The 227,408-nt window shown below is 70.5% G+C and carries 210 protein-coding genes, 1 pseudogene and 1 riboswitch (2 of these 212 running past the window's edge); of the genes and pseudogenes, 96 read left to right on the top strand and 115 right to left on the bottom strand.

Features of this window, described 5'->3' with window-relative positions:
• The 3 genes in view from OG746_RS10185 to OG746_RS10175 are tightly spaced (at most 42 nt apart) and all read left to right on the top strand, a layout consistent with a single transcriptional unit that may run on beyond the window.
• A protein-coding gene (locus tag OG746_RS10185; RefSeq protein WP_266713643.1) for a M20 family metallopeptidase crosses the window boundary here: on the top strand, positions 1–1,118 show its 3' portion. 28 nt of this gene lie to the left of the window's left edge; the window shows 1,118 of its 1,146 coding nt (coding positions 29–1,146); the start codon falls outside the window, past its left edge; its stop codon occupies positions 1,116–1,118.
• Entirely contained in the window at positions 1,115–2,491 is a 1,377-nt protein-coding gene (locus OG746_RS10180; RefSeq protein WP_266713641.1) for an MFS transporter, read from the top strand. The genes OG746_RS10185 and OG746_RS10180 overlap by 4 nt, the downstream gene beginning before the upstream one ends.
• Positions 2,492–2,533: 42 nt before the next feature.
• A complete protein-coding gene (locus tag OG746_RS10175; protein ID WP_266713639.1) occupies positions 2,534–3,451 on the top strand; it encodes a LysR substrate-binding domain-containing protein in 918 nt (305 codons plus the stop codon).
• 12 nt (positions 3,452–3,463) lie between these two features.
• On the opposite strand, the gene OG746_RS10170 is transcribed toward OG746_RS10175, so the two are convergent.
• On the bottom strand, positions 3,464–4,075 hold the full coding sequence (locus OG746_RS10170) for a TetR/AcrR family transcriptional regulator (RefSeq protein WP_266713637.1): 612 nt from the start codon (positions 4,073–4,075) through the stop codon (positions 3,464–3,466).
• A gap of 186 nt (positions 4,076–4,261) precedes the next feature.
• On the opposite strand from OG746_RS10170, the gene OG746_RS10165 reads away from it, so the two are divergent.
• The 4 genes from OG746_RS10165 (at position 4,262) to OG746_RS10150 (ending at position 10,499) form a co-directional block, all read left to right on the top strand.
• The gene (locus OG746_RS10165; protein ID WP_266713635.1) at positions 4,262–5,734 is read left to right on the top strand and encodes an aldehyde dehydrogenase; all 1,473 of its coding nucleotides are present in this window, start codon (positions 4,262–4,264) and stop codon (positions 5,732–5,734) included.
• 17 nt (positions 5,735–5,751) lie between these two features.
• Positions 5,752–7,119, top strand: coding sequence for an aminotransferase family protein (locus OG746_RS10160; protein WP_266713633.1), 1,368 nt, complete (start codon positions 5,752–5,754; stop codon positions 7,117–7,119).
• 118 nt (positions 7,120–7,237) lie between these two features.
• Entirely contained in the window at positions 7,238–8,731 is a 1,494-nt protein-coding gene (locus tag OG746_RS10155; RefSeq protein WP_266713631.1) for an APC family permease, read from the top strand.
• A 115-nt stretch (positions 8,732–8,846) separates the two neighbouring features.
• Positions 8,847–10,499: a GMC oxidoreductase gene (locus OG746_RS10150; RefSeq protein ID WP_266713629.1), complete on the top strand. Its 1,653-nt coding sequence runs from the start codon at positions 8,847–8,849 to the stop codon at positions 10,497–10,499.
• 25 nt (positions 10,500–10,524) lie between these two features.
• On the opposite strand, the gene OG746_RS10145 is transcribed toward OG746_RS10150, so the two are convergent.
• The 3 genes from OG746_RS10145 to ychF form a co-directional block, all read right to left on the bottom strand.
• Positions 10,525–11,004, bottom strand: coding sequence for a carboxymuconolactone decarboxylase family protein (locus tag OG746_RS10145; RefSeq protein ID WP_266718832.1), 480 nt, complete (start codon positions 11,002–11,004; stop codon positions 10,525–10,527).
• 5 nt (positions 11,005–11,009) lie between these two features.
• Positions 11,010–12,089, bottom strand: a complete 1,080-nt coding sequence (locus tag OG746_RS10140; protein WP_266713627.1) for an NAD(P)H-dependent amine dehydrogenase family protein — start codon at positions 12,087–12,089, stop codon at positions 11,010–11,012.
• Between the two features lie 63 nt (positions 12,090–12,152).
• The gene (gene ychF, locus OG746_RS10135; protein WP_266713625.1) at positions 12,153–13,241 is read right to left on the bottom strand and encodes a redox-regulated ATPase YchF; all 1,089 of its coding nucleotides are present in this window, start codon (positions 13,239–13,241) and stop codon (positions 12,153–12,155) included.
• A 159-nt stretch (positions 13,242–13,400) separates the two neighbouring features.
• Between ychF and OG746_RS10130 the strand changes: the two genes are divergently transcribed.
• Positions 13,401–14,030 (top strand): DUF6542 domain-containing protein, encoded by a 630-nt coding sequence (locus OG746_RS10130; RefSeq protein ID WP_266713623.1) that lies wholly within the window; start codon positions 13,401–13,403, stop codon positions 14,028–14,030.
• Between the two features lie 70 nt (positions 14,031–14,100).
• On the opposite strand, the gene ppgK is transcribed toward OG746_RS10130, so the two are convergent.
• Together ppgK and OG746_RS10120 are read right to left on the bottom strand one after the other, a co-directional pair.
• On the bottom strand, positions 14,101–14,850 hold the full coding sequence (gene ppgK / locus OG746_RS10125; protein WP_266713621.1) for a polyphosphate--glucose phosphotransferase: 750 nt from the start codon (positions 14,848–14,850) through the stop codon (positions 14,101–14,103).
• A gap of 29 nt (positions 14,851–14,879) precedes the next feature.
• Complete coding sequence (locus OG746_RS10120; protein ID WP_266713619.1) at positions 14,880–15,935, bottom strand: 4-hydroxy-3-methylbut-2-enyl diphosphate reductase; 1,056 nt, start codon at positions 15,933–15,935, stop codon at positions 14,880–14,882.
• A gap of 92 nt (positions 15,936–16,027) precedes the next feature.
• Here OG746_RS10120 and OG746_RS10115 point away from each other — a divergent pair, with 92 nt between their 5' ends.
• The 4 genes from OG746_RS10115 (at position 16,028) to OG746_RS10100 (ending at position 19,733) form a co-directional block, all read left to right on the top strand.
• Entirely contained in the window at positions 16,028–17,407 is a 1,380-nt protein-coding gene (locus tag OG746_RS10115; protein WP_266718831.1) for an APC family permease, read from the top strand.
• Between the two features lie 79 nt (positions 17,408–17,486).
• On the top strand, positions 17,487–18,698 hold the full coding sequence (xseA, locus tag OG746_RS10110) for an exodeoxyribonuclease VII large subunit (protein WP_266713617.1): 1,212 nt from the start codon (positions 17,487–17,489) through the stop codon (positions 18,696–18,698).
• Positions 18,699–18,712: 14 nt separating this feature from the next.
• Positions 18,713–18,976, top strand: a complete 264-nt coding sequence (locus OG746_RS10105) for an exodeoxyribonuclease VII small subunit (RefSeq protein ID WP_266713615.1) — start codon at positions 18,713–18,715, stop codon at positions 18,974–18,976.
• A 166-nt stretch (positions 18,977–19,142) separates the two neighbouring features.
• A complete protein-coding gene (locus OG746_RS10100; protein WP_266713613.1) occupies positions 19,143–19,733 on the top strand; it encodes a malonic semialdehyde reductase in 591 nt (196 codons plus the stop codon).
• A gap of 82 nt (positions 19,734–19,815) precedes the next feature.
• Here the strand turns inward: OG746_RS10100 and OG746_RS10095 are convergent, their stop codons facing one another.
• The gene (locus OG746_RS10095; protein WP_266718829.1) at positions 19,816–20,358 is read right to left on the bottom strand and encodes a DUF4245 domain-containing protein; all 543 of its coding nucleotides are present in this window, start codon (positions 20,356–20,358) and stop codon (positions 19,816–19,818) included.
• A gap of 204 nt (positions 20,359–20,562) precedes the next feature.
• On the opposite strand from OG746_RS10095, the gene glpX reads away from it, so the two are divergent.
• Positions 20,563–21,597: a class II fructose-bisphosphatase gene (glpX, locus tag OG746_RS10090; protein ID WP_266713611.1), complete on the top strand. Its 1,035-nt coding sequence runs from the start codon at positions 20,563–20,565 to the stop codon at positions 21,595–21,597.
• Between the two features lie 150 nt (positions 21,598–21,747).
• On the opposite strand, the gene OG746_RS10085 is transcribed toward glpX, so the two are convergent.
• Positions 21,748–22,113 carry a WhiB family transcriptional regulator gene (locus OG746_RS10085; RefSeq protein ID WP_266713609.1) on the bottom strand — a complete coding sequence of 122 codons (366 nt, stop codon included), beginning with the start codon at positions 22,111–22,113 and terminating at the stop codon, positions 21,748–21,750.
• A 159-nt stretch (positions 22,114–22,272) separates the two neighbouring features.
• On the bottom strand, positions 22,273–22,959 hold the full coding sequence (locus tag OG746_RS10080; protein WP_266713607.1) for a DUF1707 SHOCT-like domain-containing protein: 687 nt from the start codon (positions 22,957–22,959) through the stop codon (positions 22,273–22,275).
• Positions 22,960–23,125: 166 nt separating this feature from the next.
• On the opposite strand from OG746_RS10080, the gene OG746_RS10075 reads away from it, so the two are divergent.
• The 5 genes from OG746_RS10075 to OG746_RS10055 all read left to right on the top strand — a co-directional run bounded on the left by OG746_RS10075 (position 23,126) and on the right by OG746_RS10055 (position 29,936).
• The gene (locus tag OG746_RS10075) at positions 23,126–24,802 is read left to right on the top strand and encodes a fumarate hydratase (protein ID WP_266713605.1); all 1,677 of its coding nucleotides are present in this window, start codon (positions 23,126–23,128) and stop codon (positions 24,800–24,802) included.
• Positions 24,803–24,896: 94 nt separating this feature from the next.
• A complete protein-coding gene (locus OG746_RS10070) occupies positions 24,897–26,294 on the top strand; it encodes a class II fumarate hydratase (RefSeq protein ID WP_266718827.1) in 1,398 nt (465 codons plus the stop codon).
• 73 nt (positions 26,295–26,367) lie between these two features.
• Complete coding sequence (gene fomD / locus OG746_RS10065) at positions 26,368–27,045, top strand: cytidylyl-2-hydroxypropylphosphonate hydrolase (RefSeq protein ID WP_266713604.1); 678 nt, start codon at positions 26,368–26,370, stop codon at positions 27,043–27,045.
• A 418-nt stretch (positions 27,046–27,463) separates the two neighbouring features.
• Entirely contained in the window at positions 27,464–29,464 is a 2,001-nt protein-coding gene (locus OG746_RS10060; protein WP_266713603.1) for an ATP-binding SpoIIE family protein phosphatase, read from the top strand.
• 10 nt (positions 29,465–29,474) lie between these two features.
• The gene (locus tag OG746_RS10055; protein WP_266713602.1) at positions 29,475–29,936 is read left to right on the top strand and encodes a hemerythrin domain-containing protein; all 462 of its coding nucleotides are present in this window, start codon (positions 29,475–29,477) and stop codon (positions 29,934–29,936) included.
• Positions 29,937–29,940: 4 nt separating this feature from the next.
• On the opposite strand, the gene OG746_RS10050 is transcribed toward OG746_RS10055, so the two are convergent.
• Positions 29,941–30,978, bottom strand: a complete 1,038-nt coding sequence (locus OG746_RS10050; RefSeq protein ID WP_266713601.1) for an Lrp/AsnC family transcriptional regulator — start codon at positions 30,976–30,978, stop codon at positions 29,941–29,943.
• 89 nt (positions 30,979–31,067) lie between these two features.
• On the opposite strand from OG746_RS10050, the gene OG746_RS10045 reads away from it, so the two are divergent.
• The gene (locus tag OG746_RS10045) at positions 31,068–32,339 is read left to right on the top strand and encodes an MFS transporter (protein WP_266713600.1); all 1,272 of its coding nucleotides are present in this window, start codon (positions 31,068–31,070) and stop codon (positions 32,337–32,339) included.
• A complete protein-coding gene (locus OG746_RS10040) occupies positions 32,336–33,616 on the top strand; it encodes an amidohydrolase (RefSeq protein ID WP_266713599.1) in 1,281 nt (426 codons plus the stop codon). The genes OG746_RS10045 and OG746_RS10040 overlap by 4 nt, the downstream gene beginning before the upstream one ends.
• Before the next feature lie 4 nt (positions 33,617–33,620).
• On the opposite strand, the gene OG746_RS10035 is transcribed toward OG746_RS10040, so the two are convergent.
• Positions 33,621–35,861 (bottom strand): transglycosylase domain-containing protein, encoded by a 2,241-nt coding sequence (locus OG746_RS10035; protein WP_266713598.1) that lies wholly within the window; start codon positions 35,859–35,861, stop codon positions 33,621–33,623.
• Positions 35,862–36,148: 287 nt separating this feature from the next.
• Here OG746_RS10035 and OG746_RS10030 point away from each other — a divergent pair, with 287 nt between their 5' ends.
• The 5 genes from OG746_RS10030 to OG746_RS10010 all read left to right on the top strand — a co-directional run bounded on the left by OG746_RS10030 (position 36,149) and on the right by OG746_RS10010 (position 41,082).
• The gene (locus OG746_RS10030) at positions 36,149–37,084 is read left to right on the top strand and encodes an SPFH domain-containing protein (RefSeq protein WP_266713597.1); all 936 of its coding nucleotides are present in this window, start codon (positions 36,149–36,151) and stop codon (positions 37,082–37,084) included.
• Positions 37,081–37,314, top strand: a complete 234-nt coding sequence (locus OG746_RS10025; protein WP_266713596.1) for a type II toxin-antitoxin system antitoxin — start codon at positions 37,081–37,083, stop codon at positions 37,312–37,314. Before OG746_RS10030 ends, OG746_RS10025 begins: the two co-directional genes overlap by 4 nt.
• 152 nt (positions 37,315–37,466) lie before the next feature.
• Positions 37,467–37,994, top strand: coding sequence for a PadR family transcriptional regulator (locus OG746_RS10020; RefSeq protein ID WP_266713595.1), 528 nt, complete (start codon positions 37,467–37,469; stop codon positions 37,992–37,994).
• Positions 37,991–38,689: an ABC transporter ATP-binding protein gene (locus tag OG746_RS10015; RefSeq protein ID WP_266713593.1), complete on the top strand. Its 699-nt coding sequence runs from the start codon at positions 37,991–37,993 to the stop codon at positions 38,687–38,689. The genes OG746_RS10020 and OG746_RS10015 overlap by 4 nt, the downstream gene beginning before the upstream one ends.
• Positions 38,686–41,082, top strand: a complete 2,397-nt coding sequence (locus tag OG746_RS10010) for an FtsX-like permease family protein (RefSeq protein WP_266713591.1) — start codon at positions 38,686–38,688, stop codon at positions 41,080–41,082. The genes OG746_RS10015 and OG746_RS10010 overlap by 4 nt, the downstream gene beginning before the upstream one ends.
• A 3-nt stretch (positions 41,083–41,085) precedes the next feature.
• On the opposite strand, the gene OG746_RS10005 is transcribed toward OG746_RS10010, so the two are convergent.
• On the bottom strand, positions 41,086–42,051 hold the full coding sequence (locus tag OG746_RS10005; protein WP_404072601.1) for a LysR substrate-binding domain-containing protein: 966 nt from the start codon (positions 42,049–42,051) through the stop codon (positions 41,086–41,088).
• 132 nt (positions 42,052–42,183) lie between these two features.
• Between OG746_RS10005 and OG746_RS10000 the strand changes: the two genes are divergently transcribed.
• Complete coding sequence (locus OG746_RS10000) at positions 42,184–42,738, top strand: peroxiredoxin (RefSeq protein ID WP_266713589.1); 555 nt, start codon at positions 42,184–42,186, stop codon at positions 42,736–42,738.
• A 2-nt stretch (positions 42,739–42,740) separates the two neighbouring features.
• Positions 42,741–43,271: an alkyl hydroperoxide reductase gene (locus tag OG746_RS09995; protein WP_266713587.1), complete on the top strand. Its 531-nt coding sequence runs from the start codon at positions 42,741–42,743 to the stop codon at positions 43,269–43,271.
• Between the two features lie 108 nt (positions 43,272–43,379).
• Here the strand turns inward: OG746_RS09995 and OG746_RS09990 are convergent, their stop codons facing one another.
• The 4 genes from OG746_RS09990 to OG746_RS09975 form a co-directional block, all read right to left on the bottom strand.
• Positions 43,380–44,756 carry an AI-2E family transporter gene (locus OG746_RS09990; protein ID WP_266713585.1) on the bottom strand — a complete coding sequence of 459 codons (1,377 nt, stop codon included), beginning with the start codon at positions 44,754–44,756 and terminating at the stop codon, positions 43,380–43,382.
• A gap of 108 nt (positions 44,757–44,864) precedes the next feature.
• On the bottom strand, positions 44,865–45,587 hold the full coding sequence (locus OG746_RS09985; protein WP_524540390.1) for an aggregation-promoting factor C-terminal-like domain-containing protein: 723 nt from the start codon (positions 45,585–45,587) through the stop codon (positions 44,865–44,867).
• 417 nt (positions 45,588–46,004) lie between these two features.
• Positions 46,005–47,330, bottom strand: a complete 1,326-nt coding sequence (gene phoH2 / locus OG746_RS09980) for an RNA 5'-3' helicase PhoH2 (protein ID WP_266713581.1) — start codon at positions 47,328–47,330, stop codon at positions 46,005–46,007.
• Between the two features lie 302 nt (positions 47,331–47,632).
• A complete protein-coding gene (locus tag OG746_RS09975; protein WP_266713579.1) occupies positions 47,633–48,406 on the bottom strand; it encodes an isoprenyl transferase in 774 nt (257 codons plus the stop codon).
• Between the two features lie 108 nt (positions 48,407–48,514).
• Here OG746_RS09975 and mgrA point away from each other — a divergent pair, with 108 nt between their 5' ends.
• Positions 48,515–49,552 (top strand): L-glyceraldehyde 3-phosphate reductase, encoded by a 1,038-nt coding sequence (mgrA, locus tag OG746_RS09970; RefSeq protein WP_266713577.1) that lies wholly within the window; start codon positions 48,515–48,517, stop codon positions 49,550–49,552.
• A gap of 472 nt (positions 49,553–50,024) precedes the next feature.
• Here the strand turns inward: mgrA and OG746_RS09965 are convergent, their stop codons facing one another.
• Positions 50,025–52,013 carry a heavy metal translocating P-type ATPase gene (locus OG746_RS09965; RefSeq protein WP_266713575.1) on the bottom strand — a complete coding sequence of 663 codons (1,989 nt, stop codon included), beginning with the start codon at positions 52,011–52,013 and terminating at the stop codon, positions 50,025–50,027.
• Positions 52,014–52,093: 80 nt separating this feature from the next.
• On the opposite strand from OG746_RS09965, the gene OG746_RS09960 reads away from it, so the two are divergent.
• Positions 52,094–52,444 carry an ArsR/SmtB family transcription factor gene (locus OG746_RS09960; RefSeq protein ID WP_266713573.1) on the top strand — a complete coding sequence of 117 codons (351 nt, stop codon included), beginning with the start codon at positions 52,094–52,096 and terminating at the stop codon, positions 52,442–52,444.
• A 69-nt stretch (positions 52,445–52,513) separates the two neighbouring features.
• Here the strand turns inward: OG746_RS09960 and OG746_RS09955 are convergent, their stop codons facing one another.
• A complete protein-coding gene (locus OG746_RS09955; protein WP_266713571.1) occupies positions 52,514–53,206 on the bottom strand; it encodes a DUF6882 domain-containing protein in 693 nt (230 codons plus the stop codon).
• Positions 53,207–53,270: 64 nt separating this feature from the next.
• The gene (locus tag OG746_RS09950; RefSeq protein WP_266713569.1) at positions 53,271–54,062 is read right to left on the bottom strand and encodes a methyltransferase domain-containing protein; all 792 of its coding nucleotides are present in this window, start codon (positions 54,060–54,062) and stop codon (positions 53,271–53,273) included.
• Between the two features lie 206 nt (positions 54,063–54,268).
• Here OG746_RS09950 and OG746_RS09945 point away from each other — a divergent pair, with 206 nt between their 5' ends.
• Positions 54,269–55,579: a cytochrome P450 gene (locus OG746_RS09945; protein WP_266713567.1), complete on the top strand. Its 1,311-nt coding sequence runs from the start codon at positions 54,269–54,271 to the stop codon at positions 55,577–55,579.
• Between the two features lie 159 nt (positions 55,580–55,738).
• On the opposite strand, the gene OG746_RS09940 is transcribed toward OG746_RS09945, so the two are convergent.
• From OG746_RS09940 to OG746_RS09890, 11 genes are all read right to left on the bottom strand, one after another.
• A complete protein-coding gene (locus OG746_RS09940; protein ID WP_266713565.1) occupies positions 55,739–56,353 on the bottom strand; it encodes an OmpA family protein in 615 nt (204 codons plus the stop codon).
• A 1-nt stretch (position 56,354) separates the two neighbouring features.
• A complete protein-coding gene (locus tag OG746_RS09935; protein WP_266713563.1) occupies positions 56,355–56,942 on the bottom strand; it encodes a hypothetical protein in 588 nt (195 codons plus the stop codon).
• A 21-nt stretch (positions 56,943–56,963) separates the two neighbouring features.
• On the bottom strand, positions 56,964–57,575 hold the full coding sequence (locus OG746_RS09930; RefSeq protein WP_266713561.1) for a pilus assembly protein TadG-related protein: 612 nt from the start codon (positions 57,573–57,575) through the stop codon (positions 56,964–56,966).
• On the bottom strand, positions 57,572–57,790 hold the full coding sequence (locus tag OG746_RS09925) for a hypothetical protein (protein WP_524540389.1): 219 nt from the start codon (positions 57,788–57,790) through the stop codon (positions 57,572–57,574). Before OG746_RS09925 ends, OG746_RS09930 begins: the two co-directional genes overlap by 4 nt.
• Positions 57,791–57,967: 177 nt before the next feature.
• Positions 57,968–58,870 (bottom strand): DUF5936 domain-containing protein, encoded by a 903-nt coding sequence (locus OG746_RS09920; protein WP_266713559.1) that lies wholly within the window; start codon positions 58,868–58,870, stop codon positions 57,968–57,970.
• A gap of 7 nt (positions 58,871–58,877) precedes the next feature.
• Positions 58,878–59,834, bottom strand: a complete 957-nt coding sequence (locus OG746_RS09915) for a type II secretion system F family protein (protein ID WP_266713557.1) — start codon at positions 59,832–59,834, stop codon at positions 58,878–58,880.
• Positions 59,831–61,213, bottom strand: a complete 1,383-nt coding sequence (locus OG746_RS09910) for a TadA family conjugal transfer-associated ATPase (protein WP_266713555.1) — start codon at positions 61,211–61,213, stop codon at positions 59,831–59,833. The genes OG746_RS09915 and OG746_RS09910 overlap by 4 nt, the downstream gene beginning before the upstream one ends.
• 9 nt (positions 61,214–61,222) lie before the next feature.
• Positions 61,223–61,552 carry a TadE/TadG family type IV pilus assembly protein gene (locus OG746_RS09905; RefSeq protein ID WP_266713553.1) on the bottom strand — a complete coding sequence of 110 codons (330 nt, stop codon included), beginning with the start codon at positions 61,550–61,552 and terminating at the stop codon, positions 61,223–61,225.
• Positions 61,553–61,659: 107 nt separating this feature from the next.
• A complete protein-coding gene (locus OG746_RS09900) occupies positions 61,660–63,246 on the bottom strand; it encodes a CpaE/TadZ family protein (protein ID WP_266713551.1) in 1,587 nt (528 codons plus the stop codon).
• Between the two features lie 211 nt (positions 63,247–63,457).
• Positions 63,458–64,177 carry a Flp pilus assembly protein CpaB gene (cpaB, locus tag OG746_RS09895; protein ID WP_266713549.1) on the bottom strand — a complete coding sequence of 240 codons (720 nt, stop codon included), beginning with the start codon at positions 64,175–64,177 and terminating at the stop codon, positions 63,458–63,460.
• A gap of 26 nt (positions 64,178–64,203) precedes the next feature.
• Entirely contained in the window at positions 64,204–65,145 is a 942-nt protein-coding gene (locus tag OG746_RS09890) for a hypothetical protein (protein WP_266713547.1), read from the bottom strand.
• A gap of 281 nt (positions 65,146–65,426) precedes the next feature.
• On the opposite strand from OG746_RS09890, the gene OG746_RS09885 reads away from it, so the two are divergent.
• A complete protein-coding gene (locus tag OG746_RS09885) occupies positions 65,427–66,446 on the top strand; it encodes a chitinase (protein WP_266713545.1) in 1,020 nt (339 codons plus the stop codon).
• A 73-nt stretch (positions 66,447–66,519) separates the two neighbouring features.
• Here OG746_RS09885 and OG746_RS09880 read toward each other — a convergent pair whose 3' ends face one another.
• The 6 genes from OG746_RS09880 to OG746_RS09855 all read right to left on the bottom strand — a co-directional run bounded on the left by OG746_RS09880 (position 66,520) and on the right by OG746_RS09855 (position 72,438).
• Entirely contained in the window at positions 66,520–67,851 is a 1,332-nt protein-coding gene (locus OG746_RS09880; RefSeq protein WP_266713543.1) for an Nramp family divalent metal transporter, read from the bottom strand.
• A gap of 62 nt (positions 67,852–67,913) precedes the next feature.
• Positions 67,914–68,465, bottom strand: coding sequence for a hypothetical protein (locus OG746_RS09875; RefSeq protein WP_266713541.1), 552 nt, complete (start codon positions 68,463–68,465; stop codon positions 67,914–67,916).
• A 76-nt stretch (positions 68,466–68,541) separates the two neighbouring features.
• Positions 68,542–70,023: a GntP family permease gene (locus OG746_RS09870; RefSeq protein WP_266713539.1), complete on the bottom strand. Its 1,482-nt coding sequence runs from the start codon at positions 70,021–70,023 to the stop codon at positions 68,542–68,544.
• A gap of 145 nt (positions 70,024–70,168) precedes the next feature.
• On the bottom strand, positions 70,169–70,579 hold the full coding sequence (locus OG746_RS09865) for a RidA family protein (protein ID WP_266713537.1): 411 nt from the start codon (positions 70,577–70,579) through the stop codon (positions 70,169–70,171).
• Positions 70,580–70,633: 54 nt separating this feature from the next.
• Positions 70,634–71,383 carry an IclR family transcriptional regulator gene (locus tag OG746_RS09860; protein ID WP_266713535.1) on the bottom strand — a complete coding sequence of 250 codons (750 nt, stop codon included), beginning with the start codon at positions 71,381–71,383 and terminating at the stop codon, positions 70,634–70,636.
• Positions 71,380–72,438, bottom strand: a complete 1,059-nt coding sequence (locus tag OG746_RS09855) for a sugar kinase (protein WP_266713533.1) — start codon at positions 72,436–72,438, stop codon at positions 71,380–71,382. Before OG746_RS09855 ends, OG746_RS09860 begins: the two co-directional genes overlap by 4 nt.
• A 172-nt stretch (positions 72,439–72,610) precedes the next feature.
• On the opposite strand from OG746_RS09855, the gene OG746_RS09850 reads away from it, so the two are divergent.
• Together OG746_RS09850 and OG746_RS09845 are read left to right on the top strand one after the other, a co-directional pair.
• Positions 72,611–73,882 (top strand): amino acid deaminase, encoded by a 1,272-nt coding sequence (locus tag OG746_RS09850; protein ID WP_266718821.1) that lies wholly within the window; start codon positions 72,611–72,613, stop codon positions 73,880–73,882.
• Positions 73,883–74,058: 176 nt separating this feature from the next.
• Positions 74,059–75,657, top strand: coding sequence for an N-acyl-D-amino-acid deacylase family protein (locus OG746_RS09845; protein WP_266713531.1), 1,599 nt, complete (start codon positions 74,059–74,061; stop codon positions 75,655–75,657).
• On the opposite strand, the gene OG746_RS09840 is transcribed toward OG746_RS09845, so the two are convergent.
• Positions 75,658–76,284 (bottom strand): alpha-ketoglutarate-dependent dioxygenase AlkB, encoded by a 627-nt coding sequence (locus tag OG746_RS09840; RefSeq protein WP_524540388.1) that lies wholly within the window; start codon positions 76,282–76,284, stop codon positions 75,658–75,660.
• A gap of 246 nt (positions 76,285–76,530) precedes the next feature.
• On the opposite strand from OG746_RS09840, the gene OG746_RS09835 reads away from it, so the two are divergent.
• Positions 76,531–77,742: a pyridoxal phosphate-dependent aminotransferase gene (locus OG746_RS09835; RefSeq protein WP_266713527.1), complete on the top strand. Its 1,212-nt coding sequence runs from the start codon at positions 76,531–76,533 to the stop codon at positions 77,740–77,742.
• Between the two features lie 86 nt (positions 77,743–77,828).
• Positions 77,829–78,239 (top strand): SCO4983 family protein, encoded by a 411-nt coding sequence (locus tag OG746_RS09830; protein WP_266713525.1) that lies wholly within the window; start codon positions 77,829–77,831, stop codon positions 78,237–78,239.
• 65 nt (positions 78,240–78,304) lie between these two features.
• Here the strand turns inward: OG746_RS09830 and OG746_RS09825 are convergent, their stop codons facing one another.
• Positions 78,305–80,143 carry a phosphoenolpyruvate carboxykinase (GTP) gene (locus OG746_RS09825; protein ID WP_266713523.1) on the bottom strand — a complete coding sequence of 613 codons (1,839 nt, stop codon included), beginning with the start codon at positions 80,141–80,143 and terminating at the stop codon, positions 78,305–78,307.
• A gap of 230 nt (positions 80,144–80,373) precedes the next feature.
• On the opposite strand from OG746_RS09825, the gene trhA reads away from it, so the two are divergent.
• The 3 genes from trhA (at position 80,374) to OG746_RS09810 (ending at position 83,346) form a co-directional block, all read left to right on the top strand.
• Entirely contained in the window at positions 80,374–81,057 is a 684-nt protein-coding gene (gene trhA / locus OG746_RS09820) for a PAQR family membrane homeostasis protein TrhA (protein WP_266713521.1), read from the top strand.
• Positions 81,058–81,169: 112 nt separating this feature from the next.
• Positions 81,170–82,723, top strand: a complete 1,554-nt coding sequence (locus OG746_RS09815; RefSeq protein ID WP_266713519.1) for a DHA2 family efflux MFS transporter permease subunit — start codon at positions 81,170–81,172, stop codon at positions 82,721–82,723.
• A gap of 11 nt (positions 82,724–82,734) precedes the next feature.
• Positions 82,735–83,346, top strand: a complete 612-nt coding sequence (locus OG746_RS09810; RefSeq protein WP_266713517.1) for a TetR/AcrR family transcriptional regulator — start codon at positions 82,735–82,737, stop codon at positions 83,344–83,346.
• A 10-nt stretch (positions 83,347–83,356) separates the two neighbouring features.
• Here OG746_RS09810 and OG746_RS09805 read toward each other — a convergent pair whose 3' ends face one another.
• Positions 83,357–85,387 carry a thioredoxin domain-containing protein gene (locus OG746_RS09805; RefSeq protein ID WP_266713515.1) on the bottom strand — a complete coding sequence of 677 codons (2,031 nt, stop codon included), beginning with the start codon at positions 85,385–85,387 and terminating at the stop codon, positions 83,357–83,359.
• A 118-nt stretch (positions 85,388–85,505) separates the two neighbouring features.
• Here OG746_RS09805 and OG746_RS09800 point away from each other — a divergent pair, with 118 nt between their 5' ends.
• The gene (locus OG746_RS09800) at positions 85,506–88,718 is read left to right on the top strand and encodes a tetratricopeptide repeat protein (RefSeq protein WP_266713513.1); all 3,213 of its coding nucleotides are present in this window, start codon (positions 85,506–85,508) and stop codon (positions 88,716–88,718) included.
• A gap of 138 nt (positions 88,719–88,856) precedes the next feature.
• Here the strand turns inward: OG746_RS09800 and OG746_RS09795 are convergent, their stop codons facing one another.
• Positions 88,857–89,099, bottom strand: coding sequence for a hypothetical protein (locus tag OG746_RS09795; protein ID WP_266713511.1), 243 nt, complete (start codon positions 89,097–89,099; stop codon positions 88,857–88,859).
• Entirely contained in the window at positions 89,092–89,973 is an 882-nt protein-coding gene (gene mca / locus OG746_RS09790; RefSeq protein WP_266713509.1) for a mycothiol conjugate amidase Mca, read from the bottom strand. The genes OG746_RS09795 and mca overlap by 8 nt, the downstream gene beginning before the upstream one ends.
• Positions 89,974–90,106: 133 nt before the next feature.
• On the opposite strand from mca, the gene OG746_RS09785 reads away from it, so the two are divergent.
• Entirely contained in the window at positions 90,107–90,511 is a 405-nt protein-coding gene (locus tag OG746_RS09785; protein WP_266713507.1) for a DUF4307 domain-containing protein, read from the top strand.
• 179 nt (positions 90,512–90,690) lie between these two features.
• Positions 90,691–91,188 carry a transcription elongation factor GreA gene (greA, locus tag OG746_RS09780; RefSeq protein ID WP_266713505.1) on the top strand — a complete coding sequence of 166 codons (498 nt, stop codon included), beginning with the start codon at positions 90,691–90,693 and terminating at the stop codon, positions 91,186–91,188.
• Positions 91,189–91,265: 77 nt separating this feature from the next.
• On the opposite strand, the gene OG746_RS09775 is transcribed toward greA, so the two are convergent.
• The 3 genes from OG746_RS09775 to ilvA all read right to left on the bottom strand — a co-directional run bounded on the left by OG746_RS09775 (position 91,266) and on the right by ilvA (position 94,482).
• Positions 91,266–92,072: an ABC transporter permease gene (locus OG746_RS09775; RefSeq protein ID WP_266713503.1), complete on the bottom strand. Its 807-nt coding sequence runs from the start codon at positions 92,070–92,072 to the stop codon at positions 91,266–91,268.
• Positions 92,069–93,067 (bottom strand): efflux ABC transporter ATPase subunit, DrrA-related, encoded by a 999-nt coding sequence (locus tag OG746_RS09770; RefSeq protein WP_266713501.1) that lies wholly within the window; start codon positions 93,065–93,067, stop codon positions 92,069–92,071. Before OG746_RS09770 ends, OG746_RS09775 begins: the two co-directional genes overlap by 4 nt.
• Before the next feature lie 173 nt (positions 93,068–93,240).
• On the bottom strand, positions 93,241–94,482 hold the full coding sequence (ilvA, locus tag OG746_RS09765) for a threonine ammonia-lyase (RefSeq protein WP_266713499.1): 1,242 nt from the start codon (positions 94,480–94,482) through the stop codon (positions 93,241–93,243).
• 175 nt (positions 94,483–94,657) lie between these two features.
• On the opposite strand from ilvA, the gene OG746_RS09760 reads away from it, so the two are divergent.
• The 3 genes from OG746_RS09760 (at position 94,658) to OG746_RS09750 (ending at position 95,953) form a co-directional block, all read left to right on the top strand.
• Positions 94,658–95,143, top strand: coding sequence for a MarR family winged helix-turn-helix transcriptional regulator (locus tag OG746_RS09760; protein WP_266718819.1), 486 nt, complete (start codon positions 94,658–94,660; stop codon positions 95,141–95,143).
• A gap of 79 nt (positions 95,144–95,222) precedes the next feature.
• On the top strand, positions 95,223–95,702 hold the full coding sequence (locus tag OG746_RS09755; RefSeq protein ID WP_266713497.1) for a sigma factor-like helix-turn-helix DNA-binding protein: 480 nt from the start codon (positions 95,223–95,225) through the stop codon (positions 95,700–95,702).
• Positions 95,699–95,953, top strand: a complete 255-nt coding sequence (locus OG746_RS09750) for a hypothetical protein (protein WP_266713495.1) — start codon at positions 95,699–95,701, stop codon at positions 95,951–95,953. Before OG746_RS09755 ends, OG746_RS09750 begins: the two co-directional genes overlap by 4 nt.
• Positions 95,954–95,971: 18 nt before the next feature.
• On the opposite strand, the gene OG746_RS09745 is transcribed toward OG746_RS09750, so the two are convergent.
• A complete protein-coding gene (locus OG746_RS09745) occupies positions 95,972–97,144 on the bottom strand; it encodes a cystathionine gamma-synthase (protein WP_266713493.1) in 1,173 nt (390 codons plus the stop codon).
• 107 nt (positions 97,145–97,251) lie between these two features.
• Here OG746_RS09745 and OG746_RS09740 point away from each other — a divergent pair, with 107 nt between their 5' ends.
• The gene (locus tag OG746_RS09740) at positions 97,252–98,349 is read left to right on the top strand and encodes a hypothetical protein (RefSeq protein ID WP_266713491.1); all 1,098 of its coding nucleotides are present in this window, start codon (positions 97,252–97,254) and stop codon (positions 98,347–98,349) included.
• A 259-nt stretch (positions 98,350–98,608) separates the two neighbouring features.
• Positions 98,609–101,482 (top strand): family 43 glycosylhydrolase, encoded by a 2,874-nt coding sequence (locus tag OG746_RS09735; RefSeq protein ID WP_266713489.1) that lies wholly within the window; start codon positions 98,609–98,611, stop codon positions 101,480–101,482.
• A gap of 45 nt (positions 101,483–101,527) precedes the next feature.
• Here OG746_RS09735 and OG746_RS09730 read toward each other — a convergent pair whose 3' ends face one another.
• A complete protein-coding gene (locus OG746_RS09730; protein WP_266713487.1) occupies positions 101,528–101,869 on the bottom strand; it encodes a DUF1330 domain-containing protein in 342 nt (113 codons plus the stop codon).
• Between the two features lie 135 nt (positions 101,870–102,004).
• Positions 102,005–103,048: an NAD(P)-dependent alcohol dehydrogenase gene (locus OG746_RS09725; RefSeq protein WP_266713485.1), complete on the bottom strand. Its 1,044-nt coding sequence runs from the start codon at positions 103,046–103,048 to the stop codon at positions 102,005–102,007.
• A gap of 128 nt (positions 103,049–103,176) precedes the next feature.
• Between OG746_RS09725 and OG746_RS09720 the strand changes: the two genes are divergently transcribed.
• Positions 103,177–104,091, top strand: a complete 915-nt coding sequence (locus OG746_RS09720) for an MmyB family transcriptional regulator (RefSeq protein ID WP_266713483.1) — start codon at positions 103,177–103,179, stop codon at positions 104,089–104,091.
• A gap of 57 nt (positions 104,092–104,148) precedes the next feature.
• Entirely contained in the window at positions 104,149–104,766 is a 618-nt protein-coding gene (locus OG746_RS09715) for a TetR/AcrR family transcriptional regulator (protein ID WP_266713481.1), read from the top strand.
• Between the two features lie 113 nt (positions 104,767–104,879).
• On the opposite strand, the gene OG746_RS09710 is transcribed toward OG746_RS09715, so the two are convergent.
• From OG746_RS09710 to OG746_RS09680, 7 genes are all read right to left on the bottom strand, one after another.
• Entirely contained in the window at positions 104,880–105,659 is a 780-nt protein-coding gene (locus OG746_RS09710) for a group II truncated hemoglobin (RefSeq protein ID WP_266713479.1), read from the bottom strand.
• A gap of 79 nt (positions 105,660–105,738) precedes the next feature.
• Positions 105,739–107,028, bottom strand: a complete 1,290-nt coding sequence (locus tag OG746_RS09705) for an LCP family protein (RefSeq protein WP_266713477.1) — start codon at positions 107,026–107,028, stop codon at positions 105,739–105,741.
• A complete protein-coding gene (locus OG746_RS09700; RefSeq protein ID WP_266713475.1) occupies positions 107,025–109,130 on the bottom strand; it encodes a bifunctional polysaccharide deacetylase/glycosyltransferase family 2 protein in 2,106 nt (701 codons plus the stop codon). Before OG746_RS09700 ends, OG746_RS09705 begins: the two co-directional genes overlap by 4 nt.
• 303 nt (positions 109,131–109,433) lie before the next feature.
• Complete coding sequence (locus OG746_RS09695) at positions 109,434–110,120, bottom strand: ABC transporter ATP-binding protein (RefSeq protein WP_266713473.1); 687 nt, start codon at positions 110,118–110,120, stop codon at positions 109,434–109,436.
• 46 nt (positions 110,121–110,166) lie between these two features.
• Positions 110,167–111,684: an ABC transporter permease gene (locus OG746_RS09690; RefSeq protein WP_266713471.1), complete on the bottom strand. Its 1,518-nt coding sequence runs from the start codon at positions 111,682–111,684 to the stop codon at positions 110,167–110,169.
• A 173-nt stretch (positions 111,685–111,857) separates the two neighbouring features.
• On the bottom strand, positions 111,858–113,117 hold the full coding sequence (locus tag OG746_RS09685; protein ID WP_266713469.1) for a L,D-transpeptidase: 1,260 nt from the start codon (positions 113,115–113,117) through the stop codon (positions 111,858–111,860).
• Positions 113,118–113,349: 232 nt separating this feature from the next.
• Entirely contained in the window at positions 113,350–113,688 is a 339-nt protein-coding gene (locus tag OG746_RS09680) for a hypothetical protein (RefSeq protein WP_266713467.1), read from the bottom strand.
• Positions 113,689–113,748: 60 nt separating this feature from the next.
• On the opposite strand from OG746_RS09680, the gene OG746_RS09675 reads away from it, so the two are divergent.
• Entirely contained in the window at positions 113,749–114,081 is a 333-nt protein-coding gene (locus tag OG746_RS09675) for a hypothetical protein (RefSeq protein WP_266713465.1), read from the top strand.
• A 41-nt stretch (positions 114,082–114,122) separates the two neighbouring features.
• On the opposite strand, the gene OG746_RS09670 is transcribed toward OG746_RS09675, so the two are convergent.
• The 4 genes from OG746_RS09670 to OG746_RS09655 all read right to left on the bottom strand — a co-directional run bounded on the left by OG746_RS09670 (position 114,123) and on the right by OG746_RS09655 (position 118,397).
• A complete protein-coding gene (locus tag OG746_RS09670; protein WP_266713463.1) occupies positions 114,123–115,295 on the bottom strand; it encodes a GGDEF domain-containing protein in 1,173 nt (390 codons plus the stop codon).
• 119 nt (positions 115,296–115,414) lie between these two features.
• On the bottom strand, positions 115,415–116,218 hold the full coding sequence (locus tag OG746_RS09665) for an enoyl-CoA hydratase/isomerase family protein (RefSeq protein WP_266713461.1): 804 nt from the start codon (positions 116,216–116,218) through the stop codon (positions 115,415–115,417).
• 41 nt (positions 116,219–116,259) lie between these two features.
• Entirely contained in the window at positions 116,260–117,396 is a 1,137-nt protein-coding gene (locus tag OG746_RS09660; RefSeq protein WP_266713459.1) for an adenylate/guanylate cyclase domain-containing protein, read from the bottom strand.
• Positions 117,397–117,524: 128 nt separating this feature from the next.
• Positions 117,525–118,397, bottom strand: coding sequence for a biotin--[acetyl-CoA-carboxylase] ligase (locus tag OG746_RS09655; RefSeq protein ID WP_266713457.1), 873 nt, complete (start codon positions 118,395–118,397; stop codon positions 117,525–117,527).
• Between the two features lie 158 nt (positions 118,398–118,555).
• Between OG746_RS09655 and OG746_RS09650 the strand changes: the two genes are divergently transcribed.
• The 4 genes from OG746_RS09650 (at position 118,556) to OG746_RS09635 (ending at position 121,242) form a co-directional block, all read left to right on the top strand.
• Positions 118,556–120,160 carry an acyl-CoA carboxylase subunit beta gene (locus OG746_RS09650; RefSeq protein ID WP_266713454.1) on the top strand — a complete coding sequence of 535 codons (1,605 nt, stop codon included), beginning with the start codon at positions 118,556–118,558 and terminating at the stop codon, positions 120,158–120,160.
• Positions 120,161–120,170: 10 nt separating this feature from the next.
• A complete protein-coding gene (locus tag OG746_RS09645) occupies positions 120,171–120,377 on the top strand; it encodes an acyl-CoA carboxylase subunit epsilon (protein WP_266713452.1) in 207 nt (68 codons plus the stop codon).
• Positions 120,378–120,453: 76 nt separating this feature from the next.
• On the top strand, positions 120,454–120,582 hold the full coding sequence (gene mmpB / locus OG746_RS09640; protein ID WP_266713450.1) for a morphogenic membrane protein MmpB: 129 nt from the start codon (positions 120,454–120,456) through the stop codon (positions 120,580–120,582).
• Between the two features lie 48 nt (positions 120,583–120,630).
• Positions 120,631–121,242, top strand: a complete 612-nt coding sequence (locus tag OG746_RS09635; RefSeq protein ID WP_266713448.1) for a nucleoside triphosphate pyrophosphatase — start codon at positions 120,631–120,633, stop codon at positions 121,240–121,242.
• Here OG746_RS09635 and OG746_RS09630 read toward each other — a convergent pair.
• Positions 121,214–121,693 (bottom strand): hypothetical protein, encoded by a 480-nt coding sequence (locus OG746_RS09630; RefSeq protein WP_266713446.1) that lies wholly within the window; start codon positions 121,691–121,693, stop codon positions 121,214–121,216. The two genes, OG746_RS09635 and OG746_RS09630, sit on opposite strands and share 29 nt — an antisense overlap.
• 434 nt (positions 121,694–122,127) lie before the next feature.
• On the opposite strand from OG746_RS09630, the gene OG746_RS09625 reads away from it, so the two are divergent.
• Positions 122,128–123,900 (top strand): acetyl/propionyl/methylcrotonyl-CoA carboxylase subunit alpha, encoded by a 1,773-nt coding sequence (locus tag OG746_RS09625; protein WP_266713444.1) that lies wholly within the window; start codon positions 122,128–122,130, stop codon positions 123,898–123,900.
• Positions 123,901–123,991: 91 nt separating this feature from the next.
• On the opposite strand, the gene OG746_RS09620 is transcribed toward OG746_RS09625, so the two are convergent.
• Both OG746_RS09620 and OG746_RS09615 read right to left on the bottom strand, forming a co-directional pair.
• A complete protein-coding gene (locus OG746_RS09620; RefSeq protein WP_266713442.1) occupies positions 123,992–124,705 on the bottom strand; it encodes a hypothetical protein in 714 nt (237 codons plus the stop codon).
• Between the two features lie 100 nt (positions 124,706–124,805).
• Positions 124,806–125,810 carry a helix-turn-helix transcriptional regulator gene (locus OG746_RS09615; protein ID WP_266713440.1) on the bottom strand — a complete coding sequence of 335 codons (1,005 nt, stop codon included), beginning with the start codon at positions 125,808–125,810 and terminating at the stop codon, positions 124,806–124,808.
• Between the two features lie 140 nt (positions 125,811–125,950).
• Here OG746_RS09615 and OG746_RS09610 point away from each other — a divergent pair, with 140 nt between their 5' ends.
• Positions 125,951–126,529: a TetR/AcrR family transcriptional regulator gene (locus OG746_RS09610; RefSeq protein ID WP_524540387.1), complete on the top strand. Its 579-nt coding sequence runs from the start codon at positions 125,951–125,953 to the stop codon at positions 126,527–126,529.
• Between the two features lie 176 nt (positions 126,530–126,705).
• Here the strand turns inward: OG746_RS09610 and OG746_RS09605 are convergent, their stop codons facing one another.
• The gene (locus OG746_RS09605; protein ID WP_266713438.1) at positions 126,706–127,665 is read right to left on the bottom strand and encodes a DeoR/GlpR family DNA-binding transcription regulator; all 960 of its coding nucleotides are present in this window, start codon (positions 127,663–127,665) and stop codon (positions 126,706–126,708) included.
• Positions 127,666–127,839: 174 nt separating this feature from the next.
• Positions 127,840–129,288: an NAD(P)H-quinone dehydrogenase gene (locus OG746_RS09600; RefSeq protein WP_266713436.1), complete on the bottom strand. Its 1,449-nt coding sequence runs from the start codon at positions 129,286–129,288 to the stop codon at positions 127,840–127,842.
• A gap of 164 nt (positions 129,289–129,452) precedes the next feature.
• Between OG746_RS09600 and OG746_RS09595 the strand changes: the two genes are divergently transcribed.
• From OG746_RS09595 to OG746_RS09585, 3 genes are all read left to right on the top strand, one after another.
• Positions 129,453–129,890, top strand: coding sequence for a gamma-glutamylcyclotransferase family protein (locus tag OG746_RS09595; protein ID WP_266713434.1), 438 nt, complete (start codon positions 129,453–129,455; stop codon positions 129,888–129,890).
• A 138-nt stretch (positions 129,891–130,028) separates the two neighbouring features.
• Entirely contained in the window at positions 130,029–130,853 is an 825-nt protein-coding gene (locus tag OG746_RS09590) for a purine-nucleoside phosphorylase (RefSeq protein WP_266713432.1), read from the top strand.
• A gap of 59 nt (positions 130,854–130,912) precedes the next feature.
• The gene (locus OG746_RS09585) at positions 130,913–132,559 is read left to right on the top strand and encodes a phospho-sugar mutase (protein WP_266713430.1); all 1,647 of its coding nucleotides are present in this window, start codon (positions 130,913–130,915) and stop codon (positions 132,557–132,559) included.
• A gap of 153 nt (positions 132,560–132,712) precedes the next feature.
• Here OG746_RS09585 and OG746_RS09580 read toward each other — a convergent pair whose 3' ends face one another.
• On the bottom strand, positions 132,713–133,336 hold the full coding sequence (locus OG746_RS09580) for a PH domain-containing protein (protein ID WP_266713428.1): 624 nt from the start codon (positions 133,334–133,336) through the stop codon (positions 132,713–132,715).
• 209 nt (positions 133,337–133,545) lie between these two features.
• Between OG746_RS09580 and deoC the strand changes: the two genes are divergently transcribed.
• From deoC to OG746_RS09565, 3 genes are read left to right on the top strand one after another with little or no spacing between them, the layout of a single operon-like run.
• Positions 133,546–134,499: a deoxyribose-phosphate aldolase gene (gene deoC / locus OG746_RS09575; RefSeq protein ID WP_266713426.1), complete on the top strand. Its 954-nt coding sequence runs from the start codon at positions 133,546–133,548 to the stop codon at positions 134,497–134,499.
• 6 nt (positions 134,500–134,505) lie between these two features.
• Positions 134,506–135,942 carry an aldehyde dehydrogenase family protein gene (locus OG746_RS09570; RefSeq protein WP_266713424.1) on the top strand — a complete coding sequence of 479 codons (1,437 nt, stop codon included), beginning with the start codon at positions 134,506–134,508 and terminating at the stop codon, positions 135,940–135,942.
• A complete protein-coding gene (locus OG746_RS09565; RefSeq protein WP_266713422.1) occupies positions 135,935–136,831 on the top strand; it encodes an aldehyde dehydrogenase family protein in 897 nt (298 codons plus the stop codon). The genes OG746_RS09570 and OG746_RS09565 overlap by 8 nt, the downstream gene beginning before the upstream one ends.
• Positions 136,832–136,960: 129 nt before the next feature.
• On the opposite strand, the gene OG746_RS09560 is transcribed toward OG746_RS09565, so the two are convergent.
• The gene (locus OG746_RS09560) at positions 136,961–137,377 is read right to left on the bottom strand and encodes a hypothetical protein (protein WP_266713420.1); all 417 of its coding nucleotides are present in this window, start codon (positions 137,375–137,377) and stop codon (positions 136,961–136,963) included.
• Between the two features lie 125 nt (positions 137,378–137,502).
• On the opposite strand from OG746_RS09560, the gene OG746_RS09555 reads away from it, so the two are divergent.
• Entirely contained in the window at positions 137,503–138,135 is a 633-nt protein-coding gene (locus tag OG746_RS09555) for an ATP-binding protein (RefSeq protein WP_266713418.1), read from the top strand.
• Positions 138,136–138,329: 194 nt separating this feature from the next.
• On the opposite strand, the gene OG746_RS09550 is transcribed toward OG746_RS09555, so the two are convergent.
• Complete coding sequence (locus OG746_RS09550; RefSeq protein WP_266713416.1) at positions 138,330–139,094, bottom strand: SigE family RNA polymerase sigma factor; 765 nt, start codon at positions 139,092–139,094, stop codon at positions 138,330–138,332.
• Between the two features lie 264 nt (positions 139,095–139,358).
• On the opposite strand from OG746_RS09550, the gene afsQ1 reads away from it, so the two are divergent.
• The 5 genes from afsQ1 (at position 139,359) to OG746_RS09525 (ending at position 143,106) form a co-directional block, all read left to right on the top strand.
• Positions 139,359–140,036 carry a two-component system response regulator AfsQ1 gene (gene afsQ1, locus OG746_RS09545; RefSeq protein WP_013001223.1) on the top strand — a complete coding sequence of 226 codons (678 nt, stop codon included), beginning with the start codon at positions 139,359–139,361 and terminating at the stop codon, positions 140,034–140,036.
• Positions 140,033–141,622 carry an ATP-binding protein gene (locus OG746_RS09540; protein ID WP_266713412.1) on the top strand — a complete coding sequence of 530 codons (1,590 nt, stop codon included), beginning with the start codon at positions 140,033–140,035 and terminating at the stop codon, positions 141,620–141,622. The genes afsQ1 and OG746_RS09540 overlap by 4 nt, the downstream gene beginning before the upstream one ends.
• Complete coding sequence (locus OG746_RS09535) at positions 141,619–142,221, top strand: hypothetical protein (protein ID WP_266713410.1); 603 nt, start codon at positions 141,619–141,621, stop codon at positions 142,219–142,221. The genes OG746_RS09540 and OG746_RS09535 overlap by 4 nt, the downstream gene beginning before the upstream one ends.
• 54 nt (positions 142,222–142,275) lie before the next feature.
• Positions 142,276–142,818, top strand: coding sequence for a VanZ family protein (locus tag OG746_RS09530; RefSeq protein WP_266713408.1), 543 nt, complete (start codon positions 142,276–142,278; stop codon positions 142,816–142,818).
• 87 nt (positions 142,819–142,905) lie between these two features.
• Positions 142,906–143,106 (top strand): PspC domain-containing protein, encoded by a 201-nt coding sequence (locus OG746_RS09525; protein ID WP_266713406.1) that lies wholly within the window; start codon positions 142,906–142,908, stop codon positions 143,104–143,106.
• A 78-nt stretch (positions 143,107–143,184) separates the two neighbouring features.
• Here OG746_RS09525 and OG746_RS09520 read toward each other — a convergent pair whose 3' ends face one another.
• Positions 143,185–143,511 (bottom strand): ATP-binding protein, encoded by a 327-nt coding sequence (locus OG746_RS09520; protein WP_266713404.1) that lies wholly within the window; start codon positions 143,509–143,511, stop codon positions 143,185–143,187.
• A gap of 147 nt (positions 143,512–143,658) precedes the next feature.
• The gene (locus tag OG746_RS09515; RefSeq protein ID WP_266713402.1) at positions 143,659–144,825 is read right to left on the bottom strand and encodes an adenosine deaminase; all 1,167 of its coding nucleotides are present in this window, start codon (positions 144,823–144,825) and stop codon (positions 143,659–143,661) included.
• Between the two features lie 150 nt (positions 144,826–144,975).
• Here OG746_RS09515 and OG746_RS09510 point away from each other — a divergent pair, with 150 nt between their 5' ends.
• The gene (locus tag OG746_RS09510) at positions 144,976–145,728 is read left to right on the top strand and encodes an alpha/beta hydrolase (RefSeq protein WP_266713400.1); all 753 of its coding nucleotides are present in this window, start codon (positions 144,976–144,978) and stop codon (positions 145,726–145,728) included.
• Between the two features lie 74 nt (positions 145,729–145,802).
• Here OG746_RS09510 and OG746_RS09505 read toward each other — a convergent pair whose 3' ends face one another.
• Positions 145,803–146,780: a LysR family transcriptional regulator gene (locus tag OG746_RS09505; RefSeq protein WP_266713398.1), complete on the bottom strand. Its 978-nt coding sequence runs from the start codon at positions 146,778–146,780 to the stop codon at positions 145,803–145,805.
• A gap of 63 nt (positions 146,781–146,843) precedes the next feature.
• On the opposite strand from OG746_RS09505, the gene OG746_RS09500 reads away from it, so the two are divergent.
• The gene (locus OG746_RS09500; protein ID WP_266713396.1) at positions 146,844–148,160 is read left to right on the top strand and encodes an MFS transporter; all 1,317 of its coding nucleotides are present in this window, start codon (positions 146,844–146,846) and stop codon (positions 148,158–148,160) included.
• A 186-nt stretch (positions 148,161–148,346) separates the two neighbouring features.
• Entirely contained in the window at positions 148,347–149,324 is a 978-nt protein-coding gene (locus tag OG746_RS09495) for a sigma-70 family RNA polymerase sigma factor (protein WP_266713394.1), read from the top strand.
• On the opposite strand, the gene OG746_RS09490 is transcribed toward OG746_RS09495, so the two are convergent.
• Positions 149,235–149,645 (bottom strand): STAS domain-containing protein, encoded by a 411-nt coding sequence (locus OG746_RS09490; protein WP_266713392.1) that lies wholly within the window; start codon positions 149,643–149,645, stop codon positions 149,235–149,237. The genes OG746_RS09495 and OG746_RS09490 overlap by 90 nt on opposite strands.
• Positions 149,646–149,775: 130 nt before the next feature.
• On the opposite strand from OG746_RS09490, the gene OG746_RS09485 reads away from it, so the two are divergent.
• Positions 149,776–150,708 (top strand): AEC family transporter, encoded by a 933-nt coding sequence (locus tag OG746_RS09485; protein ID WP_266713390.1) that lies wholly within the window; start codon positions 149,776–149,778, stop codon positions 150,706–150,708.
• Between the two features lie 73 nt (positions 150,709–150,781).
• Here OG746_RS09485 and OG746_RS09480 read toward each other — a convergent pair whose 3' ends face one another.
• On the bottom strand, positions 150,782–152,059 hold the full coding sequence (locus tag OG746_RS09480) for a thymidine phosphorylase (protein ID WP_266713388.1): 1,278 nt from the start codon (positions 152,057–152,059) through the stop codon (positions 150,782–150,784).
• Positions 152,060–152,214: 155 nt separating this feature from the next.
• Here OG746_RS09480 and OG746_RS09475 point away from each other — a divergent pair, with 155 nt between their 5' ends.
• Positions 152,215–152,910, top strand: a complete 696-nt coding sequence (locus OG746_RS09475; RefSeq protein WP_266713386.1) for a DNA alkylation repair protein — start codon at positions 152,215–152,217, stop codon at positions 152,908–152,910.
• Positions 152,911–153,110: 200 nt separating this feature from the next.
• Here OG746_RS09475 and OG746_RS09470 read toward each other — a convergent pair whose 3' ends face one another.
• The 14 genes from OG746_RS09470 to OG746_RS09405 all read right to left on the bottom strand — a co-directional run bounded on the left by OG746_RS09470 (position 153,111) and on the right by OG746_RS09405 (position 169,719).
• Positions 153,111–153,986, bottom strand: coding sequence for an RNA polymerase sigma-70 factor (locus OG746_RS09470; RefSeq protein WP_266713384.1), 876 nt, complete (start codon positions 153,984–153,986; stop codon positions 153,111–153,113).
• Complete coding sequence (locus tag OG746_RS09465) at positions 153,986–154,537, bottom strand: carboxymuconolactone decarboxylase family protein (RefSeq protein WP_266713382.1); 552 nt, start codon at positions 154,535–154,537, stop codon at positions 153,986–153,988. The genes OG746_RS09470 and OG746_RS09465 overlap by 1 nt, the downstream gene beginning before the upstream one ends.
• A 126-nt stretch (positions 154,538–154,663) precedes the next feature.
• A complete protein-coding gene (locus OG746_RS09460; RefSeq protein ID WP_266713380.1) occupies positions 154,664–155,050 on the bottom strand; it encodes a cytidine deaminase in 387 nt (128 codons plus the stop codon).
• Positions 155,047–156,312: an ABC transporter permease gene (locus OG746_RS09455; RefSeq protein WP_266713378.1), complete on the bottom strand. Its 1,266-nt coding sequence runs from the start codon at positions 156,310–156,312 to the stop codon at positions 155,047–155,049. The genes OG746_RS09460 and OG746_RS09455 overlap by 4 nt, the downstream gene beginning before the upstream one ends.
• Positions 156,309–157,436 carry an ABC transporter permease gene (locus tag OG746_RS09450; RefSeq protein ID WP_266718815.1) on the bottom strand — a complete coding sequence of 376 codons (1,128 nt, stop codon included), beginning with the start codon at positions 157,434–157,436 and terminating at the stop codon, positions 156,309–156,311. The genes OG746_RS09455 and OG746_RS09450 overlap by 4 nt, the downstream gene beginning before the upstream one ends.
• A gap of 5 nt (positions 157,437–157,441) precedes the next feature.
• Positions 157,442–159,025 carry an ABC transporter ATP-binding protein gene (locus tag OG746_RS09445; RefSeq protein WP_266718813.1) on the bottom strand — a complete coding sequence of 528 codons (1,584 nt, stop codon included), beginning with the start codon at positions 159,023–159,025 and terminating at the stop codon, positions 157,442–157,444.
• A gap of 151 nt (positions 159,026–159,176) precedes the next feature.
• On the bottom strand, positions 159,177–160,232 hold the full coding sequence (locus OG746_RS09440) for a BMP family lipoprotein (protein WP_266713376.1): 1,056 nt from the start codon (positions 160,230–160,232) through the stop codon (positions 159,177–159,179).
• 242 nt (positions 160,233–160,474) lie between these two features.
• On the bottom strand, positions 160,475–161,536 hold the full coding sequence (locus OG746_RS09435) for a BMP family lipoprotein (RefSeq protein ID WP_266713374.1): 1,062 nt from the start codon (positions 161,534–161,536) through the stop codon (positions 160,475–160,477).
• Positions 161,537–162,083: 547 nt separating this feature from the next.
• On the bottom strand, positions 162,084–163,346 hold the full coding sequence (locus OG746_RS09430; protein ID WP_266713372.1) for an amidohydrolase: 1,263 nt from the start codon (positions 163,344–163,346) through the stop codon (positions 162,084–162,086).
• Between the two features lie 162 nt (positions 163,347–163,508).
• Entirely contained in the window at positions 163,509–164,693 is a 1,185-nt protein-coding gene (locus OG746_RS09425; protein ID WP_266713370.1) for a Cmx/CmrA family chloramphenicol efflux MFS transporter, read from the bottom strand.
• Positions 164,694–164,940: 247 nt separating this feature from the next.
• Entirely contained in the window at positions 164,941–165,966 is a 1,026-nt protein-coding gene (locus OG746_RS09420) for a hypothetical protein (protein ID WP_266713368.1), read from the bottom strand.
• Positions 165,967–166,046: 80 nt separating this feature from the next.
• Positions 166,047–167,006 carry an N-acetylneuraminate synthase family protein gene (locus tag OG746_RS09415; RefSeq protein WP_266713366.1) on the bottom strand — a complete coding sequence of 320 codons (960 nt, stop codon included), beginning with the start codon at positions 167,004–167,006 and terminating at the stop codon, positions 166,047–166,049.
• A 14-nt stretch (positions 167,007–167,020) separates the two neighbouring features.
• The gene (locus OG746_RS09410; protein ID WP_266713364.1) at positions 167,021–168,337 is read right to left on the bottom strand and encodes an N-acylneuraminate cytidylyltransferase; all 1,317 of its coding nucleotides are present in this window, start codon (positions 168,335–168,337) and stop codon (positions 167,021–167,023) included.
• 56 nt (positions 168,338–168,393) lie between these two features.
• Positions 168,394–169,719, bottom strand: a complete 1,326-nt coding sequence (locus OG746_RS09405; protein WP_266713362.1) for a DUF6716 putative glycosyltransferase — start codon at positions 169,717–169,719, stop codon at positions 168,394–168,396.
• Between the two features lie 198 nt (positions 169,720–169,917).
• Here OG746_RS09405 and OG746_RS09400 point away from each other — a divergent pair, with 198 nt between their 5' ends.
• From OG746_RS09400 to OG746_RS09390, 3 genes are read left to right on the top strand one after another with little or no spacing between them, the layout of a single operon-like run.
• Complete coding sequence (locus tag OG746_RS09400) at positions 169,918–170,895, top strand: glycosyltransferase family 2 protein (RefSeq protein ID WP_266713360.1); 978 nt, start codon at positions 169,918–169,920, stop codon at positions 170,893–170,895.
• The gene (locus tag OG746_RS09395) at positions 170,892–172,229 is read left to right on the top strand and encodes a polysialyltransferase family glycosyltransferase (RefSeq protein ID WP_266713358.1); all 1,338 of its coding nucleotides are present in this window, start codon (positions 170,892–170,894) and stop codon (positions 172,227–172,229) included. Before OG746_RS09400 ends, OG746_RS09395 begins: the two co-directional genes overlap by 4 nt.
• Complete coding sequence (locus tag OG746_RS09390; RefSeq protein WP_266713356.1) at positions 172,226–173,422, top strand: acyltransferase family protein; 1,197 nt, start codon at positions 172,226–172,228, stop codon at positions 173,420–173,422. The genes OG746_RS09395 and OG746_RS09390 overlap by 4 nt, the downstream gene beginning before the upstream one ends.
• Here OG746_RS09390 and OG746_RS09385 read toward each other — a convergent pair.
• On the bottom strand, positions 173,407–174,123 hold the full coding sequence (locus OG746_RS09385) for a TetR/AcrR family transcriptional regulator C-terminal domain-containing protein (RefSeq protein WP_266718811.1): 717 nt from the start codon (positions 174,121–174,123) through the stop codon (positions 173,407–173,409). The genes OG746_RS09390 and OG746_RS09385 overlap by 16 nt on opposite strands.
• Before the next feature lie 103 nt (positions 174,124–174,226).
• Here OG746_RS09385 and OG746_RS09380 point away from each other — a divergent pair, with 103 nt between their 5' ends.
• Positions 174,227–175,729 carry an FAD-dependent monooxygenase gene (locus OG746_RS09380; RefSeq protein WP_266713354.1) on the top strand — a complete coding sequence of 501 codons (1,503 nt, stop codon included), beginning with the start codon at positions 174,227–174,229 and terminating at the stop codon, positions 175,727–175,729.
• 31 nt (positions 175,730–175,760) lie between these two features.
• On the opposite strand, the gene leuE is transcribed toward OG746_RS09380, so the two are convergent.
• Both leuE and OG746_RS09370 read right to left on the bottom strand, forming a co-directional pair.
• Positions 175,761–176,417 (bottom strand): leucine efflux protein LeuE, encoded by a 657-nt coding sequence (gene leuE, locus OG746_RS09375; RefSeq protein ID WP_266713352.1) that lies wholly within the window; start codon positions 176,415–176,417, stop codon positions 175,761–175,763.
• Positions 176,418–176,627: 210 nt separating this feature from the next.
• The gene (locus tag OG746_RS09370) at positions 176,628–178,208 is read right to left on the bottom strand and encodes an acyl-CoA mutase large subunit family protein (protein WP_266713350.1); all 1,581 of its coding nucleotides are present in this window, start codon (positions 178,206–178,208) and stop codon (positions 176,628–176,630) included.
• A gap of 269 nt (positions 178,209–178,477) precedes the next feature.
• Between OG746_RS09370 and OG746_RS09365 the strand changes: the two genes are divergently transcribed.
• Positions 178,478–179,356: a L,D-transpeptidase family protein gene (locus OG746_RS09365; RefSeq protein ID WP_266713348.1), complete on the top strand. Its 879-nt coding sequence runs from the start codon at positions 178,478–178,480 to the stop codon at positions 179,354–179,356.
• Positions 179,357–179,570: 214 nt separating this feature from the next.
• On the opposite strand, the gene OG746_RS09360 is transcribed toward OG746_RS09365, so the two are convergent.
• The 4 genes and pseudogenes from OG746_RS09360 to OG746_RS09345 all read right to left on the bottom strand — a co-directional run bounded on the left by OG746_RS09360 (position 179,571) and on the right by OG746_RS09345 (position 182,523).
• Positions 179,571–180,647 carry a hypothetical protein gene (locus OG746_RS09360; protein ID WP_266713346.1) on the bottom strand — a complete coding sequence of 359 codons (1,077 nt, stop codon included), beginning with the start codon at positions 180,645–180,647 and terminating at the stop codon, positions 179,571–179,573.
• A complete protein-coding gene (locus OG746_RS09355; RefSeq protein WP_266718809.1) occupies positions 180,647–181,324 on the bottom strand; it encodes an RNA polymerase sigma factor in 678 nt (225 codons plus the stop codon). The genes OG746_RS09360 and OG746_RS09355 overlap by 1 nt, the downstream gene beginning before the upstream one ends.
• A gap of 283 nt (positions 181,325–181,607) precedes the next feature.
• Positions 181,608–181,892 carry a hypothetical protein gene (locus OG746_RS09350; protein WP_266713344.1) on the bottom strand — a complete coding sequence of 95 codons (285 nt, stop codon included), beginning with the start codon at positions 181,890–181,892 and terminating at the stop codon, positions 181,608–181,610.
• A pseudogene (locus OG746_RS09345) lies at positions 181,889–182,523 on the bottom strand (RNA polymerase sigma factor). The gene OG746_RS09350 and the pseudogene OG746_RS09345 overlap by 4 nt, the downstream one beginning before the upstream one ends.
• Before the next feature lie 380 nt (positions 182,524–182,903).
• Between OG746_RS09345 and OG746_RS09340 the strand changes: the two are divergent.
• Positions 182,904–185,366 carry an N-acetylmuramoyl-L-alanine amidase gene (locus OG746_RS09340; protein ID WP_266713340.1) on the top strand — a complete coding sequence of 821 codons (2,463 nt, stop codon included), beginning with the start codon at positions 182,904–182,906 and terminating at the stop codon, positions 185,364–185,366.
• Between the two features lie 39 nt (positions 185,367–185,405).
• Here the strand turns inward: OG746_RS09340 and OG746_RS09335 are convergent, their stop codons facing one another.
• The 4 genes from OG746_RS09335 to OG746_RS09320 all read right to left on the bottom strand — a co-directional run bounded on the left by OG746_RS09335 (position 185,406) and on the right by OG746_RS09320 (position 189,850).
• Entirely contained in the window at positions 185,406–186,926 is a 1,521-nt protein-coding gene (locus OG746_RS09335) for an MFS transporter (protein WP_266713338.1), read from the bottom strand.
• A 148-nt stretch (positions 186,927–187,074) separates the two neighbouring features.
• On the bottom strand, positions 187,075–187,641 hold the full coding sequence (locus tag OG746_RS09330; protein WP_266713336.1) for a hypothetical protein: 567 nt from the start codon (positions 187,639–187,641) through the stop codon (positions 187,075–187,077).
• An 82-nt stretch (positions 187,642–187,723) separates the two neighbouring features.
• Positions 187,724–188,233, bottom strand: a complete 510-nt coding sequence (locus tag OG746_RS09325; RefSeq protein WP_266713334.1) for a hypothetical protein — start codon at positions 188,231–188,233, stop codon at positions 187,724–187,726.
• A gap of 102 nt (positions 188,234–188,335) precedes the next feature.
• Complete coding sequence (locus OG746_RS09320) at positions 188,336–189,850, bottom strand: beta-N-acetylhexosaminidase (RefSeq protein ID WP_524540460.1); 1,515 nt, start codon at positions 189,848–189,850, stop codon at positions 188,336–188,338.
• Between the two features lie 185 nt (positions 189,851–190,035).
• Between OG746_RS09320 and OG746_RS09315 the strand changes: the two genes are divergently transcribed.
• The 10 genes from OG746_RS09315 to OG746_RS09270 all read left to right on the top strand — a co-directional run bounded on the left by OG746_RS09315 (position 190,036) and on the right by OG746_RS09270 (position 197,790).
• Positions 190,036–190,668, top strand: a complete 633-nt coding sequence (locus OG746_RS09315; protein ID WP_323179678.1) for a 2-oxo-4-hydroxy-4-carboxy-5-ureidoimidazoline decarboxylase — start codon at positions 190,036–190,038, stop codon at positions 190,666–190,668.
• Between the two features lie 149 nt (positions 190,669–190,817).
• Positions 190,818–191,198, top strand: a complete 381-nt coding sequence (sdhC, locus tag OG746_RS09310) for a succinate dehydrogenase, cytochrome b556 subunit (protein WP_266713332.1) — start codon at positions 190,818–190,820, stop codon at positions 191,196–191,198.
• Between the two features lie 8 nt (positions 191,199–191,206).
• Positions 191,207–191,692 carry a succinate dehydrogenase hydrophobic membrane anchor subunit gene (locus OG746_RS09305; RefSeq protein WP_266713330.1) on the top strand — a complete coding sequence of 162 codons (486 nt, stop codon included), beginning with the start codon at positions 191,207–191,209 and terminating at the stop codon, positions 191,690–191,692.
• Positions 191,693–191,711: 19 nt separating this feature from the next.
• Entirely contained in the window at positions 191,712–193,466 is a 1,755-nt protein-coding gene (gene sdhA, locus OG746_RS09300; protein WP_266713328.1) for a succinate dehydrogenase flavoprotein subunit, read from the top strand.
• Positions 193,466–194,242, top strand: coding sequence for a succinate dehydrogenase iron-sulfur subunit (locus tag OG746_RS09295; protein WP_266713326.1), 777 nt, complete (start codon positions 193,466–193,468; stop codon positions 194,240–194,242). Before sdhA ends, OG746_RS09295 begins: the two co-directional genes overlap by 1 nt.
• A 103-nt stretch (positions 194,243–194,345) precedes the next feature.
• Positions 194,346–194,747 (top strand): VOC family protein, encoded by a 402-nt coding sequence (locus tag OG746_RS09290; protein ID WP_266713324.1) that lies wholly within the window; start codon positions 194,346–194,348, stop codon positions 194,745–194,747.
• A 133-nt stretch (positions 194,748–194,880) separates the two neighbouring features.
• Positions 194,881–195,288: a hypothetical protein gene (locus OG746_RS09285; protein ID WP_266713322.1), complete on the top strand. Its 408-nt coding sequence runs from the start codon at positions 194,881–194,883 to the stop codon at positions 195,286–195,288.
• Entirely contained in the window at positions 195,285–195,824 is a 540-nt protein-coding gene (locus OG746_RS09280) for a thiol-disulfide oxidoreductase DCC family protein (RefSeq protein ID WP_266713320.1), read from the top strand. The genes OG746_RS09285 and OG746_RS09280 overlap by 4 nt, the downstream gene beginning before the upstream one ends.
• Positions 195,825–195,907: 83 nt before the next feature.
• Positions 195,908–196,558 (top strand): TetR family transcriptional regulator, encoded by a 651-nt coding sequence (locus OG746_RS09275; RefSeq protein ID WP_266718803.1) that lies wholly within the window; start codon positions 195,908–195,910, stop codon positions 196,556–196,558.
• Positions 196,559–196,614: 56 nt separating this feature from the next.
• Positions 196,615–197,790: a D-alanyl-D-alanine carboxypeptidase family protein gene (locus OG746_RS09270; RefSeq protein WP_266713318.1), complete on the top strand. Its 1,176-nt coding sequence runs from the start codon at positions 196,615–196,617 to the stop codon at positions 197,788–197,790.
• A gap of 19 nt (positions 197,791–197,809) precedes the next feature.
• Here OG746_RS09270 and OG746_RS09265 read toward each other — a convergent pair whose 3' ends face one another.
• Together OG746_RS09265 and OG746_RS09260 are read right to left on the bottom strand one after the other, a co-directional pair.
• Positions 197,810–199,063 (bottom strand): metallophosphoesterase, encoded by a 1,254-nt coding sequence (locus tag OG746_RS09265; protein WP_266713316.1) that lies wholly within the window; start codon positions 199,061–199,063, stop codon positions 197,810–197,812.
• A 12-nt stretch (positions 199,064–199,075) separates the two neighbouring features.
• A complete protein-coding gene (locus tag OG746_RS09260; protein ID WP_266713314.1) occupies positions 199,076–199,318 on the bottom strand; it encodes an SCO4848 family membrane protein in 243 nt (80 codons plus the stop codon).
• Positions 199,319–199,427: 109 nt separating this feature from the next.
• Between OG746_RS09260 and OG746_RS09255 the strand changes: the two genes are divergently transcribed.
• The gene (locus OG746_RS09255; RefSeq protein WP_323179567.1) at positions 199,428–200,663 is read left to right on the top strand and encodes a D-alanyl-D-alanine carboxypeptidase family protein; all 1,236 of its coding nucleotides are present in this window, start codon (positions 199,428–199,430) and stop codon (positions 200,661–200,663) included.
• Here the strand turns inward: OG746_RS09255 and OG746_RS09250 are convergent.
• Positions 200,650–201,582, bottom strand: coding sequence for a YihY/virulence factor BrkB family protein (locus OG746_RS09250; RefSeq protein ID WP_266713310.1), 933 nt, complete (start codon positions 201,580–201,582; stop codon positions 200,650–200,652). The two genes, OG746_RS09255 and OG746_RS09250, sit on opposite strands and share 14 nt — an antisense overlap.
• A gap of 101 nt (positions 201,583–201,683) precedes the next feature.
• Between OG746_RS09250 and dprE1 the strand changes: the two genes are divergently transcribed.
• Both dprE1 and dprE2 read left to right on the top strand, forming a co-directional pair.
• Entirely contained in the window at positions 201,684–203,084 is a 1,401-nt protein-coding gene (gene dprE1, locus OG746_RS09245) for a decaprenylphosphoryl-beta-D-ribose oxidase (protein WP_266713308.1), read from the top strand.
• Between the two features lie 73 nt (positions 203,085–203,157).
• Complete coding sequence (gene dprE2, locus OG746_RS09240; RefSeq protein ID WP_266713306.1) at positions 203,158–203,913, top strand: decaprenylphospho-beta-D-erythro-pentofuranosid-2-ulose 2-reductase; 756 nt, start codon at positions 203,158–203,160, stop codon at positions 203,911–203,913.
• A 54-nt stretch (positions 203,914–203,967) separates the two neighbouring features.
• Here the strand turns inward: dprE2 and OG746_RS09235 are convergent, their stop codons facing one another.
• Positions 203,968–204,552 carry a 2'-5' RNA ligase family protein gene (locus tag OG746_RS09235; RefSeq protein ID WP_266713304.1) on the bottom strand — a complete coding sequence of 195 codons (585 nt, stop codon included), beginning with the start codon at positions 204,550–204,552 and terminating at the stop codon, positions 203,968–203,970.
• Between the two features lie 69 nt (positions 204,553–204,621).
• Complete coding sequence (gene trpS / locus OG746_RS09230; RefSeq protein ID WP_266713302.1) at positions 204,622–205,638, bottom strand: tryptophan--tRNA ligase; 1,017 nt, start codon at positions 205,636–205,638, stop codon at positions 204,622–204,624.
• A gap of 147 nt (positions 205,639–205,785) precedes the next feature.
• Here trpS and OG746_RS09225 point away from each other — a divergent pair, with 147 nt between their 5' ends.
• Positions 205,786–206,490, top strand: coding sequence for a hypothetical protein (locus OG746_RS09225; protein ID WP_266713300.1), 705 nt, complete (start codon positions 205,786–205,788; stop codon positions 206,488–206,490).
• A 742-nt stretch (positions 206,491–207,232) separates the two neighbouring features.
• Here the strand turns inward: OG746_RS09225 and OG746_RS09220 are convergent.
• Complete coding sequence (locus OG746_RS09220) at positions 207,233–208,681, bottom strand: glycine hydroxymethyltransferase (RefSeq protein WP_266713298.1); 1,449 nt, start codon at positions 208,679–208,681, stop codon at positions 207,233–207,235.
• A gap of 43 nt (positions 208,682–208,724) precedes the next feature.
• Positions 208,725–208,811, bottom strand: a riboswitch (ZMP/ZTP riboswitch).
• A 220-nt stretch (positions 208,812–209,031) separates the two neighbouring features.
• On the opposite strand from OG746_RS09220, the gene rocD reads away from it, so the two are divergent.
• Positions 209,032–210,258, top strand: coding sequence for an ornithine--oxo-acid transaminase (gene rocD, locus OG746_RS09215; protein ID WP_266718801.1), 1,227 nt, complete (start codon positions 209,032–209,034; stop codon positions 210,256–210,258).
• 16 nt (positions 210,259–210,274) lie between these two features.
• Here rocD and OG746_RS09210 read toward each other — a convergent pair whose 3' ends face one another.
• The 3 genes from OG746_RS09210 to pdxR are packed head-to-tail and all read right to left on the bottom strand — an operon-like array spanning position 210,275 to position 213,329.
• Complete coding sequence (locus OG746_RS09210) at positions 210,275–211,468, bottom strand: glutathionylspermidine synthase family protein (protein WP_266713296.1); 1,194 nt, start codon at positions 211,466–211,468, stop codon at positions 210,275–210,277.
• A 22-nt stretch (positions 211,469–211,490) separates the two neighbouring features.
• On the bottom strand, positions 211,491–211,862 hold the full coding sequence (locus tag OG746_RS09205) for a hypothetical protein (RefSeq protein WP_266713294.1): 372 nt from the start codon (positions 211,860–211,862) through the stop codon (positions 211,491–211,493).
• A gap of 48 nt (positions 211,863–211,910) precedes the next feature.
• Complete coding sequence (gene pdxR, locus OG746_RS09200) at positions 211,911–213,329, bottom strand: MocR-like pyridoxine biosynthesis transcription factor PdxR (protein ID WP_266713292.1); 1,419 nt, start codon at positions 213,327–213,329, stop codon at positions 211,911–211,913.
• 46 nt (positions 213,330–213,375) lie between these two features.
• On the opposite strand from pdxR, the gene OG746_RS09195 reads away from it, so the two are divergent.
• Genes OG746_RS09195 through OG746_RS09185 form a run of 3 tightly spaced genes read left to right on the top strand, consistent with a single transcriptional unit; the run spans position 213,376 to position 215,053 of the window.
• On the top strand, positions 213,376–213,885 hold the full coding sequence (locus OG746_RS09195; protein ID WP_266713290.1) for a carboxymuconolactone decarboxylase family protein: 510 nt from the start codon (positions 213,376–213,378) through the stop codon (positions 213,883–213,885).
• Positions 213,882–214,331: a carboxymuconolactone decarboxylase family protein gene (locus OG746_RS09190; protein WP_266713288.1), complete on the top strand. Its 450-nt coding sequence runs from the start codon at positions 213,882–213,884 to the stop codon at positions 214,329–214,331. Before OG746_RS09195 ends, OG746_RS09190 begins: the two co-directional genes overlap by 4 nt.
• Complete coding sequence (locus tag OG746_RS09185) at positions 214,325–215,053, top strand: isocitrate lyase/PEP mutase family protein (protein ID WP_266713286.1); 729 nt, start codon at positions 214,325–214,327, stop codon at positions 215,051–215,053. Before OG746_RS09190 ends, OG746_RS09185 begins: the two co-directional genes overlap by 7 nt.
• A gap of 178 nt (positions 215,054–215,231) precedes the next feature.
• Here the strand turns inward: OG746_RS09185 and OG746_RS09180 are convergent, their stop codons facing one another.
• From OG746_RS09180 to OG746_RS09135, 10 genes are all read right to left on the bottom strand, one after another.
• Positions 215,232–216,200, bottom strand: coding sequence for an ABC transporter substrate-binding protein (locus OG746_RS09180; protein ID WP_266713284.1), 969 nt, complete (start codon positions 216,198–216,200; stop codon positions 215,232–215,234).
• Position 216,201: 1 nt separating this feature from the next.
• Complete coding sequence (locus OG746_RS09175; protein WP_266713282.1) at positions 216,202–218,169, bottom strand: ABC transporter permease; 1,968 nt, start codon at positions 218,167–218,169, stop codon at positions 216,202–216,204.
• Positions 218,169–219,410 carry a quaternary amine ABC transporter ATP-binding protein gene (locus tag OG746_RS09170; protein ID WP_266713280.1) on the bottom strand — a complete coding sequence of 414 codons (1,242 nt, stop codon included), beginning with the start codon at positions 219,408–219,410 and terminating at the stop codon, positions 218,169–218,171. The genes OG746_RS09175 and OG746_RS09170 overlap by 1 nt, the downstream gene beginning before the upstream one ends.
• An 11-nt stretch (positions 219,411–219,421) precedes the next feature.
• Positions 219,422–220,963 (bottom strand): GMC family oxidoreductase, encoded by a 1,542-nt coding sequence (locus OG746_RS09165; RefSeq protein ID WP_266713278.1) that lies wholly within the window; start codon positions 220,961–220,963, stop codon positions 219,422–219,424.
• Positions 220,964–221,041: 78 nt separating this feature from the next.
• Positions 221,042–222,544, bottom strand: coding sequence for an aldehyde dehydrogenase family protein (locus OG746_RS09160; RefSeq protein ID WP_266713276.1), 1,503 nt, complete (start codon positions 222,542–222,544; stop codon positions 221,042–221,044).
• A 201-nt stretch (positions 222,545–222,745) separates the two neighbouring features.
• Positions 222,746–223,573, bottom strand: a complete 828-nt coding sequence (locus OG746_RS09155) for a serine/threonine kinase C-terminal domain-containing protein (RefSeq protein WP_266713274.1) — start codon at positions 223,571–223,573, stop codon at positions 222,746–222,748.
• A complete protein-coding gene (locus OG746_RS09150; protein WP_266713272.1) occupies positions 223,570–223,932 on the bottom strand; it encodes a hypothetical protein in 363 nt (120 codons plus the stop codon). The genes OG746_RS09155 and OG746_RS09150 overlap by 4 nt, the downstream gene beginning before the upstream one ends.
• Positions 223,919–225,676, bottom strand: a complete 1,758-nt coding sequence (locus OG746_RS09145; protein WP_266713270.1) for an AbeC-like domain-containing protein — start codon at positions 225,674–225,676, stop codon at positions 223,919–223,921. The genes OG746_RS09150 and OG746_RS09145 overlap by 14 nt, the downstream gene beginning before the upstream one ends.
• A 238-nt stretch (positions 225,677–225,914) precedes the next feature.
• On the bottom strand, positions 225,915–226,907 hold the full coding sequence (locus tag OG746_RS09140) for a malate dehydrogenase (protein ID WP_266713268.1): 993 nt from the start codon (positions 226,905–226,907) through the stop codon (positions 225,915–225,917).
• Positions 226,908–227,207: 300 nt separating this feature from the next.
• Positions 227,208–227,408: the final stretch of a helix-turn-helix domain-containing protein gene (locus OG746_RS09135; RefSeq protein WP_266713266.1), read on the bottom strand. It continues 819 nt past the right edge of the window; the window shows 201 of its 1,020 coding nt (coding positions 820–1,020); its start codon lies off the right edge, out of view; it ends in the stop codon at positions 227,208–227,210.

The following is a 227,408-nucleotide window of genomic DNA, read 5'->3' as shown; positions in this document are numbered from 1 at the left end:
AGGAGGTCGACCGGCACGCAGGCCAACTGATCGCCCTGTCCGAGCAGTTGCACGCCGACCCGGAGACCGCCTGGGAGGAACACCGGGCGGCCGCCGCCGTGCCGGAGCTGCTCGACCGGGCCGGATTCGACGTCACGTCGAAGTATCTGGGCCTGGACACCGCGTTCCACGCCTCCTTCGGCAGCGGGCCGCGGCGGATCGCGCTGTGCGCCGAGTACGACGCGCTGCCCGGCCTCGGCCACGCGTGCGGGCACAACCTGATCGCGGCCTCGTCCGTCGGCGCCGCGCTCGGCCTCGCCGCCGTCGCCGACGACCTGGGGCTCACCGTGGAGGTCTACGGCACCCCCGCCGAGGAGGGCGGCGGCGGCAAGATCGAGCTGCTCGACCGGGGCGCCTTCGCCGGGGTCGACCTCGCGATGATGGCGCACCCGGCGCCGGTCGACGTCGCCGAGGCGCAGCCGTTCGCGGTCAGCCACTCCAAGGTCGCGTACACCGGGAAGTCCGCGCACGCCGCCGCCTACCCGGAGGCCGGGGTCAACGCGGCCGACGCCTTCACCGTGGCCCAGGTCGCCATCGGCCTGCTGCGCCAGCAACTCCCGGCCTCCGCGCGGGTGCACGGCGTCGTGACCCACGCCGGGGACGCCCCGAACGCCATCCCGGAGCGCGCCTCGGGCCGCTGGTACGTGCGCGCCGAAACCCTCGCCGAACTCGCGGAGTTGGAGCCGCGCGTCATGCGGGCCTTCGAGGCGGGCGCCCTCGCGACGGGCTGCGAGCTGGAGATCGAACCGGAGAGCAAGCCGTACGCGGAGTTCCGCGCGGACGAGACCGCGCTCGCGCACTACCGCGCCAACGCCCTCGACCTCGGGCGGGAGTTCGCGCCGCCCGGACAGGCCGCGCGCATGAACCGCGCCTCCACCGACATGGGCAACGTGTCGCAGGTGGTGCCCGCCATCCACCCCTACATCGGCATCGGCTCCCTGCCCGCCACCAACCACCAGCACGAGTTCGCCGCGTACTGCGTCGGTGGCACCGCCGAGCGGGCGCTGCTCGACGCCGCGGTCGCGCTGGCGTGGACGGGCGTGGACCGCGCCGGACCATCCGAGGAGGCGACGACATGACCCTCACCGATCCCCAGGAAAGCGCGGCCGACGCGCCCACCGACGTCGCGACGCTGCGCAGGAGCGTCGCGGCCGGGGCCGTCGGCGTCTTCGTGCACTGGTTCGACTGGGCCGCGTACGCCTATCTCGCGGGCACCGTCGCGACCGTGTTCTTCCCCGCCGACGACAGCACGACCGGGCTGCTCGCCGTGTTCGGCGTCTTCGCGGTCTCGTTCGGCGTCCGGCCGATCGGCGCCCTCGTCTTCGGGCCGCTCGGCGACAAGATCGGCCGCAAGCGCACGCTGTCCCTGGTCATCTTCATGATGTCCGGCGCGACCCTGGCGATCGGACTCCTCCCCGGCTACGAATCGATCGGCATCGCGGCACCGATCCTCCTGGTGGTGCTCCGCCTCATCCAGGGGTTCGCGGCGGGCGGCGAGTTCGGCAGCGCGGCCAGCTTCCTCGCCGAGAGCGCGCCGCGCCGCCGCCGCGGTTTCGGCGTGAGCTGGCTGGAGGTCGGCTCGCTGCTCGGCTTCCTGGCCGGCTCGTTCGTCTTCCTGCTGCTGTCCTCGGGGCTCGACGAGGCGCAGCTCACCTCCTGGGGCTGGCGGATCCCGTTCCTGATCGCGGCGCCGCTCGGCATCATCGGCGTGGTCATCCGCAACAAGATCGAGGACACCCCGGAGTACCGGGCCCTCGAAGAGAACGACACGGTCCCGCGCAGCCCGGCCCGCGAGCTGCTGCGCACCCACAAGCGCCAACTGCTGCAAGCGGCAGGCTTGATGACGGCCATGCACGTGCCGTTCTACGCGGTCCTCACCTACCTGGTCACGTACGAGACCGACCACCTCGGCCACTCCGCCGACAGCGCGGCCCTGCTGTCCACCGTGATCTCCCTGCTCGGCCTCGTGCTCGTGCCGCTGTTCGGCGCGCTGTCCGACCGGGTGGGGCGCAAGCCGGTGTTCATCGGGGCGACGGCGGCCCTCCTGGTCGTCTCCACCCCGGCGTTCTGGCTGATGCGGACCGGGATGGCCGGGACCTGGATCGGCGGCCTCGCGCTCGGCGCGATCCTGGCGGCGATCCTCGGCACGTACGCGGTGTGGTCGGCGGAGGTCTTCCCCACGCGCACCCGGCAGAGCGGGCTCTCCATCTCGTACAACGTGACGGCGGCGCTGTTCGCGGGCACCGTGCCGTACCTGATGACGCTGCTCATCTCGGCGACCGGGAGCACGCTGGTGCCGGGCCCGTACCTGATGGTGTTCGCCGTAGGCGGGCTCGTCGCGGCGGTGTCCCTGAAGGAGACGGCCGGGTCGGCGCTGCTGCACCCCGAGGACGTACGGGAGTCGACCTCCGCACAGGAGTCGACCTCCGTACAGGAGGAGAGCGCGGCTTAGAGTCGGGCGCACGCACCCGGTTCATCTGGCACGAGGTCTCGCATGACGTCTCCGTTGGGTTTCACGCTCGTTCAGCTGCGCTACTTCCTGGTCGCGGCCGAACGCGGCTCGATGACGGAGGCGTCCGCGGAGCTGCACATCGCGCAGTCCGCCGTGTCCGCCGCCATCCACAACCTGGAGCGCGACCTCCAGGTGCAGCTGTTCATCCGCCGCAGGGGCCGGGGCCTGACCCTGACCCCCGCCGGGGAGCGGCTGCGGGCGCAGGGCCGTGACCTCCTCGCCCGCGCGCGCGAGGTCGAGCGGGAGGCGCGCGGGGACGGCGCGGAGCTGTCGGGCCCCGTGACGGTCGGCTGTTTCGTGACGCTCGCGCCGTACTACCTGCCGCACCTGTTCAGCGAGTGCACGCGCCGCCACCCGGGCATCGAGATCGACGTCGTGGAGGCCGAGGCGGACGAACTCGTCGAGGCCCTGACGACGGGCCGCATCGACTTCGCCCTCACCTACGACCTGGGCCTGTCGACCGAGCCGGAGCTGCGCAGCGAGACGATCGCCCGCGCCCCCGCCTACGTCATCGTCGCGGCCGACCACCCCCTCGCAGGCCAGGGCAGCGTGTCCCTCGCCGAGCTTTCCGCGGAGCCGCTCGTCCTCCTCGACCTCCCGCACAGCCGCGACTACTTCCGCTCCCTCGTCGCCGCCACCGGCACCGCCCCCGACGTCCGCTACCGCACCCGCAGCTACGAGACCGTGCGCTCCATGGTGGCCCGCGGCCTCGGCTACTCGGTGCTCAACCAGCGCCCCGCCACCGGTCTGACCTACGGCGGAGGCGAGATCGCGGAGCTCGAACTCCGGGACGCCGGGCGCCCGTTGGAGGTCAGGATCGCCTCGCTCGGCGGCATGACGCAGAGCGCGCGGGCCCGCGCGGTGATGGACGTACTGCGGGACAGCGCCGACGCCACGTGAGGCGTCAAGGCGTCACAGGTCGGCGCACCCCGTGACCGCCCGCGCGTGGACCCGGATCAGGCGCTGGACCTCGGCCCGCGTCAGACCGGCGTTGCGGCTCACGATGTGCAGTCCGTAGCCGTCCTCCAGCGCGACCAGGTTCCTGGCCAGGTCACCCACGGGCCCCGCCAGGGTGAACACCCCTGTCGCGGCGCCCACTTCGAGCACCGTGGCGTACAGGCCCACCTCGCTGGCGAACAGTGACGCCATCAGTTCGGCGTGTCCGGGGCTGCGGTCGGCCCTGCGGTGCAGCTCGAAGAGGAGCCCGTGCGTCGCGTCGCCGGGGGCGGACGGCAGACCGGAGGTGATCAGCGCGCGCAGCCGCGCCACCGGGTCGGCCACCTCGTCGGTGACCTCGTGCCGCGCGGCCAGGAAGCGCTCGACCGCGCCCCGGTGCACCTCCAGGACCAGCTCGTCCAGCTCCGGGTAGTAGTAGAGGACCGACCCCGCGGACATGCCTGCCTCGGCCGCGATGTCCTTGATGCGCAGGCCTTCGAGGCCCCGCTCCGTGATGGCCCGCCCCGCCGCGTCCACGAGCGCCTCGCGCCGCGCGGTCTGGTTCTTCGGTCTCCCCGGTTTACCCATGCGGTTAATTCTCTGTTACCGAGTTCAAGGAAATCAAGCCGATCGCGCGGAACCCATTGACGGGCCGCTGACGCATTGTTTGAATCCAACTTCAAAGATCTCGCAGGCCGTAGATCCCGCACAGGCCAAGATCTCGCACAGACCGCTCCCGTACGCCCCGTGCCGTACGCAATCGAAGGTCACCGCATGACGACGCACTCGCACTGGCGGCAGCGCGCCGCCGAGTTCGCACCCCGCACCCGCCTCTACATCGACGGAGCGTGGGCCGACCCCTCGGACGGGGAGTGGCTCCCCACCGTCAACCCGGCCACCGGCAAGACCGTCGCCGACGTGGCGGTCGCCTCGGCCGCCGACGTCGACCGGGCCGTGGCCGCCGCCCGCGCCTCCTTCGAGGCCGGCCGCTGGTCGCGCGCCGACCCGGCCGAACGCAAGCGCGTCCTCCTGGAGTTGGCCCGCCTGATCGAGGCCAACGGCGAGGAGCTCGCCCTCTGCGACACCCTCGACATGGGCAAGCCGATCGCCGAGTCGTACGGCACCGACGTGCCCGGCGCCGCCGGCGTCTTCGCCTGGTACGCCGAGGCGATCGACAAGCTGTACGACGAGGTGGCGCCCGCCCCGCCCGGCAATCTCGCCCTGGTGCGACGCGCCCCGCTGGGCGTGGTCGGCGCGGTGGTGCCGTGGAACTTCCCGCTGGACATCGCGAGTTGGAAGCTGGCGCCCGCGCTCGCGGCCGGCAACAGCGTCGTGCTCAAGCCCGCCGAGCAGTCGCCGCTCTCCGCGCTCCGCCTCGCCGAACTCGCCACGGAGGCTGGGCTCCCGGACGGCGTCCTGAACGTCGTGCCGGGGCCCGGCGAGGTGACGGGCCGCGCGCTCGGCCTGCACCCCGACGTCGACACCCTCGTCTTCACCGGCTCCACCGCCGTGGCCAGGAAGTTCCTCGGCTACTCCGCCGAGTCGAACATGAAGCAGGTGTGGCCCGAGGCCGGCGGCAAGAGCCCCAACGTGGTCTTCGCCGACGCCGATCTGGAGGCCGCCGCGGAGCGCGCCGCGTGGGGCTTCGCGTACAACGCCGGGCAGGTCTGCTCCTCCAACACGCGACTCCTGGTGGAGGCCTCGATCGCCGAGGAGTTCACCGCCCGCGTCGCCGAGCACGCCCGCGCCTGGGTCCCCGGCGACCCGCTCGACCCCGCGACGCGGATCGGCCCGCTGGTCGACGAGGCGCAGGTGGAGCGGGTGCTCGCCGCGGTACGCGCCGCGGGCGGCACGCTCGCCTGCGGCGGCACCCGGCCGGACCGCGAGGGCGCGTACCTGGACCCGACGGTCGTCACCGGCCTCGCTCCCGAATCCCCGCTCGTACGGGAGGAGTTGTTCGGCCCTGTCCTCGCGGTCCTGCCGTTCCGCGACGAGGCGGAGGCGGTCCGCCTCGCCAACGACTCCGCGTACGGCCTGGCCGCCTCCGTGTGGACGCGGGACATCGGCCGCGCCCACCGCGTCGCCGACGCCCTGACCGCGGGCACCGTCTCGGTCAACACCGTCGACGCGCTCAGCCCGCTCACCCCCTTCGGCGGCTTCAAGCAGTCGGGCCACGGCCGCGACCTCTCCCTGCACTCCTTCGACAAGTACACGGGGCTGAAGACCACGTGGATCGCGTACAAGTGAAAGGGCTTGACCACACCATGAGCCGCACCGCAGACCAGCTCGCCGCCCTCGACCGGGCACACATCATCCACCCCTACCTGCCGGGCAGCGCCACCGAGCGCGTCGTGATGACCGAGGGGGCGGGCTGCCGACTGACCGACTCCGAGGGCCGGAGCTACCTCGACGCCACCGGCGGACTGTGGCTGGCCCAGGTCGGCCACGGCCGCGAGGACCTGGCGGACGTCGCCCACGAGCAGATGAAGAAGCTCGAGTACTTCACCAGCTTCTGGGAGTTCTCCAACGACCGCGCCATCGAACTCGCCGCGCGACTCGCCGAGTTGGCGCCGGACCCGCTGAACCACGTCTACTTCACGTCCGGCGGCTCGGAGGGCAACGAGGCGGCCATCAAGATGGCCCGCTACTACCACCACCGCCGCGGCGACACCGACCGCACCTGGATCCTGGCGCGCGACAAGGCGTACCACGGCATCGGCTACGGCGGCGGCTCGGCCACCGGCTTCCCGCTGTACCACGAGGGCTTCGCCCCGATGATGCCGCACGTCTCGCACCTGACGCCGCCGTGGCCGTACCGCACCGACCTGTACGGCGGCGAGGCTGTTTCTCCACAAGAGGTGACGGATTTCCTGATCCGCGAACTGGAGGGGCGCATCGCGGAGATCGGCGCGAAGAACATCGCGGCGATGATCGGCGAGCCCATCATGGGCGTCGGCGGCATGCTCGTCCCGCCGGCCGACTACTGGCCGCGCGTGCGCGAGGTCCTGGACCGCCACGGCATCCTGCTCATCTTCGACGAGGTCGTCACCGCGTACGGGCGCGTGGGCGAGTGGTTCGCCGCCCAGTACTTCGGCGTCACGCCCGACATCATCGTCACCGCCAAGGGCATCACCTCCGGCTACGTGCCGCTGGGCGCGCTGATGGTCGCGGACCAGGTGGCGGAGGTCCTGCTCCGGGACCACGGTTTCCCGATGGGCTACACGTACAACGGTCACCCCGTCGCGACCGCCGTCGCCCTCGCCAACCTCGACGTCATCGAGAAGGAGGGCCTGCTGGGGCGGGCGAAGACGATCGGCGCCACGCTGCACGGCGAACTCCAGTCGCAGCTGGGCGACTTGCCGATCGTCGGCGAGATCCGCTCGGTGGGCATGATGCTCGCGGTGGAACTGGTGGCGGACCGCGCCACGCGTGCCCCGCTCCCCTTGAACCCCGACCGGATGCCGCACGACGTGATCCGCCGCGAGACCGGCGTCATCGTCCGCGACTCCGCGCACAGCCTGGTCCTGTCGCCGCCGCTGATCATGACGGAGACGGAGACCAAGGAGGTGGCGTCGGCGCTGCGCGGCGTACTGGAGCGCACGGACGCTTCCGGAGAGATCCGGGAGGCGTGACACTACGGGGCCCGGCGGTGCGTACCGCCGGGCCCCGGCCCGCACGTGGTCACGCCCGCACCCCGCACACCCGCACGCCTCAGCTCGCAGTCCCCGACTCCCGCCTTAGGACCTGCCCGTGCCCACGAACAGCCCCTCCGCAGCACCACAGAAGCCGCACGACACCACACCGGACTCGAACTCGAACCTGAAGCGCAGCCTGAAGCGCTTCGACATCACGGCCATGGCCGTGGCCGCGGTGATCTCCTTCGACACCATCGGCCAGATCGCCACCGGCGGCGGCGAAGCGGCCACCTGGACCGCCGTCATCGCCCTGTTCTTCCTGCTCCCCTACGCCCTGCTGTTCGCGGAGACCGGCGCCGCGTTCCCGCAGGAGGGCGGCCCGTACGTCTGGGTGAAGCTGGCCCTCGGCCGCCCGGCAGCGGCCCTCACCACACTCTTCTACTGGGTCACGAACCCGATCTGGCTGGGCGGTTCGCTGGTCTTCCTCGCCGCCGAGACCTGGGACGGCTTCGTCTTCCACCTGGGCTCGGGCACGTTCGCCGACTACACGTTCAAGCTGCTCTTCGTGTGGATCGCGATCCTCACGGCGATCGTCTCGCTCAGCCGCGGCAAGTGGATCACGACGGCGGGCGCGGCGGTAAAGGTCCTGTCGCTCGCACTCTTCACGATCACCGCGATCCTGTACGGGGCGGAACACGGCTTCCAGGGCCTGGCGACCGCCCACTTCGCCCCCACGACAGCCGGCTTCCTCGCCCTCGTCCCGATCCTGCTCTTCGCCTACGTGGGGTTCGAGGCACCGAACGCGGCGGGCGAGGAGATGCACGACCCGCAGCACGACGTCCCCGCGGCGCTGGGCCGCTCGGCGACGATCGCGGCGGCCTGCTACCTCCTCCCGGTCCTCGCCCTCCTCGCGGTCGTCCCCGCGAACAAGGTCACCGGCATCGGCGGCTTCATGGAGGGCGTCCGCCTGGTCTTCGGCGTCTACGGCCCGGCAGCCGGCCCCCTCCTCACCACCACGGCGGTGATGTTCGTCTTCGCCCTCCTCACGCAGGGCAGCGCGTGGATGATCGTCAGCGACCGCATGCAGGCGATGGCGGCGGCCGACGGCGGCTTCTTCAGCCGCGCGCTCGGCGCCTTCCACCCGAAGCTCGGCACCCCGGTCCGCACGAACCTGCTCTCCGGCGCGGTGGCCACGGTGTTCATGCTCGCGGCGATGCAACTGGTGAAGGGCGACACGGGCGCGATCTTCGGCGTGGTCCTGACGGTGGCGGTGACGACACTTCTCCTCTCCTACCTCCTGGTCGTCCCCGCCCTGGTGGTCCTGCGCGTGCGCCGCCCGGAGGTCCCCCGCCCCTACCAAGTCCCCTTCGGCAACCGGGGATTCATGGCCTGCACGGCCCTCGTCTACGCCTGGATCCTGGTCGGCTCCTGGTCGGCCCTCTTCCCCGGCGTCCTGGAGTCCGTCTTCGGCATCGACTACGACTTCATGGACACCTGGGGCGTCTCCCGCACCACGTTCGAAACGTTCACGCTGGGCACGATCGTGGTGCTGCTCCTGGTGGGCACGGCGGGCCTCGCGGCGGCCCGCCGCTCTGAGCGACGGCCGTGAGTCAGGAGCCGTACGGGTACAAGATCGGACAGAAGTTACTTCTAGGTATGCAGTGACTTAATGAGCCAGTAGCAGTAGAACTCGTTCTCATTCGTACGAGAGTGAGGGACGTCATATGAGTGGCACACCCATGCGCCCTACCGCCCAGGAGGGCGTCACACGTCGAAGATTCATCGCTGGAACCGGTTCCATCGTCGGCGTCGCCACGCTCGCGAGTCAGCTCGCCGCGAGCCGGGCGCAGGCCGCCACCCCAGCCGCGGCGGCCGCCGTCATCGGCGACGGGGCCCGTGTCCCCGTCCTGGTGATCGGCACCGGGTACGGCGGCTCCGTCGCCGCCCTGCGCCTCGCGCAGGCGGGCATCGACGTCCACATGATCGAGATGGGCATGGCCTGGGACACCCCCGGCTCCGACGGCAAGATCTTCGCCCACACGACCTCACCCGACGGCCGTTCCTACTGGCTGCGCACCAAGACAAAACAGCCCCTGAGCAACTTCCTCGGCTTCCCGATCGACCGGAACATCCCCCGCTACACCGGGATCCTCGACGCCGAGGAGATGGGCGGGATCATCGTCTACCAGGGCCGAGGCGTCGGCGGCGGCTCACTGGTCAACGGCGGCATGGCGGTCACACCCAAGCGCGAGAACTTCGGCGCCGTCCTCCCGTCGGTCGACGCCGACGAGATGTACTCGACGTACTATCCGCGCGCCAACGCCGGTCTCGGCGTCAGCACCATCGACCCCGCCTGGTTCGACAGCGTCGACTGCTACCAGTACTCCCGGGTCGGCCGTAAGCACGCCCAGCGCTCCGGCTTCCCGTACGTCTTCGTGCCCGGCGTCTACGACTGGGACTACATGAAGCAGGAGGCGGCGGGAACGGTCCCCAAGTCGGCGGTCTCCGGCGAGATCCTCTACGGCAACAACTACGGCAAGAAGTCCCTCCAGAAGACCTACATCGCGAAGGCCACCGCCACCGGCAGGGTCACCATCTCCCCGCTGCACAAGGTCACCACGGTCTCCCCCGCGTCCGGCGGCGGCTACACCGTCGTCATCGAGCAGCTCGACACCGGCGGCACCACCACGGCCACCAAGACCGTGACCGCGGACAGGGTGTTCTTCGCCGCCGGCAGCGTCGGCACCAGCAAGCTCCTGGTCAAACTGAAGGCCACCGGCGCGCTGCCCCAACTGAACGGGGAGATCGGCAAGGGCTGGGGTGACAACGGCAACGTCATGTGCGGCCGCGCCAACCACGTGTGGGACGCGACCGGCTCGGTCCAGTCGGCCATCCCCACCGGCGGCATCGACAACTGGGCGGCCGGTGGAGCGTTCGCCGAGGTCGCGCCGCTGCCCACCGGGATCGAGACCTACGCCTCGTTCTACCTCTCGATCACCAAGAACCCGAACCGTGCCGCGTTCACCTGGAACGCCGCCGCGAACAAGGTGGAGCTGAACTGGCAGACGGCATGGAAGCAGCCGTCCATCGACGCCGCCAAGACCATCTTCGACAAGATCAACTCAAAGGAGGGGACGATCTACCGCACCGATCTGTTCGGCACGTACAAGATCTGGGGCGACCACCTCACCTACCACCCGCTCGGCGGCGCCGTCCTGAACAAGGCCACCGACAACTACGGCCGTCTGCACGGCCATCCGGGCCTGTACGTCATCGATGGCTCACTGATCCCCGGCAACGTGAGCGTCAACCCGTTCGTCACCATCACGGCGCTCGCCGAGCGGAACATCGAGAAGATCATCGCCACCGATCTGTAGCAACTCCCCTCAATGACCGGGGAGTTCAATGACCGGGGAGTACGCACACCGTGTCGAGGCCGAGCACATGGTTGAGCCGGCCGAACGCCAGCCAGGAACCGATGCTCATACTCAGCTCCACGATCTCGTGCTGGCTGTAGTGCGCGGTCATCCGCGTCCAGAACTCCTCGTCGAGGCCGTGGTGATCCAGGGCGTACCGCTCGGCGTACTCGGCGGCAAGACGTGTGCGGTCGTCGAAGGCGTCGGTGGTGCGCCACTGGGTCACCGCGTCGGCGAACTCCTCCTCGACCTTCCGTCCCTCGCGTTCGGTCCGCCAGTCGAGGCAGAAGAGGCACCCGTTGATCTGCGCGATGCGCAGCCGCGCGGCCTCGAACTCCCGCAGGCCCAGGGTCGTGTGCTCGTACACCGAGAGGGAGAAGTTCGCGGCGGCCATGCCGATCCCGGGAACCATGTCACCCCACACGTACCCGATCGGCTCCTGCCCCTCGGGAATGTCTATGTTCATCGCGCTCATTGCTTGCTCCTTCCGAGCTTTCCGGTCGCGGGGCGCAGCGGGACGTCGAGCGCGTCGTAGAGTCCGGGTTCCGCGGCCACGAGCCAGTCGATGGCGCCGACCAGGCGGCCGACCGCGGTGGCGTTGCCGCCCGCCGACCGGTTCTCGCCCTCGTCGGTGGCCTCGACCGTGACCTCGATGCGCGGGCGGCCCTCGATGATCACCCGGTGGGCACCCGCGCCGTCGGGCGGTGTCGGCCAGTCCGGTGCGCAGGACGGGTGGATGCGGGTGACGTGCTCGATGACGATGCGGGGTTCGCCGCCGACGATGCCCTGCACCTCGAACCGCACCGCGCCCTGGGTGCCCGCCTCGAAGTCGCCCATCGTGCGGGTGGTCACCGACGAGTCGAGCGCGCGGCGCTCCAACGTCTCGCGGATGTCGTCGAGTTCGACGCCCAGGGCCCTGGCCATCAGCCGGATCTGACCGCCCCACACCATGGTCGGGACGCTCTCCGCGAGCATCAGCGGCTCATAGCCCATGGGGTGCCCCATGCCGATCAGGTGGCGTACGGAATCCTCCTGGTCGTACGTGGAGTAGTCGAAGATCTCCTGGCAGCGGATCGCGTCGACGGTGCTGCCGAGTCCGCTGACGAGGAGCGGCAGTACGTCGTTGCCCCAGCCGGGATCGACACCGGACACGAACAGCGAGCCGCCGCCGTCCGCGATGGCGGCGAGGACCGGATCCCGCAGTTCGGGCGGGGCGTTGCGCTGGTCGTAGAGGGCGTAGAGCGCGGGGGTGACGACCACGGCGCCGGCCCGGACCGCCCTGGCGATGTCGGCGAGGGCGTCGTCGGGGCGGAGGTCGCCGGAGGCCGCGTACACCACGGCCCGCGGCGATGCGCCAAGGACCGCGTCGATGTCGTCGGTCGCCGGGACCCCCAGATCCTGCTCGAGCCCGGCGAGGTCGGCCGCGTCGCGGCCGACCTTGTCGGGGGCGTGGACGAGCACTGCCGTGAGCTTCAGCCCCGGGTGGGCCGCGACGGCACGGATGGCCGCGCGGCCGACATTTCCGGTACCCCAGACAACCGTCGGAATCATGCGGCGGAGGGTAACCAGAGGACGTATCAGTTCATAGAGCCATGACCGGCGAGATTTGACCCGCTACACGTTGAAGCGGAACTCCACCACGTCGCCGTCCTGCATCACGTAGTCCTTGCCCTCCATGCGCGCCTTGCCGGCCGCGCGGGCGTCGGCGACCGAGCCCGTCTCGACCAGGTCGGCGAAGGAGATGACCTCGGCCTTGATGAAGCCCTTCTGGAAGTCGGTGTGGATGACACCGGCCGCCTCGGGGGCCGTGGCGCCCTTCTTGATCGTCCAGGCACGGGACTCCTTGGGGCCTGCCGTCAGGTAGGTCTGGAGGCCGAGGGTGTTGAAGCCGACCGTGGCGAGCGTGGCGAGGCCGGGCTCCTCCTGGCCGACGGACTGGAGGAGTTCGAGGGCCTCCTCCTCGTCGAGCTCGGCGAGGTCCGCCTCCAGCTTGGCGTTGAGGAAGATCGCCTCGGCCGGGGCGACGAGCGCGCGCTGCTCGTCCTTGAAGGCCTCGTCGGTCAGCTCGTCCTCGTCGACGTTGAAGACGTAGAGGAAGGGCTTCGTCGTGAGGAGGTGCAGGTCGTGGAGGAGCTCCTCGTTGTCGGAGCCCTGGACGATGCCCTGGGAGGACAGCGTCTCGCCCTTCTCCAGGATCTCCTTGGCCGCCTCGACCGCCTTGACCTTCGGAGCGATGTCCTTCTTGATGCGCGACTCCTTCTGGAGGCGCGGAAGGACCTTCTCGATGGTCTGGAGGTCGGCGAGGATCAGCTCGGTGTTGATCGTCTCGATGTCGCTCTTCGGCTCGACCTTGCCGTCCACGTGCACGACGTTCTCGTCCTGGAAGGCGCGGATGACCTGGCAGATCGCGTCGGACTCGCGAATGTTCGCCAGGAACTTGTTGCCCAGGCCCTCGCCCTCGGAGGCGCCGCGCACGATGCCCGCGATGTCGACGAAGTCGACCGTGGCCGGGAGCACCTTCTGGGAGGAGAAGATCTCCGCCAGCTTCGTGAGGCGGGCGTCGGGGACACCGACCACGCCGACGTTCGGTTCGATCGTGGCGAACGGGTAGTTGGCCGCGAGCACGTCGTTCTTGGTCAGGGCGTTGAACAGGGTCGACTTGCCGACATTCGGCAGACCGACGATTCCGATCGTGAGCGACACGTTGCGACTTCCCGTACGTCATGTGGTGGTGTGGGGCAGGGCGATCCACCAGTCTACGGCCTCGCCCGACCCGGCCGACTTCCGCCAAGCGCGGTCAAGCTCGGCCAAAGTGCGTGTCCCTTGGCCTATTGGGCACATAAGCGCATCTATCTTGGGCTTGTGGAGCAACCCAGGACGCGTCCCCCGCAGGCCAGGCCCCGCCGCACGGCCCCGCTGCCGCCGCAGGCGCAGGGCGGCCAGGACGGCGCCGTGCCGTCCGGTGAGTCCGCCACCGTGTACCGCGCCGCCGGTGGGGGCCCGGCTCCCGGGCGCCGCCCCCTCCGCTTCCCGAACCCACGGCTCACGGGGCGGGGCAGCGGACTGTTCTGCATCGCCGCGATGCTGGTCTTCGGGTCCCTCGACCAGCTGCTGTTCGGGGGCTCCCCGGCCGTCTACGGAGTGCTGTTCCTGCTCGTCAGCGGGCTTACGGCGGTGTGGGTGCGGGGCGCGGACCTGGTGACGGCGCCGGTCGTGGTGCCGATCGCGTTCGCCGTCGGCATCGTGCCGATCTCCGAGGGCACGGGTGGCTTCGGGCAGCAGGTCATGGGGGTCGCGACGACGCTCGCCATGAGCGCGATCTGGCTGTACGGCGGGACGCTCATCACCGGTGTGCTCGTGACCGTACGGAAGGTGCGGCTCATGGCCCGGCGGGCCGCGGTGCGGCGGGCCGGTGGCCGGCAGCCGTCCGCCGCGCAGCCCTCGTCCCAGTCCTCTTCCCAGGCGCCGGGACCACGGCGCCGTACTGCGTAGTCGACTGCGCGTAGCCGACCCCACGTAGATTCGACTGCGCGCAGTTGACTTCCGAAGAGCGAGGCGGGCACTACGCGCGCGATGCCGTCATCGCCGCTCCCACGATCCCCGCGTTGTTCTGCAGCTCGGCCGGGACGATCTCGGCCTTGATGCCCTTGATCAGCGGCAGGAACTTGTGCGCCTTGCGGCTGACCCCGCCGCCGATGATGAACAGCTCGGGCGAGCAGAGCATCTCCACGTGCGCCAGGTACTTCTGCACGCGGTGCGCCCAGTGCTCCCAGCTGAGGTCGTGGTCCTCGCGCGCCTTCGTGGAGGCGTGCTTCTCCGCGTCGTGCCCGTTCAGCTCCAGGTGGCCCAGTTCCGTGTTCGGCACGAGGACGCCGTCGGTGAACAGGGCGCTCCCGATGCCCGTACCGAAGGTGAGCAGCAGCACGGTGCCCTTGCGGCCGCGGCCCGCGCCGAAGTTCATCTCGGCGACGCCCGCGGCGTCCGCGTCGTTGAGCACCGTGACCGGGAGCCCGCCGAGCTTCTTGCTCAGCAGGGCCCGCGCGTCCACGTCGACCCAGCTCTTGTCGACGTTCGCCGCCGTGCGCACCGTGGCGCCGCCGGTGACGACGCCGGGGAACGTGATGCCGACCCGGTCGGGCCGCACGTCGGCGAAGTGGTCGATGACCTGCTTGACCCCGTCGGCCACGCCCTCGGGCGTGGCCGGGTGCGGGGTCAGCACCTTGTGGCGCTCCTGGGCGAGATCGCCGCGCTCCAGGTCGACCGGGGCGCCCTTGATCCCGGATCCGCCGATGTCCACACCGAAGATCTGCATGACTCCACGTTACGGCGGGAGACCGACAGTCACTCCTTGGAAGCGGACTCTCCGGCTTCGCCGACCAGCGACTGGGCCTCCGCGCGCAGGTCGCGGCGGAGCTCCTTGGGCAGCGAGAACGTGATCGACTCCTCGGCCGCCTTCACGATCTCCACGTCCGCGTAGTCGCGCTTCGACAGGTACTCCAGGACCTCCTCGACGAGGACGTCCGGGACCGAGGCACCGGAGGTGACGCCGACGGTCGTGACGCCGTCCAGCCAGGACTCGTCGATCTCGGAGGCGTAGTCCACGAGGTGGGCGTCGCGGGCGCCGGCCAGCTTGGCGACCTCGACGAGACGCACGGAGTTCGAGGAGTTGCGCGAGCCGACGACGATGACGAGGTCGGACTCGGCGCCCATCTGCTTCACGGCGAGCTGACGGTTCTGGGTGGCGTAGCAGATGTCGTCGCTGGGCGGCGAGATCAGTCCGGGGAACTTGCCCTTGAGGGCGTCGACGGTCTCCATCGTCTCGTCGACGGAGAGCGTGGTCTGGGAGAGCCAGACGACCTTCTCCGGGTCGCGGACCTCGACCTTGGCGACGTCCTCGGGGCCGTCGACGAGCGTGATGTGCTCGGGGGCCTCGCCGGACGTGCCGACGACCTCTTCGTGGCCCTCGTGTCCGATCAGGAGGATGTCGAAGTCGTCCTTGGCGTAGCGGATCGCCTCCTTGTGGACCTTGGTCACCAGGGGGCAGGTGGCGTCGATGGTGGCGAGCTTGCCGCGCTCGGCCTCTTCGTGGACGGTCGGTGCGACACCGTGCGCCGAGAACATCACGATGGAGCCCTCGGGGACCTCCTCCGTCTGCTCGACGAAGATGGCGCCCTTCCTCTCCAGGGTCTGCACGACGTACTTGTTGTGCACGATCTCGTGGCGGACATAGATGGGCGCCCCGAACTGCTCGAGGGCCTTCTCGACGGCGATCACGGCACGGTCCACACCGGCGCAGTAACCCCGGGGGGCGGCGAGCAGGACGCGGCGGTTGTCACTGCGACGCGGAGCGTCTCCGCTTGGGGTGGTGGCGGGCGGCGGGCCGGGAGTTGCAGTCATGCCCCCATCGTAAGGGCCACCCCAGGGGGCCAAAGATCGTCCTGGTGGGGAGACTGGGTGTCTGCGCGGTGTACGAGATCTACGGAGGCACGATGTCCGCCGACACCACCCAAGAAGAGACCGCCCTGCGGCGCTGTCTCGGCTTCCGGGACCTCGTGGTCTACGGGCTCCTCTTCATCGCCCCCATGGCGCCCGTCGGCGTCTTCGGCACCCTGGACGCGAAATCGCACGGTGCGGTCGCCCTCGTCTACATCGTCGCGACGATCGCGATGGCGTTCACCGCATTCAGTTACGCGCAGATGGTGCAGGTGGCCCCGCAGGCGGGCTCGGTCTTCGCCTACGCGCGCGCGGGTCTCGGAAAGGGCCCCGGGTTCATCGCGGGCTGGATGGCGATGCTCGACTACGTACTGATCCCCGCGGTCGCGTATCTCTTCGCCGGCATCGCGATGAACTCGCTCGTCCCCTCGGTCTCCCAGTGGGTGTGGACGGCGCTCGCGGTGGTGATCACGACGCTGCTCAACCTGTGGGGTGTGCGGGCCGCGGCGCGGGTCGGGTTCGCGGTCCTGGCGCTGGAGATCGTGGTCCTGCTGGTCTTCATGGTCTCGGCGGTCGTGGTCCTGGCCACGGACGGGCCGCGGCGCGACTGGCTGTCCCCGCTGACGGGCGACGGCACGCAGGGCGCGTTCGCGCTGTCGGCGGTGATCGGCGCGGTGTCCGTGGCGGTCCTCTCGTACCTGGGCTTCGACGCCATCGCGTCGTTCGCGGAGGAGGTCACCGGGGGCTCGGCGAAGGTCGCGCGGGCCGTGCTGTTCTGCCTCGTCTTCACCGGTGTGCTGTTCGTCGCGCAGACCTACTTGGTCGCCCTGCTCGAACCCACCACGTCGGCGCAGCTCGCCGCCGACCCCGGAAAGCAGGGCAGCGCCTTCTACGACGCCGTGGACGCGTCCGTGGGCTCGTGGCTGCACGACCTGGTGGCGGTGAGCAAGGCGATCGGCGCGGCGTTCGCGGCGCTCGCCGGGCAGGCGGCGGCCGGGCGGCTGCTCTTCGCGATGGCCCGCGACCGGCGGCTGCCGAAGGCGCTCTCGCGGACGTACGCCGGGGTGCCGCGGGTGGCGCTGCTGCTCGCCGCGGTGATCACGCTCGTCGCGGCGGTGTGGGCGGCCAGCCGGGACGACGGCATGGACCACTTGGTCTCGGTCGTCGACATCGGCGCCCTGACGGCCTTCACGCTGCTGCACGCGAGCGTGGTGGGGTATTTCGCGGTACGTCGCCGTGGCGGCGCGGTGAGCTGGTGGCGGCACATCCTGATTCCGGTCGTCGGCGCGGTGATCACCGTCGCGGTGATCGTCGAGGCATCGAGTACGGCGCAGGTGGTGGGCGCGATCTGGCTGGTCATCGGGCTCGTGGTGCTCGCGGTGCAGCGGGGCCGGGAGCCGGCCGTGCCGTCGGCGGACGGCGACACGGCGGGCTGAGGCCCCAGGGCCTCGGCCGCGCGGGGCACCGGCACCCGGGACCACCTGCGATGTCGGTGCCTGCGACTACGCTCACGGCATGGCTGTCAACACGTCCGCGGACGCCCCGCTGCCCGTCGGGCAGGTGTCGCGGCTCATCGGGGGATGGATCGACCGGCTCGGCGCCGTGTGGGTCGAGGGACAGATCACGCAGCTGTCCCGCAGACCGGGCGCGGGCGTCGTGTTCCTGACGCTGCGCGACACGTCGCACGAGATCTCCGTGGCGGTGACCTGCTACCGGCAGGTGTTCGACGCGGTGGCGGACGTGGTGCGCGAGGGTTCCCGCGTCGTCGTGCACGCGAAGCCGGAGTGGTACGCGCCGCGCGGGCAGCTCTCGCTGCGGGCCGCCGAGATCCGCCCGGTCGGCGTCGGTGAACTGCTCGCGCGCCTGGAGCAGTTGAAGAAGGCGCTGGGCGCGGAGGGCCTGTTCGCGGACGACCGCAAGAAGCCGCTGCCGTTCCTGCCGCAGCTCATCGGCCTGGTCTGCGGCCGCGCCTCGGCCGCGGAGCGCGACGTGCTGGAGAACGCGCGGCACCGCTGGCCCGCCGTCCGCTTCGAGGTGCGCAACGTACCGGTGCAGGGGGTGCACGCGGTGCCGCAAGTGGTCCAGGCCGTCAAGGAATTGGACGCGCTCGACGGCGTCGACGTGATCATCGTGGCGCGCGGCGGCGGCAGCGTGGAGGACCTGCTCCCGTTCTCCGACGAACAGCTGGTGCGGACGGTGTCCTCCTGCCGTACGCCCGTCGTCTCCGCGATCGGACACGAGCCGGACAACCCGCTGCTCGACTACGTGGCCGACCTGCGCGCCTCGACGCCGACGGACGCGGCGAAGAAGGTCGTACCGGACGTCGGCGAGGAGTACGAGCGGGTGAGCTGGCTGCGGGACCGGGCCAGGCGCAGCGTCGAGGCGCTCCTGGAGCGGGAGGAGCGGGGCCTCGCGGCGGCGCTCTCCCGGCCTTCGATAGAGGACCCGCACCGCATGGTCGACGAGCGCGAGGAACAGATCGCGGCGCTGACCGAGCGCTCCCGCCGCACCCTCGGCCACCTCCTCGACCGCGCCGAGTCGGAGCTGACGCACACGCACGCGCGCGTGGTCGCGCTCTCCCCCGCGGCCACCCTGAAGCGGGGTTACGCGGTGCTCCAGAAGCCGGACGGGCATGTGGTGCGCGGCCCGGACGAGGTGGCGGGGGACGAGGAGCTGCGGGCCCGCGTCGCCGAGGGCGAATTCACCGTACGAGTAACCGAAGCGTGAGGACGGACAACAGGATGGCTACGAAGACGGCACAGCCGGCCGACGAGGCGCTCGGCTACGAGCAGGCGCGGGACGAACTGATCGATGTCGTACGGCGCCTGGAGGCCGGCGGCACGTCCCTGGAGGAGTCCCTCGCCCTGTGGGAGCGCGGCGAGGAGCTGGCGAAGGTGTGCCGCCGCTGGCTGGACGGCGCGCGTGCCCGCCTGGACGCGGCGCTCGCGGAGGAGGGCGAGGAGGCCGAGGGGACCGGGGAGACCGAGGGCGCCGACGAGGAGTGACGCGCCCCTCGGGTCGACCGGCCGCCCACCCGTGACCCCCTTGTGAAGAGGGTCACGAAGCGTTTGGTTGAAGGTTGAACCTCATCGGCGTACCGTCTTCCATGTGGGCCGATCCGGACAGAACGGATCGCCGCAGCCGTGACCGTCGCACCGAGAAGGTTGATCCATGTCTCTCGTTCTTGACCCCGCCGCGCAGGACCTGCTGTTCCGCGAGGCCCGCACCGCGAACACGTTCTCGTCGGAGCCCGTGACCGACGAGCAGATCGCCGCGATCTACGACCTGGTCAAGTACGGCCCGACCGCCTTCAACCAGTCGCCGCTGCGCATCACCCTGGTCCGCTCCGACGAGGCCCGCGAGCGCCTCGTCAAGCACATGGCCGAGGGCAACCAGCCGAAGACCGCCACCGCCCCGCTGGTCGCGATCCTCTCCACGGACCACGAGTTCCACGAGGAGCTGCCGCAGCTCTTCCCGCACGCCCCGGGCATCGCGGACATGTTCTTCTCCGAGCGCCCCGTCCGCGAGCAGGCCGGCACGCTGAACGCGACGCTGCAGGCCGCCTACTTCATCATCGGCGTGCGCGCCGCCGGCCTGTCCGCCGGCCCGATGACCGGCTTCGACTTCGCCGGTGTCCAGAAGGAGTTCCTGGACGACGACCACACCCCGCTGATGGTCATCAACATCGGCAAGCCGGGCGAGGACGCCTGGTTCCCGCGCTCCCCGCGCCTGGAGCAGGAGCAGGTCATCACGACCATCTGAGTTCCGCGCTGACGTACGAGGAAGGGCCCCGGCTTCGGCCGGGGCCCTTCCTCGTACGTGGTGGATGTGGTGAACCGAGCGGTCACACCTTCTCGCGCTTCGCCTCCAGCGCCTCGGCCATCTTCGTCAGTCCGCCGAAGTCGGCCGTGCCGGTCACCACCGTGGTGGAGCCCTTCTGCTTCAGCACCAGGGCGTCGTACTTCTCGCCCTTGTAGCGCTCCCAGGTCTCGCCGCCGATCCGCTGCGTGCGACCGGTCGCCGACGCACCCTGGCTCACCTTGTCGATGAACCCCTTCGACGCTCCGGACGCCTGCTCGACGGCGACGTACTGCCCGTCCGGGTCGAGGAACCCGAGGTGCCACGCGTCGTTCGAAGTGCCCTGGTAGCGCACGGAGGTCGGCTTCCAGTCGTGCGAGAGGCCCGCGGGGGCGGCCACCGGGTACGGCGCCGCACGGCGGGCCGTCGACAGCTCGACCTTGTAGTCGACGCGCTTGACCTGCGGCTCACCGGAATCGTCGTGCGGGACGAAGAGGTAGATCACGCCGGCCGCGACGACGCAGACGCCGAGCGAGAGGACCAGGCTGCCGACCGTTTTCTTACCGTTTCTTGCTGCCACGCGCCCCATCGTCGCAGGTCGCCGGATGATCTCTGCCGGGAGGTCCGGATTCACGTAGTCCGACATGCGCATGCCCGCTCATCCGTGGGGCGGTCTGCTCAGATTGTCGGACTGACGATAGAGTCCTCCCATACCAACCCCTCGTCCGGCCGTCGTCGTATCCCGGTGAAGCCGAACAATCCGGTGAATCCCGGAACAGAAAGGTGCGTCTCGATGACCGAGCATCACCAGCTTCCGTCCGAACTCGAGGTCCCTTCCGAGGCCCCCGACCGCAACCTTGCCCTGGAACTCGTCCGGGTCACCGAAGCCGCGGCGATGGCCGCCGGCCGCTGGGTGGGCCGCGGCGACAAGAACGGCGCGGACGGCGCGGCCGTGCGCGCCATGCGCGCCCTCGTCTCCACCGTCTCGATGAACGGCGTGGTCGTCATCGGTGAGGGCGAGAAGGACGAGGCCCCGATGCTCTTCAACGGGGAGCGGATCGGCGACGGGACCGGCGCCGAGGTCGACATCGCCGTCGACCCGATCGACGGCACGACGCTCTGCGCGAAGGGCATGCCGAACGCGATCGCCGTGCTCGCCGCCGCCGACCGCGGCACGATGTTCGACCCGTCCGCCGTGTTCTACATGGACAAGCTGGTCACCGGGCCCGAGGCCGCCGACTACGTGGACATCAACGCCCCGGTGTCGGTGAACATCCGCCGCGTCGCCAAGGCGAAGAAGCGCGCGCCCGAGGACATCACCGTGGTCATCCTCGACCGGCCGCGGCACGAGGGGATCATCAAGGAGGTCCGGGAGACCGGCGCCCGCATCAAGCTGATCTCGGACGGCGACGTCGCCGGTTCGATCCTCGCCGTGCGCGAGGGCAGCGGCGTCGACCTGCTGCTCGGCATCGGTGGCACGCCCGAGGGCATCATCTCGGCCTGCGCGATCAAGTGCCTGGGCGGTGTGATCCAGGGCAAGCTGTGGCCGAAGGACGACGAGGAGCGGCAGCGGGCGGTCGACGCGGGGCACGACCTGGACCGCGTGCTGTCCACGGACGACCTGGTCTCCGGCGAGAACATCTTCTTCGTCGCCACGGGGATCACCGACGGCGAGCTGCTGCGGGGGGTGCGGTACGACTCGGAGCGGGCGCACACGTCGTCGCTCGTGATGCGGTCGAAGTCCGGGACGATTCGGCAGATCGACTCCACGCATCGGCTGAGCAAGCTGCGTGCCTACAGCGCGATTGACTTCGACCGGGCGAAGTAGGTTGCGGGGGTCCGTGGTTGACGCCGCAGGGCGCTGCCCCGGACCCCGCGGGCTCTCGTCCAGAGGCGGGGTTGAAAAGATCGGGGCTCCGCCCCGGACCCCGCGCCTCAATCGCCGGCGGGGCTTGATTTAGCCGGTGCTTGAAATGGTTCAGCCGGCCAACGCCGTGCGCGGGGCGTTCTTGAGTTCGACCTCGCGGCGGCGCCGCCTCGCCAGGACCACTCGGCGCTCGGCCGCGGTGAGGCCACCCCACACCCCGTACGGCTCCGGCTGGAGCAGTGCGTGCTCCCGGCACTCGACCATGACGGGGCAGCGGGCACAGACCCGCTTGGCCGCCTCCTCGCGCGCGAGACGCGCGGCGGTCGGTTCCTTGGAAGGGGCGAAGAAGAGCCCCGCCTCGTCACGCCTGCACACCGCCTCCGTGTGCCATGGAGCGTCCTGATCCCTGCCCCTGACTGGCTCGCGCTGCTGCGGTACGGCGGTGACCTGCAGGGACTGATGCGGCGGGTGCAGCACGGTCTACTCCTGACGACGGCTGACGACGGCTTTCGCGAGCGGGCGACGATGCAGCAAGCTCTACCCGCTGTGTCGGCTCCTATGCACTGAGTTCCGAAGCACGGAAGTTCCAGAGCACATAAGGGAGTTCACCGCCCGGCAGCCACCGGGGCGCCGGCGTCAGCCGAGGTGCTTGCGCAGGTGCTTCTCCAGGTTCTGGATGAGCTTGCCGCGCTTCGGCTTCGCCTCGATGTTCCCGAGGACCGCCACCCCGTCCACGTACACGACGGGCGCCTCGGGCTCGCGCGCGTCCAGCGTGTCCACCTCGAAGTTGCCGAGGACGCCCGCGCCGCTGCCGCGCAGCGAGATGTTCTCGGGGACGCGGATCTCCACGTTGCCGAACACGGAGACCGCCTTGATGTACACCTGCGGGTACTCGAAGATCGCCTCGCTGAGGTCGATCTCCACGTTGCCGAAGATCGCGTACGCGTGCGTGCGGCGGCCCACCCGCCAACGGCCCTTGCGCGTCGTGGAGCTGAGGACCGCCACCAGGTTCTCGTCGGCCACCGCGGGGACCGTGCCGGGCGCCGGCCGGCTCGGGGCGGGACCCGGGTCGGGCGCGGGGCGGTGCGGCGCGTGGGTGCCCGGCAAGTCGCGGACCAGCGGCTCCAGTTCACCGACCGTCTTGGCGCGGTAGACCCCGTCGATCCGCTCGGCGTGCTCCTCCGCGTCGAGCCGGCCCTCCGCGAGTGCCTCGCGCAGGATGTCGGCGATCCGGTCGCGGTCGGCGTCGGACGCGCGCAGGTCGGTGGGCTCCGCCACGGGAGCACTGGGCGCGGGCTGCGAAGGGCGCTTTTGAAGGTCCACGACAGCAGAGTACCGAAACGCGATAGATCGCGACACCCCCCGTCCTGGACCGCCAGGGGCCAACTGAGCCTTACCTCACAGGCTCGGCCGCCCGACCAGGTTCTACGCTGGTTGGCGCTGCCAACGGATGCCAGCTGCTGTCTCTGTCGAGTGAGGAATGGGCGAGATGCCTGAGTTCGCGTACACCGATCTGCTTCCCCAAGGTGAGGACCCCACCACGTACCGGTTGGTGACCTCGGAGGGTGTCTCCACCGCTGAGGGGCCGGACGGCCGTACGTTCCTGAAGGTCGAGCCGGAGGCGCTGCGCAAGCTCGCCGAAGAGGCCATCCACGACATCCAGCACTACCTGCGCCCGACGCACCTCGCGCAGCTGCGCCGCATCATCGACGACCCCGAGGCGTCCGGCAACGACAAGTTCGTCGCGCTCGACCTGCTGAAGAACGCCAACATCGCGGCCGCGGGCGTGCTCCCCATGTGCCAGGACACCGGCACCGCCATCGTCATGGGCAAGCGCGGGCAGAACGTCCTCACCGAAGGTGAGGACGAGAAGTCCCTCAGCAAGGGCATCTACGACGCCTACCAGAACCTGAACCTGCGCTACTCGCAGATGGCCCCGCTGAACATGTGGGAGGAGAAGAACACCGGCTCGAACCTCCCCGCGCAGATCGAGCTCTACGCGACGGACGGCGGCGCCTACAAGTTCCTCTTCATGGCCAAGGGCGGCGGCTCCGCCAACAAGTCGTTCCTGTACCAGGAGACGAAGGCCGTACTGAACGAGTCCTCCATGATGAAGTTCCTGGAGGAGAAGATCCGCTCCCTGGGCACGGCCGCCTGCCCGCCGTACCACCTCGCGATCGTCGTCGGCGGCACCTCCGCCGAGTACGCCCTGAAGACCGCCAAGTACGCCTCCGCGCACTACCTGGACGAGATCCCGGCCGAGGGCTCCGAGCTCGGGCACGGCTTCCGCGACAAGGAGCTGGAGGACAAGGTCTTCGAGCTGACGCAGAAGATCGGCATCGGCGCGCAGTTCGGCGGCAAGTACTTCTGCCACGACGTGCGCGTGGTGCGCCTGCCGCGGCACGGCGCGTCCTGCCCGGTCGCCATCGCGGTGTCCTGCTCCGCCGACCGCCAGGCCGTCGCGAAGATCACCGCCGAGGGCGTCTTCCTGGAGCAGTTGGAGACGGATCCGGCGCGCTTCCTGCCGGAGACGACCGACGAGCACCTCTCCGAGGACGAGTCGAGCGACGTCGTGAAGATCGACCTCAACCAGCCGATGGACGCGATCCTCGCCGAGCTGGCCAAGCACCCGGTGAAGACCCGCCTCTCCCTGACAGGCCCGCTCGTCGTCGCCCGCGACATCGCGCACGCCAAGATCAAGGAGCGCCTGGACGCCGGCGAGGAGATGCCGCAGTACCTGAAGGACCACCCCGTGTACTACGCGGGCCCGGCGAAGACCCCCGAGGGCTACGCGTCCGGTTCCTTCGGCCCGACCACGGCCGGCCGCATGGACTCCTACGTGGAGCAGTTCCAGGCCGCGGGCGGCTCCAAGGTCATGCTCGCCAAGGGCAACCGCTCCAAGCAGGTCACCGACGCGTGCGACGCGCACGGCGGCTTCTACCTCGGCTCCATCGGCGGCCCGGCCGCGCGTCTCGCGCAGGACTGCATCAAGAAGGTCGAGGTCGTCGAGTACGAGGAGCTCGGCATGGAGGCCGTCTGGAAGATCGAGGTCGAGGACTTCCCGGCGTTCATCGTCGTGGACGACAAGGGCAACGACTTCTTCCAGAACCCGGCGCCCGAGCCGACCTTCACGCACATCCCGGTGCGCGGCCCCGGCCTCTCGTAACCAGTAGGCATCACACGATGGTGGGGTTGTTCCGGCGTTCCGGAACAACCCCGCCGTCGTATTCGCTGTACCTGGTATGAGCGACGTATCCGGGATGAGCGAGACCGACGGCGAGTACCGCATCGAGCACGACTCCATGGGCGAGGTCCGCGTGCCCGCCGCCGCGAAGTGGCGGGCCCAGACGCAGCGCGCCGTGGAGAACTTCCCCATCTCCGGGCAGCGCATCGAGCGCGCCCACATCGAGGCCCTCGCCCGCATCAAGGGCGCGGCGGCCACGGTGAACGCGGAGCTCGGGGTGGTCGACAAGGACATCGCCGAGGCCGTCGCCGCGGCCGCCGCAGAGGTGGCCGAGGGCCGCTGGGACGACGAGTTCCCGATCGACGTGTTCCAGACCGGCTCCGGTACGTCGTCGAACATGAACACCAACGAGGTGCTTGCCACGCTCGCCACCGAGCGCCTGGGCCGCGACGTGCACCCGAACGACCACGTGAACGCCTCGCAGTCGTCCAACGATGTCTTTCCCTCCTCCATCCACATCGCCGCCACCGCCGCCGTCACCCACGACCTGATCCCGGCCCTCGAGCACCTGGCCGCGTCCCTGGAGCGCAAGTCCGCCGAGTTCGCCGATGTCGTGAAGTCGGGGCGTACGCATCTGATGGACGCGACGCCGGTGACTCTCGGCCAGGAGTTCGGCGGCTACGCGGCGCAGGTCCGGTACGGCGTCGAGCGGCTGACCGCCTCGCTCCCCCGCCTCGCCGAACTCCCCCTGGGCGGCACCGCGGTCGGCACGGGCATCAACACCCCGCCCGGCTTCTCGGCCGCCGTCATCGCCGAGGTCGCGCGCGCGACGGGGCTGCCGCTGACCGAGGCCCGCGACCACTTCGAGGCGCAGGGCGCGCGCGACGGGATCGTGGAGACGAGCGGCCAGCTGCGGACGATCGCCGTCGGCCTGACGAAGATCGCCAACGATCTGCGGTGGGCCGCGTCCGGACCGCGTACCGGGCTCGCGGAGATCAACCTCCCGGATCTGCAACCCGGTTCGTCGATCATGCCGGGCAAGGTGAATCCGGTCATTCCTGAGGCGACGCTGATGGTCGCGTCCCAGGTCACCGGCAACGACGCGACGGTCGCCGCGGCCGGCGCCGCGGGCAACTTCGAGCTGAACGTGATGCTCCCGGTGATCGCCAAGAACGTGCTGGAGTCCATCCGGCTGCTCGCCAACGTCTCCCGGCTGCTCGCCGACCGCACCGTCGACGGCATCACCGCCAACCGCGAGCGCGCCCGCGAGTACGCCGAGTCCTCCCCGTCCGTCGTCACGCCGCTCAACAAGTACATCGGCTACGAGGAGGCTGCCAAGGTCGCCAAGAAGTCGCTCGCCGAGCGGCGCACCATCCGTGAAGTCGTCCTCGACGGCGGCTATGTGGAGCGGGGCGACCTCACCGTGGAACAGCTCGACGAGGCGCTCGATGTCCTGCGGATGACGCGGCCGTAACAGCCCGTGGTCGGTTGGCGTATTCGTGATACGCACCGCAGCGTCGTATGCCGTTGGCACCTAATATCTGTGCATGACAGACGACTACCGGATGACCGAGAGTGGAGGGCGCTGGGCGCCCGGTGAGCCGATCCTGTGGCGCTACCGCGCCAACGGGGGCGACGGCTTCCACATCTGCCGTCCGGTCACGGTCGTCCAGGACACCGACGAGCTGCTCGCCGTGTGGATGGCGCCCGGCACCGAGTGCGTGAAGCCGGTGATCGCCGACGGCACGCCCGTTCACCGCGAGCCGCTCGCCACCCGCTACACCAAGCCCCGCACCCTTCAGCGCGACCGCTGGTCCGGCACGGGCGTGCTGAAGCTGGCGCGGCCCGGCGACCCCTGGTCGGTGTGGCTGTTCTGGGAGCCGGGCTGGAGGTTCCGCAATTGGTACGTGAACCTGGAGGCGCCGCGCGCCCGTTGGGCCGGGGGCGTCGACTCGGAGGACCACTTCCTCGACCTGTCGGTGTACCCGGACGGCAGCTGGCGCTGGCACGACGAGGACGAGTTCGCGCAGGCGCAGGCCGTGGGCCTGATGAGCCCCGCACAGGCGTCCGAGGTGCGGTCCGCGGGGCGCCTGGCGGTCGAGGCGATCGAGAACTGGCGGCGGCCGTTCCCGGACGGCTGGCAGCACTGGCGCCCGGACCCGGCGTGGCCGGTTCCCGCCCTGCCGGCCGACTGGGACCGTACGCCCGCGCACGTGTCCTCATGAGACCCTTGATGCGCCCCCATGGGGTAAACGTAGGATCGTCCTCCGCAAGAGAGCACCGGTCCGGATGTGCGGATTCCAGGGACAACTCTTGGCACGCACAACTGGTCTGACACGATGTCAACGAGGTCATCGAGGGGCGGCTGGACCGTGAACGTGGGCGAGACGACGCAGTGGGCGGGCCGGGACACGACGGCTGCCGGGACCGCGAGCAGAGCTGTCCGCAGGTCCCCGGCGTGCCCGGCCGCAGGGATTCCGTTCCCGGAGCGCGGGTTCCGGGTATCCGGTCCCCTACGGGACACGCCGCAGGTCACCGGCAGCGGCGCCACCCCCGACAGGCCCTGGCCCCAGCTGTTCCCCAACTGCCGGCGCACTGGCCAGTGACGCGGCGCGCAGCCCCGGACGGACGGAATCGACACGCGTGACGGAGTATCCCACCTCCCACGAAGGCCGCCACCACGGAACGGCGGCCCGCCCCGCCGACCCCCGCGGGGCCCTTCGGCACACCCCAGAGACCTCCGGCGAGGCCTCCGCCCCGGGCTCCGGAGGCCTGCCGGAGCAGCCACGGCGAGCTTCCGGTTCCACCCCGGACGCCGAGCACGCGCAGCCCGTGGCGCCCTCCCCCGAGCCCGTGCGGCCCGGGCCTCCGGAGGGTGCCGACCGCCGCACCGGGCAGCCGCGCCCCAGCGGACAGCCGACGGCGATGCGGCGCGACGGCGACCGGCTGCGCTTCGTCGGCGCCGCGACCCGGCGGATCGCCCGCGGCCTGGACCTCGACGAGATCGTGATGGGCCTGTGCCGGGCGACGGTGCCCACGTTCTCCGACGCGATCCTGGTGTATCTGCGCGAGCCGCTGCCGGTGGGCGACGAGCGGCCGACCGGGCCCATGGTGCTGCGCCTGCGCCGCACCGACCGGATCCCGGACTCCAACGACACCACCGCCGACTCGGACTCCGAGGGCGCGGGAATCACGGTCCCGATCACCCCGCAGATCGAACTGACGGCGGGCAGTGCCGAGTTGTGCGAGGTCCGCGTCGGTGGCGCGCTCGCCGAGGTGCTGCGCGGCGTACGCCCGGTGTTCGCCGACTCGCCCGCCGCGCTCGCCGCACTGCCCGAACTCCTCGGCTCGGACCGGGCGTTGCCGGGCGGCCAGCGCGCGATCCTCGCACCGCTGCGCGGTCGCCGCCGGGTGATCGGGGCCGCGGTGTTCCTGCGCCGCCCCGACCGGCACGCGTTCGACGCCGACGACCTGCTGGTGGCGGGGCAGTTGGCGACGCACAGCGCGCTCGGCATCGACAAGGCGGTGCTGTACGGCCGCGAGGCGTACATCGCGGACGAGTTGCAGCGCACGATGCTGCCGGAGACGCTGCCGAACCCGACGGGCGTGCGGCTGGCATCGCGCTATCTGCCGGCGGCGGAGACGGCGCGGGTCGGCGGCGACTGGTACGACGCGATCCCCTTGCCCGGCAGCCGAGTTGCCCTGGTCGTCGGCGACGTCATGGGCCACTCGATGACGTCGGCCGCCATCATGGGCCAGCTGCGCACCACCGCGCAGACCCTCGCCGGACTCGACCTGCCCCCGCAGGAGGTCCTGCACCACCTCGACGAACAGGCCCAGCGGCTCGGCACGGACCGCATGGCGACCTGCATGTACGCCGTGTACGACCCGGTCGCGCACCGCATCACCATCGCCAACGCCGGGCATCCGCCGCCCGTCCTGCTGCACCTCGGCGGGCGCTCCGAGGTGCTGCGGGTGCCGCCGGGCGCACCGATCGGCGTCGGCGGGGTCGACTTCGAGGCGGTCGAGCTGGACGCCCCGGCGGGCGCGACGCTGCTCCTCTACACGGACGGGCTCGTCGAGTCCCGGCTGCGGGACGTGTGGACCGGGATAGAGCAGCTGCGCGAACGGCTCGCCGCGACCGCGCAGTTGACCGGCCCCGACCATCCGCCGCCCCTTGAGGCACTGTGCGACGAGGTCCTCGACATGCTCGGCCCGGGCGACCGGGACGACGACATCGCGCTGCTCGCCGCCCGCTTCGACGGGATCGCGCCGAGCGACGTCGCGTACTGGACGCTGGAGCCGGAGGACGCTGCGCCGGGCCGGGCCCGCAGGCTGGCGCGCAGCGCCCTGGACCGCTGGGGCCTCGAGGACCTCACGGACTCGGTCGAACTCCTGGTGAGCGAGGTCGTGACGAACGCGGTGCGGTACGCCACGCGTCCGGTGACCCTGCGCCTGCTGCGGACCGACGTGCTGCGCTGCGAAGTGGGCGACGACGTACCGCAGTTGCCGCGGCTTCGGCAGGCGCGGGCGACGGACGAGGGCGGCCGCGGGCTCTACCTGGTGAACCGGCTCGCCCGGCGGTGGGGCGCGACGCGCCTGTCCACCGGCAAGGTCGTCTGGTTCGAGCTTCCGGTGCCGTAAATATGTGGCCATGTGCCACTACTGCGGATGCCGTGAGATCCCGCTGATCAAGGAGTTCATCGCCGAGCACGAGCGCGTCACCGACGCCGCCGGTGACGCGCTGCGGGCGCTGGAGCGCGGCGACGTGGCGGCCGCGCGGACGCTCGTCGACACGATGGCGCAGGAGCTCGCCTCGCATTGGAAGGGCGAGGAGGACGGCCTGTTCGCGGTGATGCGTGACGACCCGGAGTACGCCGACTACATCGACGCCCTGGTCGCCGAGCACCGCGAGCTCGGCGCGCTGCTGCCCACCCTCGACCTCACGGACCCCGGCGACGTACAGCGCCTCAAGGACGAGACGGACGAGCTGCACCGGCACATCGCCAAGGAGGAGGACGGCCTCTTCCCTGCGTCGCTGACGGCGCTGTCCGGGGACGGGTGGGACGCGTCGATGGCGGCGTGGCGCGCGGCGCACCCCCAGCAGAACGCCTGAACAATCAGAACCCCACCGGCACATACCCCGTGGCCCGCCCCCGGTCGTCGAGCACCCGCCCCATCCGCTTCACCGTGCGCAGCGTCACCGTGCGGTCCTCGACGCGCAGGGCGGGGAACCGGTCGTCCAGGGCGGCCTCCAGCGTGGCCATGCCGTCGAGGTCGCGGAGCCAGACCTGGAAGAGCAGGTTGCAGGAGCCCGTGACCGACGTGCACAGGCGCATCTGCGGGAGGCGGGCGAGGGCCGAACCCGTGCGGTCGAGCGTGCCGTGCGGGACGGTCGCCCGGTACGTGGCGAGGGCCGGCCAGCCCGCCAGCTGCTGGGCCAGATCGCAGCGCAGCAGGATCTCCCGGTCGCGCAGTTCGCGCGCGAGCCTGCGCCGCACGGTCGACTCGCCGACGCCGACGGCCGACGCCAACTCGGCATACCCGGCACGGCCGTTCGCGCCCAGCTCGCGAAGGAGCGCCAGGTCGACCTCGTCGCGGGGCCGGAACGGTCGGGACGGCGCGCCCGGCCCGGGTCCCGCCGTGGTGAGCCGCGCCCGCCCCGCCGGGTCGAGGGCGCGCACCTTCCAGCCGCTGCCCTCCTGGTAGAGCCGCATGCTCAGCCGGGTCCGCGTGCCGCGCACGCCCGGCAGGCGGCCCAGGTCGTCGCTGACCCGGCGCCCGAGCGCGGGCAGGTCGGGCGCCGCGACGGAGAGCAGCAGGTCGTAGTCGCCGACCACGTGCTCCGCGCTGAACACCCACGGAAGCCGGACGAGGCGGGCGCTCAGCTCCTCCAACTCGCCCGGTGTGCACGTCACTTCCACGTAGGCGACGGTGGCCGTCGTCGGCCCCGCGTACGCCGTCACCCACGCCAGGCCCGCCCGCTCCAGGCGCGCCCAGCGGCGGGCCGCGGTCGTCGCGTCGATGCCGACGGCCGGTCCCACCCGGCTCCACGGGGCGCGCGGATCGGTCTGCAAGGCGTCGATCAGGGCGAGATCGGCCTCCTCGAAGGCGGCGGATTCTGGCACGAGACCGTGCGCGTTGCCGTTTTCCAGCATTTGAGGCCCCTTCCCGCACGGCGGCCGGATTCTGTCCCCACTTCCGAGCCGTCCCCCACACCAGCACGCCCACTCTAGAAGGAGTGCCTGTGGTCCCACCCTCGCAAGGCCCCGCACGTGAGCGTCTCGACAAGGGCGCCAAGATCACGGTCACGCTGCTCTTCGCCGCCTGGCTGATCGACTACATCGACCGTCTGGTCATCAATCTCGCGCTGCCCTCGATCGGCCACGAATTCGACCTCAACCGCACCCAGCAGGGCCTCGCGGTCTCCGTGTTCTTCGTGGCGTACGCCGTCTGCCAGATCCCGGGCGGCATGCTCGCCGACCGGTTCGGCGCCAAGCGCGTCACCTGCTGGGCGCTGCTCATCTGGTCCGCGTTCACGGCGCTCACCGGACTCGCGGGCTCGTTCGCGATCCTTCTGGTGGTGCGCTTCCTGTTCGGTATCGCCGAAGGTGTCTTCCCCGGCGCCTCGATGAAGGCAGTCAGCGAGCGGACGACGCCCGGCCAGCGGATGAGCGCCAACGGCATCGTGCAGTCGTCGAACGCCGTCGCCGCGGTCGTCGCCCCGCTGATCGCGGCGCCGCTCATCGCCCACTTCGGCTGGCGCTCGGCGTTCTTCACCGTCGCCGGCGTCGGCGTCTTCGTGTACGCGGCCGTCAGCCTCTGGCTGCCGGAGCGGGAGCGGACGGAGGCCGACGCACGGCCTACCGGCTCCGCCCGCACCGTGATTCGCTCGGGAACCATGTGGGCGTTCGCCGGGATGTTCTTCGGCTACGACATCATCGTGTGGGGCCTCAACACATGGGTGCCCTCGTACCTCAACCAGGAGCGCGGGCTCGCGCTCACCTCGGCGGGCGCCCTGTCGATCCTGCCCGCCGGCGCCGCGACCGTCGCCGTGATCGTCGGCGGCCGGCTCGCGGACCGCTTCGAAGGCAACCAGCGCAAGATCGTGGTGCCCGCCATGGCGGTCTCCTCGGTCGCCCTGATCCTCATGGCGACATCTTCCGGCACCGTCGCGTTCATCGGCTGGATGACGGTGGCGATCGCGTCCGCCTCGCTGGGCTACATGCCGATCTTCGCGGTGCCGCTGCGCAGCCTGCCGCCCGAACTGACCGGCGCGGCCGCCGGGTTGATCACATTCGGCGGGCAGGCCGGTGGCGTCGTCGCGCCGACCGCGATGGGGCTGCTCGCGGACTCGGCAGGATTCGGCGCCGCGTTCGGCTTCCTCGTCGTCGGCGCCGTGCTCGCCGCGATCCTCGCCTGCGTCACCCCGCAGACCACGCTCACCTTCCGCCGGGCGCTGCGGCTGCCCGACGAGACCGAGCCCACCCCCGTACCCGTACAAGGAGAGCCCCGATGACCGCCACACCCGCCACGGCCACCACCCTCGACAGCCTCCTGCCGTCCCTGCGCGAGCTCTACCGGGACCTGCACGCCCACCCCGAACTCTCCCTCCAGGAGACCCGCACCGCCGGGATCGTCGCCGCCCGGCTGCGCGAACAAGGCGGCTGGGAGGTGACCGAGGGCGTCGGCGGCACCGGCGTCGTCGGGGTCCTGCGCAGCGGCGAGGGCCCGACCGTGCTGCTCCGCGCCGACATGGACGGACTGCCCGTCCTGGAGGCGACGGGCCTGCCCTACGCGTCCGTGGCGCGCGGCACCGACCGCGACGGCAACGACGTACCGGTCATGCACGCCTGCGGCCACGACATGCACGTCACGTGTCTGCTCGGCGTGACGGCGCTCCTCGCGGCGGAGCGGGACACGTGGCGCGGCACCGTCGTCGCCGTGTTCCAGCCCGCGGAGGAGGTCGGCCGCGGGGCCCGGGACATGCTGGACGACGGGTTCGCGGAGCGCTTCCCGAAGCCGGACGTGTGCCTCGGGCAGCACGTCGGACCGTTCCCCACGGGCGTCGCGGTGACCCGGCCCGGAGCGGTGATGGCGGCCTCCGACAGCTACCGCGTACGCCTCTTCGGGCGGGGCGGGCACGGCTCGACGCCCGAGTCGACCGTCGACCCGGTGGTCCTCGCGGCGGCCGTCGTGATGCGGCTTCAGACCGTGGTCTCGCGCGAGGTCGGGGCCTCGCAGACGGCCGTCGTGACGGTGGGTTCGATCCACGCCGGCACGAAGGAGAACATCATCGCGGACGAGGCCGAGCTGAAGCTCAACATCCGCTCGGTCGACCCGGTGGTGCGCGAGCGGGTGCTCGCCGCGGTGCGCAGGATCGTCCGGGCGGAGGCGGAGGCCTCGGGCTCACCCAAGGAGCCGGAGTTCACCCCGCTCGGCTCCTTCCCCGTCACGGAGAACACGGACGACGCCACCGCCACGACGATCGACGGGCTGCGCGGGGCGCTCGGTGAGCAGGGCGTCCTCGTGCTTCCGCAGCCGATCAACGGCAGCGAGGACTTCGGCCTGTTCGGCAAGGAACTCGGTGTGCCCTCGGTGTTCTGGCACTTCGGCGGGGCCGACCCGGCCGCCTTCGCGGGGCACGACGCGGGCACGCTCGCCTCGCGCGGCCTGCCCGCGGAGATCCCGGTGAACCACTCGCCGCAGTACGCGCCGCTCCAGGACCCCACGATCGAGCTGGGGGTGCGGGCCTTCCTCGCGGCGGCCCGCACCTGGCTCGGCTCTCCCGAGTAGCCGGTCAGTCTCTCCCGTTCCCGTTCCCGCCGCCGTTCTCCGGCTCGATCGGGTCCTCCGGCCAGCTCTCGGTCGGGGTGTCGGTCGGGACCGGGAGCGTCTCCGTCGGATCCGTCGTCGGCGTCTCGCTGGTCGGCGTCCCGCTCGGCGTCGTCTGGGTCGGCGTCGGGCTGGTCGTCTCCGACTTGCTCGGCGTCGGGTCGGTCGAGGGCTCCTCGGTGGGGGTGGCCGGGGCGGTCGTCGTGGGCTGGACGGCCTTGCCCATGTCGGTGTCCAGGTCGAACTTCCCGTTCGCACTGGACGAGTTGAAGGTGTACTGCGCCCAGATCTGGGCGGGGAAGCTGCCGCCGTCGACACGCGGCAGGCCGCCCGCGCCCTCCATGGACACGTGCGCGCCGGCCTCGGACGACTTCAGCGCGCCCTCGCCGAACAGGCCCACCGAGGTGACCAGGTCCGGCGTGTACCCGGTGAACCAGGCCGACTTGTTGTCGTCGGAGGTACCGGTCTTGCCGGCGACCTGCTGGCCCTCGCGGACCGGGTTGTCGCGCACGGAGGTCTTCGCCGTGCCGTCGTCGACCACACCGGTGAGGACCGAGGTGACCGAGTCGGCGGCGCCGCGGCTGATCACCTGCTCGCCGACGGGGTCCTCCAGCGGGACCTTCTCGCCCTGCTTGGACACCGCCTTCACGATCCGCGGGGTGACCTTCTTGCCGTGGTTGTCGAGGGTCGCGTAGACGCCGGCCATCTCCATCGGGCTCGCGCCCATGGTGCCGAGGGTCTGCGCGGGGAACGGCTTGAGGTCGCCCGAGTCCATGCCGAGCTTCTTCGCCGTCGCCATCACCTGGTCCATGCCGACGTCGACGCCGAGCTGGGCGAAGACGGAGTTGATGGACTTGTTCATGGCGGTCTGGACGGTGACCGGGCCGTAGCTCTTCTTGTCCTCGTTCGGCGGGGCGAAGCCGACCTTCTCGCCGTTGTCGACGACCGGGCGCTTGCTGGTGCCGTCGTAGATCGTGTCCGCGGTGATGTTCTGGCCGGACTGCGTCGTCGCCTCGTTCTCCAGGGCGGCCGCGAGGATCAGCGGCTTGAAGGTGGAGGCGGGCTGGTAGTCGGTGCGGGTCGCGTTGTTGACGTAGTGCTCGCTGAGCCCTTCGCCGCCGTACAGCGCGAGGACCTTGCCGGTCTTCGGGTCGACGGAGACGGCGCCGGCCTGCACGCGCGCGTCGGCCTTCTTGTCCTTGCGGTCGAGCTTGTCGTTGAGCTGCGCCTTGACCGACTTCTCGAGCTGCTTCTGCTTCTTGCGGTCGACGTTGAGCGTGATCGTGTAGCCGCCGGCGTTGAACTGCGCGTCGGTGAGGTTCAGTTCCTTCATCACCTCGTCCTTGGCGGCCTCGTAGAGGTAGCCCTCCTGGCCCTGGAGTCCGGAGGCGGCCTTCGGCTGGATCGGCTTGTCGAACGTCATGCCCTGCCGTTCGCTCGCGCTCAGCCAGTGCATGTCGACCATGTTGTCGAGCACGTAGTTCCAGCGCGCCTTGGCCAGTTGCTTTCCGGTGTCGGAAGCGATCGCCCAGTCGTACTGGTTCGGGGCCTGGAGCAGCGCGGCGAGGTACGCGCCCTGCTCCACGCTCAGCTTCGAGGCGTCCTTGCCGTAGTAGGCCTGGGCGGCGGCCTGGATGCCCCAGGCGCCGCGGCCGTAGTAGCTGGTGTTGATGTACCCGGCGAGGATGTCGTCCTTGGACTGCTTCTGGTCCACCTTCAGCGAGATGACCAGTTCCTTGAGCTTGCGGGAGACGGTCTGTTCCTGCGTCAGGTAGTAGTTCTTCACGTACTGCTGGGTGATCGTCGAGCCGCCCTGCTTGCCCTTGCCCATGACGGTGTTGAGCATGCCGCGGGCGGTGCCCTTCATGTCGACGCCCTTGTCCGTGTAGAACGTCTTGTTCTCGGCGGCTACGAAGGTGTGCTGGACGCCCTCGGGCACCTCGGCCAGGTCCACGATCTCGCGGTTGACCTCACCGGTGCGGGCCATCGTGGCGCCGTCGCTGTACTTGTAGACGTTGCTCTGCACCTGGGCGTCGGGGTTGCCCTCGGGTACGTCGATCACCAGGTACAGCACGATGAACGCGCCCATGCACAGCAGGACGAGTCCGAAGAACGTACCCAGGAGCTTCTTCCAGGTGAAGAAGCGGCGTATGCCCGACGGCCGCGCCGCGCGCTTGCGCGCCTTCCTCGCATCCGCTCGGCCCATGACCTCAGTCGCTCCGCTTCTTGTCCTTGTCCGTGTACGCCCTCGCGTACGGGTACGAACCCAGTTCTCACGATGGTGCTGAATCGGCTCAAGAACCTAACCCGTCACTTATGTCGAATCTTCGTTGATTCGGCCATATCGGACGTGACAATCAGCACCTGCCCCATGGGAACCGACGAGCGAGAGGTGCGGATGGTTGCCGAACGCGATAAAGTGATATCACTTTGCTAGACCACGTTCGCGGCAGTGCTGCCACGAACGACCAGCTCAGAGATACGGGGACGGACATGTCCGAGACGGACGCCACACCGAACACTCCCGACGTACAGATGCCGAAGGCACACGTACGCGAGTTCACGGCCCACAGCATCGGCGGCGGACTCGCCCTGCTGCTCGGCCTCGTCGGCCTGATCGTCGGCGGAGGCCTGATCGCGCTCGCCGGCTCCACCGACTCGGGAGGCACCAGGGGCGCACTCATCGCGGCCGGCGTCGTGGTCGCGATCGGCTCGGTCTTCGCCATGGCGGGCCTGAACATGGTGGCGCCGGGCGAGGCCCGCGTCGTCCAGCTCTTCGGCCGCTACCGGGGCACGATCCGCACGGACGGCCTGCGGTGGGTCAACCCGCTCACCTCGCGCGCGAAGATCTCGACCCGCGTGCGCAACCACGAGACGGCGGTCCTGAAGGTCAACGACGCGTACGGCAACCCGATCGAGCTCGCCGCGGTCGTCGTCTGGAAGGTCGAGGACACGGCCCAGGCGAGCTTCGAGGTCGACGACTTCCTGGAGTTCGTCTCGACGCAGACCGAGGCGGCCGTCCGGCACATCGCCATCGAGTACCCCTACGACGCGCACGACGAGGCGGGCCTGTCGCTGCGCGGCAACGCCGAGGAGATCACAGAGAAGCTCGCCCTCGAGCTCCACGCGCGCGTGGAGGCGGCCGGCGTCCAGATCATCGAGTCCCGCTTCACGCACCTCGCGTACGCCCCCGAGATCGCGTCCGCGATGCTCCAGCGCCAGCAGGCGGGCGCGGTCGTGGCGGCCCGCCGCCAGATCGTCGACGGAGCGGTCGGCATGGTCGAGGCCGCGCTCGCCCGGATCGCCGAGCAGGACTTCGTGGAGCTGGACGAGGAGCGCAAGGCGACCATGGTCTCCAACCTGCTGGTCGTCCTCTGCGGGGACCGCGCGGCGCAGCCCGTCCTGAACACCGGAACGCTCTACCAGTGACGCCGCCCCCTGACCGCGAGCGCCGCCCGGCACGCAAACAGGTCCTGCTGCGGCTCGACCCCGCGGTGTACGACGCGCTCGCGCGTTGGGCGGGCGAGGACCTGCGCTCGGCCAACGCGCAGATCGAGTTCCTGTTGCGCAAGGCGCTCGCAGAGGCGGGGCGCCTGCCGGGTTCGGCGAAGCCGATACCGAGGCGAGGTCGTCCCTCGGCCGGCGACGAGACCGACTGAACGACACGGGGCTCCGCCCCGGACCCCGCGCCTCAAACGCCGGCGGGGCTGGATCTGCTCAATCGCCGCAGGGGCTTGAATCATCAAGCCCCTGCGGCGTCCTCATGTCCGGCTATACACACCGCGTATACATGGTGTGTATAGTCCCTCGCATGTCCATCGGCCACACCCTCCTCGGGCTGCTCGAATCAGGGCCCCGCCACGGTTACGACCTCAAGCGCACCTTCGACGAGACCTTCGGGCACGACAAGCCGCTGCACTACGGGCAGGTCTACTCGACCATGTCCCGCCTCCTGAAGAACGGCCTCGTCGAGGTCGACGGGATCGAGGCCGGCGGCGGCCCCGAGCGCAAGCGGTACGCGATCACCGACGCCGGCGTCACCGACGTACGGCAGTGGCTCGCGACGCCGGAGAAGCCGGAGCCCTACCTCCAGTCGACCCTCTACACCAAGGTCGTCCTCGCCCTGCTGACCCGGCGCGACGCGACCGAACTCCTCGACGCGCAGCGCGCCGAGCACCTGCGCCTGATGCGCATCCTCACGGACCGCAAGCGCAAGGGCGACCTCGCCGATCAACTCATCTGCGACCACGCCCTGTTCCACCTGGAAGCCGACCTGCGCTGGCTGGAACTGACCGCCGCGCGCCTCGACAAGCTCGCCGCGGAGGTACGTCCTTCATGAGTTCCCCCACCACTCCCGCCGGTTCCCTGCTGGCCGCCACCGGCCTGCACAAGACATACGGGCCGACCCCGGCCCTCGACGACGCCTCCTTCTCCGTCCACCCGGGCGAGGTCGTCGCCGTCATGGGCCCCTCCGGCTCGGGCAAGTCGACGCTGCTGCACTGTCTCGCCGGCATCGTCACGCCGGACTCCGGCACCATCACGTACAACGGCCGCGAGCTGACCGCCATGTCCGACGCGGAGCGCAGCGCGCTGCGCCGCGGCGAGTTCGGCTTCGTGTTCCAGTTCGGGCAGCTGGTCCCGGAGTTGACGTGCGTCGAGAACGTCGCGCTCCCGCTGCGGCTGAACGGCGTGAAGCGCAAGGAGGCCGAGCGCCGGGCCGTCGAATGGCTCCAGCGCCTGGAGGTCGACGACCTCGCGGGCAAGCGCCCGGGTGAGGTCTCCGGCGGCCAGGGCCAGCGCGTCGCCGTCGCCCGTTCCCTGGTCACGGGGCCGCGCGTGCTGTTCGCCGACGAGCCCACCGGCGCCCTGGACTCGCTCAACGGCGAGCGCGTCATGGAGCTGCTCACGGACGCCGCCCGCACCACCGGCGCCGCCGTCGTCCTGGTCACCCACGAGACGCGGGTCGCCGCCTACTCCGACCGCGAGATCGTCGTACGGGACGGCAAGGCCCGGGACATGGAGTTCGCCCGATGACACTCCTCGACGACCGTCCCGCCCAGGCCCCGCCCGCACCCACGGACCCCGGCCTCGCGGGCCGCCTGCGCGACCTCGCGCTCGGGGTCCGCTTCGGCTTCTCCGGCGGCCGCGAGGGCTGGATCCGGACGCTGCTCACCGCGCTCGGCGTCGGCCTCGGCGTCGCCGTTCTCCTTGGCGCCGCGTCCGTGCCGAACTTCACGAGCGCGCGCGACGCCCGCTCCGCCGCCCGCTCGATCGGCTTCGGCGAGGAGAGCGTGAAGCCGACCGACCGCACGCTGCTCACGCTCGACACCTCCTCCTCGTACCGGGACCTCTCCGTCGGCGGCTACATGGTGGACGCCGACGGCAAGAACCCGGTCCTGCCGCCCGGCGTCGACAAACTCCCGGGTCCCGGCGAGATGCTGGTCTCGCCCGCGCTGCGCGACCTCCTCGACTCCCCCGAGGGTGAACTCCTCAAGAAGCGCTACGACTTCCGCGACGTCGGCACCATCCACGAGGCCGGCCTGAGCGACCCCTTCGAGCTGTACATGTACGCGGGCAGCGACGGCCTCAGCACCGACCGCGGCGCCACCCGAGTCGACGACTTCGGGCAGGCGGGCGACGACAACCCGCTCGATCCGGCCCTGGTGCTGCTGATCCTGCTGGGCTGTGTGGTGCTGCTCGCGCCCATCGCCATCTTCATCGCGACCGCCGTACGGTTCGGTGGCGAGCGACGCGACCGCAGGCTCGCCGCGCTGCGACTCGTCGGCGCGGACGCGCGGATGACGCGGTGGGTGGCTGCCGGTGAGGCGCTGTTCGGCACGCTCGTCGGCCTCGCGTTCGGCCTGCTCGCCTTCTTCGCGGGGAGGCAGGTGTTCGCCCACGTCGAGGTGTGGCGCCTGTCCGCGTTCCCCGACGACTTCACCCCGGTGCCGGTCCTCGCCGTGCTGGTGCTGCTGGCGGTGCCGCTGTCCGCGATCGCCGTCACGGTGTTCGCCCTGCGGTCCGTCTCGATCGAGCCGCTCGGTGTCGTACGGGGCGGGCGCGTGCGCAGCCGCAGGCTGTGGTGGCGGCTGCCCGTCCCCTTCGCCGGCCTCCTGGTCCTGTTCCTGTCCAGCTTCGACGCGGGCGCGTCCCAGCTGTCCATGGTGGTGATCGCGGGCGGTGTCCTGCTGACCCTCGTCGGCCTGGTGCTCGTGCTGCCCTGGCTGGTGGAGGCCGTCGTGAGCCGGCTGCGCGGCGGCTCCGTCCCCTGGCAACTGGCTACCCGCAGGCTCCAGTTGAACAGCAGCGCCGCCACCCGCGCGATCTCCGGCATCACCATCGCGGTGGCCGGCGGCATCGCCCTCCAGATGTTCACCGTCGGCATCAACGACAGCTTCAACAGCTCGACCGGCCAGGACCCGCAGCGCGCCCAGATCGGCGCGAACACCGACTTCCCGAGCGGCACGCTGGCCGACCGGATGGTCCAGGAGTTCCGGACCACCAAGGGCGTCAAGAAGGTCATCGGCACGGTCATCACCTCGGCCGAGCGGGTGGGCGCCAAGCCCGGCGCGGACGGCTACGCCCCGTCCACCTCCCTGTCCGTCGGCTCCTGCCCCTCGCTGCGCGAGCTGGCCCACCTGCCCTCGTGCTCGGACGGCGACGTCTTCCGCGTCACCCGCTCCCACGACTCGTACAGCGACGAGCAGTTGGAGAAGGTGGCCGTGCCCGGCGGGCGGCTCGTCGTGGACAACCCCGAGGACGCGGGCCGCACCGATCTGAAGCCGGTGCACTGGTCGCTGCCCGAGGACGTGCGCACCGTCGACTCCCGCAAGGACCCGGCGGGCGAGTACTACGGCGGCATCCTCGCCACCCCCGGCGCCCTCGACCCGGCGACCCTGCACACCGCGTCGACCAACGCGCAGATCCAGATCGACGAGAACGTGCCGGACGCGGCGGACCAGGTCCGCAACACCGCGTTCGCGGTCGACCCGGGCATGCAGGTGTGGACGTACGAGGTGTCGAGCCGCGACAAGGAGTACGCGAGCATCCGCACGGCCCTCTTCACGGCCGCGGCGCTCACCATGGTGATCATCGCGGCGTCGATGCTGGTCTCGCAGATCGAGCAACTCCGCGAGCGCAAGCGGCTGTTGTCGGTGCTCGTCGCCTACGGCACGAAGCGCTCGACGCTCGCCTGGTCCGTGCTCTGGCAGACGGCGATCCCGGTGGTCCTCGGCATGGCCGTGGCGGTCACGGGCGGGCTGACGCTCGGCTGGCTGATGCTGCGCCTCCTCGGCAAGCCGGTGACCGACTGGCTGCTGTTCCTCCCGCTGAGCGGGGTGGCGGCCGCCGTCATCGCCGCGGTGACCCTCCTGTCCCTGCCTCCGCTGTACCGCATGATGCGGGCGGAGGGACTGCGGACGGAGTGACGCTCAGCGGTCGCCGAGGACGCGAACCGGCAGGCCCCGCAAGGCAGTTCGCAGGGCCGAGGCCAGCTCCTCGTACTCCGCGGAGCGCGCCGCCCCCGTCCGCATGGCGAAGGCCACGCGGCGCGCGGGGGCGGGCTCCGCGAAGTACCCGGTGAGCAGCTGACTGCTCCGGCTGGTCTCCACGGACACGGCGGTGCGCGGCAGCAGTGTCACCCCGAGGCCGCCCGCGACGAGCTGGACCAGCGTGGCGAGCCCGGCGGCGGTCGTGGCGACGGGAGCGTCGTCGCGGCCCGCCTCCCGGCAGATGTCCAGGGCCTGGTCGCGCAGGCAGTGCCCCTCGTCCAGGAGCAGCAGGTTCAGCTCCCGCAGCGCCTCACGCGGGATTCCCTCCCGGCCGCCGAGCCAGTGGTCGAGCGGCGTGACGAGCACGAAGTCCTCGTCGAACAGCGGAAGTTCGGTCACCCCCGGCACCCCGAGCGGCACGGCGAGCAGCAGCAGATCGAGCCGCCCCGCCCCCAGGCCCTCGATGAGCGACGACGTCTGCTCCTCGTGCACCTGGAGGTCCAGGTCCGGATACGTCTCGTGCACCAGCCGCAGCACCGTCGGCAGCAGGTACGGCGCCACCGTGGGAATCACCCCGAGCCGCAGCACCCCCGTGAACGGCGCCCGCACCGCCTCGGCCTCCTCGACGAGCGCGCCGACCTCGTCGAGCACCGCCTTGGCCCGCACGGCGATCCGCTCCCCGGCCGGCGAGAGCAGCACCTTTCTCGTCGTACGCTCGAGGAGGGTCACGCCGAGCACCTCCTCCAGGGCCGACACGGCACCGGACAGAGCGGGCTGACTCATCCCTATCGCGGCCGCCGCGTCCCGGAAGTGCAGATGCTCCGCGACCGCGGCGAATGCCCTGAGCTGCGCCAGGCTGGGCTGCCGGCGCCGCGCCCCCACGGGCTTTCCGTTCTGTACGGCCACTGATAGCCACCTCCGATCAACATGACCGAGTCTAGCTATTTCCGTAATCAATGCACCCTGTGCCACGATCTTGAGCAGTCCAACCCATGGAAACAGCCCCAAAAGGGATGTCTCCTACTGCAAGGAGTTCGTGTGCTCACTGTCGGTGACAAGTTCCCCGAGTTCGACCTGACTGCCTGTGTCTCGCTGGAGAAGGGCTCTGAGTTCGAGCAGATCAACCACAAGACCTACGAGGGCAAGTGGAAGATCGTCTTCGCGTGGCCCAAGGACTTCACCTTCGTGTGCCCCACCGAGATCGCCGCGTTCGGCAAGCTGAACGAGGAGTTCGCCGACCGTGACGCCCAGATCCTCGGCTTCTCCGGTGACTCCGAGTTCGTGCACCACGCCTGGCGCAAGGACCACCCGGACCTGACGGACCTCCCGTTCCCGATGATGGCCGACTCGAAGCACGAGCTCATGCGTGACCTCGGCATCGAGGGCGAGGACGGCTTCGCGCAGCGCGCCGTCTTCATCGTCGACCAGAACAACGAGATCCAGTTCACGATGGTGACCGCCGGCTCCGTCGGCCGTAACCCCAAGGAGGTCCTCCGGGTCCTCGACGCTCTCCAGACGGACGAGCTGTGCCCGTGCAACTGGACCTCGGGCGAGGACACCCTCGACCCGGTCGCGCTGCTGGCCGGTGAGTGAGCATGGCCCTCGATGAACTGAAGTCCGCCGTTCCGGACTACGCCAAGGACCTGAAGCTCAACCTGGGCTCGGTCATCGGCAACTCGGACCTGCCGGCCCAGCAGCTGTGGGGCACGGTCCTCGCGACCGCCATCGCCTCCCGGTCCCCGCGCGTGCTGCGTGAGCTGGAGCCCGAGGCGAAGGCGAACCTGTCGCCCGAGGCGTACACCGCGGCGAAGTCGGCGGCGGCCATCATGGCGATGAACAACGTCTTCTACCGCACGCGTCACCTGCTCTCGGACAACGAGTACGGGACGATGCGCGCGGGTCTGCGGATGAACGTCATCGGCAACCCGGGGGTCGACAAGGTCGACTTCGAGCTGTGGTCCTTCGCGGTCTCGGCGATCAACGGGTGTGGGATGTGCCTCGACTCGCACGAGCAGGTGCTGCGCAAGGCGGGTGTCGACCGTGAGGTCGTGCAGGAGGCCTTCAAGATCGCCTCCGTGATCCAGGCGGTCGGCGTCACCCTCGACGCGGAAGCGGCGCTGGCGTAGCTCGTTTGCCAGAAACGGGGGCCGGATTGATCCGGCCCCCGTTTCTTACGTCTCGGGGCTCCGCCCCGGACCCCGCGCCTCAAACGCCGGCGGGGCTGGAATTGGGCGCTACTCGTCCGGACTGGATTTCGGGGTCGCGCTCACCGCTGTCGCGCCGTGGGGTTCCGGGGAGTATTTGAGGGAGGCCTCGCGGGACCACGCCCGTAGGTAGACGACCACCGTGTTCGTGACCGCCACCAGTGGCACCGCCACCACCGCGCCGCCGATGCCGGAGACCATGCCGCCCGCGGCGACCGCCAGGACGACGGCCAGGGGGTGCACCCGGACCGCGCGGCCCAGGATGAAGGGCTGCAGGATGTGGCCCTCGATCTGCTGCACCGCGAGCACCACGCCCAGCGTCATCACCGCGGTGAACACGCCCTGCGTCACCAGCGCGACGACCACCGCGAGCGCGCCGGAGACGACGGCGCCCACCAGCGGGATGAACGCGAACAGGAAGATGAAGACCGCCAGGGGCACGGCCATCGGGACGCCGAGGAAGAAGATCCCCAGGCCGATGAAGATGGCGTCGATCAGCGCCACTATCACCGTCCCGCGGACGTACGCCGTGAGCGTGCGCCAGGCCCTCGGACCCGCACCCGCGATACCGGGACGGGCCTGCGCGGGGACGAGCCCCAGGGTCCACTCCCAGATGCGCCGGCCGTCGTAGAGCAGGAACAGCGTCGAGAAGATCGTCAGGAGTACGCCCGTCAGCGCCTCGACGATGACGGTGACGCCCTCCAGGCCCGCCGACGTGATCTCGTCCGTGTTCGCGCCGACCGCGTCGCGCAGCGACTTGGCGATGTCGTTGATCTGACCGTCGGTCACGTGGAAGGGGCTGTTCAGCAGCCACCTGCGCAGATCGTCGATGCCGTCCTGGACCTGCTCGGACAGCTGGTCGATGTTCTCCTGGACCTGCCAGACCACGAACCAGCCGACGAGCCCCATGATGACGAAGCCGAGGATGGCCGTCAGGGCCGTCGCGAGGCCCCGGGGCACTCCCCTGCGCATCAGGCGCGCCACCGTCGGCTGCAGCAGCGCGGTGATGAGCAGCGCCGCGATGAACGCGAACACCACCAGCTGCACCGAGCTGATGACCTTCATCAGGACCCAGAGCGTCCCGGCGAGCACCAGGAGCCGCCAGCCGGCCTCTGCCGCGACCCGAAGGCCCCACGGCACGGCGACGGCCGGCTCGGGCCGCGGGGAGACCGCCGGCGCGTACGCGGGCGGCGCGGGCACGTGGTCCGTGTCGTGCGCCGGCTGTGCTTCGGCCGGGCCCGGCGCACCGGGCTCCGGCTCGGGAGCCGCCGCCGGTGCCCGCGTCGGCCGTGGCGGCAGCTCGTCCTCCTCGGCCCGCTCGGCCTCTGCGCGGCGCTCGTCGAGGCGCTCGCCCACTTTGCTGATTCCCGCGCCTACCCGGCCGAGCCACCCTGGAACTCGCGACATCATCCGTCCTCGTTGAGCCTGTGGCCCCGACCGTACCGCGTGACAACGCCGAAGCCCCTCACCGTGAGGACGGTGAGGGGCTTCGCGAGGTTGCGAACTACTGGTTGCTCAGTACCAGTTGTTGGCCTGCCAGAACGACCAGGCCTCGCAGGGGCTGCCATAGCGGTCGTTCATGTAACCGAGACCCCACTTTATCTGCGTGGCCGGGTTCGTCTGCCAGTCCGCGCCGGCCGACGACATCTTGGTGCCGGGCAGCGCCTGGAAGAGACCGTAGGCACCGGACGAGGCGTTGGTGGCCTTGTAGTTCCAGCTGGACTCGTGGTCCACGATGTTGCTGAAGCACTGGAACTGACCGGACGGCACCATCTGACGTGCCATCGACTGGACCTGGGCGGTGCTGTACGAAGCCTGGGTGTTGAAGTCGGAGGCGTCGCGGGTGGCCGAGCGGCTGGCGGCCGCCTTCTTGGCTGCCTCCCGCTCCTTGGCCTCCTTCTCGGCCTTCTCCTTGGCTTCCTTGGCGTCCTGTGCGGCCTGCTGCTTGGCGACCGCGTCCTCGGCTGCCTGCTTCCGGGCGGACTCCTCGGCGGTCTTCTGCGCAGCCGTGTCGGCCGCGATGGCCTGGGTCTGCGCCTGCTGCTTCAGCGACGAGGTCTGCACCTGCGCCTGCTGACCGGCAGGGATGTCAGCGAGGAGGGTCGAGTCGCTCGCCGCCGCTTCAGCCCCTTGGGTGGGCTGACCGGTGCTGCCCGAGGCAACACCCACGACGGCGCCGACTGTGGTGACCGCGGTGGCCGAGACCACTGCGAATCCCCGGACCGAAATCCGGCTCACACGGTTTCCTTCCAGCATCGCCCGCTTGACCGTGACCGTCGCGGACGCAATCGTGCCCCTGGCACTGGTCTCCCAACTGCGGGGTCACGGGAGACACGGGCCCGGTGGACAACTCCCGTGACGGGAGCGCCGCATGGTGCTCGGGCGGCATACGACGGCCTCTATGTAGTTCAGGTGCAGCGGGTGCTGCTGTGGTTTCGTACCGCTGGGGGCACGCAAGTGTCGTATGCGGGGCCTGACAGGACCGAGACTCTGCCGCATCGGAGCATGGCAAGGCAATTCCCCACCGCGTGTGAAAGCTCACACCCCGTTTGCCCCACGGGGTTTTCGGAAACGAGCACACGCCGCGGCGCCGCCCGGCTAGGCTCTCGGGCCTTGCCGAACGGCGCCAAAAGGGACGAACAGGCCCTGTACGGGCTAGATCTGACCGTCCTCCAGCATTTCGGTCACCAGGGCCGCGATCTGCGACCTTTCCGATCGGGTGAGCGTGACGTGCGCGAAGAGCGGATGTCCCTTCAGCTTCTCGACGACCGCGACCACCCCGTCGTACCGGCCGACACGGAGGTTGTCGCGCTGCGCGACGTCATGGGTGAGGACGACACGCGAGTTCGCCCCAATGCGTGAAAGGACCGTCAGAAGGACGTTCCGCTCCAGGGACTGCGCCTCGTCCACGATCACGAACGCGTCGTGCAGCGAGCGGCCCCTGATGTGGGTGAGCGGCAGGACCTCCAGCATCCCCCGGGCGGTGACCTCTTCGATCACCTCGCGCGACGTGACGGCGGACAGCGTGTCGAAGACCGCCTGCGCCCATGGCCCCATCTTCTCGGCCTCGCTGCCCGGCAGATAGCCGAGCTCCTGACCGCCGACCGCGTACAGCGGCCGGAAGACCATCACCTTCTGGTGCTGGCGCCGCTCCAGGACGGCCTCCAGGCCCGCGCACAGCGCGAGCGCGGACTTGCCGGTGCCGGCCCGGCCGCCCATCGAGATGATCCCGACGTCCGGATCGAGCAGCAGATCGAGGGCGATCCGCTGCTCGGCGCTGCGCCCCTTGAGGCCGAAGGCCTCCCGATCGCCGCGCACCAGGCGGACGTTGCCCTCGGGTGTGACGCGGCCGAGCGCCTTTCCACGCTCGGACTGGATCGTCAGACCCGTATGTACGGGAAGGTCGGCCGCCTCGGGAACGTAGAGGGTGTCCTCTTCGAAGAGGAGGTCGACCTGCTCGGCGGGCAGCGTCAGTTCGGACATGCCGGTCCAGCCGGAGTCCGTGATGGCGAGTTCGGCGCGGTACTCCTCGGCGAGGAGCCCCACGGAGGACGCCTTGATCCGCAGCGGCAGGTCCTTCGACACGACGGTGACGTCGTATCCCTCTGCCTGCAGATTGCGGGCGACCGCGAGGATGCGGCTGTCGTTGTCACCCAGTCGGTAGCCCGAGGGCAGCACGCTGGGATCGGAGTGGTTGAGCTCGACGCGCAGGGTGCCGCCCAGTTCGCCGGTAGGGATCGGCGCATCCAGGCGTCCGTGGCGGATCCGGTAGTCGTCGAGCAGGCGCAGTGCCTGCCTGGCGAAGTAACCCAGCTCCGGATGATGCCGTTTGGCCTCCAACTCCGTGACCACGACGACAGGAAGGACCACTTCGTGTTCGTCGAAACGGGTCATGGAGTTCGGATCGGCCAGCAGGACGCTGGTGTCGAGAACATAAGTGCGCCGGTCGGGCTTGCGAAGGCGCTTGTTACTGGTCACCACGGAAGGACGTACCCCCTCGGATGAGGTCGGGGAGCGACGGAGTTTTCGGGACCGGTTCGTGGGCCGCGTGCGCGGGCCGAGAACCGGCCCTCCAAGTCGTCATCCGTACTCATCTGCGTACGGTCGTCCTGGTGCAAAGGGCCTCCCGGGCGGACGGCCCCGTGCCGTCCGCTGAGATGCGGTGTCCTTGGCTCGGACACCGACTTGGAAGGCTTATTCCCTCGAACAAGCGCCGCCATGCAAAAGCACATGACGGCGCGTTCGTTAACTCCTGATGACGTACGTCTCCCGGTGACCGGGAGTCAGCCCCCGAAACGCCGGTGGCGCAGGGCGTAGTCGCGCATCGCGCGCAGGAAGTCGACCTTGCGGAAGGCGGGCCAGAAGACTTCACAGAAGTAGTACTCGGAGTGGGCCGTCTGCCAGAGCATGAAACCGGACAGCCGCTGCTCGCCGCTGGTGCGGATGACCAGATCCGGGTCGGGCTGCTCCTTGGTGTACAGGTGCTTGCCGATGGCGTCGACGGTGACGGTGTCGGCGACGTCCTCGAGCGACTGCCCCTTGTCCGAGGCGTCGAGCAGCATCGAGCGGACGGCGTCGGCGATCTCCTGGCGGCCGCCGTAGCCGATCGCGACGTTGACCACTATTCCGTCGCGCTCCGCCGTGGACTCCTCGGCCTCCTTGAGCACGGCCTGCATGCCCGACGGGAGGATGTCGGTGTTGCCCACGTGCTGCACGCGCCAGCGGCCGTCCTCCGCGAGCGTGCGCACGACGCCCTCGATGATGCCGAGGAGCGGGACCAGCTCTTCCTGGGGACGGTCGAAGTTGTCCGTCGAGAGCAGCCAGAGCGTGACGACCTCGACGTCCGTCTCGCTGCACCAGCCGAGGAACTCCTCGATCTTCGCCGCGCCCGCCTGGTGGCCCTGGGCGGTGGTGGATCCGGCGGCCTTGGCCCAGCGACGGTTGCCGTCCATGATGACGCCGATGTGCTTGGGCGCCTGATCGTGGTCAAGGTGGCCTTCCACCCGGCGTGCGTACAGCCTGACCAGTAGGCCGCGCAGCCTCTCGCGCAGGTTCACGGTCTCTTTGCCCTCCGTGCTGATGGGAGTCCCCGAAGGCGGAAGCCTACTCGGGCGTAGCTAGGTGTCGGCTGTGGGGTGTCAGGGACCTGACGTAGCTTCGTAGCCATGAACGACACCTCTCCTTACGTCGCCTCGGCAGGCCGGTACGGTTCCATGGAGTACCGGCGCACGGGCCGCAGCGGCCTGAAGCTCCCCGCCGTCTCCCTCGGACTGTGGCACAACTTCGGTGACGACCGCACACTTGCAAGTCAGCGTTCGATCCTCCGCCGTGCCTTCGACCTGGGCGTCACACACTTCGACCTCGCGAACAACTACGGGCCGCCGCCCGGCAGCGCCGAGCTGAACTTCGGCAAGATCTTCGCGCAGGACTTCGCCCCGTACCGGGACGAGCTTGTCCTCTCGACCAAGGCGGGCTACCGCATGCACCCGGGCCCGTACGGGGAGTGGGGCAGCCGCAAGTACCTGATGTCGTCGCTCGACGCGTCCCTGAAGCGGATGGGCGTCGACTACGTGGACATCTTCTACTCGCACCGCTTCGACCCGGACACGCCGCTCGAGGAGACGATGGGCGCGCTCGCCTCCGCCGTTCAGCAGGGCAAGGCGCTGTACGTGGGTGTGTCCTCGTACACCAGCGAGCAGACGGCCGAAGCGGCGCGCCTGCTGCGGGAGATGGGCGTCCCGGCGATCATCCACCAGCCCTCGTACTCGATGCTCAATCGCTGGACCGAGGACGACAATCTGCTGGACACGCTGGAGGCGGCCGGGATGGGCTGCATCTCCTTCGCGCCGCTCGCGCAGGGGCTGCTGACCGGCAAGTACCTGAAGGAGATCCCGGAGGGTTCACGCGCGACGCAGGGCAAGTCGCTCGACCCGGACCTGCTGAGCGAGGACGTCGTCCGCCGGCTGAACGGGCTGAACGACATCGCGCAGCGTCGCGGCCAGTCCCTCGCGCAGATGGCGCTGAGCTGGGTGCTGCGGGACGAGCGGATGACGTCGGCGCTGATCGGCGCCTCCAGCGTCAAGCAGCTGGAGGAGAACCTGGCCGCGCTCGAAGGTCCGAAGCTGACCGACGAGGAGCTGACCGAAATCGACTCGTTCGCCGTCACCACGGCGGGCACGAACATCTGGAACGGCCGGCGCTGAACTCCCGTAACGGGAGTGGGGGTTGACCCGGGGAAGTCCGGGACAAAAAACGGGCCGGTCCGTGGGGGGGGATACGGACCGGCCCGAGGGGGGGTTTCCACCATAACCCTTCGTAAGTGCGGACGCTCGCATCGGCGCCCCACAACTACGCTCCGAAGTCGTACGGCGACTCCAGGAGGGGGCTTTCAAGCCGCCCCGCAGCAGGTTGGACGGGGTTCGCGGCCCCGATTCGGGGGATCCTCCGCCCCCGGCGTGGCGTCCCTCTCCCGTGTCACACGCGTGGTTGACGCGGGGGCGGCCCTTCGGGCTCCGCCACGGGTGAATGGCGTGATTGCGGCCGGAGCACCGCGCAGCCCCCTCCACTGCGCGGTACCGACGCGCAGCTTTGCTCGCGCGAATTGCCGTTGGTCTGAACTTACGTGATTCTTAGGCCGCATTGGATCGCGTATCGATAACGATCCGGATCGGTTGCTCAGTGCGTCCAGGCGCGCTCGCGCAGCAGGCGCAGGCCGTTGAGGCCGACCAGGACGGTGGAGCCCTCGTGCCCCGCGACGCCGAGCGGCAGCGGCAGATGCCCCGCCAGGTCCCAGATCACGAGCCCGGCGATGAACACACCCGCGATGACGAGGTTCTGGACGACCAGGCGGCGCGCGTTCCTGGACAGCGCCACCGTGCGCTCCAGGGCGCCCAGCTCGTCCCGTACGAGGACGGCGTCCGCGGTTTCGAGGGCCAGGTCGGAGCCGCCGCGGCCCATGGCCACGCCGGTGTGCGCGGCGGCGAGCGCGGGTGCGTCGTTGACTCCGTCGCCGACCAGGAGGACGGTGCGGCCGGCGTCCGCCAGTTCACGTACGGCGTGCGCCTTGTCGTCGGGCAGGAGGCCTGCGCGTACGTCGCCGGGGGCGATCCCGACCTGGTGGGCCACGGCCGCCGCGGCGTGGGCGTGGTCGCCGGTGAGGAGGATCGGGGCGGTGCCCGTGCGGGCGGCCAGTGCGCGGATCGCCTCCGGCGCGGTGGGGCGGAGTGTGTCGGTCAGGGTGAGGCGGCCGGCCAGGGTTCCGTTTACCTGGACGGCGACCTCGGTGCCGGGGGTTGTTGTGGGGTGGAGGCCCATGTGGGGTGGGGAGCCCGCGGAGATTTCGAGGGGCTTGTCCGCGGGCTCGGCGGAGGCGGCGATCGGTGCGCAGTTCCCCGCGCCCCTAGATACCTTGCCCGAGACGCCCTTTCCGGGAGTCGACTCGAATGCCTCTACGGGGTACAGGGGCAGAGAGCGGTCTGTTGCCGCCCTTACGATCGCCCTGCCCACCGGGTGTTCGCTGTGTTGCTCCACCGATGCCGCCAGGGTCAGCAACTCGGCCTCCGTGTACGGGGGTTCGGGGTGGAGTTCCGTCACCTGGGGGACGCCCTCCGTCAGTGTTCCCGTCTTGTCGAAGGCGACCGTGTCGGTGCGGCCGATGCGTTCCATCACCACCGCCGACTTGATGAGCACGCCGTGGCGGCCCGCGTTCGCGATCGCCGACAGCAAGGGCGGCATCGTCGCGAGCACCACGGCGCACGGCGAGGCCACGATCATGAAGGTCATGGCCCGGAGGAGGGCGTCGGTGAGCGCGTCGCCGAAGGCCAGCGGGACCAGGAAGACCGCGAGGGTCGCGGCGACCATGCCGAGCGCGTAGCGCTGCTCGATGCGCTCGATGAACAGCTGGGTCGGCGCCTTGGTGCGGGTGGCCTCCTCGACCAGGGCGACGATGCGGGCGATGACCGTGTCGGAGGGGTCGCGGGCGACGCGGACGCGCAGCGCGCCGGTGCCGTTGAGGGTGCCGGCGAACACCTCGTCGCCGACGGTCTTGGGTACGGGCAGGGGTTCGCCGGTGATGGTGGCCTGGTCGACGTCGCTCGCGCCGTCGACGACGCGGGCGTCCGCACCGACGCGTTCGCCGGGACGGATCAACAGGACGTCATCGATGGCGAGTTCGGAGGCGGGGACGGTCTCCTCCGTCCCGTCGACGGTGAGGCGGGTGGCGGTCGCGGGGGCCAGGTCGAGCAGTCCGCGCACGCTGTCCTCGGTGCGGGCGGTGGCGAGGGCCTCCAGGGCGCCGGAGGACGCGAAGATCACGACGAGCAGGGCGCCGTCCATGACCTGTCCGATCGCGGCGGCGCCGAGTGCGGCCACAACCATGAGCAGGTCGACGTCGAGGGTCTTCTCGCGCAGCGCCCTGAGGCCTTCGAGTCCGGGCTCCCAGCCCCCGGCCACGTACGCGACGGCGTACAGCGGGCCCCACAACCAGGCGGTGGCGCCCAGGAGTTGGAGCGGGAGGGCGAGGAGGAAGGCGGCGGTCGCGGTCGCCGCCCAGCGTGCCTCGGGGAGGGCGAGCAGCGGGGTGCGGGAGCCGTGGGTGGCGCGTGGCGCGGCGGGGGCGGTCGCGGCGGCCTCGGCCGGTGCGGAGGCGGACACGGGTGCAGGCATGGGGCTCACGATACAGGAACACATGAAGACCTCTTCATGCATGCCATGGCAGACGGTCGTCACCTGGATACGATGAGCCCATGGGCCATGGAATCGATCACAAGAGCAGCACGCGCGAGCGGCTCGACGCCGTGGGCGCGGCGGATGTCGCGGCGACGCTCCAGGCCCTCGCGACCCCGTCCCGGCTGCGCATCCTGGCCCGCCTTCAGGAGGGGCCGTGTGCGGTCGGCGACCTCGCGGAGGCGGCAGGCCTTGAACAGTCCGCGTGCTCGCACCAGCTGCGGCTGCTGCGCAATCTGGGCCTGGTCAGCGGTGAGCGCAAGGGACGCTCGATCGTCTACGCGCTGTATGACGACCACGTCGCGCAGCTTCTCGACCAGGCGCTTTTCCATGTGGAGCACCTGCGCATCGGACTGCGCGACGAGGCGTAGTTTTCTGCGGTCGCGGTTTCCTGCGGTCGCGGTTTTCTGCGGTCGCGGTTTTCTGCGGTCGCGCCGCCTTCAGTGCAAGGCGAGGCGGATGCCGGCGATGCGGCCCGCCTCGTCGAAGCCGATCTCGGCCGGGACGGAACCGGGCAGCTCCGCGGCGATCTGCCCGCCGTTGTCCCGGTACGCCACCCCGTGGTGGTCGAAGAAGCCCGCGACCAGGCGCCTAGCGTCGACCCCGAGCAGGCCCTCGGCCTGGACGAGCGTGCGCGGCAGCGTGACCGGGTCGAGAGGGGCGCGCGGCACCTGCGGGTCCTCGGGCAGGAAGTAGACCTGGGTCTCCGGGTTCGCGGGCACGCCTATGTAGCCGGGAGCGCCCGCCACGCCCATCCCCGCGAAGGCGAGGGTCTCGGCGGCCCGGCGGGGGTCGGGGAAGCCGGACAGGTCGAGCACCTGGGTCGTGAACTCGGCTATCCCCCGGCTCTGGCCGAATCGCCCCACCTGTTCGGAGAGCGCCGCGACGGGCGTGCCGCGCAGTTCGGGGTTGGCCCAGCCCCACATCCACGACCGCTGGGCGGCGTCATACGTACCGAGAACGCCGACCCGTATGTCCACGTGGCCCTGCCGGTAGCGGCATGTCGGCAGGTCGGCCGTCCACGACGCCCCTTCGGGCAGGAACCCCATGAGAGCTTCGAGCTGAGCGCCACCCCACGCCGCGTGCCGCTCGGTCTCGTACAGGAAAGCTTGGCTGAATTGCGTGTGGCTCATGGGGCGGGACCTTACGCGAGACGGCTGTAGAGGCCAGAGTTACGGAGGTGGCCAGAGGCGCCAGTTACGGCTTGCGTGCCTCGATGAGATGGCGGCTGCTGTGGGCCACGAACGACCCTTCCCGCTTGATCTGCTCGTGCAGCGCCCGGAGTTGGGAATCGTAGGCGTCAACTGTGAAGCCAGGGACCATCCATACGACCTTGCGCAGAAAGTGGACAACGGCCCCGATGTCATGAAACTCGATGCGCAACCGCTCGGCGCGCAGGTCGACGATCTCCAGTCCGGCCGCCTCCGCCTCGCGCTGCTCCGCGTACGGGTCACGCCCCTCGCGCACCTCGGCCGGCTGCGGCCCAAGGAAGTACTCGACCAGCTCGAACACGCTGCTGGGGCCCACGTGTTGGGCGAAGTACGTGCCGCCGGGGCGCAGCACGCGGGCGATCTCCGTGAAGTGGGCCTTCACCGGATGGCGGGCGGTGACCAGCTCGAAGGCCGCGTCGGCGAAGGGCAGCGGGGCGTCGTCGGGCGAGGCGACGACGACCACGCCCCGGGGGCCCAGGAGGCGGGTGGCCTTCTCGACGTTCGGGGGCCACCCCTCGGTCGCCGCCATCAGGGACGGCAGCTTCGGGGCCAGGTTCAGCACCTCACCCCCACCGGTGTGCAGATCGAGGGCGGATTCCGCACCGACGAGCCGCTCCCCCATGAGGCGGGCATACCCCCAGGAGGGCCGCTCCTCGGTGGCCCGTCCGTCGAACCAGGAAAAGTCCCAGCCCTCGGTGGGAGCGGCGACGGCCTCGGCGACGAGCTCTTCGTAGGGGCGGTCCGCATGAGTGGGACGAAGGTTGTCGGAAGTGGTCATGCTGCGCATGATCGCAGTCACACCCGGTCGGATTCATCTCGATTTCGCCGGTACTGGGGGTAGCCCCCGGGTGGGGGTGGGGGTTGGCCCTCTTCCGTAGAACAGGGGGATCGCACGTACCCTTGGCGTTCCCCACCGGCATTCTCCAGCCCCACACCTCCATCAGGCCCGTCCGTCCTACCGCCTCACCGCAGAAATGCGAGCACATGTCCGTACGTTCCGCGATAGCGACCTGGCTGACCCGCCTCTACTTCTCCCGGCTGCGCAGAAAGGGGGGAAGCCTCGACCTGTCCGTGCTGTCGAAACTCCCCGACGCCGCGCTGCTGCCGCTGCGCCGCGAGGGCGTCGACCCGGTCCCCGAGATCGGTGCGCTGCGCGACCGCGAACCCGTCAGCAAACTGCCGATTCCCGGCATGACGGTGTGGCTGGTGTCCGGCTACGACGAGGCGAAGGAGGTCCTCGGCAACGCGAAGGCGTTCAGCAACGACTTCCGCAACCTGGTGGGGGTGGGCGGTGCCGAGGCCGAGCAGCACCCCGGCGGCCTCGGCTTCTGTGACCCGCCGGACCACACGCGGCTGCGCCGCCTGTTGACGCCCGAGTTCACGATGCGCCGCCTCTCACGGCTCACGCCGCGCATCCACTCGATCATCGAGGAGCAGCTGGCGCATCTGGAGAAGGCGGCCCGGGAGTCGCCCGACGGCACGGCCGACTTCGTCGAGCACTTCGCGATGCCGGTCCCCGCGCTCGTCATCTGCGAGCTGCTCGGCGTCCCGTACGAGGAGCGCGACGCGTTCCAGCAGTTCTCGGTCGCCCGCTTCGATGTGCTGGGCGGCGCGGGAGCCTCCTTCGGCGCGGTCTCCCAGTCGCTCGACTACCTCCGCGGCGTCGTCGCGGAGCAGCGCCGCAACCCGGGCGAGGGCCTGCTCGGCATGCTGGTGCGCGAGCACGGCGACAACATCACCGACGAGGAGCTCACGGGCCTCGCGGACGGCGTCCTGACCGGTGGCCTGGAGACGACGGCGAGCATGATCGCCCTCGGCACCATGATCATGCTGAAGGACCGCGAGCACTTCACGGCGCTGCGCGACGCGGAGGACCCGGCGACGGTCGCGGCACCCTTCGTCGACGAGCTCCTGCGCCACCTCACGGTCGTCCAGACCGCCTTCCCGCGCTTCGCGCGCGAGGACACCGAGATCGGCGGGGTGCCGCTCGCCGCCGGCGACATAGTCATCGTCTCGCTGAGCGCGGCGGACCGCGATCCCCGGCTCGGCGGGGCCGACGACGATATGGACGCCTTCCTCCCCGCGCGCCCGCCCTCCTCGTCCCACCTGGCGTTCGGCTACGGCATCCACCGCTGCATCGGCGCGGAACTCGGCAAGATGGAACTGCGCGCGGCCTTCCCCCAACTGGTGCGGTGCTTCCCGGAGTTGCGGCTCGCGGTGGAGCCCTCGGAGCTGGAGTTCCGGAAGCTGTCGATCGTGTACGGGGTGGAGCGGCTGCCGGTGTACGTGGACTGATCCGGCGACGGTCCCTGCCACCGGTGCGTGGGGCTGTGACCGCGAACTACGGCCTCTTCGTAGTCCTCCGTCACAGTCCCGTGTTCGCGTGTTCGCGTGTTCGCGTGTTCGCGTGTTCGCGTGTTCGCGTACTTCCGTACTCCCGCGGGCCTGTCCGCGTCAGCTCGACTTCGGGAGGGAGACCTCGACCCTGCGGTTCTTCTTCCGGCCCTGCTCCGAGTCGTTGTCCGCGATCGGGTAGTCCTCGCTGTAACCCCTGACCTGGAACGTGATGTCCGAGCCCTGCGCGCCGAGCGCCGCGGTCAGAGCGTCGTGGACGGCTTCCGCGCGGTTCTTGGAGAGCTTGAGGCCGTGGGCGTACGAGCCGAGGTTGTCGGTGAACCCGAAGACGCGTACGGAGCTTGCCTTCTGGTTCTTGATCTCGTCGGCGATCGCCTGGATCCGGGAGTTCCCGTCGGGGTTCAGCTTCGAGCTGTCCTTGGGGAAGAGGACCTCGGCCTGAAGGGCGAACGTCACGTCCTCATTGGTGTCCGTACGGCGCTCCTCGCCGGAGAGGTCCTCCACGACGGACTTGATGTCCAGGACCTTGGCGGGGGCGAGGGTGGCCCCGTCGGCGAGCTTGAGCCCGGGGTTGTTGGCGTCCACGTCCGGGGGTGCGGCGGTCGATCCGGTGCCGGGCGGGGTTGACGGTTCATCGTCGGCGTGGGCCACCACTGTGCCCGTGGTGAGCAGGAGGGCCGTGAGCGCGGCCGCGGTCAGGTGACGTCGGGGCATGTCAATCGCCCTCGGTGATCTCGATGGGGGCGGGAGGCATGCCGCCAACCTGGAGACTGACCTTGGTGGTGCCCTCGGCCGGGGCCGGGAATTGGGCGTACCAGTCCTTCGTCTCGCCATTGAGCACACCACCCGTGAAGCGGGTGCACAGGCAGCGCCCCTGGGTGTCCCTCAGGACGAGGTACTTCTTCTTGCCGGCCTCATCAACGAGCGCAGCACCGGCCATCGAGCCACCGTTTGACGCCAACTCCTTCTCGTCGCCGCGCCAGTCGACGACCGCCCACGGCTTGCCCGTGTTGTTCGTGACGGTGCCCTCAACGGTGAGGAAGCCTCCCCCATCCCGCTTCGCCGATGTGACGGACAGCGCGATGCCGCCCTGCCCTTTCACCTCGGCCAGCGGTTCCGCGGACGGCGACTGTGACTCCTTCTGCTTGTCGCCGCTCTCCTGCTGCGCCGGGGCGGAGGATTTGGGGGCGTCGTCCGCCTTGTCGCCATCGCCTCCGCAGCCGGCCACGGAGAGGACCAGGCCGGTCGTGATCGCCACCGCGGCCAGCGCCCGGCGGGTCGTCGTAGTGCGCCGAAGTTTCATCGCTACGGCTTCCCTCTCTCGTCAGTCGGCAAGGCGGACGGCGAACAGGTCGGACGCGTCCGGCAACTCGTCCAGGTCGAAGTCCTCGGGGTCAAAGTCCACCGTCTTACCGTCGCAGGTGAGTTGCAGGGGCTTCTTCGGGTCGGCGTCCAGCGGAACGTCGCAGCGTGGCTGTACGACCGCCGTGGCGTGCGCCTTCGCCCGCTGGTTCTCCGTGCCGGGAATGATCGTGTCTCCCACGGTGTGGAGGGTCTCCACGCCTACCTCGTAACCCGGGTGGCCGTTGACCTTCGTGAAGGCCGGGCCGTTCACGACTTCGGCGTCATTGGCCGCTGCCAGACGACCCGCCGCGGCCCCCGGCGCACCGTCGTCCTTGGGGTCCATGCCGTCCAGCCAGTCCAACCAGTTGTCGCCGCCTTCGAGCGCGTCACCCAGCCCCAGCATCAACTCGTCGCGCGCGGACTGGGCAGCCGCCAACGCCGCTGCGTCTGCGGCCGATTGGGCGCCGTTGCGCGCCGACGCGGCCTGGGCAAAGGCGAAGAAGGCGAAGGCGGCGAAGAGCAGGATGGCGGTCAGCCAGATGTAGATCGGGAGGGTCGATCCCCGATCACCACAAAGGTGCGACGAACTCAACCACCGATGACGTTGTTGATGGCGCCCAGGATCGCGTTGGAAATCATCCCGTCGAGCCCCAGGCCATCGATCGCCACGAAAATCCCCGCGATCAGAATCATCAGCCCCGCGTACTCCACAAACCCGGCCCCGGAATCCCGCCGAGCCCCCCGAACCCGCTCTCCCAGCGTATTGGTCCACGTCACCCACACCCCGAGCAGTTTGTCCCTGATCACGGGAGCCCCCTTTCACCACTTCCGACACTTTCGCCAAGGCAACCAAATCAACACACGCAACGTACGTGGAGCGCAACCCTCTGCACCCGTATTCGCCAAGTAAGGGGTCGCGCTTGACCGGAAGTTGTCGGCGCGTTGCGTCGCCCGTCATCGCCGGAACCCCCTTACGTAGGACACTCAACGACCCAATACCGAGCCGAAGTTGGTTCCGGAACCGAGGAACATCCCCGTTCCGATCAAGATCATCGTCGCCGGCAACATGAACACCAGCGTCACCATCGTCGCCTTCGGAATCGTCTTCGCCGCACGGCGGCGGGAGTTCTGGGCGTCCGTGCGGCGCATGTCCGTGGCGAGTTGGATGAGGGTGTCCGCGATCGGGGAGCCGAGTTCCTCGCCCTGTTGCAGCGCCGAGACGAACTGGGCGACCTGTTCGGAGGCGTTGCGGCGGCGGAGTTCGTCGAAGGCCTGGCGGCGGGGGACGCCCATGTCCATCTGGCGGAGCGTGATGCGGAGTTCGTCGGCCCACGGGCCCTCGTACTTCTCCGAGACCCGGTCAAGCGCCTGGCGGAAGCCGAGGCCCGCCGAGACCACCACCGCGAGGACGTCCAGGAAGTCGGGGAGCGTGCGGTCGATGACTTCCTTGCGGTCGCGGACCGCCTGCCAGATCAGCGCGTCCGCCGCCAGCGCGCCGAAGGCGAGGGTCAGGAGCCCGAAGAGAGGGCTGTCGGCGGAGAGGAAGACCAGGCCCATGATCAGGCCGAACATCCCGTACACCGCCCTGCGCGCCGCGTAGCGGTCGATCGTCAGGCCGCCCGGGTTGCCCGCCATGTCGATCTTCCGGCGCTTGGCGTCGACGCGGCGCGGGCCCATGAGGCGCAGCACCAGCGGCGCGAACCGCATGCCGATGCGGTCGACCGCGGAGCCGGTGGTGGAGACCCGGCTGGCGCCCACCTCCAGGGCCAGGGCCAGGTCGCTGGGGACCTTGGCGTCCGCCCGGTACATGCGGATGCCCAGGCAGATCCCCAGGACCGCCACCCCCGTAAGGGCCGCGAGGAGTACGCCCATCATCGTTGTCGACATCGTCTCCTCACACCTCGATTCGGCCGAGGCGGCGGATCACGAAGAAGCCGATGCCGTAGAGGGCGAGTGAGATGAGGATCAGGGCCCGGCCCATTCCCGAGTCCGTCACGCGCGCCAACGCCCCGTCGTTCGAGGAGTTGATCAGGAGGAGGGAGCCGAGGCCGAGGAGCGGGACCGTGAAGGCCGTCGCGTTGACCTCGGAGAGCATCGTGCGGATCTCGCGGCGGGTCTCCTTCCGGTCCTCCAGCGTTTTTGTGAGATTGCGGAGGGAGGAGACCACCGTGCCGCCCGCCTTGTTGGAGAGGACCAGCGTGGTGACGAGGACGACCAGTTCGCGGGAGGGTAGGCGGGTTGCGAGTTCGTCCAGGGCGTCGTCCACCGAGCGGCCGAGTGCCAACTGGTCGGCCACGCGTGAGAGTTCCTCGCCCGCGGGCGCTTCGAGTTCGTCCGCCGCCATCGCGAGCGACGTGCGCAGCGCCAGGCCCGCGGCCGTCGCGTTCGCCAGGAGGCGGGCCACGTCCGGGAGTTGGTTGATGAAGGCCTCGATGCGTTTCTGGCGTTGCCAGTTGAGGAAGATCAGCGCGCTGTAGATGGTCACCAGTGCCGCGATCGGGCCGAAGAACGGTGCCAGTGTCGACGCCGCCAGCAGCCACAGGCCCACCGCGACCACGGCTACGTAGACCGAGAACTCGCCCGCCGTCACGTCCAGGCCCGTCGCCGACAGGCGCAGGTGCACCGAGCGGCCCAGGCGCGTGCGGCGCAGGCGGCGGTCGATGGTGGTGAAGCGGCGGGCCCGGCCGCCCACGCCGCCGGCGGCCGGGTCGCCGCCCGCCGGGTACGCGTCCAGGCGGTCGACCAGATCCTGGCTCCGGGCCCGCCCCGAAGCCAGCGCGTGGACGCCCGCGATCGCGACGACACAGGCGAAGACCGTGGCAACCAGGGCCAGTAGGACAGCAGTTGTCATCCCGTCGCCTCCCTCGTGTTGCGTTCGTCCACCGACTCCACGACGCCGAACGCGGGTGGCACCGCCTCCCCCGCCACGTAGAGCCGGTCGGCGAGGAGACGGGGCAGCGGGAGGTGTTCGTAGTAGCCGCGGACCCGGCGGATCTCGTCGTCCGTGGCCCCGGAGACGTAGGGCTGCGCGACGAAGCGGGTCGCGGACGCGATCCTGAACTGTTCGCGGCCGTGCGAGATCAGCAGCGCGATCTCGGTGATGCGGCGGGAGCCGTCGGCGGCGCGCGTGAGCTGGACGAGGACGTCCACCGCCGAGTTGATCTGGTCGCGCAGCGCCTCGAAGGGGACGTCCACCTCCGACATGGAGCCGAGGGTCTGGAGGCGGGTGAGGGCGTCCTCCGCCGTGTTCGCGTGGACCGTGGCGAGCGAGCCGTCGTGGCCGGTCGACATCGCCTGGAGCATGTCGAGCGTCTCGCCGCCGCGGACCTCGCCGACGATGATGCGGTCGGGGCGCATGCGCAGGCTGTTGCGGACCAGGTCGCGGATGGTGATCTGGCCCTTGCCCTCCACGTTCGCGGGCCGGGACTCCAGGCGGATCACGTGCTCCTGCTGGAGCTGGAGTTCCGCCGAGTCCTCGATCGTGATGATGCGTTCGTGGGACGGGATGAGCGCCGAGAGGGCGTTCAGGAGAGTCGTCTTCCCGGAGCCCGTGCCGCCGCTCACGATGATGTTGAAGCGGGCGCGGACGCAGGCCGCGAGGAACATCAGCATGTGCTCGTCGAGCGAGCCGAGTTCCAGGAGTTCGCCCATGCTGTACGCGCGTGGGAAGCGGCGGATGGTGAGCGTGGCGCCGGTGAGCGAGAGCGGCGGGATGATCACGTTGACGCGTTCGCCGGTGGGGAGGCGGGCGTCGACCATCGGGTTGGACTCGTCGACGCGGCGGTTCACCGTGGAGACGATGCGTTCGATCGTCTGCATGAGCTGCTCGGACGAGGCGAAGCGGAGCGGGAGTTGCTCCACCCGGCCCGCTCGTTCCACGAAGATCGAGTCCGGGCCGTTCACCATGATCTCGGTGATCGAGGCGTCCGCGAGGAGGGGTTCGAGGATGCCGAGGCCGAGGGCCTCGTCCACGACGCGGCGGATCAGCTGGGTGCGCTCCGTCGAGGAGAGGACCGGGCCCTCGCGGCTGATGATGTGGCCGAGTACGCGCTCCAGGCGGAGCCGGCGTTCGGCGGCCTGGAGCGACGACATCTCCGCGAGGTCGATCTCCTCCAGGAGCTTGGTGCGGTAGACGGCCACCAGGCCCTCGTCGCGGTCGGCGGGTGTGGCGGTTCCGGGGTCGCCGCCTGCCGGGTCGCGGGTGGCGATCACTCTTGAGCGAAGGCTCATGTCTTCAGGTCAACTCCCCTCGTTCTCGCGGTCGTTCGGCATGGTTGCCGTGCGGTGGAGGTACCAGCCGTCGCCGAACAACGGGATGACCGGTGGTACGTGGACGGTGACCGTGTACGTCACGGCGTCCCCGCCGCCCCCTGCCGCCTCGGGGTTCAGCCAGGCGCTCGCCGCGGCGTCGGCGGCCGCCTGGGCGGTGCCGGGCGCGAGGGATTCGGACCGGGCCGCTGCGCGGGCGGCGGATCCGGCCTGGTTGGCGGCGTAGCCGACGAGGCCGAGTTGGATTGCGGCCATGCCGATGACGAGGAGGAAGGGGAGGAAGCCGGCGAACTCCAGCATCGAGACTCCGCGGTCGCCGGACAGGTTTCGCCGCGGCGGGGTTGACGCCTCGGGGCTCTGCCCCGGACCCCGCGGGCTCTCGTCCAAAGGCGGGGCTTCAGATTCCGTCACCGGACCACCTCCGTCGCCGCTCCCGCCTCGCCCTTCACCGACCAGCCCGGGTTCACGCCCGGGAAGAAGAGGGGGACGTCCACGTCGACCGTCGCTCGGGTCACCGTGCCGTCGTCCGTGCACGTGATCTGCGCGTCCTGCCACGCCCCCGGCAGGTTCTTGCGGCCCGCCGTGTTGCAGGCCCCTGCCATGTCCCCGGTCCCCGCGGCAGCGGATGTCGCCGCCCGCGCCGCCTCGTCCGCCGCGTTGCCCGCCAGGGAGTACGTGTAGCCGTACAGGACGCACTGCCACATCAGGGCGAGGACGACGAGGATGAGCGGGAACATCGCCGCGAACTCGAGGGTCACCGCGCCCTTGTCCGAGCCGCGGCGGCGGGCCCGGCGGCCGGACGTCGGGGGTGTGGGCGTGGCCACGAGGTCGAGTTCCGCCGCCAGCGCCCACATCGCCTGCTTGACCGACGAGCGGTTGTCGAGGTCCTGCATGCGGCCCGCGTCGACCGCCGCCTGGAGTTCCTTGTACGCGGCCGGGATGGAGGTGCGGGCCGTCTTTGTGCCGGTCACCCGTTCCACCAGCGTCGGCTGGATCTCCGCCGAGCGGGCGTGCCGGTTGACGACCGTGAGGGTCTCCTCCGCCTTGCGGATCTGGAGGCGGTCCCAGAGGCGGACCATGCGCTTCGCCGCGCGTACCGCCACGACGTCCGGGGTGACCAGGAGGGCCGTCTGGTCGGCGAGTTCTATGGCCGTGGTGTTCGCCGAGGACATTTGCGTACCGCAGTCGATGACCACCACGTCGTAGCGGGCACGCAGGGCGTGGATCACCTGGCGGGCCACGCGGTCCGTGACGTCCTCGCCGCGTTCGCCGTCGGCGGGGGCGAGGAGCAGGTCGACGCCGGACTCGTGGGCGAAGGCGGCGTCCTGGAGGACGCGGGGCGTGATGTCGCGGATCGCGGCGAGGTCGGCGACGGAGCGGCGGAACTGGACGTCGAGGTAGGAGGCCACGTCGCCGGACTGGAGGTCCAGGTCCAGGAGGGCGGCCGTGCGGCCGGATGCCCTTGCTGCGAGGGCGAGTTGGACCGCGGTGACCGTGGTTCCTACGCCGCCCTTCGCGCCCGCCACCGCGATGACCCGGCCGCCGCCGCCCGCCGGGACGAGTTCGGTTCCCGTGCCGCCCGCCAGGTGGCGGCGCATGCCCGCCGACCAGGAGGCCGCCGCGTGGACGCGTTCCGCGAGGGCGTCGTAGCCGAGGGGGAACGCGACGATGCCGCGCGCTCCGCTGTCCATCGCGGCGGTGAGGAGGGCGGGGCCGGCGTCGGCGGTGAGCAGGACGACGCCCACCGCCGGGAAGCGGAGCACCAGGTCGCGGATGAGGTCGAGGGCGGGGACGGGGCCGATGCGGTCGTGGACCAGGACGACTTCGGGGAGCTCGTCCAGGGACTCGGCGGCGAGGCCGGCGAGGGTGTCGAGCAGGGCGGTGGCGTCGGGGACGGGTGGGGCGGGTTCGGCGTCGGGGAGCTGGGAGAGGAGTGTGACGAGGCCTCTGGCGGTTTCCGGGTCAGCTACCGCCGGGAGGATACGGGTGGTCATCGGCGGGAACCTCCGTTCCGCGGCGCCGTGGTTGACGTCTCGGGGCTCTGCCCCGGGCCCCGCTGCTCAATCGCCGCAGGGGCTTGAAATGCCCGTACCTGCGCGCGGGCTTGATGTGGCCGAACCGGAGTTGACGTCTCGGGGCGCTGCCCCGGACCCCGCGCCTCAATCGCCGGCGGGGCTTGAGTGGCCCGGGCTTGAAGTGAGGTGGTCACTTGTCGCCCTCCAAGGTGTACGAGCGGTCCTCCGGGGTGATTTTCTCGGTGTCGCCGGGGGCCACCAGGGCCAGGCGGACGTGGGTCGCGAACGACTCGGCGTAGGCGACCCGTTGGGCGTCCGCGGGGCCGAGGGCGAAGGTGATCGGGACGGCCTCGCCCTGTCTGCGGGTGGAGTTCTCGCTGTCCGCGGCGCCCTGCTGGTCGATCGGGGTCAGCTTGCCCACGTCGATCACCCCGGCGTTCTCCACGATGACCTTGGACTGGTCGCGCTGCTTGTCGTTCTCGGCCTTGAAGGTGGCGTAGATGTTGACCTTCGAGCCGGGGTTGATCTTCCCGGCGACGCCGGTCTCCGCGTCGATCATGATGGCGATCTCCTGCTGTCCCGCCTCCAGCTTCGGGCGGTCGACGATCATGTCGGACTGGAGCAGGGAGCCCTTCTTGAGCTGCGTGACGGCGATCTTGCCGCGGATGTCGCCGAGGTCGGTGACGGCCGTGGCCGACAGCCACCGCTTCGGCATTTCCACCTTTTCGAACTGGTCCGCCGTGAGCTGCTTGTACGGGGACACGTCCTGTTTCAGCTCGTACGCGTCCACCTCCGGCGCCACCTTCGAGTTCACGTCACGGATCACGGCGAGCACACCGGCGAACGCGCCGATGGCGCACAGGGCCGAGACGACCAGGAGTATGACGCCGCGGCGCTGACGTGAATTCATGGACCGAGCAACCTCGTTGGTAGGGGTCAGGAGTGGGTCGGACGTGGGAGTGCTGTTCGGGTCGAGCCCGCCGCGGGTGTGAGTGCCGAGCGCGTCGGCGCGCCCGTGCCCTCGGGTGGCGCCTCGCCCGCCAGCGGCGCGGAGCAGAACCCGCAGCGGTCACCGATGAGTTCGAGGCCGCACCAGTGGCACTGTTCGCGGCGGACCGAGGAGACGAGTTGGTAGAGGACCGAGATGTCGGGGATCGCCGCCGCGAATTCGACGATGCGGCCGGGGCTGGCCTGCTTGCCTGTCGCCCACCATCGCGGTGACTCGGCCGGCAGCCGCGTCCGCGTCACCCCCTGCACCCGCCAGGCGGGCGCGAGGACACCCGTGAGCCAGTCCGGCGTGCTCTGGCCGACGGCGTAGACCATGCGGGTCCCGAAGGCGGGGCCTGTCGGTGTCTCCGAGCCCGTCAGGCGCAGGAGTTGGGGTTGCGGCGAGGCGACCACCGCGAACTGGGCGTTCGGGGACCAGGACTTCGCGTGCGCCTTCAGGGAGACCGGGACCCGGTCCAGTTTCGCCACCGATCCGACGACCGCGCCCGCGTAGACGTAATGCGCGAGCAGGCGGGCCGACGACGCGAGCACGCCCGGGCTGAAGTCGCAGATCGACAACTGCCGCAATTGCAGCGCCAGTACGGCGAGCCCGAGCGGCGGGAGCGCGGGGCGCAGGATCGCGATCCGGTCGGTTTCCAGCACGGAACGGATCGAATGCAGCCGGTGCACGGTCGCGTCCGGCGCCGATTCCGGGCAGAGCACGATCACGTACCCGTGCTGTTCGATCAGTGTGTGGACGTCGGTCAGGGCGCGGTCGAGCGGATACTTCTGCTGCGGTTCGCCCACGGGCAGCACGGTGGCGGTCGGTGTGTGCCGGTCCGGCGAGGCGAGGACCAGGTCGGGGTCGGTCACGGCTATGGCGGTCGGCACGCGTGAACCCCCCGGTCGTCGCTCTGCGTCCCTCCAGCAGCACCTCGCGGTGCCGCTGCCTGAGCACCATATCCACGCAGCCGCCCCGCAACACCCCACTTCGCACTGTTCACGGGGCGATGGGGGCGAGTCGGGGGCGGGTTGGCGAAGAAGCGCCGGTGACAACCCTTGACAAGTCCAATGGTCTGGACCAGTTTGTACGGCCAGCAGCTGCTTCCTCAACTCCCCCCACTTCTCCCCCACTTCGGTGCCGGGAGACCTCCCCCCACTTGGAGGAAGAAATGGCGCATTCCCATCGCAGACGGTCCCGGCTCGGCGTACTTCTTGGCGCGTTCACGGCGGCGGCGCTCGCCGTGGGCGGTCTCGCCACGACAAGTACGGCAAATGCGGCCAGTACGACCGAAAGCTCCACGGCCGCCGTTCCGGCCCACGCCGTCACCGGCTACTGGCAGAACTTCAACAACGGCGCGACCGTGCAGAAACTCGCCGATGTCCCGGACGCGTACGACATCGTTGCCGTCGCCTTCGCCGACGCCACCACGACGCCCGGCGCCGTCGACTTCACGCTCGACTCGGCGGGCCTCGGCGGCTACACGGACGACGCCTTCAAGGCCGACATCAAGGCCAAGCAGGCGGCCGGGAAGTCCGTGGTCATCTCGATCGGCGGCGAGAAGGGCACCATCCAGGTCAGCGACGCGGCCTCCGCGACCAACTTCGCCGACTCCGTGTACGCGCTCATGCAGGAGTACGGGTTCGACGGGGTCGACATCGACCTGGAGAACGGCCTCAACTCCACCTACATGTCACAGGCGTTGAAGTCCCTGGCCGCCAAGGCGGGCAGCGGGTTCGTGCTCACCATGGCGCCGCAGACCATCGACATGCAGTCGACCTCGGCCGAGTACTTCAAGACGGCTCTCGCGGTCAAGGACATCCTCACCGTCGTCAACATGCAGTACTACAACAGCGGTTCGATGCTGGGCTGCGACGGCAAGGTGTACAGCCAGGGTTCGGTGGACTTCCTGACGGCGCTCGCCTGCATCCAGCTCGAGGGCGGGCTCGACCCCTCGCAGGTCGGCATCGGCACACCGGCCTCGTCGAGCGCGGCGGGCAGCGGCTACGTGGCCCCGTCGGTCGTGAACGACGCCCTCGACTGCCTCACCAAGGGCACCAACTGCGGTTCGTTCAAGCCCTCGAAGACCTACCCGGGCCTGCGCGGCGCGATGACCTGGTCCACCAACTGGGACGCGGCCTCCGGCAACGCGTGGTCCTCGACCGTGGGACCGCACGTCGACGCCATGTGACCCCCGGACGGGCAGCGCCGCCGCTCCCCCGGCGGCGCTGCCCGCACCCGGGCCCGTACGGGCCCCGTACGGATCAGAAGAACTCCGACCACGGCTGGTCCCAGATCTGCTTCGCGCACAGGACGACGAACAGCAGGCCCGCGATGGTCAGCATGCTGTTGCTCAGCCAGCCGTTGCGCCAACTGGCAGGCGTACGCGAGGAGTTCAGCAGCCAGACCAGGGTCAGCGCCAGGAACGGCATGAAGGCCGCGCCAAGGACTCCGTAGATGATGACCAGGCGGAACGGCTGGCCCTGGAAGAGCAGGATGATCGGCGGGAACGTCATCCACAGCAGGAAGCCGCGGAACGGCCAGCCCTTCTCGCGGTCGCCGCTCGCCACTTCCTCGCCGGTGACGACGCGGGAGAGCCGGTAGCGCTCGACGAAGTCGGCGAACATCAGGCTCACTCCGTGCCAGACGCCGATCAGCGAGGTGAAGGACGTCGCGAAGAAGCCGATGAGGAACATCTTCGCCGTCGCCACACCGTACTGGGCCTCAAGGATCTTGGAGAGGTCCACCAGACCCTTGTCGCCCTCGGCGATCGCCGTGTGGGACGCGTGCAGCAGCTCCGCGCCGACGAACAGCATCGCCACGACGAAGATGCCGGTGGTGATGTACGCGACCCGATTGTCGAGGCGCATCACCTTCATCCAGGAGCTGTTCGTCCAGCCCTTCGCGTTGACCCAATAGCCGTACGCGGCAAGGGTGATGGTGCCGCCGACGCCGCCGATCAGACCGAGCGTGTTGAGGATCGAGTCCTTCTCGTCGGGCAGCACCGGGAGCAGGCCCGCGAAGGCGTCGCCGAGATGCGGGGTGACGCGGATCGCCAGATAGACGGTGACGACGAACATGACGCCGACGAGCACCGTCATGACCTTCTCGAAGACGCTGTACTTGTTCAGCCAGACGAAGACCAGGCCGACCACGCCGGACAGGATCGCCCACGGCTTGATCGACCAGTCGGCGGGGAACACGTCGGGGAACAGCGCCTGAAGGGGCAGCCCGCTCGACGACATCGCGGCCGCGCCGTACACGAAGCCCCAGATCACCACGTAGATCACGAAGAAGTACGTGGTCCACTTGCCGAGGCTCGACCAACCGTCGAAGAGGGTGCGGCCCGTCGCCAGGTGCCAGCGGCCCGCCGCCTCCGCGAGGCTGATCTTGACGACGCAGCCGAGGACCGCGGCCCAGAGCAGGGTGTAGCCGAAGTTGCTGCCAGCGATGAGGGTGGCGACGAGGTCGCCCGCCCCGACGCCCGTCGCGGCGACGACGATGCCGGGGCCGATGTATTTCCAGCTGGACTTTCGGGGGTGCGAGTCGGAGGAGGTGGTGACGCCGGTTCCTGGGGTGCCCGTGGTGTCGGCCATGAACACCAAGGGTGCGCAAAGTCACCGCTCTGGCAAGAGGGGCGTCACCACCAACTGCCCGACTAGTCCTCGAAGTACGTGTCCAGGGCCTTGTCCAGCTGGTCCGTCCACTCGGCCAGACGGGTCTTGTCGGGGGCCTCGACGTCGTTCGGGAACCAGCGGCTGTTGGCCATGTGGACGGTCACCGTGAGGCGCTTGCGGACGGTGCCGTACTCGACCGCGCTGATCTCGGACCAGGTGAAGTCGGCCTCCTGGTCGTCGAGCGTGAAACGGACGCCGGTCGCGTCGACGGTGATGGAGCCGCGGCGGTCCTTGGCGTCCATGACGGGGGCGTCGGCGTCGGGCTCCGCGGCGTCCTCTTCGGCATCCGCCGTGTCATCGGGCTCCGCGGAGTCGTCGGCTTCCGCTTCCGTCTCCGTTTCCGCTTCCGGCTCTTCGGGCTCCTCGGGCCGCGCTTCGGGCTGCGTCGTCGTCACCTCCTCCGGCGTCTGATCGGCATCCGTGACCTCGTCGTCCGGCTGCCGTGCGGGAGCCGTCAGGCCAGGGATGTGCGCCGGGTCGAAGCCGGCACCGGTGACGGGCGTGACCTTCTCGTTCTCCATACGCTGCTCCACGGGCGGAAGTATGGCGGACAAGCCTGTGCCGCACCTCCCCCAGGGGTGGGTGCGGCACAGCTGCACGACGGAAACGCTAGACGAAGAAGCTGATCAACAGGGCCACCACGAACCCGGCGATCGAGAGGACCGACTCCAGGACCGTCCACGAGCGCAGGGTGTCCCGCTCGGAGATCCCGAAGTACTTGGAGACCATCCAGAAGCCGCCGTCGTTGACGTGCGAGGCGAAGATGGAGCCCGCCGAGATCGCCATGATGACGAGGGCCGTGTACGGCTGCGAGTAGTCGCCCGCCTGGAGCAGCGGGCCCACGATGCCGGCCGTGGTGACGATGGCGACCGTCGCCGAACCCTGCGCGACGCGCAGCACCAGCGAGATCAGGTACGCCAGGACCATGATCGGCAGACCGATGCTGCTGAACGTGTCGGACAGCGCCTGCGCGATGCCGCTGGCCTGAAGGACCGCGCCGAAGACGCCGCCGGCGCCGACGACGAGCAGGATGTTGGCGACCGGCTTCAGGGACGCGGTGGACACCGTCTCCAGGGACTTGCGGGACCAGCCGCGGCGCAGGCCGAGCAGGTAGTACGCGGCGAACAGCGCGAGGGTGAGCGCCACGAACGGGCTGCCGAAGAACTCGATGACCGAGCGGGCCGTGGACGGGTCCATGGCGATCGAGGAGAAGGTGGCGGCGAGGATCAGCACCAGCGGGATGGCGATGATCGTGAAGACGATGCCGAGCGGAACCGGGTCCTCGCGGGGCGTGATGCCGTCCTTGCGCTGCTCATCGGCGAGCGCGGCCTTCGCCTCGTCGGCGGCCTCGACCATGTCCTGCGGCACCGGCACGAAGATCTTCTTGCCGATCCAGGCGGCCCAGGCCCACGCGGCGAGCACGGCCGGGATGCCGCAGACGATGCCCATGAGGATGACCCAGCCGAGGTCGACGTGGAGCAGACCGGCCGCGGCGACGGGCCCCGGGTGCGGGGGCAGGAACGCGTGGGTCATCGACAGGCCTGCGAGCAGCGGCAGGCAGTACAGCAGGATCGACTTGCCGCCGCGCTTGGCGGCCGCGTAGACGATCGGCGCGAGCACGAAGATGCCGACGTCGAAGAAGACCGGGATGCCGAAGATGAGGCCGGTGAGGCCCATCGCGACGGGGGCGCGCTTCTCGCCGAAGAGGTGGATCAGGCGGGACGCCAGCACTTCGGCGCCGCCCGAGACTTCGAGGATCGCGCCGAGCATGGTGCCCAGGCCGATGATGATCGCGATATGTCCGAGGGTGCCGCCCATGCCGTCCTCGATGACGGACGTGACGTCGGACTTCTGGACGGTGCCGAAGAGTTCGGTGACGGAGAGGCCGGCCGCGAGGCCGACGGCGATGGACACCGTCAGGAGGGCCACGAAGGGCTGCAGCCTGGCCTTGATGATCAGGAAGAGCAGCAGCACGATGCCGAGGACGGCAACGGTCAGCAGGCCGGCCGTGCCGGGTATCAGGAGGAGCAGACCACCGGTGTGCTCGGGCTGGTCCGCGGCGGCGGACGCGAGGGGGGCGTACGGGGACATCGTTGACCTCGTAAGTACATGGGGGGGGGCGCGGGGCGTTTTCAGTGTTTCCAGACAGGGGGGATCGCGGAGCGGCGCACCCACAGGGGCGCCGCTCCGTGACGACGTGCGAACGAGCGGGAGCCCGGGGGCGGGCTCAGGAGGTTCAGCTCAGGACGGCGAGCGCGTCGATCTCGATGAGCAGGCCCTTGGGCAGACCGACGTAGACGGTCGTACGGGCGGAGGCCGGGGCCTTGAGGCCCTGCTCCTCGAAGTACTCGTTGTAGATGGCGTTCATCTCGGCGAAGTGGTCGACGTCCGTCAGGTAGACGCGCATCATCATGACGTCGTCCCAGCTCGCGCCGCCCTCTTCGAGGATCGCCTTGACGTTGGCGAACGTCTGGAGGGTCTGCTCCTTGAGGGTCGGGCCCGCGGGGGTCGGGGCCTTGCCCTCCTCGGCCGGCAGGAAGCCGACCTGGCCGGCGACCTGAAGGATGTTGCCCTTCTTGACGCCGTGCGAGAACTTCGCCGGCGGGGTCGTGTGGGTGGCGGGCGTGAGCGCGGTCTTCTCAGACATGTGAACTGGTCCTTCTTTGAGGGGTGTTACTTGGGGGGTGTGTTACTTGGGGGCTTACTTCGGAGGGGTCCCGGAGTAGTCCCGGCTGATGGCTTCCGCCGTGCGGCGCACCAGCGGGAGCAGTGTGAGGAGTTCCTCGGCGGTGACGACGACATTCGGCGCGGAGACCGACATGGCGGCGACGACCCGGCCGTCCGCGCCGCGGATGGGGGCGCCGACGCAGTTGATGGACTCCTCGTGGCCACCGAGGTCGGTGGCCCAGCCCTGTTCGCGCACCTTCTCCAACTCCCGCAGGAAAGCCGCGGAGTTGGGGGTGGAACGGGACGTGTACATGGGGTAGTCGAGCTTCTCCGCGACGGCGCGGCGCTCGGACTCGGACAGGTCGGCGAGCAGCAGCTTGGCGACGGCGGCCACGGTGATGGCGACCGGCTTGCCGACGCGCGAGTACATGCGCACCGGGTAGCGGCTCTCGACCTTGTCGATGTAGAGGACCTCGTTCTCCGCGTACACGGCGAGGTGGATGGTGTGCCCGACCTTCTCGTTGAGTTCGACGAGGTGGGGGTGGGCGATCTCGCGGACGTCGAGGTTCTCGACGGCTTCCTGGGCGAGCGCGAAGAGGCGGGCGCCGAGCCGGTAGCGCTGGTCGGACTGGCGGTAGACCAGGCCGTGCTCGTGGAGAGTGCGCAGCAGGCGCATGGCCGTGGACTTGTGCACGTCGAGGCGGTCGGCGACCTGGCCCAGGTCGGCGGGTCCCTCGGCGAGCAGCGGCAGGATGCTGAGCGCGCGGTCGACGGTCTGGCTCATGGCGTACGTACCTCCTCGGCGGCCCCGCTGTCGGCTGCGTCGGCTGCTGCCCAACCGGGGCCGAGGTGCAGTGTCCCCCACTGCGCGGCGTCGAGGCCGACCAGGCGGTCCGCCCGGGCGCGGCTCGGGGGCGCGGCGAGGTCGCCGGGCTCGGTGAGGGCGACGGCGGCCCAGAGGTGGCCGTGCCGAAGGCGTTCGGCGACGGGCAGTTCGCGCAGCGTGGCGGAGAGGAATCCGGCGGCGAAGGCATCGCCCGCGCCGACGGCGGCGACGACGTCGACGCGCGGGGAGGGTTCCTCGTGGCGTCCGTCGGCGTCGTACGCGATCGCGCCGTCGGCGCCCCGCTTGACGACGAGCAGCGCGGGCTCGGGCAGCGCCTCCCTGATCGCGTCGGGTCCGCCGGTGATGCCCCAGGCGTCCTCGGCCTCGTCGTCGCCGACGAACACGATGTCGGCGCCGCGCGCGAGCTCCAGGAGTACGTCGGGGCCCTCGGCGGAGCCGGACCACAGGCCGGGCCGGTAGTTGACGTCGAAGGAGACGAGGGGGCGGCCCGCGCGCGGAGCGGTCAGCTCGCGCAGCAGGTCGAGGCAGCCGGCGGAGAGCGCGGCGGTGATCCCGGACAGGTGCAGGATCCGGCCGGAGCGCAGCGCGTCGAGGTCCAGGTTGACGGTGGACATCGCGGAGGCGGCGGACCCGGCGCGGTAGTAGGCGACCTCGTGGGCGGCGGTGGCCCGGTCGCCCGCCGTGCGGAAGTAGATGCCGGTGGGCCGGTGCAGATCGCGGCGTACGGCGGAGGTGTCGACGCCGTACGCGCCGATGGCCTCCACGAGGTGGTCGCCGAACCCGTCGGCGCCGACCCGGCTGACCCACGCGGCCCGGTGCCCGGCGGCGGCGAGCACGCACGCCACGTTGGACTCGGCGCCGCCGATCCCGCGATCGAACGAGGGCACGTCGGCGAGCCGCCCCGGCACGGTGGGCCGGAACGTGACCATGGACTCGCCGAGCGCGACTACATCGTTGGCGCTGGTCGGTACTGCGGGTCCGGTGGCGGTCACGGTGGGTCGCACTCCTCGCGGCAGGGGACTTCGGGCTTCGTTGACCCGACGTTGGCTCGGATGTTAGACAGCATGAAGCGACATACGCAATGACCGTTGCAAATAGTGCAACGGGCTGCCTGGAGGAGGCGCCGTGACCGCCCAGAACGCCGACAATGCCGTCGAGCGCCGTATCGCTCGTCTTGAGGAGCTGGCGACGGAGCGGGTGGACTTCCGCTTCAAGGGACTGCCTCCCGAGGCCGACGGCGCGACGATCGGCGAGCTGGCAGCCCGCCGCCTGAACCTCTTCACGGACGGCTTCACCACGCCCGTCCTCGCCCTCTCCGCCGAGCGCCTCGAGCACAACCTCGCGCTCATGGAGACCTACTCCGTCCGCCACGGCCTCGCCTTCGCCCCGCACGGCAAGACGTCGATGGCCCCGCAGCTCTTCCACCGGCAGCTGGAGCACGGCGCGTGGGGCATCACCCTCGCCGTGCCCCACCAGGTGCGTGTGGCGCGGGAGTTCGGCATCGACCGCATCTTCCTGGCGAACGAGCTGGTGGACGCTGCGGCGCTGAAGTGGCTCTCCTCCGAACTCGACGCCGACCCGTCCTTCCGCTTCATCTGCTACGTCGACTCCGTGCGCGGCGTGGAACTGATGCAGGCGGCGCTGGCGGAGGCCGGAGCGGGCCGACCGGTCGACGTGGTCGTGGAGCTGGGCGCGGGCGACGGCGCGCGCACCGGTGCCCGTACCGAGGCGGACTGCGCGGCGATCGCGGACGCGGTGGCCGACGCTTCGGCCCTTCGCCTGGTCGGCGTCGCGGGCTACGAGGGCGAGGTGCCGGACGCCGACGGCGAGCGGGTGCGCGCCTGGCTGCGCCGACTCGTCGGGCTCGCGGCGGAGTTCGACAAGGCGGAGCGCTTCGCGGGCCTCGACGAGATCGTGGTGAGCGCGGGCGGCTCCGCATGGTTCGACGCGGTGGCGGACGTCTTCGCGGAAATCCCCGAACTGACCACCCCCGTCCTCAAGTTGCTCCGCTCCGGCGCGTACGTCTCGCACGACGACGGCCACTACCGGCACCTGACCCCGTTCAACCGGGTCCCGGAGGAGGGCGCGCTGGAGCCGGCGTTCCGGCTGTGGGCACAGTTCGTCTCGCGGCCCAACGACGGCCAGGCCTTCACCAACGCCGGCAAGCGGGACGCCGCGTACGACATCGACCTGCCCGAGGCGCAGGTCGTCCGGGACGCGCGGACGGGCGAGGTCCGCGAGGCCGCGGGCATCGCGGTGACGGGCCTCTCCGACCAGCACGGTTGGGTGCGTACGGAGCCGGGGGCCGACGTGGAGGTGGGCGACTGGCTCGGCATGGGCCTCTCGCACCCGTGCACGTCGTTCGACAAGTGGCAGCTGATTCCCCTGGTGGAGTCCGACGGCACGGTCGTCGACTACATCCGCACGTACTTCTGACGCTTCGGGGCTCCACCCCGTATTCCAGCCCGTCCGGCGTTTGAGGACAAACGGGGTCCGGGGCGGAGCCCCGGTTTCGGGAAGGGGCGGGGAGGGGAATTCCGCCCGCCGCAGGCGCCCACCCACCCGCACCGACCACCCCGCACCGCACCACCCGCCCCAGAGAGGCACCCCCCATGGACCTGGTCATCCGCGACGCCCGCGTCATCGACGGCAGCGGCAGCGCCTCGTACCGAGCAGACGTGACCGTCAACGACGGCCGGATCTCCGAGATCACCCCGGAGGGGTCAGGCCCCCGCCCCACCGCCACCCGCACGGTCGAGGCCGACGGCCTCGCCCTCTCCCCCGGCTTCATCGACATGCACGCCCACAGCGACCTCGCCGTGCTCCGCGACCCGGACCACAGCGCGAAGGCCGCCCAGGGCGTCACCCTCGAAGTCCTCGGCCAGGACGGCCTGTCCTACGCCCCCGTCGACGACCGCACCCTCGCCCAGGTCCGCCAGGCGATCACCGGCTGGAACGGCGACGGCTCGGACATCGACTTCGACTGGCGCACGGTCGGCGAGTACCTGGACCGCATCGACCGCCAGGGCATCGCGGTGAACGCCGCGTACCTCATCCCGCAGGGCACGGTCCGCATGTACGCGGTCGGCTGGGACGACCGCGACGCGACCCCGGCCGAACTCGACCACATGAAGCGTCTCGTGGCCGAGGGCATGGAGCAGGGCGCCGTGGGAATGTCCTCCGGACTGACCTACACCCCCGGCATGTACGCGAAGGACGCCGAACTCACCGAACTGTGCCGGGTGGTGGCCTCGTACGACGGCTACTACTGCCCGCACCACCGCAGTTACGGCGCCGGCGCGCTCGACGCGTACCAGGAGATGGTGGAGCTGACCCGCACCGCGGGCTGCTCCCTGCACCTCGCGCACGCCACCATGAACTTCGGCGTGAACAAGGGCAAGGGAGTCGACCTCCTGGCCCTGCTCGACGAGGCCATCGCGGACGGCGCCGACATCAGCCTGGACACGTACCCGTACACCCCGGGCGCCACAACTCTCGTGGCGATGCTGCCGAGTTGGGCCAACGAGGGCGGCCCCGACGCGACCCTCGCCCGCCTCAAGGACGACGAGACGGCCGAGCGCATCCGGCACCACGTCGAGGTGATCGGCGCGGACGGCTGCCACGGCGTGCCGATCGAGTGGGACAAGATCGAGATCTCGGGCGTCTCCGACCCGGGCCTGGCCTCGTGCGTCGGCAAGACCGTCGCGCAGGCCGCCGCCGAGCGTGGCGAGGCCCCGTGGGTCACCGCCCGCCGCCTGCTGATCAACGACAACCTCGGCTCGTCGATCCTCCAGCACGTCGGCCACGAGGACAACGTCCGGGCGATCATGCAGCACTCCGTGCACACGGGCGGCAGCGACGGCATCCTCCAGGGCTACAAGCCGCACCCGCGCGCGTACGGCACGTTCCCGCACTACCTGGGCCACTACGCCCGCGACCTCGGCGTCATGTCCCTGGAGGAGACGGTCGCGCACCTCACCTCGCGCCCGGCCGCCCGCCTGCGCCTGCCGGACCGCGGCCTGGTCCGCGAGGGCTACCGCGCCGACCTGGTCCTGTTCGACCCGGAGACGGTCGCGGCGGGCTCCACCTTCGATGCGCCGCGCACGCTGCCGGTCGGTATCCCGCACGTCCTCGTCGACGGGCAGTTCGTGATCGAGGAGGGCAAGCGCACGGACGTCCTCGCGGGCCGCTCCGTGCGCCGGACCCTCTGATCAACGCACCCCGTGCGGCCGGAACTGGACGCTGATCCGGCCGCCGGCCGCGCGGGCGGACTTGGGGATCGCGTGCTCCCAGGTCCGCTGGCACGAGCCGCCCATGACGATGAGATCACCGTGCCCGAGCGGGCGGCGCACGACGGGCCCGCCGCCGACGGGCCGTAGCACCAGATCCCGCGGCGTCCCGACCGACACGATGGCGACCATCGTGTCCTGGCGGGCCCCGCGCCCGATCCGGTCCCCGTGCCAGGCGACGCTGTCCCGCCCGTCGCGGTAATAGCAGAGTCCCGCCGTGGTGAACGGCTCCCCCAACTCCTCGGCGTAGTAAGCGGACAACGCGTCGCGCGCCTCGTCGAGCACGGGGTCCGGGAGCCGCTCCCCCGCCCCGTAGAACTTCAGCAGCCGCGGCACGTCGACCATCCGCTCGTACATCTGCCGCCGCTCGGCCTTCCAGGGCACGTCCCGGGCGAGCCGCTCGTACACCTCGTCGGCCCCACGCAGCCACCCCGGCAGTACGTCGATCCACGCCCCGTCCCCGAGCACGGTGCGGCGCATCCCGTCGAGCCCGCCGAGCGAGATGTCGTCGGCGCCCTCGGCCTGATCGAAGAGCGATCCCTGAAGCATGCCGACCAAGGTAGCGCAGGATTAGAACATTCGCTCGATTAACACGCCCGCCGGCCGCCCCGGCACGTGGCCCATCTCACCCACCCCGCCGACCCGCCGCATCAAAGCCGCACCCACCCCGGAACCCGCCGTTCCGGAGGTATCCGGCACCGCGTGCCACCGCATCCGAAAGCGGTGCCGCCCGCGGCGCCCCACCGGCCGACAAACGGTGCGCGGCATCGCGAAACACGGCCGTAAAGTTTGGGGATGCAGCTCATCCAGTCGACCAAGCTCTCCAACGTCTGCTACGAGATCCGGGGCCCGGTTCTCGAGGAAGCGATGCGGCTGGAGGCGGCAGGGCACCGCATCCTGAAGCTCAACACCGGCAACCCGGCGGCGTTCGGCTTCGAGTGCCCGCCGGAGATCCTCGAGGACATGCTCCGCAACCTCGGGGACGCGCACGGCTACGGCGACGCCAAGGGCCTGCTCGCCGCCCGCCGCGCCGTGATGATGCACTACCAGACCCTCGGCGTGGAGACCGACGTCGAGCACGTCTTCATCGGCAACGGCGTCTCCGAGCTCATCGTGATGGCGATGCAGGGGCTGCTCGACGACGGCGACGAGGTGCTCGTCCCCGCCCCCGACTATCCGCTGTGGACCGCCGCCGTCTCGCTCTCCGGCGGCACCGCCGTGCACTACCGCTGCGACGAGCAGGCGGACTGGATGCCGGACCTCGCCGACATCGAGCGCAAGGTGACCGACCGCACCAAGGCGATCGTCATCATCAACCCCAACAACCCCACCGGCGCCGTCTACAGCGACGAGATGCTGCGCGGCATCACCGACATCGCCCGCCGCCACAACCTCCTCGTCTGCTCCGACGAGATCTACGACAAGATCCTTTACGACGACGCCACGCACACCCCGACCGCCGCCATCGCGCCGGACCTGATGACGCTCACCTTCAACGGCATGTCGAAGGCGTACCGCGTGGCCGGCTACCGCGTCGGCTGGATGGCGATCTCGGGACCGCGCGCGCACGCGGAGTCGTACATCGAGGGCCTGACGATCCTGGCGAACATGCGCCTGTGCGCGAACATGCCGGGCCAGCACGGCGTCGTCGCGGCACTCAGCGGACGCCAGACGGTCAACGACCTGGTGCTGCCCGGCGGGCGGCTGAAGGAGCAGCGGGACGTCGCGTACGAGCTGCTCACACAGATCCCGGGCGTGACCTGCGTGAAGCCGAAGGGCGCCCTGTATCTCTTCCCGCGCCTCGACCCCAAGGTCTTCAAGGTCAAGGACGACCGGCAGATGGTGCTCGACCTGCTGCGGGCCGAGAAGATCATGGTGGTGCACGGCACCGGCTTCAACTGGCCGGAGCCCGACCACTTCCGCGTCGTCACGCTGCCCGACACCCGGCAGCTGACGGAGGCTGTGACCCGGATCGGGAACTTCCTGGACGGCTACAGCCAGCCGTGACACTCCTACTTTGGACAGGTTCTACTTTAGACAGAATCTAAGGTACGATGGAGGCCAAGCTGACACGCATGCCCTGGAGGCCTCCCATGTACGAGCCGATCCGCACCAAGTCGGTCCACTCGACCGGGGTCGACAGCGGCGAATTCCCGCACCGCTCCCGCGAGGAGGAGCTGGACATCCAGCTCGCCGGCCACCTGAGCGCGCTGCTCGCCATCACCGACGAGCTGCGCGCACTGGGCCCGGCGGCCGACCTGGACGAGGCGGCCGAGGCGCTGACCGCACAGGTCGCCCGCCTCCGCGGCGGCCACGCGCCGCTCCGCTCGGCCGTGGCGACCGCGGTGCACGAGCCGCACGTCGCCGCGCTGCACCAGCGGGCGCACGCCCTCGCGGGCCGCGCCCTGGTGGTCGCGGCGTCCCGCGCGGACACGGCGGCCGCGATCCTGGCCGCGCAGCGCATGGAGGCGCACGCGACCGCGGGGGACCTCGTCGCTGTGTGACCTACGGAGAGACGAAAGAAGGGGCGCGGCCGGAAGGCCGCGCCCCTTCTTCATGTCACTCGGCCCTAACCGAGCCGGTCCACCAGCTTGCGGTACTCGTCCCACAGCTCCGTCGGCGTGTGGTCGCCGAACGTGTTGAGGTGCGCGGGCACGAGCGATGCCTCGTCGCGCCACGCTTCCTTGTCCACCGTCAGCAGGAAGTCCAGGTCGGCGTCGGCCAGGCCGAGGCCCTTCGTGTCCAGGGACTCCTTGGTCGGCAGGATGCCGATCGGCGTCTCGACGCCCTCGGCGCGGCCGTCGAGGCGGTCCACGATCCACTTCAGGACGCGCGCGTTCTCACCGAAACCGGGCCACACGAACTTGCCGTCCGCGTTCTTCCGGAACCAGTTGACGTAGTAGATCTTCGGCAGCTTGGCGGCGTCCTTGTCGGCGCCGACCTTCACCCAGTGCGCCATGTAGTCGCCCATGTTGTAGCCGCAGAACGGCAGCATGGCGAAGGGGTCGCGGCGCAGCTCGCCGACCTTGCCCTCGGCGGCGGCGGTCTTCTCGGAGGCCACGTTCGCGCCGAGGAAGACGCCGTGGTTCCAGTCGAAGGACTCGGTGACCAGCGGCACGGCCGAGGCGCGGCGGCCACCGAAGAGGATCGCCGAGATCGGCACGCCCTTCGGGTCCTCCCACTCGGGCGCGATGATCGGGCACTGCGACGCGGGGGTGGTGAAGCGGGCGTTGGGGTGCGCGGCCGGGACGCCGGACTCGGGCGTCCAGCTGTTGCCCTTCCAGTCCGTGAGGTGCGCCGGAGTCTCCTCCGTCATGCCCTCCCACCACACGTCGTTGTCATCCGTCAGCGCGACGTTCGTGAAGACCGAGTTGCCCCAGAGGGTCTTCATGGCGTTGGCGTTGGTGTGCTCGCCGGTGCCGGGCGCGACGCCGAAGAAGCCGGCCTCGGGGTTGATCGCGTAGAGCCGGCCGTCCTCGCCGAACCGCATCCAGGCGATGTCGTCACCGATCGTCTCGACGGTCCAGCCGGAGATCGTGGGCTCCAGCATCGCGAGGTTGGTCTTCCCGCAGGCGCTCGGGAAGGCGGCGGCGACGTACTTCGACTCACCCTGCGGGGGCGTCAGTTTGAGGATCAGCATGTGCTCGGCGAGCCAGCCCTCGTCGCGCGCCATGACGGACGCGATGCGCAGGGCGTAGCACTTCTTGCCGAGCAGGGCGTTGCCCCCGTAGCCGGAGCCGTACGACCAGATCTCGCGGTCCTCGGGGAAGTGCGAGATGTACTTCGTGGAGTTGCACGGCCACGGCACGTCCGCCTCGTCGGGACCCAGCGGGGCGCCCAGCGTGTGCACGGCCTTCACGAAGAAGCCGTCCTCGCCCAACTCTTCGAGGACCGGCTGGCCCATCCGGGTCATCGTGCGCATGGAGACGGCCACGTAGGCCGAATCGGTGATCTCGACGCCGATCGCGGAGAGCGGCGAACCGAGCGGCCCCATGCAGAACGGGACGACGTACATGGTCCGTCCGCGCATCGAGCCACGGAAGATCCCCCCGTTCCCCTCGTTGCCCCTGAAGATCTCCCGCATCTCCGCGGGGGCCTTCCAGTGGTTCGTGGGGCCCGCGTCCTCCTCCTTCTCGGAGCAGATGAACGTACGGTCCTCGACGCGCGCGACATCGGACGGGTCGGAGGCGGCGTAGTACGAGTTGGGGCGCTTGATGGGGTCGAGCTTCTTGAACGTCCCCTTCGCGACGAGCTCCTCGGCGAGGCGCTCGTACTCGGCCTCGGAGCCGTCACACCAGACCACACTGTCCGGCTGCGTCAGTTCGGCGATCTCGTTGACCCACGAGATCAGTTCCTGGTGGTTCGTCGGGAGGGTGTCCAGGGAGGGAGCCGCGATGTCGCGCGCCACGATCGCTCCTAAATGAGGGGTTCTGAGGTTGATTGCCCCGTGGGGGCTGCGACCCGGACGCTGCGCCTCCCAATCCACTGGAGCTCAGTGGGCGCTCATCCGGTGCCGACCGCACTCATTTGATCATCCGGCCGAAACGCCCATATGTCCAGGGGGCCTCACAGGTGAGCGAAGTGAGCATCACCACTCAACGGGTCCGTTACCTACGGTCGCGTAGGTACCATGCGGGGATGAGTGTCGCCACCGACGAGCCCGAAGTCCCCGCCGCCCAGCCCTCCGTGCTGAAGCCGAGACTGCGCGGCTGGCTGCACGCGGGCATGTTCCCCGCCGTGCTGATCTCGGGCATCTTCCTCACGGCACTCGCGGACTCCACGCGCGGCCGGATCGCGTGCGCCATCTTCGTACTGAGCGCCTGCCTGCTGTTCGGCGTGAGCGCGCTCTACCACCGGGGGAACTGGGGGCCGCGCGCGGACGGGGTGCTGCGCAGGCTCGACCACGCGAACATCTTCCTGATCATCGCCGGTACGTACACGCCGCTGACGATGCTGCTGCTGCCGGGCGCCAAGGGCGACGCGCTGCTGTGGGGCATCTGGGTGGCGGCCGCGGCCGGCATCGCCTTCCGCGTGTTCTGGGTCGGCGCCCCGCGCTGGCTCTACACGCCGTGCTACATCGCGATGGGCTGGGCCGCGGTCTTCTTCCTGCCGGACTTCATGCGCACGGGCGGCATCGCGGTGCTCGTCCTGGTGATCGTCGGCGGTCTGCTCTACAGCGCGGGCGGCGTCATCTACGGCATCAAGCGCCCGAACCCGTCCCCGCGCTGGTTCGGCTTCCACGAGGTCTTCCACTCGCTCACGCTCGCCGCGTTCATCGTGCACTACGTCGGCATCTCGCTGGTGGCGTACCAGCACGGCTGACACTCACCCCTCCCCTTCTTCATGGCCGCGGCTCACCAGCCGCGGCCATTTTGCGTTTCCGAGGGCGGCTCCTTATTGACAGACACTACGAAGTGACAGTTACTCTCATTTCATGGTTACTGTCACTCAGCAGGTGGAGCCGCGCCCGGATCCCCGGCGCTGGTGGGCCCTCGGGGCCCTGGTCGCGAGCATGCTCGTGCTCGGTTTCGACATGACGATCCTCAACGTCGCGCTCCCGACGATCGCCGGAGAACTCGGCGCCACCACGGGCCAGCAGCAGTGGATGGCCGACGCGTACATCGTGGTGTTCGCCGCCCTGATGCTCCCGGCGGGACTGCTCGGCGACCGGTTCGGGCGGCGCCGGATGCTGATCGGCGGCCTCGGCGTCTTCCTCGCCGCGTCCGTCGTGGGCGCGCTCGCCGGCGACGTGGGCTGGGTGATCGCGGCCCGCGCGCTGATGGGCGTCGGCGGCGCCTTCGTGATGCCGCTCGCCATGTCGGTCATCCCCTCGCTGTTCGCGCGGGACGAGCAGACGAAGGCGATCGGGGCCATCTCGGCGGCCTCCGCGCTCGGGATGCCGCTCGGCCCGATCATCGGCGGCTGGCTGCTCGACCACTTCTGGTGGGGCTCGGTGTTCGTGCTGAACGTGCCGATGGTCGCGATCGGCATCACCGCCTGCCTGTTCCTGCTCCCCGAGAGCCGGGACCCGGCCGCCCCCAAGGTCGACCTCGTCTCCACCGTGCTCACCGCGCTCGGCCTCGGCACCCTCATCTACGCGATCATCGAGGGCCCCGAGAAGGGCTGGTCGAGCCCCGTCGTGCTCGGCGGATTCCTCGCGTCCGTCGTCCTGATCGGCGCGCTGGTGCTGCGCGAGCGACGCAGCGCGCGGCCCATGCTCGACCTCTCGCTCCTGTCCCACCGGGGCTTCCTCACCAACACCCTGGCGGCGACGCTCGGCATGTTCATCATGGCCGGGATGCTGTTCCTGCTGCCGCAGTACCTCCAGGCGGTGCTCGGCATCGACTCGCTCGGCACCGGACTGCGCATCGTGCCGATGATGGGCGGAATGCTCGTCGCGGCGAGGCTCGCGCAGCCCCTGGTCGCGAAGTTCGGGGCGCGGGCGGTGATCTGCGTGGCCCTGGTGGTCCTCGCCTTCGCCGCATTCCTCGGGGCGCGCACCACCGTCGACTCCGGGTACGGCTTCACGGCGCTGTGGCTGTCGATCGCCGGGATCGGCATCGCCTTCGCCATGATCCCCGCGATGGGCGGCGCCATGGGCGCGCTCGCCAAGGACCAGGCGGGCCGCGGCTCGGGCCTGCTGTCCACGGTCCGGCAGACAGGATCCGCGCTCGGCGTGGCCCTGCTCGGCGCCCTCGTCTCCGGCGCCTACGCGGGCCGGCTCGCCACGGCGGGGCTGCCCGACGCGGCGGCGGACGTGGCGCGCGACTCGGTGATCGGCGCGCACGTGGTCGCCGGGAAGCTCGGCGACCGGGCGCTCGCCGCCTCGGCGGACGGCGCGTTCGTCCACGGCATGGACCTGGCCCTGGTCGTCATCGGCATCGTCGCCCTGGCCGCCGCGCTACTGACGGCGGTGCTGATGCCCGGCCCCGAGAAGACCGGCCCCGCCGCCGACCCGGAGGTCGCCCCGGTCGGCGCCGATGCCTGAGAATGAGCGACATGGCCGCGTCAGCACAGCAGCCCGCGGAGCCCAAGGTCGGGCTCCGCGAGCGCAAGAAGATCAAGACCAGGACGGCGATCCGTGAGGCGACGTACCGCCTGATCGAGGAGCAGGGGTACGACGCGACGACGGTCGAGCAGATCGCCGAGGCCGCCGAGGTGTCGCCGTCCACGGTCTTCCGCTACTTCCCGACCAAGGAGGACATCGTCCTCACGGACGAGTTCGACCCGATCCTGGAGCGGGAGCTGCTCAAGCGGCCCATGGACGAGTCGATCGCCGAGTCCGTGCGGCACGTCGTCGACCACAGCCTGGAACTCGCGTTCGCGGACGAACGGCCGGAGATCATCCGGCTGCGGATGCGGCTCCAGGTCGAGACGCCCGCGGTGCGCTCCCGGATGATGGAGTCGATGTCCGTCACCGGGCAGCTGATGTGCCGGGTCATCGCCGGGCGCACCGGCCGGGACGCCGCCGACCTCGAGGTCCGCGTCTACGCCATGGCCCTGGTCGGCGCCCTGATGCAGGCCACGATGTACTGGGCCGAGCACGACCACGAGGACGACCTGCGCGAGCTCGTGCTGCGCGCCCTCGACACGGTGCAGCACGGGCTCTGAGGGATATCGGCTACGCCTGCGACTCCCCCAGCATCCGCTGCAACTGCTCGACCTCCGTCACCGGCGCGTCGCACACGAAGTGACGGCACACATACGCCGCCTCGCCCCCGTCGACGAGCGGCCGGTCGGCGAGCAGCGGAAGCTCGTCGCTCCCTTCGGGACCCGCGGCGACGACGGCCCCGGGAGCGGTTCCGGTGAGCGCCGCGTGGTGCAGCCGCCCGCCGACCTCCCCCACGACCGCGATCTCGCGCGGCCCGTCGAGCAGCGCCTCCGCGACCGCGAGCCCGTTCCCGATGAACCGCGGCGCCCGCGGGGCGAGCGCCTTGACGACGCCGAGGGCCCGCTCGGCGGCGGTGCGGTGCGGCTCGGAGCCGGTGTGTGCGGCGTACGAGAGAAGGGCGCCCGCCGCGGCGGTCCAGCCCGAGGGCACGGCGTTGTCGGTCGGGTCCTGGGGCCGGCGGATGAGCTTCTCCGCGTCGACGGCCGTGTCGTACAGCGCGCCGCTCTCCGCGTCGGTGAACCGGTCGAGGACGTGGTCGAGCAGGAAGCCCGCGAACTCCAGCCACACGCCCTCGCCGGTCACGGACGCGAGCGCGAGGAACCCCTCGGCGACGTCGGCGTAGTCCTCCAGAACCCCCGCGTTGCCGCCGACGTGCCCGTCCTTGCTGGTCCGGGCGAGCCGGGCCAGCGGGTCCATGTGCAGGCGGACGAGCAGATCACCGGCGCACACGGCGGCGTCCACCAGATCCTGCCGGCCGAAGTACGCGCCGGTCTCGGCGAGCGCCGCGATCGCGAGCCCGTTCCACGCGGCGACGACCTTGTCGTCCCGGCCGGGGGCGGGCCGCCTGGACCGGGCCTCGCGGAGCCGCTCCCGGATCCGCTCGATCTGCCCGGCGTCGAACACCCCGTCCTCCTGCGGGAGCTGGAGCACGGAGGCCCCCTCCTCGAAGGTGCCCTCGTCCGTGACGCCGAAGCGGCGGGCGGCGACCTCCGCGTCGGCCTCGCCGAGCACCTCGGTGAGCTGCTGAGGCGTCCACACGTAGTACGCGCCCTCGATGTGCTTCCCGCTCGCCGGGTCCTCACTGTCGGCGTCGAGCGCGGACGCGAACCCGCCCTCGTTCGTCCGCAGCTCGCGCACCATGAAGTCGGCGGTCTCCAGGGCGACGCGCTTGGCCAGTTCACTGCCCGTCGAGCGCCACAGATGCGCGTACGCCCGACACAGCAACGCGTTGTCGTACAGCATCTTCTCGAAGTGCGGCACCGTGAACTCCCGGTCCACGGAGTACCGCGCGAACCCGCCGCCGAGCTGGTCGTAGATCCCGCCGCGCGCCATCCGCTCGCAGGTGTCCACGGCCATCTGCAGCGCGCCCTCTGCGCCGGTGCGCGCGTGGTGGCGCAGCAGGAACTCGATCACCATGGACGGCGGGAACTTGGGCGCGCCGCCGAAGCCGCCGTACGTCGCGTCGTACTCGCGCGTGAGCCCGAGCAGCGCCTGCGCCAGCTCGTTCTCGCCCGGCAACTCCGTGTTCCCGTACGGCATTTCCCGTGCCGCCAGATCGGCGGTGATCTTCCCGGCGACCTCGGTGACCTCACCGTGCCGCTCGGTCCACGCGTCCCGCACGCCGTGCAGGACCTGGGTGAACGAGGGCATGCCGTGGCGCGGCTCGGGCGGGAAGTACGTGCCGAAGTAGAACGGCTGGGCGTCCGGCGTGAGGAACACGGTCATGGGCCAGCCGCCCTGCCCGGTGGCGGCCTGCACGGCCTCCATGTAGACGGCGTCGACGTCGGGGCGCTCTTCGCGGTCGACCTTGATGTTGACGAAGTTCTCGTTCAGGACGGCGGCGGTGGCCCCGTCCTCGAACGACTCGTGAGCCATTACATGGCACCAGTGGCAGCTCGAATACCCGACGCTGAGCAGCACCGGCACCCCGCGCCGCTGCGCCTCCGCGAAGGCCTCGGCCGACCAGGGCCACCAGTCCACCGGGTTGTCGGCGTGCTGGAGGAGGTAGGGGGACGTCTCATGGGCCAGTCGGTTCGGCATGCCTCCCATCCTCGCTCATGGTGATCCGCGTCGCGTCTCTGATCGCCGGGACCCTCGCGCCGACACCCCATACGCAGCACACTTGACCCGTACTGTCGCCACCGGAGGGGGACCGAAGATGCGGGACAGCCATCGGGCGGAAGCCGAACGGCTGTTGGCCCGGGCCGTCGAGGAAGAGGTCAGGCGCTCGGGCGGGCGTGCGGACGGCGCCGTGCTGCTGTCGAGGGCGAAGGGTGCGCTCGACGCGATGGAGCGCAGCGCGGCGGACGAGTACGACGCGTTCACCCGGGCGCTCGACGAGGCCGATGCGGGGCGGATGACGTTCGGGCAGCGGTTCGCCAAGGAGGGCGGGTCAACTCCGCTGATGGTGGCGGGGGTTGGTGCCGTCACCGCGTGCGTGGCGGATCTGGTGCTCGGAGTGGGGACCGGGACGGCCGTGGGCGCGGGTGTCGCCGTCGCCGTACTGGGGTCCGCCGCGACCGTCGCGAAGGTGACCGCTTCGCACGTGCCGGCGGCGAGCCGCAGCGCCGGGGCGCGCAATCAGCCGGGCGGGCCGGAGCAGCTGCGGCTGCAGTGGCTGACCGCGCTGGAAGTGCGGGGCATCAGGCCGTTCCTCGATCAGCAGCGGGTGCTCGCGGCGTCGACGGGGGCGGGCGGCTCGAACAAGCCGACGCCTCAACTGCGCCGCACCGACAAGAGCGCGGCCGCGCGGCGGCGGAGCGTGCTTGAGCAGTCCTTCGGTCAACTGCCTGAGCCCGAGGGGCCGTTCGCCGGCCGGCGGGTCGCCATGTCGCAGATCGCGCAGTGGGTGCACGCGGCGCGGGCCAGCACCGAGACCCGGCCGACCGTCGTCGTGCTGCACGGGGACCCGGGTTCGGGGCGTACGACGCTCGCGGTGCGCGCGGCGCACGACCTGCGGGACCAGTTCCGCGGGGCGTGCGTGGTGGATCTGCGCGGCGACCGCCCGGACGCGCCGCCGCTGCCCACGCGGGACGCCCTGCTGCACCTCCTGAACCGGCTCGGAGCGCCGCGCGAGCAGCTGCTCTTCCGTGAGCGGTCCTCGCAGGAACAGCAGGTCAAGCGGCTCAGCGAGCTGTATCACCAGCATCTGACCGGGCTGCCGGTGACGATCGTGCTCGACGACGCGGCGGGCGCGGAGCAGGTGCGTACGCTCGTCCCCGAGCGCTCCGACAGCCTCGTGATCGTCACCGCGCGTGAGCCGCTCGAACTCGGCAACGACACGCCCGCCTGGGTGCACCACCTGCCGGTGCAGGCGCTCGACGCGGCGGGCGCGGAGGAGCTGCTGCGGGAGGCCGCGGAGGATCCGAGCGGCCCCTATGATGCCGAATCCTCCGATGCCGTACGGGAGTTGTGCGGCGGCCTGCCGCTGGCGCTGCGCGTCGCGGGCTCCGCGATCGGGCCGCGTACGACGCGTCAGCTCGCCGCCGACCTGGGCGCGTACGGGCCCGTGGACCCGGTCGAGCGGGTGCTGTGGCTGCGCTACACCGACCAGTCCGAGCAGGGCAGGCGGCTGCTGCGGCGGCTCGCGCTCGCCGGGCGCGCCTCGCTCGGCGCGGCCGCCGCTGCCGCGCTGCTCGCCACCACCAGCGCGGAGGCGACGCGGCATCTGTCGGCGCTCGCGAACGCCGGGCTCGTCGACCACGTGCGCGGCAGCCGCTACCGCCTGCACGACCTCGTCCGCGCCTTCGCCCAGGCCCGCCTCGCCGACGAGGAGGAGCCCGCGGAGCGCACGGCCGCGCAGGAGCGCCTGATCCAGAACTACGCGGATCTGGCCGACTCGGTGATCCGCCTGGTCGACGGCAACATGTCGACGCGCGCGGGCCAGACCGGGCCGCACGGCTTCACGTCCCTGGACGCGGCGCTGCGCTGGCTCGACGACGAGTCGAGCTTCATCACGGCGGCGCTGCGGCACGCGGAGGGCGTCAACCAGGACGCTGTGCTCGGCCTGCTCGGCGCTCTGTGCGACTACTGCCTGCTGCGCGGCGACCTCTACCGGCTCGGCGAGATCCAGGAGCTGGCGCAATCCATCGACCAGGGCCTGCTCATGCGCTCGGTCCAGTGGCGCACGGGTATCGCGGCCCGCCAGCTCGGCGAGCTCGACAAGGCGCGGACGACGCTGTCCTCGGTGGTCGACCTCTACCGCGAGGCGCACCACAGGGCGGGCGAGGGCCGCGCGCTGTGCTCCCTCGGCATCACCCTGCACCACCAGGGCCAACTCACCGAGGCGGCCGGGCGGTTGCAGGAGGCGCTCGACCTGCAGACGACGCCGGAGACGAAGGGCGACCGCGGCTGGACGCTGCACGCGCTCGCGGCGGTCGAGCGCGACCGCGCGAACGTACGCACGTCGCTCGCCCTGCTCACCGACGCGTTCGCCCTGCACCGCGAGAACGAGTCGCTGCACGGCGAGGCGTGGGCGCACTTCCAGCTCGGCCAGCTCTGCCTGCGGATGGGCAACGTGCCGCGTGCGGAGGAGGAGCTGCGGGAGGCACTCGACCTGTACGGGCAGACCCGCGACGGCCGCGGCCAGGCCTGGGCGCTGACCGAGCTGGCCCGCGCCCGGCTCATGGACGGCGAGGCCTCCGCCGCGGTCGACGGACTGCGCCAGGCCGCCTCCCGGCACCGTGAGAACGAGGACGCGCGCGGCGAGGCATGGACGTACTACTACCTGGGCCAGGCCCTGGAGGAGACCGGCGACCTCGACAAGGCGGTGCGGGAGCTGGAGCGCTCGCGCACGATGTTCTCCCGGATGCGCGACGTCTACGGCCTGGCCTGCGCCCGCCACCACTCGGCGCGCGTCACCCGCGACGAACGGGCCGCGCAGACGGGCTCGCTGCGCAACTCCGGCTTCGCACGGCAGCTCCTGGTCGACGCCCGCGCCGACTTCCAGCGCATCGGCGTGCCGCACGGCGAGGCGTGGACGTGCCTGGAGCTCGCGGTGGTCGACGCGGGCAACGCGCGGCTCGCGCAGGCGATGGAGCTGTGCGAGGAGGCGGCGGCCATCTTCGCCGGGTACGAGGACCGCAGGGGCGAGGACTGGGCGACGTTCCTGCGCTGCACTCTCCTGCCGTACGCCTCCCCCGGCGGCTCGGAGATCGGCACGGCGGTCGCCCAGGAGGAGCTGTCCCAGCTCACCCGCGCCACGCATCCGGCCCGCGACGGAAAGCTCGACGACTACGTGGAGGCGTACCAGCTGATGCTCGAGCGGGGCGTGGACCTGGACGACGGCTGGCAGGCCTGGCGCCTCGGCATGGTCCCGAACCGGCACTCGCGGGACGTGATGGGCGTCGCCAAGGAGGCACAGCGGTCGTAGGCCGGGCGCGCCCCCGCACGGCTCCCCGTCCCGGACATGACGGACGGGGACATGACGGACGGGGACATGACGGACGGGGGCGCGCGACGGACAGCGCAACGGCCCCGCGCGCTCTCGTGCGCGGGGCCGACGGCAGGTTCAGGCGGACTTCTGCCCGGCGTCCTTGCCGCTCGTCGCACCGGCGGGCTCGTCCGACTTCTCCTTGAAGTCGACCTTGCCCATGTGCTTGTTCATCGACTTCATCAGGCCCCAGACCGCGACGGCCATCACGGCGAAGACGATGAAGCCGAGCACGCCCGGAGTCACCTTGTTCTCGTCGACCTCCTTGGCGGCGAGGGGGACGAGATGGGTCAATGCCAGATTCGCGTTCACATCAGGCATTGTGTCGGATGCCCGCGAAGAGGTCGTCCTCGGGGAGGGAGGTATCGACGAGCGACTTCGCGAGCTCGTACTCCTCCGTCGGCCAGACCTCCTGCTGGATGTCCATCGGCACGCGGAACCAGCCGCCGTCGGGGTCGATCTGCGTGGCGTGCGCGATCAGCGCCTTGTCGCGGATCCCGAAGAAGTCGGCGCACGGAATGTGCGTGGTCAGCGTGCGCTCGACCCGCGAGAACTCGTCCCAGCGCTTGAGCCAGTCCCCGTACGGGGACTCCATGCCGCGGTCGAGCAGCGCGTTGTGCAGCGCCTCGGTGCGCGGCCGGTTGAAGCCCTGGTTGTAGTAGAGCTTCTTCGGCTGGTAGACGGGGCCGAACTCGTCCTCGGGGTACTTCTCGGCGTCGGCCGCACCGTCGAAGGCCACCATCGTGATCTTGTGGGTCATGATGTGGTCGGGGTGCGGGTAGCCGCCGTTCTCGTCGTAGGTCGTGATGACCTGCGGACGGAAGGTGCGGATCTGCTTGACCAGGGCGCCGGCCGCGTGGTCGACGTCCTCCAGGGCGAAGCAGCCCTCCGGCAGCGGCGGCAGCGGGTCGCCCTCGGGCAGTCCCGAGTCGACGAAGCCCAGCCAGTCCTGCTTGACGCCGAGGATCTCGCGCGCCTCGTCCATCTCCTTGCGGCGCACCTCCCGGATGTTCTTCTCGACGTACTTGTCGCCCTGGAGCTTCGGGTTGAGGATGGAGCCGCGCTCGCCGCCCGTGCAGGTCACTACGTGTACGTCCACCCCCTCGGACACGTACTTGGCCATGGTGGCCGCGCCCTTCGACGACTCGTCGTCGGGGTGGGCGTGAACGGCCATCAGTCGCAGCTGCTCAGTCAAGACAAGATCCTCGGTCAGTTATGGGACGCCCGGGTGCTTGGAGTGCAATGGGCGACTTCTATAGTGACGGAACCGGGGGGCGGAAAATTCCGGTGCCCGGGAACATGCCGGGCGATGCGAGAGGAACTGGCGGATGAGCGCCGTGCAGCAGCTGCCCGAGGGCCGATACGGATCCTCGCGCTCCGCCGACGCCCGCGCCGACCGCAAGCTGAAGATCACCGGAATCGTTCTCGGCGCCCTGTTCGCGGCGCTGATGATCTGGTTCGGCTGGTACTACGTCGTCGGCGGAAGCAAGTTCAGCGGCGAGGTCATCGCCTTCGACACGAACAAGAACAACGTCCAGGCGCACCTGGAGATCCGCAAGGACACCGACGCCACCGGCTACTGCACGATCCGCTCGCAGGACGCCGCCGGCGCCGAGGTGGGACGCGCCGACTTCCGCTTCGACCAGAAGACCGAGCGGATCGACAAGGTCGTCACTCTGAAGACGACGGGCGACGGCACGACCGCCGAGCTCCTGGGCTGTCACGCCGACTGATTGTCGATACGGGGCCGGCGAAACGGCGGGCGCTGACCTGCGCCGACGCAACGCTGATGCCTTTTGTCCTCCCCCTTTCACGCCTGAATTGTTAGGCTCGTGGTTTCGCCCACTCAGTAGGGAACATCCTTCTGAGTAGGGCGATGCTTTGTATACCCAGTACCTACGAGGAGCGACCTGTGACCCAGACCAGCGAAGACGTCACCTGGCTGACGCAGGAGGCGTACACCAAGCTCAAGGACGAGCTGGCGTACCTGTCTGGTCCCGCGCGCGAGGAGATCACTCAGAAGATCGCCGCTGCGCGCGAGGAGGGCGACCTGCGGGAGAACGGCGGGTACCACGCGGCCAAGGAGGAGCAGGGCAAGCAGGAGCTCCGCATCCGCCAGCTGACCCAGCTGCTGGAGAGGGCCAAGGTCGGCGAGGCCCCGGCGGCGACCGGCGTCGTCGCGCCCGGCATGGTTGTCACGATCGCCTTCGACGGCGACGAGGACGACACCCTGGAGTTCCTGCTCGCCTCGCGCGAGTACGCGAGCAGCGACTTCGAGACGTACTCGCCGCAGTCCCCGCTCGGCACGGGGGTCAACGGCCACAAGGTGGGCGAGGACGTGGACTACGAGCTGCCGAACGGCAAGAAGGCCTCGGTCAGGATCCTCAAGGCGGAGCCCTTCAGCGGCTGACGCACTACGGACATGAGTGGGGCCCCGCGGCACGCACGCCGCGGGGCCCCACTCGTGTGTCAGGCCGCCTTCATGTGTCAGGCCGCCTTGCGGTACTTGCGCACCGCGAGGGTGCGGAAGGCCAGGATGATCAGGACCGACCAGATCAGGGAGGCCCAGATCGGGTGCTCCATGGGCCAGGCACCGGTCACCGATTTCGGGACGCCTTCGATCGTGTTGCCGAACAGCTCGCGGGCCGCCGCCACCGTGGCACTGAAGGGGTTCCATTCCGCGATGTACTGAAGGAACTTCGGCATGCCGTTGACCGGCACGAACGCGTTCGAGATGAACGTCAGCGGGAAGAGCCAGATCAGGCCGCCGGAGGTCGCCGCCTCCGGGGTGCGCACCGACAGGCCGATCAGCGCGCCGATCCACGTGAACGCGTACCCGAGCAGCAGGAGCAGGCCGAACCCGGCCAGGACCTTGCCGAGGTTCTCGTGCGTGCGCCAGCCGACGAGCAGCGCCACCACCGCGAGCACGGCCAGCGTCACCGCCGTCTGCACCAGGTCGGCGAGGGTGCGGCCGGTGAGCACGGCGCCGCGCGCCATGGGCAGCGAGCGGAACCGGTCGATGAGGCCCTTGTGCATGTCGTCCGCGATGCCCGCACCGGCGCCCGCCGTGGCGAAGGTGACGGTCTGGGCGAAGATGCCGGCCATCAGGAATTCCTTGTAGGCGCTCGCACTGACCCCGGCGCCCGGGATGGCGATCGAGCCGCCGAAGACGTACGTGAACAGGACCACGAACATCACCGGCTGGATGATCCCGAACAGGATCATCTCGGGGATCCGGGTCATCCGGATCAGGTTGCGCTTGCCTATGACCAGGGAGTCGTTCCAGGCGCTCATTGCTTCGCCCCCTTCGTCTCCTCGGTCGCATCGGCCGCATCGGCCGCGTCCGCCTCCTCGGCGACATGGCCGGTCAGCGAGATGAACACGTCGTCCAGGGTCGGGCGGCGCAGGCCGATGTCGTCGATCTCGATGCCGCGCGCGTCCAGGTCGCGGATGACCTCGGCGAGGAGCTTCGCGCCACCGGTGACCGGGACGGTCAGCTTGCGGGTGTGCTCGTCGACGGCGGCCTCGCCCTTGCCGAAGCCGGCCAGGATCTCCCGGGCGGCGGCGATGTGCTCCCGCTCGTGCACCACGACCTCGACGCGCTCGCCGCCGGTCTGCGCCTTGAGCTGGTCGGCGGTGCCGCGGGCGATCACGCGGCCGTGGTCCACGACGCAGATGTCGTGCGCCAGGTGGTCGGCCTCTTCCAGGTACTGGGTCGTGAGCAGCAGCGTCGTACCGCCGGCGACCAGTTCCTGGATCACCTCCCACAGCTGCTGCCGGTTGTACGGGTCGAGGCCGGTCGTCGGCTCGTCCATGAACATCACCGGCGGGGAGACGACGAGGGCGGCCGCGAGGTCGAGCCTGCGGCGCATGCCGCCCGAGTACGTCTTGGAGGGGCGGTCGGCGGCGTCCACGAGGTGGAAGCGCTCGAGGAGTTCGACGGACCGCTTCTTGGCGTCCTTCTTGGACAGCTGGTAGAGCTGCCCGACCATCTGCAGGTTCTCGCGCCCCGTCAGATATTCGTCGACCGCGGCGAACTGGCCGGACAGGCCGATGGAACGCCGCACTTCGTTCGGGTTCTTCAGTACGTCGATGCCCGCGACGACCGCCTTGCCACTGTCCGGCGTGAGCAGGGTCGTCAGGCAGCGCACCGCCGTCGTCTTCCCCGCCCCGTTCGGCCCCAGCAGGCCGAGGACGGTGCCCTCCGGTACGTCCAGATCGACGCCGTCCAGAGCCCTTACATCGCCGAAGGTCTTCACCAGACCTTCGGCGTAGATGGCGCCTGGCATTGGTTCCCCCAGTGTGTGGGTGTTACCTGATGCGTGCTGTGCCCGCGTACGCGGCGTTACGTGACTTACGCAGCCTTACGTGGAGAAAGTGTAAATTTGCCGGGCCGTACGTGCCCGGCGAACGGGTGAAGCGCGCCACACACTATCGCGATGTATCGCGTACCGCCACGGAATTACTCGATGACGGTGTAGCCCGCCTCCCGCAGCGCCGCGCCGACCTCGGTGCAGTGCGCGGGACCCTTGGTCTCCAGGTGCAGCTCCACCTCCGCCTCCGTGAGCCCGAGCCGCGGATCGGTCCGTACGTGGCTCACATCGGTGACGTTAGCGTCGGCCACTGACAACACCTGGAGGAGCGTGGCCAGGGCGCCGGGGCGGTCCGTGAGACGCAGCCGCAGCGACAGGTAGCGGCCCGCGGCGGCAAGGCCGTGGGTGAGGACGCGCTGCATCAGGAGCGGGTCGATGTTGCCGCCGGACAGCAGCGCGACGACCGGGCCCTCGAAGGCGCCGGGCTCGCTCAGGAGCGCCGCCACGGGGCTCGCGCCCGCCGGCTCGACGACCAGCTTGGCGCGCTCCAGGCAGAGCAGCAGCGCGCTGGAGAGCGCGTCCTCCGAGACCGTACGGACGTCGTCGACCAGGCCGGAGACAAGCCCGAACGGGACGTCGCCGGGCCGCCCCACCTTGATCCCGTCGGCCATCGTCGACGGGGACTGGATCGCGACCGGGTGCCCGGCGGCCAGCGAGGGCGGGTACGCGGCCGCGCCCGCCGCCTGCACGCCGATCACCTTCACGTCGGGCCGCAGCGCCTTCACCGCGACCGCGATGCCGGCCGCGAGTCCGCCGCCGCCGACGCCGACCAGGATCGTCCGCACCTCCGGGCACTGCTCCAGGATCTCCAGGCCGAGCGTGCCCTGGCCCGCGACGACGTCCGGGTGGTCGAAGGGGTGGATGAACACCGCCCCGGTCTGCTCCGCGTACTCCTGGGCCGCGGCGAGGGTCTCGTCGACCACCTGGCCGTGCAGGCGCACCTCGGCCCCGTACTCGCGGGTCGCGGCGACCTTCGGCAGGGGCGCGCCGACCGGCATGAACACCGTGGAGCGCACGCCGAGGAGCGAGGAGGCGAGGGCCACGCCCTGCGCGTGGTTGCCCGCGCTCGCGGCCACGACCCCGGCGGCCCGCTCCTCGGGCAGCAGGCCCGCGATCCGCACGTAGGCGCCGCGCAGCTTGAAGGATCCGGTGCGCTGGAGGTTCTCGCACTTGAGGTGGACCGGCGTCCCGGCCAGCTGGGAGAGGTGGTGGCTGTGCGCCATCGACGTCAGCCGTGCCACCCCGGAAAGCATCTTCTGGGCGCCACGGACATCGTCGAGGGTGACCGCGGGCGTCGGGGCGGGCAAGTAGTCAGACGCGCTGTTGCTCATGACGAAAGTCTTGCAGCTCACGGCGGGCGTCTCTCGGGATGCTCACGCTGCGAGACCGGATTGCGCACGGCCGGTACGGCCAGCGCTTTCGCCGCGTACCCTGTGGGCCAATCCAGTGCAATCCACCACCCACGCATGAAGTGAGCCCCCGGCCATGCCCACACCACAGGAAACGATGGACATGACGACCGCTGGTGACCCCGGCCTCCTCGAAACGCTCCAGCACGAGGTGGCGGTCTTCGCCCGTCGCGCCGAACAGACCCGGCTCGGCGGGGTCGGGCAGGTGCGCAATTCGATGGACCGAGCGGCCTATCTGCTGCTCAACCGCCTCGACAAGGAAGGCCCGATGGGCGTCAAGGCGCTCGCGTCGAGCATGGGGATCGACTCCTCGACGGTGACCCGCCAGGTCGCCCCACTCGTCGACACGGGTCTCGTCAAGCGCACCTCTCACCCGGAGGACGGACGTGCGGTGGTGTTGCAGCTGTCGCCGCGCGGTGCGGCACGGCTCGACGAGGTACGCACATCCAGGCAGGAATTGATGGCGCAGTTGACGCAGGAGTGGGAGCCGCAGGAGCGCGAGCAGTTCTGCGCGCTCCTCGCGCGCTTCAATTCGGCGCTCTCCGCGCGCCACGGCCAGCCGACGCCGCCCGCCGACTCCTGACGGTTGCCTGGCAGCACGGGTACGGCATGAGCGGCTCCCGCCTCTTGACCAGGGAGCCGCGGTCGGCCTCATATGAAGGGTGCGAGAACGGCAGGCGTTGCGTGACGCCCGCCGGGCCCGTGAGTTCGAGGCGTTCGTCGCGGGCGCGGCCGGGCGGCTGTTGCGTGCCGCGACGCTCCTGACGACGGAGCCGCCGGACGCCAACCCTCGCGCGCGCAAGCTGCTCACGACCGTCCTCGGCCGAACGTACGCCTCCTGGGACCGGCTTCGGGGTGAGGATCCCTACGACTGCGCGCGCAAGGAGCTGGCCGTCCGGTTCGCCCGCGGCTCATGGCGGCAGCACCGCGCGCGTGGTGGCGCGTTGGGCCTGCTCAGCCCCCAGGAGCGGCTCGTCCTCGTGCTGCGGCTCTTCGAAGGGGTCGGCGAGGAGCAGACCGCGTCGTTGCTCGGGCTGCCCGCGGAGCGCGTCCGCACCGTGCACGCGCGGGCGATGGCCCTCGTCCTGCACCCGCCGCGCGGCCCCGCGCCCGCCGAACTGCGAGGGGCGGCCCCGGTATGAGTCTCCAGGAGCGCAATGAGGCGGCCGTGCGCGCGGTGCTCGACGGCGGGCCCGCGCCCGTGGTGCCGACGGAACTGTGCGCGGACGCGATGCGCAAGGGCGGCCGCGCGCGCAAGCGGCGCCGGGCGGCGTCGCGGCTGATGTGGTTCGTGCTGGTCGTCGCCGTCGTGACGTTCGTCGTGTGGGCGACGGTCGAGCGGCCGTGGGTGGAGCCGCCCTCGAAGACGACTCCACAACTGACCGGCTGGTGAACTCCTTTACGGGGAGTACTACTTGTCGAGCGCCTGCTGGAGGTCGGCGAGCAGATCGTCGACGGACTCGATGCCCACGGAGAGGCGTACGAGATCGGCGGGGACCTCCAGGGCGGAGCCCGCGACGGAGGCGTGCGTCATCCGGCCGGGGTGCTCGACGAGGGACTCGACGCCGCCCAGGGACTCGCCCAGCGTGAAGAGCTTCGCCCTGTTGCAGACCTCGACGGCCGCTTCCTCGCCGCCCTCGACCTGGAACGACACCATGCCGCCGAACGCCTTCATCTGCTTCGCCGCGATCTCGTGCCCGGGGTGCTCGGGCAGGCCCGGGTAGAGCACCTTCGTGACCCGCGGGTGGCGGGAGAGCATCTCGGCGACGCGGGTCGCGTTCTCGCTGTGCCGGTCCATGCGGACGGGCAGCGTCTTGATCCCGCGCAGCACCAGCCAGGCGTCGAACGGGCCCGCCACCGCGCCCATCGCGTTCTGGTGGTACGCGAGGTCGTCGGCGAGCGACTGGTCATTGACGACGAGCGCGCCGCCGACGACGTCGGAGTGGCCGCCCATGTACTTGGTCATCGAGTGCACGACGACGTCGGCGCCGAGCGCCAGCGGCTGCTGGAGGTAGGGGCTGGCGAAGGTGTTGTCGACGACGAGCTTGGCCCCGGCCTCGCGGGCGACCTGGGCGACGGCCGCGATGTCGGTGATGCCGAGGAGCGGGTTGGAGGGCGTCTCCACCCACACGGCCTTGGTCAGCGGGGTGATCGCGGCGCGCACCGACTCGACGTCACTGGTGTCCGCCACCGAGAACTCGACGCCCCACCGCATCACGACCTTCGCGAACAGCCGGAACGTGCCGCCGTACGCGTCGTTCGGGATGACCACGTGGTCGCCGGGGCTGAGCAGCGTCCGCAGCAGGCAGTCCTCGGCGGCGAGCCCGGAGGCGAAGGCGAGGCCGCGCCGGCCGCCCTCCAGGGCGGCGAGGTTCTCCTCCAGGGCGGTACGGGTCGGGTTGGCGCTGCGGCTGTACTCGTAGCCGCCGCGCAGGCCGCCCACGCCGTCCTGCTTGTACGTGGAGACCTGGTAGATCGGCGGGACGACGGCGCCGGTCACGGGGTCGGCCGTGTTGCCGGCGTGGATGGCGGTGGTCTCGAAGCCGCGCGGGGTGCTGCCGCTGTGGCTGTGCGTGTCGCTCATGGGGGCCGAGCGTAGGCGCTCGCGCGCGCGGAGGTGGGGCGCAGCGCCCTTTTGTCGCCACTGTGGCCGGGAACCCCATGCCGGACCGGCACGTTAGCGTTGTTGATATGGGAATTCTCTGGGGGCTGATGGCCGCGGTCATGATCGGGCTCGTGGTGTCGCAGTTGCTGCGGCGCCGCGGCGGGATTCGGCAGGTCGCTCCGGGGTCCCCGGACGCCGCGGACCCGGCGGACTACGGGTTCATGCTTCAGGAGGACCTGGACGTCCGGCTGCCGGGGCCCGACCAGGATCTGCTCGACGTGATGTCGGTCGTGCAGCGCAATCAGGACTTCACCGCGGCCTCCCAGCTCCTCGCCGGGACCGGTAAGGAGACCGAGACCCGGTGGGAGCGGGTACAGGCGATCGCCGGCGCCGCCGCCCTCGAGGCCCAGCAGACGCCGCGGCTCGGTGCCGGGTGGCTGCACGCGTGGCGGTCGCAGGCGCCGAAGGACGCGGGCGGGGCGCAGGTCTTCGCCGAGTTCCTGGTGCAGCAGGCGTGGCGCGGCGGCGGCACTCCCGACGAGCAGCGGATCGTCCTCGAAGAGGCGCGCAATGCCTGTGACCAGGCGGCGATGCTGGCTCCCGGCGACCCCGTCCCGCACATCACGCACCTCGCCGTCGCGCGCGGACTCGGCTATTCGCAGGCCGAGTTCGAGCAGCTGTGGCTGAAGATCCTCGACACCGCGCCGGGCCACATGGGCGCGCATCTGGCCGGCCTCCGGTACTGGACGGAGAAGTGGCACGGCTCGCGCGAGCAGGCCTTCTCGTTCGCCGAGGCCGCCGCCGCGCGTGCGCCGCGCGGTTCGCTGCTCGCGGCGCTGCCGCTGTTCGCGCTGTACGAGCACGTGCCCGAGGTGAACCTGGTGCGCGGGTTCTACGAGAGCGTGGTCGTCACGAAGGCGCTGCACGGGGCGCTGTTCGCGGTGCACGCCGCGCGCCCCGACGACCCGATGCTCGCTCACGTACGGCACCTGCTGGTGTTCTTCCTGGTGCGCAGCGAGCGCTGGTCCGAGGCGATGCGGCAACTCGTGCACGTCGACGGCCACGTGGGCGCGATCCCGTGGACCGCCGAGTACGACCCGGCGGCCTCGTACGCCGTGTACCGGGCGCTCGCCGTCGCCGGTTACGAGGCGAACGGCGGAAGCCCGGCGACGCTGCGGCACTGACCCGCCGTCGCGGAGGGGACCGTTCACCGGATGTGCCGGTGGCTCGACGTGGGGCTCGGCCCTGACGCCTCAAAGGGTGGGCGCTGTAGGGCAGTTCGCGGCATTTGACGTTCGGGATCTCGATCGATCTTCGATTTCTCGGACCAATGTGCATCCAGGATCTTGACCGGGCGACCGCGTACTTCTTCACTGGCCAACGCCGACACCCCTGCCATCCCCCGCCACCACGGACTCCCCCGCACCCCGAGGACTGGTACGCATGCCCCGTAACGGAACGTCCCGTCCGCCCGCCGCCGTCCTGTCCCGACGGAACCTCCTCGTCGCCGGAGCGCTCACTCTGGGGGCTTCCACTCTCGCCTCCCCGAGCCCCGCCAGTGCTCGCGCTCGCGCCGGGAGCGCCGACGCCGGCGGATACGAGGGCTATCTCTTCGTGTACTTCACCGGCGAGGGCAGCGCGGACGGTGAGCAGATCCATCTCGCACTCAGCCGGGGCGACGACCCGCTCCACTGGCGGGAGTTGAATGGAGGCGAGCCCGTTCTCACCTCCGACCTCGGCGACAAGGGTGTGCGCGACCCCTTCGTCATCCGGTCGCCCGAAGGGGACAAGTTCTTTCTCATCGCCACCGATCTGAAGATCCATGGCGGGGCGGGCTGGGACTACGTGCAGCGGCACGGCAGTCGGTCGATCATCGTGTGGGAGTCGGCGGACCTGGCGGAGTGGGGCGAGCCGCGGTCGGTGCGGGTCTCGCCGGAGACCGCGGGCAACACCTGGGCGCCCGAGGCGTATTGGAGCGAGGAGCTCGGCGCGTACGTCGTCTTCTGGGCGTCGAAGCTGTACGGCGAGGACGACCCGGAGCACACCGGCGACACGTACAACCGCATGCTGTACGCCACGACCACGGACTTCGTGACCTTCACCGAGGCCAAGGTGTGGAACGACCCGGGGTATTCGGTCATCGACTCCACCGTCATCGCGCACGACGGGACGTACTACCGGTTCACGAAGGACGAGCGGTCGGCGTCGCAGTCGCCGTACGGAAAGTTCATCCTGGAGGAGAAGTCCGAGGACCTGCTCTCCACGGACTGGGAGACCGTCGCCGAGGGCATCGGCATGGGCTCCATGGCGCAGGGCGAGGGGCCGCTCGTCTTCAAGTCCAACAGTGAAGAGAAGTGGTACCTGTTCATCGACGACTACACCGGCACCGGCTACATGCCCTTCGAGTCCACCGACCTGGCGGCCGGCGAGTGGACGAAGGCCGCCGAGTACCGGCTGCCCGCGGCCCCGCGGCACGGGACCGTACTCCCGCTGACGCGTGCGGAGTTCGACCGGGTCAACGCCAAGTGGGGCGTCGCTCCCGTGCGCGCCGACGCCGACGGGCTCGTCGCCCACTGGCCGCTCGGCAGCGACGCGAAGGACACTTCCGGGCACGGCTATCACGGCACCGCGGCAGGGGACGCCGACTGGGACGACGGCGCCCTCGTGCTCGGCGGCGCGAGCGGACACGTGAAGCTGCCCGACAACATGCTGGCCGGCGTGGACTCGGTGACCGTCGCCGCCGAGGTGTGGGTCGACAGCGACCAGGCGACGCCGTACTTCCTGTACGGGTTCGGGAACACCGCCTCCTCCACCGGTTCCGGCGACGGCTATCTCTTCGCCACGGGCGGCAGTGCCGACAGCGGCTTCCGGGCCGCCCTGTCCGACGGGAACTGGAGCAAGGAGCAGGCCGCCGCGTCCGACACCGGGCTGGCGCGCGGGCGTTGGGCCCAGGTCACGTACACCGTCGACGGCGACACCGCGCTGCTGTATCTCGACGGTGCGGTCGCCGCCCGGAACAGCGCCGTCACCCTCATGCCCTCGGACATCGGCGGCGGGCGCACCACGGCCAACTATCTGGGCCGGTCCCAGTACGCCTCCGACCACACCCTGAAGGGGCGGCTGCGGGACGTACGGCTCTACAACCGGGCGCTCTCCGCCGACGAGATCGCCGCGCTGCCCGCCAACGCCACCCGCATCCGGGGCGTGGAGGCGAAGGAGCTGAAGGTGCCCGCCGTCATCGAGGGCGACGGGTCGACCGTCGTGCTGCCGGTCGAGCCGGGCACGCAACTGCGCGCCCTGCGGCCCGAGTTCACTCTCGCGCCCGGCGCCCGGATCAGTCCGGCGAGCGGCAAGCGGGTGGACCTGCGGCGGCCCGTCACGTACACCGTCACCTCGGCGGCCGGCGAGCGGCGCAAGTGGAAGGTGTCGGCCGTGGAGATGCGGACGCCGGTGCTGCCCGGCTTCCACGCCGATCCCAACATCGTTGCTTTCGGGGGGACTTACTACCTCTACACGACCAACGACGGGTTCGACGGCTGGAGCGGTACGACCTTCGGCGTCTGGTCGTCGAAGGACCTCGTCCACTGGGTCGATCGCGGGGTCATCCTGGATCTCGGCAAGGACGTGAGCTGGGCCGAGTCCCGCGCCTGGGCGCCGACCATCGCGGAGAAGGACGGGCGGTTCTACTTCTACTACTGCGCCGAGGCGAAGATCGGGGTCGCCACGGCCGACTCGCCCACGGGTCCTTTCACCGACAGCGGGAAGGTTCTGATCGCCGCCAACCCGGACGGCGACGGACAGGCCATCGACCCCGCCGCCTTCACGGACGACGACGGGCAGACGTATCTGTACTGGGGCAACGGGTCGGCGTGGGTGGTACCGCTGGACGAGAACGACATGACGTCGTACGTCCCGTCAAAAGCACGGCAGATCAAGGGACTTGAGGACTTCCGGGAAGGGTTGTTCATGGTGCGGCGAGGCGGCCGGTACCACCTCACGTACTCGATCGACGACACCCGCAGCGAGAACTACCGCGTCGGGTACGCCACGTCCGACTCGCCGTACGGGCCGTTCACCTACCGCGGCGTGGTGCTGGAGAAGGATCCGGCCCAGGGGATCCTCGGCACCGGGCACAATTCGCTGCTCCGCGTGCCCGGCACCGACGAGTGGTACATCGCCTACCACCGGTTCGGGATGCCCGGCGGCGACGGCACCCACCGCGAGACCACCATCGACCGCGTCACGTTCGGGGCGGACGGGCTGATGCGACCGGTCGCGCCGACACTCGACGGGGTACGGCCGCGGCGCGTCCCGTAGGGCGAGCGTGACGCCGTTCGCGACCGGGCCGTTGGGTCCTTGGGCCTACGTCTCGCGCATGGCCGCGGCCGTGTGCGCCGCGTCGTACCCCGGCGGCACTCCGTCCAGGAGCACCAGGCTGCCGGGCAGGTGGTCGGTGCGCAGCGGGAGGATCTCCTGGTAGGCGGGGGACGCGTACCAGGCGTGGGCCGCCTCCAGGTCGGGGAACTCGATCATCACGATGCCGCCGGGCGGCTCCCCCTCCATCCACTCCCCCTTCTTGCCGTGGACCAGGAAGCGGCCGCCGTACGGGGTGAACGTGGACTGGACGCGCTCGATGTACGTGAGGACGTCGGGGTGCGGCGCTCCGGGCGTGGTGCCGAGTACGGCGATCGCGTAGGCGGTCATGAAAGAGCCCTCCCTCGGGTCCGGCAGGATCTGGTGGGTACGAGGACGATCCTGCCGGGACCCGGGGAGGGCGGCCATGACCTCTCAGGTCATGAAGGCCATGACGTCATGACCGATGTGATGTGCGGGAGGCGCTCAGATGGTCGCCGCGTCGATCACGAAGCGGTAGCGCACGTCCGAGCCGAGGACCCGCTCGTACGCCTCGTTGACCTGGCTCGCCTCGATCAGCTCGATCTCGGCACCGAGGCCGTGCTCGGCGCAGAAGTCGAGCATCTCCTGGGTCTCGGCGATGCCGCCGATCATGGAGCCGGCGAGCACCTTGTTGCCGCCGATGAGGGAGAACAGGTTGAGGGAGATCGGCTCCTCGGGGGCGCCGACGTTCACCAGGGCGCCGCCCGTCTTGAGCAGGCCCAGGTAGGCGCCGAAGTCCACCTGCGCGGAGACCGTGGAGAGGATGACGTCGAAGGTGCCCGCGAGCTCCTCGAAGGTCTTCGGGTCGCTCGTCGCGTAGTAGTGGTCGGCACCCAGCTTCAGGCCGTCGTCCTTCTTGCGCAGCGACTGCGAGAGGACGGTGACCTCCGCGCCGAGCGCGTGCGCGATCTTGACACCCATGTGGCCGAGGCCACCGAGACCGACGACCGCGACCTTCTTGCCGGGGCCCGCGCCCCAGTGCTTCAGCGGGGAGTACGTGGTGATGCCGGCGCAGAGCAGCGGCGCGGCCACGTCGAGGGCGAGGCCCTCGGGGATACCGACGACGAAACCCTCGGTGACGACGACCTTCTGCGAGTAGCCGCCGTAGGTGGGCTCGCCGTCCTTGCCGACGGCGTTGTACGTCTGGACGTTGCCCTTGACGCAGTGCTGCTCCTGGCCGGACCGGCAGGGCTCGCACTCGCCACAGGAGTCGACCATGCAGCCGACGCCGACCCGGTCGCCGACCTTGTACTTGGTGACGCCCGCGCCGACGGCCTCCACGACACCGGCGATCTCGTGCCCCGGCACCATCGGGAAGATGGCCTCGCCCCATCCCTCACGGGCCTGGTGGATGTCGGAGTGACAGATTCCGGCGAACTTGATGTCGATCAGTACGTCGTGCTCGCCGACGGTGCGGCGTTCGATGGTGGTGCGCTCCAGCGGGGCCTTGGCGCTGGGAACGGCGTATGCGGCAACAGTCGTGGTCATGGCTCCAAGCGTGCGCCCACCGCGCCCGATCGGCAAAGTATGCGCAGGTCACCGCTTTGCGTACGTCCAGTGGTCCTACTACTGGCGGGGTCAGGCTCCCGGTCGTACGACCGGGAATACTGGACAGCATGGACGAGAACGATGCGGCCAGGGAACCGGCGGCGGACCGCCCCGACCATCTGGACCGGCGCGCCGAGCTGAGCGAGTTCCTGCGCACCCGGAGGGCCCGGCTCAAGCCCGAGGACGTGGGGCTCGCCTCGATGGGGCGGCACCGGCGGGTGCCGGGCCTGCGGCGCGAGGAGCTGGCGCAGCTCGCCGGGGTCTCGGTCGCGTACTACACACGCCTGGAGCAGGGCAACGGGCGCAATGTGTCGGCGGAGGTGCTCGACGCGATCGCGCGCGCCCTGCGGCTCAGCGACACCGAGCACGCGCACCTCGTCCACCTGGCGAGCCCGACGCGGCAGCGCCGCAGGTCGCCGGCGCCGAAGCGGCAGCAGCAGGTGCGGCCGGCGCTGCGCCACCTGCTCGACTCGCTGGACGGCGTGCCCGCCTACATCGGCGGGGCGCGCTCGGACATCCTCGCCTGGAACCGGATGGCGGCGGCGCTCTTCGGCGACTGGGGGCGCATGCCGCGCGCCGAGCGGAACTGGGCGCGGCTCACGTTCCTGAACCCGGACTACCGGGAGCTGTTCGTCGACTGGGACTCCAAGGCGACCGACATGGTCAGCTTTCTGCGGCTGTACGCGGGGCGCAATCCCGAGGACCCGGAGCTGTCGGCCCTGGTGGGCGAACTCTCCGTCAAGAGCGAGGAGTTCAGGCGGCTGTGGGCCACGCACGACGTGAAGGAGAAGGGCCACGGCGTGAAGCGGATGCGGCACCCTCTGGTGGGTGAACTGACGCTCGCGTACGAGACGTTGCACTTGCCGGACGACGACGGGCAGTTCTTGTCCGTGTACCACGCGGAGGCGGGTACGGCATCGGCGGAAGCGCTGCGGCTGCTTGCGAGTTGGGGTGTGGACGACTCGTTGCGGGCGAAGCTGTAGACGCCGCGGGGCTCCAACCGCTTGACGGAGTGAGCGCTCACTCCGTACCTTCGGCGTATGCCAGCCACCACCAGGAAGCGCGCTCCCGGCATGAGTCCGGAGCAGCGGCGCAGCATGATCGTCGCGGCCGCGTTGCCGCTTGTCGCCGAGTACGGCGGGGCCGTCACCACGGGGCAGATCGCTCGCGCCGCGGGGATCGGGGAGGCCACGATCTTCCGGGTGTTCCAGGACAAGGACGAGGTGCTCGACGCCTGCGTCGCCGAGGCGGTCAGCCCCGAGCACGTGCGGCGCGAGCTGGCCTCGATCGATCTGGAGCAGCCGCTCACCGCCCGGCTCGCCGAGGCCGCCGAGGCGATGCGGGCCCATCTGGACCGGATGGGCGCCGTCGTCGGCGGGCTCTACGCGTCGGGGCGGCGGCGCGGCCGACCCGAGGGCGAGCGGCCCACCCAGGACGGCCGGCAGGCGTCCGCGCAGGCGATGCGGGAGGCGCTGAGCGAGCTGATCGAGCCCGACCGGGACGCCCTGCGGCTGCCCCCGGACAAGCTCGCCACGCTCTTCCTCGGCATGCTCTTCACCCAACTCCGCTCCCCCGAAGCGGATTTGAACCCGACGCCTGCCGAGCTCGTCGACGTACTGCTGCACGGTTCGCTGGCCGCACCCGGGAGCCCCTCATGACCGTCAGCCTCAACCACACGATCGTCCCGGCCGTCGACAACACCACGGCCGCCCGCTTCTTCGCCGACGACGCCCGGAACCTGTACGAGGTCATGTCCCCGGCGTAGCGCCTCTCAGGGCAGGTACGGAGGCGCCGCGCCCCACGTCCAGTGGGGTACCGGCTGTTCCTCCGGGCGCTCGGCCTCCGGGCCCGAGAAGTGGGCGGCGAGGCGTGTGCCCCACTCGATGTAGGCGAGGAACGCGGAGCGGAATTCCGCGTCCGCCGGCAGGGCCGCCTCGTCGGCCGCGTCCTGCATGAGGTTGACCCAGCGGCGGCGCTGCGGCTCAGTGACGCCCTTGCCGATGTGCATCGCGACCATGTGGCTGTGGCCGCCGTGCTGTTCGGAGTAGGCCGAAGGCCCGCCGAAGACCTCGCCGAGCCACAGGGCGACATGGTCCGCGTGCTCCGCAGGGAGGTCGGCGAAGAGCGGGCCGAGGAGGTCGTCCTTCACCACCTTCTCGTAGAACACGGACGTCAGACGGCCGAACGCCTCGGCGCCGCCCGCCCATTCGAAGAGCGTGGGGTCCGACGAGCCCGTTCCGCGCACCGTGGTCGGCGTGTAGTGGCGCATCTCATCGATGTACCCGACGTAGGGGCGGATCTCGGTGAGGAACACCGGGAAGAGCTCGGAGGTGCGGAAGCCCTTCAGGTGGTCCTCGGTCGACGTCCACACGATGCGCAGGATGAAGTGCTCGAAGTCCTCTTCGCAACGGGTGAGTTCGTACGAGACGCAGTGCTCCGAGGCCGCCAGCTGTTGTGCCGCGCGCGTGTACGCCGCCATGAACTCGGCGGAGCGGTCCTCGGGGATGCGATAGCGGATGTACTCGATGGTGCGCCGGGATCGAGTCGTCATGCCCCCAGCCAAGCACCGGCGCTCCGCTGTAGCCAGGGCCGGGGTTGCGGTTTCGGGGCTCTGCCCCGGACCCCGCGCCTCAATCGCCGGCGGGGCTTGATCCGGTCACCGGGCGGTCCTCCCTGAGCTCCGTGAACAACCGGTTCGCCTTCTGCCTGTCCCAGAGGATGGCGCTGCCCTTGGACGTGGCGAAGCCCAACGTGCGCACAGGTACGCCCAGTTGCCTGCCCTGGCCCGAGGACACCCCCTTCATCGCCTTGAACAGTCGGGTCAGTTCCGGAACGCCGGTCGACTTGTCCACGATGAGTGTGTCCAGGCCCGCGCCCGCGGTGCCGTACATGGTCGACGGGTTCATCAGCACCCCGGGCGACGACGCCTTCTTGGCCAGCGCGGAGAGGAACTTCTGCTGGTTGCGGGAGCGGCCGAGGTCGCCCTCCTTCTCCTGGTGGCGCTGGCGCACGAAGCCGAGCGCCTCGCGCCCGGTCAGGTTGTGGCAGCCCTTGGCCAGGTCGAGCCCCGACTTGTCGTCGACGATGTGCCGGTCGACGCACATCGGCACGCCGCCGACCGCGTCGACGATGCCGACGAACCCGGCGAAGCCGATCTCCGTGTAGTGGTTGATCCGCAGCCCGGTGTTCGACTCGACCGCGCGGACCAGGAGTTCGGGGCCGCCGAGCGAGAACGCCGCGTTGAGCTTGTTCTTCGCCGGCTTGTGGTGGATACCGGTCTTCGGGTCCACGTACGGCGGGATGGTGACCCAGGAGTCCCGCGGCAGGCTGGTGAGGGTGGTGCCGTGGGCGCCGGTGTGCAGCACCATCATCGAGTCGGTGCGGCGGCCCTCGGAGCCGAGCGACGAACCGGTGTGCAGGTTCTTGGTCTGCTTCTCGCTGAGGCCCTCGCGGCTGTCGGAGCCCACGATCAGGTAGTTCGTACCCTTGCCCGGCGCGGCCCTGCTCGGCAGCGACGCGAGGTCGACCTCCCCGTCGAGCCGGGTGCCCGCCCACACATACGTCCCCGCGCCCGCGAGCAGCACCAGCAGCACGAGCAGGCACAGCCCGCGCACCACGAGCCCGAACTTGGTGCGCCGCCGCTTGCGCTTGGGCTCGCGCTCGCTTCGCTTGTACCCGCCGTCGGCCCGCCCGCCGGGCCGGTTGGCCGGCACTGGGTCGAACGGGTGGTGCTCGACCTCGTACGAGTGGGGCTCGGGGGCGTACTCGTACCCGTGCCCGTGCCCGTACTGATCCACCTCGTACGGGTTCTGCTCCACCTCGTACGGATGCTGCTGCCCGTCGTACGGATGCTGCCCCGCCTCGTACTCGCCGTACGGATAGGGCGTCGGGGTGTGTGCGCTGGGGTTCAGGGTCGTCACCTCGCGACCGGCAGGTCCGGCTCTTCGGCCGTCCTGACGATGTGCTGGGCCGCCGCGGCGGCCGTTCCGGAACGGTGCATGCGCTGCCACTTCAACCGGCTGCCGCCCACGAAGGCCACCACGGACTGGATGACCACGAGGTACATCAACTGCCGGTACACGAACAGCTGGAAGGGCAATGACCAGAGCGTGCGCCTGCGCTCTCCGTCGAGCTTCAGAGCGTACGCCGCGACGACCATCTGGAGGGCGAGAAAGCCCACCCAGGCCACCACGGACGTGGTCGTGTCACCGGCGAACACGGCGCTGTAGAACATGAAGACGTCGATCATCGGGGCGAGGAGCGGCAGCACGACCTGGAAGAGGAACAGGTAGGAAAGGCCGCGCCGACCGAAGCGGCCCGCGGGCCCGACCTCCAGGACCGCGCCCCGGTGCTTCCACATCGCCTGCAGGGTGCCGTAGCACCAGCGGTAGCGCTGGCGCCACAACTGCCGCAGGGAGGTGGGGACTTCGGTCCAGGCGATCGCGGTCTCCTCGTACACGACCCGCCAGCCGGCCCGCCACAGCGCCATCGTGAGGTCGGTGTCCTCGGCGAGGGTGTCCTCGCTCAGGCCGCCGACGCCCATCAGCGCGTCGAGCCGGAAGGCGCCGATCGCGCCGGGCACGGTCGTCATGCACTCCAGGACCTCGAACATCCGGCGGTCCAGGTTGAACCCGAAGACGTACTCCAGATGCTGCCAACGGCCGAGGAGTCGCTTGCGGTTGCCGACCTTGGTGTTGCCGCTGACCGCGCCGACGGCCGGGTGGGCCAGCGGCTGGACCAGGCGCTGGATCGCGTCGGCCTCGAAGACGGTGTCCGAGTCGATCATCACGACGTACGGGCAACGGGTGTACTTCAGGCCGTGGTTGAGGGCCGCGGCCTTGCCCGAGTTGGGCTGGCACAGCACCTGCACGCGCGCGTCACGGGCCGCGTATTCGCTCGCGATCTGCACCGTGCGGTCGCTCGACCCGTCGTCGATGACGATGATCTGCATCGGCTGGTGGGTCGAGGCGAGCAACGAACGCAGCGTCGCGCCGATGCCCGCCTCCTCGTTGTACGCGGGTACGAGCACGGTCACCGGATCGCGGATCTCGCGCAGCCAGGGCGAGCCGGGACGGAACCGCTCAAGGCGTCTGACGTGCGCGCGGGCGAACAGCACGAGCACGAGCAGGCGCAGCACACCGAGGCCCGCGGCCGCGAGGAGCACCCACGAGATGGCCGAGACGAAGCTGCGGCCGAGGGTCTGGAACCAGATCAGGCCCTGCCCGAGCCAGCGCACGGGCGCGGCCACCTCAGCCGTTGCCTGCTGGTTGGTCTGCGCGCCCTCCGTGATGGTGGCGAAGTTCCTGGCCTGCGGATTCGCCAGCAGCTTCGCCGTCTCGCGGTAGCCGAGCGAGGTCTGGCTGAGCTGGCGCACCAGGCCGTCCCTGACCCGCTGCCCGGAGTGGTCGGCCGCGACCAGCGTGTAGCCGTCGGCGGACGCCGCCTGCGCGGCGGGCCACTCGCCGCCGCACATCGTGGCGACGGTGGTGGTCATCGGCATCCGCAGGAGTGTGGTGTGGAAGCCGCCGCTGCCCGCGAACGCGCTCTGGGTCAGGCCCAGTTCGAGCTTGCTGCGCACCTTGGACGAGCTGCCCATGTCGGCGCCCGTGTAGGTGTTGGAGCCGATGTCGTGCCCGTCGGCCCTGATCCGCTCGACCAGCTTCGGATGCTGAGCGGCCTTGGCGCCGTTGAGGAAGAACGTGGCGTGCGCGTGATGCTTCTTGAGCAGCGCGAGCAGTTTCGGCGTCGCCTTCGGGTAGGGGCCGCCGTCATAGGTGAGCGCGACGGTGCCGGGCCGCATCGAGGCGCTGTGCACCCGGCCGCCGTCGATGGACAGCACCGGGCCCGCGCCGGAGGCCGACGCGGGCACGGGCTGCGTGCAGGCAGGCTTCGTCCTGGCGCCGTCCACCTCGTTCTGGGTCCAGCCCTGGAAGAGGAGGGCGCCGAAGAGCACCGGCAGGGTGAGGGCGAGCAGCAGCCAGTGCGCCCGCGGGTCCCTTGCTTGTTTGTGCCGTGCCCCCATCAGGCGACGGCGCCGGCGTCGCCGCCCGGCCGACCCCGGTCCCGGTCCTGGCCCCGACGAAGCGACCACATTCGGTGCCCGTTCTCCACGTTCCACTCACACATGGGAGGCGAGTGTATTGATGCGGCCTTCCGGGAATTGGGGCATTGGGAAACATCTGGGACTGGTGTGGCACGTGACAAACGGCACACCTTCCGATTCGAGCACAACCCTTTGCCCAAAACGTGTTCACTTCGACGACACCTGTGAGGCGTCCGGGTCAGGCCGGTCCGGGCACGCCGGTCCGGATCACGCCGGTCCGGGTCAGGCCGCCGAGGCGTTCTCCGTGACCGTGATCCGCCCCTTGCTGATCGTCGCGAGGCGGGGCGCCTTCCGTGCGATCGCCGAGTCGTGGGTGACCATCACGAACGTCAGGCCGTGCTCCTTCCAGCGTTCCTCCAGTACGTCCATGATCTCGTCGCGCATCGACTCGTCGAGGTTGCCCGTGGGCTCGTCGGCGAGCAGCACCTTCGGGTTCTTCACCAGGGCCCGCGCGATGGCGACACGCTGCTGCTGGCCGCCGGACAGCTCCGCAGGCAGATGCCGCAGCCGCTCCCCGAGCCCCACGGACCGCAGCGCCTCCGCGGCCCGCTCCCGCCGCTCGGCGCTCTTCAGACCCAGCGGCACCAGGGCGGTCTCGCAGTTCTCCAGCGCGTTGAGCGTCGGGACGAGGTTGAAGGACTGGAAGACGAAGCCGATGGACTCGGCGCGGACCTTGGTGAGCCGGGCCTCCGGCAGCGTCGCCAGGTCGACCCCGTCGAGCACGACGCTGCCCGCCGTGGGCCGGTCGAGCCCGCCGAGCATCTGGAGCAGGGTCGACTTGCCGCCGCCCGTGGGGCCCTGGATGACGAGCCGGTCGCCGTCGCCGATGGCCAGATCGACGCCCGCCAGCGCGTCGACGGTGTCCTTGCCGCGCCGGTACTGCTTGGTCACGCCGGTGAGCTGATACATGGTGCAACTCCTGTACTACGTAAGGTGATTGGCGTTACCGGTGGTGTTACTCGACGCGGCGCAGCGCGTCCGCGGGGCGCAGCCGCGAGGCCCGCCAGCCACCGAAGCCGCCGGCGATGAGGCCGCCCGCGACGGCGAGGCCGACCGCGAGGGCGATGGTGGTGGCGGAGACGGGCGCGCTGAGCGCGATGTCGAGGGTCTTCGCCCCTCCCCCTGCCGCCTGGCGCATCATTCCGCCGCCACCGCCACCGCCTCCGAAGCCCGCGCCACCGGCGCCGCCGCCCATGCCGCCACCGCCGCCCGCGCCGACGCCGGCGCCGCCGAGCTGCGCGGACAGAGTGGGGCTGATCGCGGTCACCGCGTACGCGCCCGCGAGCCCGACGGCGATGCCGAGGACGCCGCCGATCAACCCGTTGACGACCGCCTCACCGACGACCTGCCGGGTCACCCGGCCCGACGTCCAGCCGAGCGCCTTGAGCGTGCCGAACTCCCGGACCCGCCGGGACACGGCCGAGGACGTGAGCAGCCCCGCCACCAGGAAGGCGGCGACGAGCACCGCGATCGACAGCCACTTGCCGACGTTCGAGGCGAGGTTCGAGGCGGTCGACAGGGAGCCCGAGACGGTGTCGGCGAGATCGGCGGACGTGGTGACGGTGGTGCCGTCGATGTTCTTCTGGATGGCCGTCTTCACGGCGTCGATCTGCTGCGAGTCGGTCGCCTTGACGTAGACCGTCGTCACCTTGGACTTGGCGTCCGCGAGCGTCTGGGCCTGCTTCAGCGGCACGTAGACATTGGCGGCGGCGTCCCCGCTGTCGGCGGTCGCGACGCCGATGACCTGGTACTTGGCGCCTTTGACCGTGACCTTGTCGCCGACGGCGAGCTTCTTCTCCTTGGCGTACGAGGAGTCGACGACGGCGACCTTCGCGTTCGACTCGGAGGTCTTGAAGCTGCGCCCCTTGGTGACCTTCGAGGAGGTCAGCGGGCCGAGCTTCTGCTGGGTGACGTCGGTGCCGTAGACGGAGAAGGAGTTGACGTCGAAGTTGGCGCCGCCGCCCTGGACGCGGCCCTGCGGCTGGCCGCCCTCACCGCCGCCGGGGCCGCCCTGAGCACCGCCGCCGTTGCTCTGGTCCTGCTTGAACTGGCCGCGCGTGAACTGCCCGCTGACCTTCATCACCTGAAGGCTGAGGCCGCCGACCGTGTCGGCGACGCCCTTCTGGTCGGCGACCTTCGAGACCGTGGAGTCGGCGAGGGTCTGGAACCCTTGCACCATCACCCGGTCGCTGGACTGCTCCTTCTTCCCGGAGTCGCTGTCCTTGGCGTCGAAGTTGAACTTCGGGCGGCCCGTGTCGTCGCCCGCCTTCGGCGCGGTCGCGGCCTTGGTGACGGTCATGTCCGTGCCCAGGCCGTAGAGCGACTGCAGGACCTTCCCCTGCGCCTGGGTCATCCCGGAGGACACCGAGTTGACCACGATGACGAGCGCGATCCCGAGCGCGAGCCCGGAGGCGACGACGAGCGCCGCTTTTCTGCGGCGGCGCAGCTCACGCCGGAGATAGGTGAAGAACATCGAAGCCTCGCCGATGACGGCCCACAAATACGGGCGCTGACAGGAATCAGCGGAAGCCGGAGCGTTCGATGACGCTCCGGCTCCCGCTGCGGCGAAACGGTATGGCGGTGTTGTAAGGGTTGCGTGAGGCCGTCATGAGAACGGCATGAGACCCCCGCCGGGGTACCGGTCCGTTACTCGGCGGAACCGGCCTTCCACTGCGACCAGTCCATGTTCCAGCCGTTGAGCCCGTTGTCCGGCTGGACCGTCTTGTCGCCGGTGTTCTTCACGACGACGACGTCGCCGACCATCGAGTTGTTGTAGAACCAGGCGCCCGGCGTGCTGTTGTCATTGGCGCCCTTGGCGTCCTGCAGACCGACGCAGCCGTGGCTGGTGTTCGCGCCACCGAAGATCGACTTGGCGCCCCAGTAGTTGCCGTGGATGAACGTGCCGGAGCTCGACAGACGCATCGCGTGCGGCACGTCCTTGATGTCGTACTCGCCCTTGCCGTCGCCGTCCTTGAAGCCGACCGTCGCACCGTCCATCCGGGTCTCCTTGAACTTCTCGGAGATCACCATCTGGCCCTCGTACGTCTTGTTCTCGGGGGAGCCCGCGGAGATCGGGATGGTCTTGACGGTCTTCCCGTCCTGCGTGACCGTCATCATCTTGGTCTTCGCGTCGACCGTGGACACCTGGTTGCGGCCGACCTTGAACGAGACCGTCTTCTGCTGCACGCCGGTCACGCCGTCCGCACCCTCGACCCCGTCCAGGTCCAGCTTCAGGGTGACCGTGGAGCCGCCCTTCCAGTAGTCCTCGGGGCGGAAGTCGAGCCGGGTGTCGTTGAACCAGTGCCCGACGACCTCCTGCCCACTGCTGGACGTCACCTTGATGCCGTCCTGCACATCGGCCTTGTTGCTGATCGCCTTGTCGAAGTTGATCGACACGGGCATGCCGACGCCGACGGTCGAGCCGTCCTCCGGCGTGAAGTTCCCGATGAAGCTGTTGGCCGGGGACACCGTCGTGAACTGCGAGTTCTCGTGGGCCGCGCGGCCGTCGGAGTCCTTCGCCTCGGCGGCGATCTTGTACGTCGTCGCGCGCTCGAGCTGGTTCGTGGGCTTCCAGCTCTTCTTGTCCGCGGCGATCTGACCGTCGATCTTCGTGCCGTCGGCCGTGGTCATGGTGACGTCGGTGAGCTTGCCCTTGCTCACGGTGACCTTCGCGGCACTGTTGATGCTCGCGTTGTCGGAGCCGTCCTTCGGCGCGATCTTGATGTCGGCCTCGGAGGTCTTCTTCGCCGCCGCCTCGTCGGCTTGCGCCTGCGATTCCTTCTTGCCGCCGGAGCCGCCGTCGTCGCCGCCACCACAGGCCGTCAGCACGAGCACACCGCCGAGCAGAGCGGACGCGGCCATCAGACCCTTGCGCCGCTTACCGTCCGTTATCACACGCTTCTCCATAGTCGCCGAATTTCCCGACTTCGCCGAATTCCCCTGCTGTCGACCGCCCCGAGCCCGGTCGACAGCGGGCCCAAGAGGACACAACAGTCCCCTCGTACCCAGTGAACGCCTTGACCGGTTCGTCCCGTTCCCGAAGAACCGCCGGTGTGGGCAAGGCCACGTCGGGCCCCTCACCAGGGACGACAAAACCCTGGGCAGCGGTTGCCGCCCAGGGTTCCCGTTTCAAGGACCGCTACACGCCGTCTTCCGCGTCCCCCTCCTCATCATCCTCGCCGAGGTCCCAATCCGGCGAGTCGGGGTCGTAGTCGACCTGCTCGCTGGACCAGGAGGCCTGCACCAGCTCGGCCCCCGGAACATCGGCGACCAGATCGAACGGGTCCACGAGGTACGCGACCGCCTCCGCCTCGTCCTCCTCCACGGCGCTCACCGCCTGCGCCCGCTCCTCGGGCCCGGTCTCCTCGTCCTCCGCGACGCGCTGCAACGCGGCCCCGGTCAGCGCCTCCGCGTCGGCGACCTCCAGGACCAATTCCACCTTGAGCCGAACAAAACGTGACGTGTCATCAGTACTCATGGCCGGAGCGTACGACCCATTCGCCTCGTGACTTTCCTGTGACCCGCGCCTATCACTAACATGAGGGCACACGGCCAATTCGCCAGCGCCACAAGGGGGATCGCTTCCGTGTCTGCCGCACGTCGATCACTGTTCACCGCCACTGCCGCCGCGGCGCTCCTCGGCGCGCTCTGGTTCGTTCCCACAGCGACGGCGAACCCCGAGCACATCACCCATCCCGACCAGCAGCGGACCGCCACGGTGGTCACCGAGCAGTCCGACCGTCAACTCCGCCTGGCCGACACGGGGCAGGTGGACACGACGCCGTACGTGATCGGCGGTTCGGCCTTCCTCGGCCTGGGCGTCGGCTTCGTGGCGTACTCGGTGCGCAGGGGCAGGGCGTACGAGGCGTAGGAGACGTAGGAGTCCCAGGGGCAACTGGACCGGGGTGCGCGTCAGTTCGGGTGTCGGCGGTCGGTGCCGGGTTCCAGGCCTCTGATCCGGCGCCGTTCCCCCTCGCCCGCGGCCGGTGGCGGGGAGTCCGCGAGGCGGACGACCGGGTCGTCGAGGCCGCCGTCGCGGCCGGCCACCACGGGCTTCGCCGCGCGCAGGGCCTTCGCCTTGTACTGGGCGGCGTCCGCCAGGCGGAACAGGCGCCGCGCGTTGTGCACCTCACCGATCGGGTCCCCGGTCGACGCGACGCCGCACGCGACGCCGTCGCCGTGGTCCAACTCGGCGGCCCGGAAGCAGATCTCGTCGCCCACCCGGACCACCTCGTCGGCCGAGGGCCCCACGGCGACCAGCGAGAACTCGTCGCCGCCGAGCCGCGCCGCGAGCGCTCCCGGCAGCATCGCCCCGCACAGCGAGAGCACCGAGCCGAACCGTTCGAGGAGCCGGTCGCCCGCCGCGTGCCCGTAGGTGTCGTTGACCCGCTTCAGGCCGTTGAGGTCGCAGACGACGAGGCTGACCACGGAGCCGTCGGCCCGGTGCCGCTCCACGGCCTCGTCGAGGCGTATGTCGACCGCGCGCCGGTTGGCAAGGCCGGTCAGGGCGTCGGTGAAGGCGAGCCGGCGCGCCTCCTCCAGGCGTTCGGTCTGCGCGATGCCGGCCGCGACGACCGCCGCGAGGACCGTGGCGAAGTCGGCGTCGAAGCGGTCGAACACCTCGGCCCCGGTCGGTCGCGCCACGTACAGCTCGCCCCACGCCCGCCCGTGCAGCACGATCGGCGCGACGACGCAGCAGCCGCGGCCCCGACGGCGCAGCGCGGCGACCCGCTGGTGGCAGTAGCCGGCCCGGGCCACGGGGCCCTCGGCCGTCTCGACCCAGGCGTCCGGCTCGCCGCCCTTGGCCCAGCGTTCGTGCAGGAACTCGGTGATCTCGGGGAACTGGTGCACCGGGTAGCCCTCGCCGTCGGGGAACTCCTCCTCGCCCTCGGCCAGCTCCCCCACGTTGACGAGCACCCGTAGGCGGCCGCGCTCGCGCTCCCACATGGAGAGTGCGGCGAAGCTCCCGGACAGCGCCCGGCAGGCGCCGAGCGCGGCCGCGCGCCAGGAGTCGCGCGGGCTGCGCGCAGCGGCCATGCCCTGCGCGAGCGTCACCACGGCGCGTAGCCGAACGTCCTCACCCATCACTCCAGAGTAAGGAGTTTTCCGACATTTCGGTGAATTCGGTGCGCCGATCCGGGGCTTCCGGCCAGAGGTAAGTTACTGAACGTGACGACGCGACTCGGCGCCGCGACCGGCCCCCGTCACTCGCCGGGCCACTGCGGACTGCGCTTCTCGTTGAACGCCGCCACTCCCTCGGCCCGGTCCCCGGAGAACGCCACGGACCGCCACGCCGCGTCCTCCACCTCCAGGCCCGCCCGCATGTCGAGGCCGTGCCCGAGGCGCAGCGCCTTCTTCGACGCGCGCAGGCCGACCGGCGAGTTCACGGCGATCCGCGCGCCGAGCGCGAGCGCCTCCTCGCGGTCCGCGCCCGCATCCACGACCTGGTCCACGAGCCCGAGCTCGGCGGCCTCCGCCGCCCGCACCCGGCGCGCCGTGAAGATCAGCTCGGCGGCCCGCGCGGCGCCGACGCGGCGCGGAAGGAGCTGCGTACCGCCACCGCCGGGGATCACGCCGACGGACACCTCGGGCAGCCCCACGACGGCCGTCCCGTCGGCGACGATCAGGTCGCAGGCGAGCGCCAGCTCGAAGCCGCCGCCGAGCGCGAAGCCGTGCACGGCCGCGATCGCCGGCATCGGCAGCTCAAGGACGCCCGTGTACGCGGCGCGGGACACGGGCCGCTGGCGCAGCATGTCCGCATCGGAGAACGAGTTCCGCTCCTTGAGGTCTGCGCCGACGCAGAAGGCGCGCTCGGAGCTGGAGGTGAGGACGACGACCCGGACGTCCCGGTCGCCCGCGAGCGCCTCGCAGGCGCCGGTGATCGAGCCGGCCATGTCGCTCGACACGGCGTTCATGGCCTTCGGCCGGTCGAGCACCAGCTCGGCAACCGTCCCGCCCTCATGGCGCCGCACTGCCACGAACTCCCCGAACCGCCGCTCATCACCCATGACACGCCCCTTCGGTTAACGCCAGTTAACCGCCAAGGTTGTCAGGTGCGCCTGGTCAACGTCCAGGGCTCCACGACGCCGAGGCCGCGCACGGGCCGCTGCCACATGGGCTGCAACGCGAACCGGTAGGTGGGCGGCTCCTCGCCGTCCTCCTTCGCCTTCTGCGCCTCGGCGGCGGCCTCCGCCTCGGAGGTGGGCGTCTCCCCGATCCTGATCAGCTCCTGGGCGAAGGCGCCGTCCACCAGCACGTTGTCCCGTGGCGCTATCGACGTGAGGCGGCTCGCGAGGTTCACGGTCGAGCCGAAGACATCGCCCATCCGCGTGGTGACCGTGCCGAACGCGATGCCGACGCGCAGCTCCGGCATCGTCTCGTCGTTGCTCATCGTCTCGATCAGGCGCAACGCGATCTCGCTCGCGATGCCCGCGTCGTCGGCCGCGTACAGGACCTCGTCGCCGAGGGTCTTGACGAGCCGGCCGCCGTGCGCCGCGACGAGGTCCGCGGCGGTGGTCTCGAAGGCCTCGACGAGCTCGCCGAGCTCCTCTTCCTCCATACGTCGCGTCAGCCGCGTGAACCCGACCAGATCGGCGAAGCCGACGGCGAGCCGCCGGTCGACCATCTCCTCGTCGTCACCGGCCTGCACGACGCGGCCGGTCGCCGCGGCGAGCTGGCGCCGCCACACGTAGACGAGGAACTCCTCCAGCTCCGGCAGGAGCAGCTCCATCAGCGGATACGTGACCTCGGTGCGGGTCATGCCGGGTTCCGGAGGCTCGGTGAGGCCCTCAAGGAACGAGTCGATCTGCCATTCGGCGAGCCGCGCCGTGGTCTGTCCGGTGGACCGGGCGACCTGTACGGCCATGGCCTCGCTGAGCAGCCCGGCCTCCACGAGTCCTGCGAGGCGCCGCAGCGCCAGCACGTCCGCCTCGGTCAGCGCCTTGGCCTGCCCGATGTCGGCGAACCCCATGGCCCGCCAGAACCGGGAGGCCAGCTCCATGGAGACGCCCGCACTGCGCGCCGCCTGGAACGGGGTGTATCTGCGCTCGGCCCCGAGAATGAGCCCTTCGAGCCGCAGAGCGAGGGGATCCTCGGCCTCTGCTTCTGCCTCTTCCGGTTCCGCACCTTCCGGCTTCTCGGGGTCGGTGGGAGAGCCCGTGCCGGAGCCCGAGTCGTCGACGGTCACGCCTGCTGCCCTTCCGATCTGCCGCGGTCAGGTATCGACCGGGCTCAACTCTACGGCAGCCCCTGTGCCCCACGTCACTCCGTTCGCTTCCGGGTGGCGTGGGTCCTGAGCCGCCCGGTGGTCCGTACCTACGCAGGCCGCAGATGCACGATGTCGCCCGCGCCGACCGCCTCGCGGGGGCCGTCCGCCGGCGCGATGACAAGCCGCCCGTCGCCGTCCACCGCGACCGCCTCCCCCACCAGCTCCCGGTCCCCCGGAAGAATCGCCCGCACCTGGCGGCCGAGCGTGGCACAGCCCGCCGCGTACGACTCCTGCAAACGGGAAAGCCCGGGGTCCCCCTCGGCCGCACACCACTCCACGTACCACCGCTCCAAAGAACGCAGCACGGCCCGCAGCACCGGCTCCCGGTCCACCACCTTCGCTCCGGCCAGCGCCAGCGACCCCGCCGTCGGGACGGGCAACTCGTCGGCGCGCAGCGACACGTTCAGGCCGACGCCGATCACGACGCCGTCCGCCCCGGCCCGCTCCAGGAGGATGCCGCCGGCCTTGCGCTCCTCGCCGTCGACCGTGAGGAGCACGTCGTTCGGCCACTTCAGGGCGGTGTCGATGCCGGCCGCCGAGGAGAGCGCCGTGGCCACCGCGACCCCGGTGAGCAGCGGCAGCCAGCCCCAGCGCGCCACCGGCACCTCGTGCTCGCCCGGCTTGAGCAGCACGGAGAAGAAGAGGCCCGAGCGCGGCGGCGCCGACCAGCTCCGATCGAGCCGCCCGCGCGCCGCACTCTGCTCCTCGGCGACGAGCACGGTGCCCTCGGCGACGGGTCCCGCCGAGGCCCGCCGCACCAGATCCGTGTTGGTCGACCCCGTGCGGGGCACCACCTCCACGGACGACCACAGTCCCCCTTCCCGTACCAGGGACCGGCGGAGGCCGGCCTCGGCCAGGGGCGGCCTGTCCAGGTCGGACCAGGGGTTGGCGGGTACGTCTGAACCATCTCGCGGCGTCATGCAACCCAGCCTAGGTGTGGCAAAGACCGCACTGCTGAACGGTATTCAGGCCACTACGCTACGGATCAGTAGCCCCACTCCCCTTTTTGAACCGTCCCCGAACCTTCCCCGAACCGTCCCCGTGAGCAGCGTCGAAGCAGGCAGGGAGCCGCATCCCGATGTCCGAGTTGGAACAGCCGACAGCGCAGACCGACATCCACACGACCGCAGGCAAGATCGAGGATCTGCGGCGCCGGATCGATGAGGCGACCCATGCGGGTTCCGCCCGCGCGGTCGAAAAGCAGCACGCCAAGGGCAAGTTGACCGCCCGCGAGCGGATCGAGCTGCTGCTCGACGAGGACTCCTTCGTGGAGCTGGACGAGTTCGCCCGGCACCGGTCGACGGACTTCGGTCTCGATGCCAACAAGCCGTACGGCGACGGCGTGGTGACCGGATACGGCACCGTGGACGGCCGCCCCGTCGCCGTGTTCTCGCAGGACTTCACGGTCTTCGGCGGGGCCCTCGGCGAGGTCTACGGCCAGAAGATCATGAAGGTGATGGACTTCGCGCTGAAGACCGGCTGCCCGGTCATCGGCATCAACGACTCCGGCGGCGCCCGCATCCAGGAGGGCGTCATGGCCCTCGGCATGTACGGCGAGATCTTCCGCCGCAACACGCACGCCTCGGGTGTCATCCCGCAGATCTCGCTCGTGGTCGGCCCGTGCGCGGGCGGCGCCGTCTACTCGCCCGCGATCACCGACTTCACGGTCATGGTCGACCAGACCTCGCACATGTTCATCACCGGGCCGGACGTCATCAAGACGGTCACCGGTGAGGACGTCGGCTTCGAGGAGCTGGGCGGTGCCCGCGCCCACAACTCGCGCTCCGGTGTCGCGCATCACATGGCGGGCGACGAGAAGGACGCGATCGAGTACGTCAAGTCGCTGCTGTCCTACCTGCCGTCGAACAACCTGAGCGAGCCGCCCTCCTTCCCGGAGGAGGCGGACCTCGAGCTCACCGACGAGGACCGCGAGCTCGACACCCTCATCCCGGACAGCGCGAACCAGCCGTACGACATGCGCACGGTGATCGAACACGTCCTGGACGACGCCGACTTCTTCGAGACCCAGGCGCTGTTCGCGCCGAACATCATCACCGGCTTCGGCCGCGTCGAGGGCAGCCCGGTCGGCATCGTCGCCAACCAGCCGATGCAGTTCGCCGGCTGCCTCGACATCCACGCGAGCGAGAAGGCCGCGCGGTTCGTCAGGACGTGTGACGCCTTCAACGTCCCCGTCCTGACCTTCGTCGACGTCCCGGGCTTCCTGCCGGGCGTCGAGCAGGAGCACGAGGGCATCATCCGGCGCGGCGCCAAGCTGATCTACGCGTACGCCGAGGCCACCGTCCCGCTCATCACGATCATCACGCGCAAGGCCTTCGGCGGCGCCTACGACGTCATGGGCTCCAAGCACCTGGGCGCCGACCTCAACCTGGCGTGGCCCACGGCGCAGATCGCCGTCATGGGCGCGCAGGGCGCGGTGAACATCCTGCACCGCAAGACGATCGCCGCGGCCGAGGCCGCCGGGAACGTCGAGGAGACCCGCGCGCAGCTCATCCAGGACTACGAGGACACCCTCCTCAACCCGTACACGGCGGCCGAGCGCGGCTACATCGACGCGGTGGTCATGCCCTCCGACACCCGCGCCCACCTCGTGCGCGGCCTGCGTCAGCTGCGTACGAAGCGGGAATCACTGCCCCCGAAGAAGCACGGCAACATCCCCCTCTAGGAGCCGGATCATGATGATCAAGGTCGTACGGGGCAATCCGACCCCCGAGGAGCTGGCCGCCGCACTGGCGGTGGTCCAGGCGCGCGCCGCGGCGGTCCCGGACGCCCCGGCCGCGACGACGGGCCGGGACGCGTGGTCCGACCCGTCCCGCATCGCCCGGCACCGGTTGCCGGCCCCGGGGGCGTCGAGCTGGTCCCGTACCTACTGGCCCGCGTGAATTAGTCCTTTCGTAGCGGGGCGCCTGAGTACGCGTACTCAGGCGCCCCGCACGCGCGAGCAGCACCATGCTGTATGTGCTGTGGTCCGACCCCGATGACGAGCCCCCAGAGGAGCTCCGCGAAACGCAGGCGATGCTGCGGCGCGCGGGTTTCCTGCTGGCGCTCGCCATGGTCGTCATGTTCCTGATGCTGGGGACCGGTTAGCGCCGCCGACCGGGAATGCACCGCGTCACCCTGGATAACCTGAGTCGCATGACTGCTCCACGCCGGCTGATCCTGGCCTCCCAGTCCCCCGCCCGCCTCGGCCTGCTGCGGCAGGCCGGGTTCGCCCCCGAGGTGATCGTCAGCGGGGTCGACGAGGACGCCGTGACGGCCCCGACACCCGCCGAACTCGCCCTCGCCCTCGCCGAGGCCAAGGCCTCCGTGGTCGCGGCGCGGCCCGAGGCGGGCGGCGCCGTCGTCATCGGCTGCGACTCCGTGCTCGACCTCGACGGCGAGGCGCTCGGCAAGCCGGCCGACGCCGAGGAGGCCACGGCCCGCTGGAAGTCGATGCGCGGCCGCGTGGGCACGCTGCAGACCGGCCACTGCGTCTACGACACCGCGAGCGGCCGGTACAGCTCCGGCACCGCCTCCACCGTCGTCCGGTTCGGCGAGCCGAGCGACGAGGAGATCGCCGCGTACGTGGCGACGGGCGAACCCCTCTACGTGGCGGGCGCGTTCACCCTGGACGGCCGCTCGGCCCCGTTCATCGACGGCATCGACGGCGACCACGGCAACGTGATCGGACTCTCGCTGCCCCTGCTCCGCCGACTCCTCGCCGAACTGGGCATCGGCATCACGGAGTTGTGGGCGCCGGCGGAGTAGCGGCACCGTTCTGCGCGGGGGTGTCCCCCTCCGCGCGCCGCTCCCCCTGCTCGTGCCGGTCGTACGCCACCAGCGTCAGCACGAGCAGGGCGAGCACGATCATCATGAACACGAAGCTGGACCAGCCCACCAGGCTGATCGAGAACGCGCCGAGCAGGCCGTGCACGACGGCCACGCTGATCAGCAGGATCCGCCCGACCGTGCCCGGCGCCCGGTCGACGATCGCGGTGCGCACGAGCACGATCCCGCACAGCACCAGATAGAGCCCGAACAGGCCTCCCGCGATCCACGCGCCCACCGACATCGCCTGCGGATCGAGACCCGCCAGGGACATGTCCTGGTTGTCGACCACCAGGCCGAGGAACCAGTTCAGAAAGACAATCCCGAGCGCCTCCGCGAACAACACGATCGCCGCCACCCACGCCACCGGCCTGCGTGCCACCGGTCCCACCCACTTCCGCTGACTGTTACCGCTAGTACGGCCAAGACATCCCGAACGCTACTAACGGGTAAACCCCGGTACAAGGGTTCTGCAGAAGGCAAAGAATCATTGGGCCATTCGTAGGGACTCCACAAAGAATGCCCGCGGGCCGCAGCACGGTCTCACAGAGACCTTGGCCACAGAGGCGGGCTAGGGTTGCGGTGAAGGATCGCGCGTTTCCAGGCGCGACAAGGGATTTCACGGACCCGTGAACCCCGGGTGACACTCCGTGTGGGAAAGCTCACGCCCGGGGACGGCTCGTGGGTCCGTGTCGGCAGTCCCTAAACTCAGCTTGTTTCAGTGAGTCAAGCTTCACGGTGACCCGCCGACCGCCCCGGCTCGGGCGACAACGGCCGGGGGGCCGGGGGATGCCCCCGGGAAGACACAGCAAGGAGGGAGCCATCGTGCGCAAGGTGCTCATCGCCAACCGTGGCGAAATCGCTGTCCGCGTGGCCCGGGCGTGCCGGGACACGGGGATCGCGAGCGTTGCCGTCTACGCCGAGCCGGACCGGGACGCTCTGCACGTCCGTGCGGCCGACGAGGCCTTCGCCCTTGGCGGGGACACCCCGGCCACCAGCTACCTGGACATCGCCAAGGTGCTGCAGGCGGCGAAGGACTCCGGCGCGGACGCCATCCACCCCGGCTACGGATTCCTGTCGGAGAACGCCGAGTTCGCCCAGGCCGTCCTCGATGCCGGGCTGATCTGGATCGGCCCGCCCCCGCACGCGATCCGCGACCTCGGCGACAAGGTCGCCGCGCGGCACATCGCGCAGCGCGCGGGCGCCCCGCTGGTCGCCGGTACCCCGGACCCGGTCTCGGGCTCCGACGAGGTCGTCGCGTTCGCCGAGGAGCACGGCCTGCCGATCGCGATCAAGGCCGCCTTCGGTGGCGGCGGTCGCGGCCTGAAGGTCGCCCGCACCCTCGAAGAGGTGCCGGAGCTGTACGACTCCGCGGTGCGCGAGGCGGTCGCCGCCTTCGGTCGCGGTGAGTGCTTCGTGGAGCGCTACCTGGACAAGCCGCGGCACGTGGAGACGCAGTGCCTGGCCGACCAGCACGGCAACGTGGTGGTCGTGTCCACCCGTGACTGCTCGCTGCAGCGTCGCCACCAGAAGCTCGTCGAGGAGGCCCCGGCGCCGTTCCTGAGCGAGGCGCAGCTGGAGCAGCTGTACTCGTCCTCGAAGGCGATCCTCAAGGAGGCCGGCTACGTCGGCGCGGGCACCGTCGAGTTCCTCGTCGGCGCGGACGGCACGATCTCCTTCCTCGAGGTCAACACCCGTCTCCAGGTCGAGCACCCGGTCACCGAAGAGGTCGCCGGCATCGACCTGGTGCGCGAGATGTTCCGCATCGCCGACGGCGAGGAGCTCGGCTACGGCGACCCCGAACTGCGCGGCCACTCCTTCGAGTTCCGCATCAACGGCGAGGACCCGGGCCGCGGCTTCCTGCCCGCCCCCGGCACCGTCACCAAGTTCGACGGCCCGGCAGGACCGGGTGTCCGCCTGGACGCGGGCGTCGAGTCCGGGTCGGTCATCGGCCCGGCCTGGGACTCCCTGCTCGCCAAGCTGATCGTCACGGGCCGCACCCGCAAGGAGGCCCTGCAGCGGGCCTCGCGCGCGCTCGCCGAGTTCGAGGTCGAGGGCATGGCCACCGCCATCCCCTTCCACCGCAAGGTCGTCACCGACCCGGCGTTCGCCCCCGAACTGACCGGCAGCGAGGACCCGTTCACGATCTTCACCCGCTGGATCGAGACCGAGTTCGTCAACGACATCCCGCCGTTCGCCACCCCGGCGCCCGGTGAGGAGGAGGACGAGGCGGGCCGCGAGAACATCGTCGTCGAGGTCGGCGGCAAGCGCCTGGAGGTCTCCCTCCCGGCGGGCATGGGCATGTCCCTGGCCCGCACCGGCCTCAACGCCGGCGCCAAGCCCAAGCGGCGCGCGGCCAAGAAGTCCGGCCCGGCGGCCTCCGGCGACACCCTCGCCTCCCCGATGCAGGGCACGATCGTCAAGATCGCGGTCGAGGAGGGCCAGGAGGTCAAGGAGGGCGACCTCGTCGTCGTCCTGGAGGCCATGAAGATGGAACAGCCCCTGAACGCCCACAAGTCGGGCACCGTCAAGGGCCTGTCCGCCGAGATCGGCGCGTCCCTCACCTCGGGCGCCCCGATCTGCGAGATCAAGGACTGACGCACCGACGCGTGAACGCCGAAGCGCCCGTTGAACCGGTGACCGGTTCAACGGGCGCTTCGGCGTTCAGTGTTCGGCGTTCGGCCTTTGGTCAGACGCCGCGCACCCAGCCGGTGCCGTGGTGCGCGATGTCCATGGCCACCACCGCGAAGGCGACGGTCAGCAGCGCGAACCCCGCGTACGCGAACGCCGCGACGCCCGTGACCCAGCCCAGCACGTTCAGCGGCATCGCGGCCATCAGCACCCACGCCGCCCACGCGGGCACCGCGTGGCTGCGCAGCAGCCCGATGCCGAGGACGATGCCTCCGAAGACGATGCCGGCGATGAACCAGATCCCGGCGACCGCAGGCATGGCCAGGCTGTCGCCGCCGTCGAGGACCTTCACGATCGTGACCTGGTCGACCCCCTTGTCGAGGCCGGCGAGGGTCACGAAGTCGTACGAGGGCGCCAGGTTGGCGGCCGTGGCGCCGCCCCCGAACAGCAGCAACCCGGCGAGCCCCAGCTTCGGCGAGCGCGCCATGACGTACACGGAGACCAGGATGGCCGCGGCGGCCATCGCGATCCCCAGGGCCAGCCACGCCCAGGCGGCGGCCTTCTCCTGACCTTCGTTCGCGGCGATGTCGGCGACGATGTTCCTCGTCTTGTCCTCCGTCATGTCGTACGGGGACAGGAGCGAGGCGACGATGAAGAGCAGCGGCCCGAGGACGAGGACCGCGGCCGTGACGGCCCGCAGCGGCCGGATCCGTTCGGCGGCGGCTCCTGGTGCGGCGGCGGGTATGTGCGCTGGTGACGGTGTGGCGGTCATGGCGTTCCCCCTGATGCCCGTGGATGCCACTGGATTCCACCAGTGAAGCGGGCGGCCCCCGGCCGGACCAGCCGTCAATTCTGACGGGCGCCCACCGGCCTCACTCCCCCAGCAGCCCCGCCTCGCGTCCCCTGCGCAGCAGCGCCGCCGTGTGCCCGGCGTCCAACTTGCGGTGCAGGGCGGCCACATATCCCCGTACGGTCGTCAGCGAGATCCCCATCGCACGCGCCGCCTCGGCGGGGGTGCGGCCGGCGTCGATGTGCTCCAGGGTGCGGTGCTCGCGCTCGGTCAGGCCGAGCGCGCGGGCGGCGGCGCGGCCCGGCGCGAGGTCCCGCAGCAGCAGGAGCCGCGGCACGTCGGGCACGGCGCATGCCACCGCCCGTACGTCGATATCGCGCGCCCGGAAGGCACGGCAGGCGCCGGGCGGGGCTCCGAGGCCGATCCGCGGGTCGCCGTCCAGGCGCGGCAGCAGCTCCGCCGCGACGGCGTCGAGCGGCCGCACCGCGCCGTTCCCGGCCACGGCGGCGACGCCCTGACCCGGCCGCCCGGTGGACGCGAGCGCGGCGGCGAGGAGCGCGTACATCCGCTGCCGCTCGGCCAACAGGCGTTCGGCGGCCGCGAGGTGGGGCTGGGCGTAGTCGAGCAGGTCCCGCTGTTCCTCGGTGAAGTCGGTGCCGCCGCGCAGCAGCGCGTAGCCCGCGACACCCGCCTCGTCCCGGGCGCTGGCGACGAGGTGGCGGTGCATCCCGAAGGGGCGGAAATCGAGGTTGTAGCAGTGGGTGCGGCGCCAGTCGCGGTCGGCGGCGACGTCGCTCACCCGCCAGGCGCCGCTCGTCCCGGAGAGCAGCATGGGCCCGGTCAGCGGGTGGTCCATGGGGTGGTCGTAGATGACGGCGGGGTCGGCGTGGAAGGACTCCGCGGGCAGCGCGAGTGCCCGCACGGCGCCGTCGTGGGCGGCGAAGTGGTACCACTGGGCGCCGTCGGCCGGGATGAGCCGGGCGAGTCCGCGGACCGCGTGGGAGCGCAACTCGTCCACGTCCACGGCCTCTTCGAGTTCCCGGACGAGCTGCCGTACGTCTCGCCGGCCCGCGTCACTGATGCTCATGCCGCGCTCCGGGGCGCCCTGCGCATGCGCCCTCTGCGTCGACGCTACTGCGGAAGCGATCCCTCCGCACCGCCGCGGTCCCGGCATCGGGCATCCTTGAAGTCCTGCGCACCAGGCCCGCGCACGCCCAGGGAGGCCCGATGACGACAGCCGAGCACGACCGCTCGCGCCGCATGCGCGCGGACGCGCGCCGCAATTACGAGCGGCTGCTCGCGCAGGCCCGGATCGCGTTCGCCGAGCACGGCACGGGGGCGTCCCTTGAGGAGGTGGCCCGCGCGGCCGGAGTCGGCATCGGCACGCTGTACCGGCACTTCCCCAACCGGCACGCGCTGATGAGCGCCGTCTTCGAGGAGGCGGTGAACGATCTGCTCGCCCGCTCCCGGGCGCTCCTCGACGCTCCGCAGCCCTGTACGGCGCTCGTGACCTGGCTGCGCGAGATCATCACGCATGCGAGCGAGTACCGGGGTCTTTCCCGCGCCCTCATGTCGGCCTCGCAGGACGCGAGTTCGGCACTGGCCCGGTGCAGTGATCCGATGCGGGAGGCAGGCCAGGCGTTGCTCTCGCGGGCGCAGCGGGCGGGGGCGGTGCGGCAGGACGTCTCCATGGGCGACCTCCTGCAGCTCACGAACGCGATCGCCCTCGCGGCGGAGGAGACTCCGTCGGACCCGGCGTTGGCGGATCGCCTACTCCGCCTGACGCTGCGCGGCATCACCACTTGACCGGCACCGGCGTTACGCTCCTGGGGCTCTGCCCCAGACCCCGCTGCTCAATCGCCGCAGGGGCTCCATATACCTGCACCGGCTGACCGACTCCGCCAAATACAGCCCCTGCGGCGTTTGAGCAGCGGGGTCCGGGGCGGAGCCCCGTGGCCGAAACGCCGGACGGGCGAAATGAATTAGCGGCGGCGGAGATCGGCCACTCTGGCCGTCCGCTCCGGCGGAGTGTCCAACGGGGCCGAGCGCAACGGATGGTTACCGCCCGGAAGCTGACCACGCCGCTGGCCCGGCAGCGGCACATCCCGGCGCGACTGACGCGCCGGGGCGGAATCACCGCCCCCGGAAGGGTCCTCCGCCCCGGCCCCCGCGACCGCGACCTGCACCCCCTGATCGGCCAACGCCTGAAGCTCCGTGGCGGCCCGGTCGTCGTGCGCCGGCGGCTCGTCCGTCACTAGACGCGTGATCACATCGGTCGGCACGGTCTGGAACATGGTGTCCGTACCGAGCTTGGAGTGATCCGCGAGCACGACGACCTCGGACGCGGCCTGCACGAGCGCCCGGTCCACGGACGCCGACAGCATGTTGGACGTGGAGAGCCCGCGCTCGGCGGTCAGACCACTGCCGGAGAGGAAGGCGCGCGACACTCTCAGCCCCTGAAGGGACTGCTCCGCACCGCTGCCCACCAGCGCATAGTTGGAACCCCGCAGCGTGCCACCGGTCATGACGACCTCCACACGGTTGGCGTGGGCGAGTGCCTGCGCCACCAGGAGGGAGTTGGTGACCACGGTCAGGCCCGGCACACGCGCGAGCCGGCGGGCCAGCTCCTGCGTGGTCGTCCCCGCGCCCACCACGATGGCCTCGCCCTCTTCGACGAGACCCGCGGCGAGATCGGCGATGGCCGTCTTCTCTGCGGTCGCGAGATGTGATTTCTGCGGAAAGCCGGATTCCCGCGTGAATCCGCCCGGCAATACCGCACCGCCGTGCCGGCGGTCGAGGAGTCCTTCTGCCTCCAGTGCGCGCACGTCCCGCCGTACGGTCACTTCAGAGGTCTGGACGACGCGGGCGAGCTCACGGAGCGAAACCGCTCCGTTGGCTCGCACCATTTCGAGGATCAATTGACGACGTTCTGCAGCGAACACGAAACTGACAGTAACCCCAACGACCGTCTGGTTTCAGCAGTTTGCGCCGATTTACCGATTCTGTTCGCACAGGAACCACCGGAGTGGTATAGGCGCGGCGGGGCGCCTATCCAGCCCGCCTATGCCCCCTGCATGGGCCGCAACTCACCGTGACCTGCGGCCCGTTGGCGAAAATCAGCCCTCTTCGGCGATCTTCCGCGTGTGCAACTGCCGCGCCACTTCGGCGATCGATCCCGACAGCGAGGGGTACACGGTGAACGTGTTCGCGATCTGCTCGACCGTCAGATTGTTGTCGACCGCGATCGAGATGGGGTGGATCAGTTCCGAAGCGCGCGGCGCGACGACCACTCCGCCGACCACGATGCCCGTACCCGGACGGCAGAAGATCTTGACGAAGCCGTCCCTGATGCCCTGCATCTTCGCGCGGGGGTTGCGCAGCAGCGGCAGCTTGACGGCGCGGGCGTCGATCTTGCCCGAGTCGACATCGGCCTGCGTGTAGCCGACGGTCGCGATCTCCGGGTCGGTGAAGACGTTGGACGAGACCGTCTTGAGGTTCAGCGGCGTGACCGCGTCGCCCAGGAAGTGGTACATCGCGATGCGGCCCTGCATCGCGGCGACGGACGCGAGGGCGAAGACCCCGGTCACGTCACCGGCCGCGTACACGCCGGGAGCGGTGGTGCGGCTGACCTTGTCGGTCCAGATGTGGCCCGACTCCTTGACCTTGACGCCCGCTTCCTCCAGGCCGAGGCCCTCGCTGTTGGGGACGGCGCCGACCGCCATCAGGCAGTGCGTACCGGAGATGACCCGGCCGTCGGAGAGCGTGACCTCGACGCGGTCGCCGACGCGCTTGGCGGAGGCGGCGCGGGAGCGGGCCATGACGTTCATGCCGCGGCGCCGGAACACGTCCTCCAGGACGGCGGCGGCGTCCGGGTCCTCGCCGGGCAGCACGCGGTCGCGGGAGGAGACGAGGGTGACCTTGGAGCCGAGCGCCTTGTAGGCACCCGCGAACTCGGCACCGGTGACACCGGAACCGACCACGATGAGCTCCTCGGGGAGCTCGTCCAGGTCGTACACCTGCGTCCAGTTGAGGATCCGCTCGCCGTCGGGCTGCGCGTCGGCCAGCTCACGCGGGTGGCCGCCGGTGCACAGGAGCACGGCGTCGGCGACGAGGGTCTCCTCGGCGCCGTCGGCCGCGGTGACGATCACCTTGCGGGAGCCGTCGAGCGCCTGCTGGCCGTCCAGGCGGCCCTTGCCGCGCAGCACGCGCGCACCCGCGCGGGTGACGGAAGCGGTGATGTCGTGGGACTGGGCGAGCGCGAGGCGCTTCACACGGCGGTTGACCTTGCCGAGGTCCACGCCGACGACGCGGGCCGGGCTGTCCGGGTCGGGGGTGTCGTCCTCGACGATGATGCCGAGCTCTTCATAAGAGGAGTCGAAGGTGGTCATCACCTCGGCCGTGGCGATCAAGGTCTTCGACGGTACGCAGTCGGTCAGCACCGACGCCCCGCCGAGGCCGTCGCAGTCGACGACGGTCACCTCCGCGCCGAGGGACGCGGCCACCAAAGCCGCCTCGTATCCGCCAGGTCCGCCACCGATGATCACGATCCGAGTCACATGCCCCATTGTCCCGCACGCTTCAAGGCCGCACCGAGCCGGGGCCCCCGTCCGGGCACCGCGCGGGCCCGGACTGCGCGTATCCCCTCCTGGGAGCCGCACTCCTCCCCACTTAAGAGGGGTGCTTCGGTTACTCACGAGACATGTGGTCCGTCTGACGTAGTCTCGGTCCCATGTCGCTCTACGCCGCGTACGCCGGCAATCTCGACCCGCGGCTCATGACGCGCCGCGCCCCGCACTCGCCGCTGCGCGCGACGGGCTGGCTGAACGGCTGGCGGCTCACGTTCGGGGGCGAGCACATGGGCTGGGAGGGCGCACTCGCCACCATCGTCGAGGCGCCGCGTTCACAGGTCTTCGTCGCGCTGTACGACATCGCCCCGATGGACGAGGAGTCGATGGACCGCTGGGAGGGCGTCGGCCTCGACATCTACCGGCGGATGCGGGTCCGCGTGGACACCCTGGAGGGCGAGGAGCCCACGTGGCTCTACGTACTGAACGGTTACGAGGGCGGCCTCCCCTCGGCGCGGTACCTGGGCGAGATCGCCGACGCGGCCGAGTCCGCGGGCGCGCCGCACGACTACGCGATGGAGCTGCGCAAGCGACCCTGCTGAGGGCGCGCTGAGGGCGTACCGAGAACGTGCTGAAGCGCTCCCCGCTCCCCCGTTCGTCGGAAACGACAAAGCAACGATCCTCAGGACGTGACCTCCGACATCTACGCGCGTAGGCAGCGACAGGCTACCCTCGTCGGCGTGAACGCTTCTCTTACTCCGGACCACGTCCTGGCCGACCCGTACGCCGCCGCCGACGCCGCCGCCGCGCGGCTGCGCGAGCTGACGGGCGCCGAGACCCACGACGTCGCCCTCGTGATGGGCTCCGGCTGGGCGCCCGCCTCCGAGGCGCTGGGCGAGCCCGCCGCCGAGTTCCCCTTCACCGAACTGCCCGGATTCACCGGCGCCGCAGTGGCAGGGCACGGCGGCACGGTCCGCTCGTACCAGGTCGGCGAGAAGCGCGCCCTGGTCTACCTGGGCCGTACGCACTTCTACGAGGGCCGCGGCGTCGCCGCCGTCGCGCACGGCGTGCGCACGGCCGCCGCGGCGGGCTGCAAGACCATCGTGCTCACCAACGGCTGTGGCGGTCTGCGCCAGGGCATGCGCCCCGGCCAGCCGGTGCTCATCTCCGACCACATCAACCTGACCGCGGCCTCGCCGATCGTCGGCGCCAACTTCGTCGACCTCACCGACCTGTACTCGCCGCGGCTTCGCGCGCTGTGCAAGGAGATCGACCCGAGCCTGGAAGAGGGCGTGTACGCCCAGTTCACGGGCCCGCACTACGAGACCCCCGCCGAGGTCCGGATGGCCGGCATCCTCGGCGCCGACCTGGTCGGCATGTCCACCACCCTGGAGGCCATCGCGGCCCGTGAGGCGGGCGCGGAGGTGCTCGGCATCTCCCTGGTGACGAACCTGGCGGCGGGCCTCTCCGGCGAGCCGCTCAACCACGAAGAGGTCCTCCAGGCGGGCCGCGACTCGGCCTCCGCCATGGGCGACCTGCTGACCAAGGTCCTCGCGAAGATCTGATCCCGTCCGGTCCCCGCCGGGACCGTCGTCGTATCCGTACGTCCGAAGGAATGCGAACCGTGACCGTATCTGGCAGCGAACTGCTCGACCGGGCGAAGACCTGGCTGGCGGAGGACCCGGACCCGGAGACCCGCGAGGAGCTGGCCAAGCTCATCGAGGCCGGAGATCTGGAGTCGATCGGCGAGCGCTTCTCCGGAAGGCTGCAGTTCGGCACGGCCGGGCTGCGCGGCGAGCTGGGCGCGGGCCCGATGCGGATGAACCGCGCGGTGGTCATCCGCGCGGCCGCGGGCCTGGCGGCGTATCTGAAGGCGAAGGGCCAGACGGACGGTCCGGTCGTCATCGGCTACGACGCGCGGCACAAGTCGGCGGACTTCGCGCGCGACACGGCGGCGGTGATGGTGGGGGCCGGGCTGCGCGCCGCGGTCCTCCCCCGCCCGCTGCCCACCCCCGTGCTCGCCTTCGCCATACGGCACCTGGGCGCGGTCGCGGGCGTCGAGGTCACGGCCTCGCACAACCCGCCGCGCGACAACGGCTACAAGGTGTACCTCGGCGACGGCTCGCAGATCGTGCCGCCGGCGGACGCGGAGATCGCGGCCGAGATCGACGCGGTGGCGTCGCTGGACGACGTGCCGCGTGCGGAGAGCGGTTGGGAGACGCTGGGCGACGACGTCCTGAACGCCTACCTGGCACGCACGGACGCGGTCCTGGCTCCGGGCTCCGCCCGCTCGGCCCGCACCGTCTACACGGCGATGCACGGCGTCGGCAAGGACACGCTCCTCGCCGCCTTCGCCCGCGCGGGCTTCCCCGAGCCGGTGCTCGTGCCCGAACAGGCCGAGCCCGACCCGGACTTCCCCACGGTCGCGTTCCCGAACCCGGAGGAGCCGGGGGCGATGGACCTGTCGTTCGCGACGGCCCGCGCGCAGACCGAGACCCCGGACCTGATCATCGCCAACGACCCGGACGCGGACCGCTGCGCGGTGGCCGTGCCCGACGGCGGTGAGTGGCGGATGCTGCGCGGCGACGAGGTGGGCGCGCTGCTGGCGGCGCACCTCGTGAAGCGGGGCGTGACCGGCGTCCTCGCCGAGTCGATCGTGTCGTCCTCGCTGCTCGGCCGGATCGCCGAGGCCGCGGGACTCCCGTACGAGGAGACGCTGACCGGCTTCAAGTGGATCGCCCGCGTCGAGGGCCTGCGCTACGGCTACGAGGAGGCGCTCGGCTACTGCGTCGACCCCGAGGGCGTGCGCGACAAGGACGGCATCACGGCCGCGCTGCTCGTCACCGAGCTGGCGAGCAAGCTGAAGTCCCAGGGCCGTACGCTCCTGGACGCGCTCGACGACCTGGCGCTCACGCACGGGCTGCACGCCACGGACCAGTTGAGCGTCCGGGTGGAGGACCTGTCGGTCATCGCGGACGCGATGCGCCGGCTCCGGGAGACTCCGCCGGTGGAGCTGGCGGGGCTCGCGGTGACCCGCGCGGACGATCTCGCCGAAGGGTCGGGAGGGCTGCCGCCCACGGACGGGTTGCGGTACACGCTCGACGGGGCGCGGGTCGTGGTGCGGCCGTCGGGGACCGAGCCGAAGCTCAAGTGTTACCTGGAGGTCGTGGTTGCGGTCGGCGGTCGGGACGCGTTGCCCGCGGCCCGGGTCACCGCGACGGAACGCCTCGCGGCGATCAAGCGGGACCTTGCGGGGGCGGCGGGTATCTAGCTCGGCGTAGGCCGGGGTTGCGGCCGCGGGGCTCCGCCCCGGACCCCGCTGCTCAATCGCCGCAGGGGCTTTAAATGCTGGCCCGGCGAGTTGATGCGCTTGGCTGCCTCATGCGCCGGCGCCACATGACGCGCCCCTGGGGCCTGATTCGCGCTACCCCAATGCGAGGAGTGCCACCAGGATTACCGCGCCCACGAGTGCGGGAGCGATGATCTCGTACGCCCAGCGGACCTTGGTGGCGCCCTGCGTCGTCTCGGCCTCGGCATGCGCCTCGTGGAGTTCGCGCAGTTCGTCCATGGCCTGGTCGCCGGTCGAGCGCTGCTCGGTCACCGGCAGGCCGCTGGCTCCGGTGGCCGTGCGGCCGCCCTTGGCCGCGCGCATCTGCTGGCGCTGGACCTTGCGCCGGCCGCGCAGCGACACCGGGATGGACCAGAGCTGGTACTTGGTGCCCGCCTCGTCGACGACCTCGTTCGAGTACCCGGACTTGAAGCCCGAGACCGCGGACCACGGCAGCGAGACGTCACGGAACGGGTTGCGCAGGCGCAGCCGCTCCTCGTTACCGAAGACAGCCGGCCTGATGGTGAACGCGACGACGAGCGGCACCACGAACAGCAGCCCGGCCAGCACCGTCCACGGCGTCCGCCCGTCCCCGTACGCCACGGCGTCGCCGCCCATCCAGGCCCCGATCAGGATCAGCACGACACCACCGGCGATACCGGCGGGAGACCGATAGATCCGGTCACGTGCCTGCGGGGGCGTGGTCTGGCTGCTCGTCATGGCTCGATTGTGCCCGACCCGTCAATAGCCGCATCCATCAGCTGGGCAAAGCAAGCGGCCCGCAAATCAAGGGGCCGGGCAAAATCAAGCCTCGCCGGCGATTGAGGCGCGGGGTCCGGGGCAGAGCCCCGCGACCGTAACCCCGGCACCCGCAACCACACCGCGACCTGTACAGCCGCTACGCGCGTAGATATGCTCCCCTCGTGACCATGCCCAGTTCTGCACCCGCACCCGCTCTCAGCGACGCCACCGCGTCCGACAGCACGCTGCGCCGCTTCCTGCACGGGTTGCCCGGCGTCGACGCGGTCGGCCTGGAGGCGCGCGCCGCTTCGCTCGGGACCCGTTCCATCAAGACCACGGCGAAGGCGTACGCCATCGACCTGGCCATCTCGATGATCGACCTGACGACCCTCGAAGGCTCCGACACCCCGGGCAAGGTCCGGGCCCTCGGCGCGAAGGCGGTCAACCCGGACCCCACCGACCGCACGACCCCCCGCACCGCGGCGGTCTGCGTCTACCCGGACATGGTGGCCACCGCGAAGGCCGCCGTCGCCGGTACGGACGTCAAGGTCGCCTCCGTGGCCACCGCCTTCCCGGCGGGCCGCACCGCCCTCGACGTGAAGCTCGGGGACGTACGCGAAGCCGTGGCGGCCGGGGCGGACGAGATCGACATGGTCATCGATCGCGGCGCCTTCCTCGCGGGCAACTACATGAAGGTCTACGAGGAGATCCGCGCGGTCAAGGAGGCCTCCGGCGCCGCCCGCCTCAAGGTCATCTTCGAGACCGGCGAGCTCTCGACGTACGACAACATCCGGCGCGCGAGCTGGATCGGCATGCTGGCCGGGGCCGACTTCATCAAGACGTCGACGGGCAAGGTCGGCGTCAACGCCACCCCCGCCAACACCCTCCTCATGCTCGAAGCCGTACGCGACTTCCGCGCCACCACCGGGGTACAGGTCGGCGTGAAGCCCGCGGGCGGCATCCGCACCTCCAAGGACGCCATCAAGTTCCTGGTCATCGTGAACGAGACCGCGGGCGAGGACTGGCTCGACAACCACTGGTTCCGCTTCGGCGCCTCCAGCCTCCTGAACGACCTGCTGATGCAGCGTCAGAAGCTGGCCACAGGACGCTACTCCGGTCCCGACTACGTGACGGTGGACTGATCACCCATGGCATCTGCATTTGAGTACGCTCCGGCGCCCGAGTCCCGCTCGGTCGTCGACATCGCACCCTCCTACGGCCTGTTCATCGACGGCGAGTTCACCGACGCCGCCGACGGCAAGGTCTTCAAGACCGTCTCCCCCGCCACCGAGGAGGTTCTCTCCGAGGTCGCGCAGGCCGGTGAGGCCGACGTCGAGCGCGCCGTGAAGGCGGCCCGCAAGGCCTTCGAGAAGTGGTCGGCGCTGCCCGGCGCGGAGCGCGGCAAGTACCTCTTCCGTATCGCGCGCATCATCCAGGAACGCAGCCGCGAGCTGGCCGTCCTCGAAACGCTCGACAACGGCAAGCCCATCAAGGAGACGCGCGACGCGGACCTCCCCCTGGTCGCCGCGCACTTCTTCTACTACGCGGGCTGGGCGGACAAGCTCGACCACGCGGGATTCGGGCCGAACCCGAAGGCGCTCGGCGTCGCGGGCCAGGTCATCCCCTGGAACTTCCCGCTTCTGATGCTGGCGTGGAAGATCGCCCCGGCGCTCGCGACGGGCAACACCGTCGTCCTGAAGCCCGCCGAGACGACCCCGCTCTCCGCTCTCTTCTTCGCGGACATCTGCCGCCAGGCGGGCCTGCCGAAGGGCGTCGTCAACATCCTTCCGGGGTACGGCGATTCGGGCGCGGCGCTCGTCGCCCACCCCGACGTGAACAAGGTGGCCTTCACCGGCTCCACGGCCGTCGGCAAGGAGATCGCCCGCACCGTCGCCGGTACGGACAAGAAGGTGACGCTCGAACTCGGCGGCAAGGGCGCGAACATCGTCTTCGACGACGCCCCCATCGACCAGGCCGTCGAGGGCATCGTCACGGGCATCTTCTTCAACCAGGGCCAGGTCTGCTGCGCGGGCAGCCGCCTCCTCGTCCAGGAGTCGATCCAGGACGAACTGCTCGACTCGCTGAAGCGCCGCCTGTCGACGCTGCGCCTCGGCGACCCGCTCGACAAGAACACGGACATCGGCGCGATCAACTCGGCCGAGCAGCTCGCGCGCATCACCGCGCTCACCGAGCAGGGCGAGGCCGAGGGCGCCGAGCGCTGGTCGGCACCCTGCGAACTCCCGTCCTCCGGCTACTGGTTCGCGCCGACGCTCTTCACGAACGTCACGCAGGCGCACACCATCGCCCGCGACGAGATCTTCGGCCCGGTCCTGTCCGTGCTCAGCTTCCGCACGCCGGACGAGGCCGTCGCCAAGGCCAACAACTCGCAGTACGGGCTCTCGGCCGGCATCTGGACGGAGAAGGGCTCGCGCATCCTCGCGGTCGCGAACAAGCTCCGCGCCGGGGTCGTCTGGGCCAACACGTTCAACAAGTTCGACCCGACCTCGCCCTTCGGCGGCTACAAGGAGTCGGGCTTCGGCCGCGAGGGTGGCCGTCACGGTCTGGAGGCCTACCTCGATGTCTGAGCCCAACCGTCTGAGCGTCTTCAAGACCTACAAGCTGTACGTCGGCGGGAAGTTCCCGCGTTCCGAGAGCGGCCGGGTGTACGAAGTGACCGATGGCAAGAGCGGCGAGTGGCTGGCCAACGCGCCGCTCTCCTCCCGCAAGGACGCCCGTGACGCCGTGGTCGCCGCCCGCAAGGCGTTCGGCGGCTGGCAGGGCGCGACGGCGTACAACCGCGGTCAGGTCCTGTACCGCGTCGCCGAGATGCTGGAGGGCCGCCGCGAGCAGTTCGTGCGCGAGGTCTCCGAGGCGGAGGGCATCGGCAAGTCCAAGGCCACGGCCGTGGTCGACGCCGCGATCGACCGCTGGGTCTGGTACGCGGGCTGGACCGACAAGATCGGCCAGGTCGTCGGCGGGGCGAACCCCGTCGCGGGCCCGTTCTTCAACCTCTCCACGCCCGAACCGACCGGCGTCGTGGCGGCCCTGGCACCCCAGGACTCGTCCTTCCTCGGCCTGATCTCGGTGATCGCCCCGGTCATCGCGACCGGCAGCACGGTCGTCGTGATCACGAGCGAGAAGTCCCCGCTCCCGGCGCTCTCCCTCGGCGAGGTGCTCGCGACCTCGGACGTGCCGGGCGGCGTCGTCAACATCCTGTCCGGCAAGGCGTCGGAGATCGCGCCTTCGCTCGCCGCGCACCAGGACGTGAACGGGATCGATCTGACGGGCGCCGACCCCGAGTTGGCGAAGCAGCTCGAGATCGCGGCCGCCGACAATCTGAAGCGCGTACGTCGTCCACAGCCTGTGGAGGACTTCACGGCGGACCCGGGCACGGACCGCCTGACGCACTTCCTGGAAACCAAGACGGTCTGGCACCCGACGGGTTCGTTGGGCGCGTCCGGCTCCGCGTACTGAGCACCAACGCGAAAGGCCCGGCTCCTCCACTCCACGAGGAGCCGGGCCTTTCAAGCCGGTCCGGCACATCAAGCCCCGCTTTTGGACGAGAGCCCGCGGGGTCCGGGGCAGAGCCCCGCGACGTAGGACTCAGCCTGGCAGCACACCCGTCACGGGACCCACCACGGGCAGCTCCTCCAGCGACGCACCGGAAGCCACAGGCCCGGTGACTGCCGCCGTGCTGACCGGCACGAAGTCCGCGACCTGCGTGCCGACCGAGTTGTCCAGCGGGTCGACTCCCGTCCCGGCCAGCGGGTCCAGCGGCAGCTTCTTCAGCGTGCCGAGCCCGTTCGCCGTGGCCGAGTTGAGCGCCGTCGAGACGCCGTCGGCCGCCGCGTCGACGTTGGAGTCGCCGGTCGCCGACTGCGGCAGCGGGATCGGCGCCGCGCTCGCCGAGGCGACGCCGCCGCCCGCGACGACCGCACCGGCCGCGGTCACGGTGAGTCCTACGCGCATCAGGGTGCGCCGCACGGAGGACGAGGATGTCTGTTCTGCGTGTCGTGCCATGGTGTTCCGCCCGAAACCTTTCGCCTGTGTAATCATGTAGATACACAGGGTAGTTGGCGTGGTGCGTGCCACAACGGCACCACGCGGGGAGGCGGCGCGGTCGTCATGCCTCACACTGGTGTCTCGTGAGTTCGCATCCTCCGATACCGACACGGGTCGTCCTGCTCTCCGGCCCCTCGGGCTCCGGCAAGTCCTCCTTCGCGGCCCGCTCCGGGCTGCCCGTCCTGTGCCTCGACGACTTCTACAAGGAGGCCGGGGACCCCACGCTGCCGCTGGTGCCGGGCACTTCGGACATCGACTGGGACTCTCCGCTTTCGTGGGACGCCGAGGTCGCGGTCGCCGCGATCGTGGCGCTCTGTGCGAAGGGTCGGACGAGCGTTCCCGTCTACGACATCTCCTCCAGCTCGCGTGTGGGCGAGGAGACGCTGGACATCGAGCGCACGCCGCTGTTCATCGCCGAGGGCATCTTCGCGGCGGACATCGTGGAGCGCTGCCGGGAGGTGGGGGTGCTCGCCGACGCGCTGTGCCTGCGCGGGCGTCCGTCGACGACGTTCCGTCGCCGGCTGCTGCGTGACCTCAAGGAGGGGCGCAAGTCGGTGCCGTTCCTGCTGCGGCGCGGTTGGCGCCTGATGCGGACGGAGCGGTCCATCGTGGCTCGGCAGGTGGCGCTCGGCGCGCATGCCTGTGGCAAGGAGGAGGCGTTGGGGCGCGTGGCGGCGGCCGCGGCGGGGCGCTGCGTGAAGGCGCGCGCCGCGTAACGGGGATTCTTGGCCCGCGCCGGGCCTACGACTCGGGGCTCCGCCCCGGACCCCGCTGCTCAAACGCCGCAGGGGCTGAAAATGCGGAACGGGACCGGAAAGACCCCCCGGCCTTCCGGTCCCGCCCACTCCCCCCTACTGCTCCCCCGTACCGGAACCCCGCTCCCCCGAACAGGGCCCCGTTCCCCCGGCCTTCAGGCGACGAGCTCGCCGAAGGACTCCTCCTGGTCACGGCCGAAGCTCAGCACCTCGTCCTCGCGCAGTCGCCGCAGCGAGCGCCAGATGCTGGACTTCACCGTGCCCACGCTGATGTCGAGGATGTCCGCGATCTCCGGGTCCGTGCGGCCCTCGTAGTAACGAAGGACCAGCATGGTGCGCTGGAGTTCGGGCAGCCGGGCCAGCGCCTGCCACAGGACCGCGCGCAGCTCGGTGCCGCGCATCGCGTCCGTGTCGCCGGCCGTCTCCGGCAGCTCCTCGGTCGGGTACTCGTTCAGCTTGCGGCGGCGCCACGCGCTGATGTGCAGGTTCGTCATGGTGCGGCGGAGGTAGCCCCCGACCGCCGCCTTGTCGCTGATGCGGTCCCAGGCCCGGTACGTCGAGAACAGGGCGCTCTGCAGCAGGTCCTCGGCCTCGAAACGGTCACCGGTCAGGTGGTAGGCGGTTGCGTACAGGGAGGCGCGGCGATCCTGGACGTAGGCCGTGAACTCGGCCTCCGACAAGGACGTCCTGCGCTGCTCCCCCGAGTCCTCCCTGTACGCGGCTCCCCCGTGACCCCCCTCGGTCACTGTTTCCCGCGTGTCAACCACCGTCATGATCCCGGTGTGCTGACGCCCGGCGCCGCGAGCGCACCCCCGCCCGCTCACGGCACCGGACTTCTCGTGACGCTCGGAAACCACTCGGCCCATGTCGTGCAGACGCGTGACAACCGCGCTTGAGGTGGTGCTGTGCAGCGTGTTCATCTCGCGCCCCCCGTCGTGGAGTACCGAATACTTCTGCGTCGTCGTCGCGATCGTTCTTCGCGATGACCAAAAGCTTGCCGGGTCGACTTCATGACGGTGTCCGTCGACTGTCACAGGCCTGTCACAGCGGCTCCCGTAATAGGGAGCAGGCGTGGAGGAACCGGCCCCGCCGGGACTCCGCCGGGGCTCTCCCGGGCCTCTTCCCCGCACCTGAAGGGCACACTCGGTCGAACTGAAGGCCCCTGATGGGCCAGAATGGCGCTTGTGCCTTCCCTGTTGCTGATCGAGGACGACGACGCCATCCGTACGGCCCTGGAGCTGTCACTTACGCGCCAGGGCCACCGGGTCGCCACCGCTGCCACCGGAGAGGACGGTCTGAAGCTGCTGCGCGAGCAGCGGCCCGATCTGATCGTCCTCGATGTGATGCTGCCCGGCATCGACGGTTTCGAGGTGTGCCGGCGCATCCGGCGCACCGACCAACTGCCGATCATCCTGCTGACCGCGCGCAGCGACGACATCGACGTCGTGGTGGGCCTGGAGTCCGGTGCCGACGACTATGTCGTGAAGCCGGTGCAGGGGCGCGTGCTCGACGCGCGGATCCGCGCGGTGCTGCGGCGCGGCGAGCGGGAGGCCAACGATGCCGCGACGTTCGGCTCGTTGGTGATCGACCGTGCCGCGATGACGGTGACGAAGAACGGCGAGGACCTGCAACTGACGCCCACCGAGCTGCGCTTGCTGCTCGAGCTGAGCCGGCGGCCCGGACAGGCGCTGTCCCGGCAGCAGTTGCTGCGCCTGGTGTGGGAGCACGACTACCTCGGTGACTCGCGGCTCGTCGACGCGTGTGTGCAGCGGCTGCGCGCGAAGGTCGAGGACGTGCCGTCGTCGCCGACCCTGATCCGTACGGTGCGCGGGGTGGGCTACCGGCTGGACACGCCTCAGTGACGAAACCGCACGACAAGCTCCGGGGCGCTGCGGCGGCCAAGAAGACTCTCCTCGCCGGCCTGCGCTTCACCAGCCTGCGGCTGCGCCTGGTCGTCGTGTTCGCGCTCGTGGCGCTCACGGCCGCGGTGTCCGCGTCGGGGATCGCGTACTGGCTCAATCGTGAGGCCGTGCTCACGCGCACGCAGGACTCCGCGCTCAGCGACTTCAAGCAGGAGATGCAGAACCGGGCGGCGGCGCTGCCCAAGCAGCCCACGCAGGGCGAGTTGCAGCACGCGGCGAACCTGATGGCGGGCAGCAGCCAGCACTTCAGCGTGATGCTCATGGCGAAGGACGAGGACGGCCGCCGGGTCGTGGGCAATTCCGACCTGGACGCCTTCACCGTCGCCGACGTGCCGAAGTCGCTGCGGGACGCGGTCACCAAGAAGCAGCCGATCGACGGCGGCGACAAGCACGCGTACCACCTGTACTGGCAGCGGATCACGCAGGACGACACCCCGTACCTGGTCGGCGGCGCCACCGTGGACGACGGGCCGACGGGCTACATGCTCAAGTCCCTGGAGCCTGAGGCGAAGGACATGGGTTCGCTCGCCTGGTCCCTCGGCATCGCCACCGCGCTCGCCCTCGTCGGCTCCGCACTGCTCGCGCAGGCGGCCGCGACGACGGTGCTGAAGCCCGTGCACCGCCTGGGGGTCGCCGCGCGCCGGCTCGGCGAGGGCAAGCTCGACACCCGGCTGCGCGTCTCCGGCACGGACGAACTCGCGGAGCTCTCCCGTACGTTCAACAAGACGGCGGAGAACCTGGAGAAGAAGGTCGCGGACATGAGCTCCCGCGACGAGTCCTCGCGCCGCTTCGTCGCCGACATGTCGCACGAGCTGCGCACGCCGCTGACCGCGATCACCGCGGTGACGGAGGTCCTGGAGGAGGAGCTCGACGCCGAGACCGGCTCGGTCGACCCCATGATCGAACCGGCCGTGCGTCTCGTGGTCAGCGAGACCCGGCGCCTGAACGACCTGGTCGAGAACCTGATGGAGGTCACCCGCTTCGACGCGGGCAGCGCCAAGCTCGTCCTCGACGACGTGGAACTCGCCGACCAGATCACCGCCTGCATCGACGCCCGCGCCTGGCTGGACGCCGTCGAACTCGACGCCGAGCGCGGCATCTCGGCCCGCCTCGACCCGCGCCGACTCGACGTGATCCTCGCGAACCTGATCGGCAACGCGCTCAAGCACGGCGGGTCCCCCGTGCGCGTCTCGGTGCGGGTGGAGTCGCACGGACGCCACGGCGAGGGCTCGGAGGTCGTCATCTCCGTACGCGACCACGGTCCGGGCATCCCCGATGACGTCCTGCCGCACGTCTTCGACCGCTTCTTCAAGGCGAGCGCCTCGCGGCCCCGCTCGGAGGGCAGCGGCCTCGGCCTGTCCATCGCCATGGAGAACGCGCGTATCCACGGCGGCCGGATCAGTGCCGCCAACTCCCCCGAAGGGGGAGCCGTGTTCACGCTGCACCTGCCGCGGGACGCGGAGTCCCTGGCGTCCGCCTCGGAGGAGGACGCCAGGGAAGCGCGGGAAGGCGGTGCCGCGACGTGACGCGACGGGTACGCCCATGGGTCCTCGTCGGCCTCGCCTCGCTCCTGCTCACCGGGTGCGGGATCCGTCCCACGGAGGTGCCGACCGACTTCGGCGCCGCGCCCACGCGCGTGGGCTGCTCCCTGTCGGGCTCGGACAAGGTGGAGGCGCAGGCGGGCGGCGAGTTCCCGGTGCAGGTCTATCTGGTCTGTACGTCGCAGCTGGTCACGGTCGACCGGACCATCACGCTGGAGCGCGGCCAGTCGTCCGACCGGGTCATGGTGGCCCGGGAGCTCCTGGCGCAGCTGGCGGCGACTCCCTCCAGCGAGGAGAAGACGGCCGGCTACACGACGGACGTCCGCTCCGTCCTCAAGGTCTCGGGCCCGCGCGAGGGCGACCCCGCGGACGCCCTGCGCCTGAACGCGCCTCCGGCCGATCTGTCCCCCTACGCCCTGGCCCAGGTCATCTGCACGTTCGCGAACAGCGAGGTCACGGCGGAGGACGACGAGCACGTGGTCCTCGGCGGCCCGGACGACGCCGCGCCCCGCGAATACACCTGCTCGGAGGCGCTGAAGGCCCGCCCGGGCCTGATCCCGGCCCCGACGAGAACTCTGAACTGACGAAGGCCCGACCTCGGCGGAACCGATCCTCCCGCGCCCGGCGTCTAGGGGTGCGTGCAGCGCCATCGCTCGGGCGGCCAAAGGGCCGCCGTCCGTTTCCGTGCGGCAGGGATCGCCCTACTCGCCGCGCATCTCCTATTCGTTGCCTGGTTCACGCTGCGCCCCCTGGACGTGCCCTGGGTCAGCGCGGCGAACCTGCACCCCTTGGCCGGCATCCGCTCCGACCTCGCGCTCGGCTGGCGTGAGGCGGCGGTGCGGCTCGGCGAGGGCCTGGTGCTGCTCGCCCCGCTCGGCGTGCTCCTGCCCGTCGCGGGCGGCCGGCTTTACGTTTCGCTGTGGGGTTCGCTTGTGCGCACGGTCGCGATGGCCGCACTGATCTCGCTCGGCATCGAACTGCTACAGACCGGTGTGCCGGGCCAGGTCGTGGACATCGACTCGCTGCTCCTGAACACGGTGGGCGTCGCGCTCGCCCATCTCCTTCTGGTGCCCACCCTGCGCTCCCGGCTCCGCCGCAGGGTCGAGCTCGATCCCCTCCCCCCGCAGGAGCCGGCTCAGGGTCCGACCCCGACGATTTCCAGGGTCGGCATAGCCCCGTGAGCTGACGTTTAAGCCCCTCCGTCGCCGTACATTCGAAGACGTAAGCACCACACATCGAAGACATACGGTTCGCGAAGGAGCCCAACCATGACCGCCCTTGCCCGCCCCACCAACGGACGGATGATCGGCGGAGTGTGCGCAGCGCTGGCACGGCGCTTCGGCACCTCCGCGGCCACGATGCGCGTGATCTTCCTGGTCTCGTGCCTGCTGCCGGGCCCGCAGTTCCTGCTCTACATCGCGCTGTGGATCATGTTCCCGAGTGAGAACAAGGTCCGCCAGGCCTGGTGACGTCCGTTCGCACCCACGCCGAAGGGGCGCGCCCGCGTGATCGCGGGTGCGCCCCTTCGGCTCGTTCGGTGGGTCGGGTCAGCTGAGGCCGCCGACCGGCAGGCCGCCGAGCAGCCCGGAGACCGGGTCGCCGTCGACCGGCAGGGCGCCCTTCGCGGCCTGGTCCACGACGGGCGTGGCCGTGCTCAGGCCGTTGGCCACCGCACCCTGACCGGCGGCCAGGGACTCGGCGCCGGCGGGCAGCGTCGACGCCACGTCCTGCAGCGGGAGGGCGGAGGTCACGGATCCGACGGTGTCGGCCGCGTCGGGGACGGCCGGGGCAGCGTTCGCGGCACCGGCACCGGCGGCGGCGAAAGCGGCTCCGAGAGCGGCGACACCGAGGGTCTTGGCAGCAGAATGCTTCATTGTGAAATGCGTCCTCTTGACGATGACGGGGGAATGAGCGGTCCACGACCGTAAACATTCCTTCGCTGCGCCCGCAAACAGCGAACCGCCGGGAAACGCGGCCGCGAACAACTGTTCCCGACCGCGCCAACGTCCCCCGAAAAGGCCCTACTCGACGACAGAACCGCTGGTGGAAGCGGTCTGACGGAACAGCCATTCGGATTTCAACTCGGCATATCCGGGCTTGATCACGTCATTGATCATCGCCAGTCGTTCATCGAAAGGAATGAATGCTGACTTCATCGCATTGACGGAAAACCACTGCATGTCGTCGAGCGTGTAGTCGAATGCGTCGACCAGGTGCTCGAACTCGCGACTCATCGACGTACCGGACATGAGCCGGTTGTCCGTGTTGACCGTCGCCCTGAAGTGCAGCTTTCGCAGCAGCCCGATGGGGTGCTCCCCGTAGGAACTCGCGGCACCGGTCTGCAGGTTCGACGACGGGCACAGCTCCAGCGGGATCCGCTTGTCGCGCACGTACGAGGCGAGGCGGCCCAGCTGTACGCTGCCGTCGTCCTCCACCTTGATGTCGTCGATGATGCGGACACCGTGCCCGAGCCGGTCCGCGCCGCACCACTGGAGGGCCTGCCAGATGGACGGCAGCCCGAAGGCCTCGCCCGCGTGGATCGTGAAGTGGTTGTTCTCCCGCTTGAGGTACTCGAAGGCGTCGAGGTGGCGGGTGGGCGGGAAGCCGGCCTCCGCGCCCGCGATGTCGAAGCCGACGACACCCAAGTCGCGGTAGCGGTTGGCCAGTTCGGCGATCTCCAGCGCGCGGGCCGCGTGCCGCATGGCGGTGAGGAGCGCGCCCACGCGGATGCGGTGGCCGTTCTCCTTCGCGCGCCGCTCGCCCTCTCTGAAGCCCTCGTTGACCGCCTCGACGACCTCTTCGAGGGTGAGCCCCTGTTCCAGGTGCTGCTCGGGGGCGTAGCGGATCTCGGCGTAGACGACGCCGTCCTCGGCGAGGTCCTCGGCGCACTCGGCAGCGACCCGGAACAGCGCCTCGCGCGTCTGCATGACGGCGCAGGTGTGGCTGAACGTCTCCAAGTACCGCTCCAGGGAACCGGAGTCGGCCGCTTCACGGAACCAGACGCCGAGCTTGTCGGGGTCGGCCTCCGGCAGGTTCTCGTACCCCTGCTCGCGCGCCAGGTCGACGATCGTGCCGGGCCTCAGGCCGCCGTCGAGGTGGTCGTGCAGGAGCACCTTGGGCGCGCGACGGATCTGCTCGGCGGTCGGCACCCGGGGGCTGTTGGGGTTCGCGGTGATCGGGCTCGTCATTTCCGCACTCTAACTCCTACGCGCGTAGATCGCTGCGGTTCGTTGTCCGTTCGTTGCGATCGGTCACCAAGAACGCCGGCATGATCCGTCGATACGCAACAGTGACCCGTCGAGCGGCGTCGGGCGGCGGGCTTCTGACACTGTGCTGTCATGCAGCAGCGAGCGACGCAGGGCCGCGAGGCGCGGCTTGCCAGGGCGGCCGGGCCGGTGCCGGGAGCGGTGGGCGGTGTGGTGCTGCTGCTCCCCGCGGGCGAGGAGACGTCGACCCGCAGACCCTCGACGATGGACCGGGCGGCGCTGCGCCCGCTCGCCCGCCGCCTCACGCGCGCGGGGCGGGACGCGGGCCTGGTCACGCATGTCGTGCAGTACCGGTGCCGCGGCTGGAACGAGACGCAGGCCGAACTCGCGCGCGACGCCCGGTGGGCCGCCGACGAGGTCGTGCGCCGCTACGGGGACGTACCGATCTGCCTCGCAGGCCTCGACATGGGCGGCCGCGCGGCGCTGCACGCGGGCGGCCACGAAGCGGTCAACTCCGTGCTGGCGCTCGCCCCTTGGCTGCCGGAGGACGATGTGGCGGCGCCGCTCGAACCGGTCAAGCAGCTCGCGGGCCGCCGGGTCCTCATCGTGCACGGCACCGACGACCGGCGCACGGACCCGGAGTTGTCCTTCCGGCTCGCGGGCCGCGCGAAGAAGGCGAACCGCGACGTGTGCCGGTTCGAGGTGCACTCGGACGGGCACAACCTGGCGCAGCACCGCTTCGAAGTCGCCTCCCTGGCGGTCGACTTCGTGCTGGGCACGCTGTTCGGGACGCCGTTCTCGCGTCCGCTCCAGGACGCGTTCGCGGCGCCGCCGCCGTTGGGGTTGCGGATGCCGTTGGCGGCGGGGTTCGGGCGAACGCTCTGAGTGTGGGCCCGGGCCGGGGTTGCGGGGCTCTGCCCCGGACCCCGCGCCTCAATCGCCGGCGGGGCTGGAAATGCTCAGTCGTCGGCAGGGCTTGATGTGTGCTCCGGGAGGAGCTTGCCCCTACGGGACAGCAGGAATCGCTTGAAGGCCGCTACGGGAGGGGTGTCCGGGTGGCCGTCCAGCCACGCGACGCCGATCTCCCGTACGGCCCGCTGCCCGGTGACCGCCAGCTCCACAACTCCCGGGCGCGGCACGGTCGGTGGCGGCAGGAGCGCGACCCCGAGCCCCGCCGCGACGAAGCCGCGCAGCGTCTCCGCCTCCTCGCCCTCGAACGCGATCCGCGGCGTGAACCCGGCCTCGGCGCACAGGTCGTCGCAGATGCGGCGCAGCCCGTAGCCCGGTTCGAGGGTGACGAAGGTTTCCTCCGCGGCCTCCTGAAGGCGGATGCGCTTGCGGGAGGCGAGGCGGTGGTGGTCCGGGACGACGAGGCGCAGGCGCTGCTCGTCGAGGCGGCGCGCGACCAGGCCCGGCGCGTCCGGGACGGGCGAGGTGAGGCACAGGTCGAGCTCGCCCGCGCGCAGCCGCTCCAGCATCGCCTCTCCGTAGTTCTGCACGAGGCTGAAGCGGATGCGGGGATGCTCGGCGCGGAAGGCGCGGATCAGGCCCGGCACCGTCTCCGTACCCATGGTGTGCAGGAAGCCGAAGGCGACCTTGCCGGACTCGGGGTCGGCGTCGGCGCGCACCGACTCGACCGCCTTCTCGATCTCGCCGAGCGCGCGCTCCACCGAGCCGAGGAAGGTGCGTCCTGCGGGCGTGAGCGACACCGTGCGGCCGTGGCGGGCGAACAGTTCGACGCCCAGGTCCCGTTCGAGGCGGACCAGGGCGCGGGAGAGCGTGGACTGCGGCACGTTCATCTCCTGCGCCGCGCGCGTGACGTGCTCGGTGCGGGCGGCCCCGGCGAAGTGGGCGAGGCGCGGGGCGAGGAGCGTCACGATGTCTTCCGTGTCACTCATCCCGGACAAGCGCGGCCCCGACCTCTGCTCATGCTGCATGGGAACGATTATGGCCTCTTCATGCATTGGACGCATGAACGCAGGTGAGCCTACGTTCAGGGCATGTCACCTGCCAGTAGCCCGGCGGCCGTCTCCACCGACGCGGTCGCCACCTCTGCCGCCCCCGCTCCTCTTGACGACGACGCCGCGAACACCGACACCCGGTTGACGCCCGGCGGCCCCGGCTACCGCCGGATGAGCTTCGCCCTGTTCCTCGCCGGAGTCGCCACCTTCGCGCTCCTCTACTCGACGCAGGCCCTGCTCCCCCTCATCTCCGACGGCTACGGCGCGAGCGCGAGCGCGGCGGCCTGGACGGTGTCCGCGTCGACCTTCGCGCTCGCGGTGTGCGTGCTGCCGCTGAGCGCGCTGTCCGAGCGGTTCGGGCGGCGCACGGTGATGACCGCCTCGCTGACGGTGGCGGTCGCGGTGGGGCTCCTGGTCCCCTTCGCGCCCTCGCTCGGCGCGCTGATCACGTTGCGCGCGCTGCAGGGCGCAGCCCTCGCGGGGCTGCCCGCGTCCGCGATGGCGTATCTCGCGGAGGAGGTACGGCCGAAGGCGCTGGTCGCGGCCATCGGACTGTTCGTCGCAGGCAACTCCATCGGTGGCATGAGCGGCCGGATCATCGGCGGCTGGATCGCGCAGGCCTGGGGCTGGCGGGTGGCCGTCGGGGTGATCGGTGTGATCGCGGTGGCGTGCGCCGTCGCGTTCCGGATGCTGCTGCCGGCGCCGCGCCACTTCACGCCGGGCTCACTGCGCCCGCGCGCCCTTGCCGCCACGGTCGGCAGCCACCTCGCGAACCCGCTGCTGCGCCGCCTGTACCTGATCGGCGCGCTGTTCATGATGGTGTTCGGCGGGGTCTACACGGTGATCGGCTACCGGCTGTCGGCGGCTCCGTTCTCCCTTCCGCAGGGTGTGGTCGGGTCCATCTTCATCGTCTATCTGGTGGGGACCGCCTCCTCGGCCGCGGCGGGGCGGCTCGTCACGCGGCTCGGCCGGCGCGGCACGCTGTACCTGGCGGCGGGCACGACGATGGCGGGGCTGCTGCTGGCCCTCGTGCCGAACATCGTCCTCGTGCTGCTCGGGCTCGTGCTGATCACGGCGGGCTTCTTCGCGGGCCACGCGACGGCCTCGTCGTCCGTCAGCCACACCGCGACGCACGGGCGGGCGCAGGCCTCCGCGCTCTACCAGACCATGTACTACGTCGGGTCCAGCGTCGGCTCGGCCGTCGGCGCCGTCGCCTTCCACGCGGCGGGCTGGTCGGGAACCGTGGGCCTCGGCTTCCTCGCGGTGCTCGGGGTCGTGGCGATCACGGTGTGGGGCACGTACGCGGCCCGGTCCGCGCGGCACCGGACGGGTGGCGGCGCGATCGCGGCGCAGTGACACCTGCCGTGGCGCACTGACACCTGCCGTGGCTGCCCGCACACGCGCGGCGACCTGAACAACTGCCTCCGGCGTTCCAATAACGGCCTCTTGACCTGGGCTTTTTCCCGGTCGGGGGGCCGTTGTCAGTGGGCTGCGGTAGCTTTCGTCGTGCTGGAACTCACAGCGGCGATGGGGGCGTTGGACATGAGTGACACCGCGACACAGGCCGGGCTCGAAGACCTGGAGAAACACCGGGTCGAGCTGACCGGGTACTGCTATCGGATGCTGGGCTCGGCGTTCGAGGCCGAGGACGCCGTGCAGGACACGATGGTGCGGGCCTGGCGCAGCTTCGACAAGTTCGAGGGCCGCTCGAGCCTGCGCTCCTGGCTCTACCGCATCGCGACGAACGTGTGCCTGGACTCGCTGAACGCGGGGAACAAGCGGGCGCGCCCGATGGACCTGACGGCGGCGGCGCCGCTCGCCCAGGTCGCGCTCAATCCCCGCCCCGACAATGTGTGGCTCGAGCCCATTCCGGACGCCCGCGTGCTGCCGACGGTGCACGATCCGGCGGAGGCGGCCGTGGCGCGGGAGTCGGTGCGGCTCGCGTTCGTCGCCGCGTTGCAGCAGCTGCCGCCGAAGCAGCGGGCGGTGCTGATCCTGCGCGAGGTCCTGGCGTGGAAGGCGCAGGAGGTCGCGACCCTGCTCGACACGTCGGTGGCGTCGGTGAACAGCGCGCTGCAGCGGGCGCGGGCGACGCTGGCGGACGCCCCGCCGGCGGACTCCGCGACGTCCGATCCGCTCGACGAGGAGCAGCAGAAGCTCCTGGAGCGCTACATCGCGGCGTTCGAGGGCTACGACATGAAGGCGCTCACCGCGCTGCTCGCCGAGGACGCCATCATGACGATGCCGCCGTTCGACCTGTGGCTGCGCGGCCCCGAGGACATCACGGGCTTCATGACCACGATCGGCGCGTCCTGCGCGGGTTCGCGCCTGCTGCCGGTGGTGTCGAACGGGACGCCGGCGTTCGCCCACTACAAGCCGGATCCGGACAAGGGGGGCTTCGCGCCCTGGGCGATCCAGGTCATCGAGTTCTCAGCGGGGCGGATCTCGGGGTACCACTGCTTCCTGGACACGCAGCGCTGGTTCCCGTTGTTCGGCGTCCCGGACCATCTCGACGCCTGACCCTTCGCCGGCCTGCGCTCCCAGCGCCTCGGCCATCCCGGCGAGTTCGAGGAGCACGGCGAGGCCCGCGGGCGGGTCGCGGAGCAGCATCCGTGACCCGGCGCGGCGGGCGGCGAGCTGCATCCGGGCGAGCGCGTCGAGGGTCGTGAGGTCGGCGGTGGTCACACCGGAGACGTCGCAGACGACGGTCGGCGCGTCACCCGGCGCTCCGGCACGGGCGGCATGGAGGCGCTCGCACAGCCGGGGTGCGTCACCGGAGCGGATCGGCCCGGCGAGCATCACGACGGGCGAGGACTCGGGAAAGAGCGAGGAAGCAGCCACGTACGAATGACCGCGCGGCGGTGCGGAATTCATCGGTCCTGTGCGCAGAAGGGCACGTGGGCTGGATCACGTTGATTCGGATAGTGGATCAACGTTGACCGGCGATCCGTATCCGACGGAGTCTTGACGTGTGCAGGGGGTACTCAACGGTTTCGCGGTCATCGCGATCGTCATCGCGGTCGGCTACGTCATCGGACGGCGCGGCTATCTGGGTGCCAATGGCCGGGAGGTCCTCAACAAGCTGGCGTTCCATGTGGCGTCGCCCGCGCTCCTGTTCACCATGCTGGCCAAGGCCGACCTGGCGGTGATCCTGTCGCCGAGCCTGCTGGTCACGGCGCTCTCCACGGCGGCGGCGGCCGGGATCTTCATCACGGTGGGCGTCCTGCGCGGCTGGGGGACGGGCCGCACCACGATCGGCGCGCTGTGCTCGTCGTTGGTGAACTCCGGGAACCTGGGCATCCCGATCGCTGTGTACGTCCTCGGTGACGCCTCGCTCGTCGCCCCGGTCCTCCTCTTCCAGCAGCTCGTCGTGACGCCGATCGCGCTGACGGTGCTCGACCTGTCGGAGGCGTCGTCCGGTACGGCGCGGCTGACGTGGGGCCAGCGGCTGCTCACGCCGTTCCGGAACCCGGTCGCGATCGGTTCGCTCTCGGGCGTGCTGGTGTCGGCCACGGGGATCACGGTCCCCTCCCCGATCTTCGACCCGCTGGAACTCATCGCGAACATGTCGGTGCCGGGGATCCTGATCGCGTTCGGCATATCACTGTGCGGGAGTTCCTGGCCGGGCGGCCGGAGCGCGGACCGGGTGCCGGTGCTGCTGTCGACGGCGCTGAAGGCGGTGGGCCAGCCGGTGGTGGCGTGGGCGCTGGCGTCCTTCGTGTTCGGCCTGCACGGGGCGCGGCTCCTCGACGTCGTGGTGACGTCGGCGCTTCCGGCGGCGCAGAACATCTTCACGTACTCGAGCCGTTACCGGGTGGGTGAGCGCTTGGCGCGGGAGTCGATCCTGTTGTCGACGATGGTGTCGGTGCCGGCGCTGGTGGTCGTGGCGGCGTTGCTGGGGTGACCGGTGCGGCGTCGGGTCCGGTCCTACGTCAGGTCCGGTCCGGCGTCCGGGTCGGCCACCCCAAGGGGGGCTGTCAGCCGATCCGTTCCAGGACGATCGGCCGTGTCGTGAACTCCGTACCGGCGGGCGCGATGTCGTAGGCGCCCTCCAACGCTTCGACCGCGTACGGGATGCGTTCGGGAGTGTCCGTGTGCAGGGTCATGAGGATCTGGCCGGCGAAGACCGCGTCGCCGGGCTTGGCGTGCAGTTCCACGCCTGCCGCCGCCTGCACCGGGTCCTCCTTGCGGGAGCGCCCCGCGCCGAGGCGCCAGGCGGCGAGGCCCACGCCCATCGCGTCGAGCCGGGTGAGCACGCCGGACTCCCCCGCCGTCACCACGTGCGTCTCGCGGGCCGTCGGCAGTGCCGCGTCCGGGTCGCCGCCCTGCGCCGCGATCATCCGCCGCCACGCGTCCATCGCGCGGCCGTCGGCGAGCGCCTTTGCCGGATCGGCGTCCTTCAGGCCCGCCGCGTCGAGCATCTCGCGGGCGAGGGCGAGGGTCAGCTCGACGACGTCGTCGGGGCCGCCGCCCGCCAACACCTCGACGGATTCCCGGACTTCGAGCGCGTTGCCCGCGGTCAGGCCGAGCGGGGTGTTCATGTCGGTGACGAGCGCGACGGTCGGCAGTCCGTGGTCCGTGCCCAACCCGACCATGGTGCGGGCGAGTTCGCGGGCTGCGTCGATCTCCTTCATAAAGGCCCCGGAGCCCACCTTCACGTCCAGGACCAGGGAGCCCGTGCCCTCCGCGATCTTCTTCGACATGATCGAGGACGCGATGAGCGGGATGCACTCGACGGTGGCCGTGACGTCGCGGAGTGCGTAGAGCTTCTTGTCCGCGGGGGCGAGGCCGCTGCCCGGCGCGCAGACGACCGCGCCGACGTCCTCCAGGGTGCGCATCATCTCGTCGTTGGTGATGTTCGCGCGCCAGCCGGGGATCGCCTCCAGCTTGTCGAGCGTGCCGCCGGTGTGGCCGAGGCCGCGCCCCGACAGCTGCGGCACGGCCGCGCCGCAGGCCGCGACGAGGGGGGCGAGCGGCAGCGTGATCTTGTCCCCGACGCCACCCGTGGAGTGCTTGTCGGCGGCGGGCCTCGGCAGCACCGAGAAGTCCATCCGCTCCCCGGAGTTGATCATCGCGGCGGTCCACCGGGCGATCTCCGCGCGGTCCATCCCGTTCAGGAAGATCGCCATGGCGAGGGCCGACATCTGCTCGTCGGCGACGTCGCCCCGGGTGTACGCGTCGACGACCCAGTCGATCTGCGCGTCCGAGAGCCGCCCGCGGTCTCGCTTCGTACGGATGACGGAGATGACGTCCATGGCAAATCCTCCAACGGTTCAGCACAGCGTGACGGGCCCCGTCACGCTCCACGGCACGGCGGCGACTCTACGCGCATAGACGTCTCTCGTGAAGTGCCCGGCGGACGTCGGTCCCCGTACCGTGGAACCCCACCCGTGACGGACAGGAGACCGTGGTGCCCGAGACCGGGTCGGCGACGACCGTGAAGACAGTGCGTGAGCTTCTCGACGAGTTGGCGGGGCTCGAGGACCCGAAGGTGCAGGCCGTCAACGAGCGGCACGGTGACGACCACGGCGTGAATCTGAGCAAGCTGCGGGCGATCGCCAAGCGCCTCAAGACCCAGCAGGAGCTCGCGGTCGGGCTCTGGGCGACGGGCGACACGGCGGCGCGGCTCCTCGCGCTCCTCGTCTGCCGGCCGAAGGCGTTCGAGGAGAGCGAGCTGGACGCGATGATGCGGGACGCGCGTGCGCCGAAGGTGCAGGACTGGCTGGTCAATTACGTGGTGAAGAAGAGCCCGCATGCCGAGGCGCTGCGGGTGGTCTGGCTCGGCGACAAGGACCCCGTGGTCGCGGGCGCGGGGTGGGCGCTTACGGCGGACCGTGTGGTGAAGAAGCCGGAGGGGCTTGATCTGGCGGGGTTGCTCGACGTCGTCGAGGCGGAGATGCGGGGTGCGCCGGATCGGCTTCAGTGGGCGATGAACACGTGTCTTGCGCAGATCGGGATCGTGCATCCCGAGTACCGGGCGCGGGCGGTTGCGATCGGTGAGCGGCTCGGTGTGCTCAAGGACTATCCGACGTCGGCGGGGTGTACGTCGCCGTATGCGCCGGTGTGGATTGCGGAGATGGTGCGGAGGCGGGGGCGGGAGTCCTGATGCGGTGGGCCGTTCCTCCGGTCGCGGGGCTCTGCCCCGGACCCCGCGCCTCAATCGCCGGCGGGGCTTGAAGTGCTCATCCGGCGCCGGGGCTGATTTTGCCGCACCGGCGTTACGGACACGGGGCTCCGCCCCGGACCCCGCTGCTCAATCGCCGCAGGGGCTGAAAATGCCCACCCAGCGCCGAGGCTTGATGGTGCCTACCGGGACAAGTTCGCCTCCTCGTCGATTCTCGTCAGCTTGGCCGGGTTGCGGACCACGTAGATGTGCGTGATCCGGGCGTCCTTCACCACGACGCTCACCGCCGCCGGGGCTCCGTCGAATTCGATGCGGGCCGAGGGGGCGGCGTTGAACCAGGCCGGGGCCGCCGTCAGTTCCGTCACCTTGGCCTGGGCCGATGCCAGGAGCTTGGCCACCACGTCGACGCCGATCAGCGGAGCGAGCGCCGCGGCCACGCGACCGCCGCCGTCGGCGATCATCACCACGTCCGGGGCCATGACGTCCATCAGGCCTTGCAGGTTTCCCGTGCGCAGGGCCTCCAAGAAGCGTTCCACCACCGCCTGTTGCTCCGTGCGCGCCACCTTTATGCGTGGCTGGCGCGCCGCCACGTGGTCGCGGGCCCGGCGTGCGATCTGGCGCACGGCGGCCGGGGATTTGCCGACGGCCTCGGCGATCTCCCCGTACGGGACGTCGAAGACCTCGCGGAGGACGAAGACCGCCCGTTCCGTCGGGCCGAGGGTCTCCAGGACCGTGAGGAGGGCGATGGACACGCTCTCCGCGAGTTCGACGTCGTCCGCGACGTCGGGGCTGGTCAGGAGGGGTTCCGGGAGCCATTGGCCGACGTAGTCCTCGCGGCGGCGTGACAGCGTCCGTAGGCGGTTGAGGGACTGGCGGGTGACGATCCGGACGAGGTACGCGCGCGGGTCGCGCACCTCGGTCCGGTCCGCTTCGGCCCACCGCAGCCAGGACTCCTGCAGCACGTCCTCCGCGTCGGCCGCCGAGCCGAGCATCTCGTAGGCGACCGTGAAGAGCAGGCTGCGGTGGGTGACGAAGGGGTCCGACGACGACTCGGCCATTACGCGCGGGCCTCCAGGGGGATTTCGCAGGCCTCCGAGAAGCCCTGCGAGCTGATGCCGTGCGCCGTGTTGCCGCGCGTCGAGAAGTTCACGAAGGCGATGTACGTGGTGAGTTCGACCATCGCCGCCGGGCCCATCCGGTCGAGCAGGCCCGCGTACAGCTCGTCGGTGACGGTCGGCGGGGTGTTCGTCATGGCCTCCGCGTACTCCATCACGTCCCGCTCCAGCGGTGTGAAGACTTCGGACTCGCGCCAGCGCGGGACCTGGCTCGCCTTCTTCAGGTCCAGCTTCTCGTTCTGCGCCTGGAAGTAGCCCACGTCGAGGCACCAGCTGCAGCCGACCTGCGCCGCGACCGCCATGTGCGCGAACGACTTGAGGCTCTCGTCGGCCGCGTCCCACTGGGCGACCTGGCGGCCGAGGCCGAGGCCGTCCTGCGCGACCTTCGGGTTGTGCCAGAGCACTTCGGCGGGCTCCATCACCGCGCCGAGCTGGTCGATCATGCCCTGCTTGAGCTCGTCGGGAAGTTCCGCCTTCGCGATACGGAGTGCCATGGTGTCCATCCTTCGAAGCGTCTCCGGCCGGGCTCCTCCCGGCCGTTCGACATGAAGACACCGACGGGCCCGCGCGTGTGACATCCAGATCCAGATGGACATCCGCGCGGGCCCCGGCCCACCCCGTCAGCTCAGGTGCTCCGGGCCGAACGCCTCCGGCAGCATCTCCCCCAGCGTCCGCACCCCCGCCCCCGTCTCCATCAGCAGCTCCCGGCCCCCGAACTCGTACAGCAGCTGGCGGCAGCGGCCGCACGGCATCAGCAGTTCGCCCTTGCCGTCCACGCACGTGAAGTGGGTGAGTCGGCCGCCGCCCGTCGCCACGAGGTGCGAGACCAGGCCGCACTCCGCGCACAGGCCGAGGCCGTAACTGGCGTTCTCGACGTTGCAGCCGGTGACGGTGCGGCCGTCGTCGACGAGGGCGGCCGCGCCGACCGGGAAGCCGGAGTACGGGGCGTAGGCCCGGGACATCGCCTCGCGCGCCGCCTGTCTCAGGTCCTCCCAGTCAGCACTCACGCGCCCTGGCCCTTCCGGTACGGCTGGCCGTTCGCCCTCGGCATCCGCAGCCGCTGGGCCGAGAAGGAGAGGACCAGCAGCGTGGCGATGTACGGGACAGCGGTCACGAGCTGCTGCGGGACATCGTCGGTGGTCGCGTACCAGGTTGCCGCACCGGCGGCCGCCACGGCGCAGATGACACCGGCGACGTACCTCTTCTTGACCAGCGTCCAGATCGCGGCGATGACCAGGAGCATCGCCACGAGCAGCAGCAGCGCGTGCACGTTCTCCGTGCCGCCGCGCAGCCGGAGGCTGTCCGTGTAGCCGAACAGGCCCGCGCCGAGGGCGAGTCCGCCCGGCATCCAGTTTCCGAAGATCATCGCGGCGAGGCCGATGTAACCCTTACCGGCCGTCTGGCCCTCCAAGTAGAAGGGGTTCGCGACGATCGACAGGAACGCGCCGCCGAGGCCCGCGAGGCCGCCCGAGATGATGACCGCCAGGTACTTGTACTTGATCACGTTGACGCCGAGGGACTCGGCCGCGACCGGGTTCTCGCCGCAGGAGCGCAGGCGCAGGCCGAACGACGTGCGCCACAGCGCCCACCACGTGAACGGGATCAGGGCGACCGCGATGATCGTCAGCGGCGACAGGTCGGTGACCAGGCCGCCGAGCAGGCCCGCGATGTCCGAGATCAGGAACCAGTGCTTCTCGTTCAGGGTCGTCAGCCAGTCGGACAGCCCTGGGACGCTGAACGTGCCGAGCGAGTCGACCGGCGGGGACTGCTTGGTCGTACCGCCCTCGACGCCCTCGAACGTGAAGTTGGAGAGGTAGCGCGTCACGCCGAGCGCGAGGATGTTGATGGCCACACCGGACACGATGTGGTTGACGTTGAAGGTGACCGTGACGGCCGCGTGCAGCAGGCCGCCGAGCGCGCCGCCGATGATGCCGACGCACACGCCGACCCACGGGCCCCACTGGTAGCCCGCCCAGGCGCCGAACCAGGTGCCCAGGATCAGCATGCCTTCGAGGCCGATGTTGACCACGCCCGCGCGCTCGGACCACAGGCCGCCGAGGCCCGCGAGGCCGATGGGGACGGCGAGTTGGAGGGCCGTGGCCATCTGGCTGACGTTGGTGATGCCGTCGGCGCCCGTGATCAGGCGGACCAGGGAGGTCAGGATCAGGACACCCGCCACCCCGATCATCAGGACCGGCAGTGAGAGCTTGCGGCGGCCGCCCGGTGCGGGCTGCGACGCGGCCTTCTTGTCGACGAGGACCGTGCTCATCGGGCAGCCACCTCCTTCTCCGTGTCGTTGTTGTTGCCCGGGGCCGCGGCCACGGCGAGTTCGATGCCGACCCTGCGCTGCTGGCGCCGCTGGCCCCAGACGCGTACGGCCTCGTAGGAGACCACCACGGCGATCGTGATGATGCCCTGCATGATCACCGCGATCTCCTTGTCGTAGCCCTGCAGGTCGAGTTCTTGCGAGGCCTTCTCCAGCCAGGAGATCAACAAGGCCGCGAACGCGATCCCCACCGGCGAGTTACGACCCAGCAGCGCGATCGTGATGCCCTGGAAGCCGATCGTCGTCGGGAAGGTCAGCGAGTACGTGTGGGTGTCGCCGAGGAGCAGGGGCAGGCCCGCGAGGCCGGCCAGCGCGCCGGACACCAGCATCGCCGTCAGGACCATGCGCTTGGCGTCGACGCCGGAGGCTGCCGCCGCCGACTCCGATGCGCCCGTCGCGCGCAGGTCGAAGCCGAAGCGGGTGCGGTTCAGGACGAACCAGTACGCGACACCGAGCAGCGCGGCGATGACCACGAAGCCGTAGACCTCGCCCGCGTCCCCCATGTTGATGCCGGGGAACCAGCCGGACTCGTGCATCACGCCGGTCGTCTTGTTGTTGCCGACCTGCACGCCGAAGACGCTGGGCAGGTAGAGATAGCCGATGACGCTGGACGCGATGGAGTTCAGCATGATCGTCGCGACGACCTCGCTGACGCCGCGCGTCACCTTCAACAGGCCCGCGATGCCCGCCCACATGGCGCCGGTGAGCATCGCGACGAGGATCAGCAGCGGGACCTGCGCGAAGCCCGGCAGCGCCACCTTCGCGCCGACGATCGCGGCCACGACCGCGGCGAGCCGGTACTGGCCGTCCACACCGATGTTGAAGAGGTTCATGCGGAAGCCGATGGCGACCGCGAGCGCGGCGAGGTAGTACATGCCGGCCTGGTTGATGATCAGGACCTGCACGTCCGAGAACGTCGCCTGCTCGAACATGATGCTGTACGGCTCGATCGGGGACTTGCCCGAGGCGAGCAGCACCACCGAGGTGAGGACGACGGCGATGACCAGGGCGATGACCGGGCCCGCGACGCCGAGGAGCAGCCGCTCCTTGTCGAACTTGTTCTTCATGGCCATCAGGACTCGTCCTCCGGCTGCCGGGCCGCCGGAATCTCGGCGCCTTCTTCTTCTACGTGTTCCAGGTGTCCCGAGGCCGCGCCCGTCATGGCCGAACCCAGCTCCTCGGGCGTGATCGTGGCCGGGTCGGCGTCGGCGACGAGCCGGCCCCTGTACATCACGCGCAGGGTGTCGGACAGGCCGATCAGCTCGTCCAGGTCGGCGGAGATCAGCAGGACGGCGAGGCCCTCGCGGCGGGCCTCGCGGATCTGGTCCCAGATCTGGGCCTGCGCGCCGACGTCGACGCCGCGCGTGGGGTGGGCGGCGATGAGGAAGCGCGGCTTGTGGCTCATCTCCCGTCCCACGATGAGCTTTTGCTGGTTGCCGCCGGACAGGGACGCCGCCGTGACGTCGATGCCGGGGGTGCGGACGTCGTACTCCTCGACGATGCGGCGGGTGTCGGCCTGCGCCGCCTTGATGTCGATGAGGATGCCGCGCGCGTTGGGCTTCTCGGTGACGTGGCCGAGGATCCGGTTCTCCCAGAGCGAGGACTCCAGGAGCAGTCCGTGGCGGTGGCGGTCCTCGGGGATGTAGCCGATGCCCTGTTCGCGGCGCTTGCGGGTGACCCAGGAGGTGATCTCCGTACCGGCCAGCGCGATGGTCCCCGAGTCCGCGTGCTTGAGGCCGATGAGCGCGTCGATCAGCTCGGTCTGGCCGTTGCCCTCGACGCCCGCGAGGCCGAGGACCTCGCCCGCGTGGATCGTGAACGAGATGTCGTCGAGGAGCGGCCGGCCGCCCTCCGCGTCGAGGCGCAGCCCGCTCACCTCGATGACGGCGCGGTCCGTGACGGTCGACTCGGCGGTCTCCGGCGTGGGCAGTTCGGAGCCGACCATCAGCTCGGCGAGCTGCTTCGACGTGGTCTCGGCGGGGACGGCGGTGCCGACCGTCGTGCCGCGCCGGATGACGGTGATCTCGTCGGCCACGGAGAGGACTTCGCCGAGTTTGTGCGAGATGAAGATGACGGAGAGGCCCTCGGCCTTGAGCTCGCGCAGGTTGTCGAAGAGCGCGTCGACCTCCTGCGGCACGAGTACGGCGGTCGGCTCGTCGAGGATCAGAGTCGTGGCGCCCCGGTACAGCACCTTGAGGATCTCGACGCGCTGCCTGTCGGCGACACCGAGGTCTTCCAGGAGGACGTCGGGGCGTACGCCCAGGCCGTAACGCTCGGATATCTCAAGGATCTTGCGGCGGGCCCGCGCCCCGATCCCGTACAGCTTCTCGCTGCCGAGCACGACGTTTTCGAGCACGGTGAGGTTGTCGGCGAGCATGAAGTGCTGGTGCACCATGCCGATGCCGCGTGCGATGGCGTCGGCGGGCGAGGAGTACGTGACGGCGGTGCCGTCGATGGCGATGGTGCCCTCGTCCGGCTTCTGCATGCCGTAGAGGATCTTCATCAGCGTCGACTTGCCCGCACCGTTCTCACCCACGAGGGCGTGCACGGTGCCCTTGTTCACGGTGAGATGGATGTCGTGGTTGGCGACGACGCCGGGGAAGCGTTTGGTGATGCCGGCCAGTTCGACGGCCGGCGGGCTCTGGGACGCGTTGATGGCGCACTCTCCTGGAGAAGGGGGCCGGGCGCCGTTCCCTGCGCTGGAGCCCCTACGTCTGCGAACGGGGCGCGGTGGGAGCCCGGGTGCTCACGGACCCTCCCGTGAGCACAGGCTCCCCGCACCCCGTTCCGCACTCATGTCGCCGCGATTACGGCTTGCTCTGAACCTTGATCTTGCCGCTGGTGATCCCCGACTTCGCGGTCTTCAGCGCCTTCTGGATCTCCTCGTCGCCGGAGAACTTCGGGTTCGAGCTCGCGAGGCCGACCTCCCCCGACTTCAGGTCACCGGTGACGACACCCGTCTCGGGCTTGCCATCCTGGACCGACTTGGCCAGGTTGTACACGGCCTCCGACACGTTCTTCGTCGCCGAAGTCAGAATGCTGGCCTTGTACTTGGCCAGGGCCTTCTGCGCGTACTGGTCGGAGTCGACGCCGATCGCCCAGACCTTCTTGGCGGCGGCGGCCTGGATGACGCCCTGCCCGGACAGGCCCGCCGCGTGGTAGACCACGTCGGCGCCCTTCTCGATCTGCGCGGACGCGGCGGTCTTGCCCTTGTCGGGGCTGGAGAAGCCGCCCTCGTCGGCGGTCTCGGTCAAGTACTGCTTGACGACCTTGACCTTCGGGTTCGTGTCCTTCACGCCCTGGACGAAGCCGGCCTCGAACTTGTGGATGAGCGGTACGTCGACGCCGCCGACGAAGCCGACGGTGTCGGTCTTGGTGGCCTTGGCGGCGGCGACACCGGCGAGGTAGGAGGCCTCCTGCTCGCTGAAGACGAGGTCGGCGACGTTCTTCGCCTGGACCGTGGCGTCGTCGACGATGCCGAAGGTGGTCTTCGGGTACTTCGCGGCGGCGGCCTTCACGGCGGGGGCGTAGGCGTAACCGATGCCGACGACGGGGTTGTAGCCCGCCTTGGCGAGGGAGACCAGGCGCGCGGTCTTGTCCGCGTCGGTCTCGCCGTCGGTCGGCTCCTGGTCCTCGCCCTTGTAGCCGAACTCCTTCTTGGCCTTGACCATGCCCGCGTACGCGGCGTCGTTGAACGACTGGTCGCCGCGGCCACCGACGTCGTAGGAGATGGCGATGCCCGTGGCCTTGCCACCGTTCTTGTCCTTGGCGGCCTCGCTGGACGTGCCGCCGCAGGCGGTGAGCGAGGTGGCGAGGGCGACGGTCGCAGTGCCTGCGAGCGCGATGCGGGAAACCCGGCGCATGGAATGAGCTCCTAGAGGTACAGAGGTACGTACGAGCACCGACGACGGACCGGACGGCGCTGGCTTCGCCGCAGATTAACGCGCGTAGAACGCGCGTTGAAGACCCTCATGGAGACCGTTATCGGTCCGTACTGCAACCGCGCCCCGGCTTCGTCGTGGAAGCCGGGGCGCGGCGGGTGTGTGCGGGGTGGTGCGTTGGGGTGCGGTGGGGTGCCGTGCGTTGTGGTGCGTTGCGGTGCGGGCTACGGCTTGGTCGCGACCTTCACCTTGCCGTCGATGATGTCCTGCTTGGCCTTCTCCACCGCGTCGGCCAGGCCCGGGACCTCCTTGTACTCCGGGTTGGTGTCGGTGATGCCGACGCCACCCGCCTTGAGGTCGAACCGGGTCACACCGGACAGCGGCTTCTTGTCGTGCACGGACTTGGCGAGTTCGTAGACGGCGCGGCCGACGTCCTTCGTGGCGGACGTCAGGATGTAGTCCTTGTACTTGGCCAGCGGCTTCTGCTCGTACTGGTCGGAGTCGACGCCGATCGCGAACTTCTTCTTCGCGGCGGCGGCCTCGATCACGCCCTGACCGGACAGGCCGGCCGCGTGGTAGATGACGTCGGCGCCCTTCTCCAGCTGGGCGGCGGCGGCCGTCTTGCCCTTGTCGGGGCTGGAGAAGCCACCCTCCTGGGCGGTCTCCGTGAGGTACTGCGTGAGCACCTTGACCTTCGGGTTCGTGTCCTTCACGCCCTGGACGAAGCCGGCCTCGAACTTGTGGATGAGCGGTACGTCGACGCCGCCCACGTATCCGACGATGTCGCTCTTGGTGGCCTTGGCGGCGGCGACACCGGCGAGGTACGAGCCCTGCTCCTCGCTGAAGACCAGGTCGGCGACGTTCTTCGCCTGGATCGTGGAGTCGTCGATGATGCCGAAGGTGGTCTTCGGGTACTTCGCGGCGGCGGCCTTCACGGCGGGGGCGTACGCGAAGCCGACGCCGACGACCGGGTTGTAGCCCTTCTTGGCGAGCGAGCTGAGCCGCGCGATCTTGTCGGCGTCGCTCTCGCCGTCGCTGGGCTCCTGGTCGTCGCTCTTGTATCCGAACTCCTTGTCGGCCTTGACCATGCCCGAGTACGCGGCGTCGTTGAAGGACTGGTCGCCGCGCCCGCCGACGTCGTAGGAGATGGCGAGCCCGAGGTTCTTGTCCTTGGCGTCGTCGCCCGCCTTGTCCGCGCTGGTGCCGCCGCAGGCGGTGGCGGCGAGAGCGAGGCCGATGACGGCGACGGAGATGTGGGTGAGCCGGGACGTACGAGATGGACGCATGGTGAGGTGCTCCTTCGTCAACACGCCGTGCAGGGCGCTGAGTTCGGCGGAGCGTAACGCGCGTAGCGTGGCGGGGTAATCGGTTGGGCGGCGCCGTTATGCATTTGTGCCGGTGGCCCGTTACGTACTGGTTAACCGTCCCCCGCCCACGGGGCTCCGCGCCTCAATCGCCGGCGGGGCTTGAGAGATCGGGGCGTGCCGCCCTGACCCCCGCGCCTCAAACGTCGGCGGGTCTTGGGAGATCGGCCCACTACCTGCAATCCCCGCGCGGCTTCACAAGATCGGGGCTCCGCCCCGGACCCCGCTGCTCAAACGCCGCAGGGGCTGAAAGTGCCCACCCGCAGGCACTGGCCCGACGGGGTGCCGCCACCGCCTTGGGTAACGCCCACCCCGGCTCCCCACCCGCCGCGGTCGACCTCACCCGCCTTGGGCAATCTGCCGCCTGGGGCGGCAGGGTGGGCAAGGCGGCGCCCCGGTGCAGGCTGCACCTGACGAGGGCGCCGACCGCGGCACAGGACCAGAACCCCGGTGCAGGCCGCACCACACCTCACGCGGAGTCGAGCAGCGCCGCCGCCGTGAAGAGTTCCACGCCGACCTCGATCGCCGATTCGTCCACGTCGAAGTCGCCCTGGTGGAGGTCACGGGATCCCCGCTCGCCCGGGGGCTTCACGCCGAGTCGGGCCATCGCGCCGGGGACGTGCTCCAGGTACCAGGAGAAGTCCTCGCCGCCCAGGCTCTGTTGGGTGTCCTCGACGGAGTCGGGCCCCCGACGGGACGTCATCGCGTCACGCAACAGGTCCGTGACCACCGGATCGTTGACCACCGGGGGGACTCCGCGGATGTAGTTGACGACCGGCTTCGCGCGGTACAGGTCCGCGATTTCCTGGATCGCACCGTGGACGAGGTCCGGCGCCGCGCGCCACGCGTCCAGGTCCAGGCAACGCACCGTGCCGGACAGCTCGGCATGCTGCGGAATCACGTTGCACGCATGACCCGTCTCAAGCCGCCCCCACGTGACGGCAAGGCCCGAGCGCGCGTCGACGCGGCGAGCGACCAGCGCCGGCACCTCCGTGGCGACCTTGGCCGCGGCGGTGACCAGGTCCGTGGTCAGGTGCGGGCGCGCGGTGTGGCCGCCGGGGCCGTCGAGGGTGACCTCCAGGCGGTCGCAGGCCGAGGTGATGGGGCCGGGCCTGATGCCGATCCGGCCCGCGTCGACCTTCGGGTCGCAGTGCACGCCGATGATGCTGCGTACGCCGTCAAGGACCCCGCACTCGATCGCGTCCGGCGCGCCGCCGGGAAGCACCTCTTCGGCAGGCTGGAACAGCAGCCTTACGGGGTGCGGAAGTTGACCCTTGCGGTGCAGGTCCGCGAGGACGAGCCCCGCCCCGAGCACGACCGTCGTGTGCACATCGTGACCGCAGGCGTGCGCCCGGTCCGGCACCGTCGACCGGTACGCGCAGTCCGTCTTCGTATCCGGGATCGGCAGCGCGTCGATGTCCGCACGCAGCGCGAGCATCCCGCGCGGCCCGTCCGCCGCACCCCACTCACCGGTCTCGGTGCCGATGTCACAGATGAGCCCGGTCCCCATGCCGAGCAGGCGCGGCGCGAGACCGGCCTTCTCGAGGCGGGTCTTGAGCGCCGCGGTGGTGCGGAACTCCTGATTGCCCAGCTCGGGGTGCATGTGCATGTCTCGCCGGAACGCGACGAGTTCGGCGCGGAGCGCCTCGGGCAGCGCACCCGGAAGTGCGGTGCCCGGCACGGATTCCCCGGGCTTGTCGGCCTCTGACTCACGGGACTTCAACTGGTTCACCCTCTGAAGGGTAGGGCGATGCAGGTGCCAACTAACCCGCGATCAACAAAAGTTCAGCCGGATTGGGGTAAGAAATATGGTCGCGATGCGCATGTGGATCGCACAGGGAGGGTATGACGTCTCTTTTCGACCTGCGCCTCGACCTGCACCCCAGCCTGCGCCTCAGCCCCCGACGACGGCCTCATCGATGGCCCCGCCACCGACCCTCCTGCGTACCACTCGTGCGACACACGTCACAACGAACGCAAGCGCCACGAGCAACGCGCTCACCCCCGGCACGCCCCGGTACCCGAGCCCGCCCCCGATCGCGAGCCCGCCGGCCCACGGCCCGAGCGCCGCGCCGACGTTGAGCGCGGCCGTCGCGAGGCCGCCCGCGAGGGTGGGCGCGCCGGACGCCGCGTAGAGGGCCTGGGCGATGAGGGTGGAGCCGACCGCGAAGGACAGGGCGCCCTGGACGAACGCGAGGACGAGGGTCGCCGCGACGTTGCCCGCGGCGAACGCGAACACGACCCAGCCGAGCAGGAGCGCCGCCCCGCCGAGCCCCAGGACCCGCGTCGGATACGTGTCCGAGAGCCGGCCCGCCGCGCTGACCCCGGCGAACGAGCCGAGGCCGAAGAGCGCGAGCAGCGCCGGGACCCGGTCCTCACCGATCCCGGTGACCTCCGTGGCGACGGGCGCCAGGTACGTGAACGTACAGAACGTGGCGGCGTTGACCAGCGCGCCGAGCAGCAGCACCGTGAGCAGCCGCGGACCGCGCAGCGCCCGCGCCTCCGCCCGCACGTCGCCGCGCGCGCCCGGCCCCGACTCCGCCGGCACCGACCGCAGCACGGCGATCATCGCGGGTACGCAGATCAGCGCGACGGCCCAGAACGCGGCCCGCCAGCCGAGGAGCTGGCCGAGCAGCGCCCCGCCGGGCACGCCCGCGACGCAGGCCAGGGTGGTGCCGCCGAGCAGGATCGACGTGGCGCGGCCCTTGGCGTCGGGCGCGACCATGCTCACCGCCGTGGCGAGGGCGACCGCGAGGAACCCTGCGTTGACGAGCGCCGCGACGACACGCGTGCCGAGCAGTACGGGGAAGCTGCTGGTCAGCGCGCCGACGACATGCACGAGCGCGAAGACCAGGAGGAAGCCGAAGAGGGCCGGGCGGCGTGGCCACCGCACGGCGAGGACGGCCGTGAGCGGCGCCCCGACGATCATGCCGATCGCGAAGGCGGACGTGAGCGCACCGGCGGCGGGGATGGAGACGCCCAGGTCATGGGCGATGTCGGGGCCGAGCCCCGAGAGCATGAACTCGGATGTTCCCTGCGCGAAGACAGCGAGGGCGAGCAGGTGGAGAGCGAAAGGCACGACGGACTCCGGGACCGTGGAGATGGAGGTGTGGTCGCGGTTCCGGCAGGCGTACGAGGACGGTGGCGATGGCGTACGTGTGCGTCAGCGGGATGTGCGTCAGCGGAGGCCCGGTCCAGTAGGGACGGGCCTCAACGATGCGCGGAAGAAGGCCACCGGACGGCTGCCGGTGGCCGGAGTCTGTCGGACTCGGGGCTGGTCACAGGGGTGAGCGTACGGCCTGCGCCGGGAGCGAGGCCAGCGGAATTCACACCGCCCGCACCACACCCCGCGCCGACCCCGCGATCCCCGCCAGGAACCCCTGCGCGTGATCGGAGACGCCCTGCCGCAGCCACGCCGGGTCGATCTCGCACACCGCCACCTTCACCCCCGTACCCGCGAGGGCGATCGGCAGGGTGTGCACGACGGTCGAGGGGAAGCTGAGGATCGTACGGCCGATGGGGCCGCGCCGGGCGATCAGCTCCAGGGGGAGGTCGGGGCGGACGATCTCCAGGCCGGTCTCGGCGGCGAGGCGGTGGAGCTTGTCGGCGCTCTCGCGGCGGTGGGCGAAGTAGCGGGTGGCGCCGTGCGCGCGGGTCAGTTCGCGGACCGCGCCGAGGTACTGCTCCAGGTCGACGACTCCCGTCTCCACCAGGGAGGTTCCGACCATGTCGGCGCCGCGCGTGATCCGGGGCGGGCCGAAGCGGGCGCGGGTCCAGGCGTAGTCGTTGGAGGTCACGGTGACGCCGTCGGGGACCTCGGCCACCGGCATCGACGTGAACACGGACACGGAGTCGCGGCGCGCGTGCCCGGTGAGCCTGCGGCGTGCGGCGGCCGCGACGGGACCGAAGACGAGGTCGCGCGGGCCCACCCTGCCGCCGCGCCGGTGCCAGCGCACGAGCCGCTCGCCGCGCACCAGTTGGGCGACGAACTCCATGGTGGCGGTGCCGTCGTCGACGACGACGAGCTCGCGGGCACGAGTGATCGTGAGCAGCAGCTGTACGTAGCGGGAGAACGGGTCGCCGAGGACTATCCGGTCGGCCCTGCGCAGCGACGGGGCGAGCCCGCCGATCGTCTGGAAGGGTGCGGCCGCGCCGCCGCGGGCCTCCTCCCAGCGCACCGTGTGTCCTTCGGTGCGGGCGAGTTCGGCCATGCGGCGCAGCTGGCCGCGGGTCATCGGGTCGGTGGGCGAGAGCACCACGACGGTCCCGGTGACCTCTTGGTGGTGTGCCCACTCCAGGACGTTGAGGAGCTGTACCGGGCTCTCGACGAAGCACAACGTACTGCCGGACATGCGGGCCCTCCCGAGGGCGCCGGGGCGGCCGGGCGCGGTCAACGCCGCGCCCGGCCGCCCACGAGTCGATCCGTTGACCGTCAGACGCCCACCGGCTCGCCGGCGGCGACGGCGATCTCCGCGTCGGCGACGACGCCCGGCACGCGGCGCAGCTTCTTCATCGGGCCGAGCTCGGACTCGTAGACCTTCTTGACGCCGTCACCGAGGGACTCCTCGATGGTGCGGATGTCGCGCACGAGGCGTGTGAGGCCCCCCGGCTCCACGGAGGCGGCCTGGTCGGAGCCCCACATGGCGCGGTCGAGGGTGATGTGGCGCTCGACGAAGGCGGCGCCGAGGGCGACGGCGGCGAGCGTCGTCTGGAGGCCGGTCTCGTGGCCGGAGTAGCCGATCGGGACGTTCGGGTACTCGGCCTGGAGGGTGTTGATGACGCGGAGGTTGAGCTCCTCGGCCTGCGCCGGGTACGTCGACGTGGCGTGGCACATGAGGATGTTGTCCGAGCCGAGGACCTCGACCGCGTGGCGGATCTGCTTCGGCGTCGACATGCCGGTGGAGAGGATCACCGTGCGGCCCGTCGCGCGCAGGGCGCGGAGCAGCTCGTCGTCCGTGAGGGAGGCGGAGGCCACCTTGTGGGCGGGGACGTCGAACTTCTCAAGGAAGGCGACGGCCTCGGTGTCCCACGGGGAGGCGAACCAGTCGATGCCGCGCTTCTTGCAGTACTCGTCGATCGCCCGGTACTCGTCCTCGCCGAACTCGACGCGGTGCCGGTAGTCGATGTACGTCATCCGGCCCCAGGGGGTGTCCCGCTCGATGTCCCACTGGTCGCGCGGCGTGCAGATCTCGGGGGTGCGCTTCTGGAACTTGACGGCGTCGCAGCCGGCTTCGGCGGCGGCGTCGATCAGCCGGAACGCGTTCTCCAGGTCACCGTTGTGGTTGATGCCGATCTCGCCGGTGATGTAGACGGGGCGGCCGGGGCCGGCCTCGCGCGAACCGAAGCTGCGGATACGGGAGTCGGATGCGTGGGAAAGACGCGCGTTGGACATGGTTCTGGCGTTCCTTACTTGTTGAGGGAATCGAGAGAAGGGCCGAGGATCCAGCTGGCGATCTCTCGGATCGCGCCTTCGCCTCCGGGGACGGTGGTGACGGCGCGTGCGGCGCCGCGCACGACGTCATGGGCACTGGCGACCGCCACGGGCCAGCCCGCGAGGGCGAAGCACGGGAGGTCGTTGACGTCGTTGCCGACGTAGAGCACGCGCTCGGGCGCGATGCCCTGCTCCTCGCACCACTGCTTGAGTGCGAGGTCCTTGCGGTCGATGCCGTGCAGGACCGGGATCTTGAGCTTCCTGGCCCGGGCGGCGACGACCGGGTTCACTTCCGTGGACAGGATGAGCAGTTCGAGACCGCTCCTGCGGAGGGCCGCGATGCCGAGGCCGTCACCGCGGTGCACGGTGACGAACTCCCGTCCTTCGGAGTCGATCAGCACCTTGTCGTCGGTCTGGGTGCCGTCGAAGTCGAGGACGACCGCGTCGACGTCTTCCCTGGAGGGGAGGACGGACTGCTGGTCGAAGAGGGGGGCCAGCGCGCGGGCGCGCGCGAGGTCGTGCGGGTCGTCGATCTCCAGCACGCGCGCGGGGTCGGTGCGCACCAGTTCGGTGCGGCCGAAGAAGCGGTGCGCGTGGCGGCGGAACCCGTTGGTCTCCATGCCGTAGACGGCGCCGGTCTCCAGGAGGTCCTGGGGCCGGTCCTGGCGCATCTGGCGCTGCGACTTGTCGTGGTTGACGCCGTAGCCGCCGCCGGTCGCGGTCTTCCGGTCGGCGAGGACGGCGACACCGCCCTCAACGGCCTTGCTGTGTACGGAGGTCGATTGCGGTTCATCCGCCTCGTCCCGCCATACGAAGCCGTGGAACGCCGCGACGGTCAACGCGCTGTCCGCGCCGCCGTCGAGGATCGCGCCGACCACCGCGTCGATGTCCTCCCGTACGAGGAAGGGGCTGGTGCACTGGACGAGCAGCACCACGTCGACGGCCGCGCCGTGCAGCGCCTCGTGCGCGTCCATGGCGTGCAGCACGGCGGCCTCGGAGCTGGACTTGTCGCCGGCGATGGCGGTGGGCCGGGTCACGACCTCGGCGCCCGCGTCCCGCGCGGCGGCGGCGATGGCGGCGTCGTCGGTGGAGACCACGACGTCGGTGACCTGCCGGGTGGCGAGGCACTCGCGCACGGCGCGGGCCACCAGGGGCGTGCCGCCGACCGGGGCCAGGTTCTTCGCCGGTACGCCCTTGGAGCCGCCGCGGGCGGGGATCACGGCGAGGACGCGTCGTACGGGGGCGGCGAGGCCCGCCTCCGGGGCGGCCTGGACCGTCTCAAGGTCGGTCATGTGCGCTTCTCCTTCAGGGAGTTGGTCGTTCCTCAGAGGCGGGTCCTGATGCGGGGTCACAGCTCCCCCATCCGCCGGATCACGGGGGCGACGCGCTGCACCCCGTGCCGGTAGGCGCCACGGGCGGCCCGGCGCACGACCTGTCGCACAGGGCCCGGCGCCCGGTCGGCGGCGGGCGCGCCGGGCAGCGGGCTGCCGTCGGGTGCGAGGTGGTGGCGGGCGAGGATGCGCGGCAGATAGCCGGGCGCGGTGGTGCGGCTGTAGTACGGAGTGAGAGCGGGCCGGTCGGCGTCGAGCAGTTCGGCGACCCGGGCCCGCGCGCCGTCGAAGGCGCTTTCGTACGTGCCGTCGGCCGCGACGCCCTGCCGGGCGAGCCAGCCGGGGTCCGGCTCGGGCCGCGCTCCCGCGTCCAACTGGTCCCAGGACACGAGGCAGTTGGAGCCGGTGAAGTGGTGGTTGCCGAGGGCCTCGCGCACGCCCAGGTCGGTGAGCAGCGCGGTCGGGATGCGCCGGTGCAGCGATTCGAGGGCGGCGGTGGAGCTGACCGTGACGAGCAGGTCCGTACGGTCGAGGACCTCGCCCATGTTTCCGTACACGAGCCGGAAGTTGGCCGGCAGTTCGCGGCGCTGCGCGAGCTTCTGGTAGGGGATCTCCTCGATGTGCGTGGTGTGTTCGCCGGGCTTGCTGCGCAGCTTGAGCAGCACCTCGCGGTCGGGGTGCGACTCGGCGTGCCGGACGAGGCGGCCCAGCAGATAGTCGCGGTCGGCCGCGGTGTCCGGCACGGACGGCTGCGCCGCGAAGGTCACCGTGTACGGGGCGGCGCCGCCGGTGTACGGCTCGCCGCCGAGGAACGGCAGCGCGCACTCGGTCACCGCGGAGGCGTCCGCGCCCACTCCCTCGTACACGGCGCGGAACCGGTCCGCGTCGTAGCCCGAGTTGGCGAGCACCACGTCGGCGCCGTGCCGCAGGAGGAGGCCGTCGGCGAGCTTCTCGTAGACGACGCCGACATAGCCGGTGACGACGACGGGGCGGCGCGCCGCTCCCCGCCAGGCGTGGGCGAGGCCGTGCAGGACGGCCTGGACTCCCCCGCCGACGAGGGCGAGCAGCACGACGTCGTATCCGCGGGACTCGCGGTCGCCGGATGCTGCCGACTCCATCTCGCGCAGGAATTCGACGGCCGTGACCTCGCGCAGGCTGTCGGCGCGGACGCCGATCTCGCGGAGCTGGCGCGGGGTCGGGGTGGCCCGGCCGCGCAGCAGATAGCCGTCGAGGGCGACACTGTCGGGGGCGATGCGGGAGGCGGTGAGCGACCCCCATTTCCACCGGGTGTCGGAGTCCGCGAGCACGGCGACCCTGAGCTGCTTTCGGTTCCTTACTGGCACGATGGAAAACCTAGGAAGCAATTCCGAGCCGCGGCCCAACCAGAATGCAACAAAGGGTTAACAGCACACCGACGAATGGCGAATCGGCCCCGGAAATGGCCCCCGCCAGGGCCGGTTCACGGTCCCGCCACGCTTCGTTCACCTGACATCAAGCCACCGGTCAAGACGAATGCCGGGCCGCGCCCTAACGTCACCGTCGTGGTCAAGCTCTCCGTCATCGTGCCGTTCTACAACGTGCAGCAATACGCGCCCGACACCCTCAGAAGTCTGCGAGCGAACGCACGCGACGACTTCGAATTCATTCTCGTCGACGACTGCTCCAAGGACGAGACTCCGGACATTCTCGCGCGCGCCGAGCGCGAGCTGCCCGGCGCGGTCGTCGTGCGACACGAACGGAACGGAGGACTCGCGACCGCCCGCAACACAGGACTCGACAGGGCCCGCGGCGAATATCTCGCCTTCCTTGACGGCGACGACTGGCTCGCGCCCGGGTACTACGCGCAGCTGCTGGCCGCCATAGAGGGCCTCGGCTGCGACTTCGTGCGCACGGATCACGTCCAGTGCACGGCGCGGGCCCGCTCGGTGCACCGCTTCCCGCACGGTCTGCGCGACGTCGTCATGGACCCGCGCGCGGCGATCCTGCCCGCCGACCGCTCGACCGGCGTCGACTACGCGTACGCGTGGGCCGGCATGTACCACCGGCGGCTCGCCGACGAGGGGCTGCTGCACTTCACGGACGGGCTGCGCACGGCGGAGGACCGGCCGTGGATCTGGCGGCTGCACCGCGAGGCGAAATCCTTTGCGGCGGTCTCCACTTTGGGCGTTTTCTATCGCCGTGGCGTCTCGTCGTCGCTCACTCAGATCGGTGACGTACGGCAGCTCGATTTCATCCGGGCATTCGACCAGGTCGTCCGGGAAACAGCCCAGGACCGGGATGCCGAGCTGCTTCTCCCGAAGGCCGTGCGTACGTACTGCGCCATCATTTCCCACCACTTGGGATCCATCGAAAGGTTCGAACCTCCCGTGGCCCGCACATTGAAGTCGCTCAGCGCGGCCGCGCTCAAGCGCATGCCGCAGCGGGTGCTCGACGACGCGCTCGACTCGATGGACACCCAGCGGGCCACCCGCCTGCGCCGGCTCCGCCGCCGCCCGGTCAGCGCGGAGGTCACGGCATGACGACCCGCATCCTGCTGGCCTCGACCCTGTACGGCGCCGCGACGCTCGCCGCGGCCCTCGACGCGGACCGGTTCGCCCCGGCGGACCGCACGCTGCTGCTGATCGCCAACAACGCGGCGACGCCCGAGACCACTCCCGCCGTCGACGAGATGCCCGGCTTCGAGCAATTGCGGGGCCGCTTCGACGGCGTCCTGTCGTGGAACGAGGCGATCTCCCCCTTCCACCCCGGCAGTTGGTCGCCGCGCACCGACGACATCCCGCTGTGGGAACGCTACTTGCGGCTCCTTTGGGGCCTCGGCGACGACAACGTCGAGCTGGCCGTGGAGTCCATCCAGGTCAGCCCCGCGATGGCGGTCGCGCAGATCTTCGCGGGCACTCCGGTCGACGTGTACGCGGACGGCCTGATGAGCTACGGACCGACCCGCAACAAGATCGACCCGCTGATCGGCACGCGCGTGCGCCGCCTGCTCCACCTGGACCTGGTGCCGGGCCTGAAGCCGCTGCTGCTCACGGAGTTCGACGTCGAGCCCGAGGTCGTACCGACCGAGGTCTTCCTCAAGGTCCTCGCCGAGCTGTGCGACGCGACCGGCGAACTGCCCCGCCTCCCCGGCGAACCGGCCCTCCTGCTCGGCCAGTACCTCTCCGCCCTGGGCATCCTCACGGCCGACGAGGAGGAGGACCTGCACGTCCGGATGATGCGCGGCGCCGCCCAACTCGGCCACAAGCACGTGGTGTTCAAGCCGCACCCCACCGCCCCGGCCCGCTTCTCGCGCACGCTGGAGAAGGAGGCGGAACGCCTCGGCGTCGAACTGACCGTCCTGGAGACGCCCGTCCTCGCCGAGGTCCTCTACCAGCGGATGCGCCCGGTCCTCGTCGTCGGCTGCTTCTCCACGGCACTGCTCACCGCGAGCGCCCTGTACGGCATCCCGGTGGCGCGCATCGGCACGTCGACGCTCCTGGACCGCCTCACGCCGTACCAGAACAGCAACCGGGTGCCGGTCACCATCGTCGACGCGCTGCTGCCCGACCTGTCCGACCGCACGGCGGTGGAGGCGCAGGAACAGCCGCTGCCGGTTGGCGAGTTGGACGAGCTGCTGCGCGCGGTGGGCTACGCCATGCAGGCCAAGATCTACCCGGATCTGCGCCGCCCCGCCGAGCGCTATCTCGCCACCCGCCTCGACGACCGCACCTGGCGCTACTTCAAGCGGCGCCGACTGACCTCCCTCGCCCTGCCCGGCGCGCTCCCGGCCCAGTTCGCCTTCATCCCGCGCAACGCGACGGTGCGCAGGGTCGCGAAGCGCGCCCGCTCCCTGAAGCGGGCGGCCCTCGGATGACGGCTCCCGGCACGACGCTGCCCCCGCTCCCCGCGCCCCAGACGGAGCCGCAGGCGAAGGCCGTGCTCACGCGCCCCGCGTCCCGCCTGTACGCCCTGGACGGGCTGCGGCTGATCGCCGCGCTGATGGTGGCGGCGTACCACTACGGAGGCAGGGACGGCGAGATCTCGCAGGCCTGGGGAACGTCGCCGAGCAGCCAATTCCCGTCCCTGCACGGCTGGTTCGCGTACGGCTGCCTGGGCGTGCAGATCTTCTTCGTGATCAGCGGCTTCGTGATCTGCATGAGCGGCTGGGGCAGACCCCTGCGCTCCTTCTTCGCCTCGCGCGCCGCCCGCCTCCTCCCCTCGTACTGGGTGGCGATCGTCCTGGTGACGGCCGTCTTCGCGCTGCCGGTCGTGGTCTACGAGGCGGTGTCGCCCAGCGACGCGCTCGTGAACCTGACGATGCTGCAACAACCCCTGGGCGTGGACCGGGTGTTGGGCGTGTGCTGGACGCTCTGGGCGGAGCTGCGCTTCTACGCCCTGTTCGCGCTCTGCGTCGTGCTGCCGGGCGCGACCCGGCACCGGGTGGTGCTGTTCTGCGCGGTGTGGACGCTGGCGGCGGTGCTCGCGGAGGGCTCCGGCCCGGATGCGGCGCTGGCGAATCTCGTCCTGATGCCGGAGTACGCGCCGTTCTTCATCGGCGGCATCGGCCTGTACCTGGTCCACCGCGACCGGCGCGACGTCACGGCGTGGGGCATCGTCGCGGTGAGCTGGCTGATCGGTCAGCACTTCGCGGTCGACCGGACCTGGCACGCGCCGAACCCGGACTTCTTCTCGTACCGCTCGTCGTTCGGGATCGTCGTGGTGGTCACGCTCGGCTTCGCGGCGGTGGCGGCGATCGCCGTCGGCTGGACGCGCTGGGCGAACTGGCGCTGGCTGACGGTCGCCGGCGCCCTCACGTACCCCTTCTACCTGGTCCACGAGCACCTGGGCTGGGTGGCGATCGCGGCCCTGCACCGACGCGTGGGCCTGCCCGCGTCGGTCACCTTCGCGGCGACGATCGCGCTGATGCTGACGCTCGCCTGGCTGCTGAACCGGTACGTCGAGGAGTGGGCGACGCCGCTGCTGCGCAGGTCGCTCAACCGGCGTCCTGGGGCGGGGACCGGGATGGGGACGGGGGCCGGGACGGGGACGGCTCAGCGCACCCCGTAGCGCGCCTCGATCCCCGCGACGATCAGCCGCAGCCCCTCCTCGAACCGCTCGTCGTACGCCGCGAAGAGCTGACCGCCCGCGGCGGCGGCGAGCGGGTAGTCGGCCAGCTTCCGCGCCCGCTCCTCCACGTCGACGACCGCGGGCCCCTCGCCGGACGACGCCCGCATGCCCTGCTCCTCCGTGACGAAGCCGAGCGTGTACATGTACGCGGTGGTGCCGGCCCAGGCCGCCTGGTCGGGGGTGAACCCGGCGCCGATGAGGAGGCGCAGGTTCGCCTCCAGCTCGGGGCCGTGGTCGGTGCCGGTGAACCGTGATCCGCTGAAGACCTTCGCGCCGTCGCGGTAGCGCAGAAGGGTCGCGCGCAACTGCCGGTTGCCCTCGATGAGCCACTCCTGCCAGCTGCCGGAGGGCTCGTACCGGACCTCTGCGCCGGGCTGCGCGCCGGCCTCGGCACCGGTCTGCGCCCCGGCCTGCGTCATGCGCCGGAACATGACGGTCGCCATCTCGTCGAGCAGCGCCTGCTTGTTCTTGAAGTGCCAGTACAGGGCGGGCGCCTGCACGTTCAGCTCCTTGGCGATGGCACGCAGCGTCAGCCCTTCGAGCCCCACGTCGTTCAGCAGGTCGAGGGCGGTGTCGGCGACGTGCGCCTTGTCGAGCTTCGGCCTGTCGGCCTTCGGCTTGTCCGCCTTGGCCTTCTTCACGTCTTTCGGGTTCTTCTGCTCAGCCACGCTTGACAGTTTAACGCCGTTAAGCCCATGCTCGGAGTCGGGCCGGTTTAACGGTGTTAAGGAGAGGGTGGCGGCGATGTCGAAGGACACGGTGACGAGCACGGAGACAGCCACGGAGACGACGGACGTCCTGATCGTGGGTGCGGGCCCGACAGGGTTGGCGCTGGCGACGGATCTGGCGCGGCGCGGGACGCGGGCGCTGCTGGTCGAGCGGTCGGACGGGCTGTTCCCCGGCTCGCGAGGCAAGGGCCTCCAGCCGCGTACGCAGGAGGTGCTGTACGACCTCGGGGTCCTCGGGGAGATCCACGCGGCGGGCTCGGAGTATCCGCGGATGCGGATCTGGGAGGGCGCCGAGCCGGGCGACGAGTGGGACATGATGCAGCGCTCCGAGCAGACGGAGGGGGTGCCGTTCGCCAACGCGTGGCTGATACCGCAGGCCCGCACGCAGGCGATTCTGTACGCGCGGCTGCGGGAGCTGGGCGGCGGCGTCCGCTTCGGTGCCGCGCTGACCGGCCTGACGCAGGACGCGGACGGGGTGACGGCGACGTTCGGGGACGGCTCGGCGGTGCGTGCGCGGTACGCGGTGGCGGCGGACGGCGGCCGCTCCACGGTCCGGGGGCTGCTGGGTGTCGGCATGACCGGCGAGACGGTCGACCCGAAGCCGATGCTGGTGGCGGACGTGCGTGTCACGGACGACGCCCCGATCCCGGACACGCACTGGCACGTGTGGCCGAAGGCACCGGAGGGCGGGGTGGCGTTCTGCCCGCTGCCGATGACCGAGGACAAGGGCCGCGTCTACCAACTGGCGGCGCAGTACGCGGACGAGTCGGCGGTCCCCTACACCTCACCGGAAGCGGTGGCCAAGCTCCTCGCGACGCGCACGGCACTCTCCGAGGAGCACATCGCCGAGGTGCTCTGGGCCTCCGACTTCCGGGCGCGGGCGGCGCTCGCGGACCGCTTCCGGGTGGGCCGGGTCTTCCTCGCGGGCGACGCGGCGCACGTCCACTCCCCGGCCGGCGGCCAGGGCCTGAACACGAGCGTGCAGGACGCGTACAACCTGGGCTGGAAGCTGGCGGCAGTACTGTCTGGGGCGCCGGCCCGACTCCTGGACACGTACGAGGAGGAGCGGATACCGGTGGCGGAGGGCATCCTCGGCATCAGCACCCGCATCCACCGGGCGGGCGCCGCGGACAGGCGCACGCAGCGCGGCGACGAGGTGCAGCAACTGGGCATCGGCTACCGGGAGTCGACGCTGACCCGGGAGACCCGCCCGGGGCTCGCGGACGACGCGCTGCGAGCGGGCGACCGGGCACCGGACGGCCGGCGCGGCGGGGTGCGGCTATTCGACGCTTTCCGGGGCCCGCACTGGACGCTCCTGACGGTGGCCACGGACGCGGAACTCCCGCCGCTGAAGAGCAACTTGAGCGACTTGAGCGACTTGATACACACAACCCGCATCCCGGCATACGAGGCGTACGGCAGGGGCGTGTTCCTGATCCGCCCGGACGGCTACGTGGCATGGGCCGGAGAGACGACGGAAGGGCTGGACCAGTACCTGGCGGAGACCGGGGTGAGGTGACCGGGGTGACCGGCCGGTCACCGCATCGGCACTACACGCTGGCCAGCGACAGCTTCACCGCGAAGCCGAGGAACAGCACACCGGCCGCCGAGGTCGCGCCCGCGGAGAGGCGCCTGCGGCGACGGAAGGCGGCGGACAGCTTCATGCCGCTGAAGATCAGCGCCGACAGGTAGAGCACGCTGGCCGCCTGCGCGAAGGCGCCGAGGACCACGAAGGAGAGGGCGGGGTACGCGTAGGACGGGTCGACGAACTGCACGAAGAAGGCGATGAAGAACAGGATCGCCTTGGGGTTGAGCAGGCTGATCACGAAGGCGCGGCGGAAGGGCCGCTCCTGCGCGGGCGTCTCCTCGGCGGCGCCGCTCTCGGCCGCGAGCCGCTCCTTGCGGGTGCGCCACATGCTCCACGCGGCGCGCATCATGCCGATCGCGAGCCAGGTCAGATAGCCGGCGCCGGCGTACTTCACGATCCCGAAGATCACGGAGTTGGCCTGGAGCAGGGAGGCGACTCCGGCGGCGGAGAGTGTCATCAGGACGGTGTCCCCGCACCACACGCCCGCGGCGGCCTTGTAGCCGGTGCGTATGCCGCGGCGGGCGCCGACGGAGAGCACATACAGCGAGTTCGGCCCCGGCAGAAGAATGATGAGGGCGAGGCCCGCGAGATAGGTCGGAAGATCGATGACACCCAGCATGCCGGGAGTGTCGCACGGCCGTCCGCGGGGCCGCTCCCGAATTCCGGATACCGGACACCGATCAAGCCCCGCAGGGGGCACCTCCCAGCGTTAGCTGGGGGAGATTGAGGCGCGGGGTCCGGGGCAGAGCCCCGTGAGCCCGGCCCCGGTGCCGCCGCCCGAACCTCGCGGCGCGGAAACGCCCCGGCCCAGCCGAGACCCCGGGAACCGTCAGAACACGTCCGACGGGACGTACGCACCCCAGATCCCGCGGAGTGCGTCACACACCTCACCGACCGTCGCGCGGGCGCGCAACGCGTCCTTCATCGGGTAGAGGACGTTGTCCTCACCCTCGGCCGCCTTCTTCAGCGCGGCGAGCGCCGCATCGACCGCCCCCTGATCCCGCTCGGCCCGCAGCTTCGCGAGCCGCTCCGCCTGCTGCGCCTCGATGGCCGGGTCGACGCGGAGCGGCTCGTAGGGCTCCTCCTCGTCGAGCTGGTAGCGGTTGACGCCGACCACGACGCGCTCACCGGAGTCGGTCTCCTGGGCGATGCTGTAGGCGGAGCGCTCGATCTCGCTCTTCTGGAAGCCGCGCTCGATCGCGTTGACCGCGCCGCCCATCTCCTCGACCCTGTCCATGAGTTCGAGGGCGGCGGCCTCCACGTCGTCCGTCATGCTCTCGACGACGTACGAGCCGGCGAACGGGTCGACCGTCGCCGTCACGTCCGTCTCGTACGCGAGGACCTGCTGCGTACGCAGGGCCAGGCGCGCGGACTTGTCGGTGGGGAGCGCGATCGCCTCGTCGAAGGAGTTCGTGTGCAGCGACTGCGTGCCGCCGAGGACCGCGCCGAGCCCCTGGACCGCGACGCGCACCAGGTTCACCTCGGGCTGCTGGGCGGTGAGCTGCACGCCGGCCGTCTGCGTGTGGAAGCGGAGCATCAGCGACTTGGGGTTCTTGGCGCCGAACTCCTCCTTCATCACCTTCGCCCAAATCCTGCGCGCCGCACGGAACTTGGCGACCTCCTCCAGGATCGTCGTACGGGCGACGAAGAAGAACGACAGGCGCGGGGCGAAGTCGTCGACGTCCATGCCGGCGGCGACGGCCGTGCGGACGTACTCGATGCCGTCGGCGAGCGTGAAGGCGATCTCCTGCGCGGGAGAGGCGCCCGCCTCGGCCATGTGGTAGCCGGAGATCGAGATGGTGTTCCACTTCGGGATCTCGGCCTTGCAGTACTTGAAGATGTCGGCGATGAGCCGCAGCGAGGGCTTCGGCGGGAAGATATAGGTGCCGCGGGCGATGTACTCCTTGAGCACGTCGTTCTGGATGGTGCCGGTGAGCTTGTCGGCCGGCACCCCCTGCTCCTCGCCCACGAGTTGGTACATCAGGAGCAGCAGCGCGGCCGGGGCGTTGATCGTCATCGACGTGGAGACCTTCTCCAGCGGGATGCCGCCGAACAGGACACGCATGTCGTCGATGGAGTCGATCGCGACACCCACCTTGCCGACCTCGCCTGAGGCGATCGGGGCGTCGCTGTCGTGGCCCATCTGGGTCGGCAGGTCGAAGGCGACGGAGAGGCCCATCGTGCCGTTCGCGATGAGCTGCTTGTAGCGGGCGTTGGACTCGGTGGCCGTGCCGAACCCGGCGTACTGGCGCATCGTCCACGGGCGGCCCGTGTACATCGACGGGTACACACCGCGCGTGAAGGGGTACGCGCCCGGTTCGCCCAGCTTCCGATCCGGGTCCCAGCCCTCCAGGGCCGACGGTCCGTAGACCGGCTCGATGGGCAGTCCGGACTCGGATTCGCGCGCCATGGTTGTGCCTCCAGCGATGACTTGCAGATGCTTGCCGATTGGTGCTGTTTACTTGCGCTGATTACTTACCAGTAGTGAACGACCCTCGCGACGGACTGTAGCGGCGGGCGTGCGGGCAGTGGAGAGCCCCGCGCTGGGACCTTGCTCACAGACTTTCCCGTGTTTGCCCCGCGTCATCACATCGGGCGTCACCCTGAGTTCGGAGCCGTTCCGGCGCGGGCAGCATCCGTCGTGACAAGAGTGAACGGCGCGGCAGGCGGGGGGACGTCATGCGGACAGCTGTCCTACGTTCATCGATCGCGGTCACCGGGGTGCTCGCCCTGGTCGGCGGGTGCAAGGCCCAGGCGGTGGGGGGCGGCGGGCGCGCCGCACCGCCACTGACGTCCCAGCCGTCCGCCCCCGACTCGACCCGGCTGCCCACCGACGATTCGTCCCGGCTGCCCACGGACGACGCGTCCCGGCCGCCCTCCGACGACGCCAAGCCCACCGGGTCCGCAAAGCCCGCGCCGGCCGCCGCCAAGGTCCTCTTCTCCCCCGGTGACAGCTCCAAGGACGTACGGGAGCTACAGGCGCGGCTGCGTCAGGTGGACTGGCTCTTCAACGGGCCCACGGGCACGTACGACGACACGACCACCGACGCGGTCAAGGGATTCCAGGGCAAGCGCGGGCTGCCGCGCACGGGTGAGACGGACACCGTGACCTGGCAGCGCCTGCTGAAGATGACGCACGAGCCGGGCAAGTGGGAGCTGTACCAGTTCGGCGGCCAGACTCCCGCGGAGCCGGACCCGCGCTGCATGAAGGGGCGGGTGGTGTGCATCAGCAAGACCAACCGCACGCTGGCGTGGATGGTGGACGGCAAGCGTCGGATGACGACGGAGGTGCGGTTCGGATCCGAGTACACGCCGACCCGCGAGGGCGTCTTCCCCGTGTACTTCAAGTCCCGGCACCACGTCTCGACGCTCTACGACTCCCCCATGCCGTACGCGATGTTCTTCAGCGGCGGCCAGGCGGTCCACTACTCGGAGGACTTCGCGGCGCACGGATACGCGGGGGCCTCGCACGGCTGCGTGAACGTCAAGGACGAGAAGAAGATCGCGCAGCTGTTCGCGCAGGTGAGGAACGGCGACAAGGTCGTCGTCTACTGGTGAGGCCCCGCAGACATCCGCAGGTGACGTGTTGAGTGGCGCGGGTGGGACCGGGGGAACGTGTCCCACCCGCGCCAGTGGCACTGAGCACCAGGTACGGGGGGAACCCGGGCTCGTGCGCGGCCGATGACCAGTCGGCTCACTCATTACTGCGCCGGGCCGTCCAGAAACGTCACACCTGGAGCGCAACCTTTTTGACCCGTTACGTTTCCGCAGGTCACGGAGTCGGGCTCAGGCTCGGACTCGCGCTGCCACTGGGACTCGGGCCGGAGCTCACGCTGGGACTCGGGCTCGCGCCGCCGTCCGGGTCGCCGTCCTCGTCCTCGTTGTCGCCGCCGCGCTCGCCGCCACCCTTGCCGCCCGGCCGACCGTTGCCGTCGTCCGAGGCGCTCTGGCTTCCCGAGTCGCTCTTGTTGTCCGTGTGCTGCGAGGCGGTCCTGTCGGCCGGCGCGGTGGGGGCTCCGGCGCGGGCCAGGACGCGGTCGCAGAAGCGGTCGAGGCTGCGCGTGTCCTGTCCGAGGGCCTTCGCGGACGCCTCCAGGCGCCGCACGTCCACGGAGCCGGACTCCCCGCCCCGGTACTTGCGACAGGTGTCGACGAGCTTGCGCGCCTGGGCCCTCGCCCCGTCGGGGCCGGTCGCGTTCGGCCCGGGGCCCCGGCCCTGGGGCGGGCGCCCCTCGCGCGGCTCGCCCGCGCCGTGGCGGTGGGACGGGGAGCCGGAGGCGGACCCACTGCCGGAGGTGCCAGGCGGCTTCGTCGGACTCGGCACCGCGTGGCCGTCCTCGGTGACCCCCGCGGAGGACGAGGCGAGCGGCCGATCGGGGCTCGCGGCGGCGGACACGGACGAGGCCGGCGCCGGATCGTCCGACTCGCGGAACGGCGAGGGCAGCACCCCCGTCCCGGCGGCGACCGCGACTCCGCCGACCATGCACACGGCGAACGCGGCGACGGCTCCGAACCGCGCGGGGCGCCCCCAGAACGAACGCTGCCCGGACGTCTTCGGGGCGGACCGGGTGGACCGCCGGGCGCGGCCCGCGCGTGCGGGGCTGTTCACGGCGCCGTTCACAGCACCGTTCACAGCCGCGACGGCACGCGTCTCACGGAACGCCTTCAACGCGGCGTCCTCGCCCGGGAGTTCACCTTCGGGTCCGGCCGGCACCTCGGCCAGCGCATACAGCGCGGCGGTCAGTCGGTCGGCCCGCAGGGCGTCGTCTCCGGATACGGCCGGGGCCTCTCCGCGCAGCAGGCGGTCCGCCGCGTCGCGGTTAAGCCACTTGTCGTGCTCGTCGGCCATCACATGTCCTTCTGCGTCCGCGAACGCGAATGCGTCACACCTGCGGACGTCGCCGTACGGGTGCGGTCGCGCCGTGGAGTCGGTACCGCTTCGAGGGAATCGGCGGAGTTCCCGGCCGCGGTGGGTTCGGCGGCGCCGAGCAGTTCGGCGAGCCGCTTCAGGCCCCGGTGCGCGGCGGTGCGGACCGCGCCGGGCCGTTTACCGAGGGTCTGCGCGGCGCTCTTCGCGTCGAGTCCGACGACGACGCGCAGCACGACGGCCTCGGCCTGGTCCTGCGGAAGCTTGGAGATGAGCGCCATGGTGTCGCCGGTGGCCAGGGACTCCATGGCCTCGTCGGCGGTGTCGGAGAGGGCGGGTCTGCCGGTGAGCTCGGACTCGTCGCCGCCGATGGCGGGCCGGCGTCCCCGCATGCGTATGTGATCGAGCGCGCGGTTGCGGGCGATCCGGGCGGCCCAGCCGCGGAACCGGTCGGCATCGCCCTCGAAGCGGTCGAGGTCGCGGGCTATCTGGAGCCAGGCCTCCGACGCGACGTCCTCCGCGTCCGGGTCGCCGACGAGCGTGCGTATGTATCCGAGCAGCCGTGGGTGCACGGTGCGGTACACGGTCCGGAACGCGGCCTCGCTCCCGTCCCGCGCCGCAAGCACCGCGGCGGTCAGCTCCGCGTCGTCCCCCAGCACTCCCTGCCCCTGCCCTGCTCTGGCCGTGAAGCCGTGTGCGCCGTGGATACGGGCGCGCGCGCCCGGCGCGAACCAGAACGCTACGGCCTGAAACGTCCTCGCGTCCATGTTCGTACAACTTGCAACCAACGGGGTCTCAGGGCGGTGTGACAGAAAACGCACCGGCGGCGCTGAGATAAGTACGGGCCGCTCGCGACCCGTAACGCGCGGCGGCCGGGGTCTCTCCTGTGGGGGGTGGCGACCTCGGCCGTCCCGCATTTCCGGTCCCGTTCGCCGTGCGGTCCTACCTGCCCCTCCCCCGCGGGGAGTTGGCCGCGGCCCGCACCGGCCACCCCGCCCACCGCAGGCCCGGGCGCCAGTCGTCGCGCCTGCGGGGCGCCGCGCCGAGCGCCCCCGCGTCGCGGGCCTCGCGGTACGCGGCGAGCGCCCGCCGCTCGCCGTCCACACCCGGGTCACCGCCCCGCACGGCGTCGCCGAGCAGCGCGCCGACCGAGGACCGGTCGGCGGCGCGGCCCGCACCGTCGGGTTCGCCGCCGGGTTCGACCGGCGGTGAGGAATTCGCAGTCATCTCGCCTCCCCCAGCGTGCGCGCCCCGCGATCCGTCACACCGGACGCCCTCCCGCCCCGCCGTCTCCGAACTGCCGGGCGAGCCGCTTCAACCCCCGGTACGCCGCCGTGCGCACGGCCCCGGGCCGCTTGCCGAGGACGCGGGCGGCGGCGGGCGCGTCGAGCCCGACGACGACTCGCAGCAGCACGGCCTCACGCTGATCGCGCGGCAGCAGATCGAGCAGCGCGAGCGCACTCTCCGTGGAGAGGGCCTCAAGGGCTTGCTCCGCGGTGTCGTGCCCACCGGGCAGTTCCAGCACGTCCTGCTCCAGGACGGACTGCCTCGGCCGCACCTTCTGCCGCCGCATCAGATCGAGAGCACGGTGCCGCGCGATGGTCGCGGTCCACCCCCGGAACCCGGCCCCGTCCCCACGGAACCGCCCCAGATCCCGGGCTATCTCCAGCCACGCGTCGGAGGCGACGTCCTCCGCCTCGTCGCCCACGAGCCCGCGCAGATACCCGAGCAGCCCCGGCTGTACGAGCCGGTAGGCGACGGCGAAGGCGGCCTCGTCCCCCTCCTGGGCCCGCGCGACGGCCGCGCCCAGCTCCCCGTCGTGCGCCTGCGCACGACGGGGTTCCCCTCCCTGGCCCAAGCGCTTCCCTCTTCGCACGTCTCCACAGAAGGCGGACGCACCCGCGCCCACCACCCCTTGACGGGATCAGCGCCACCCTCCACAGAAACGTCACAGGCGACCCGACGGCCCCACGGCCCGACGCCCCGACGCCCCGACGCCCCGAACCGCTCCCCTACCGAACCCCACACAGTGACCTGTGCCACAACCGCACAACCCGTGACGCTTTTCGACTGTCGTTCGCTGGATAGAGCGTCTACCCGCGTGTCACGCGGGGTCCATGTGAACTTCATCAAGGGGTGGGGCAATTGAGCCCGCGACATTCGCGAGAAGACGCGGCCGGCGCGCGCAGATCGCACGCGTACAGGCCGCTGAGTCTCAAGCGGAGAGCGTGGATCACGATGGGGGCGGTCGTGGTCGGCGGCGCCGGAGTCGTGTCGTACGCGATGGCCGATCCCGGCACGGAGGCGGCCCCGGCCGCCGCGTACCGGGCCGCCGCCGTGCACACGTTGAGCCTGGAGACGAAGGCGGACCGGAAGGTCGTTCCGCAGAAGTCGACGAAGACGTTCAACGCCGTGTCGGTGACGTGGAAGGACACGAAGGACGAGCTCGACGGAACGGCCCAGTTCCGGGCGCGGAACGCCGAGTCGGGCGCGTGGGGGGCATGGACCACCCTGCCCGAGGAGACGAACGACGCCGACGGTGCCGAGCGCAAGGGCACCGACATCCGCGGCGGCACCACGTCCGTGTCCACGAGCGCCGCCTCGAACGGCGTCGAGGTGCGGGTCGTCGACGCCGACGGCAAGGCGTCCGGCCTGCCGTCCGGGATGGACGTCAAGCTGATCGACCCGGGCACGGGAACCCGCAAGGGCGCCACCGAGCCCGCCGCGTTCGCCTCCGACGAGACGCCGCCCGAGGCCCGCCCCTCGACCGTCGTGAAGCCGACGATCATCCCCCAGTCCGTGTGGGGTCCCGGCCTCCCGCACGACGGAACTCCCACGTACGACACGGAGATCAAGGCCGCCGTCGTGCACCACACCGGCGTCGACTCGGACAACCAGATTCCCTGCGCGCAGAGCGCCCAGCGGCTGCGCGAGATCCAGCAGGACCACGTCGCCAAGGGCTATTACGACCTCGGCTACAACTTCGTGGTCGACCGCTGCGGCCAGATCTTCGAGGGCCGCACCGGCGGCATGGACCTGCCGGTGCACGGCGCCCACGACTACGGCTTCAACACCGACACCGTCGGCATCTCGTACATCGGCAACTTCGAGAAGACGAAGCCCACCAAGGCCGCGCTCGACTCCATCGCCCGCGTCGTCGCCTGGAAGTTCGGCCAGTACGGCATCAAGGCGACCGACAAGGTGACCCTGACGTCCAACGGTGACCTCGGCACCGACGGCAACAAGGTCCCCCTCGACTCCACCATCACGCTGCCGCGCGTCTTCGGCCACAAGGACACCAACACCACCTTGTGCCCCGGCGCGAACCTGTACCCGAAGCTGGGCCGCATCGCGACGCTCGCCGCCACCCCCGGCGTCTCGCACGCCCTGGCCAGCCAGAACGTCGTCGGTGACGCCACCGACGACATCGTCGCCGGCCTGCCCAAGGGATCGAGCGGCGGCCAGATCGCCCTCGTGCCCGGCAGCGTCTCCGGACCCACGACGACCGGCAAGAAGCTGATCTCGCAGTCGAGTGGCGACGTCCCCGGCGCGGGCGAGAGCGGTGACGAGTTCGGCGCCTCCACCGCCACCGGCGACATCAACGGCGACGGCTACACGGACATCGTCGTCGGCCAGCCCGGCGAGGACGACACGGGCGGCCACTCCAACCGCGGCGCGTACACGATCCTGAACGGCCCGGACTTCACCTCCGGCACCGGCGTCAACATCGACGGCAGCTACGAGCTGACCAACGCCAGGTTCGGCTCCGCCGTGGCCGTCGGCGACTTCAACGCGGACGGCAAGGCCGACGTGTTCGCCGCCTCCACCGGCACCGGCGGCACCTGGAGCGCCCGCTACGGCGACGGCTGGGACACCGACTCCACGATCACCACCACCGAGGACAACCTGTCCTACGAGGACGCCGCGTCCGGCGACTTCAACCAGGACGGCTACGCGGACGTCGCGCTCAACTACCGCGACGGCAGCAGCCTCGGCAAGGTCGTCTGGTACAAGGGCGGTTCGGGCGGCCTGCGCAAGGCCGCGACGCTGACCGTCAAGGGCGGCCGCTCCATCGGCGCCGGCGACATCAACGGCGACGGCGTCGACGACATCGCCATCGGCCAGCCCTACACCGCCGAGTCCGGCGCCGCCGCGGGCGGCCAGGTCACCTTCGTCAAGGGCCTGGCGGGTACGGGCCTGACCGCCACGGGCGCCAAGACCGTCAGCCAGGACACCTCGGGCGTCCCCGGCGCCGCCGAGTCCGGCGACGCGATGGGCGCCTCGATCGCGGTGGGCGACTACAACCTCGACGGCTACGCGGACGTCCTCACGGGCGCCCCGAACGAGGACATCACCCGCACCTCGAACCGCTCCAACGCCGGCAACTCGATCCTGCTGAAGGGCACTTCGACCGGGATCACCGGCACCGGCGCGCTCACCGTCACGCAGGACACCGCCGGCGTCCCCGGCTCCACCGAGTCGAACGACAACCTCGGCTCGGCGGTCGCCCTCACCGACCTCTCCGGTTACGGCCGCACCGACCTGGTGCTCGGCACGGCGGGCGAGAACACGGGCGAGGGCAACCTGACGTACGTACCGAGCAACTCCAGCGGTCTGGGCCTGTCCTCGACCAAGACCTTCACGAGGACCACGCTCGGCACCTCGGCGACGGCACGCATCGGCACCAACCTGGCGCCGTAGCACGCGAGTTGTACCGATAATGAGGGCCGTGGGGGCCGTTCAGTCCCCCACGGCCTTCTCCTTTACGTCATCGGTCACAGGCGCCACGTCTCCCATCCCGGCCGCCCGCGGCGCGTTCACCACGACCGCCGCGATGACCGCCGCGAGCAGCACCGAGCCCACCGCCCACCAGGTCGCCACGTTGAACCCGTGCACGGCGGCGCGCGAGGCGAGCTCGCGGCGGTCGGCGCCGGGAGTCGCGTGCTCGGCGATGTACCGGGCGGTGACGCTCGCCGCGATCGTGTTGAGCAGGGCCGTTCCGATCGAACCGCCCACCTGCTGCGCGGTGTTGAAGGTCGCGGAGGCCGCGCCCGCGTCCTGCGGGGCGACGCTGCCGGTCGCGAGCGACACCGACGTCATCATGGCCGTGCCCATGCCGAGGCCGAGCATCAGCATGCCCGGCAGCAGGTGCGAGGCGTACGCGGGCTCCGTCCCCACCTGCGCGATGATCGCGAGGCCGCCCGCCGCGACGACGAGCCCCGGGACCATCAGGGTGCGCGGCGGCACCCGGTGCAGCAGCCGCGCGGCGATCTGCGTCGAACCGACGATCATCCCCGCCGTGATGGGCAGATAGGCGACGCCCGTCCGCACCGGCGAGTATCCGAGCACGCGCTGCATGTAGTACGTCAGGAAGAGGAAGACGCCGAACATCCCGATGGTCACGAACAGGATCGTGCAGAACGCCCCGACGCGCTGCCGGTCGCGGATCACGGCGATCGGCAGGAGCGGGACCCGCGCCCGGCGCTGCCAGAACCCGAAGACCACGAGCAGGGCCGCTCCCCCGATGAGCAGGGCGAGCACCAACGGGTCGCCCCAGGAACGAGACGCGGCCTCCGAGAACCCGTAGACGATGGCCAGCATCCCGGCACACCCGAGCACCGCGCCCGGCACGTCCAGGTGCGGATCGGCCATCACCCGCCCGCCACGCAGCAGTACGAGGGCCCCGGCGAACGCCGCGAGCGCGATGGGCACGTTGACGTACAGGCACCAGCGCCAGTCGAGGTACTCGGTCAGGAATCCGCCGGCGAGCAGCCCGATGGCCGCACCCGCCCCGACGATCGCCCCGAACACGCCGAACGCCCGGCTACGCTCCCGCGGTTCGGTGAAGGTCGTGGCGAGCAGCGAGAGCGCGGCGGGCGCGAGCAGCGCCGCGAACACGCCCTGAAGCGCCCGCGCCCCGAACAGCATCCCCGACCCTGTCGCCGCGCCGCCGAACGCGGACGCGGCGGCGAACCCCAACAGGCCGATGCAGAAGGCGAGTTTGCGGCCGATCAGGTCCGTGATCCGCCCGCCGAGCAGCAGCAGTCCACCGAAGGCGAGCGTGTACGCGGTGATGACCCACTGCCGGCTGCTGTCGGACATGTCCAGGTCGGCCTGGGCCGAGGGCAGCGCGATGTTCACGATGGTCATGTCGAGGACGACCATCAGCTGGGCGACCGCGATGACGACGAGGGCCCACCAGCGGCGCGGGTCGGGCGGCGACTGGTCCTGAGGCGGTGCTGTGGGGCGGGTGTCGGCCATGGGGCTCGGCCTCCTCCATCGACGGCCGCGCGGGCCCGGTTCCGCGCATCGCCTCTCATCCTCCGCCCGCACGCCCGTTTTACACCGGCGCGTGCGTCATGTCCGCGAGAGCGGCGCGGACGGGAGTCCGAAGACGGGCCCGAAGGCGTCAGCCGCGTCCCCGCGCACGCCGCGAGACGGCCGCCCGCAGCACCCTGCGCCCCTCCGTCGAGACGACCAGGGCCTGCCGCAGGCCGCCCGCGCCGCCGCCCGCGAGCAGTTCCAGGATCTGGGTCTGGCGGCGCAGTTCGGCCGCGACCAGCGGCGACATCCCTTCGGTGCGGCCTTCGCGGCGCGCGCTCACGCCGGCCGCCCGGTCCTCCGTCACATCGAGCATCCGGTGCACCTGGAGCGCCGCCACCGAGCAGGCGTCCGCCCACTCCCGCCACGCCACGGCCACCGCCCGCTCCGGCGCCGCCCCGAGCATCCGCCGCACCAGCTCCGCGGCCTCGCCCTTGCCCGCCGCGCCGCTCAGCTCGTCGCGCGCCGTCACGAGCCGCGCTCCCCAGTCCGCGCCGTCCTCCGCGAGGCTCGCCCACAGCGGGCGCAGCACGTCCTCCTCGGGGTCGCCGGGCCCGCCGACGCCGAGCAGCGGTACACACCGGTCGAGGCAGCCGAGCCCACTCGTGGCAAGGCCTCGTTCATCGGCCTGCGCGATCAGTTCCACCAGGCTCATGGACGTAACGCTCCTCCGGACGCGGACCCAGCAATTCCCCTTGACGCCTACGTATCCCACTGCGTCCGCACAGCGCGGAACGTCACAGTCCTTGGACGCCGAGCCGGTCGAGGAAGCGGAAGAACAGCTCCTCGGCCGAGGGCTGGGCGGCCGCCCGCAGCACCTCGTCGATCGGCTCCAGCGGCACCTCGCGGCCGCACTCGCCGGCCCAGCCGACGGCCCGCTCGGCGGCGTCGCCCGGCGTCAGGAAGTAGTCCTCCAGGGCGCGTTCGTCCCCGCCGATGTACCCGGTCATCGCGGCGCGCCCCAGGCACGCCGTCCACGCCCCGCTCTCCGGACCGGCCGCCTCTATGACCGCGCAGGCGGAGTCCATGACGTACGCGAACAGGGCGGGCGCCCCGGTCTCCGCCGCCAGCGCGTTCATGCTGCCCACGTCCCGCGCCTGCTCGCCGCCGCCGGGGCACTCCCACACCTGCCAGCCGTCGGCCCGCTCCTCCAGGAGCGTCAGCTCCTCGCGCACCCCGCCCAGGGCCTCGCACTTGTCCAGCGGCTGACCGCTTCTGGCGACCACGTAATAGCCCCAGTAACCCATGTCCGTTCCCCCCGTCCCGGTGTACGCCACAAACGTCGTACCTGCGGCCGAATAGACCACAGGCGCACGGGACTTCGCCACCAGAACGGCGGATCAGGACCGTCAGCCGTCCAGCTTGTCGGCCAGGGCGACGAACTTCGGCCAGCTCAGCTCCGGCTTCCGCGGGTCCCACAGCTTCTGCACGGTCGCCCGCAGCGGCATCCGGACGCCCTTCGCGACCTGCTCCGGGGTCTGCGCTCCTGAGATGTCGCACCACACGGCGAAGGAGCCGCCCAGGATCTGGTCGTCGTACTTCGCGGGCACCGGACTCGTCTTGCGCACGACGCGCGGCGTCCAGCTCTTGTAGATCCGCTCACCGGTCGGATAGACGAAGGTGTTGGGCTGGCCGAGGACGTAGTACAGGTACTCGTCGTTGTAGTTGGTCAGCTTCCGGCCCTCGTCCAGATACTCGAGCGGCTCGCGCGCCCCGATCTCCTTGCCGGTCCAGTACGCGACCTCGATGCCCTTGTCGGCGTCGACGACCCCGCCCTTGTAGAACCCGTCGTTCCAGGCCTTCAGCTTCCGGTCGTACGGGGCCATGGTCTTCGCCCGGTCGTTGAGCCAGCCCTGCGCGAGGTCCTGGACCTTGGCGTTCGCCCCGTACTTCTTGCGCGCCGCGGCGGCGAGCTGCGGGTAGGAGGCCTCGGGGTTCTCGCTCATCAGCGCCCGGTACTCGTCGGCGCCCAGATGCCAGTACGCGCCCTTGAACAACTTCGCGTACTCCTTCAGCAGATCGTCGACGATCTTCGCGGAGCCCGGCTTGGAGATGTCGACGGCGCCGCGCGCCGCCACCCCGCTCGCGTCGCGCAGCTGGAGGTCGGGGTGCGCGGCGATGACCGCGCCCAGGTGCCCCGGCGAGTCGATCTCCGGCACGACCGTGATGTGCCGCTGAGCGGCGAGCCGCAGGATGTCCCGCACCTGCGCCTTGCTGAGGTGGTCCTTGGAGACGACCTCCGGATGCGAGTCGGACTCGATGCGGAAGGACTGGTCGTCGGAGAAGTGCAGGCCCAGCTGGTTGTACTTGAGGTCCCCGATGTCCCGGATCCGGTCCTTGATCCAGTCGGCCGTGAAGTGCTTGCGCGCGATGTCGAGGTTGAACCCGCGCTGCGCCTTGGCGGGCTCGTCGGCGGTGACACCCTCCGGCGCCTTCGCACCGTCGTGCACCTCCTGCTTGAGCGTGCGCGTCCCGTAGTACACGCCGGTGTCGCTCGGCCCGGTGATCCGCACGGTCCCGCCGCGCACGGTCATCCGGTACGACTCCGGGTTCGCCCCGCTCTTCCCGCCGAGCGCCAGCTCGACGTCACCGGACCCGGCGTCCCCGCCCCCGGCGTACTTCAGGTCCAGTTCCTCCGCGAGGAGCCGCCCCTCGTCCGCCAGTTCGCCGTCCTTCACGACGACCTTGCCGCCGCCCGGCTTCCAGCCCGGCCCGTGCGCCGGCGTGAAGTCGCGCACCTCGGGGATCGTGTGCGCGGGCTTCGACAGCGGATACGAGCGGGTGGGCGAGGGCGCCGCGGAGGTCGCCGACTTCCCGTCGGACGGAGACCCGCCACCGTCCGAGCACCCCACGGCCGTGACCAGAACGACCCCGGTGGCAACGGCCACCAGAGCCTGCCGCTCCTTCTTCACGAACACCTCGCTGAACCCCGTCAAGCCGACAAGTACGCCGCCGACGTTAACGGCGGACCTCCAGGGGCGCGGGCACAAACAGGCGCATTGCGTCCACCCAAGCTCCGCAAACCCTCCCGTCCGAGTGAAATTCGCGCATCCGTCGGACACTCACGGCCAGGAATCACTACCGTTACAGCACATCCACAACTCCCGCTCCGCCGGAGGCCGCGCTGCGCCCCCTTCACTCCCCCGGCCGTCTGCCCATACCGGCTCAGGTCACGGCACACGGGGGCCTCGCAGACTTCAACGCGCTGCCGCAGGACGACGCCGAGCAGGCCCTGCGCACGTGCTGCCGCAGCCGCTCATGGGCCCGCCGCATCGCCGCACACCGCCCGTATCCGGACCTGGAAGCGCTGCTCGCCGCGTCCGACGAGGCGGCGTACGACCTCACACCCGTGGACATCGCCGAGGCCCTGACCGGCGAGGACCTCGCGCTGCCGCAGGCCGCCGCGTACGCGGCGGCGATCACCGCGCTGGTCGCGGCCCACAGCGCGTACCAGACCCGCTTCGGCCACCCCTTCGTGATCTGCCTGGACGACATCGCGCCCGGCGAGGCCCTCGATCACCTGCTCGCGGGCCTGCGCACCCGGCTCGGCAACGACCCGGTGCACGAGCGCGAACTGGCCGCCGAGGAGCTGCGCCGACTCGCCCGGGGCCGCCTCGCCCGAATGACCCTTCGGGAAACCGGCCGAGAAACTGGCATCAATAGCCCGTACGTGCCTGTTTGATTGCCTGTTTGATCACACATAAGCCCCCCGTGCGAGTGTCCCGACAACTCGTCGATACGATGACGAGCGGCCGGTGGACCGTACCCGGCTGGGCCCGCCCGACACTGAAGCCGGCGCGGCTCTAGTCCCCGCTCCCGGAGGGTTCTTCCGTGCCGGCTGGAACGCTGTACCGCGGCCGGGAAGGCATGTGGTCGTGGGTGGCTCATCGAGTCACCGGTGTCCTCATTTTCTTCTTCCTGTTCGTGCACGTCCTGGACACCGCTCTCGTCCGCGTCTCACCCGAGGCGTACGACGATGTCGTTGGTACCTATAAGACGCCGATCGTCGCGCTGCTGGAATACGGCCTCGTCGCCGCAATCCTCTTCCACGCGCTCAACGGCCTGCGTGTGATCGCTGTCGACTTCTGGTCGAAGGGGCCGCGCTACCAGAAGCAGATGCTCTGGACCGTCATGGGCATCTGGATCGTCCTGATGGTCGGGGCTCTCTACCCCGTACTCGGCCACGCCGTCCGCGCACTCTTCGGGAGCTGAGGCCAGACATGTCTGCTGACACCACCCCCGCGACGTCCGGCGTCGGCCCCGTCGAGGGCGTTTCGCTCTACGACGTCGACAACCCGGCTCCGTACATCGAGGCCCCGCGCAAGCGCACCTCGAAGACCCCGCGTTCGACGCGCGGCAACTTCGAGATGGCCGCATGGCTGTTCATGCGCCTCTCGGGTGTCGTCCTTGTCGTCCTGGTCCTCGGCCACCTGCTGATCCAGCTCGTCCTCGACGGCGGCGTCTCCAAGATCGGCTTCGCCTTCGTGGCGGGCCGCTGGGCGTCCCCGTTCTGGCAGGGCTGGGACCTGCTGATGCTGTGGCTCGCGATGCTGCACGGCGCCAACGGCCTGCGTACCGTCATCAACGACTACGCCGAGCGCCCCCAGACCCGTATGTGGCTGAAGGGCCTGCTGTACGCCGCGACGGTCTTCACCGTCCTGCTGGGCACGCTGGTGATCTTCACCTTCGACCCGAACATCCGTTAAAGCCGAGGCGAGCGAACCAGTGAAGATTCACAAGTACGACACCGTCATCGTCGGCGCCGGCGGCGCCGGCATGCGCGCGGCCATCGAGTCGACGAAGCGCAGCCGCACCGCCGTGCTGACCAAGCTCTACCCCACGCGTTCCCACACGGGCGCGGCGCAGGGCGGCATGGCCGCGGCGCTCGCCAACGTGGAGGAGGACAACTGGGAGTGGCACACCTTCGACACGATCAAGGGCGGCGACTACCTGGTCGACCAGGACGCCGCCGAGATCCTGGCGAAGGAGGCCATCGACTCGGTCCTCGACCTCGAGAAGATGGGCCTGCCGTTCAACCGCACCCCGAACGGCACGATCGACCAGCGCCGCTTCGGCGGTCACTCCCGTAACCACGGCGAGGCGCCGGTCCGCCGGTCCTGCTACGCCGCGGACCGCACGGGCCACATGATCCTTCAGACGCTGTACCAGAACTGCGTGAAGGAGGGCGTGGAGTTCTTCAACGAGTTCTACGTCCTGGACCAGCTGATCGTCGAGGAAGACGGCGTCAAGAAGTCCGCCGGTGTGGTCGCCTACGAGCTGGCCACCGGCGAGATCCACATCTTCCAGGCGAAGTCGGTCATCTACGCGTCCGGCGGCACCGGCAAGTTCTTCAAGGTGACGTCGAACGCGCACACCCTGACCGGCGACGGCCAGGCCGCCTGCTACCGGCGCGGGATCCCGCTGGAGGACATGGAGTTCTTCCAGTTCCACCCGACCGGCATCTGGCGCATGGGCATCCTCCTTACGGAAGGCGCCCGTGGTGAGGGCGGCATCCTCCGTAACAAGGACGGCGAGCGCTTCATGGAGAAGTACGCGCCCGTCATGAAGGACCTCGCGTCCCGTGACGTCGTGTCCCGCTCCATCTACACGGAGATCCGTGAGGGCCGCGGCTGCGGCCCCGAGGGCGACCACGTCTACCTCGACCTCACGCACCTCCCGCCGGAGCAGCTCGACGCCAAGCTCCCGGACATCACCGAGTTCGCGCGTACGTACCTCGGCATCGAGCCCTACACGGACCCGATCCCGATCCAGCCGACCGCGCACTACGCCATGGGCGGCATCCCGACGAACGTCGAGGGTGAGGTCCTCGCGGACAACACCACCGTCGTCCCCGGCCTGTACGCCGCCGGTGAGGTCGCCTGTGTCTCCGTGCACGGCGCCAACCGTCTCGGCACCAACTCGCTGCTCGACATCAACGTCTTCGGACGTCGTGCGGGCATCGCGGCCGCCGAGTACGCGCACAAGACCGAGTTCGTCGAGCTGCCGGAGGACCCGGCCACGCTGGTCGAGGAGCTCGTCGAGCGGCTGCGTGACTCGCAGGGCACCGAGAGCGTCGCGGTGATCCGCAACGAGCTGCAGGAGTGCATGGACGCCAACGTGATGGTGTTCCGCACCGAGCAGACGATCAAGACGGCCGTCGAGAAGATCGCCGAGCTGCGCGCCCGCTACAAGAACGTGTCCGTCCAGGACAAGGGCAAGCGGTTCAACACGGACCTCCTGGAGGCCATCGAGCTGGGCAACCTGCTCGACCTGGCCGAGGTCATGGCGACTTCCGCCCTGGCGCGCAAGGAGTCCCGCGGCGGTCACTACCGCGAGGACTTCCCCACCCGGGACGACGTCAACTTCATGCGCCACACCATGGCGTACCGCGAGGTCGGCGACGACGGCTCCGAGTCCATCCGTCTCGACTACAAGCCGGTCGTCCAGACCCGCTACCAGCCGATGGAGCGTAAGTACTGATGGCTACCCCCACCATGGACAAGGCGGAAGCGGCAGGCGCGCCCGAGCCCGGCTTCGCCGACACCCCGAACATCACGATCACGCTGCGCGTGCGCCGGTTCAACTCTGAGGTCTCCGACGAGTCGACCTGGCAGGACTTCCAGCTGGAGATGGACCCCAAGGAGCGGGTTCTCGACGCGCTGCACAAGGTCAAGTGGGAGCAGGACGGCACGCTGACGTTCCGTCGCTCCTGCGCGCACGGCATCTGCGGGTCCGACGCGATGCGGATCAACGGCAAGAACCGTCTGGCCTGCAAGACGCTTCTCAAGGACATCAACCCGGAGAAGCCCATCACGGTCGAGGCCATCAAGGGCCTCACGGTCCTCAAGGACCTCGTGGTGGACATGGACCCGTTCTTCCAGGCGTACCGCGACGTCATGCCGTTCCTCGTCACCAAGGGCAACGAGCCGACGCGTGAGCGCTACCAGTCCGACGAGGACCGGGCCCGCTTCGACGACACCACCAAGTGCATCCTGTGCGCCGCGTGCACGTCGTCCTGCCCGGTGTTCTGGAACGACGGCCAGTACTTCGGTCCTGCCGCCATCGTGAACGCCCACCGCTTTATCTTCGACTCGCGTGACGAGGCCGGGGAGCAGCGCCTGGAGATCCTCAACGACCGTGACGGTGTGTGGCGTTGCCGCACGACCTTCAACTGCACGGACGCCTGCCCGCGTGGCATCGAGGTCACCAAGGCGATCCAGGAAGTGAAGCGGGCGCTGATCACGCGCCGCTTCTGACCTTCCCGGCTTTCGCCGCAGGGCTCTGAAGGCCCCGCTCCCGGATTCGTTCCGGGAGCGGGGCCTTCGCCGTTTTTGCCCGGTTGCTCGCTAATCTGCCGCTATGCCACATGAGCTGGAAATCCTCGGGTTCGACAACGCCCTGTTCCCCGTCGGCGATCTGGCCGAGGCCGTCGCCTTCTACGAGCGCGTGGGCTTCCCTGTGAAGTTCCGTATCGACGAGGCCGGGATCGCGCTGCTCGCGGCCGGCAAGGAGACGCCCGGCGTGCTGCTGCGGGTCGAGGACGGGTTCGGCCACCGGCCGCCCGCCTGGCCCGCCGCGCGGCTGTGGCTGGAGGTGCCGGACGCGCGGGCCACGGCCGACGCGCTGCGCGCCGCGGACATCGAGCTGCTCGACCCACCCTTCTCCACCTCCACCGGGTACGTCGTGGAGTTCGCCGACCCGTGGGGCAACGTCGTCGGCTTCACGGACTACCTCAAGAGGCCGGAGCTGGCGCGGAACTGAGCCTTCCGGCCGCCATCGGAGAACTTCACCTGAGACCCCCGTCACGTACGACGACTCCCGCTTGAACATGTTCAAAAACAGGTCTACCTTCATGACTGTCAGCGTTTTTGAACGCGTTCAAGGAGGGTGGGGCATGGACCTCACAGTCGTCGCATACGTCGTCTACCTCGTCGTCAGCATCGGTCTGACCATCTGGGTGGCCCGCACCCTGAGCCGCAACGGCCGGGTCTTCCTGGCCGACGTGCTGCACGGGAACGAGAAGCTCGCCGACGCCGTCAACCACCTGCTGGTGGTCGGCTTCTATCTGGTCAACCTCGGCTTCGTCGCCCTGTACCTGAGCGGAGACGAGCAGCTCGGCAGCACCCGCGAGGTGTTCGAGGCGCTGTCCACCAAGCTGGGCGTCGTCCTGCTCGTGCTCGGCGTGATGCACCTGGGCAACGTCTACGTACTCAACAAGATCCGGCGGCGCGGCATCATGGAGAACGAGCAGCAGCCGCCCGTCCCGCCGCAGGGCTGGACCGCTCCGGTGGCCGGGGCGTGACAGCGGTGGCGACGGCCGGGAAGCCGGTGGACCGGGGTGTCACGGGGGTGGCCCCGGTCCGCCGGCTCACGGTCCTCTACGACACCGAGTGCCCGCTGTGCACGTTCGCGCACAACTGGCTGGCCAAGCAGCGGCAGCTGGTGCCGCTGGAGTTCGTGCCCGCGGGCTCGCAGGAGGCGCGGCGGCGCTACCCGGAGCTCGACCACGCCGCGACCCTCACCGACATCACCGTGATCGGGGACGGCGGGCAGCTGTACCGGGACTCCGCCGCGTGGATCGTCTGCATGTGGGCGCTGCGCGACCACCGGGCCACGGCCCACCGGCTGGCCACGCCCGCCGGGATGAAGATCGCCAAGCGGGTCGTCCTCACCGCCGCCAAGTACCGGGCGGCACGCTGGGAGGACCAGGCCTGGGGCGTCCCCTACCGGCGGGCCGACGGGTGGACGTACGACCCGAAGGACGGCTGGTACTACGAGGCGTACGGCTACCAGGACGAGCCGCCCGCCTGTGACAGCGCCTGCCGCCCGGGCGATTAGGCTCAAGGACCGTGGCAGCAGAGAAGGCCGACGGCAAAGGCGCGAAGAGCGAGCAGACACGGGCGCTGATCCTGGAGACCGCGATGCGGCTGTTCCGGGAGCGGGGCTACGACAAGACCACCATGCGGGCCATCGCCCAGGAGGCCGGGGTCTCGGTCGGCAACGCGTACTACTACTTCGGGGGCAAGGAACACCTGATCCAGGGGTTCTACGACCGGATCACCGCCGAACACCAGGCGGCGGTCCGGTCCGTGCTCGACACGGAGACCGACCTCCAGGCGCGGCTCGCGGGCGTGCTGCGGGCCTGGCTGGAGATCGCCGAGCCGTACCACGAGTTCGCGGCCCAGTTCTTCAAGAACGCGGCCGACCCGGACTCCCCTCTCAGCCCGTTCTCCGCCGAGTCCAAGACCGCCCGGGAAGCCGCGATCGCACTCCACCGGGAGGTGCTCGCCGGGTCGAAGGCCAAGGTGCCCGACGAACTGGCCGAGATCCTCCCGGAGTTGATGTGGCTGTCCCAGATGGGGCTCGTCCTGTACTGGGTGTTCGACAGGTCCGAGGGGCACGAGCGCAGCCGTCGGCTCGCCGAGCGCGGCGCCCGGCTCACGACGCGGGGCGTGGCGCTCGCCCGGTTCCGGGTGCTGCGGCCGCTCGTCCTCGAGGTGCACGAGCTGTTCATCGACTTCCTGCCGGGCATGACGCGCTCGCTGCCGAAGCCGAAGCGCACGAAGGACTGAGCCCCGCGGGCGGACCCGCTGGTCTTTACCTGCGCTTTGGCCTGTACCTTCACGGGATGTCCGGCACCACCTCAGCGTCCTCTCCGCACTTCAGCCGCCGCACCGCCCTCGGCCTCGGGGCCGGTGCCGCAGCCGCCCTCGCGCTGCCCGCACAGACCGCCTCGGCCGCCTCCGCGATCGGCGGTTCGCGGCTCGCCGCCTCGGGTCTGCAGGTGCGGCGCGCGGCCGGCGCGCCGAAGCTGCCGAAGCTCGCCGCGAAGGCCTGGCTGATCGCCGACAACGACAGCGGCGAGGTGCTCGCCTCGTACAACGGGCACCGCCGGCTGCCGCCCGCCTCCACGCTGAAGATGCTGTTCGCGGACACGGTGCTGCCGAAGTTCGACAGCACGCTGAAGCACAAGGTGACGGCCGAGGACCTCGCGGACATACCGTTCGGCTCCAGCCTCGTCGGCGTCCAGGCCGGGACGACGTACAGCGTGCACCAGTTGTGGCAGGGCGTGTTCCTTCGCTCCGGCAACGACGCGGTGCATGTGCTCGCGAACATGAACGGGGGCGTCGCGAAGACCGTCGCCCAGATGCAGGCCCGCGCGAAGGACCTCCAGGCGAACGACACCCACGTCGTCAGCCCCGACGGCTTCGACCACAAGGGGCAGCTCTCGTCCGCGTACGACCTGACGCTGTTCGCCCGCGCCGGGCTGAAGAACGACGACTTCCGCGGCTACTGCGCCACCAAGGTCGCCGACTTCCCTGCGGGCGGCTCCAAGACGTTCCAGATCCAGAACACCGACCGCCTCCTCACCGGGCAGGGCGTCGCCCCGTACGAGGGCCTCATCGGCGTCAAGAACGGCTACACCTCGCACGCGGGCAACACCTTCACCGGCGCCGCCACCCGCGGCGGCCGCACCCTCCTGGTCACCGTGATGCACCCGAAGTCCGGCTACGAGGCCGTGTACGAGGAGACGGCCGCGCTGCTCGACTGGGGCTTCGCGGCCGCGAACAAGGTGCGCCCCGTCGGCGAGTTGGTCACGCCGCTGAGCGAGCAGTCGAAGAAGTCGACGTCGACGCGCGCGCCCCACGTGGCGGGCGCGGGACCCGCCGCGAGCACGTCCACCGGCGCGCACGGGGACGACTGGGCGCTCGGCGGCTCCATGGCCCTCGCGGCCCTCGCCGGCGGCGGCCTGCTGGCCCTGCGCCGCCGCGGGAAGCCGACGGGACGGCGCAGGAAGGCGTAGAGCGGCGCAGGGCGGCGGCTCAGGCCTGCTTGGACGCCAGCTGGACGACGGTGATGTCGGACGGCGCGCCCACCCGCACCGGCGGCCCCCACGCGCCCGCGCCCCGGCTGACGTACAGCTGGGTGTCGCCGTACCGGTCGAGGCCCGCGAGGGTCGGATTGCTGGCCGCCGCGACGAAGTTGCCCGGCCACAGCTGGCCGCCGTGGGTGTGCCCGGAGAGCTGCAGGTCGACGCTGTGCTTCACCGCCTCGTGGATCATCACGGGCTGGTGGGCGAGGAGGACGGAGGCGCGGGAGGTGTCGCGGTCGCCGAGCGCCTTCGCGTAGTCGGGTCCTTCGCCGTAGTTCTCGCCTGCGATGTCGTTGACGCCCGCGAGGTCGAAGGCCCCGATGTCGACGCGCGCGTTCTCCAGCGGCCGGAGCCCGAGCTCGCGCACATGGTCCACCCACGGGTCGGCGCCGGAGAAGTACTCGTGGTTGCCGGTGACGAAGTACGTCCCGTGCCGCGCGCTCAGCCGCGCGAGCGGCGCGACGGCGGGCGCGAGGTCCTCCACGCTCCCGTCGACCAGGTCACCGACGACGGCGATGAGATCGGGCTGCGTGGCGTTGATCGTCTCGACGACCCGCTCGGCGAAGCCCCGCCCGAGCACGGGCCCGAGATGGATGTCGCTGACCACGGCGATCCTGAACCCGTGGGCCGCGCGCGGCAGTTTGGCCAGCGGCACGGTGACCCGCTTGACCGTGGGCCCGCGCAGCACCCCGTACGCGCCACCGGCCACGACTCCCGCGGCGGCCACGGTCGCGGCGGCGCCGACGGTCCGGGCGAGGACGAGCCGGCGGGTGGGCGCGGGCGCCTCGGGCGCGAGCCCCGGGACCGGTTCCAGCTCCCGCAGCTCCGGCACCGGAACGCGCACCGAGGCCCCTTCCGCGGCGACGGCGGTGGCGGTCGGCCTCCTGCGGTCGATGAGCCGCCGCAACAGAGGCCGCACGACCTCCCCCACCAGCAGCGCGAGCAACAGATACAGCGCGAACGCCATCCACAGGAACCCGGGCCAGGCCAGCACCTGTTGCAGCAGGAACGGCGCCCCGGCCCGCTCCGCCGCCAGCGCCGCGAACATCAGCACGGGCCCGGCCACGAACACCAGGGTGCCGATCCGTCTGGGCCACCCGCCCTTGGCGGTCGTCTCGCGTACGAGGCGGCGCCACGCGTAGTAGTGCAGGGCCGCGAACGCCGCGAGGACGGCGGCGGCGATGAGTACGAAGACGACGATCATCTGCCCGGACGCCTATGAGGTCCGACGCAGTGTGCGCACCGAACGCAACCCGATGCCCCCGACAACCGTCCCCAATACGAAGGAGACGACGGCGAGCGTCAGATGCACCCAGAAGTACGCGGTCGGATCCCCGGCGTCGTCGAAGGCGAGGCCGCTGCCGTCCTTGACGAGGTTTTTGACGAAAGTGATCCAGATGAACCAGCTCCACACCCCGAAGGCGAGCAGGAACCAGGACACGGGGCGGCTGAGCTTCATACCCTCAGTATCGCCGCGCGGCCTCACGCACCGCCGCCGGGGTGGGTCGGGGCGAACACAGGTCGCAGCGGTGGAGACTTACGGGGCAGGTACAGGTACCTTCACCAGCGTGCCCGACTCCCACGCCGCGCGACCGACGTCGCACTTGAAGAAGGCCGCGGTGCTGTTCGCCGCCTCCGCCCTGACGTTCGCCGGTGCGCTGCCCGCGGCCGCCGCGGACAAGGACAAGGACAAGACCGAGGCCAAGCCGCCCGCGTCGATGTCCCAAGTGGGCGGCGCCCAGTTGGGGAAACCGGGGACGCAGGTCAACCTTCAGAAGGGCGCGCCCGTCCTGCCGAAGGATCTGACGGCGAAGTCCTGGCTCGTCGCCGACGCCGAGTCGGGCGAGGTGCTCGCCTCGCACAACCCGCACTGGCAGCTGCCGCCCGCCTCCACGCTGAAGATGCTGTTCGCGGACACCGTGCTGCCGAAGTTCCCGAAGACGACGACGCACAAGGTGGTGCCGTCCGACCTGGCGGGGATGGGCGCGGGGTCCAGCCTCGTCGGCATCAAGGAGGGCTTCACCTACTCGGTGCACGATCTGTGGCTGGGCGTCTTCCTGCGCTCCGGCAACGACGCGGTGCACGTGCTCTCCGCCATGAACCAGGGCGTCGCACAGACCGTCAAGGACATGCAGGCGCACGCCGACGAGCTGCAGGCGGGCGACACCCACGTCGTCAGCCCCGACGGCTATGACATGCCGGGGCAGCACTCCTCCGCGTACGACCTGACGCTCTTCGCCCGTTCCGGGCTGCACAAGAAGGACTTCCGGGAGTACGCCGCCACGCCCACCGCCGAGTTCCCCATGAAGCAGAAGAAGGGGAAGACCACCAAGCAGTTCGGGATCCAGAACACCAACCGGCTGCTCACCGGCTCCCTGGGCCTGCCCGCGTACAAGGGCATCGCGGGCGTGAAGAACGGCAACACGACGAACGCGGGGGCCACGTTCACCGGGGTCGCCGAGCGCGGCGACCGGGTGCTGCTCGTCACCGTCATGAACCCGAAGGCGAAGGAGAGCGACGCCGTCTACAAGGAGACCGCGCGGCTCTTCGACTGGGGGTTCCAGGCCGACGGCAAGGTCTCCCCCGTCGGCCATCTCGTCGGGTCGAAGAGCGAGACGCCCGCGGGCGCCGCGTCCCCGAGCTCTGGTGAAGAGGGCGCCAAGTCGGCCGCGCACGCGGCGGTCACCGGCGGCTCCAGCGGCGTCGGGATCGCGCTCGCGATCGTGGGCGGCGTGCTCGTGGTGCTCGCGGGCGCGGTGTTCGTGGTGCGGAAGAAGTGGCCGCTGAAGATCACGAAGGGCTGATCTCCTCCGCCTCGTCCGCAGCCTCGTCCGCCGCCTCCGCCTCGGCCTCCGCTTCTTCCGTCTTGCGCAGGCCGACGCGGCCCGTCGCGGTCCACGCCGCGCAGAACAGCAGCAGTTTCGCGGTGAAGTTGATCCACAGGAGCAGGGCCACGGGTGTGCCGAACGCGCCGTACATGCTCTTCGCCGCGACGTCCTTCATATAGCCGCTGAGCACCAGCTTCAGCAGCTCGAAGCCCGCCGCCCCGATCAGCGCCGCGGTGATCAGATCGCGGCGGCCCGGCTGCACTCCGGGCAGCAGGGCCAGGACGTAGAGCAGGATCAGGAAGTCCGCGAGGACCGCGATCGCGAAGGCGGCGGCCTGGAGCAGTATCCCGCCCCAGCCCGCCTTGTCGATGCCGATCTGGTCGGCCGTCCAGTCGACGGCCGTGGCCGCGAGCGCGGACGCCGCGATCGACACGATGCCCGCGAGACCGAGCCCGACGAGGATCCCGGCGTCCTTGAGCTTGCGCATGATCGGGTTCTCGTCGGGGTCCGGCAGCTCCCACACGTCCCGCAGGCACTGCCGCATCGAGCCGACCCAGCCGACACCCGTGAACAGCAGCAGCGCTCCGGCGATGAGCCCGATCGTGCCCGCGTTGTCGACCAGCGCCCCGATGTCCAACTGGTCGGAGATACCTGGAACCTGGTCGCTGAGCGTCTGCTCCAGCTTCTTCTGCTGGTCCGGGCCCATGGTGCCGGCGGCCACCGCCGCGGCCACCGTGAGCAGCGGAAACAGCGCGAGGAAGCTGATGAACGTCATCGCCGCTGCGAGCTGGGACCAGCGGACCTCGTCGAGCCGCTCGTAGGCGTGCCAGGCGTGCGTCCGCATCAGCCGGGCGAACAGCGGCCCGACGACAGGGAGTTTCTTCAGCCAATCCATGATCCCAGCCTGCCCCCCATCCCCACTTCGATCACCCGTTCCGGTGAGCAGACGCAAGGTTTACGACAAACTTCGCACCTTCGGGCGATACGGTCACCGTCATGGTTGCCGACCCCGCTACCGATCCCGTACCCACTCTCCCCTCCGTCCCGCACTCCGTACCGGTCAGCGGCTGGGGCCGCACCGCCCCCACCTCGGCCCGCGTGATCCGCCCCCGCTCCTACGAGGACGCGGTCCTCGCGGTCCGGGACTGCGCCGCCACGGGGCGCCGCGGAGGCATCGCGCGGGGGCTCGGCCGGGCGTACGGAGACGCGGCGCAGAACGCGGGCGGGGCCGTCCTCGACATGACGGGGCTCGACCGGATCCACGCCATCGACGCCGCCGGCGGCACCGTGCTGTGCGACGCGGGCGTCTCGCTGCACCGCCTGATGGAGGTGCTTCTCCCCCTCGGCTGGTTCGTGCCGGTCACCCCCGGCACCCGCTATGTCACGGTCGGCGGGGCGATCGGCGCCGACATCCACGGCAGGAACCACCACGTCTCCGGCTCCTTCGCCCGCCACGTCCCCATGCTCGAACTCCTCACCGCCGACGGCGGGGTACGCGTCGTGGAGCGCGGCAGCGAGCTGTTCGACGCGACGGCCGGCGGCATGGGCCTGACCGGGATCATCCTCACGGCGACGATCCAACTGCAGCCCGTCGAGACCTCACTGATGTCGGTCGACACCGAACGGGCCGCCGACTTCGACGACTTGATGGCCCGGCTCACCGCCACGGACCACCGTCACCCCTACTCCGTCGCCTGGGTCGACCTGCTCGCGCGCGGCGCCGCGACCGGCCGCGGAGTGCTCACGCGCGCCGAGCACGCGCCGCTCGACGCGCTGCCCGCACGCGCCCGCAGGACCCCGCTGGAGTTCCGCCCCGCCCGCCTCCCCGCGGCCCCGGACTTCCTCCCCGAAGGGCTGCTCGGCAGCACGAGCGTCGGCCTGTTCAACGAGCTCCGGTACCGCACGACGCCCAGGGCCCGCACCGGCGAACTTCAGAAGCTCTCCACGTTCTTCCACCCGCTCGACGGCGTCCCGCACTGGAACCGCGTCTACGGGCGCGGCGGCTTCGTGCAGTACCAGTTCGTCGTCGGGCACGGCCAGGAAGAGGCGCTGCGCCGCATCGTGCACCGCGTCTCCGAGCGCCGCTGCCCGTCCCTCCTCGCCACCCTCAAGCGCTTCGGCGAAGGGGACCCGGGCTGGCTGTCGTTCCCGATGCCCGGCTGGACCCTCGCGCTCGACATCCCGGCGAACCTGCCCGAACTGGGTGCGTTCCTCGACGAGTTGGACGAGGAGGTGGCCGCCGCGGGCGGGCGCGTCCACCTCGCCAAGGACTCCCGGCTGCGGCCCGAGCTGCTCACCGCCATGTACCCGCGCCTCGACGACTTCCGCTCGCTGCGGGCGCGTTGGGACCCGCAGGGGGTGTTCCGCTCGGACCTGTCACGACGCCTGAACCTGTGACCAGCCACCCGCGTGGGCGGCGCCCGTCCCCTGTGACCAGCCGCCCACCCAACGCCCTTCCCAGGAGCCCCCGTTGAAAGACGCCTTCGGCACCCCCCAGTCCCTGCTCGTCCTCGGCGGCACCTCCGAGATCGCGCTGGCCACCGCCCGCCGCCTCGTCGCCCGGCGCACCCGCACCGTGTGGCTGGCGGGCCGCCCCTCCCCCGCGCTCGACGAGGCCGCCGCCCGGCTGCGCGCCCTGGGCGCCGACACCCGTACGGTCCCCTTCGACGCGCTGGACCCCACCGCGCACGAGGAGACGCTCGGCAAGGTCTTCGCCGAGGGCGACATCGACATGGTGCTGCTCGCGTTCGGCATCCTCGGCGACCAGGCCCGCGACGAGGACGACCCGATGTCGGCGGTCCGCGTCGCCCAGACCAACTACACGGGCGCCGTCTCCGCGAGCCTCGTCTGCGCGCGGGCACTGCAGTCCCAGGGCCACGGCTCGCTCGTCGTCCTGTCCTCGGTGGCGGGCGAGCGGGCCCGCCGCGCCAACTTCATCTACGGCTCCAGCAAGGCGGGCCTCGACGCGTTCACGCAAGGGCTCGGGGACGCGCTGCACGGGACGGGCGTGCACGTGATGATCGTCCGCCCCGGATTCGTACGGTCGAAGATGACGGCAGGGCTCGTCGAGGCGCCGATGGCCACGACGCCCGGAGCGGTGGCACAGGCCATCGAGACGGGGCTTCGGCGCAGGTCGGAGACGGTGTGGGTGCCGGGGACGCTGCGCGTGGTGATGTCGGCGCTGCGGCATGTGCCGCGGCCGGTGTTCCGGCGACTGCCGGTGTGACTTCTACGTCTCTACGTAGGGTCGGCTCTACGTAGAGCCAGCTCTACGTAGGGGTCAGCTCGCCGGGAGCCGGGGTCCGCGTGTCGTGCGGCCCGAGGTCTGCGCGGGCAGCGCCGACGTGCCGAAGGCGAAGTCCCGCAGCTTGCGCCACACCCCGTCGGCGCCCTGCTCGTAGAGCGCGAACCCGGTGCACGCCCAGGCCGCCTCGTACTCGGCGAGCTCCGCGAACGCACGGTCCATCGACTCCTCGTCGATACCGTGCGCCACGGTCACGTGCGGGTGGTACGGGAACTGCAGCTCGCGGGAGACCGGGCCCGAGGCGTCCCGCACCTGCTTCTGCAGCCAGGTGCAGGCCTCGGCGCCCTCGACGACCTGCACGAACACGACGGGTGACAGCGGCCGGAACGTACCCGTGCCGGAAAGCCGCATCGCGAACGGGCGCCCACCGGAGGCCACTTCCTCCAGATGCGCCTCGATCGCCGTGAGGTCGCCGCCCTCCACCTCGGTCGGCGGGAGCAGGGTGATGTGCGTGGGAATGCCGTGCGCCGCGGCGTCGCCGAAGCCCGTGCGCCGCTCCTGGAGCAGGCTGCCGTGCGGCTCCGGGACCGCGATCGAGACACCGATCGTTACGGTCCCCACGTCATACTCCTGTCGTCGTGTGGCGGGCGGGTGGCGTCGCGCTGCGAAGCTTTCAGTTTTCTGAAGGCCTCAGTGCTTGGCGGGCAGGAAGCCGACCTTGTCGTAGGCCTGGGAGAGGGTCTCGGCGGCTACCGCCCGCGCCTTCTCCGCGCCCTTGGCCAGGATCGAGTCAAGCGTCTCCGGGTCGTCCAGATATTCCTGGGTGCGGGTCCGGAACGGTGTCACGAAGTCCACCATGACCTCGGCCAGGTCCGTCTTCAGCGCACCGTACATCTTGCCCTCGTACTTCTCCTCCAGTTCCGGGATACCGGCACCGGTGAGGGTGGAGTAGATGGTGAGCAGGTTGCTGACGCCCGGCTTGTTCTCCGCGTCGTAGCGGATCACGGTGTCGGTGTCGGTGACGGCGCTCTTGACCTTCTTGGCGGTCGCCTTCGGCTCGTCGAGCAGGTTGATGAGGCCCTTCGGCGTCGACGCCGACTTGCTCATCTTGATCGACGGGTCCTGAAGGTCGTAGATCTTCGCCGTCTCCTTGAGGATGTACGGCGCCGGGAGCGTGAACGTGTCGCCGAAGCGGCCGTTGAAGCGCGTGGCGAGGTCGCGGGTCAGCTCGATGTGCTGGCGCTGGTCCTCACCGACCGGGACCTGGTTCGCCTGGTACAGCAGGATGTCCGCGACCTGGAGAACCGGATACGTGAACAGTCCGACGGAGGCACGGTCCGCACCCTGCTTCGCGGACTTGTCCTTGAACTGCGTCATACGGGAGGCCTCACCGAAGCCCGTGATGCAGTTCATGACCCAGGCGAGCTGCGCGTGCTCCGGGACGTGGCTCTGCACGAACAGCGTGCAGCGCTCCGGGTCGAGCCCCGCGGCGAGCAGCTGCGCGGCGGCGAGCCGGGTGTTGGCCCGCAGCTCCTTCGGGTCCTGCGGAACGGTGATCGCATGCAGGTCCACGACCATGTAGAAGGCGTCGTGGGACTCCTGCAGCGCGACCCACTGGCGCACCGCACCGAGGTAGTTGCCGAGGTGGAACGAGCCGGCGGTGGGCTGGATCCCGGAGAGCACACGAGGGCGAACATCAGAGGCCATGTGCCTCATTGTCTCAGGTGCGCCACACAGCTCCGCAGCGGCCAAAGGTCCTTTACCGGGCGGTGGGCGGCCTGGTCGTTGTCAGTGGGCGCCGGTAGCTTGTCGATGTGGCGGGAGTCACGTGGGGGCGCGTCGACGGGGGTGGCGATGCAGTACGTACGAGGGGGTGGGCTCCGGTGGGCCCGGGTGCTGCTCGTGGTGGTGGCGCTGCTGGTGGCGGCGCTGTCGGCGGGGGCGTCCGCCGCGCACGCCCGGCCGACGCAGCCCGGCACCGGGATGGATGTGCCGGATCTGGCGGTGGTGATCGCGCCCGGCGCCGGGGCGGGCCCTTCGGTGGCCCTGCACAACGAGGACCGGAACTTCGCCCGTCTTGAGCGCCTGACCACGGGGTTCGACGCGGTGACGGAGCGGGTGCCGGACGCCTGGCAGGAGGGCGACTTCCCGCCCGTGGCGGCCACGGTCATATGGGGTCTGACCGGGGTGGCGGGCTGGCCCCAGACCCACAGCGCGCCCGGCACCGACACGGTCATCGAGCGCCAGGACCAGCTGATCTTCGCGAAGGACGGCACGCCGTGGATCCGCACGGACCCGATGGTCGACGTGAACGACGACGACCTCCGCTGGCACCACGCGTCCCCGACCCTCGTCGACCAGCTGACGCGGGCCGGAGTCTTCCCCACGACCGATCCCCCGGAGAATCTCCCCACCCGGAACCCGTGGTGGTGGGGGCTGGCGGGCGTGGCGGTGGGCCTCGCCGCGGCGGCGCTGATCTGGCGAATACGCATACGCCCTCGTGACCCACGCGACCCCCGGGAACCACGAGAACCACGCCAACAACTGATCGACCTGTAAGGCGCCGCGGGGGACGGTGCCGGGCTGCGCCACTGCCCGCTCACCACCCACGGCCGCCGGGGACGATGCCGGGCGGCGCCACTGCCCACTCACCTCCCACGACCGCCAGGAACGGTGCCGGGCCGCACCACTACCCACTCACCACCCACGGGCCGGTGCCAGGCTGCACCACGGCCCACTCACCACCCACGACCGCCAGGAACGGTGCCGGGCTGCACCACTGCCCACTCACCACCCACGGCCGCCGGGGCTGGTGCCGGGCTGCGACGCTGCCCGCTCGCCTCCCACCACCCGCCCCCTCCGGGGGCTCCGGCATCCCGGGCGGAGACGGTGCCTGTCGCGCGGAGCCGGGGCCCGGGGCGGCGACGTGGTCGGCGCCTGTCGTGAGGGGTGCGCGGCACCGGGGTGCCGCCTTGCCCACCCTGCCGCCCAAGGCGGCAGATTGCCCAAGGCGGGGGCGGTCCGACCGCAGCGGGTGGGGAGCCGTGGCTGCCGGCGGATTGCCCAAGGCGGGGTGCGGTGCCCCGTCGGGCCGACGCCCCCGGAGGGGGCGGGTGGTGGGAGATGGGCGGGGCAAATCAAGCCCCTGCGGCGATTGAGTAGCGGGGTCCGGGGCGGAGCCCCGATCTTTGAAGCCCAGCGGCGGGTTGGGCAAATCTAGCCCCGCCGGCGCTTGAGGCGCGGGGGCCGGGGCGGAGCCCCGTGGCGTAGGACGGTTACCCGCCCCACGCCACGGAGGGGCTCAGCCCAGGTCGATCTGGCCGTACAACGGGAACCCGGCCAGCAGATCCGTCGCCCGCTGGGCAACCTCGTCCGCAACCTTCGGCTCCAGCACGTGACTCGCCTTCGACACCGCCCCGGACTTCGTGGTCCCCGGCTCGGCGGCCGCCAGCACCCGGTCCATGAGCGCCGCGATCTCATCCATCTCGCCCGCGCCGAGCCCCCGCGTGGTCAACGCCGGCGTACCGATACGGATGCCGGACGTGTACCACGCCCCGTTCGGGTCCGCCGGAATCGCGTTGCGGTTCGTGACGATGCCGGAGTCGAGCAGCGCCGACTCGGCCTGGCGCCCCGTGAGGCCGTAGGAGGACGCCACGTCGATGAGGTTGAGGTGGTTGTCCGTGCCGCCGGTGACGAGCGTCGCGCCGCGCCGCGTCAGGCCCTCTGCCAGCGCCCGCGCGTTGTCGACGATGCGCTGCGCGTAGTCCTGGAACGCGGGCTGCCGCGCCTCGGCAAGGGCGACCGCCTTCGCGGCCATGACGTGCGGCAGCGGCCCGCCGAGCACCATCGGGCAGCCCCGGTCGACCTGGTCCTTCAGCGAGTCGTCGCACAGCACCATGCCGCCGCGCGGACCGCGCAGCGACTTGTGGGTGGTCGTGGTGACGATCTGCGCGTGCGGCACCGGGTCGAAGTCACCGGTGAGCACCTTGCCCGCGACGAGCCCCGCGAAGTGCGCCATGTCGACCATGAGCGTCGCCCCGACCTCGTCGGCGATCTCCCGCATGATCCGGAAGTTCACGAGGCGCGGGTACGCGGAGTAACCGGCGACGATGATCATCGGCTTGAACTCGCGGGCCTGCGCGCGCAGCGCCTCGTAGTCGATGAGCCCGGTGGCGGGGTCGGTGCCGTAGGACCGCTGATCGAACATTTTTCCGCTGATATTCGGCCTGAAGCCGTGCGTGAGGTGACCACCGGCGTCCAGCGACATGCCGAGCATCCGCTGGTTGCCGAAGGCCTGGCGCAGCTCGGCCCAGTCCGCCTCGGTGAGGTCGTTGATCTGGCGGACGCCGGTCTTCGCGAGGAACGGCACCTCGACGCGGTCGGCGAGCACGGCCCAGAAGGCGACGAGGTTGGCGTCGATGCCGGAGTGCGGCTGCACGTACGCGTGCCGGGCACCGAACAGCTCGCGGGCGTGCTCCGCGGCGATCGACTCGACGGTGTCGACGTTGCGGCAGCCGGCGTAGAAGCGGCGGCCGATGGTGCCCTCGGCGTACTTGTCGCTGAACCAGTTGCCCATGGTCAGCAGCGTCGCCGGGGACGCATAGTTCTCGGACGCGATCAGCTTGAGCATCTCGCGCTGGTCGGTCAGCTCCTGCGCGATGGCGTCGGCGACGCGCGGCTCCACGCCCCGTACGACATCGAGGGCGGCGCGGTACGCGGTGGATTCGGGGGTCAAGCGGGCATCGGTCATGGGGGCAGCCTCCGGACACGGTCGATACGCGGTCGGTTCACGGGTGGTCGGCCCAGGCGCACGGCACACACGGCTCGGGCCGCTCCCCGATGGTCGATCCCATCCCAGCGCGCCAGTCACGGCCCTGCCCTCACCCTACTCAGGTTTGCCACACCGAGTCCGCTCGGGTCTCGCCGGTCGACCGGGCTCGTCCGGCCGGGGGTTCGGGGGTTGTCCCCCGGGAAAGCACAGCGGGCGCGTCGTCCGGCGAGGTTTCCACGTCCACATCGCGAGCGACGATAGGAAGGGGCCACAAGCCCGTCCCACACCCAGCGCCACGAGCCGCGACGAACGGAGATCCCGTGACTTCTGTGACTCCACCGACCACCGCAGGACACGCCACGCAGGACTTCATCACCTCCTCCGAAGACCACGGCGCGCACAACTACCACCCGCTCCCGGTGGTCGTCGCCACCGCCGAGGGCGCGTGGATGACGGACGTCGAGGGGCGCCGCTACCTCGACATGCTCGCCGGCTACTCGGCGCTCAATTTCGGGCACGGCAACCGTCGCCTCATCGAGGCCGCGAAGGAGCAGCTGGAGCGGGTGACGCTGACGTCGCGGGCCTTCCACCACGACCGGTTCGCGGCGTTCTGTACGGAGCTCGCCGAGCTGTGCGGCATGGAGATGGTGCTGCCGATGAACACGGGCGCGGAGGCCGTCGAGACCGCCGTGAAGACCGCCCGGAAGTGGGGTTACCGGGTCAAGGGCGTGCCGGACGGGCGGGCTCGGATCGTGGTCGCGAGCGACAACTTCCACGGCCGTACGACGACCATCGTCAGCTTCTCCACCGACGAGGAGGCGCGCGCCGACTTCGGTCCGTACACGCCGGGCTTCGACATCGTCCCGTACGGGGATCTGGACGCGCTGCGCGCCACGGTCACGGACGAGACGGTGGCGGTGCTCCTCGAGCCGATCCAGGGCGAGGCGGGCGTGCTCGTCCCGCCGCCGGGCTATCTCGCGGGCGTACGGGAGCTGACGCGCGAGCGGAACGTGCTGTTCATCGCCGACGAGATCCAGTCGGGGCTCGGCCGCACGGGACGTACCTTCGCGTGCGAGCACGAGGGCGTGGTGCCGGACATGTACGTGCTGGGCAAGGCGCTCGGCGGCGGGGTCGTGCCGGTGTCGGCGGTGGTGTCGAGCAAGGCCGTGCTCGGGGTGTTCCGGCCGGGCGAGCACGGGTCGACGTTCGGCGGGAATCCCCTCGCCTGCGCGGTGGCCCTCGAGGTGATCGCGATGCTGCGCACCGGGGAGTTCCAGGAGAGGGCGGCGGAGCTGGGCGAGCATCTGCACGCCGAGCTGGGCCTGTTGGCGGGGACGGGGAAGGTCACCGAGGTGCGCGGGCGCGGCCTGTGGGCGGGCGTCGACATCGATCCGTCGTACGGGACGGGCCGGGAGATCTCGGAGAAGCTGATGGACCGCGGGGTCCTGGTGAAGGACACCCACGGGTCCACCATCCGGATCGCCCCGCCGCTGGTGATCAGCAAGGACGATCTGGACTGGGGCCTCGATCAGCTGCGGGCGGTGCTGGGCGCGTAGGCCCTTTTACCGAGGCTCACAGGATGACGTGGGGCAGGAAGCGGGCGTACTCGTCCGTGACAAGCCCCGCCGATTCCCGGATGCCGAGGCCGGCCGCCTCGTCCTCGACGACCCACGCGCCGAGGACGACGCGGTTGCCGTCGAAGTCGGGCAGCTCGCTCAACTCCTGGTAGCAGCAGGGCTCTTCGGGGGCGGGCGGGACGGACCCGGGTTCGTGGATCGTGACGCCCGCACCCTCGCGCCCGAGCAGCGGCTTCGACACATAGCCGGGGCCGGTCGGATCGGTCGCCAGCTCGCGCGGGCCGTCGAGGTAGGCGGGCAGCAGGTTCGGGTGGCCGGGGTACAGCTCCCAAAGCACCGCGAGGAGCGCCTTGTTGCTGAGCAGCATCTTCCAGGCGGGCTCGATCCACATCGTCGTACCCGTGCCGCCGCCGTTGTCGAGGCCGGCGAGGACGTGCGGGGCGAATTCGTCGGAGGTCAGCCATTCCCACGGGTACAGCTTGAAGCAGCTGCGGATGAACCGGAGTTGGTTGTCGACGAAGCGCTCGGAGAGGCTGTCCCAGCCGATCTCCTCCATGGAGATCCAGTCGGTCTCCAGGCCCGCCTGTTCGGCGGTCTCCTTCAGATATCCGACGGTCATCAGGTCCTCGCCGAGTTCGTCGGCCGAGGAGTGCGCGAAGTAGAGCGGGCTGCCCGGCGGGAGCAGGGCGGCCTGCTTCTTCCAGGCGTCGACGAGCCGCTCGTGGAGCGAGTTCCACTGGTCGGCGCCGGGGAACCGCTCCTCCATCCAGAACCACTGGGGGCTCGCGGCCTCGACCAGGGAGGTGGGGGTGTCGGCGTTGTACTCGAGGAGCTTCGCGGGGCCTGTGCCGTCGTAGCGCAGGTCGAACCGGCCGTAGACGGACGGGAGTTCGGCGCGTCGCTCCCAGGCCTCGGCGACCGCCGCGGCGACGCCCGGGTCGGTGATCCCGAGGTCGGCGAAGCGGTCGTTGCGGACGATGTGTTCGGCCGCGGCGAGGCACATGCGGTGCAGCTCCTCGACGACCTCTTCGAGCGCCTCGACCTCGGGGAGGGAGAACTCGTAGTAGGCGCTCTCGTCCCAGTAGGGGCGCAGCGAGTCGTCGGGGTAGCGGGTGAGCGGGTAGATGAGCCCCTGTTCCTCGACGGTCTGCTGCCAGCCGGGGCGCGGGGTGATGGTGTGTCGCTTCATGGGTTTCTCGGGCCGTCCCGGCTCAGCCGCCGGAGCTTCCGCCCTTGCCGCCGCTGCCGAAGCCGCCGCGGGTGACGCCGCCGCCCGAGGACTTGGTGAAGGAGCCGCTGCCGACGCGGCTGCCCTTCTTCTTGCCGCCGTAGTACCAACTGCCGTTCACCGAGGACTTGGTGGACGAGGACTTGCAGTACTTGTCGGAGACGACCTTGTAGCCCTTGGACGCGTTGTAGCTGTTGCGGTCGATGCAGCGCTTGTCGACGTCGGAGTCCGAGGAGCAGGCGGTGAGCGCGGCGGCCAGCAGACCCACGCTGCCGAGCGCGACGGTGCCGGAGCGCAGCCGCCGCTGGGTGGCCGCCTTGTTCGCGGCGTCCTTGCTGTCCTTGCTGTCGTTCATGACGTTTCCCCCGTGATTCGCCGTACTTTTCCGTTCTCTGTGCCCGCCCTAGGGCAGGACCCGGCACAGGGTATCCAACGCGCCCGGCCATGCGTGATCGGGCGGGGTTCCGTAGCCGACGACCAGGGCGTCCATGGGGTCGTCCGGCGCGGGCGCGTCCTCGTGCCGGAATTCGGCCAGGCCGGAGATGCCGAGGCGCTGCCAGGCGGCGGCCTGTACGACGGATCGCTCGGTGCCGGGCGGGAGTTGGAGCACGGCGTGCAGTCCGGCCGCGATGCCGGTGGCGCGCACTGCCGGGGCGCGCTCGGCGAGGGCGGCGACGAGCTGGTCGCGGCGGCGCCGGTAGCGGAGCCGGGCGGCGCGCACATGACGGTCGTACGCGCCGGATTCAAGGAACTCGGCGAGGGTGAGCTGGTCGAGGACGCCGCAGGACCAGTCGGTGTACCCCTTGGCCTCGACGACCTCGTCGACGAGCGACGCGGGCAGCACCATCCAGCCGAGCCGCAGTCCGGGGGCGAGGGACTTGCTGGCGGTGCCGAGGTAGACGACGCGGTCCGGGTCGAGGCCCTGGAGGGCGCCGACGGGCTGCCGGTCGTAGCGGAACTCGCCGTCGTAGTCGTCCTCCAGGATCAGCCCGCCGGTGCGCCGCGCCCAGTCGACGACGGCGGCACGACGTCGCGCGTGCAGGGCGACGCCGAGAGGAAACTGGTGGGCGGGAGTAAGCAGAGCAGCCCCCTCCCCACCCAACTCCCTCACATCCGCACCCTCTTGGTCGAAGGGAAGCGGCCGGGTCCGCAGTCCCGGCCGGGTCAGATAGCCCCAATGCAGATCGAGCCCGTACGACTCGACGGCGACGTCGCGCACGCCGCGCCGGTGCAACACCTCGCCGAGCAGGATCATGCCCTGCACGAACCCGGCGCAGACGACGATCCGCTCCGGCGAGGCCTGGACGCCGCGGGCGCGGGCCAGATAGGCGGCGAGGGCGGCGCGCAGTTCGGGGCGGCCGCGCGGGTCGCCGTAGCCGAGGGCATCGTTCGGGGCGGCGTTCAGGGCGCGGCGGGCGGCCTTCAGCCATTCGGCGCGGGGGAAGGAGGCGAGGTCGGGGCGGCCGGGCATGAGGTCGTAGCGGTACCCGCCGAAGGGGACGCGGTTCGTGACGGGGACCGGCGTCGGCGCCCGCCCCGGCCGCTCGGCCACCCGGGTGCCGGAGCCCTGCCGGGCGGTGAGCCAGCCCTCGGCGACGAGGTCGGCGTAGGCGTCGGCGACCGTGTTGCGGGCGAGGCCGAGGTCGGCGGCGAGGGTCCGGGATGCGGGCAGCCTGACACCGGGGGCGAGCCGCCCGCCGCGTACGGCTTCACGGAGCGCGTCGGTGAGGCCGCGCCGTACACCGCCGGAGGCGCGCGGCTCGATGTGCAGATCGATACCGAGCGCCCGCCCGGAGACCGAATTGGCCCAAGATTCTTCCACGTAAATGGACCATACTCCTGGGCTACTCCCTTCGTAGGCTCGAAGCATGACGAACAACGAGAACAGCACCGACAACGCCCCGTACGTGCACGAGCACACCCCCCGCCTCGACTGGTCCCGCCAGGCCCCCGAGGTCTTCAAGGCGATGATCAAGCTGGACGCGGCCGCCCGCGCGGGCGTGGACCCGAAGATCGCCGAACTCGTGAAGATCCGCGCCTCGCAGATCAACCGCTGCGCCCTCTGCCTCGACATGCACACCAAGGACGCCCTGGCGGCGGGCGAGAGCGTGGAGCGGATCATCCAGCTCAGCGCGTGGGAGGAGTCGCAGCACTTCTACACGGAGAAGGAGATCGCGGCCCTCGAACTGACCGAGGCGATCACGGTCCTCACCGACGGTTTCGTGTCGGACGAGGTCTACGAGAAGGCGGCGAAGGTCTACGACGAGCAGGAGCTGGCCCAGCTGATCGCCGCGATCACGGTCATCAACGCCTGGAACCGCTTCGGCGTCTCGACCCGCCAGTCGCCGGGCCACTACACGCCTGGGGACTTCAAGTGACCGCTCGTACGCGACAGTTGGACGCCGGGGTCCGGACGGCGATGCAGGCGCTGAGCGCCGCCGCCAAGAAGGGCCTCGGCGACCCGGTCCTCGCGGAACTGGTGGCGATCAGGGCCTCGCAGCTCAACGAGTGCGCGTTCTGCCTGGACATGCACGTGGACATCGCGGTGCGCACGAACGGCGAGACCGCACACCGCATCGCGCTCCTGAACGCATGGCGCGAGGCGGGCGCGGTCTTCGACGACCGGGAAAGGGCTGCCCTCGCACTCACGGACGCGATGACGCTCCTGACGGACGGCTACGTCCCGGACGAGGCGTACGAGGCGGCGGCAAAGCACTTCTCGGAACAGGAACTCGCCCACTTGATCGCCTCGATCGTGGTCATCAACAACTGGAACCGGCTGATGGTGAGCCGGCGCATCGAGCCTGGAGGCCCCGCATGGTGAGTCCGAGCGCCGCCGATACGTTCCGCGCCCTGCACCACGACCGCTCCCCCGCCGACCCGCTCGTCCTCCCCGGCCCGTGGGACGCGGCGAGCGCCCGCGTCTTCGAGGAAGCCGGCTTCCCTGCCCTCGCGACACCGTCCGCCGGAGTCGCCGCGTCACTCGGCTACGAGGACGGGCAGACCCCGGCGGACGAGATGTTCGCGGCGGTCCGCAGGATCGTGCGCGCGGTGTCGGTGCCGGTGTCGGCGGACATCGAGGCCGGCTACGGGATCGCCCCGAAGGAACTGGTGGAACGCCTCCTGGAAACGGGAGCCGTGGGCTGCAACCTGGAGGACTCGCACCCGGACGGCACACTCAACGACCCGCACGCGCAAGCGGATTGGCTGGCCGAGTTCCGCTCGGCGGCATCCGACCGCGTCGTCCTGAACGCCCGCATCGACACGTTCATCCGCGGCGCCGCGGACCCGATCGCCGAGGCGGTGGAACGCGCCCGCCTGTACATCGCCGCGGGCGCGGACTGCGTCTACCCGATCGGCGCACCGGCGGAGGCTGTTCCGGCCCTGCGCTCCGGCATCGAGGGCCCGATCAACGTCGGCGCCCCGCCCGACGGCCCGTCCCCGCGCGAGTGGGGCGAACTGGGGGCCACCCGGATCACGTTCGGCCCGGGCTTGCAGCGGAGGGCGATGGGGGCGGTGCGGGAGATCGCGGAGGGGTTGCGGTAGGTCCGCTCCCGCAGACGTGGACTGCAGACGTGGACTGCAGGCGTGGACTGCAGGCGTGGACTGCAGACGTGGACTGCAGACGTGGACTGCAGACGTGGACTGCAGACGTGGACTGCAGACGTGGACTGTGACGGCTGTCTCCGACTTCGTCGTAGTGAGCCGTCACAGTCCCGGCTGGTTACTTCTTCGGGAGCCACTTCTTCCACGTCGAGCGGTGGGTGTCGACCCACTTCTTGGCTGCGGCTTCCGGGGTGAGCTTCTTGTCGGCGATCAGGAGGGAGACCTCGTTCTGGTCGTCCGTCGTCCACTTGAAGTTCTTCAGAAGCTGCGCCGCCTCGCCGCCGTTCTTGGCGAAGCCCGAGTTGAGGTACTTCTGGAGCGGCGTCGTCGGGTAGGCGCAGGTGATCTTCTTCGGGTCGGCGTCGCAGCCCTCCTTGTACTTGGGCAGCTTCACCTCCGTCATCGGCACCTGCTTCGTGAGCCACTGCGGGGTGTACCAGTACGAGAGGAACGGCTTCTTCTGCTTGGCGAACTGCTTCATCTGTGTGATTTGGGCGGCCTCGGAGCCCGCGAACACGACCTGGTAGTCCAGGTTCAGGTTCTTCACCAGCGCCTTGTCGTTCGTGACGTACGAGGGGGAGCCGTCGAGGAGTTGGCCCTTGCCGCCGCTCTCCGCCGTCTTCAACTGGTCGGCGTACTTGTTGAGGTTCTTCCAGTTGGTGACGTCGGGGTGCTGCTTCGCGAAGTACGTCGGGACGAACCAGCCGATGTGGCCTGTGACGCCGAGGCCGCCACCGTTCACGATCGTCTTCTTGTCCTTGACGTAGCGCTGCACCTGGTCGGGGTGGCCCCAGTCCTCCAGGATCGCGTCGACGCGGCCCTGGCTGAGGGCGTCCCACGCGGGAACCTCGTCGACCTGCACGGTGTCGACGCGGTAGCCGAGTTCGTGCTCCAGGAGGTACTGGGCGACCGCCACGTTGGCCTGTGCGCCGACCCAGGACTGGACCGAGAGGGTCACCGTTTTCGCGCCCTGGGCGTTGGCGTACGGGGACGCCTGCTTGGTCATGTCGGCCGCGCCGCAACCGGTGGCCGTGAGGAGGAGGGTCGCTCCCGCGACTGCTGTGAATGTCTTGCGCGTTCGTCGCATGTCACGCGTCCTTTCCTGCGCCGGTACGGCGGCCCGTCGGCTGCGTCACCCGGTCCAGCATCAGGCCGAGGCAGACGATCGCCGCGCCCGCGACCAGGCCGGTGGCCAGATCACCTTGCGCGAGGCCGAAGACCACGTCGTAGCCGAGTGCGCCACCGCCGACCAGGCCGCCGATGATGACGACGGCGAGGACCAGGACCACGCCCTGGTTGACGGCGAGCAGCAACGCCGGGCGGGCGAGCGGGAGTTGGACCTGGCGCAGCTGCTGCCACGTGGTCGCGCCCATCGAGCGGGACGCCTCCATCGCGGCCGGGTCCACCTGACGCAGGCCTTGTGTCGTGATGCGTACGACGGCGGGGAGCGCGTAGACGACGGCCGCGGCGACCGCCGGGGCGCGGCCGACGCCGAAGAGGGCGACGACCGGGATCAGATACACGAACTGCGGCATCGTCTGGAAGACGTCCAGGACCGGGCGGAGCAGCCGTTCGATGCGCTCACTGCGGGCCGCGCCGATGCCGATCGCCACGCCGAGGACCAGCGTGACCAGTACCGCCGCGATGACCTGCGAGAGCGTGTCGAGCGACGGCTTCCATACGCCCAGTGCGCCGATCGCGGCCATCGCGAGGACCGCGGTGAGCGCGGTGCGCCAGGTGCCGATCAGCCAGGCGAGCGCGGCGACGATCAGCAGCACCGACCACCAGGGCAGCCAGGTGAGGCCGTCGCGCACCGGGTTGAGGATCCCCGTGGTGAAGTGCGCGGCCCAGTCTGCGGTGCCGCCGATGTACGGGACGCCCGTGTAGAGGTGGTCCGTCATCCAGTCGACAGCGTCGTTGACGGGCGTCGCGATGGTGACGACCCACGAGTCGGGCCAGTCGAGGCGGTCCATGAAGCGGGTCGCCAGCGCGACCACCACGGTGCCGAGCGCGACCACGCCCCACTTCCACGGGGCCGGGGCCGAGTCGTGCGAGCCCATCCGCTCCCCCGCCGCGGCCGTGACCCGGTCGAGGACGACGGCGAGCAGCACGATCGGGATGCCGGCCGCGAGCGCGGCGCCGACGTCGACGGAGGCGAGCGCCTGGTAGACGCGGTCGCCGAGGCCGCCCGCGCCGATCACGGAGGCGATGACGGCCATGGAGAGCGCCATCATGATCGTCTGGTTGAGGCCGAGGAGGAGTTCCTTGCGGGCCAGCGGCAGGCGCGCGCTCAGCAACCGCTGGCGGGCCGTGGCACCCAGCGAGGTGACGGCCTCCATCACGCCGCCGTCCACCGAACGCAGGCCGAGCGCGGTGAGGCGGGCCATCGGCGGGGCGGCGTAGACGACCGTGGCGAGCACGGCGGCCGGGACGCCCATGCCGAAGACGAGGACGACCGGGAGGAGGTACGCGTACGCGGGCAGCGCCTGCATGGTGTCGAGGACCGGGCGCAGACCCCGGTACATGGTGTCGCTCAGGCCTGCGGCGAGGCCGAGCAGGGCGCCGACGATCACCGAGATGAGCACGGCGATCACCATGAGCGCGAGCGTCTGCATGGTGGGCACCCACATACCGAGGATGCCGCACGCCAGGAAGGCGATCGTGGCGAACGCGGCGCTGCGCCAGCCGGCGACGCGCCAGGTGATCAGCCCGACCGCCGCGGTGACGCCGGCCCAGCCGGCCGCGAGCAGCACGAGGTAGACGGCGCGCACGGAGAGGACGACGGCGTTGCTGATGTAGCCGAAGAAGTACAGGAACAGCGGGTGGCTGTCCCGGTTGTCGATGATCCAGTCCGTGGCCTTGCCGAGCGGTTCGGTGAGGTCGACGGTGAGGTCGTGCGGCCAGGTGCCGCTGGACCACTTGGCGTGGGCCAGCGGGACGAGAACCGCGGCGACGACGACGAGCAGCACGATCTTGCCCAGGGCGCGGTTGCGCCAGAAGGGGCGGGGCCGCTCAGCGGTACTTGTGGCCGGAGCGGCCGTTACGGCAGCAGCCATCAGTCGGCCTCCGTGCCGTCGGTCTTCCGGTCACCCGCGGCCGGGGCCTCCTCGTCGCCCGAATCAGCCACATCAAGCCCCTGCGGCGATTGAGCCGAATCAAGCCCCGCCGGCGATTGAGGCGCGGGGTCCGGGGCGGAGCCCCGCGGCGTGGGGACGGTGCCCGCGTCGAAGGGCGTGCCGGCCACCACACTCAGCAGGCGCTCATGGTCGACGACGCCAACACACTCACCCGCCTCAACCACCCGCACCGCAAACCCGCTGGAAGCAACCGTCTCGATCGCCTCCGAAACCGTCGCGTCCGCCGAGATCGAAGGACCCCGGTCCGCCTCGTCCGCGTCGGCGGGCCGCATGGCCCTGCGTACGGTCATGACCTGCTCGCGCGGCACGTCCCGGACGAACTCACGGACGTAGTCGTCCGCGGGCGCGCCCACGATCTCCTCGGGCGTGCCGAGCTGGACGACCTTGCCGTCGCGCATCAGGGCGATGCGGTCACCGAGGCGCAGCGCCTCCTGGAGGTCGTGGGTGATGAAGACCATCGTGCGCCCCTCCTCGCGGTGCAGGCGCACGACCTCCTCCTGCATGTCGCGCCGGATCAGCGGGTCGAGCGCGCTGAACGGCTCGTCGAACAACAGCACTTCCGGATCCACGGCCAGCGCGCGCGCCAACCCCACCCGCTGCTGCTGGCCACCGGAGAGCTGACCGGGGCGGCGCTGCTCCAGGCCGTCGAGGCCGACCTTCGCGACGACCTCCATCGCCTTCGCGCGACGCTCGGCGCGGCCCATGCCCTGGATCTCCAGGCCGTACGCGACGTTGTCGAGGACCGTGCGGTGCGGCAGGAGGCCGAAGTGCTGGAACACCATGGCCGCGCGGTGCCGGCGCAGTTCGCGCAGGCGGGACTTGTCCATGGCCAGGACGTCCTCGCCGTCGATCTCCAGCTTCCCGGACGTCGGCTCGATGAGCCTGGTCAGGCAGCGTACGAGGGTCGACTTGCCGGAGCCCGACAGGCCCATGACAACGAAGACCTCGCCCCTCTTCACGTCGAACGACACATCGCGAACGGCGGCCGTGCAGCCGGTCTTGGCCCGCAGTTCGGCGGCGCTCAGGTCCGCCAACTCGGCCTGTTCCGGCACACGTTCGGCCTTCGGTCCGAAGACCTTCCACAGATTGCGTACGGCGAACACGGACTCGGACCCGGAATCGGTCCGCTCACCGGCGCCCGCGGAGGACGCAGAAGACATCGTCGCGCTCATCACGCATCACCACCCAGCAGTTCGGCGCACTTCTCCCCGACCATGAGCACCCCGATCATCGGGTTCACCGCGGGCATCGTCGGGAAGACGGACGCGTCGGCGATACGGATGGAATTCAGCCCGCGGACCTTCAACTGGGGGTCTACCACGGCGAGTTCGTCGTCCGCAGCACCGATGCGGCAAGTTCCCGCGGGGTGATAGACGGTGTGCGCGACCTTGCGCGCGTACTCGCTGAGCGCCTCGTCGTCCGTGATGTCAGGACCCGGGCAGACCTCGCGCTTGAGCCAGCCGGCCAGCGGCTCGGTCTTGGCGATCTCGCGGGCGATCTTGATGCCGTCGACGAGGGTCTTGCCGTCGTAGTCGTCCTCGTCCGTGAAGTAACGGAAGTCGAGGGCGGGCTTGACCTCGGGGTCCGCGCTGGTCAGGTAGACGCGGCCACGGCTCTTCGGCTTGGGGATGTTCGGCGTCATGGACACCCCGTGCTCCGGCTGCTCGTAGCCGAGGCGCTCCGGGTTGTCCGTGAACGGGATTTGGTAGAAGTGGAACATCAGGTCGGGCCCCGATGCCTCCGGATCCCGCTGGATGAACAGGCCCGCGTCGGAGTCCATGGCGCTGTTCTCGGGGATCGGCCCGTTCGTCTCCCAGACGATGACCGACTCCGGGTGGTCGAGCAGGTTCTCGCCCACGCCCGGCAGATCGTGCAGGACCGGGATGCCGAGGGCCTCCAGGTCGGCCTTCGGGCCGATGCCGGAGTGCATCAGCAGGCGCGGCGTGTCGACGGCGCCGGCGCACACGAGGACCTCGGTGCGCGCGGATATGAGCTTCTCCACGCCGTCCTTGCCGCGCACGCGCACGCCGCGCGCGGTGAGCCCTTCAGCGCCCTCGTCGAACTCCAGCTTGTACGCCCAAGTCTCAAGGAGGAGCGTCAGGTTGGGGCGGTCACCGGCCTCCATGTGCGGGTGCAGGTACGCCACCGACGCGCTGGAGCGCTTGTTGTTCTCGGGGTGGTACGCCAGGTCGAAGAAGCCGACGCCGTCCTTGAACGGGCCCTTGTTGAAGCCCTCGACGCGCGGCACGCCCGTCGCGGCCTGCGCGGCCTCGACGAAGTCGCTCGCGATCGCGTTCCGGTCCTTGGCGTCGACCGGCACGACGTTGTTGCGCAGCTTGGAGAAGTACGGGTCCATCGTCTTGTGGTCCCAGCCCTCGGCGCCCGCGGCCGCCCACTCGTCCCAGTCGCCGGGCAGCGGCTTGAACGAGATGAGCGTGTTGTGCGACGAGCAGCCGCCCAGCACCTTGGCGCGGCTGTGCAGGATGTGCGAGTTGCCGCGCGGCTGCTCGGTGGTGGTGTAGCCGTAGTCCAGGTCGCCGCCGAGCAGGCCGAGCCAGCGGCGCAGCGTCAGCACGTCGTCGCGGTCGATGTCGCTGGGGCCACCCTCGATGACGGCGACGGTGACGTCCGGGTTCTCGGTGAGCCGGGAGGCGATCACCGATCCCGCGGTGCCGCCACCGACGATGACGTAGTCGTAGGTGTCTTCAGACATTGCTCAACTCCAAGGCGTTGCAAGGTGCTTCGCGTAATGGGGGACGTACGGGGGGGGACGGGGACCGGACGGGGTGGATCAGCCCGCGAACCAGCGGACCGGCTTCGGCGCCAGGTTCTGGTAGACGTGCTTGCTCTCGCGGTACTCGGCGAGCCCGGCGGGGCCCAGTTCGCGGCCGACGCCGCTCTTTCCGAAGCCGCCCCACTCGGCCTGCGGCAGGTAGGGGTGGAAGTCGTTGATCCAGACGGTGCCGTGGCGCATGCGGCGCGCCATGCGGCGGGCACGCCCCGCATCGGTGGTCCACACGCCGCCCGCGAGGCCGTACTCGGTGTCGTTGGCGAGCGTGACGGCCTCGTCCTCGGTGCGGAACGTCTCGACGGTGAGGATCGGACCGAAGGTCTCCTCGCGGACGACGCGCATCTCGCGGTGGCACTGGTCGAGGACGGTCGGCTCGTAGAAGTAGCCGGTGGCGGGCCGCACCTCGGAGGCCTCGGGGCGCTTGCCGCCGCAGCGCAGCACGGCGCCCTCGGCGAGCGCGGAGGCAACGTAGTCCTCGGTCTTGGCGCGCTGGGGCTCGCTGACGAGCGGGCCGCACTCGACGCCGTCCTCGGTGCCGCGGCCGAGGCGGATCTTCTCGGCGCGGCGGGTGAGTTCGGCGACGAAGCGCTCGCGCACGGACTCCTCGATGATGAGGCGGGCACCGGCGGAGCAGACCTGGCCGCTGTGGATGAAGGCGGCATTGAGCGCCTGGTCGACGGCGGTGTCGAAGTCCTCGTCCGTCTCGCACGCGTCGGCGAAGACGACGTTCGGGTTCTTGCCGCCGAGCTCGAGGGCGACCTTCTTGACGCCGGCCGCGGCGGCCTGGGCCACCTTGGTGCCGCTGACCAGGCCGCCGGTGAAGGAGACGAGGTCGACGTCGGGGTGGTCGGCGAAGCGGGCGCCGACGGAGGCGCCGGGGCCGGTCACGATGTTGGCGACGCCCTGCGGCAGCCCGGCCTCGACCAGCAGCTCGACGAGCACAACCGTCGTCAGCGGCGTGATCTCGCTCGGCTTGATGACGAAGGTGTTGCCCGCGGCGAGCGCCGGGGCGATCTTCCAACTCGCCTGGAGGAGCGGGTAGTTCCAGGGCGTGATCATGGAGCAGACGCCGACGGGCTCGTGCACGACGACGCTGTGGATGTCGTCGGAGCCGGCGTCGACGACGCGGCCCGCGCCCTCACCGATGACGAGATCGGCGAAGTAGCGGAAGGCGTCGGCGACGCAGTCGACGTCGACGCGGCCCTCCTCGACGGTCTTGCCCGCGTCCCGGCTCTCCAGGAGGCCGATCTTCTCCCGGTCCCGGACGAGGAGGTCGGCGACGCGACGCAGCAGCGCGGCGCGCTCGGCGACGGGCGTCGTCGGCCAGGGGCCCTCGTCGAAGGCCTTGCGGGCGGCGGCGATCGCGGCGTCCGCGTCCTCGGCGCCGCCCTCGGCGATCACGGCGAACGGCTTGGCATCCGCAGGGTCGAGGATCTCGCGCGTGGCCCCTGCTGCGGCCCCGCGCCACTCTCCGTCGACATGAATGGTGTTCTGCACTGACACGACCTGCTTCGCCTTCCGTTCCGGGAATGTCCCCCGAGCACCGCAAACGCCCTTTCGGCGCTCTCTCCGGTGACGTCGGAAGCCCCTGCCCCGACGTATGGGAAGCATGCCCGTACGTCGACGAAAGTGCGCTGTGTCACGACACGGCGCGAGTGCGGGCGGCGACGCTGCGTGAAAGCAGGGCCGGCCGCCCGCGTCCTCTCACCCCTGCGCGAACCGCGACAGCGCGGTGGCGAGCCGGTCCCGCTGCCCGGGCCACTCGGACTCCGGGCCCGCGACGAGCACCGCGTACTGGGTGCCGTCCTGCGCGGTGAACGAGAAGTCGACCACCTTTCTGCGCGCGCCCAGCTTCTCGCTGTCGTACGAGTAGACGAGCTCGGCCGCGTCGTCGGTGACCACGTCGGAGGCCCCCTCGGGCGCCGACGTCTCCTCCAGTGAGGACTGCTCGTACCCGTCCTTCGAAAGACTCGTCGAGAGGCTGTCGGCCGCGACCCGGAGCGATTCGAGCGGTGTGGTGTCCGGCTCCGTGATGGTGAAGATCTGGATGAGCGAGGACTCGTCGGGGGACGTGTAGAACACGCCCTGCTTGCTCTCGCTGCGGTCCCAGCCCTCGGGAACCGCGAGCGTGAAGCCCGCGTCGTCCGACACCTCCCGGTAGCCGGCGGGGAGCTCGTCGGTCGACGAGGGAGTAGGCGTCGGCGTGGGAGTGGGCTCCGGACCGGAGCTCGTGGGCGCCGCGGACGTCCCGGTCGGCTTCGGATCCGGCCCCGGGTCGTCCCCGCGGCCGAGCAGCACCACCGTCGTCGCGACGGCAGCGCCGAGGACGGCCGCGCCCAGCACCACGACGGCGAAGCGCCGGGTCCGGCCGGGCGGCGACGAGGGCGGGGGCGGTTCCTGCGCCTCGGGTCCCGGCCAGGGCGCCGGCGGGGCGAACTCCGGCCGCGGCGGGGGCGGCGACGACACGGACCCGGGGCCCGAGCCCGCCTCCTCCCAGCGCTGGGTCTCCTCGTTCCAGTGGCGTCCGCTCATCTCATGTTCCCCAGCATGGCGGCCACCGTGCCGGCCGAAGCGAGCAGCGAGACGACCGCCTGCGAGTCGCCGAGCAGCGCACGCAGCCGCTCGATGCGGGTCGCCGGGGCGCGGCCGGTGCGGGTGATCTCGCCCTCCGTCTCGGCGAGTTCGGCGTCGAGTGTGCGCAGCTGCTCGTCGTCGCGCAGCCGGGTCAGGTCGGCGCGCAGTTCACGTACCGCCGCGAGCAGTTCCCGCATCGTCTCGTCGGACTGCGGGGCGCTGCCGGTGTGGCTCTCCGCACGGGCGTGGCTGCCGATGGCGAAGGTGCTGCCGTGGACGTCACCGATGCTGACCGAGGGCTCGTCATTCGCTGCCATGGTCGTCGGATCCCTTCTCGTTCGGCGCGGTGTTGTCGGCCGTTCCCGACGTCGCGCTGGCGTGCGAACCGACGGCGAAGGTGGAGTCCTCGACCCGGTCGATGTTCACGCCGCCACTGCTGATGTTCACGATCTTCTGGACGAACTCGCCGGTCTGGTAACCGGATTCGGCGAGCGCGTGGAGCACCCCGTTGGCGATGCGGTCCTGGATCGACTTGAGGTAGCGCTCGACGTCCATCTGCTGGAACAGCGAGCCGGGGCCCTCCGAACCGAGCTCACGCACCGACACGGCGGGGCCGTCCGGCAGCGCGCTCCCGTACCCGCCGGTGAGCACCCGCCAGCCGTAGCCGGCCCAGCGACCGACGGTGACGAGGGAGCGCACGGGCGAGCCCGCCACCCGCGCGAAGGCCCAGGCGGCCTTGCCGAGCGGGTTGTTGTGGCGGAACTGGTGGGCGGTGCGGTCCGCGTTCTGGAACGGCTCGAGCACCGGGGCGAGGACGTGCGGCGCGATCTCCAGCATCAGCATCCGGCCCTGGGTGTGGACGCGTACGAAGACGGTGACGACCAGCTCCTCCTCCCAGCCGCCGACCCGGATCCGCAGGAAGTGCCGGCGCTTCTCCGCGCCCTCCTCGACGGACCGGGCCCGATGCTCCTCGAAGGCCTCCGGCCGGTACGGGGCGTCCTCCCGGTGCGCGAGGCCCTCGGCGGGCAGGAAGACGCACTCGTCGATCTCCAGCCAGCGCAGCCGGTCGCGCACGGTGGTGCCCGCGAACTCGGCGGGCAGCCGCAGCTGTTCGAGCAGCGGCCGGACCTCCTCCAGGATCTTCCGGTTGTTGAGCGGCTGCTGCTTCTTCATCCGGTCGGGCCGCAGTTCGACGGCGAGGGTCCAGGTGTCGACCGGTTCACCGGCCCCGCAGAACGGCCGGACAGCGTGGTACATGATCAGCGGTGCGTGCTGCTCGACCCTGATCCGCCGCTTCACCCGCTGGAACCGGGCGCCCTCGGCGCTCTCCGCCGGGTCGGCGCTCGCGTCCCCGAACCGCGCCTCGGACAGTTCGGCCCCGAGCGCGCGTGCGAACTGGCTGCGCTGGGCGCCCACGCACGCGGCGATCAGGACGAGCAGCAGCATCGTGAGCCAACCGTGCAGGGCGTCACCGGAGGCGGAGCCCTCGGGAATCATCCAGCTCAGGACGTCGGGCAGGACGTCGCGCAGGCCCGAACGGACCTCGTAGGAGAAGCTCTCGTAGTCGTTCTCGTCGCTGGTGACCATGGTCACGGTGGAGAGCAGCAGCGCGATCAGCAGGCCCCGGCCCCACCAGCGCACCCACCAGGCGGCCACCCGGCGGTAGATCGGCGGCCGCTCCTGGGACCCGCGGATCCAGACGCCGAGCGCGAGCAGCGCGGACGGCAGCAGGAAGGCGAGGATCCAGTAGCCGGTCAGCGGCAGGCCCACGACCCACAGGCCGAGTACGGCCCCGGACCAGGCCACTTCGATGCGCCGGGCGCGTAACGCGTGCGCGAGGACGCGGGCCGCGTCGAAGCCGAGCGAGGGGGCCGCGATGCGCTGCTCGTGCAGATGCAGCTGTTCGATGACCCGGTCCCGGTAGCCCTGGTCGAGATAGGCGCCGGCGCAGAGCAGCCGGGTGGCCTCGCTGGCGTGCGGCGGTTTCGCCGACGGGGGTGGTCCCACCGCCCCGACGTCGGCTCCGGATGACGACTGCTGCGGTACATAGGCGGTGCTCACACCACTCCCCCGATGCCATCGATGATGACTGTTCGAACTGCCCTTGTTGGTGCGGCAGTTGATGAGGGAGAAGCATAGGACGTAGCGGTGACATGCAGAACTGGATACTCCGCATGGTGTGTGGTGGGACCACAGAAAAGAGGTTGCCCCTCGGACGGGAAGTCCGAGGGGCAACCGCCGCGACCGCGCGGGTCACATGAGCGTCAGGCGCGGATCAGTGGATCACTGGATCGCTGGATCAGATGAGGCCCAGGCCGCGCACGGCCTCGCGCTCGTCCACCAGCTCCTGCACGGACGCGTCGATGCGCGTACGCGAGGACTCGTTGATCTCCAGGCCCTGGACGATCTCGTACTTGCCGTCCTTCGTGGTGACGGGGAAGGACGAGATGATGCCCTCCGGCACGCCGTACGAGCCGTCCGACGGGATGCCCATGGAGGTCCAGTTGCCCTCGGCCGTGCCGTTGACCCACGTGTGGACGTGGTCGATCGCGGCGTTGGCGGCGGAGGCGGCGGAGGACGCGCCACGGGCCTCGATGATCGCGGCACCGCGCTTGGCGACGGTCGGGATGAAGTCCTCGGCCAGCCACTTCTCGTCGTTGCCGATGGCCTCGATGGCGGGCTTGCCGGCGACCGTGGCCTGGAAGATGTCCGGGTACTGGGTGGCCGAGTGGTTGCCCCAGATCGTCAGGCGCTGGATGTCGGCGACCGTGGCGCCCGACTTCTTCGCGAGCTGGGTCAGCGCGCGGTTGTGGTCGAGGCGGGTCATCGCGGTGAAGCGCTCGGCCGGTACGTCCGGGGCGGCGGCCTGGGCGATCAGCGCATTGGTGTTCGCCGGGTTGCCGACGACGAGGATCTTGACGTCGTCCGCGGCGTTGTCGTTGATGGCCTTGCCCTGCGGCTTGAAGATGCCGCCGTTGGCCTCGAGGAGGTCACCGCGCTCCATGCCCTTGGTGCGGGGGCGGGCGCCGACGAGGAGGCCGACGTTCGTGCCGTCGAAGGCGACGTTCGGGTCGTCGGTGATCTCGATGCCCTGAAGCAGCGGGAAGGCGCAGTCGTCGAGCTCCATGGCGGTGCCCTCGGCGGCCTTGAGCGCCGGGGTGATCTCCAGGAGACGCAGCTTGACCGGCACGTCCGCGCCGAGCAGCTGGCCGGAGGCGATGCGGAAGAGCAGTGCGTAGCCGATCTGGCCGGCGGCGCCGGTGACGGTGACGTTCACGGGAGTGCGGGTCATGGCGTTCTCCGTAGGACAGCAGGTCATTTGATCGATCTCTTGGTATCAAGAGATCCGTTCGTCAGGCTATCGCGCCCCGCCCGTACGGGAACCACAGGTCCATGTGGATCGCCCCACAGCGCTCACACCCGCACCTTGGTCCGAACACACGAGGGCGGCCGCCGGGCCCGGGAGAGAAAGGCTCGGACGGCCGCCGTGGGGGTGCTACTGCGCCATCCCGTGGGGGTAGTGATGCGCCTTCCCCGAAGTGACGCACCCATGCCCCGTCTCTGCGGAGCTACTTGGTGCGGCTGTGCGGAGCTACTTGGTGCAGCCCTTCTGCCCGCTCGCGAGCGTCGCGCACGCCTTGACGTCGGAGGCCGCGTCCACTGCCAGCATCGGCGTGTACGCGTCCGTGTCCGCGGCGCTGACCGTGCCCTTCTTCGAAGGCGTGGCACCCTTCTGCAACTGCACGACGTCCCCGGGCGCCGCGCCCTGGATCCGGCCCCACGCCGCCTTGCA

Source organism: Streptomyces sp. NBC_01016 (assembly GCF_026341035.1).
Lineage (GTDB): Bacteria > Actinomycetota > Actinomycetes > Streptomycetales > Streptomycetaceae > Streptomyces.
This window is presented reverse-complemented; position numbering and strand designations above follow the sequence as displayed.

Bases quoted from the DNA above. Each gene is read 5' to 3' on its own strand.
- OG746_RS10035 (WP_266713598.1), bottom strand. From the start codon at position 35,861: ATGGGCCGAGCGGATGCGAGGAAGGCGCGCAAGCGCGCGGCGCGGCCG.
- OG746_RS10095 (WP_266718829.1), bottom strand. From the start codon at position 20,358: ATGGGGCGCGTGGCAGCAAGAAACGGTAAGAAAACGGTCGGCAGCCTG.
- leuE (WP_266713352.1), bottom strand. From the start codon at position 176,417: ATGCTGGGTGTCATCGATCTTCCGACCTATCTCGCGGGCCTCGCCCTC.
- OG746_RS09750 (WP_266713495.1), top strand. From the start codon at position 95,699: ATGAGTCTCCAGGAGCGCAATGAGGCGGCCGTGCGCGCGGTGCTCGAC.
- OG746_RS09390 (WP_266713356.1), top strand. From the start codon at position 172,226: ATGACGGCTCCCGGCACGACGCTGCCCCCGCTCCCCGCGCCCCAGACG.
- OG746_RS09710 (WP_266713479.1), bottom strand. From the start codon at position 105,659: ATGACGACTCGATCCCGGCGCACCATCGAGTACATCCGCTATCGCATC.
- OG746_RS09675 (WP_266713465.1), top strand. From the start codon at position 113,749: ATGAGGGCACACGGCCAATTCGCCAGCGCCACAAGGGGGATCGCTTCC.
- OG746_RS10050 (WP_266713601.1), bottom strand. From the start codon at position 30,978: ATGCTGGAAAACGGCAACGCGCACGGTCTCGTGCCAGAATCCGCCGCC.
- OG746_RS09730 (WP_266713487.1), bottom strand. From the start codon at position 101,869: ATGACCGCCTACGCGATCGCCGTACTCGGCACCACGCCCGGAGCGCCG.
- OG746_RS09450 (WP_266718815.1), bottom strand. From the start codon at position 157,436: ATGAAGAACAAGTTCGACAAGGAGCGGCTGCTCCTCGGCGTCGCGGGC.
- OG746_RS09915 (WP_266713557.1), bottom strand. From the start codon at position 59,834: ATGACAACTGCTGTCCTACTGGCCCTGGTTGCCACGGTCTTCGCCTGT.
- OG746_RS09805 (WP_266713515.1), bottom strand. From the start codon at position 85,387: ATGCCGAACCGACTGGCCCATGAGACGTCCCCCTACCTCCTCCAGCAC.
- OG746_RS09470 (WP_266713384.1), bottom strand. From the start codon at position 153,986: ATGGCCGAGTCGTCGTCGGACCCCTTCGTCACCCACCGCAGCCTGCTC.
- OG746_RS09680 (WP_266713467.1), bottom strand. From the start codon at position 113,688: ATGAGTACTGATGACACGTCACGTTTTGTTCGGCTCAAGGTGGAATTG.
- OG746_RS09285 (WP_266713322.1), top strand. From the start codon at position 194,881: ATGGACCTCACAGTCGTCGCATACGTCGTCTACCTCGTCGTCAGCATC.
- OG746_RS09595 (WP_266713434.1), top strand. From the start codon at position 129,453: ATGTCGCTCTACGCCGCGTACGCCGGCAATCTCGACCCGCGGCTCATG.
- OG746_RS09550 (WP_266713416.1), bottom strand. From the start codon at position 139,094: ATGAACACGCTGCACAGCACCACCTCAAGCGCGGTTGTCACGCGTCTG.
- OG746_RS09905 (WP_266713553.1), bottom strand. From the start codon at position 61,552: ATGCTGGAGTTCGCCGGCTTCCTCCCCTTCCTCCTCGTCATCGGCATG.
- OG746_RS09610 (WP_524540387.1), top strand. From the start codon at position 125,951: ATGACGACAGCCGAGCACGACCGCTCGCGCCGCATGCGCGCGGACGCG.
- OG746_RS10020 (WP_266713595.1), top strand. From the start codon at position 37,467: ATGTCCATCGGCCACACCCTCCTCGGGCTGCTCGAATCAGGGCCCCGC.
- OG746_RS09835 (WP_266713527.1), top strand. From the start codon at position 76,531: ATGCAGCTCATCCAGTCGACCAAGCTCTCCAACGTCTGCTACGAGATC.
- OG746_RS09335 (WP_266713338.1), bottom strand. From the start codon at position 186,926: ATGGCCGACACCCGCCCCACAGCACCGCCTCAGGACCAGTCGCCGCCC.
- OG746_RS09265 (WP_266713316.1), bottom strand. From the start codon at position 199,063: ATGATCGTCGTCTTCGTACTCATCGCCGCCGCCGTCCTCGCGGCGTTC.
- trpS (WP_266713302.1), bottom strand. From the start codon at position 205,638: ATGGCCTCTGATGTTCGCCCTCGTGTGCTCTCCGGGATCCAGCCCACC.
- OG746_RS09745 (WP_266713493.1), bottom strand. From the start codon at position 97,144: ATGAGCGACACGCACAGCCACAGCGGCAGCACCCCGCGCGGCTTCGAG.
- OG746_RS09165 (WP_266713278.1), bottom strand. From the start codon at position 220,963: ATGTCTGAAGACACCTACGACTACGTCATCGTCGGTGGCGGCACCGCG.
- OG746_RS09515 (WP_266713402.1), bottom strand. From the start codon at position 144,825: ATGACGAGCCCGATCACCGCGAACCCCAACAGCCCCCGGGTGCCGACC.
- OG746_RS09520 (WP_266713404.1), bottom strand. From the start codon at position 143,511: ATGAAGCATTCTGCTGCCAAGACCCTCGGTGTCGCCGCTCTCGGAGCC.
- OG746_RS09360 (WP_266713346.1), bottom strand. From the start codon at position 180,647: ATGGCCGACGAGCACGACAAGTGGCTTAACCGCGACGCGGCGGACCGC.
- OG746_RS09505 (WP_266713398.1), bottom strand. From the start codon at position 146,780: ATGCAGCATGAGCAGAGGTCGGGGCCGCGCTTGTCCGGGATGAGTGAC.
- OG746_RS09800 (WP_266713513.1), top strand. From the start codon at position 85,506: ATGCGGGACAGCCATCGGGCGGAAGCCGAACGGCTGTTGGCCCGGGCC.
- OG746_RS10105 (WP_266713615.1), top strand. From the start codon at position 18,713: ATGGCTACGAAGACGGCACAGCCGGCCGACGAGGCGCTCGGCTACGAG.
- OG746_RS09715 (WP_266713481.1), top strand. From the start codon at position 104,149: ATGCCAGCCACCACCAGGAAGCGCGCTCCCGGCATGAGTCCGGAGCAG.
- OG746_RS09685 (WP_266713469.1), bottom strand. From the start codon at position 113,117: ATGGAGAAGCGTGTGATAACGGACGGTAAGCGGCGCAAGGGTCTGATG.
- OG746_RS09455 (WP_266713378.1), bottom strand. From the start codon at position 156,312: ATGAGCACGGTCCTCGTCGACAAGAAGGCCGCGTCGCAGCCCGCACCG.
- OG746_RS09995 (WP_266713587.1), top strand. From the start codon at position 42,741: ATGGCCCTCGATGAACTGAAGTCCGCCGTTCCGGACTACGCCAAGGAC.
- OG746_RS09275 (WP_266718803.1), top strand. From the start codon at position 195,908: ATGCGGCTGTTCCGGGAGCGGGGCTACGACAAGACCACCATGCGGGCC.
- OG746_RS09885 (WP_266713545.1), top strand. From the start codon at position 65,427: ATGGCGCATTCCCATCGCAGACGGTCCCGGCTCGGCGTACTTCTTGGC.
- OG746_RS10165 (WP_266713635.1), top strand. From the start codon at position 4,262: ATGACGACGCACTCGCACTGGCGGCAGCGCGCCGCCGAGTTCGCACCC.
- OG746_RS09965 (WP_266713575.1), bottom strand. From the start codon at position 52,013: ATGCCTGCACCCGTGTCCGCCTCCGCACCGGCCGAGGCCGCCGCGACC.
- OG746_RS09645 (WP_266713452.1), top strand. From the start codon at position 120,171: ATGATGATCAAGGTCGTACGGGGCAATCCGACCCCCGAGGAGCTGGCC.
- fomD (WP_266713604.1), top strand. From the start codon at position 26,368: ATGACAGACGACTACCGGATGACCGAGAGTGGAGGGCGCTGGGCGCCC.
- OG746_RS10015 (WP_266713593.1), top strand. From the start codon at position 37,991: ATGAGTTCCCCCACCACTCCCGCCGGTTCCCTGCTGGCCGCCACCGGC.
- OG746_RS09650 (WP_266713454.1), top strand. From the start codon at position 118,556: ATGTCCGAGTTGGAACAGCCGACAGCGCAGACCGACATCCACACGACC.
- ilvA (WP_266713499.1), bottom strand. From the start codon at position 94,482: ATGAGCAACAGCGCGTCTGACTACTTGCCCGCCCCGACGCCCGCGGTC.
- OG746_RS09845 (WP_266713531.1), top strand. From the start codon at position 74,059: ATGGACCTGGTCATCCGCGACGCCCGCGTCATCGACGGCAGCGGCAGC.
- OG746_RS09615 (WP_266713440.1), bottom strand. From the start codon at position 125,810: ATGAGCATCAGTGACGCGGGCCGGCGAGACGTACGGCAGCTCGTCCGG.
- OG746_RS09180 (WP_266713284.1), bottom strand. From the start codon at position 216,200: ATGCGACGAACGCGCAAGACATTCACAGCAGTCGCGGGAGCGACCCTC.
- OG746_RS09395 (WP_266713358.1), top strand. From the start codon at position 170,892: ATGACGACCCGCATCCTGCTGGCCTCGACCCTGTACGGCGCCGCGACG.
- OG746_RS09290 (WP_266713324.1), top strand. From the start codon at position 194,346: ATGCCACATGAGCTGGAAATCCTCGGGTTCGACAACGCCCTGTTCCCC.
- OG746_RS10115 (WP_266718831.1), top strand. From the start codon at position 16,028: ATGTCCGCCGACACCACCCAAGAAGAGACCGCCCTGCGGCGCTGTCTC.
- OG746_RS09210 (WP_266713296.1), bottom strand. From the start codon at position 211,468: ATGAAGCGACACACCATCACCCCGCGCCCCGGCTGGCAGCAGACCGTC.
- OG746_RS09945 (WP_266713567.1), top strand. From the start codon at position 54,269: ATGTCCGTACGTTCCGCGATAGCGACCTGGCTGACCCGCCTCTACTTC.
- OG746_RS09760 (WP_266718819.1), top strand. From the start codon at position 94,658: ATGGACATGACGACCGCTGGTGACCCCGGCCTCCTCGAAACGCTCCAG.
- OG746_RS09510 (WP_266713400.1), top strand. From the start codon at position 144,976: ATGCAGCAGCGAGCGACGCAGGGCCGCGAGGCGCGGCTTGCCAGGGCG.
- OG746_RS09140 (WP_266713268.1), bottom strand. From the start codon at position 226,907: ATGACCCGCACTCCCGTGAACGTCACCGTCACCGGCGCCGCCGGCCAG.
- OG746_RS10120 (WP_266713619.1), bottom strand. From the start codon at position 15,935: ATGACTGCAACTCCCGGCCCGCCGCCCGCCACCACCCCAAGCGGAGAC.
- OG746_RS10160 (WP_266713633.1), top strand. From the start codon at position 5,752: ATGAGCCGCACCGCAGACCAGCTCGCCGCCCTCGACCGGGCACACATC.
- OG746_RS09195 (WP_266713290.1), top strand. From the start codon at position 213,376: ATGACGAACAACGAGAACAGCACCGACAACGCCCCGTACGTGCACGAG.
- OG746_RS09690 (WP_266713471.1), bottom strand. From the start codon at position 111,684: ATGTTCTTCACCTATCTCCGGCGTGAGCTGCGCCGCCGCAGAAAAGCG.
- OG746_RS09815 (WP_266713519.1), top strand. From the start codon at position 81,170: ATGGTTACTGTCACTCAGCAGGTGGAGCCGCGCCCGGATCCCCGGCGC.
- OG746_RS09325 (WP_266713334.1), bottom strand. From the start codon at position 188,233: ATGGGTTACTGGGGCTATTACGTGGTCGCCAGAAGCGGTCAGCCGCTG.
- OG746_RS09570 (WP_266713424.1), top strand. From the start codon at position 134,506: ATGGCATCTGCATTTGAGTACGCTCCGGCGCCCGAGTCCCGCTCGGTC.
- OG746_RS09495 (WP_266713394.1), top strand. From the start codon at position 148,347: ATGAGTGACACCGCGACACAGGCCGGGCTCGAAGACCTGGAGAAACAC.
- OG746_RS09465 (WP_266713382.1), bottom strand. From the start codon at position 154,537: ATGGCACTCCGTATCGCGAAGGCGGAACTTCCCGACGAGCTCAAGCAG.
- deoC (WP_266713426.1), top strand. From the start codon at position 133,546: ATGCCCAGTTCTGCACCCGCACCCGCTCTCAGCGACGCCACCGCGTCC.
- OG746_RS09665 (WP_266713461.1), bottom strand. From the start codon at position 116,218: ATGGGTGATGAGCGGCGGTTCGGGGAGTTCGTGGCAGTGCGGCGCCAT.
- OG746_RS09940 (WP_266713565.1), bottom strand. From the start codon at position 56,353: ATGCCCCGACGTCACCTGACCGCGGCCGCGCTCACGGCCCTCCTGCTC.
- OG746_RS09655 (WP_266713457.1), bottom strand. From the start codon at position 118,397: ATGACGCCGCGAGATGGTTCAGACGTACCCGCCAACCCCTGGTCCGAC.
- OG746_RS09810 (WP_266713517.1), top strand. From the start codon at position 82,735: ATGGCCGCGTCAGCACAGCAGCCCGCGGAGCCCAAGGTCGGGCTCCGC.
- OG746_RS09440 (WP_266713376.1), bottom strand. From the start codon at position 160,232: ATGCGCCGGGTTTCCCGCATCGCGCTCGCAGGCACTGCGACCGTCGCC.
- OG746_RS09910 (WP_266713555.1), bottom strand. From the start codon at position 61,213: ATGAGCCTTCGCTCAAGAGTGATCGCCACCCGCGACCCGGCAGGCGGC.
- OG746_RS09725 (WP_266713485.1), bottom strand. From the start codon at position 103,048: ATGACCACGACTGTTGCCGCATACGCCGTTCCCAGCGCCAAGGCCCCG.
- OG746_RS09420 (WP_266713368.1), bottom strand. From the start codon at position 165,966: ATGTCCGGCAGTACGTTGTGCTTCGTCGAGAGCCCGGTACAGCTCCTC.
- OG746_RS09365 (WP_266713348.1), top strand. From the start codon at position 178,478: ATGCGGACAGCTGTCCTACGTTCATCGATCGCGGTCACCGGGGTGCTC.
- OG746_RS09695 (WP_266713473.1), bottom strand. From the start codon at position 110,120: ATGTATCAGCTCACCGGCGTGACCAAGCAGTACCGGCGCGGCAAGGAC.
- OG746_RS09700 (WP_266713475.1), bottom strand. From the start codon at position 109,130: ATGGGGGCACGGCACAAACAAGCAAGGGACCCGCGGGCGCACTGGCTG.
- OG746_RS09900 (WP_266713551.1), bottom strand. From the start codon at position 63,246: ATGACCACCCGTATCCTCCCGGCGGTAGCTGACCCGGAAACCGCCAGA.
- OG746_RS09435 (WP_266713374.1), bottom strand. From the start codon at position 161,536: ATGCGTCCATCTCGTACGTCCCGGCTCACCCACATCTCCGTCGCCGTC.
- OG746_RS09205 (WP_266713294.1), bottom strand. From the start codon at position 211,862: ATGAACGACAGCAAGGACAGCAAGGACGCCGCGAACAAGGCGGCCACC.
- dprE1 (WP_266713308.1), top strand. From the start codon at position 201,684: ATGGTTGCCGACCCCGCTACCGATCCCGTACCCACTCTCCCCTCCGTC.
- OG746_RS09415 (WP_266713366.1), bottom strand. From the start codon at position 167,006: ATGTCCAACGCGCGTCTTTCCCACGCATCCGACTCCCGTATCCGCAGC.
- OG746_RS09865 (WP_266713537.1), bottom strand. From the start codon at position 70,579: ATGTCTGAGAAGACCGCGCTCACGCCCGCCACCCACACGACCCCGCCG.
- OG746_RS09990 (WP_266713585.1), bottom strand. From the start codon at position 44,756: ATGTCGCGAGTTCCAGGGTGGCTCGGCCGGGTAGGCGCGGGAATCAGC.
- OG746_RS09305 (WP_266713330.1), top strand. From the start codon at position 191,207: ATGTCTGCTGACACCACCCCCGCGACGTCCGGCGTCGGCCCCGTCGAG.
- OG746_RS10055 (WP_266713602.1), top strand. From the start codon at position 29,475: ATGTGCCACTACTGCGGATGCCGTGAGATCCCGCTGATCAAGGAGTTC.
- OG746_RS09480 (WP_266713388.1), bottom strand. From the start codon at position 152,059: ATGGACGTCATCTCCGTCATCCGTACGAAGCGAGACCGCGGGCGGCTC.
- OG746_RS09330 (WP_266713336.1), bottom strand. From the start codon at position 187,641: ATGAGCCTGGTGGAACTGATCGCGCAGGCCGATGAACGAGGCCTTGCC.
- OG746_RS10170 (WP_266713637.1), bottom strand. From the start codon at position 4,075: ATGGGTAAACCGGGGAGACCGAAGAACCAGACCGCGCGGCGCGAGGCG.
- OG746_RS10180 (WP_266713641.1), top strand. From the start codon at position 1,115: ATGACCCTCACCGATCCCCAGGAAAGCGCGGCCGACGCGCCCACCGAC.
- OG746_RS10140 (WP_266713627.1), bottom strand. From the start codon at position 12,089: ATGATTCCGACGGTTGTCTGGGGTACCGGAAATGTCGGCCGCGCGGCC.
- OG746_RS09950 (WP_266713569.1), bottom strand. From the start codon at position 54,062: ATGACCACTTCCGACAACCTTCGTCCCACTCATGCGGACCGCCCCTAC.
- OG746_RS10175 (WP_266713639.1), top strand. From the start codon at position 2,534: ATGACGTCTCCGTTGGGTTTCACGCTCGTTCAGCTGCGCTACTTCCTG.
- OG746_RS09270 (WP_266713318.1), top strand. From the start codon at position 196,615: ATGTCCGGCACCACCTCAGCGTCCTCTCCGCACTTCAGCCGCCGCACC.
- OG746_RS09295 (WP_266713326.1), top strand. From the start codon at position 193,466: ATGGCTACCCCCACCATGGACAAGGCGGAAGCGGCAGGCGCGCCCGAG.
- OG746_RS09740 (WP_266713491.1), top strand. From the start codon at position 97,252: ATGGGAATTCTCTGGGGGCTGATGGCCGCGGTCATGATCGGGCTCGTG.
- OG746_RS09670 (WP_266713463.1), bottom strand. From the start codon at position 115,295: ATGGGTGAGGACGTTCGGCTACGCGCCGTGGTGACGCTCGCGCAGGGC.
- OG746_RS09735 (WP_266713489.1), top strand. From the start codon at position 98,609: ATGCCCCGTAACGGAACGTCCCGTCCGCCCGCCGCCGTCCTGTCCCGA.
- OG746_RS09840 (WP_524540388.1), bottom strand. From the start codon at position 76,284: ATGCTTCAGGGATCGCTCTTCGATCAGGCCGAGGGCGCCGACGACATC.
- OG746_RS09155 (WP_266713274.1), bottom strand. From the start codon at position 223,573: ATGAGCGGACGCCACTGGAACGAGGAGACCCAGCGCTGGGAGGAGGCG.
- OG746_RS09260 (WP_266713314.1), bottom strand. From the start codon at position 199,318: ATGAAGCTCAGCCGCCCCGTGTCCTGGTTCCTGCTCGCCTTCGGGGTG.
- glpX (WP_266713611.1), top strand. From the start codon at position 20,563: ATGACCGAGCATCACCAGCTTCCGTCCGAACTCGAGGTCCCTTCCGAG.
- OG746_RS09370 (WP_266713350.1), bottom strand. From the start codon at position 178,208: ATGGCGCGCGAATCCGAGTCCGGACTGCCCATCGAGCCGGTCTACGGA.
- OG746_RS09560 (WP_266713420.1), bottom strand. From the start codon at position 137,377: ATGGCACGACACGCAGAACAGACATCCTCGTCCTCCGTGCGGCGCACC.
- OG746_RS09340 (WP_266713340.1), top strand. From the start codon at position 182,904: ATGGGGGCGGTCGTGGTCGGCGGCGCCGGAGTCGTGTCGTACGCGATG.
- OG746_RS09185 (WP_266713286.1), top strand. From the start codon at position 214,325: ATGGTGAGTCCGAGCGCCGCCGATACGTTCCGCGCCCTGCACCACGAC.
- ppgK (WP_266713621.1), bottom strand. From the start codon at position 14,850: ATGCAGATCTTCGGTGTGGACATCGGCGGATCCGGGATCAAGGGCGCC.
- OG746_RS10100 (WP_266713613.1), top strand. From the start codon at position 19,143: ATGTCTCTCGTTCTTGACCCCGCCGCGCAGGACCTGCTGTTCCGCGAG.
- OG746_RS09860 (WP_266713535.1), bottom strand. From the start codon at position 71,383: ATGAGCCAGACCGTCGACCGCGCGCTCAGCATCCTGCCGCTGCTCGCC.
- OG746_RS09935 (WP_266713563.1), bottom strand. From the start codon at position 56,942: ATGAAACTTCGGCGCACTACGACGACCCGCCGGGCGCTGGCCGCGGTG.
- OG746_RS10150 (WP_266713629.1), top strand. From the start codon at position 8,847: ATGAGTGGCACACCCATGCGCCCTACCGCCCAGGAGGGCGTCACACGT.
- OG746_RS10040 (WP_266713599.1), top strand. From the start codon at position 32,336: ATGACCGCCACACCCGCCACGGCCACCACCCTCGACAGCCTCCTGCCG.
- OG746_RS10075 (WP_266713605.1), top strand. From the start codon at position 23,126: ATGCCTGAGTTCGCGTACACCGATCTGCTTCCCCAAGGTGAGGACCCC.
- OG746_RS09175 (WP_266713282.1), bottom strand. From the start codon at position 218,169: ATGGCTGCTGCCGTAACGGCCGCTCCGGCCACAAGTACCGCTGAGCGG.
- trhA (WP_266713521.1), top strand. From the start codon at position 80,374: ATGAGTGTCGCCACCGACGAGCCCGAAGTCCCCGCCGCCCAGCCCTCC.
- OG746_RS09870 (WP_266713539.1), bottom strand. From the start codon at position 70,023: ATGTCCCCGTACGCCCCCCTCGCGTCCGCCGCCGCGGACCAGCCCGAG.
- OG746_RS09580 (WP_266713428.1), bottom strand. From the start codon at position 133,336: ATGACGAGCAGCCAGACCACGCCCCCGCAGGCACGTGACCGGATCTAT.
- OG746_RS09410 (WP_266713364.1), bottom strand. From the start codon at position 168,337: ATGACCGACCTTGAGACGGTCCAGGCCGCCCCGGAGGCGGGCCTCGCC.
- OG746_RS10145 (WP_266718832.1), bottom strand. From the start codon at position 11,004: ATGAACATAGACATTCCCGAGGGGCAGGAGCCGATCGGGTACGTGTGG.
- OG746_RS09170 (WP_266713280.1), bottom strand. From the start codon at position 219,410: ATGTCTTCTGCGTCCTCCGCGGGCGCCGGTGAGCGGACCGATTCCGGG.
- OG746_RS09920 (WP_266713559.1), bottom strand. From the start codon at position 58,870: ATGTCGACAACGATGATGGGCGTACTCCTCGCGGCCCTTACGGGGGTG.
- OG746_RS09220 (WP_266713298.1), bottom strand. From the start codon at position 208,681: ATGACCGATGCCCGCTTGACCCCCGAATCCACCGCGTACCGCGCCGCC.
- OG746_RS09500 (WP_266713396.1), top strand. From the start codon at position 146,844: ATGTCACCTGCCAGTAGCCCGGCGGCCGTCTCCACCGACGCGGTCGCC.
- OG746_RS09525 (WP_266713406.1), top strand. From the start codon at position 142,906: ATGACCGCCCTTGCCCGCCCCACCAACGGACGGATGATCGGCGGAGTG.
- OG746_RS10010 (WP_266713591.1), top strand. From the start codon at position 38,686: ATGACACTCCTCGACGACCGTCCCGCCCAGGCCCCGCCCGCACCCACG.
- OG746_RS09600 (WP_266713436.1), bottom strand. From the start codon at position 129,288: ATGGGGCATGTGACTCGGATCGTGATCATCGGTGGCGGACCTGGCGGA.
- OG746_RS09775 (WP_266713503.1), bottom strand. From the start codon at position 92,072: ATGAGCGCCTGGAACGACTCCCTGGTCATAGGCAAGCGCAACCTGATC.
- OG746_RS10030 (WP_266713597.1), top strand. From the start codon at position 36,149: ATGTCCGAGACGGACGCCACACCGAACACTCCCGACGTACAGATGCCG.
- OG746_RS09770 (WP_266713501.1), bottom strand. From the start codon at position 93,067: ATGCCAGGCGCCATCTACGCCGAAGGTCTGGTGAAGACCTTCGGCGAT.
- OG746_RS09795 (WP_266713511.1), bottom strand. From the start codon at position 89,099: ATGCCTGATGTGAACGCGAATCTGGCATTGACCCATCTCGTCCCCCTC.
- OG746_RS09960 (WP_266713573.1), top strand. From the start codon at position 52,094: ATGGGCCATGGAATCGATCACAAGAGCAGCACGCGCGAGCGGCTCGAC.
- OG746_RS09565 (WP_266713422.1), top strand. From the start codon at position 135,935: ATGTCTGAGCCCAACCGTCTGAGCGTCTTCAAGACCTACAAGCTGTAC.
- OG746_RS09720 (WP_266713483.1), top strand. From the start codon at position 103,177: ATGGACGAGAACGATGCGGCCAGGGAACCGGCGGCGGACCGCCCCGAC.
- OG746_RS09830 (WP_266713525.1), top strand. From the start codon at position 77,829: ATGTACGAGCCGATCCGCACCAAGTCGGTCCACTCGACCGGGGTCGAC.
- cpaB (WP_266713549.1), bottom strand. From the start codon at position 64,177: ATGAATTCACGTCAGCGCCGCGGCGTCATACTCCTGGTCGTCTCGGCC.
- OG746_RS09150 (WP_266713272.1), bottom strand. From the start codon at position 223,932: ATGGCAGCGAATGACGAGCCCTCGGTCAGCATCGGTGACGTCCACGGC.
- xseA (WP_266713617.1), top strand. From the start codon at position 17,487: ATGGCTGTCAACACGTCCGCGGACGCCCCGCTGCCCGTCGGGCAGGTG.
- OG746_RS09250 (WP_266713310.1), bottom strand. From the start codon at position 201,582: ATGGATTGGCTGAAGAAACTCCCTGTCGTCGGGCCGCTGTTCGCCCGG.
- OG746_RS09380 (WP_266713354.1), top strand. From the start codon at position 174,227: ATGTCGAAGGACACGGTGACGAGCACGGAGACAGCCACGGAGACGACG.
- OG746_RS09785 (WP_266713507.1), top strand. From the start codon at position 90,107: ATGAGCGCCGTGCAGCAGCTGCCCGAGGGCCGATACGGATCCTCGCGC.
- OG746_RS09635 (WP_266713448.1), top strand. From the start codon at position 120,631: ATGACTGCTCCACGCCGGCTGATCCTGGCCTCCCAGTCCCCCGCCCGC.
- OG746_RS09955 (WP_266713571.1), bottom strand. From the start codon at position 53,206: ATGAGCCACACGCAATTCAGCCAAGCTTTCCTGTACGAGACCGAGCGG.
- OG746_RS09620 (WP_266713442.1), bottom strand. From the start codon at position 124,705: ATGACCGCCACACCGTCACCAGCGCACATACCCGCCGCCGCACCAGGA.
- OG746_RS09880 (WP_266713543.1), bottom strand. From the start codon at position 67,851: ATGGCCGACACCACGGGCACCCCAGGAACCGGCGTCACCACCTCCTCC.
- OG746_RS09225 (WP_266713300.1), top strand. From the start codon at position 205,786: ATGCAGTACGTACGAGGGGGTGGGCTCCGGTGGGCCCGGGTGCTGCTC.
- OG746_RS10070 (WP_266718827.1), top strand. From the start codon at position 24,897: ATGAGCGAGACCGACGGCGAGTACCGCATCGAGCACGACTCCATGGGC.
- mgrA (WP_266713577.1), top strand. From the start codon at position 48,515: ATGAACGACACCTCTCCTTACGTCGCCTCGGCAGGCCGGTACGGTTCC.
- OG746_RS09350 (WP_266713344.1), bottom strand. From the start codon at position 181,892: ATGACTGCGAATTCCTCACCGCCGGTCGAACCCGGCGGCGAACCCGAC.